This window comes from Streptomyces yaizuensis (genome assembly GCF_034961445.1).
Lineage (GTDB): Bacteria > Actinomycetota > Actinomycetes > Streptomycetales > Streptomycetaceae > Streptomyces > Streptomyces yaizuensis.
This window is the reverse complement of the sequence record NZ_BSBI01000001.1, coordinates 288,358-519,043: the sequence shown is the minus strand read 5'-3', so window position 1 is coordinate 519,043 and position 230,686 is coordinate 288,358. Positions and strand designations below refer to the sequence as shown.

Here is a 230,686-nt window from a genome sequence, read left to right as displayed (position 1 = left end):
CGCCACCGCGGCCCAGGTCAACACCCACACGTCGTGGACGGTCCCGTGGAGCGGGCTGCGACACCCGGGAACCGTCGCATGAGCAACGGCTGACGCTGCGTGATCCGGTCCGCACCCCGGTCGTGGGTGCGGCCGAGAGGACGCGAGACAAGGAGATCCCTCATGACGGGCGCATTCTCCCCGGAGCACGCCCTGCCCCACCCCTATGTCTTCGCCGACTCGGGGAGGAGGGAGCGTGATCGTCTCCAGTTGCTGGCGCGGTTGACAGACCCTGCGCACCAGCGGGCGCTGAGGGCGGGCGGCCTGCGCGCGGGGCTGCGCTGTCTGGAACTCGGATCCGGCACGGGCACGATCGCCGCTTGGATGGCCGACCAGGTGGGCCCCCGTGGTCATGTCCTGGCCACCGACATCAATCTGTCGTTCCTCAGCGACCTGCGGCGCCCGAACCTGTCCGTACGCGAACTCGACGTGCTCACGGACGAACTCCCCCGGGGCGCCTTCGACCTGGTCACCTGCCGTGCGCTCCTGCACCACCTGCCCCGGCCGGAGTCCGTGGTGGAGCGGCTGGCAAAAGCCCTGCGGCCGAACGGCGTACTGGTCCTGATGGAACCCGACGCCGGCGCCGCCGTGTTCGGCGGGCCGGAGCACCAGCGTTTCTGGTCGGCCTGGTGCCGCTGGGGACAGGGCGCGGGCATCGACTTCCGCCTCGGGCACAAGCTGCCCCGCATCGTCCGGCGAGCAGGGCTCGACCTCGGTGACGTGACCATGGAGGTGCCCTTCTACAGCGGCGGCTCCCCCTGGGGCGAGCTGTACCGCTCCACCGTCCGGGCGGCCGGGCCGGGCCTGTCCTCCTGGATCGGCCCCGACCCGGTCGCCGAGTTCGAGAGCCTCACCGCGCCGGACAGCCATCCGATGTGCTCGTTCGGCTGGGTGACCGTCTGCGGCCGGGCCGCCTCCGGCACGAAGGCGGTGCGAGCGCGGTGAGAACCCCCAAGGTGACGATCGTCGGCGCGGCGGGCGGGGTGGGGGCGTCCCTCACGCATCTCCTCCTCCAGGCCCGCGAACCGTACGAACTCGCGCTCATCGGCAGGAGCCCGCAGTCCATCGCCTGTCTGCTGATGGACGCTCAATCACTCGCGCCGCTGGGCCGGGCACCGGTCGTCAGAGCCGGGGAGATCGCGGATTTCCATGACTCGGACGTCGTTGTCGTCAGCGCGTCGGTTCCGTTGACGGGCTGGGCGCCACGGGTGGATTCGCTGGCGGGAAACGCGGAGATCGTGCATCCCTACTTCCGGGAGATCGCCAAGATCTCCGCGGACTGGCGGGGGCACGTCATCGTCGTGACGAACCCGATCGATGTGTTCAGCAGCTGGCTGCGGCGGCACGCGCGGATCGGGCGCGCCAGGATCCTGGGCTATTCGTGGAACGACAGCCTGCGTCTGCGCGTGGCGGTCGCCCGGGCCCTCGGCGAGGACGCGGCGGACATCACGGCCTGGGTCATCGGTGAGCACGGGGACGCCTTCGTCCCGCTCTTCGACCGGATCCTGGTCGGCGGCAGGCGCGTGGGGCTGTCCAGGCGTCAGCGCGCCCACATCCGCGCCGACCTGCGCGGCTTCTACGCCCGGTGGAGCCGGCTCGGAGTGTCGCGCACCACGGTGTGGACCACGGCCGGCGGTGTCGCCCGGATGATTCACGACCTCACACGGGGACGGCCGGTGGACTGGACGGCTTCCGTGGCCCTGAACGGTGAGTACGGTGTGCGCGACGTCAATGTCGGGGTCCCCGTCGCCCTGGACGCCCGGGGAGTCCTGGGCGTGGTCGAGTGGGACCTGGAGGAGCCGGACCGTGTCGTCCTGGGGCACGCGGCTTCCCTGGTACGAGAGCGCGTGGAGAGTCTGGGCAGGCTGTGAACGGTGCCGCCGGGCATCCGCTCCCGCGGTGCCCGCCTCCCGGGCCTGAGGCCCGGGGCCCGTCCGCCGGCCCGCGAGGCCGGGGTCCGGGGCCGGGCCGGGCCGTCTGCCAGGATGTGCCGCATGGATGTGTCCGGTCACCACGGCGACAGCGGCGGCCCGGCCCCGGACGGGCGGCCCGGTGACGAGCAGGCGGTGTTCTCGGCGCTGCTGGAGGACAGCGCGGAGGAGCTGTACGAGCACGCCCCCTGCGGCTATCTCTCCACCCGGCTGGACGGCACCATCGCGAAGATCAACACGACGCTGCTGGACTGGCTCGGCCACGACCGCCGCGATCTGGTGGGCCGCCGGACCTTCGGTGACCTCCTCACCGCCGGCGGCCGCCACCACCACGAGACCCGTGTCGCGCCGCTGCTGCGCCGTCGGGGCGAGGCCGGGGGCATCGCCCTGGAGCTGAGAGCGGCCGACGGCACCCCGCTGCCGGTCGTGGTGACCTCCACCGTCCGCACGGACGCCGACGGACGGCCGGTGCTGATCCGCACCACCGTCCTCGACGCCCGCGAGAGCCGCGCCTACGAGAACGAACTGCTCCGTGCCCGCCGGGCGTCGGACCGGGAACGCGAACGCCTCAAACGCCTGAACACCACGCTCCAGAAGACGCTGCTGCCACCCGCCCTGGCCAATGTGCCCGGCCTGGACGTCACCGCGCACTACCACATCGCCTCCACCGACGAGGTCGGCGGCGACTTCTACGACCTGTTCCCCCTCGCCGCCGGGACCTGGGGGTTCTTCCTGGGCGACGTGTGCGGCAAGGGCGCGGCCGCCGCGGCCGTCACCTCCCTGGCCCGCTACACCCTGCGGGCCGCCGCCGTCTACGACCCGGCCCCTGCGGCCGTCCTCGCCAACCTCAACACCGTGCTGAACCACGAGTACAACGGCGACGACCCGCGGTTCTGCACCGTCGTCTTCGGCCTGCTCACCCCCGACGGCGACGCGGGCGGCTTCCGTGTCACCCTGGCCAGCGGCGGCCACCCGCCGGCCCTGCTGCTGCGCGCCGACGGCCGTGCCGACCCTCTGCCCACCCCCGGCGGCCAGCTCATCGGGGTCCTGCCCGACCCCCATATCGCCACCACCAGCGTCCGCCTCGACCCCGGCGACACCCTCCTCCTGCACACCGACGGCCTCACCGAGGCCCGCACCGCGGGCGCCGGCACCGGGGAGCGCTACGGGGACCGGGCCTTCCTGGAGTTCGCGCGGGCGCTGGCGCCCACCACCGCGGTCGACGCCGTGTCCGCGATCCGTGACCTGCTCGACACGTTCGGCACCGGAGTGGACGACGACACCGCCGTCCTCGCCCTCAACGTGCCCCGACCCACCCGTGAAGAGCCGACGTGACCCACGCGCTGACCGTTCGCACCCGTGCCACCCCCGCCGGACCGGTGCTCGAACTGACGGGGGATCTGGACCATCGCACCGCACCACGGGTTCGCGCCCTGCTGCCGGGTCTCGCGCTCGCCCCGGGGCAGCAGCTCGTCATCGACCTCGCCCGGCTCGCCTTCTGCGACTCCAGCGGCATCAGCGTCCTGATCGCCGCCCGCAACCACGCCCTGACGGCCGGCGCGGCCGTCGTCCTGGCCGCGGTGCCCGACCGGGTCAGCCGGTTCTTCCGCATCGTCGGTCTCGAACAGGTCTTCCCCACCTGCGCCACCGCGCGGGCGGCGGAGGAGGCCTGGACACCGCCCGCCCGCTGAGCGCACCCGCCGGCCCGATCACGGACCCGACCGGCACCGTGACAGTGATCGCCGATCTGGTCACGGTCGGCAGCCCGGGCACCATCCTGCGGGTCGCCTTCCTCGGGGGCCAGGTCGTTTCTTACGGATCAGGCTGGGTCAGGGAGCGGGGTCTGGCGCATGGGGTCTCCCCAGGCCCGCCGGCGGACGAGGGATGGGGTCTCGGCGGGGCCCGAGGAGGGCCCGCCCGGCGGGCCGGAGCGCGTCTGGCGCGTGCCTGCCGTACTGCCGGTGCGGAACGGCGGGGAGGGCCCCGTATGAGCGGCCACCGGCGGCCGGCGCCCCGCCGCGGGCCCTGCGTGGGTGCCGGCGGGCGCATCATGGGAAACGGGTGGGTCTGTCTCGGTGAGTGAGCGGGAGTCCTGTCATGGCGCGTGGTCGTTTGCAGGTGTACCTCGGGGCGGCGCCGGGGGTGGGGAAGACCTACGCGATGCTGGCCGAGGGACAGCGGCTGCGTGCCCAGGGGGCCGATGTGGTGGTCGGTCTGGTGGAACCGCACGGCCGGCGGCTGACGGCGGAGATGGCCGAAGGGCTGGAGACACTGCCGCGCCGCAGGGTGGTGCACCGGGGAGCGGTCTTCACCGACCTGGATGTGGCGGCGCTGCTCGCGCGTGCTCCCGGTATCGCGCTGGTGGACGAGCTGGCTCACACCAATGTCCCGCTGTCGCGGAACGCGAAGCGGTGGCAGGACGTGGAGGAGGTGCTCGCCGCCGGCATCGATGTGATCACCACGCTCAATGTGCAGCACCTGGAGTCCCTCAACGACGTGGTCGAGCAGATCACCGGCGTACGGCAGCGGGAGACCCTGCCCGACGAGGTGGCCCGCAACGCCGACCGGATCGAGCTGGTGGACCTCCCGCCCGAGGTGCTGCGGCGCCGGATGACCCACGGTGAGATCTATCCGCCGGACCGTGTCGCAGCGTCGCTGACCCACTACTTCCGGGTCGGGAACCTGACCGCGCTGCGGGAGCTGGCGCTGCTGTGGCTCGCCGACCGGGTGGAGGAAGGACTTCAGCGCTACCGGGCCGAGCACGGCATCTCCGCTCCCTGGGAGACCCGGGAGCGGATCCTGGTCGGTCTCACCGGAGGCCAGGAGGGCGCGACGCTGATCCGCCGCGCCGCCCGGATCAGCGCCCGGACACCCGGGAGCGAGCTGCTGGCGCTCCATGTGGTCTCCGGGGAGGGGCTCGCCGAGGGCAGCCCTCCGGCCCTGGGGGAGCAGCGTGTGCTCCTCGAATCGCTGGGCGGCACGTTCCACCAGATGACCGCGGACGGTGTCGCCGAAGCCCTGCTGGGCTTCGCGCGGGCGGAGAACGTCACGCAGATCGTGCTGGGGGCGAGCCGTCGTGGCCGGCTGTCCTCCCTGCTGCGGGCGGGGGTGGGCCGGCGGACGATCCGGGGGTCCGGTGCGATCGATGTCCATATCGTCACCCATGAGGAGGCGGCGGGGCCGGTGGCGCTGCTGAGGATGGAGCACCCGGTCCGGGGCATCGGGCGGCGGCGGCTCGGGGCCGCGCTGGTCACCGCCGCCGTGCTGCTCCCCGTCCTGACCCTCGCCCTGACAGCGGCGCGCGGCGGCGTCGGTCTGGCCGGAGCCCTGTTGCTGTATCTGCTGGCCGTCGTGGTGGTCGCGCTCGTCGGCGGGCTCTGGCCCGCGCTGGCCGCCGCTGCCGCCGCCGGGCTGCTGGCCGACTACTATCTCGTCTCCCCCCGGCATTCCCTGGACATCGCCCGGGGGGAGGAGATCCTCGCGCTCGCCGTGTTCGTCGCGGTCGCCGCCCTGGTCGGCACGGCGACCGGAACGGCCGCACGGCGTTCGTACCGGGCGGGGCGGGCGCTGTCCGAGGCGCGGGTCCTGAGCCGTCTGGCGACGGACATGATGCACGGTCAGGATCTGCCGGTGCTGATCGAGCGGATCCGCGAGAACTTCGCTCTGACGGCGGTCAGTCTGCTCGTACGGGACACGGCACCCGCCGGGGAGGCGCGCTGGTTCGTCGCCGCCGGAGCGGGGGAACGACCGCCGGAGCGCCCGGACGAAGCCGAGGTGGAAGCCGTGCTCGACGACGGTCTCACCCTGGCGGCGCGCGGTCGCGGGCTGAACGCCGACGACTACGAACTCTTCGCGGCCTGTGGCGCGCAGATCGGTATGGCCTGGACACGGGGTCGTCTCGCGCGGCGGGCGGCCGAGACGGACACCCGTGCCGCCGCCGAGCGGACCCGGGCGTCGCTCCTGCTGAGAGCGGGTCGTGAGCTGCGGGCCGTGCTGCACGGCGCCGACGACGCACTCGCCCGGCTGCGCCATGAGGGGAGTTCCCCGGACCAGGAGAGGAACCGTCTCCTGGCCTCCGCGCGATCGTCCGTCCGCCGTGCCGGACGGCTGGTCGGCGCGCTCGACACGCTCAGCAGACTCCAGGGCGGCGCGCTCGGCCTCGCCCTGCGCCCGGTGGAGCTGAGCGAGGTGCTGACGGCGGTCCTGGACGAGCTGGGCCCCGGCGGTCACACCCTCCGTCTCCTGGTGCCGGACGACCCGCCGGACGTGATCGCGGATGCCGCCCACCTCACGAGGGCGCTCACCGCTCTGGCCGCCGACGCGCTGCGCCACAGCCCCGCGGACGAGCCGCCCGCGCTCGCCGTGAAGATCCTGCCCGGCAGGCTGGCCATCCGGGTGAGCGACGGAGCGGGGTCCCCCGGGGCCCCCGGGGCGTCCGACGGTGCCGGAGCGCGCACCGAGGGGATCGCCCAGCAGCTGGCCAGGGAACTCGTCGAGGCCATGGGCGGCACGCTCACCCCGGCCGGTGCCCCGGGGGAAGCCTTCTCCGTGCGGATTCTCCTCCCCACGGTCGCGGGCAAGCCCGAGTCCTGAGGCGGGCCGGGAGCCATCCGCCCGGCTCGGGATACGTCCGTTCAGCGGGATTCGGTCGCTCGTCCGTGTCGGTGATCGTGCCGGTCCGTGCGACCGGGCACGATCACCCGGAGCCGGTGCCGCGCGAACGGCTCCGCGTATCGCCTTGTCACACGAACCGAGCGGAGGGGACGCCGTGGCCGATGTGGTGTTCGTCGTCCTGACCTTCGTGGTGCTCGGGCTGCTGTTCCTGGTGGTGCGGGGAGTCGAACGGCTGTGAGCGCGGAGAACGCCGTCGGTCTCGTGGTCGCCGTGTGCCTGGTGGTCTATCTGCTGTTCTGTCTGCTGTTCCCGGACCGGTTCTGATGAACCGACCGGTTCTGATGAACGAGACGCCGGCGGGCTGGTTGCAGATCCTGGCCCTGGTGGTCGCGCTCGCGCTCTCCTACCGGCCGCTGGGCGACCACCTGGCTCGCTGCCTGAGCAGCAACCGGCATCTGCGCGCCGAGCGGCTGGTCTACCGGGCGGGCGGAGTGGGCCCGGACACCGATCAGACCTGGCCGGTGTATGTGCGCAGTGTGCTGGCGTTCTCGCTGGTGTCGGTGGTGTTCCTGTACGCGTTCCTGCGGTTGCAGAACCATCTGCCGCTGTCACTGGGCAGGGGCCCGGTGACGCCGGACCAGTCCTTCAACACCGCCGTGTCCTTCGTGACCAACACGAACTGGCAGTCGTACGCGGGCGAGCGGACGATGGGCCATCTGGTGCAGATGGCGGGTCTGGCGGTGCAGAATTTCGTCTCCGCCGCCATCGGCATCGCGGTGGTCGCCGCCCTCATCAGGGGTTTCACCCGGGAGCGGACCGACCGGGTCGGGAACTTCTGGGTGGATCTGACCCGGATCGTCGTACGGGTGCTGCTGCCGGTCTCGTTCGTCTTCGCCCTTGTCCTCGCGGCGGGCGGCGTGATCCAGAACCTCCACGGGGACCAGTCCGTCACGACCATCGCGGGCCAGGTCCAGTCCCTCACGGGCGGTCCCGTCGCCTCGCAGGAGGCCATCAAGGAACTCGGGACCAACGGCGGCGGCTTCTACAACGCCAACTCCGCCCACCCGTTCGAGAACCCCACCGGACTCACCAATCTGGTCGAGATCTATCTGATGCTGGTGATCGCGGTCTGTCTCCCCCGCACCTTCGGCACGATGACCGGCGACCGCCGCCAGGGATACGCGATCCTCGCCGTGATGGCCCTGCTCTGGGCGGCGTCGGTCGCCGTGGTCACCGCCAACGAACTGAACAGCGTCAGCAGCACCGCCGGGCACGCGGCCGGCGGGATGATGGAGGGGAAGGAGCAGCGGCTCGGTATCCGGGCCTCGACGCTGTTCGCCGTCGCCACCACCCTGACCTCGTGCGGTGCCGCCAACTCCGCCCACGATTCGTACACTCCGGGCGGCGGCGGGCTGCTGATCTTCAATATGATGCTCGGCGAGATCGCGCCCGGCGGCACCGGATCGGGCCTGTACGGGATGCTGGTCCTGGCGGTCGTGACCGTGTTCGTCGCCGGGCTGATGGTCGGGCGCACGCCGGAGTACCTGGGCAAGAAGCTGGGCGGCCGGGAGATGAAGTTCGCGTCTCTCTATATCCTCACCACTCCCGCTGTCGCCCTGACCGGTGCGGGGATCGCGATGGCGCTGCCCGGGGAGCGGGCGTCGATGGCGAATCCCGGACCGCACGGCTTCTCCGAGGTGCTGTACGCGTTCGTCTCGGCGGCGAACAACAACGGCTCCGCGTTCGCCGGGCTCTCGGCCGACACCGTCTGGTACAACACCGCGCTGGGGCTGGTCATGCTGATCGGCCGGCTGCTGCCCATGGTGTTCGTCCTGGCGCTCGCCGGGTCGCTCGCCGCCCAGCGCACGGTGCCGGTGACCGCGGGCACCCTGCCCACCCACCGGCCGCAGTTCGTGGGGCTGCTGACCGCGGTGATCCTCGTCGTCGTCGGCCTCACCTACTTCCCCGCGCTCGCGCTGGGGCCGCTCGCGGAAGGGCTGCGCTGATGTCCCTCACCACGGCCGCCTCACCCGTGCCGCCACCGGACTCGCCCCACCGGGTCGCCGGCGGTCTCCTCGACCCCCGGCAGCTGCTGCGCTCCCTCCCGGACGCCGTACGCAAACTCGACCCACGTGTCATGGTTCACCACCCGGTGATGTTCGTGGTCGAGGTCGGCGCGGTCCTGACCACGCTCTCGGCCGTCGCCCGCCCCGGTGTCTTCGCCTGGGTGATCACGGCCTGGCTCTGGCTGACCGTGGTCTTCGCCAACCTGGCCGAGGCGGTCGCGGAGGGCCGGGGCCGGGCCCAGGCCGACGACCTGCGCCGGACGCGGAGTCTGACGACGGCCCGCCGCCTGCCGGACTGGCGGCCGGGGGCCGTCGCACCGCCCGAGGAGTCGGTCCCCGCCGCCGGGCTGCGGCCCGGGGACCATGTCGTGGTCGAGCCGGGACAGACCATCCCCGGCGACGGCGATGTCGTCGAAGGCGTCGCCTCCGTGGACGAATCCGCGATCACCGGCGAATCGGCCCCGGTGATCCGGGAGTCCGGCGGCGACCGCAGCGCGGTCACCGGCGGGACGAAGGTGCTGTCCGACCGGATCGTCGTCAAGGTGACCTCCCGGCCGGGCGAGACCTTCATCGACCGGATGATCGCCCTGGTCGAGGGCGCGGCCCGGCAGAAGACCCCCAACGAGATCGCGTTGAACATCCTGCTCGCCTCGCTGACCATCGTGTTCCTGATCGCGGTCGTCACCCTCCAGCCCTTCGCGGTCTTCGCCGGGGCCGAACAGCCCATCGTCGTCCTGGTCGCGCTCGTCGTCGCCCTGATCCCCACCACCATCGGCGCCCTGCTCTCCGCGATCGGGATCTCGGGCATGGACCGCCTCGTGCAACGCAATGTGCTGGCCATGTCCGGCCGGGCCGTCGAAGCCGCGGGCGACGTCAATACCCTGCTCCTCGACAAGACGGGCACCATCACCTTCGGCAACCGCCAGGCCACCGCCTTCGTCCCCATCGGCGACGTGGACGCGGAGGAACTCGCCGACGCCGCCCAGCTCTCCTCCCTCGCCGACGAGACACCGGAGGGCCGCTCCGTCGTCGTCCTCGCCAAAGAGCGGCACGCCCTGCGCGCCCGTGACGAAGGGGAGCTTGCACGGGCCTCGTTCGTGCCCTTCACCGCGCAGACCCGCATGAGCGGGGTGGACATCGACGACCGCCGTATCCGCAAGGGCGCGGCGGCCTCCGTCACCGCCTGGGTACGGGATGCGGGCGGCACGGTCCCGGGCGGCCTGCGCGCCGCCGTCGACACCATCTCCGACAGCGGCGGAACCCCGCTCGTCGTGGCCGCCGCCGACCCGTCGGGCGCCCGCGTCCTGGGCGTCGTCCACCTCAAGGACGTCGTCAAGGACGGCATCCGGGAACGCTTCGCGGAACTGCGCGCCATGGGCATCCGTACCGTCATGATCACGGGCGACAACCCGCTGACCGCGCGGGCCATCGCCGAGGAGGCGGGGGTGGACGACTTCCTCGCCGAGGCCACCCCCGAGGACAAGATGCACTTCATCCGCAGGGAGCAGGCGGGCGGCAAGCTGGTCGCGATGACCGGGGACGGCACCAACGACGCCCCGGCGCTGGCCCAGGCCGATGTCGGCGTGGCGATGAACACCGGGACCTCGGCCGCCAAGGAGGCCGGGAACATGGTCGACCTCGACTCCGACCCCACCAAGCTCATCGAGATCGTGGAGATCGGCAAACAGCTCCTCATCACCCGGGGCGCGCTCACCACGTTCTCCATCGCCAACGATGTCGCCAAGTACTTCGCGATCATCCCCGCGATGTTCGCCGCGGTCCATCCCGGTCTGGACAAGCTGAACATCATGCGGCTGCACAGCCCGACGTCCGCGATCACCTCGGCGATCGTCTTCAACGCCCTGATCATCATCGTGCTGATCCCGCTCGCCCTGCGCGGTGTGCGCTACCGGCCCGCGTCCGCCGCCGCGCTGCTGAGCCGCAACATCTGGCTGTACGGTCTGGGCGGCCTCGTCCTGCCGTTCCTCGGCATCAAACTCATCGACCTCGTCGTCCAGTTCATCCCCGGCCTGCGCTGACCGCGGGCAGAAGGCGAGCGCCGTGTCCCCCCACCTCCCGCCCGCTCTCCGCCGGCACCTGTCCGCCCTGCGGATGCTCCTGGTCTTCACCGCCGTCACGGGCATCGCCTATCCCCTGGCCGTCACCGGCGTCGCGCGGGTCGCGTTCCCCCATCAGGCCGACGGCTCACTCATCGAGGACAACGGCACACCCGTGGGTTCCCGTCTCATCGGCCAGAACTTCACCACCCCGGGCGGACAGCCCGACCCGCGCTGGTTCCAGCCACGCCCCTCCGCCGCCGACGGAGGAAAGGGAGCGGGCGCGTACGACCCGGAGTACTCCGGCGCCTCCAACCTCGGCCCCGACAACGCCGACCTGGTCACAAGCATCGAGCGGCGACGAGCCGCCGTCGCCGCCCTCGACCGCGTACCACCGCACAGCATCCCGGCCGACGCCCTCACCGCCGGCGGCTCCGGCCTCGACCCCCATATCTCCCCCGCCTACGCCCGCCAGCAGGCCACCCGCGTCGCCCGGGCCCGCAGGCTGCACCCACTGCTGGTCCACGCACTGGTCACCCGCCACATCCAGGGCCCCGACCTCGGCTTCCTCGGACAGGAACGTGTCAACGTCGTGGAACTCAACCACGCGCTGAAAAGCCTGAAGTGAGCCTTCGGGCCGCGCTCCCCCTTCATGACTGCGACTCAGGTCACCGGGGCGGGGCCGGTCACGGGCGCGGGGCGACTCCGGCCGCGGCCGGCAGCGCGGCCAGGTCGTCGGGGAACGGCATGGGGGTGGTCAGTCCGGTGCCGGCGGTCGAGGCCGACCGGACCTGCCCGGACGCGGAGACGAAGGGCTGCTGCTGAGATGTCCGACGGCGCTGTGCCGCGACGGGTTGTTGGCTAGGGTGGCGGGAGCCGGAAAGCACGTGAACCGGCTTCCCGTGGTGCCGAGTTCACCCGGCCGGTGCGGGCCGGGCCGTCTTCACGAGGGCCTGGAGCAGGGGAGAACAGGAAGGCGCTGACGCATGACTGTCCACCGGTCGGACCAGGGGCCGCGCCCTCACCCCGCCCCAGGAGGCCACGACCAGGGACACCACCCGCCGGACACGGCACGCCGGACACGGCAGCGGGTGACCGGCCGGCCGGCGCCCGCCGTGCTGCCCCCGTCCCTGCGCACACCGCTCGGGCCGGTCTCGGTCCTCGCCGCGCTGACGGTCGTCGTGTTCGGGTTCCTGTACGCGGGCCACAGCCGGCCCGGCACCGTGGACGCGTCGATCCAGTCGGCGGTGTACGGTGTGCGGCCGCCGTGGCGGCACGCCGCTCTGGCCACGGACTTCCTCGCGGAGCCCATCGGAGCGGCGGCGCTCGCCGTGGCCGCCGTGGCGGGCTGCCTGCTGCTGCGGTGGCCCCGCGCGGCGGTGCTCGCCGTGGCCGCCGCCGTCCTGGCCGTGGGTGTGACGAAGCTGCTCAAGCCCCTGGTGGGACGCACCATCAACGGCGAGCACCTGTCCTACCCGAGCGGGCACACCGCGTTCCTGACGGCGCTCGCCCTCGTGGGGGCGCTGCTCGCGGCCGGCCGGCTCGGCCTCGGCCGGACGGCCGGCGCGTTCCTCGTGCTCTCCTCGGCGCTGGTCGCCGGCGCCGCCATGGGCTGGGCGCAGGTCGCGCTGGACGCGCACTACCCGACCGATGTCCTCGGCGGCTGGTGCACCGCGCTGGCGGTGGTCCCGGCGACCGCGTGGCTGGTCGACCAGGTGGCTGACAGCGGCCTGCGCAAGCGCCGCTGACGTCGCCTCACGTCATGCCAGGCGGCGGAACACGGGCTTGATCGGGCGCCCGGCCAGCCAGGGGGTGGGGTCGCCGGCGTCCAGTGCCTTCCGGTACACCGCACAGGCCTGGGCCACCACCTCGACGGTCCGGTCGATGTCGGCGTCGGTGAGCGCGCTGCTCACCACGAACGACGGGGCGAGCACCCCGCCCGCGAGGAGCCGGCGCAGGAACAGGGTGCGGTACCGCTGCGACGGCTGCCCGTTCTCGTCGAGGGTGGCATAGACCAGATTGCTGGCCCGGCCCCGGACGACGAGGTGGTCGCCGACGCCCATGCCGGCGGCGGCGGCACGGACACCGGTGGCCAGCCGCTCGCCGAGGGCGTGCAGCCGCGCCGTGATGCCCTCCTCGGTGTAGGTGGTGAGCACGGCCATCGCGGCGGCCAGCGAGTGGGTCTCCGCGCCGTGCGTGGTGGACAGCAGGAACACCCGGTCGCGGGAGTGCCGCAGCCCGCCCCGCTCCATGAGGTCGCGGCGCCCGGCCAGCGCGGAGACGGCGAACCCGTTGCCCAGCGCCTTGCCGAACGTGGAGAGGTCGGGGACGACGCCGTACAGGCCCTGGGCGCCCGCCTCGGACCAGCGGAGACCGGTGATCATCTCGTCGAAGACCAGGACGCAGCCGTGCCGGTCGGCCAGCTCGCGCAGGCCGGCGAGGTACCCGGGCGGCGGCTCGGTGTGGGTGGCGGGTTCGAGGATCAGACAGGCGACCTCGCCCCGGTACCGGGTGAGCAGTTCCTCCGTGGCGGCCAGGTCCCCGTAGGGGAACCCCAGGGTGAGGTCGGTGGTCTGCGCCGGGATGCCGGCGGACATCGGCGTGGTGCCGATGAACCAGTCGTCGACGGAGAAGAACGGATGGTCGCCGCAGACGGCCACCCGGAGGCGGCCGGTGACGGCACGGGCGAGGCGCACCGCGGCGGTGGTGGCGTCGGAGCCGTTCTTCGCGAACTTCACCATCTCGGCGGTCGGCACGGTGGCCAGGAAGCGCTCCGCGGCCTCGGCCTCCACGATGGACGGCCGGACGAAGTTGCTGCCGCGGTCGAGTTCCCGCCGCACCGCCTCGATCACGCGTGGGTGGGCGTGGCCGAGGCTGACCGAGCGCAGGCCGGAGCCGTACTCGGCGTAGCGGTTGCCGTCGACGTCCCACACATGGGCGCCGCGGCCGTGGCTGATCACCGGGGCCAGGTCCTCGGGATACTGGTCGTCGCCCTTGGCGTAGGTGTGCGCGCCCCCGGGGATCAGGGCGTGCAGCCGCTCGTTCGCGGTCCGCGACCGGGGCAGGGCGAACGCGTCGGCGTCCTGCGTGACTGCGGTGGCTGCGGTGGTTTCGGGGTTCACGCGGATCTCACTTCTCTTCTCTGTGCTTCAGGACCTCGGCGAGGCTCGGCGCCTCCCGGTCCCGCCGGGACACCGACGTCGCCGGAAGCGGCCAGTCGATGGCCAGCTCCGGGTCGTCGAAGGCGATCGTCACGTCCTCCGCCGGATCGTGCGGGCGGTCGATCCGGTACGAGGTGTCGGCGGTCGCGGTCAGCGCCTGGAAGCCGTGGGCGCACCCCGCCGGGATGTACAGGGTCGTCTGGGTCTCGCCGGACAGTTCGAAGGTGGCCACGTTGCGGTAGGTCGGCGAGCCGGGCCGCAGGTCCACGACGACGTCGAAGATCCTCCCGTACGAGCACCGCACCAGCTTGGCCTCGCCCGCCCCGGAGCGCAGGTGCAGACCGCGCAGCACCCCCCGGACCGAGCGGGACAGGCTGTCCTGGACGAAGGCGTCCGGGTCGAGGCCCACCGAGCGGACCACGCCGGCGTCGAAGGTGCGGCAGAAGAAGCCGCGTTCGTCGGCGTACGGTGTCGGCTCGAACAGGTACGCGCCGTCGATCGCCGGGATCGCGATCGCCTTCATGAGGCCTCCCGCAGGGGCTGGGCATGGGTGGGGGCGGCCGTGGGGAACAGGGCCGTGGTCAGGGCGGTGAACTGGTCCTCCAGGTGCCGTGCGGCGTCCTGGTTGCGCTCGGTGAGGATCCGCCGCAGCTCCGCCGACCGCAGCTCCAGCTCCCGGAACTGGGCGAGCAGCCGGTCGGCGTCGACCTCGCGGGCCGGGTGGCAGTACGCGGCCAGGCCCATCCGGGCCATGAGGGCGTCGCTCTTCGCCGCGTAGCTGAGTGCGAGGGTCGGCGTGCCGGCCTTCAGCGCGCAGATCAGGTTGTGGTAGCGGGTCGCCACCACGGTGTCGGCGGCGGCCGTCTCCCTCATCAGGTCGGCCAGCGAGGCCGCCTCGGAGGCGGTGACGAGCGGCGAGTCCACCGCGTCGAGGATCGCGGCGACCACCGGCGCGTCGCACGCGTCGCCGGTGAGCAGCCTCACCGGCCTGCCGTCCTGGACCAGCGCGCGGACGAAGCGGGTCGTCCCGTCGAGGTAGCGCCGGTGGATCTCCTCGGCGCGGGCGCGGTCGTCGTTGCCGCCGTGGAAGTCCATGACGCCGACGCAGACCGGTCCCGGCGGGCCCGGTTCCCGGCCGGCCCGCGGCGCCGGCAGGGCGAACGCGAGGTCCGGGTAGACCTCGTCGTGCGCGGTGTCCACGCCCATCGTCCGCAGCGCGTCGCGGGAGTGGGTGTCCCGGTACGAGCGGTAGGTGGCCAGCCGTGCCGACCAGCGCACCAGGGCCCGGGTGGCCCGGTCGCGGATCGGGGCGGCGCCGACGCTGACCAGCGCGACGCGGGTGCGCAGCAGCCGGCCGCTCGCGCAGAGCAGGAACAGCGAGTACGGGAAGCCCCACGGCCGCAGCGGCAGCGTGGCCTCCAGGACGCCCATGCCGGGCACGATCACCACGTCGTGCCGGCGCACCCAGGCGGCGGTGCGGAAGACGTCGACGACCTTGCCCAGCGCCTTCGCCGCGATCGAGCCCGCACGGGACGCGGTCCGGTACTCGCCGCGGTACCAGTGCAGCCGGGTCGCGGGGATCCCGTACCGGGCCGTGACGGCCTCGGGTCCGCCGCACAGCGCGTCCACGGCCGCCCGCGGGTGCTCGGCGCGGAGGTAGCCGAGGACCGCCTCCAGCGACCCGTCGTTGCCGATGTTGCCGGAGCCGAGGAGGCCGAACACCCCGACGCGTACCGGGGTCCCCTGCGCGGACGTCATGCCTGCCTGCCCTCACGGCCGGCGACGAGGGCGTCCACGGAGACGGTGAGCCGGCCCGGGTCGACCGGGGCGCGGTCCTCGACCCGCTCGCCGGCGCCCGGCCTCAGCCGGCTGGTCATCCAGGCGGCCAGGTGGCGGTGGCAGGCCCGCCGGTCGGCCGGGGACAGCGGCGCCCGCCGGATCGCCGCGACGAAGCCCCAGACGTACTCCGCGAGCAGCCGGGGCGTCGGGTGCAGCGGGCCGGCCCGGCGCGGGTCCAGGTTGACGCACCGGGAGCGCTTGGAGGGGTTGGCCCGCTCGGCGCGGGTGGGGTGGTCGCGGCGGAAGTACAGCAGCTCCGGCACCTGGTGGAAGGGCCCGTGCAGGGCGATCTCGGCGACGAAGGTGCGGTCCGCGTGGTGGTAGCTGTCGTGCGGCTTCACCCGGCGCAGCACATCGGCCCGCATCACTCCGTAGAAGTCGTCGCCGCCGGGCTCGAACAGCATGCTGCGGAAGCGCTCGGGGGCGCGGGGCGAGTCGGTGGCGAGCGTGTACTCGTAGGGGACCTTCACCTGTCCCGCGCCGTCGATGACGGCCTGGCCGGTGTGCGCGAGGATCGTCCGCGGCTGCTCGTCCAGCGCCTCCACGCAGCGCCGCAGCAGGTCGCGGGCGTACAGGTCGTCGTGCGATGCCCACTTGAACAGTTCGCCGCGGCACTGGGTGAACACGTAATTGTGGTTCGGCGCGGCGCCGATGTTCCGGGGCAGCCGCAGGTACCGGATGCGCGAGTCCCGCGCGGCGTACCGGCGGCAGATGTCCTGGGTCCCGTCCTTCGAGGCGTTGTCGCAGATGACGAGCTCGAAGTCCTCGTAGGTCTGGCCGAGCAGGGCGTCGAGCGCCTCGGCGAGGTATTCCTCGCCGTTGTAGACGGGCAGCCCGATACTCAACCGGGGTTGGGCGGTCATGGTGTCCTCACTTCACGGATGGTGTTCTGGTGGTGCTCGCGCAGGGCGGACCGCAGGTGGAGCCACCACACGGCCGAGGCGCTGACGGTGGCGGCGGCGACGCCCCAGGCGGAGCCGACCGTGCCGGCCACGGCCGCTCCGCCGAGGCCGCCGCCGACGTAGCAGGCGGAGGCGAACAGCTGGCAGCGCAGGCTGCGCCGGGCCGCGGCGAGGGCGCGCAGCCCGGCGGCCGCGCCGGTGCCGAGGCTCGCGCCGACGACGCCGAGGGTGGCCGGGACGATGAGTTCCGACGCGGCGGGCCAGACGGCGCCCAGGACAAGCTCGCCGGCCCGGTCCGGCACCAGCAGCAGCGCCCCGCCCCAGAGCAGCGCGGCGGCGGCCTGCCCGCCGCCGAGCAGGAGGCAGAAGGTGCCCAGCCGGTGCGGGGCCCGCCGCAGGACCCGTGCCGCCTCCGGGACGGTGACCAGCGACAGCCCCATCAGTACGGCGAGGAAGGGGCCGAGCAGGAGTTCGGCGCCCCGGACCACGCCCACCGCGCTGACCCCGACGATGGCGCCGAGGCCGTACGCCCGCAGTTGGGCCGCGCCGCTGACGCCGACGTTCTCGACCAGGTAGCGGTAGCCGAGGTCGCGCTGCTCACGGAGCCACCGGCGGGCTCCGGCCGGCCGGGGCCGGATCCCGGACTGGAGGCAGCCGTACACGGCGGCCACCGTGGCGGCGGTGCCCCAGGCGAGCACGAAGGCGGCCACGGTGCCCACCCGGGCCGCCACCACCATGGCGGGGATGAGGGCGATGCCCCCCAGGAGGTCGTTGGTGAACGCCTTGCGCCCGGTGCCGGCGGCGAAGAACGAGTACCGCCAGGCGTCCTGGAGCAGCAGCCCGGGCAGGGCGAGGCCGAGGCCGGCGAACGCGCTCCCGACGGTGCCGCCGAGGGCGGTCCCGACCGTGAGGCAGGCCGCGCCGAAGGCGGCGCCGACGCCGAGCGCGGTCCCCGACGACCGGGCCGCCGCCGTGCGCCAGGACGCGGCCGGCACGCCGCTGAAGCGCACCACGAGCGGGTCGGTGGCCAGTCCGCGGGAGACGCCGAGCACCACGCCGTAGGTGACCCAGGCGAGGCTGAACACGCCGAACGCGGCGAGTCCCAGCGAGCGTGCGACGTAGATGCCCACCGCGAAGTTGGTCATGCTGCACACGGCCTGGTCGGCCAGTCCCCAGGACAGCCGGCCGGCGATGGCCCGCCGGGCGGCCGGGCGGGCCGCCGGTGTCGTCGCCTTCTCCTCCCCGGTGGTCATCGGTGTCACGCCTTGATCAGTCCGGCGTCGTGCAGGGCGTCGGCGGCGGCGGCGACGGTGTCGAACGGCAGCCCGGACCGTTCGGCCACGTCCAGCAGCCCGTGCTCGCCGTCGGCGAGGCTGAGCACCCAGAGCATCGCCATCTGGGCCTGCTGGGCATCGCTGCGGCCGCCGAGGGACGCGTAGAGCCCGCGCCGGCCCAGCTGGGGTTCGCCGTAGGGGCTGAGGTTGACGTAGCGCCGGTTGCGGTCGAGGACGGCGAAGGCCTCGCGGCAGACCGCGAGGGTGTCCTCCATCGCCTGGGGGGTGACGAAGTCCGGGTTGTCCGCCGAGGTGTGGTACTCGGGGTAGCCGGCGTACGGGGTCCGGCTGAGCGAGCCGACGCCGAGGTCGAACCCGGGTGAGCAGTACTGCCGCTCGTCGTAGCCGTACGGGGTGAACTCGGCGATGTGGTGCGGGCGGTCGGAGGCGAGCAGCACATGCCGCATCACCCGGTCGATCTCGGCGTCGCCGCGTCTGCTCCGCTTGTAGGTGAGCGAGCCCGCGTCGCCGGCGCAGGCCAGCACCAGGCCGTGTTTGACCCGCTCGATCCGTTCCGCGTTGCGGGCCAGCCAGGTGATCGCCCCGATGGTGCCGGGGGCGAAGATGAACCGGTAGGTGTAGTACGGCGTCCGCTCCGCGAGCGCCCGGGCCAGGAAGACGGCCACCGCGATGCCGGCCAGGTTGTCGTTGGCGAGCGACGGGTGGCAGACATGGCAGGAGACGATCACTTCGTCGGGGACCTGCCCGGGGACCACGTGTTCGGCGTAGGTGAGGTGGCCGTCGGTGAGGGTGGAGTCGACGCGCACCTCGTAGTCGCCGTCGGGCAGCGCGTCCAGGGTCTCCTGGGCGAGGCAGAACCCCCATCGGGGCTGGTAGTAGCTGGTGCGGTACGGCACCCAGGTGGGGTGGTCGGGCAGGGTGTGCAGATGTGCGCGCAGCTCGGCCAGGGGCATGGTCGCCGACACCGGCACGCTGTAGCCGAGGACGTGCAGGCTGGACGCGGCGAAGTCGACGACCCGGTGGCCGGCGCTGTCGGCGATGTACGCGTCCTCGATGTTCCACTCCTGGGGCACCGTCCAGTCGAGGACCTGCGTCCCGGTCGGCACCTCGTGCACCTGGAGGGGGATGTACTCGCCGACGATGTCCAGGGTGGCGCGGACACCGTTGCCGGTGATGCTGCGGCAGAGCGGGTAGAGCCGCTCCACCAGCGTGTGCATCTCCTCCCCCGCCGTGGTCATCGGCGCCACCGCAGGGTGTCGTCGACGGCGCCGGTGTCGGACGCGGAGCGCAGCACGGCCAGCCGGGTGAAGCGCCGGTCGAAGTCCTCCTGGGTGAGCCCGTGCCCGCGGTAGGCGTCGGCGAGTTCGAGGGCGCCCCGTTTCACCGTCCACGCGCAGTCGAAGCCGGGGATCGCCGTACGGAACCGGGCGAAGTCCACCCGGTAGGAGCGCGGATCGGCGCCGTTCTCGCCGGTGATGTTCACCTTCGAGCCGGACACCGCCTCGGCGACCTGTTCGGCGATCTCGGCGACGGTGACGTTGTTGGTCTCGCTGCCGATGTTGAACGCCCGGTCGTGCACGGCCTGTCGGGGCGCGGTCAGCGCGGCGGTGAAGGCCTGTGCGATGTCGGCGGCGTGGACCAGCGGGCGCCAGGGTGTGCCGTCGGAGAGCACCAGCACCTCGCCGGAGAGCAGGGCGTGGCCCACCAGGTTGTTCAGCACGATGTCGGCGCGCAGCCGGGGCGAGAAGCCGAAGGCGGTGGCGTTGCGCATGTACACCGGGGTGAAGTCGTCGTCGGCCAGCGCGTGCAGGTCGTCCTCCACCCGCACCTTGGACTCGGCGTACGGCGTGACCGGGCGCAGCGGGGCATCCTCGGTGACGAGGTCGTCGCCGCCGGCGGCGCCGTAGACGGAGCAGGTCGACGCGTACAGGAACCGCTTGACTCCGGCGTCGCGGGCCAGCCGGGCGAGGTGGACGGACGCGTGGTGGTTGATGTCGTAGGTGAGTCCGGGCGCCAGCGATCCGAGCGGGTCGTTGGAGAGCGCGGCGAGGTGGATCACGGCGTCGACGCCGGCCACGTGGTCGGCCGTGACGTCCCGCAGGTCGACGCGGTGTCCCTCGGGGTCGGCGGGCGCGGGGCCGAGTACGCAGTCGGCGAAGAGGCCGGAGTCGAGGCCGGTGACCTCGTGTCCGGCGGCGGCGAGGACCGGGGCCATGACGGTGCCCAAGTAGCCCTGATGTCCGGTCAGTAGGACGCGCAAGGTTCATTCCCCCAGGTCGAGAGTGAGTTTGGTGACGGCGAACGCCTCGGCGTAGCGCGCGTGGCATTCGATTCCGCGGATCCGGGCGAGGCCGAGGAAGGCCTCGCGGTCGTACCAGGGCCGGTGCCGCTGCGAGGGGTAGTGCTCCTGGAGCAGCCGCACCTTCTCTTCGGCTGTCTCCGGGGGCAGTGGCTGGTACGCCGACGGGCGGCCGAGGTCGCCGTCCCATTTGACGATCTCGTAGCCGAGGACGAGGTGGTCGCGGAACGCGGTGGGCATCAGCCGCGCCAGGCCGCGGTGGTCCTGGTGGGCGTCGTCGGTGCGCGGGGCGAGGACCAGGTCGGGATCGGTCTGCGCACGCAGCTCCTCGACGGCGGCCTTGGCCTCCTCCCAGTGTGCGGGCAGCCGGCCGTCCGGCAGCTTGAGCACGGTCAGCCGCAGGTCGGCGCCGGGGCAGAAGGCGGCGAGCGCGGCCCGCTCCTCCTGCTCCCGGTCGCTGCCGCCGCCGGAGAGCACGAGCGCGTCGACGCGGATGCCGGGCCGCGCCCGGCACAGCGTCAGCAAGGTGCCGCCGGCGCCGATGGCGATGTCGTCGCAGTGGGCGCCCACCGCCGCGATCCGCTCCAGGCGCCCGGTGGTGAGCCGGATCATGCGCCCACCCCGGCGGCGTCCCGTTCCCACACGGCCCACGGGCGTTCGCCCCGGGCGTAGGCGGTGTCGAGCGCGGCCCGTTCCTTCACGGTGTCGGTGGGCTTCCAGAAGCCGCGGTGCTGGTACGCGGAGAGCCGGCCGCGCTTGGCGAGCTGGGCGCATCCGTCGGCGACGAGGTCCCCGCCCTCGGGGATGTGGTCGAAGACCTCCTGGCGGAGGACGAAGTAGCCGCCGTTCTCCCACAGCGGCATGTCGCTCACCGCGGTGATGCCTCCCACCAGGCCGTCCTCGCCGAGGTCCACGCAGTGGAAGGAGGACTGCGGCGGTACCACCATCATCGAGGCACCGGCGTCGCGCCGGGCGAACTGGTCGACCATCTCGGGCAGCGGGGCGTCGGAGAGCACATCGGCGTAGTTGGCGAGGAACATCTCGTCGCCGTCCAGGTGGTGCCGCACCCGGCGCAGCCGCTCCCCGATCGGTGACTCGATGCCGGTCTGCGCGAACGTGATCGTCCAGTCCGCGATGTCGGTGGAGAGCAGCTCGGTCCGCCCGCCCCGCAGCACGAAGTCGTTGGACGTCGTCTCCTCGTAGTGGAGGAAGTAGTCCTTGATGTGGTGGGCCCCGTAGCCGAGGCACAGGATGAACTCCCTGTGCCCGAAGTGCGCGTAGTAGCGCATGACATGCCAGATCAGCGGCCGGGGGCCGACCATCGCCATCGGCTTGGGCACGTCGTCGGAGGTTCCGTTGCGCATCCGCATCCCGTAACCGCCGCAGAACAGGACGACCTTCATTCCGTGACCTCTTTCATGCGCTGACCTCGACGATGCTCAGTTCCGGGATGGGGAAGACCAGCCGGCCGCCCCACTCGTGCACAAAGGACAGCTGCTCGACCAGCTCGGCCCGCAGGTTCCAGGGGAGGACGAGGACGTAGTCCGGCCGGTCTGCGGCTATCCGCTCCGGCGGCAGGATCGGGATGCGGGTGCCGGGGGTGAACCTGCCGTGCTTGTAGGGGTTGCGGTCGACCGTGTACGGGAGCAGATCGGGCCGGATGCCGCAGTGGTTGAGCAGGGTGTTGCCCTTGCCGGGGGCGCCGTAGCCGACGACCGTCTCGCCGCGCTCGGCCGCCTCGATGAGGAACCGCAGCAGGTCCCGGCGGACCTTGGCGACCCGGGCGGAGAACTCGGTGTACCCGGACAGCTCCTGGAGACCCGCGGCCTTCTCCCGGTCCAGTACGTCGGCCACCCGCCGGCTCTGCTCGCCCGCCGCCTCGGCCGGCCGGGCCCACAGCCGGATGGAGCCGCCGTGCGTGGGCAGCAGTTCCACATCCACGAGCGTGAGCCCGCCGCTCGCCAGCGCCCGGATCGCGGACGCGACCGTGTAGTACTGGAAGTGCTCGTGGTAGATGGTGTCGTACTGGTTGTCCTCGATCAGGGTCAGCAGGTGCTGCACCTCGATGGAGACCCAGCCGTCGTCGGCGACCAGGGAGCGCAGCCCCCGGGTGAAGCCGACCACGTCGGGGATGTGCGCGTACACGTTGTTGGCGACGACCAAATCCGCCGGGCCGTGCTCGGCGCGGACGGCCGCGCCGGTGGCCGGGGACAGGAACTCGGTGAGCGTGGGCACGCCCGCGTCCCGTGCGGTGGCGCCGACGTTCACCGACGGCTCGATGCCCAGGCAGCGGATTCCCCGCTCCACCACGTGTTTGAGGAGGTAGCCGTCGTTGCTCGCGACCTCGACCACGAAGGAGTCGGGGCGCAGGCCCACCCGCGTGGCGGCGTCGGCGACGAACGTGCGCGCGTGCTCCACCCAGGAGGTCGAGAAGGAGGAGAAGTAGGCGTACTCCTTGAACGTCTCCTCCGGCGTGATCAGCGGAGGGATCTGTGCCAGCCAGCAGTCGGTGCAGACCCGCAGGTGCAGCGGGTACGCCGGTTCCGGCTGGTCCAGTTGGTCCGCGGCGAGGAAGCTCTCGCACGGCGGGGTCGCTCCGAGATCGACAACGCTCGCCAGCGCCGTCGAACCGCAGAGTCGGCATCCTGTCATCTACTGCCCCCATCCCTGCCCGCGCGGGTGCCCCGCCGCGAGCCCGTGTTCCTGTCCCCTGCCGGCGGCGGGCCGTCCCCGCCGCCCGGCCGGCCCGCGATCGCGGTCCGGTACCCCTCCATCAGGCGCTCCAGCCCGACGGCCGGGCTGAAGCCCTGTTCGTAACGGCGCCGGGCCGCCTCGCCCATCTCCCGGTTGAGCACCGGATCGGCCGTGATCCGGCGCAGATGGGACGCGAGCGGGGCGGGCTCGCCCGGCTGGTGCAGCAGCCCGGTCGCGCCGTCCTCGACGAGTTCGACGAAGGCGCCGTGGCCGGCGGCGAGGGCCGGGACCCCTGCCGCCATCGCCTCCACGACCACCAGGCCGAACGCCTCCTGCCAGGTCGAGGGCGCCACCACGGCGACCGACCGCGCGATGGCCCGCCGGCACTCCTGTGCGTCGTACAGGCCGACGCAGCGCACGTCGTCCCGGCCCGCCGCCCAGGCGGTCACCTCCCGCTCCAGCGGGCCCGCGCCGGCGATCACGAGCGGCACGCCCACACCGCCGTCCGCGGCGATCTCGTCCCACGCGGCCATGAGCACCCGTACGCCCTTGGCCTCCGCGAGCCGGCCCAGATAGAGCAGATGCTCGCCGTCGCCCGAGCGGCGGACGTCCGGGTCGGGCACGAAGTTGTGCTTCACCGCCAGCCGCCCGGCGGGCATGCCGGCCCGTACCAGGATGTCGCGCTGCGCGGCGGAGATGCAGAAGAACCGCTCCACGCCGGACCACCACCGCCGCCGGTTGACCGACAGGCTGACCGCGAGCGGCACCGTCGCCGGCCGGGAGTCGCGGTAGCAGCCGTGCCGGACGGCGGGCAGCGGCGTCGACCCGACGCACTCGGTGCACGGCCGGCCGTCCCGCCGGAGCGTGCCGGGCGGGCAGATCTGGGTGTAGTTGTGCAGCGTGGCGACGGCGGGCACCCCGGCGTCGGCGCAGGCAGCCAGCACCGCGGGCGACAGGAGCGGGAAGACGTTGTGGACGTGGACCACGTCCGGCCGATCGGCGCGGAGCCGGGCGGCCAGCTCCCTGCGGACCGCCGGGTTCCAGGGCACGAGCAGCGGCACCGCGACCTTGCCCGGCAGGGACCGGGCGGCGATGTCGTCGCTGCGCCGCTCGAACAGGTCGACCCGGTGGCCGGCCGCGCGCAGCAGCGCCACCTCCTGGTCGACCACCTTGTTCTCGCCGCTCGGCTGCCCCGAGGAGTAGCGGTTGTGCACCACGAGGATGTGCATGTTCAGGTCACCTCCGATCCAGGGGTCCGGCGCGGGGTACGTCGTCGGGGGGCCCACGGCACCGGGCGGGGCGGGGCCGGGGCGGGCGTTGCCAGCAGCGAGGCGGCCACGGCCAGGTGCAGCAGATACGGGGAGGCGTCGCCCAGACCGGCCTCGGTGTACGACGCGATCGCGCAGTAGCTGACGAGGAAGATCGCGCAGGCTCTCGGCAGGGAGGGCGGCCGCAGCAGCGCGACCCCGCCGAGCACGATGATGGCCGCCGCCACGAGGGCGGTGCCGGTCAGCCCCTGCTCGTGGTAGACGGCCAGCCAGCTGTTGTCGATGGGCAGCCCGCCGAACGACTTGTCGCCCAGGCCCACGCCGAACAGGTACTCCGAGGTCGACCGGGGGGCCGCCAGCAGGGCGTCCCAGACCTTGGCCCGGCCGGTGAGGTTGGAGAAGTTCTCCTGACTCTGCCCGCGCAGGAACCACGCCTGGAGCGCGGAGCTGAACGCCACCGCGGCCACCACACAGACCAGTACCGCCCAGGTGAAGAACCGGCGGGCGGCGGCGCTGGTCAGGATGAGCGAGCCGATCGCCAGTGCCAGCCCGATGAGCAGGCCGAGTGTGGCCGTGCGGGTATGGGTCAGCGCGAGCAGGACGAGGGAGGGCACGATGACGACCGCCGCGCTCGTCCGGTCGGTCCTGCGCCCCAGGAGGAGCAGCGTGGTGAGCCCGATGATCACGGCGGCGTACTGTCCGATCTGGGGCGGGGTGAGCGGCCACAGCGCGCCGACGAGCCGCCCGCCGTAGACCTCGGGCAGGGCGGCGCCCGGTGAGATGACCGCGCCGGCGGCGACCGACCCGAGCACCGCGAAGTACATCCGGATGTGGTGCCGGACGAACGTCGGGCTGCCGTCCCACCAGCGGCTGAGCAGCCACAGCGTGCCGACGAAGAGCCCCAGGCGGGTGCAGCGGAACAGCGCGCCGAACCCGGACTCCAGCTGCATGCTGGAGATCACGCTCGGCACCAGCAGCAGGGTGAGCAGGAACAGGTAGGCGCTGGGCCGGATGCGCAGACGGAGATTGAGCGCGAGCGCCAGCGCGAACGCGGCGACCAGGGCGCCCATGGTGACCATCTGGATGAGGGAGCGGGGCAGCGGGATGATGGTCTTCGCCCCGGCGGAACCGAGGGTGTTGAGGATCAGCAGCCCCCAGACGATCCCGACCGCCTTCGGGGTGGTGGCGGGGCGCGGTCCGGCGCCGGGCCGTTCGCCCGGGGTGCCCGCCGGGCCGGCCGTGTCCGCCGCGTCCCTCGCGTCCCTCGCGTCCGTCGCGTCCGTCGCGTCCGGGCCGCCGTGCCCGGTGTCCTTGCCCATCTCAACCACCGGCCCGTGGGTCGAGGGTGCTGCCCGCGTCCTGCTGGTAGGGCGTGACCTGCCACTGTCCGAAGTCGAGCACCCGGCTCGGGTCGTGGGCGACGAACTTCCACGGTCCGAGATAGTCGTTGTCGTACCAGCGGTTGTGCTGCTGGTGGGTGATCGCCCGGGACACCCGCTCGCCCTGGTACGGCGACCAGTCGGGATAGGTGCCGTAGTTGGCGAGCACGGCCATGCGGTCGCACTTGACCGTGCATCCGACGGCGGACTTGTCCAGGACGAAGCGGTTGTCGTGGATCTCCACCCGCTGGGTCTTCCACCGGCAGTCGGCGTAGAGCGGTGCGGTGGCGATCCCCGGCCGCGCGCAGCGGTCGGCGCGTGGCACCAGCAGGGTGCAGTTCCCGGAGGAGGTGTTGGCGGGGCTGTTGCAGAACCGGTCGGCGTTCTCCCACAGGGTGATCCCGGACCAGTTGTCCTCCAGCACGTTCCGATAGATCTCGATCTTGTCCGTGCGGGCCCGGATCCGTGGTTCGCCGCCGGCCTCGGACAGATAGACGGTCGCGTACGGGAAGCTGTCGCCGCGGTCGGCGTATCTGCGGCCCTCGACCCGGTTGTTCCGCCGGATCGTGTTCTTCCGGATGACCGCGTTGTAGCTGGTCTCGTAGATCAGCGCGGCCCCGTCGTTGGCCTCCAGCACATTGTCCTCGATGCGGAAGTCGTTGTTGTTGGTGTCCGCCCACAACCCGGCTCCGCGGTTGTCGTGCACCCAGTTGCCGCGGACGTCGGCGCCGTCGACCTCCCAGAACTTGACGCCTCCGGTGCAGCCGCAGCCCGGCTTCCGCCGCTCCCAGTCGTCGGTGTTGTTGGCGGTGATCTCGTTGCCCTCGACCACCAGGCCGCCGATGCGGCCGGCGGCCTTGTACGCGTTCATGCCGTACTGGCCGTTGCCGCGCAGACAGCTGGCGCGGACCCGCTGGCGGGCACCGGCCATCAGTCCCGCGCCGGAGTTGTACTGGATCTTCGCGTGCTCGATCACCCATCCGTCGGCCGAGTCGTGGTTGACCACGCCCTCGTTGTGGGGGGCGACGAATCCCTGCACGGTCAGATGGCGGATGGTGACATCGCGGGCGGCGCCCCCGAACGCGTACTGGTTGGTCCGCCGGCCGTCGAGCACCGCGCCCGGCGCCCCGAGGTAGCGGTTCCCCTTCTTGGGGACGACCTGGGAGTAGCGGCCCGGTTCGAGCCGGTGCTTCCCCGGGCGGAGCCAGAACGTGGTGCCCGGAAGGCTGCTACGGGTCTTTTCGGCCAGGTCGCCGACCACCGCCGGGTCGACCGTCACCGCGCCCGCCGGTGCCGTCGCCGGCCCGGGCACGGTCCTGGCGCACACCCGGGCCACGGACGTGGACGCCGCGCCGGCGGGCTCCGCCGGGGCGTCGTCCGAGCCCACACAGCCGGTCGCCAGGAGGGCCGGCGCCACCACCGGCACCGCCCACTTCCGCCAGGTGATCCGCACGCGTCCTCCCCTACGGCCTGTCGCCGAACCTGAGCACGGTGGTGAACTCCCCCGACGGCCCGGTGCCGTCGGCGAAGCCACCGCCGACCAGCGTGGTGGCGGGTTCCTTGCGCCCGAAGCCGGCGGAGTACCAGCCCAGCGGCGGGTCGCTCGCGCCGCGATGGGCCCGCCACTCCAGCTGTCCTGGCAGGTCGAGCACCGCGGAGCGGTCCTCGCCGTCCCGGGTCCAGGTGAGCCGTGCCCGGTTCCCCGCCAGGTCCGCGGAGATCGCCGGCCCGAGGTGGAACGCCAGGCGCGCGGCCCGGCGCGGGCCGCTCACCTCGTCGGTGATCCGCAGCTCCCCGGTCGCGGTGTCCAGCTCCACCCGGCGGCGGTGCACCGAGCCCTGGTAGCCATCGTGCTCGGCGCACCAGCGGGCCGTGTTCCCGCCGGTGGTGTCGGCCACCAGGACGCGGCTGCGGGCGTGCCGGGTCCACAGGAACGGGCCGCCGGAGCCGGACTGGTCACCGCCGTCCAGCTCCAGGGTGTTGTGGCCGATGGTCGACCGGAAGTACTGCCGCCACTCGGGCTGCCCGTGGTAGCAGTACGTCCCCGGGTCGGCGAGGATGTCGACCCCGTCGTGCCGGACCTCCACGGACAGGGCGTCCGCGTGGGCGTGCGCGGCGATGGAGAGGAAGCCGTGCGGGCCGCCGTCGCAGCGGCACCAGATCTCCCCCGGGCCGCGCAGGACGGTGAGCCCCGCGTCGGCGAAGTGGGCCGGCCGGCGCGCCGGGCGGGTCACGGCCGGTGCGGCCGCGACCCGCGCGTACGGTTGGACGAGCGCGGCCAGCAGCGGGGTGCGGACATCGGTGCCGGTCACCTCCGGCCACCAGGGGAGCCGGCCGAACACGGCGTCCCCGGTGGCCAGCAGCGAGGCCCAGCGGTCGGTGCCCGCGCCGTCCACGACCAGGCCGTGTCCGTCGTCCGCGTCCCCCTGGCGGGGCGGCCGCAGCCGGTTGTCCACGACGGCCGCGAGCGCGTCGGTCATGCGCAGCAGCACCAGCCGGACGGTCGCGGGGACCGGCACGCGGGCCGCGTCCGCCTCGGCCACGGCGGCCAGGCCGAGTTCCAGCACCAGCCCGTGGTACTCGGTGGCCAGCTCACGGTTGAGGCCGGAGCGGAAGGTGTTGCTCCGTAGCTGCCGGTCCAGCGACCGCAGTGCGTCGGCCCGCCACCGCGCGGACGCGGGGAACCAGGCGAACGCGCAGGCGGCGGCGGCCTGTCCGGCGGCCTCGGCGATGATGTGGTTGTTCGCCGAGGATCCCCGGCTGGGGAAGGCGGCCAGCCAGCGCTGGTGGTGCCAGATCTGGTGGCGGGCCCGGGGGTTGTCCTCGAACAGCGCGGCCGCGCCCGGCCAGCCGTCGAGGAGCCGGCGGATCCACACCCAGGACAGCAGCCGGATGCCCAGCTCGATGCCGCTGATCCAGTGCGCCCCGCGCAGCGGCGGGTTGGCCGCCCACCACGACCGCAGGTGCGCGGCCACCCGCTCGGCGTACCGCTCGTCCCCGGTGAGGGCGTAGGCGGTGGCGAGCACGGTGAGGTGGTGGTGCCGGGACAGCTCCCAGATCTGCTTGATGTCCCCGACCGCCTCTTCGTCGCGGTACGGCACGTCGAAGGCATGGCTCAGCGGGGCCCGGCGCCCGGTCTTCGGGTCGTGGAACCAGTCCGGGTCCACCAGGTCGTCGCGGTCCACGCCGAAGAACACGGCGTGCCCGTCCATCAGCCGGTCCGCGTCGGCGACGAGACGTTTCGCGGCGTCCGGCGGCACCGCCGCGATCGTCCCGGCGGGCAGGACGGCGGTGAACCGGGCGCCGGTCACGTCCGGGCCGGCGGGCGGCGCCGACCGCCACCGCCGTCGGCGTACGGCGTCGACCGCCCGGCCGCCGACCTCCCGCGGCCCCATCCGGGACAGCCGCCGCAGATACCAGCCCGCGCCCCCCGGGATCGCCGTCACTGCGTCCCCGCCAGGGTCACCGGCGCGCCGGAGGCCAGGCCGGCCTGCACCGCGAAGGTGGCCGCCGTGGTGGCGACCAGCGACTCCAGCGGCACCGGCATCGGGCCGCCGGTCCGCACGGCCTTGATGAACGCGGCCAGCTCGGCGGACTGGCCCTTGTCCCGGGCCTTGGGCAGCCGGGAGCTGACCCACCGCTTCTGGCCGTACACCGAGGCACGGACGAAGTCGTCGAGCCGCAGCACCTTGCCGTCCGCGACGAGGTCCAGCGTCTCCTTGGGGAAGCCGGCCGAGCCGGTGGTGACATAGCTGAGGGTGGCGGTGGACCCGTCCGGGTAGTGCAGCACGACCTGGAGGTCCTCGTTGCCGGGCGGGGCCACGGCGTACACCGCGACCGGGTCGGCCCCGAGCAGCCAGCTCGCCGTGTCGATGAAGTGCCCGCCCTCGCCGGCGAACCGCGAGCCCTCGGTGCCCTGCCGGAGGTACCAGCTGCCGTGCTCCAGGCGACCCGCGTTGACCAGGTAGCGCAGGCTCGCCGGACCGGTCCGGGCGCCGAACCGCTTCCTGGCCTCCCGCAGCAGCGGGGCGAAGCGCCGGTTGAAGCCCACCTGGAGCCGGTCGTTGCCGGACTCCTCCACCGCCGCGAGCACACCGGCGAGTTCGTCCTCGCCGAGCGCCAGCGGCTTCTCCACGAACACCGCCTTGCCCGCCAGCAGGGCCTTCCGGGTCAGTTCGGCGTGCGAGCTGTGCCGGGTGACCACGAACACGGCGTCGATGGACGTGTCGCCGAGTACGGCGTCGAGATCGGTGGTCGCCCCGGCGAAGCCGAACTTCCGCTGCGCGTTGGCCGCGGACAGCGCCGTCGTGGTGACGACGGTCGACAGCTCGACGCCGTCGCGCCGGGCCAGGTGCGGCAGCAGCATCGACGTGGCGTAGTTCCCCGCGCCGACGAACGCCAGCCGCACCGGCCCCTGGACGGGCCGGGCCGGGGTGGTCGCCTTCCCGTCGCGCCGCTTCACCGCGGGCACGGCCACCGCCGGGGCCTGCGCCCCGGTCGTGCTCTCGGTCGTGTTCCCAGCCGGGTCCGCGGTCGTGTCCCTGTCGGGGCCGGGGTACCGGAACAGCACGGCCACGGCCTTCAGGTCGCCGTCCTTCAGCCGCCGGTAGGTGTCGACGGCGTCGGCGAAGTCGGCGGTGTGGGAGACCAGGGGCTCCACGTCGACGCGGCCGCGGGCGGCGAGGTCGAGGAAGCACGCCAGGTTGCGGCGCTCCGTCCAGCGCACATAGCCGATCGGGTAGTCGCGGCCCTCCAGCTCGTACGCCGGGTCGTAGCGCCCGGGACCGTAGCTGCGGGAGAAGCGGACGTCCAGCTCCTTCTCGTAGTACGCGTTCCACGGCAGGTCCAGCCGGCACTTGCCGATGTCGACGACCCGGCCGCGGTCCCGGCTCAGCCGGGCCGCCAGCTCGACGGGCTGGTTGCTGCCGCCGCCGGCCGCCAGGTACACCTGGTCCACGCCGTGACCGCCGGTGAGTTCGGCGACGGCGGCCTCCACGGCGGCGGAGGAGGGGTCGCCGCAGGAGGCGGCGCCCAGCCGCTCGGCGAGTTCGCAGCGCACCGGGTCGGGGTCGGCGCCGACGACGCGGACGCCGGAGGCGGTCAGCAGCTGCACCACCAGCTGCCCGATCAGCCCGAGGCCGATGACGAGCGCCACCTCGCCGAGTTGCGGCTCGCCCTGGCGGACGCCCTGCAACGCGATCGAGCCGACGGTGCCGAAGGCCGCGTGCTGCGGCGCGAGGCCGTCCGGGACCGGGGTGTAGAGGTTCTTCGGCACCCAGTTCAGCTCGGCGTGCAGCGCGTGCTCATTGCCGGCGCAGGCCACGAGGTCGCCGGCCTTCACATCGTCGATCCCGGCGCCGACCTCCTCGACCACCCCGCACAGCGAGTAGCCCAGCGGTGTGTAGGAGTCCAGCTTGCCCATCACCTTGCGGTAGGTGGCGGGGACCCCGTTGGTGGCCACGCTCTGCACGACCTTGGCCACCTGGTCCGGCCGGGAGCGGGCCTTGCCCAGCATCGACATGCCCGCCTCGGACACCTTCATGAGCTCGGTCCCGGTGGAGATCAGCGAGTACGCGGTACGGACCAGCACACCGCCCGGCTTGCACCCCGGCACCGGCACGTCGAGCAGCGCCAGCTCGCCGCTCTTGTAGTTCTGCACAACCTGTTTCACCCGAGCTCCTCATTTGTTTCCACGCTGTCGGCACGGTCGGCACGGTCAGCGCTGTCAGGCCGCCTCGCTCCGGCCGGAGCCGGAGGTCGCGCCGCGATACCAGTACTCAAGGGTCAGCACATGCCACAGATGCTTGGAGAAGTCCTGCTGCCCGGCGGCGTCCTCGGCGACGAGCCGGGCCAGCGCGTCGCGGCGCAGGAACCCGGAGCGGACGAGTTCGCCGTCGTTGACCACCTCGCGCACCAGCGGTGCCAGATCCCGGCTCATCCAGGCCCGCAGCGGGGCGCTGAACAGGCCCTTGGGCCGGTAGACGATCTCCCGGGGCAGAATCGAGGTGGCCGCCTCCTTCAGGACGGCCTTGCCCTGCCGTCCGACGATCTTGCGATCGCCGGGCACCGCGAACGCCGCCTTCACCACCTCGACGTCCACGTACGGCACCCGCACCTCGGTCGAAGCGGCCATGCTGGAGCGGTCCGTGTAGGCGAGGTTCAGGCCCGGCAGGAACATCCGGGCGTCGCCCAGGCACATGCGGTTGACGTGGTCGTCGAGGTCGTTGTCCGCGTAGACGTCCGCGTGCTCGGTCAGTACGTCGTCGACCGTCCCGGCCAGGTCCGGATCGATCAGGGCGAGCAGTTCGCCCCGGTCGTACATGGTGTAGCTGCGCCGGAACGCGGTCTCCTCCGGCAGGTCGGCGAAGGAGAGGAACCGCTTCGCGAAGCGCACCGACCGGTAGCCCCGGCGGGATGTGGCGACCGGCAGCCGGCCCACGGCCCCGGACACACCGCGCCGCAGCGGCCGCGGGACGCGCTGGTAGCGCAGCGCGAGCCGGTTGGCCAGGTGCTTGCGGTACCCGGCGAACAGCTCGTCGGCGCCCATCCCCGACAGCATCACCTTGACCCCGGCCTCCCGGGCGGCCGAGCAGATCAGGAAGGTGTTGATCGCGGCGGGGTCGCCGATCGGCTCGTCCAGGTGGTAGGTCATCCGCGGCAGCAGGTCGAGCACGTCCGGGGCGATCTCGATCTCGTGCAGGTCGACGCCGAACCGCTCCGCCACCTGCCGGGCGTAGCGCAGGTCGTCCGGCATCGCCTCGAACCGGGCGTCCTCGGCGCGGAACCCGATCGTGTACGCGGAGATCCCGGGCCGGTCGCGGGCCGCCAGCGCGGTCAGATAGCTGGAGTCGAGACCGCCGGAGAGGAAGGTCGCCACCGGTACGTCGGAGAGCAGATGGTGCCGGGTCGACTCCTCCACGATGGCGGCCAGGTCCGGCAGTTCGCCGCCGCGGGCCCGCTCCCGGCCCTCGGCCGCGATGTCGCGGAGGTTCCAGAACCGGCCGCGCTCCACCCGGCCGTCGGGCCGGCACCGCAGCCAGCTCCCCGGCGGCAGCTTCTCCGCCTCCCGGAACGCGCACCGGGAGTCCGGCACCCAGTAGTACAGCAGCGAGGCCACCAGCGCCGCGTGGTCCACCTGGAGCGTCCCGCCGGTGGCCGCGGCGAGCGCCTTGAGCTCGGAGGCGAACGCCAGGCCCGTACCGCGCCGGAGCAGGAACAGCGGTTTGATGCCGAGCTGGTCGCGGGCGAGCACCAGCTCACCGGTGCGCTCGTCGAAGACCGCGAACGCGAACATGCCGCGCAGCCGGGGCAGGCAGTCCGTGCCCCAGCGGCGCCAGGCCTCCAGCAGCACCTCGGTGTCGGAGGTGCCCCGGAAGCGCACCCCCGCGGCGGCCAGTTCGCGGCGGAGTTCGGGCGCGTTGTACAGCTCGCCGTTGTAGGTGAGGGCGAGGCCGCCCGAGACCATCGGCTGGGCGCCGGCCTCGGACAGGTCGATGATGGCCAGCCGGCGGTGCCCGAGCTGCACTTCGCCGTCGCCGGTGGAGTGGCTGTACCGGCCGGCCCCGTCCGGACCCCGGTGGGCGAGGACATCGGTGAGCCGGTCGGTGACGGCCTTTCCGTCCGGCCATCGGTAGGTGCCTGCGATGCCACACATGGTCTACTGCCCCTCCTGGTCGCTGTCCGGGACCCGTGCGGCCGGCGTCGACAGCCGCTCCGTCCGCAGCCGGCCCGTCCCGTTCTGCCGGGCCTGCCGCTCCGTGCGCGGCCTGCCGACCGTGCCGTTGTGCCGGGCCGATCCCCCGTCGGGGCCGCGCAGCGCGGTGTGCGGCCCGTCCCACAGCGTGCCGTCGGTCCGGTCACGCGGATCGGGGTCGATCAGCACCACGCCGGCCACCGCGATGCCCTGGTCGGCGAGTTGCCGGGCCACGGTGTGCAGCCATGCGGCGCTGCCGTGCCCGGCGCGCACGACGAGCACGGTGTGGCCGCCGAGGTAGCGCAGGTCGGTCCATGCCGTGCCGGGCGCGACCGAGCCGACGCCGAGCCGGCGCGTCTCCTGCGGTATGGTCCCGGCCTCCTCGCCGCCGACCACCGCCGGGCCCCCCGGCTTGTGGCGGCTCCTGGCGAGGTGTGGGCCGGGCAGACCGTCGACGACGGCCACGGGCCCGTCCGCCGCCAGTGCCCCGGCGACGTCCAGGGCGATCGCGCTCGTCTCGCGGGCACACCCCAGCTCCAGCAGCGACACCGGTTCGGCACAGCCGCGCACGGTCCGGGCCAGGGTCGTGACGAGCCGTGTCCGGGCCGCCCGGGTCCGCCGGCGCTGCCATGGCCAGGCCGGCCGGCGGGGCGTCCGGCGCAGCTCCGCGACGACCGAGGCGCCCAGGTTCGCGGCGATCTCCCGGCGCAGCACGGGGCGGTCCGCCACCACCGCGCCGACCGCGGCCAGCGCGAGTCCGAGGGCGAGCCCGAGGACGAGCCCGATCACGGCGTTGGTGACGGCGGCCCTGGGCAGGGAGTGCTTCACCACGCGCGGGGCGTCCACGATCTGGGTGCCGGCGACGACCCGGGGCGTGCCGGTGCGTGCCTCCGCCGCGCGCTGGTCGAAGTCGGCGATCCGCGAGTTGAGTTCGGCGCGGCGGGCGAAGAGCGACTCGGTGCTCGCCGACGCTCTCGGGTCGTCCGCCGATGCCTCCGCGTCGTTCCCGCTCCCCGGCGAGCGGTCCCCGATCGTCTTGTTGACCTGGGCCAGCTCGCCGCGCATCCGGTCGCGCTGGTCGAGCAGGGCCTCGGCCTCGGCGGTCGCGGCCTCCCGCATCCGCCGCACATGGTCCGCGACGAACGCGTCGGCCAGTGCCCCGGCCCGGGCCACCGCTTCCTTCTCGCTGTCGCCCGTCACATCGATCTGGAGCAGGTTGTTGGTCAGGCCGGTGCCCCGGTACTCCCCCAGGAAGTCCTCCGGCTTGTCGGAGGACTTGAGGGACTTCAGGGCCCTGTCGGCGATACGGGTGGTCCCCAGCAGGGCGACATCGGTGCGCATCAGCGTTCCGGTGTCGTTGGGATGGTCCCCCTGATGGGCCACCAGCACCTTGGTCACGGCCGTCGGCGGCGGCGCCAGCAGGACCGCCGACGCCGCACCGCCCAGCAGCCCGAGGAGTGCGGCGGCGCTCCACAGGCGGCGGCGCCTGCGCACCGCAACCACCAGTGATTGCAGGTCCAGCAGCGGAGCGGCTGCCGCCGGCTCCGCGGTCGTGCTCGTGCTCACTCCGACTCCCCCGTCGCGTGGCCGTGGGCGGCGAGCGCCGGGGCCTTGTCCGCGGGACGGTCGGCGGGCCGCGCCGGACGGGCGGTGCGGACGGCGCCGGCGACGACGCTGCCGACGACCTCGTACCCGCCGTCCGCGCAGGCGCCGGCGATGCCGGCGAGTTCCGCCGCGGTCCAGCTGCCGGCGCTGAGCACGACCAGGGCACCGGACTCGGTGTCGCGGTCCGGGAGCAGCGGCCGGGACACCGGGACCTCCACCACCCGCAGTACGGGGTGTTCGCCGCCCGGCGAGGCGGGGGAAGGGTCGTTCCCGGCCTCGGTGACGAGGCGCGCGGCGGCCCGGCGGGCGATGTCGTCGCCGTCCGGTACGACGACCAGCAGCCGCCGGGTGCCGGGCGCCCGGTCCTTCAGGCGGGCGCACACCCGCTGGTAGCGGATCCGTCTGCTGTCCTCGTCGCCGGAGGTCCGCGGGGTCGGTACGTCCCACCGGGTGTCGAGGTCGAGTAGCCGGCGGATCCAGGCCCGCGGGTCGCGGCCCTGCGGCCGGTGCGCGGGCCGTTCGGCGGGGACGTCGACGCTCCCCAGCGGTGCCGAGCCCAGCGCCGTGGCGATCTCCGGTTCGGTGCGCAGCCGGCGGTTCATCCGGGCGGCGGTGAGATGGCCGATGACCGAGAGCAGCAGGAACAGCAGCGCACCGGCGCCGATGAGCTGTGTCCTCGTCGGCGGCGCCTGGCCGGTGGGCCGGGTCGCCGGCCCCATGACGACCAGGCCGGCCTTGTTGGTCGCCGGGTCGGCCTCGTCCAGCTTCTTCATGGCCTCCGCCAGCGTGGTGCGCAGTTTCTCCAGTGCGGTGCGGGCCTGGACGCTCTCCACGGTCTGCCCCGGATCGGCCGCTTCGGCCAGGTCGGTGATGCGGCGGTTGGTCTCCTCCACCTGCTGCCGCAGTACCTCGGGTCCCGTGGTCTCCTCGGAGTCGGTGCCGCGGCCCGCGATCCGCTCGGCGAAGGCGACGAGCTGCTGGGCCACCCGGTCGGCGAGCTGCTGTGAGCGCTCCGGGGATTCGGCGGTACCGGAGATGGTGATGATGTTCCCGTCGGCTGCCTTGGCGCTCACCCGGTCCCGTAACTCCGCTCCGCCGACGCCCTTCCAGCCGAGTACGGCGGCGGTGCGGTCGATCACGGCCGAGCTGGTCGCGATCTCCACCTGGGTCAGCAGCTCGCGCTGCTCCCACTGCCCGGGCAGCAGGACCGATGCCGACGCCGTGTAACGCGGTGGGAACAGCACCGAGGTGCCGTAGCCGGCGAGCGCGCCCACCAGGGTGAGGACGGTGAGGAGCCGCCGGCGCCGGCGGAACATCCGCCCGATCGTGACCAGGCGTATCGGGTCTTCGTTCAACGACGCGGCCACTTCCCTGTCCGTACTTTCTCGGCCGCCGGCACCGCGGTGCGGTCACGGCAGGCTGCGGCGTAGGCGTTGAGCAGCGAGGTCTGCGAGTTCCGCCAGGAGAGCTGTCCGCCGATCCGCTCCTGGCCGATCGCGCCCATCCGGGCCCGCCGCTCCGGATCGTCCAGCAGCTGCGCGACGAGCCCGGCGAACGCGGCCTCGTCGTTGGCGGGTGCGTAGACGGCGGCGTCACCGGCGGAGACGCGCGCCTCCCGGAGGTCGAAGGAGACGATCGGCCGGCCCATGGCCATGTACTCCAGGACCTTGTTCATGGTCGACACGTCGTTGAGCGGATTGCGCGGGTCGGGGGAGAGACAGACGTCCGCGGTGGACAGGTAGCGCACGAGGTCGGCGTCCGGAATGCGCCCGGTGAACTGCACCTGATCGGAGAGTCCGAGCTGCCGGGAGAGCTGCACCATCGCGTCGAAGGCGTCGCCGGCGCCGACGAACACCGCGTGCCAGTCGGTCCGCCCGATGTCGTCGCGCAGCTTCGCCAGGGCCCGCAGGGCGTAGTCGACACCGTCCTGGGGGCCCATGACGCCGAGGTAGCACAGCAGATGGGGCTTGCCGCGCTTCAGCTCCGGCTCGGGCGGTACCGGCTGGAAGCGGTCGGTCTGGGGTGCGCTGCGCACCACGAAGACGTCCTCCGGCCGCTGACCGCCACGGCGGATCGCGACATCCCGGTAGCTCTCGTTCGTGGCGAGCACGATGTCGGCGGCCCGGTAGGTGAGGCGTTCCAGCGCGCACACGGCCCGGTAGAGCAGGTCCTCGCCGCGGTCGAACCGGGAGAGGTACAGCTCCGGTACGAGGTCGTGCTGGTCGAAGACGAATCGCGCGCCGCGCCGCTTCAGCCACAGGGCCGGCAGGAACAGCAGGTCGGGCGGGTTGCAGGCGTGGACCACGTCGACCGGGCCGACCTTGCGGGCCAGCCGGGCCGTGTGCCACAGCGCCGATCCGTACTCCCGCAGATAGCCGGCCGGCCCTCCGGTGGCCGCGCGCAGCGGGTAGCGGTGGATCCGCACCCCGTCGATCTCCGCCTCCGGCTCGGTGTCCCGTTTGGTGCCCTGGGGGCAGATGACGTGCACGGTCCAGCCGGCGTCGCGCAGGGTCGTGCACTCCTGCCACACCCGCCGGTCGAACGGCACCGACAGGTTCTCCACCAGGATCAGCGCGCGCCGGTCCGGCCGGTCGCCGCCGGCTGTTTCATCGAACGATGTGTCACCAAGCAAGGCCCATGTACCCCGGTTCGGTCCGGCGCGTCTCGGCGTCGGGAAGGCGGATGAGGTCGACAATCACCGGTCCGTCGCCGTGGGGCAGCGCCGCCAGCACGGCCGGATCCCTGGTCCCCACCAGGCATACCTCGGCGTGCTGAAGCACCTCCTCGACGGAGTCCGCGAGCAGCTGCGCGAGGTGCGGCAGCCGGGTCTCGATGTACTCGCGGTTCGCGCCGAGCAGCCGGGACAGGCTCACGTTGGCGTCGTGGATCCGCAGGTCGTAGCCCTTGCCGAAGAGTCTCTCCGCCAGCTCGACCAGCGGGCTCTCGCGGAGGTCGTCGGTGCCGGGTTTGAAGGACAGTCCGAACAGGCCCACCCGGCGCTTGCCGGTGCGCTCGACCAGTTCCACCGCGCGCTGCAAATGGGCGGAGTTGGAGGGCAGCACGTTGGCGAGGATGGGCACCGAGACGTCGGCCCGCTGCGCCGCGTGGACCAGGCTGCGCAGGTCCTTGGGGAGGCAGGAGCCGCCGAAGGCGAAGCCGGGGCGCAGATAGGCGGGGCTGATGTTCAGCTTGCGGTCGGCCAGGAACACGTCCATCACCTGGTGCGAGTCCACTCCGAGCGCCTGGTACACCGCGCCCAGTTCGTTCGCGAAGCCGACCTTGAGTCCGTGGAACGCGTTGTCCGCGTACTTGATCGCCTCGGCCGTCGGGACGGACACCCGGAAGACCTCGCCGGGCAGGCTGTCGTACAGCGCCGCCACCGCGTCGCCGCTCGCGCGGTCGAGTTCGCCGATGACGGTCTTGGGCGGGTCGAAGAAGTCCCGCACGCTGGTGCCCTCGCGCAGGAACTCCGGGTTGACCGCGACCCCGAAGTCCACCCCGGCCGTGCCGCCGACGGCCTTCTCCAGGATCGGTACCAGCAGGTTCAGAGCGGTGCCGGGGAGCATGGTGCTGCGGAACACGACGGTCTGCCGCCCGCCGCCCTCGCCGTCCTCGCCGCACTCACCGTCCTTGCCGCGCTCCGCCAGTACGGCGCCGATCTGCTCGGTGACCCGCTCCAGGTAGGTGGTGCACAGGCTGCCGTTGGGCTCCGACGGCGTACCCACGCAGATCAGTGAAATGTCACTGCCCAGGACCGCTTCGCGGACGTCGCCGGTGGCACGTAACGCCCCGGTCCGCACGACTTCGGCGATGAGTTCGCCGATCCGCTCCTCGACCACCGGGGCCTTGCCGTCGTTGACCAGGTCGACCTTCACCTGGTTCACGTCCACCCCGATGACCTCGTGCCCCATGCTCGCCAGGCACGCGGCCGACACACAGCCCACGTAGCCGAGCCCGAAAACGCTGACTCTCATGACTCGTTCCTCCCCCCAGGCAGGCCCTTGTGGCCTGCGGTCCGCATATCGGCGGGACCGTTGAACCGGCGCCCCCCGCGCATCAGTAGGCCCCCTGCCCGTAGACCACTGCGCGCATCGTCTTCCACAGAATCACCGTGTCCAGGGCGAGCGACCAGTCCTCCACGTACCGCAGGTCCAGCCGCACCGCCTCCTCCCACGGCAGGTCGCTGCGTCCGCTGATCTGCCACAGGCCGGTGAGCCCGGGTTTGACCAGCAGCCGCCGCCGGATGTCCGGACCGTACGCGGCGGACTCCTCCGGCAGCGGGGGCCGCGGGCCGACGAGCGACATCGACCCCGTCAGCACATTGAAGAGCTGCGGCAGCTCGTCGATCGAGTACCGGCGCAGCACCGCTCCCACCCGGGTCACCCGCGGATCCCGGCGGAGCTTGAACAGCAGGCCGGCGCCCTCGTTGCGGTCGACCAGCGCGGCACGTGCCCGGTCGGCCCCGGCGACCATGGTGCGGAACTTGAGAATGGTGAACTCGCGGCCGTCCTTGCCGACCCTGCGCTGGCGGTAGAACGCCCCGCCCCGGCTCTCCAGCAGCACGAGCAGCCCGACGAACGCCATCAGCGGCGCGAACAGCATCAGCAGGATCACCGCGCCCATGCGGTCGACAACCGCTTTGACCACCCGGCGGCCACCGGTGAAGGTCGGCATGCTGACCCGCAGCAGCGGTATCCCGAGCACCGCGTCGACGTGCAGGCGCGGGCCGGCCACCTCCATCAGTACGGGGGCCACGACCATCTCGGCGTCGCTGCCTTCGAGGTTCCAGGCCAGCCGCTGGAGCCGGTCCGGCGACCAGTGCGGGTCCGGGGTGACCGCGACGACCCGGTAGCCGCCGCGGCGGACGTGGTTGGCGACGTCCGCCAGCCGGCCGACGACCGGCACTCCGTCCAGCTGGTCGCCGTCGGGCCCGAGGCCGTCCGTCGTGCAGACCCCGTCCACCCGCCAGCCGAGGTGCGGAAACCTGCGGGCCCTGCCGATCAGGTCGCGCACGGTGTCCGGGCTCCCGGCGGCGAGCACCGGTCTCAGGCACCGCCCCTCATTGCGCTGCTTGTGCAACGAGAGCCGGAGCAGATACCGCGCGGTCATGGTGAGGAGCGCGATCGCGGGGATCGCGACGAAGATCCAGAGCTTGATGTTGCGCGAGGTGAGGGCGATCCCGCCGAGCGCCAGGACGACGGCCGCCGTGAACAGCGAGCGTCCGAGCCTGCGGAACTCCTCGGCGCCCTGGCCGAGTACGGCCGGAGCCCACGAGCGGTTCACCGCAAGCGCTCCCAGCACCAGCAGCTCGGTGCCGAAGGCGAGAATTCCCCACTTCTCGTGCCAGTTGGCCGCGTCCCGGGCCCCGAAGAAGTTGCCGATCGCCGCCACGACGAAGGCGGTGGTCACCGTATCGCTGATGATCACGGTACGGCGGTACCGCTCCTCCCAGTCGACCACCGTCCGGCTGATCGTCCCGTTCGCCAGCCGTCCGTGTGCCGACGGAAACGGGCTGGCTAATTCCCCCTGCTGCACAGAACCCCCCCAGGTCCCCAGCGGTTTCGACGTGTTCGCGTAACACTGTTCCTCCCCTTCGGGGGGTCCCCGCCCCCCGCGACGCCGCGCTGTTCCTCCGCCCGGGGGGTCCCCCACCCCCCGGGACATGACCTTCCCGGCTGTTTCGGCGGTAGTCGAACAACCCATCCCGGCGGCAGCGGACGCGTCTCTCCTGCCAGGCTCTCGGGATGGGCGGGAGCCCCTCGAAGCCTTGGGTGCTCCCCGCACCCGAGGCCCGTACCGGGCTCCAAGAATCGATCACCCCCACGTCCGGCGCCGGGATGCGACTACTGGCTGTCCGTGGCGCCGGACCCATAGATCATTGTTGTTCGGGCAGTGCCCGAACAGCTGAAGCACGGTCAATCTAGACCATCGGGGCCGGTATGGAGAGGGGATGTGTGCAATTCGTGTTCAAGCTTTGACAGTGAATCACCGACCGGTGCTCCACAAAGGATGGTTGGACGACCAAGACGTGCCGTGTGAGCTGGGATGACGGGAATTCTCCGGGCCGCCGCCACCGGCGGCGGCAGGCGCGCCGACCGTCACAACCGGGCCGGACCCAGGCCCTGTTGACGCACTCCAGTGGGAAAACCGTGACGGGAGTGGTCGATGTAGGCCACACCTGGACACTGCCGCGGAATGGTGTCCGCCGGTCGCCGGGGATCGCCGGACCGCCCTGCCGGAACGGCACCCACCGGGTGTGGACCCCCGGCGCGGTGGCTGATGTCCGGCAGCCGCGCGGCGAATTCACCGTCCCCCTGCGGGGCCGCGCCGGTGATCCTATGCTGACACCGAGGGTGGCCACGATCTGAGGGGGCATGCCCCATGAGGGCAGCAGGCAGCACAACGTCCGCACTGAAGTCGGGGGTCAGGCGGCTCCTGGGACGCACGGGATTCGACATCGTCCGCAGCACCGACAACCGGGGTGGCGTGGACGACTTCATCCCGTTCGAGGCGACGATGCGGGCCGCGCGGGCGGCCGGCCTGTCGGTCGGCGACTACCTCGACGGGGTCATGAACGGGACGCCGGGCGCCACCCAGTCCACCATCGACGAGCTACGCGCTCTCGGCGTCTTCGCCGACAGCCCGAAGACGGTGCTGGAGATCGGCCCCGGGTCCGGACGGTACCTGGAGAAGACCCTCAAGGAGTGTGCGCCGGACCGCTACGAGATCTACGAGACGGCGGCGCCCTGGGCCGCCCATCTGGTGGAGACCTTCGGCGTGGTCGCCCGGCCGGCCCAGGGGTCCAGCCTCGCCCCGACACCCGACGCCAGCGTCGACCTCGTACAGGCGCACAAGGTCTTCAACACTGTGACCTTCCTCTGCGCCGTCCGCTACTTCTTCGAGATGGCACGCGTCACGCGGCCCGGTGGCCGGATCGTCTTCGATGTCATGACGGAGACCTGCCTGGACCCGGAGACGGTACGCACCTGGGCGACCGAGGGCGGCGCGGGCCACGACTCCTACCCGGCCGCCATGCCCCGCCGGACCTGTGTGGATCTCTTCGCGACCCTCGGCTGCGGCCTGGAAGCCGGCTTCCTGGCACCCATGGGCGTCGCCACCACGGAGGTGCTCGTCTTCCGCAAGGACGCCTGACCCCGGGAACGAGGAACGCCGGGAAGCGGCGGAGCCCGCCTGGCGTGGTCGAAATTCCCACCGCAGGCGGGGTCGCAATCGCTTGTTGGTGAGAGGGGTGCGTTGTACCGTCTGCCACGATCGCCGGCGGCGAGGAGAGGGGTGGAGTTGGCGTATGCCCGGCCTCATGGAACGGGTTGGCACGTCGAATCCGAGCGAACCGGTGCGCTCCCCTCACCGTCCTGCGCCTCCAGCCGCGCGCGCCGGCCCGCCGGTGGCCGTGCCGCGCTCTCGGTTCCGGACGGAATCGAGGCCCCCACATGTGAAGGGACAGCAATGCTGCCTTGCATACGCCTGGGATTGGCCAGCACCCTCGTGGCAGTCGCCCTGACCACGGCACCGGCGGCGCACGCCGTGTCGGCGCCGGATCCGGCCACGGCACAGAGCGCGGCGGCGCTCGTGGTGACACTCCGCTACGACGACAGCCGGGCCACCGGCTGGGAGGCGGCGGTCACGGCCGGAGTCGCCTCGTGGAACGCGAACGTCGACAACGTGAAGCTGGTCAGGGTCTCCCCCGGCGCCCGGGCCGAGATCCAGATCGTGGCCACCAGCGGCTGGCCGCAGGCCACACTCGGCCCGGTCCGCCCCGGCGGCCAGGCCCGTGTCGAACTCGGCAGCCAGGCGGTCACGCAGGGGCACGACAAGACCCGCATCGCCGCGCACGAGATCGGCCACAACCTGGGCCTGTGGGACACCAAGCCCGGCCCGTGCTCCCAGCTGATGTCGGGCTCCAGCGCCGGCACCAGCTGCCGGAACGCGCTCCCCAACGCGACGGAACAGGCACGGGTCGAGGCCGCCTACGCAGCCGGGGCCGCGTCCCGCATCCCGACCGACGGCCGCGTGCTGGTCGACGCGGGCTGAGCCGCTCCTTTCGGACCACCTCGCCGACCGGACGCGGCCGGCGGCGAGGTGGAGGCCGGTCGGCTCCACCCTCCTCCGTCGCCGCTGTCGCCCCGGTCCGGGCGGCCCCTGGGCGGTCCGAAGCCCGCCATGCCCTTCTCCTCGGAGGACAATTCGGCGATGCGCGGGATTGACACGATTCAATCTCCCTCGGCGACCGCCTTGCGGGTCTACGCCGACGACAAGGGCGAGTTGCTCCAGGCCGGCCCGGCGGAGCCGGGCCACTGATCCCGCCGGCCCCGGGTACGCCATGAACGGCACCTGGCGGAGGCGGTCCGGCAGAGAGCCGCACGGCGGGATCAGCGATCGTGACAGCTGCCATCACGGCTGTGTATTGGACCCTCGGAGACCGCGGGCCGGAGGCTGGTGACGGGCCATGGGTTCCCGGTCGGCCTCCCCAGGCAGGACCTGCGGTCCGGGCCATCGCCCCCTGCCGCCACGGGAGTCGGGACCCTCCGGACGGTCGGCCACCCCGCGGCCGCGTTTCAGACGGACAGACCTCTTGTCTCCGGCGGCCCAGTGGTGGAAAGTTCTTACTGTTCCTTTCAGCAAGAATTTGCACCATCGCGTCATGCCGTGCATCCGCCCCGGGGCCCGAGGTGCGCCGGAGGCGGGTTTCTCCCCGAGAGGAAAGGACAGTCCATGTCGTTCTCGAAGAAGATCAGGCAGCGGTTGGCGGTAGCCGGTGCCGTGGGCACGCTGGTCACGGCGGCGGGCGTCACGGCGGTCGCCACCCCGGCGGCCGCCGCCCCGGCGACCACCGCCGCGACGGCCACGGATCCGATCACCGTTCTGGCCGGCGTCTTCATCTACGCCCAGCCCAACTACTCGATCCCGGTGTACCCCAGTGGTGCTCCCACGTACGTCTCGGATCTCAGCGGACCGGCGAGGGACACCACGTCCTCCATAAGCAACAGCACGAACCTGTCCATGTGCTTCTACGAGCACTCCGCCCACCGGGGACTGGAGTTCAGGATCGGCCCCGGCGAGAACTGGGCCACGATCCCCTCCTGGATCGACAACAAGATCTCGTCCTACCGCCCCTGTTGACCACGGGCCGTCCGCACCGCCGGACGGCCCTGCCGGCCGGCCTCCCCCGCACCGCTCGCACCGCTCATCCCGCTACCGAGCCGGAAAGTACCGGTCAGCAAGCCGACAGAAAGGCAGCCATGCATTCCAGCGCCGAAGGCAGGATCTCCGTCCTTTCGCACGTCAAGCGCCGGATGGCGCTCCTGGGCACTCTCGTCGTACTGACCGCGTCGGCCGGTGTGCTCGCGAACGCCACCCCCGCCGAGGCCGCCGGCTGTATGGAGAACGGTCGCAGCCTGTGTCTTCGGAAGGACGCCAACTACGGGGGATACTCACTCCCCTTCAACATGCCCAACGTCAACTCGAACATGGGCCAGTACCAGGACCAGGTCTCCTCCATCGTGAACGATTCGTACTACTCCATCTGCTTCTACGAGCACCCCAACTACGGCGGGCTGGAGTTCAGGATCGGCCCCTGGGAGTGGTGGGCGACCCTTCCCGGGTGGATCAACGACAAGATCAGCTCCTTCCGCCCGTGCTGAAGGAGCGGAACGGGCTCGCCTGACATCGGCCCCTGCGACCCGGTCGTGGTCGCGGGGGCCGTGAGCCGTGTCCGTCACCGACAGGCCGATGCCGGACCGGCATCGGGGCACCGCGCCCGCGGGCTCAGCCATCGAGGCCCGCCCCGGGGCCCGGGTCCCCGCCGGTCCGCAGGATCGGCAGCAGCACCCGGAACGTGCAGCCCCGCCCGCTCCCCGTGTCCAGCTCCAGCCGCCCCCCGTGCCCCTGGGCGATCGTCGCCGCGATCGACAGGCCCAGGCCGCTCCCGCCCCGGTCGCGGGAGCGGGAGGGGTCGGCGCGGTAGAAGCGGTCGAAGACCTGGTGGGCGTCCTCGGCGGACAGTCCCGCGCCCTCGTCGGCGACCTCCAGGACGCAGACGGGGACACCAGGCGGCAGGGGCGGAGTGGGGCTGGCGCGGTGCGGGGCGTTCACGCCGCCCGTGTCCGGGGCCGTCCGTGTCCTGCCGACCCGGACCGCGACGGGGGTCGCCGGCGGGGTGTGACGGCAGGCGTTGGACAGCAGGTTGTCGATGACCTGACGTAGGCGATGAGGGTCACCGGGGGTCTCCACCACGTCCAGCTCGCTCCCCGGACGGAGCGGGTCGAGACTGATGTCCCGCGACGGTGAGCCCACGGCCGTCGCGCCGACCGCGTCCGCCGCCAGGGAGAGCAGATCGACCGGCTCGGCGCGGTAGGTCGGCTGCTGGTCCAGCCTGGCCAGGAGTTGCATGTCGTCCACCAGCAGACTCATGCGCGCCGCGTTCTGCGTGATGAGCCGGTTGGCCTCCGCCGACTGCTGCTCGTGGCGCAACGCGAGTTCGGCGAAGCCCTGCACCGCGGTCAGCGGGGTACGCAGTTCATGGCCCATGTCGTCCAGGAAGCGGCGCAGCCGCGCCTCGGACGCCTCGCGCTCGCGCAGGGCGCTCTGGAGCTGGTCCAGCATCGTGTTGAGTACGCTGCCCAGCCGGCCCGTCTCCGTGCGCTCGTCCGTGTCGGGCAGGCGCAGGTCCAGATTGCCCACGGTGATCTGCTGGGCGGCGCGCTCCATCCGGGTCAGGGGCAGCAGCCCCAGCCGCACCACCCACCGGGCGCCGGCCAGCGCGCCCGCCGCCGTGAGGAGGAGCAGCGCGGCGTCGGCCAGCAGCATGGTGCGCAGGGTGTTCCGCACCGGGTCCAGCGGCAGGCTCACCACCGCCCGCATGCCGTCCGGGCCGGGCCGGACGATCGTCCGCCACGATCCGTCGCCGGAGACGGCCGGCACCGAGGCCAGGTGCTCTCCGCCCGCCGCCGGTCCCTGGGCGACGAGGGCGTCCGAGGTGGGCGGCAGCGAAGGGCCGGGGGCCGTTCCCTCCGCGATCGCGTCGGTCAGCAGGCGGCCGTCGGTGCCGTAGAAGTGGATCCGGAAGTCCGCCGGCAGGACGCCGGGGGACGTCACGTACGACGGGAAGCCCCGGCCCGACGCCGCGTCCCGAAAGGCCGGCTCGGGCGGGCAGAAGCTGGTCAGGGAGCGGTCGACGCTCTCCAGGAGCCAGTAGCGCAGGCTCACAAAGGTGATGGTCTCCACCGCCAGCACCACCGCCGTGACCAGCAGTGTCACGCCCCAGGTCAGCCGGCGGCGCAGGGATGCCGGGCGCCTCCGGTCCGGCGCGGCGCCCGGGCCGTTCACCGTGTTCACCCCGTTCACCGTGTTCACCGCGGTCGCCGGGGGTCCGGAGCGCTCTGGTCACGCGGCAGCCGCAGCGTGTACCCGACCCCCCGCACCGTGTGGATCAGCGGGGGGTCGAAGCGGTCGATCTTGCGGCGCAGATATTTGACGTACGTCTCGATGATCCGGGTGTCCCCGGCGAAATCGTAGTGCCAGACGTGTTCCACGATCTGGATCCTGCGCAGGACCCGGCCCGCGTTGGTCATCAGATAGGCGAGCAGATCGAACTCGGTCGGGGACAGCGGGATGTGCTCGCCGGCCCGGTGCACCTCGTGGCGGGATCTGTCCAGCCGCAGGTCCGCGAAGAGGAGTACGTCCTTCTCCTCCCCCTCGGCCCCGCTGTTCGACGCCTGGTGCGGGCCGTCGGCCGTGCGGCGCAGGATCGCGGCGACTCTGAGCAGCACCTCCTCGATGCCGAACGGCTTGACGACATAGTCGTCCCCGCCGGCGCGCAGGCCGGTCACGGTGTCGTTGGCGCGCGCCGTCAGGAACAGCACCGGTGTCCCGTTGCCCGCCGCACGCAGGGTGCGGGTCACCTCGAACCCGTCGAGGTCCGGCAGCATCACGTCCAGCATGATCAGATCCGGTGCGAACCGCTGCGCTTCCAGCAGTGCGGCCCTGCCGGAGCCCACGCTCGCCACCGTGTAACCGGTGAGGCCGAGCACGGACTCCAGCAGGGTGCGGATGCTGTCGTCGTCCTCGACGACGAGCACCCGGTACGGCAGGGAGGCCGCCGTGGAGGGCCCGCTCGTCACGGGCCGGGCCGGACCGGGCCGGGTGGCGGGTTGCCCCGCCGTCCCGGGTTGATCGCCTCCAGGTCGACGGCCGTGGTGATGGACGCCTGGATCGGCCTGGTCGCGTCGGCGCGGTCCCACTCCACGGCGAGCAGGCCGTCGGCGGCCGTGTCACCGGAGTAGAAGGGGTCCGTGGTGTTGGTGGTGCGGGGCAGGTCGTTCCGTGTGTACGGGCGTACCCTGCTGACGGCGGCGGTGAGGTCCTCGGGGAAGAAGACCTGTCCGGTGTGGACGGTGACGCCCTGGGCGTACGCCCGGTCCAGCAGGACGCCCCTGGTGTGGACCTTGACGTGGATGTGCACGGTCCGTCCGGTGTACCAGCCGGGGAAGACGGTACGGAAGCGTACCCAGCCGTCGCGGCCGGTCATCTGGAAGCCGCGCAGGAAGGTGGTCCTGCTGTCCGGCGGCAGCTTGGGGATCGGTCCGTCGAAGACCAGCTCGCCGTTGTTCATGGCCTCCGAGGTCTCCTCGTACCCGGAGTAGATGCCGAGCGCGTCGCACTGCCAGATGTCGACCGACGCGTCGGGCACGGGTTTGCCGTCCTTCGCGTTCAGCAGCCGGATGCGCAGGGCCAGTGGTGTGCCCGGTCGGCCCTCGGAGATGTCGACGCGTTGCTTGTCGTAGTCGAGGTAGTACGGGCCCTCGGTGGTCTCCTTGACCAGGGGCAGGACATTCGGCGCCGAGGGGGAGCCGGAGGCCGGGGGGGTCGCGGTGGCGGCCGCCTCCGAGTCGGAGGTGGCGAGGTGGACACTGCCCAGCCCCAGGGCGGTGGCGCCCGCGCCACCGGCGGCGAGGAGGGAACGACGGCTCATCTGAGGTTTCTGATCTGCCATGGATCGCACGCTAGGGACCTTTCCTGGGAGAACGCGGGGAGGTGCGGGGCGGGAGGGCGGTTTTTGGACCGGGTGCGGGCTCGACGGGGATGCCGGGGCCGTCCGTCCGTCCTGCCCGGCTCATCCGGCCCCTCCGTCCGGGGCCACGACGGGCAACCCGCCGCTCCTGTGCACCCGGCGGTCCCCGTCGACGGCGAACACCTCGCACCCGTGCCGTCCGGCGGCCCAGGCGATGCCCTCCGTGCCCAGGGCGAACGCGGCGGTCGCCGTCGCGTCCGCCTCGGTCAGCGTGGGCGCGACGACCGTCAGACTCAGCAGCCCGGTCGCGGGCAGCCCCGTCCGCCCGTCCACGATGTGGTCCCCCCGTGCGTACCGCGCGGACGTGGCCACGGCCGCGTCGCTGAGTTCCAGGACCGCGCAGACCTGGTCCGCCGTCTCGGGATGGCGCACCCCCACCCGCCAGGGCCCGCCGCCGACCACCACGTCGCCGCCGGCGTTCAGACAGAATCTCCCCACCCCCGCCCGCCGCAGCAGCTGTGCCGCCCGCTGCACGGACCACCCCTTGACCACCGCGCAGGGATCGAGCCCCCGTCCCGGCAGCCGTACGTCGAAGGCGCCCCCGGTCTCGGCCCGGTACCGCTCCGACAGGTCCAGGACCTCCCTCAGATCGGCGCTGATGCCGTCCGGGCCGATCTCCCCCCGGTCGAGTCTGCGCACCTCGCTGCCCGGCTGGAAGGGGCTGAACCGTGCGTCGGTCTCCCGCAGCCACCCGAACACCGCGTCCGCGAGTCCTTCGGGCACGTCCTCGCCGTCGATCCGCAGCGAGACGGGGAAGCCCATCACGTGCTCGACCCGGTGCATGTCACTCGCCCTTCGCGTCGATCGCGGCCTGGAGGGACTCCTTGTAGGCGTCGCTGGTGACGGTCGCCCCGGACACCGTGTCGACGTCGGCCCCCTGCACGCGCAGGGTGTCCTCGATGAGCGTCGGCACCGCGGCGTGGGTCTGCGGATGGTTCGGCTGCCGGAGCATCCGTACCGCGCGGATCGTGTCGCCCTCGAAGGTGACCTCGACCTGCACGGGACCCTTCTCCGTGTCGATCGTGGGCCCGGTGCGGACGGCGTGGCCCGCGCCGGAGGTCCCGGCGGGGGCGGGCGCGGGCGGCGGGGCGACCACGACGGTGGCGCCGTTGCCGTAGGAGGGGGTGTAGCGCCACAGCGGGAGCACCCCGATCACGGTCAGGGCCAGGACGGGCAGTACTCGCTTCACGGTCACTTCCTTGTCGCTTCGGTGGTCGTTTCAGGCGTCGCCCCGGTGGTCGCCCCGGTGGTCGCCCTCGTGGGTACGGGTGTCCGCCGCGGCCGGCCCGCCGTCGCCTCAGCCGGCCAGGCTGAACCGCTCGAAGTGGATCTGCGTCCTGGGTACGCCCAGTTCACGCAGGCTGCCGCGGACCGCGCCGGTCATGCCGGGCGGGCCGCACACGTACACGTCCCGCTCCGCGATGTCCGGCACCAGTTCGGCCAGGGCGCGCGGGGCGAGCGGATCCGGGTCGGCCGGGCCGGCGATCAGATGCAGTTCGGCGCGGCGGGCGAGTGCCAGTTCACGCATCTCCTCATGGAGCACGGCGTCCTGGACACTCCTGACGCGGTAGAGGACGACGATGTGGCCGCGGATGTCCTCCAACAGCGCGCGGATCGGGGTGACTCCGACACCGCCCGCGATCAGCACGGCGTCCGGGCGGGTGCGGTGCAGGGCGGTGAAGGCGCCGTAGGGGCCCTCGGCGAAGACCCGGGTGCCCGGTTCGACATGGCGCAGGGCGGCGCTGCCGGCACCGGCGGACTTGACGGTCAGCCGGAGCGTGCGGCCGTCGGGCGCGGCCGACAGGGAGTACGGGTTGGCCTGCCACCAGCGGTCGCGGGTGAGGAACCGCCACAGGAAGAACTGTCCCGCGCGCGCCGGCAGCCGGTCCAGGTCACGGCCGGTGAGATGGATGGAGACCACGTTGTCCGACTCGGGTACGACCGCGAGGACCACCAGCCGGTGCCGCAGGTTGCGCCACAGCGGCAGCAGCAGGCGGCCGGCGACCACCGCGCCGAGCGCGCTCCCCCACAGCGCGTACCAGTAGGCGGTGGCGAGGCCGGAGGAGGCGAAGGAGGTACCGGCGGCGATCTGGTGGGTGAAGGCCAGCACCACGGCGAGGTAGGTGTAGAGGTGGACGAAGTGCCAGGTCTCGTAGGCCAGTCGGCGCCGGGCGAAGCGGACGGAGACCGCGCCGACGACGAGGATCAGCAGCAGGGCGACGACCGCCCGCAGGACGCCCTCGACGGTCCGGGCGAGATCGACCAGCTGGTCGACCGGATCCATGCCGGTGGGCCGGGCGTACCCGGACACGATGAAGACGGCGTGGCCGAGGAGCAGCAGGATCAGGCAGAAACCGGTCCAGCGGTGCCAGTCGGACAGCCGGTCCATGCCGATCCGGCGGTCCAGCCAGGGCAGCCGGGCCACCAGCAGCAGTTGGAAGGCCATCAGCAGCGCGGCGTACAGGCCCGTCAGCCGGCCCAGCACGATCAGCGCGTTCGAGGCGAACCCGGCCTGGACGAAGAAGTACGCGACGATGGCCGCGTTCACGGCCAGACCGGCGTACAGACCGGTGCGGGCCACCACTCTCGGCCGTATGCCGCTGCTGGGGATGGGACGCGAACGGACGGTTGCCATGGACGGCGGCTCCTCGGTCGGGAATCGGTGCACCGAGCATGGCGGGCGGAAGCTGTCGAACCCCTGTCGCCGGGCTTTCAAGTGCCTGTCGATCGGCACCGGTTCCCCGGCGGGGTGCGGAACGGGCGGCGCCGTGCCGCAGTATGGACGGGTGGACAGAGTGCGAGTGCTGGTCGTGGACGACGACCCACCCATCGCCGACCTCGTCGCGACCGTCGCCCGCTACGAGGGCTGGGACGCGATGACGGCGAACACCGGCGAGGACGCGCTGCGGCTCGCCGCCGAGTTCCGTCCGGACATCGTCGTCCTGGACGTGATGCTGCCGGACGTGGACGGCTTCGGGGTGCTGGACCGGCTGCGGCGTTCGGGGACGATGGTGCCGGTGGTGTTCCTCACCGCCCGGGACGGTGTCGCGGACCGGGTGGCGGGGCTGACCCGGGGCGGGGACGACTATCTGGTCAAGCCGTTCGCGGTGGAGGAGCTGATGGCCCGGCTGCGGACCGTGCTGCGGCGCAGCGCGGGGCCGGGTTTCCAGCGCTCGGTGCTCCGGGTGGGCGACCTCTCCATGGACGAGGACACCCGGGAGGTGCGCCGGGCGGGCAGGGTCCTCACCCTCACCCCCACCGAGTACGAGGTGCTGCGCTATCTGATGCGCCGCTCCCCGACCGTGCTGACCAAGGCCCAGATCCTGGACCATGTGTGGGAGTACGGCTTCGGAGGCCGGTCGAATGTCGTGGAACTGGTGGTGAGCAGGCTCCGCCGCAAGCTGGACGAGACCGGTGAGCCGCTGATCCGCACGGTCCGCGGCTTCGGGTACGTCATCCGGCAGGCCGCCGAGTGAGGCGGGTGCCGGGCGGGCTGCGGCACCTCTACGGCAGGCTGCGGCTGGGCACGCGGCTGGCGCTCGGTCTCGGGGTGCTGTCGCTGGTGGTGTTCGTGGTGGTCGGCACCGTGCTGACCACGTCCATGCACGGCTATCTGGAACGTCAGCTCAGTGACCGGATGGAGTCGGCCCAGGTCGTGCAGGCGAAGGACGCCGTCGAGCACGGCACGGTCCGGCGGGAGACGTATCTGGGCTGGTACCAGGCGGTGTACGACGTCTCCGGCGACGAGCCGAGGCTGCGGCGGCCGGCCGCGCTGCCCGCGGACAGCTCGGCGTTCGCCGGGCTCGCCGGGAGGCTGGCCGATACGGGTGCCGACGACCTCCTCGACTCCCGGCCCCTGGGGCAGGAGGGTACCTACCGGATACGGGCCTGCGAGGTCGAGCCCGGGGTGGTGCTGGTGACGGCCGCGCCGACGGCGGACATCGAGAACACCGTCACCCGGCTGATCACGGTCCAGGTGATCGCCTTCGCGCTGGCGCTGCTGGCGCTGGTGGTGCTGGGGCGGTGGACGCTGCGGCGCGGGCTGAAGCCGCTGAGCGACATGGCGCACACCGCGCACGGCATCGCCTCGCACGATCTGACCGAGTCGGCGGCCCGGCTGCCGCTGCGCGCCGACCGCGGGGGCGGCGGGCCGGAGGTGGAGGAGCTGCGCACCGCGTTCAACACCATGCTGGAGCACATCGACGCATCGTTCGCGGTGCGCGCGAAGGCCGAGCGGCGGCTGCGCCGGTTCGTCGCGGACGCCTCGCACGAGCTGCGCACCCCGCTGATGTCGGTACGCGGCTACGCGGACCTGTTCCAGTACGCGGCGGCGAACGCGCCCCAGGAGCGCGAGCGGCATCTGTCCCGGCTGCGCGCGGAGGCGGCCCGGATGGGCGTCCTCCTGGAGGATCTGCTGCTCCTCGCCCGACTGGACGCGTCCGAGGTGGAGACCCCGCTGCGGTGGACGGACACGGACCTGGTGGAGCTGGTGCGGCAGGCCGCGGACGCGTTCCGGGCGAGCCACCCCGGCCATCCGCTGCGGGTGACGACCGGGCCGGCCCCGGTGTGCACGGCGGTGGACGCGCAGCGTCTGCGTCAGGTGGTGGACAACCTCCTGGCGAATGCGGCCGTGCACACCCCGCCGGGCACCGAGGTGTCGGTGTGCGTCGCGATGACGGGTGCCGAGGCCCTGGTGACGGTGGCCGACACCGGCCCCGGCATCCCGCCCGCCGACCGTGAACGCGTCTTCGACCGCTTCTACCGGGTGGACAAGGCCCGCACCCGCGACCGCGGTGGCAGCGGCCTGGGCCTGTCGGTCGCGGGCTCCCTGGTCCATGCCCACGGCGGCACGATCGAACTGGCGAGCAGGCCCGGCGAGACGGTGTTCACGGTCCGGCTGCCGCTGCGCCGTGGCGCACGGCCCACGGGGCCGCCGACCGACGGCGGGCCGGGGTGAGGGATCTGTCCGTTTGGCCTTTTCCCTCTCTTGACCAACTCTGGGTATTCCCTTGGCAAGGCCGATGTGTGACCCGTTGCGGGCGTCCGGACGCTTTCCCCCGGTCCGCTCCCGGCTGACGGGGACCGCAGGTGAACCTCGTGCCGGTCCGTCGGCGTGCGCCGTGCCCCGCGTCGGTGGCCCTGCGCGGGAACTCGGTGCCGGTCCGTCCGTCCCCTGCCTTCCACCCCGGCGGCAGCTCCCCCGGTTCGCCCTCCTTTCCGGCCAGTGAGGACGCCACCCAGCGGAGGCGGTCGCCGCTGCCGTGCGGGGGCCGGCGTCGATACCGTCCGTTCCGGATGCCCGTTCCAGCAGCCCGTGCCGGTTTCCGGCCCGGGTCGGAGGAAGGGAAGACGGCTGCGGGTGCCGTGCGCCGGCGGCGCGTTCGGGCCAATCACCGCACCGGAAGGCCGACCGGTCGGATTCGCGTCGTTTCGCGAACATGAGAGGTGTTCGATATACGGCGTGCTCGAAACCTGCTCGAATGGCAGCCGTACACCCCCTTCCCGTTCACCAGGCCGCCCTGACCCGGCGGCCCCGTCGTCATGCGCCACTGCCAGGCCCCGACCGATCCGGCACCCCCGCCGGCGGTGTGGAACGACAGGACGGACATCCTGTGACATCCGATCAGGGCACACTCAAGATCTACAGCGACCGCACCTACACCCGCACCACGATGGTGCGCCATCAGGGCACGGCGCTCGCGTTCGCCATGGACGAGCGGCGGCGGATCGTCTACACCGTCCTCGATCTCTCCGCCTACGACGAGGATCGGGGTGAACTGGACGCCGCGTACTGGTCGGAGAGCCCCCAGGACGTCCCCTTCCCCGACGAGCTGGTGACGGTCGGGTACTCGGTGGTGGGCGCGACGGCGATGCCGGTGGTGAAGAAGGGCGGCCGGACCGAGGCGGGCGCCGGTGAGGAGCTGGCGCCGGAGGAGACGGACCGGTTCCTGTCCACCACCGCGCGTCTTTCGGCCGACGCCCCGTTCCAGGTGGTCTCGGACGGCACCCATGTGGTGCTCCTGCGCCAGGCGATCGGCGCGAGCGACACGGACGCGGTGTTCAAGCTGGCGAACGGCGCCGCCTCCGGGAACACCGCCCGGACCGACTTCCAGCTGGCGGGGACGGCGAAGATACCGGTGGTGGCGGACACGCTGCTGTGCGACCGCTTCCTGCTGGTCGGCAATGTGCTCAAGCCGGTGTCGGAGGTACGGTTCAAGCGGAGCCGGCACAAGACCCGCCCGGCGTCGGTCAAGGACAGCCTGGGCGCCACCGACATGGACGGCAAACCGTTCCACGAGCCGACCCAGCAGCTGGAGTTCATCCGGAATCTGACCCAGGGCCGGTTCACCGCTGTCCTGACCCCGACGGCGGTGCAGGGGCAGCAGCGGTGGCAGTTCTTCGCCCACAACACCGCCACCGGCCGGATCGACTCCTTCAACGTCGAGCAGGCCGCCGACGGCCTCTTCAACACCCAGGGCAGCCGCTACTGGACCAGCCCCGACGCCCGCTACCGGGGTTCGGTGTACGAGCGGGCGCCCGGGATCTGCCCGTTCACCAACCTCTCGCTGGTGCCCATCACCCCCGACATCCCGCACCCCGAGACCGCGCTCCAGTTCAACGGGACCTCCCAATACCTGAACATGGGGGCGGCGCCCGCGCTCAAGTTCCAGGGCCGCTCCTACGCGGTGGAGGCCTGGGTCAAACCCCGGGCGGCGGGCGGCCCGGTGCTCGCCCGCTGGTCCGGCACCGCGAGCCAGGGCGGCTTCCAGTTACGGATCACCAACACCGGCCAGGTGGCCCTCGACCACAGCGGCGGCACCCTCACCTCCCTCCAGAACATCCCGGCGGACACCTGGGCGCACATCGCCGCGTCCTTCGACGGCACCACCGCGACCCTCTACGTCAACGGGGCCTTCAGCGGCGACAAGGCCCTCCCCAGCAGCGGGGACGGTTCGGCCATGCTGCACATCGGGGCCAAGGCGGGCGGCCCGTTCTACAGCGGCGTCATCGACGAGGTACGGATCTGGAACCGGTCCCGCGGCCAGAGCGAGATCGCCGACAGCTCGCACTACCGGCTGATCGGCAACGAACCCGGGCTCGTGGCCTACTACCGTTTCGACGAGGGCAGCGGCACCACCGCCTACGACCAGACCGACACCGCCGCCCACGCCACCCTGGACACCCCTCCGCAGTGGGTGACCTCCCAGGCCCCCGTCGGCGAACACCCCGGGGTGCGCCGCGACAGCTTCACCCTCAGCGGCCGCGACATCGTCTCCGGACTCAGCGCCACGCTCTACTACCAGCAGGAAGACGCGGTCGCCGGCTACCAGGACGACCCCAAACCCGCCAAGCGCAACGCCCGGGTCCTGCTGGCCTGCGCCACCCGCCCCGCCGGCAACGCGACGGCCGACGCCCATATCGCCACCGTCGACTTCGGCGTCGGCATCGACGGACGCCTCGCCGACATCCCCGACGTCGTCACCCTGGCCGAACTGGGCCGTCCCGTCGAGCAGACCAGCGACCTGGTCAGCGCCCAGCAGCAGATCGTCACCGGCCTCGAACAGCAGGCCACCGCCATCCAGACCGAGATCACCTCCCTGACGGGGGAGAAGACGACGCTGGAGCAGGCGATCGCGGCGTCCAACAACGCCGCGGCCAACGATCCGGCGCGCTGGATCGTCCAGCTCTCCTGGAACGGAAGCGTCCTGGCCCCTGCCGGCGGAGCACTGACCCAGGGGACCCTGGTGGGGCTGTGGGACAGGAACTCCCGGTACACCCGATGGCGGCTGGTGCGGGCCGGGTCGGCCTCCCGGTACAGCAACCCGACGTACGCGCTGGTGAACGACAGCGCACCCGGTATGGGCGTGCACACCGTCTTCCGCAACCGCATGGGCGCCGACACCTATGGCGCAGAGTTCCAGCCCCTCAACACCGCGGAGGTCCACCAGCAGTGGTACGTACGTGGCACCTGGAACACCAGTGTCCAGTTCCAGAACGCCGGCCAGGACGTATGGATGGGCGTCCTCTCCTGGTTCCAGCTCCGCGATGAGAAATCCGCGGTCGGCTTCACCGTCGAGAAGGTCGGGGTCATCCCGGACACGACCCTCCAGGCCAAGGTCGACCGGCTCGCCGTGGTCAACGCGCTCCTCGCCCAGCGCAACCGCGACCTCGTCGCCAAGCAGGCCGAGATCCCGCCCGCCCGCGAGGAGCTGGCCCGCCGCACCGCCACCCTGCTGGGCGAGGCCGACCTGGTCCTGCCCGTCCCCCATATCGGCCTCGACGTGCGCGGGCTCAGCAGTGCGGGCGCGCTGCTCAAGTTCGCCCGGACCGCCGCCACCCCCTATCTGATGGACAGCGCGGCGGGCCGGGTCGCCCTCTACTTCCAGGGCGCCAACGGCCAGTTCTTCGCCGCCTATCTGGACACCTCGGCGGAGCGGGGCAGCCAGCAGCTGGCCGGCGGTGGGCTGACCGCCCTGTTCACCGCGCGCGACCCGGGTGTCGTCCTGTCGGGGACACAGATCCGGATCACCGACTGCACGGTGAACGGCGCGGCGGCCGCCGGCCTGTGCGATCTGACGATCACCCGGGGCACCGACTCCGAGACCTTCACCCGGCTGCCGCGCCGCATCCAGGATCTGGCCGCCGCCGTCAACGGCGCCACCGACGAACCGCTCTCGCTCGGCACGGCGACCGGCGCGACGGGGGACCAGCTCACCCTCGCCCGCGCGCTGCCCGTGGCCGTTCCCGTCCACTCCCATCTGCTGATCGGGGAGAGCGCCCATCTCGTCACCACCGTCGCCGACACCGGCGGCACGACCCTGCGGGTCACCCCGGCCCCGGCCACCCCGCTCGCCCAGGGCACGGAGGTGTCCCTGATCCGCTACGACACGGCCCGGGCCACCTCCTCCCGCCCCGGCACCTCCCTCGCCCAGGGCTCGTGCTGGATCACCGTCGGCGCCGACAAACGGGATGTCCTCGTACCGAACGGCACGGCCACCGCCCTGGTGGCCGGCCACGGCAGCCGCTGGCGCGGCGACGCCCCCGGCCGGGCGGTCTCCCTCAACGGCACCAGCCACGGCCTCGTCATGGGCGGCACGCTGGACAGCGTCGCCGTCACCGGCGACCTGACCGCCGAGGCATGGATCAACCCGCGCCGCGTTTCCACACCCCGGTCCCGGGTCTTCCATGTACGCACCGGCGACACCAGGGCCGCGATCGCCCTGAGCCCCGAGCCCACTACCGGCGGCATGGTCCTGAACGGCACCGATGCCGCCATGGCGATCCCCGGCGCCGACCCCACGGGGACCGACTTCACCATCGAGTGCTGGCTCAAGCGCACCACCGGGCGCACGGTCGCGGACACGATCGTCGCGCTCGGCGCCAACGGCCTGAACGTCGGCTTCACCTCCTCCGGCGCGTTCACCTTCGGCTTCACCGGGCAGACCCTCACCACCACCGCCACGTACACGGACGGGGAGTGGCACCACTGGGCCGTCACCTTCGACCGCACCACCCGTGCCCAGGTCATCCTCCGTGACGGAGCCGTGGTCGCCCAGCGCACCGCCACCACCGTGCCGAGCGGCACCGGCCAGCTCATCGTCGGCCGCAGCGACACCGGCACCTTCTCGTACTTCTCCGGCCGGCTGGCCGAGCTGCGGACCTGGAACACGGCCCGCTCGGCCACCGACATCGCCGCCGACCAGAACCGGCGCGTCGCCCCGAACGAACCCGGTCTCACCGGCGCCTGGCTCTACGACGGCAGCCGTCCCCAGCTCAGCCAGTTCCCCGACATCAGCGGCCAGGGCCGGCACGGCGGTGTCTGGGGCACGGCGGCGGCGAGCGAGTCCGCGGTCAAGGGCTACAAGATCCTGGCCGCGGTCGGCGACAAGCACCGCACCAGCCGCGAGACCTATCTCTGCGGGGAGTGGGCGCATGTGGCGGCGGTGTACGAGCAGTCGTGGGCGCTGCGCTTCAACGGCTCGGCCTGGGCGGACACCCCCGACGCGGATGCCCTCGACCTGACCGAGGATCTGACCATCGAGGTCTTCGCCCACATCGACGCCATCGGACTGCGCCAGGGACTGGTCTCCAAGGGCCGCCTCGGCGACGGCACGGGGGCCACGGTCCCCTATCAGCTGTCGGTGCTGGCCAACGGGAAGCTGGAGTTCGCCTTCGAGGAGCCCGGCCCCCGGATCATCCGGTACACCTCCGACTCCGCCCTCACGGCCGGCTTCCACCGGATCGCCGTCGTCCGCAAGGCCGGCAGCTCCAGCGACCAGGTCAAGGGCACCCGGACCATCTCCTACAAGGACGAGAACGGCACCACCCAGAACAGGACCGTCGACACCATCGACCATGTCGACACCAAGTCCTGGGACGACATCCGCTTCGTCGTCGACGGCGCCGAGACCGGCACCGGCCGCTACACCGGCACCGGCCCCCGCGGCAACGACGGCGCCCTGGAGATCGGCCGCATCGGGGAAGGCAGCGCCCTGTACCCGCTGACGGGCACCATCGGCGAGATCAGGATCTGGGGCAAGGCCCGGGAGACCAATCAGCTCGGGTCCCCGCTCCACCCCCGCGACGAGGGCCTGATCGCCCGCTGGACCTTCGAGGAGAACACCGGCAACACCACCGCCGACCTGGCCGGCGGCTACGATCTGCGGCTGCACGGCGCGAAGTGGGCGGCCGACCCGAACCCGGCCGCCGGCTCCTTCACCGTCTACCGCAACGGCCGTTCCGTCCCCTGCGACACCCCGGCCACCAACCCCCTCGCCGACTGGGGCCTCGACCGCTTCTCCCTCGGCACCTTCCGGAACTCCACGCAGACCTCCGAGTACTTCGACGGCACCCTGGACGACGTCCGGTACTGGCGCACCGCCCGCACCCCCGAGCAGATCCTCGACAACCTCTTCACCCGTATCAAGGGCGACAAGCAGGACCTGATCGGCTACTGGACGTTCGACCCCACCGCGAACGAGGCCGCCGACGTCGTACTCGACCAGGGCCTGCGCGGCAACCACCTCTACCGCACCGGCGACAAGGTCCCGTCGACCGCGCCGATCTCCACCGACACCGCCGCCGTCCGCTCCGCGCTGGCCGGCATCCGCACCCCCTTCCACCAGAACATCTCCACCCCGCCCGCCGCCACCGAGTACGCCGACCTCCAGTACACCGCCACCGGTGAGGCCCAGGGCGTCCTGAAGCGCTGCTACACGCACACCGCCGCCGGCGCCTGGCACCTCACCACCGGCTACAAGGTCGGCGACCTGGTCAGCGAGTGGGTCAGCCAGGTCCAGTTCGACCCGCAGCTCATCGGCTATATCGAAGGAGCGCCCCCGGTCCCCTCCGAGAACCTCACCGGGCAGATCGACCCCGCCGGGTCCTCCAGCGTCACCTTCAACCAGGCCGACGAGGTCGTCTCCACGCTCTCCTCCACCCATGAACGCAGCATCGACGCGAGCTTCAGCATGGCCGCCGGCGCCGAGGTCGACGAGAAGATCCTCATGATCACCGCCCCGCTCGGCATCGGCACCGCGCAACCGCTCGCCTCCGTCACCGTCAAGGGGCACATCGGCGGCTCGATGGAGTTCTCCAACGCCTGGACGGACGAGACCTCGGTGGGGCAGGGCACCAGCACCACCCACGACACCAGCGCCACCCTCACCGGCGCGTGGGAGGACCCGACCCGCATCCTCAACAGCGCCGTCGGCCGCCGCTTCCTCCCCGCCAACAAGGGCTACGCGCTCGTCCAGTCCGAGACCGCCGATGTGTACGCGCTGCGCCTGGCGCACTCGGGGGCGCTGGTGGCGTACCGGATCCTCCCGAACCCGGACATCCCCAAGGACTGGAACATCATCACGTTCCCCATCAACCCCCAGTACACCAAGCAGGGCACCCTGGACGGCGCGGTCGGCTTCAACGACCAGGGCAAGGTCCTGGACCCCGCCTATCCCAACGCCTTCCAGCGCGGCGAGTACAGCTACTTCAAGCCCCGCGAGGCGTACGCCATCAAACGCCGCATCCTGCGCGAACGCCAGGAGCTGGAGACGTACTACAGCACCGTCTCCACCGAGACCAGCGACTCCGACCCCACCGCGGAGCGCGCGGCGAAGGTCCTGGCTCCGATCGTCGGCACCAAGGACGCCGCCGAGAAGGCCCAGCCGGTCGAGGCGGCGGGCTCGTTCGCCAACCGCAACATCGCCAACACGTACGTCTGGACCGCCGACGGCGGCTTCTTCGCGGAGACCACCGGAACCGTCGACGTCGTCACCGAGACCACCGGCGGCTCCTACAGCCTCTCCGGCGCCGTCACCGGCTCCCTGGAAGTCGGCTTCGACGTCGCGGGCGTCGGTGTCGGCCTCCAGTTCGACGCCTCTCTCGGCGGCGGCATGACCACCACCCGGCACCGCTCCAAGGAAGCCACCCGCTCCCACAGCCTCGATGTGGTCTGCAACCCCAGCGGCGACCTCCAGAAGTACGACAGCAGCGGCAAGGCCCAGTACACGGCGGCGGGAGCGCCCGTCCTGGTGGCGGGCAAGGTTGACGCGTACCGCTTCATGACCTTCTACCTCGGCCAGGACACCAGCCACTTCAACGACTTCTACAACAAGGTCGCCGACCCGATCTGGCTGGAGACCAGCAACGACCCCAACGCCTCCGCCCTGCGCGAGGCCCGCCACAGCGACCGCACTCCCCCGTGCTGGCGCATCCTGCACCGTGTCACCTTCGTCTCCCGCATCCTCCCCCCGGTGCCCGCCACCACGGCGCCCCCGCTCGAACAGAAGATGCGCACCATCGACGTCGCCAGCAACTACGAACTCATCCGCCGCCTCGACCCCTACGTGTCGACCGCCACCAGCTCCCAGGCCCGGCTCGCCGACGCCACCCGTACCGCCCTCACCGAGCACCTTCCCCAGCTGCTCCCGCACGCGTTGGAGATCACCCTGCTCCTCGCCGAGTACTACGACGTCACCGAGTAACCCCCGGTCCACGAGGACACGAAGACACGAAGGACGGCGCCCGTCGCCCGGCCACCCGCCGGGCGCCGGGCGCCGTCCCGGCGTCCCGGCGTCCCGAAAAGGAGAAGCCGCTGCCCGGCAGGGCCGGACCGCGACCGCACTGCCTCCGTACTCCGGCGCCGGCGACCGCCGTGAGGGGCACCCCTGGCCTCAGCGCCCGTCGCGGGTGAGAAGTCCGTCCAGCAGGTGCTCCAGGGTTTCGGCCATCTCCACACGGGTCGCCTCGGGATCGTCGGAGTGGGCGACCATCAGCGCCGCCTCGTCGAGGGCGCCGAGAAGGACATGGGCCAGGGGGGCCACCGGGCGGGCGGCCAGGGCTCCGCTCGCCATCGCCGCCTCCAGGGCCTTCGAGATCACCCCGAGGCCATGCTCCTGCCCGATCTCCCGCCAGCGCCGCCAGCCCAGCACCCCCGGGGCGTCCAGCAGCAGGATGCGTTCCACATCCGGCTCGGCGAAGGCTTCCAGGAAGGCGCGGGCACCCGCCTTCAGCGCCAGGACCGGATCGGTGGCGGCCCCCATGACCTGGCCGGCGATCCGCCCGGTCAACTCCGCCTCGACCGCCTGCACCGTGGCGTCGAAGAGATCGGTCTTGTCCCGGAACTGGTGGTACAGCGCCCCGCGGGTCACCCCGGCGGCACGGACGATCTCCTCCGTCCCCACCCCCGCGTAACCGCGCTCGGCGAACAGCCCCCGGGCGGCGGCGACAAGGGCGTCCCTGGTCGCCCGGGAACGCCGGGTGTGCTTGGTTCCGCTCGATTCCATCCTGCCCCCTTGAGTTCCGTACAGTCTGCATGCACTCTACGTACATACAGTCTGTATGCAATTTGACGCGAGAGGCGTTCACCATGCCGCAGATCACGCTCGACCAGGGAACCGTCCACTACCGGGACACCGGCGAGGGAGAGCCCGTACTCCTGCTGCACGGATACCTCATGGCCGGCGGGCTCTGGGAACCGGTGGCCGAGCGGCTGGCCCCGGACTTCCGCTGCGTCATCCCCGACCTGCCCCTCGGCGCCCATCGCACCCCGCTGAACCGCGGCACCGATCTCAGCCTGCCGGGCATCGCCCGTCTGGTCGCCGGTCTCCTCGAAGCGCTCGACCTGCGCCGGGTGACCCTGGTCGGCAACGATCTCGGCACCGCCGTCGCCCAGATCGTCGCCGCCCGCCATCCCGAACGGATCGGCCGACTCGTCCTCACCAGCGGCGAATGCTTCGGCAACTGCCCGGCGCCCTGGTTCCGCCCACTCCCTCCCGCCGCCCGGGTGCCCGGGCTGCTCACCCTGGCCTATCAGGCGCTCCGGCTGCGCGCGGCGCGCCGGCTGCCCTTCGCCTACGGACTGCTCACCGCGGGTGCGCTGCCCCACGACCTGATCGACGACTGGATGGGGGCCTTCTTCCGCGACCCCGGCGTGCGGCGCGACTGTGCCGAGGTCACCCGGCACCTCGCCCCGGCCGCCCTGCTCGACGCCACCGGGCGGCTCACCGCCTTCGACCGGCCCACCCTGCTGGCATTCGCCCGCGAGGACCGGCACTTCCCCTTCTCCCACGGCGAACAGCTCGCGGCCCTGATACCCGGCGCCCGGCTGGAACCCGTCCCCGACAGCCGTACCTGGGTCATGCTCGACCAGCCCGCTCTGACCGCCCACCTGATCAGGGAGTTCATCCGCACCACCCCGGCGGGCACGGCCCCGGCCGGCGCCACGCCCGCCTGACCACCGGGGGCGAGAAGGCCGACGGGGGTATGTCCGATGCGTTCAATCCAGTTGGACAGTGCCTTCGCGGACGTCTTCACCGGCGAGGAGCCGGGCACCCCGCCGGCGGCGTCGAGGTGCTGGTTCCTTGGCCCGTTCTGGCCGGCGTGGTGGCGCGGATCGACAGGGCAGGTCCGGTTCCCTCGGTCCCACGCCCCATCTCGGAGGGGGTTCGGGCCATTCTTCCCGGTCGCGCCGGAGAGCTTCGGGGCCGGTCCCGAAGCTCTGCACAGGTGGTCGCAGAAGTGCGGCCCACCCAGTGCCCCCGCCGTATCCGAACGTACCGCGAGTGTGCGGTACGGCGGTGGCCGGTGCGGGTGAACACGCCGCGGTGGCTGGTGGCGGTACCCGTCCCGTGGCGGGACAAGAAGGTATGCGCCATTCCGTAGCCGTGCAAAAGTCTTTGACTGTTTGTTCGATATCCGGTGGGGATGGGGTGTGGTCTGCTGTGCCGGGCCCGGCTCGACCGCTTCTTCCACCGCCCTGGGAGGACGGTTGCTTGCGTCTGCCCGGCCGCTTGACCCGACACCCGTCCCACCTCCGGCACGGAGGTGGGCTGCCCGAGGACGGATGGCCCATGACCACGGCTGACCAGAGTCTCGTGAAGATCTACAGCGACCGCACCTATACCCATACGACGATGGTGCGCCATCAGGGGACGGTGATCGCGTTCGCGATGGACAGTGCGCGCAGGATCGTCTACACGGTTCTCGACCTGTCCTCCTACGACGCGGCGAAGGGGGAGCTGGATGCGTCGTACTGGTCGGAGAACCCGGCCGAGCTGCCGTTCCCGGCGGAGGTCGTGAGGGTCGGCTATGCCCTCCTGCCGGCGACCGGGATGCCGGTCGTGAAGAAGGGCGGCCGGACCGAGGCCGGTCCGGACGACGAGCTGGACGAGGAGGAGACGGACCGGTTCCTGTCCACGACCGCCCGGCTCACGGCCGCGGCGCCGTTCCAGGTTCTCTCCGACGGCTCGCATGTGGTGCTGCTGCGGCAGGCGATCGACGCGGCCCACCCGGATGGCGTGTTCACCCTCACGGACGGGGGTGCGTCGGGGGACCTGTCCAGGACGGATTTCCTCACCGTGTCGGGGACGAAGGTTCCCCTGGTGGCGGACACCCTGCTGTGCGACCGGTTCCTGCTGGCGGGCGGCGCGCTGAAGCCGGTGGGCGAGGTCCGGTTCAAGCGCAGCCGGCACAAGAGCGAGCCGGAGTCGACCAAGGACAGCCTGGGCGCCTTCGACATGGACGGCCGGCCGTTCCACGAGCCGACGCAGGAGCTGGGGTTCATCCGGAATCTGTCGCAGGGCCGGTTCACGGCGGTGCTGACGCCGACCTCGGTGCAGGGGCAGCAGCGGTGGCAGTTCTTCGCCCACAACAAGGTCACCGGCCGGATCGACTCCTTCAACGTCGAGCAGGACGCCGACGGCCTGTTCAACACCCAGGGCACCCAGTACTGGACCAGTCCCGACGCCCGCTACCGTGCCTCGGTGTACGAGAGGGACGCCGGGACCTGCCCGTTCACCGGCCTGGCCCTGGTCCCGGTGGTCCCCGACAGCAAACACGCCGAGACCGCACTGCGTCTGAACGGCACCAACGCCTCTGTGGATCTGGGGACCGGGTCCGCGCTGAAGTTCCAGGGCCGCCCGTACGCGGTGGAGGCGTGGATCTGCCCGCAGGCGGCCGGCGGCCCGGTCGTCTCCCGCTGGTCGGGGAGCGGCCAGGGGGGCTTCCAGTTACGGGTGACCGCCACCGGCCAGGTGATCCTGGACCACAGCGGCGGGTCACTGACCGCGACCCAGACCGTGCAGGCCGGTGCCTATGCCCATGTCGCCGCCTCCTTCGACGGAAAGGTGGCGACCCTCTACGTCAACGGCGTCTTCAGCGGGAACGCGACCCTGCCCTACCCTCAGGACGGCACCGCCTCCTTACGCGTCGGCGCGGCCCAGAGCGGCGGTTTCTTCAATGGCGTCATCGACGAGGTGCGGATCTGGAACCGCGCCCGTGCCCAGGCGGAGATCACCGACGAGCGGGTGCACCGCCTGATCGGCAACGAGCCGGGCCTCGCCGCCTACTACCGCCTGGACGAGGGCGTGGGAACGACGGCGTACGACCAGACGGACACCGCCGCGCACGCCACCATCACCGGGACAGCCACCTGGGTGACCTCGCAGGCCCCGGTCGGCGACCATCCCGGGGTGCGCCGCGACAGCTTCACCCTCTCCGGCCGGGATGTCGTCTCCGGCCTGGCGGCCTGTCTCTACTACCAGCAGGAGAAGGTGACCTCCGGCTACGCCGAGGCCGCGAAACCGGCCAAACGGCAGGCCCGGGTGCTCCTGGCCTGCGCGACCCGCCCCAGCGCCACTGCCACCGCCGACGCGCATATCGCCACGGTCGACTTCGGTGTGGGAGTCGACGGGCGCCTCGCGGACATCCCGGACGTGCTCACCCTCAACGAGCTGGGGCGCCCGGTGGAGGAGACGGCCGACCGGGTCTCCGCCCAGGAGCGGCTGGTCACCCAGTTGGAGCAGCAGGCCCGGGTCATCGAGAACGAACTCACCGCGCTGAGGACGGAGAAGGCCCAGCTGGAATCGGAGGTCGCCGCCGCCAACGCGGGCGCCGAAGCCTCCAACGACCCCACCAAGTGGGCCGTGTGGATGGTCCAGGACATGCGGTACTACTTGGGCATCGCGGCAGGCGATCCGCTCCTTCGACTGACGCAGACCTACCTCCCGACAGTCCGCTGGCAGATCATGGTGGTGCCCGGCGCCACCCCCCGCTTCGGCAACCCGGTCGTGGCCCTGGTCTGCCTCGACCACCAGGAAAGGGTCCTGGAGCCGAAGAACGGAAGCACGGCGCAGTACGAGGACCTCGTCCTGGTTCAGCGTTCGCTCACCGCTCCCCTTCCGGCCACCGCCCAGTGGTACATCGATGGCCATATGCAGATCGGGGTGAGGTTCCAGAACGTCCACAGCGGGCTGTGGATCGCTGACAGCAGGCAGTCGGCCTATGGTGCCAACACGTTGATGTGGCAGAAGGAGGGGATCGCGCCGGACCTGCAGATCCGGGTCAAGACCGCCCGGATCGCGGAGATCACGGCCCTGGTCGCCCAGCGCACCGTCGACCTGGCCGCGAAGCAGGCCGAGATCGCGCTGGCGCGTGATGAGCTGGCCCGGCTGACCGGGGGGCTGCTGGGCAGTGCCGATCTGGTGCTGTCCGTGCCCCATGGCGGTGTCGACGCGACCGGGCTCAGCAGCGCGGGCGCGGTGCTGAAGTTCGCCCGCACGGCCACCGGCCCCTGCCTGATGGACAGCGCGGCGGGCCGGGTGGCGCTCTACTTCCAGGGGGCGAACGGCCAGTTCTTCGCCGCCTACCTCGACACCAACGCGGTCCGCGGTGTGCAGCAGCTGACCGGGGGCGGGCAGACCGCGCTGTTCACGGCCCGGGATCCCGGTGTCGACCTGGCCACCGGCACGGTCATCACCGTCGCGAACTGCACGGTCAACAACGCGGTCGCCGCCGGGCTGTGCGATCTGACGGTGACCCGCGGCACCGAGACGGAGACCTTCACCCGGCTGCCGAGGCGGGCCAGGGACCTCGCCGCCGCCGTCAATGGTGCCCCGGAGGATCCCATCCAGCTCGGCGTCGTCGCCAGCGTCTCCGGCGATCAGGTCCGGCTGACCCAGGCGCTCGCCGCCGCGGTGCCCTCCGAGGCGTACGTCCGGATCGGCACGGCCACCCACCAGGTCGTCGCCACCGCCGCCGCCGGGGCGAACACCTTGCGTGTCACACCGTCGCCCTCGGCCGGGACCACGGCCGGGACCGGGGTGTCCCAGGTGCGCTACGACACCGGCCGTGCCACCGCGTCCCGCCCCGGGGTGTCCCTCGCCGAGGGGTCCAGGTGGATCACCGTCAGCGCCGACGCGGGCGACCTGCCCGTCCCCAACGGAACCGCCACCGTTCGGGTCACGGGCTACGGCGCCCGCTGGCGGGGGGACTCACCCGGCCGCGCCTTCTCCTTCGACGGCGCCGCGCACCGCCTCGCCCTGCCGGACACCCAGCTGGACCGGGTCACCACACCGGCCGGGGACCTCACCGTCGAGACCTGGGCCGCCCCCGGCAGGATCCCCGGCACCCGCGCCCGGCTCCTCCATCTCAACCGGGACCGGACGAAGGCCGCACTCACCCTCGTACCGGGGGATCCCGTCGCGGGGGGCATGCTCCTGGACGGCAGCAACGACGCCATGCTGATCAGCGGCGCGAGCCCGACCCAGACCGACTTCACCATCGAGTGCTGGCTCAAGCGCGCCACCGGCCGTACGGTCGTGGACACCATTGTCTCCTGTGTCACCAACGGCCTCACCATGGGGTTCACCGCCGACGGGAAGTTCAGCTTCGGCTTCGGCACCGGTACCGCCGCGCAGACCCTGACCACCCCCACCGCCACCACCGACGGGGAGTGGCACCACTGGGCGGTCACCTTCGACCGGACCAGCAAGGTACAGATCATCCTCCGTGACGGAATGGAGGTCGCCCGCCGTACCGCCACCGGTCTGCCCGGCACAGCCCCTCACCTCATCGTGGGCCGCACGGACACCGGCACGACCGTCTTCTTCTCCGGCCGGCTCGCGGAACTGCGGACCTGGAACACCGCCCGCTCCGCCGCCGACATCCACGCCGACCGCTTCCGCCGCCTCCCGGCCGGCGAGCCGGGCCTCGCCGGCGCCTGGATCTACGAGAAGAGCAGGCTCGGCACCGCCTACGCCGAAGGCCAGCTCCTGTTCACCGACCTCAGCGGCAACAACCGGCACGGCGGGGTCTGGGGCGACCCGGCGACCGCCGACTCCGCCCTCACCTCCTACCGCGTCCAGGCCGCGTTCGGCGAGAAGGCCCGGGCCGGCCGGGAGAGCTATCCCAGCGGGGACTGGGCCCACCTCGCCGCCGTCTACGAGGAGTCCTACGCCCTCCGCTTCGACGGAAGCTCCTGGGCGCAGACCTCCGACGCCGACGCCCTCGACATCAGTGGTGACCTGACCCTTGAGGTCTTCGCGAAGATCGACGCCATCGGCACACGCCAGGGACTCCTCTCCAAGGGCCGGCTCGGCGACGGCTCCGGCGGCAGCGTCCCCTACCAGCTCACCGTCCTCCCGAGCGGGAAACTGGAGTTCGCGTTCGAGGAGCCCGGACCCGTCGTCAAACGCTTCACCTCCTCCACCGCCCTGACCGCCGGCTTCCACCGCATCGCCGTCGTCCGCCGGGCCGGCCGCACCAGCCAGGAGGTCAAGGGCACCCGGGCCTTCCCCGTCACCGACGCCTCCGGCACCACCACGACCAGGAACGTCGACGTCGTGGAGCGGGTAGACGTCGAGGAATGGCGCGACATCACCTTCGTCGTCAACGGGAACCACCACGGCACCACCCGCTACACCGGCCCCGGCCCCCGCGGCAACGACGGCGCGCTGGAGATCGGCCACGCCCAGGACGGCACCAGCCGCTACCCGCTGACCGGCACCATCGGCGAGGTCCGCATCTGGGGCAAGGCCCGCGAGACCGACCGGCTCGGCACCCCCGTCCAGCCCCGCGACGAAGCCCTCCTCGCCCGCTGGACCTTCGAGGAGAACGACGGCAACACCACCGCCGACCTGATCGGCGGCTTCGACCTCAAACTCCGTGGCGCCCGCTGGACCACCGACCCCGACCCCCGCGCCTCCGCCTTCACCCTCTACCGCAACGGCCGGGCCGTCCCCGCCGACATCCCCGCCACCCACCCGCTCACCGAATGGGGCGACGACCAGCTCACCCTCGGCGCCCTCAAGAAGGCCGGCACCCACAGCGACTTCTACGCCGGAGTTCTGGAGGAGGTGCGCCTGTGGCGCACCGCCCGAACCCCCGAGCAACTCCTCGACAGCCTCTTCACCCGCCTCAAGGGCGACAAACAGGACCTCCTCGGCTACTGGCCCTTCGACGCCGACTCCACCACCGCCACGGCCGAAGCGGTCCGCGACCAGTCCCTGCGCGGCAACCACCTCGACATCGGCACCGACACCACCCGCCCCCGGATCATCCTGTCCACCGCGCCCGTCTCCACCGACACCGCCGCCGTCCGCTCCGCCCTCGCCGGCATCCGCACCCCCTTCCACGAAACCATCAGCCGCTCCCCGGCCGCCTCCGAGTACGCCGACCTCCAGTACACGGCCACCGGGGAGTCCACCGGTGTCCTCAAACGCTGCTACACGCACCTCAAGGACGGCACCTGGCACCTCACCACCGGCTACAAGGTCGGCGACCTGATCACCGAATGGGTCAGCCAGGTCCAGTTCGACCCCCAGCTGATCGGCTATATCGAAGGAGCCCCGCCCGTACCCTCCGAGAACCTCACCGGTGGCACCGACCCCGCGGGCTGCTCCAGCGTCACCTTCCAGCAGGCCGAGGAGGTCACCTCCACCCTCTCCTCCTCCAGCGAACGCAGCGTCAGCACCTCCTTCGACATCGCCGCCGGACTCGACACCGATGCCCAGGTCCTGCTCCTCACCGCCCCCCTCGGCTTCGGCACCGCCCAGCCCCTCGCGAGCGTCACCGTCAAGGCCCGCGTCGGCGGCAGCCTCGAATTCTCCAACGCCTGGACGGACGAGACCTCCGTCTCCCAGGGCACCAGCACCGAGCGCGACACCACCGCCACCCTCACGGGCACCTGGGAAGACCCCACCCGGCTCCTCAACGACACCATCGGCCGCCGCTACGTCCCCGCCAACACCGGCTACGCCCTCGTCCAGTCCGAGACCGCCGACGTCTACGCCCTGCGCCTGGCCCACACCGGCGCGCTGGTCGCGTACAGGATGCAGCCCAACCCGGACATCCCCAAGGACTGGAACATCCTCAGCTTCCCCCTCAACCCCCAGTACACCAAGCAGGGCACCCTCGACGGCACCGTCGGCTTCGGCCCCACGGGCAAAGTCACGGACCCCGCCTACCCGGGCGCCCTCCAGCGCGGCGAGTACAGCTACTTCAAGCCCCGCGAGGCGTACGCCATCAAACGCCGCATCCTACGCGAACGCCAGCAGCTGGAGAGCTACTACGCCGACGTCTCCACCGGCACCGGTGACACCGACCCCACCTCCGAGCGGGCCAAACGCCTCCTGGAGTCCTTCGCCGGCTCCCTGCCCCCCGCGCCGGACAAACCCGCCCCCACCCGGACCCAGGACGCCTTCGCCAACCGCAACATCGCCAACACCTACGTCTGGACCGCCGACGGCGGCTTCTTCGCCGAGACCACCGGCACCGTCGATGTCGTCACCCAGACCACCGGCGGCTCCTACAGCCTCTCCGGCGCCGTCTCCCTCTCCCTGGAGGTCGGCTTCGAGATCGCCGGCATCGGCGCCGGCGTCGAACTCGACGCCTCCGTCGGCGGCGGCATCACCACCACCCGCAACCGCACCAAGGAATCCACCCGCACCCACAGCCTCGAAGTCGAGTGCAACCCCACCCGCGACCTCCAGCAGTACAACAACGGCCAGCCCGTCTACAACAGCGCCGGCAAACCCGTCCTCACCCCCGGCAAGGTCGACGCGTACCGCTTCATGACTTTCTACCTCGCCCAGGACTCCGCCCACTTCGACGACTTCTACCACAAGGTCGCCGACCCCCTCTGGCTCGCCGGCAGCAAGGACGCCAACGCCGCCGCCCTGCGCCAGGCCCGCCAGAGCGACCGCAAACCCCCCTGCTGGCGCATCCTCCACCGCGTCACCTACATCTCCCGCGTCCTCCCGCCGGTCCCGCCGACGGGTGCGCCCCCGCTGGAGCAGGCACTCACCACCGTCGACATCCCCAGCAACTACGAACTCATCCGCCGCCTCGACCCCTACACCTCCACCGCCACCGGCTCCATCTCCGAACTCGCCGACGCCACCCGCGTCGCCCTCACCGCCCACCTCCCCCAGCTCCTCCCCCACACCACCGACATCACCCAGTTCCTCGCCGCCTACTACGGCATCACCGACTGACAGCGGGAATCCGACGCGCACGGCAGCGCCATGGCGGGGCGGCCGGGAGCCGCGTGCCCAGGGGGCGGGCTCCACAGGGCTGTGGGCCCGTCCCCTGAGCGGATGGCTCAGGAGTGGTCGCCGGTCTGTTCCGTGATCGCGGCGCGGGTCTCGTCGGCTTGCTGCTGGATGTGTTCCTGGACGTGGGCGGGGACGCCCTGGTCGCGGAAGTGGGTGGTGAGGTCGGTCAGGACGGCGTCGGCGCGTTCGAGGTCGCCCGCTTTGGCGTGGACGGTGGCGAGGCGGCGCATGGCCGCGTTGAGGGTGAGGTTGTCCAGGCCGGTGTCCTGGTCGGTGCGGGAGGCCTCGATGGCGTCGGTGAGCTGGGTGACGGCGGTTTCGGTGTCGGGCTGACGCACTGCCAGGCGGCCGTCGGCGACGGTCTGGAAGTGGCGTCCGGCGTTGGCTCCCCGGGCGAGGCGGGCGTAGGCCGCGAGCGGGTGGTCGCCGTAGCGGTCGATGAGGTCCTGGAGGGCGTCGTTGCCGGAGGAGAGGGAGGGGGCGTCGGAGCCGAGGAGGGCGAGGAGGGTGCCCTGGTCGTCCCCGGTCAGGAGTTCGCCGGCGTGCTGGTCGGTCCGGTCGAGGGGGAGGCGGACGCGGAGGGTGCGGGTGGGGGAGACGGTACGGCTGCCGTCGAGGCCGGTGTGGACGGCGGTGACCTTGTAGAGGCCGGGTTCGGCGAAGTACAGGCCGCCGGCGCCGTAGCCGAGGTAGACGGTCTCGTACACGGCGGGCCGCTCCGCGTTCAGGGTGACGGCGGACTCGCCGCCACCGTGCCCGGTGCAGGTCCGTGCGAGGGGGCGGAAGAGGCGGGTGCGGCCCTGCGGGTCGGTGATGGCGACGACGGTGCGCTCGCCCTTCGGCCCGATCGACTCGGTCACCGTGATCCCGTCCCGCTCCCCGGCGAGCGCGAGCCGCACCTCCGCCATGACCGGTTCGCCGTAGCCGAAGTCCTGTTTGCCGCCGAGGGTGAGGGTGAGCCCGGAGGGGTTGTCGCTCGGGCGGAAGGAGGTCTCGGCGGCGGCGAGGGCACTGTCCTCAAGCGCGGAGTTGGCTCCGAAGCCGGAGCTGCCACCGGGAATGACATGCTGGTAGAAGCCGTGGCGCAGATGGCGCAGCTCGTTGTCGGTGAACTGGAAGCGGAAGTTGCGCCAGTACGCTTCCTCGCCTTGGCTGTAGTTCTGGGGGTAGTTCATCCAGGACAGGTCGCCGTAGCCCTGGTCGGGGCCGAGCGGGGCCGGGGGCTGGGACAGGTGCTTCTGCCAGGAGTGCAACAGGTTGAAGCCATGGCCGATCTCGTGGACGTAGCAGAAGAGTTCGTTCGCGTTGCCGATCCAGCCGAAGCCCCGCATGGACTGGTGGAAGACGGCCATGCCCTGGCGCTGGACGCCCCCGAGGCTGTCGAACATCTTCCCGGCGGTGCCGGGGTTGGTGTGGCGGGTGGCGACGAACGCCCAGAACCGCCACTGCGGGACGTCCTGGTGGAGGCTGGAGCTGGCCGTCATCGCGGCGTGCAGTTCGGCGTCGGACCAGGCGAGGTCGGCGCCCGCGGTGTCGGCCGTGATCGTGTTGGCGTTTCCGGCGTCGCGGATCTCGATCCCGGCCTCCGCGTAGGCGGAGGCGACGGTGAGGGTGCGGTTGCGGTAGCCGGGCGGGTTCCAGCCCTGGGCGGTGTCGTACCTCTGGAAGACCTGCGTGCCCACCACGGAGTCGATCTCCAGGTCCACGCTGCGCAGCCCCTGTCCGGCGTACGCGCAGTCGAATGCCAGCACCCGGTTGTTGCCGGGGGCGTCGAGGACGAGGGCGGCGTTCGCCGCGTTCGCGGTGGCGGCGACACGGGGGATGGTGAGGGCGAGCCGGGTGACCCAGGTGTTGCTGGACCATTCCAGGCCGGTCTGGGCGAGGGTGTAGGTGCCGGCGGTCTGCTCGACGCCGAGCGCGGCCCCGGTGCGGAAGGAATTGACGCAGACGCCGTTGGTGAAGAAGTCGCCGCTGATCGTGGCGAGGGAGCGTTCGCCCTCCAGGTCGACACGGAGCTCGACGCGGTCGGCTCCGCTGACGCCGGTGTAGCGGCCGGTGACCGGCCGCAGCGGGGTCCGGTACTCGGCCGGGAGCGCGGCCAGGCCGGGTATCCCGAGCGCGTTCAGCTCGCCCTGGGCCACCACGCCGGTCCTCCAGTTCAGCACCAGTCCGCGGGAGCCCTTGAACAGCAGGCTCTGCCGGGTGCCGTCGGCGGCGTTCTTGTAGGCGATCACATGGTCCAGGTCGGAGCGGAAATCCTCCGGCAGCGACGCCCAGCCCGCGCAGCCGGACGCGTCCGGCCCCTCGGTGATCAGGGCGTCGCGGACCACGCCGTTGACCCAGTGCAGGGTCAGCACCCGCGGGCCCTTGAAGAAGTACGTCTGCCAGTTCCCGTCGTCCGTGTACGGGGCCAGGAGCAGCGCGTCCACCTGCGTACGGTAGAAGTCGGGCAGCCTCCCCCAGGTGTGCTCGCCGGACCAGGGGCCCTCGTACTGCTTGCCGCGGTTCCAGTCGTAGCGGACGCAGTTCTCGCCCCGGAAGAAGACGGACTGCCAGGTGCGTTGCCAGAACGGCTCCCTGTTCATGGGGAGCATCGCCGCGCCGTCGCAGCGGTCCCGGTACGGGGCCGCCAGCCCCTGGAACAGCGGCTCCACGGTGGTCAGCGGCCCCGAGGAGATCACCCCCCGCTCGTTGAGCCGGACGCCTTGGTCGCCCCGTCCGAAGACGGCCGCCCACTCCCCCTCCGGGTGGGCCATCGCCCAGCTGAACCCGGTCGTCTTGTACCGCATGAACGCCATCGGGCGTCCCCCCTTCCGGCCGCGGAGCCCGGTGTGCTCCGTCGGCCCGGGAGTCTGGCAACGGAACATCTCGGCGACCACACCACCGACCGGGAAATGTCTGGTTCCGCCAGGGCTGCTCCGCCGCTTCCCCTCAGGGCGGAGGACGCGCAAGGCGGCAGGTCAGACGCCCGCGGGTCATGTGGGGAGGTCCGCAGCCACCGGCACCCGAGGGCTCCGTCGTCAGGGGCCGGATCCGGGATGCGGGCCGACCCGGAAGACCTCTATGGCGGAGAGCCACAACACTGCGGTCGATCCGTCAGGACGGCATCACCTCTCGGCGAGGGGGTGGAGGTTTCGGGCGGCCCGCCCGGGGCCGGTGACCGGGCCCCGGGCTCGGCGGAGGTGCTACGGGGTGGTCGTGTGGAGGGCTTCGGCGAGGTGTTGGAGCTGGACGTCCCGGCTGGCCTTGACCAGCACCACGTCGCCGGGGAGCAGGGTCTGCCGTAGGAGTTCGAGGGCGGTGTCCTGGTCGGGGAGGTGGACGGCGCCGAGGCCGGCGGCCTTGGCGGCCTCCTGCATCCAGCGGGCCTCGTCGCCGCCGATGACGACGAGCTGGTCGACGCCGAGGGAGGCGGCGGTGCGGCCGATGCTCTCGTGGGCGGTGCGGGAGTCGTCGCCGAGTTCGTTCATCTGCCCCAGGACCGCGACGGTCCGCCGGCCGGCCGCCCGGCCCATGGCGGCGAGGGTCTGGAGGGAGGAGCGCGTGGAGTCGGGGTTGGCGTTGTAGGCGTCGTTGACGATGGTGACGCCATCGGGCCGGGTGGTGCTCTCCATCCGCCACCGGGAGACGGGGTTTGCCGTGCCGAGGAGTTCGGCTACGTCGTCGGCGCCGAGCCCGGCTTCCAGGGCGACCGCGGCGGCGGCCAGGGAGTTGGGGACCTGGACGCTCCCGGCGAGGCGGAGCCGGACGGGGGCGGTGCCCGCCGGGGTGACCAGGGTGTAGTGCGGTCGCCCCTCGGGGTCGAGGACGATGTCGGTGGCGCGGACCGCGGCTGTCTCGCTCTCGCCGAAGAGGACCACCCGGGCGCCGGTGCGTGTGGCCATGGCGCGGACGAGCGGGTCGTCGGCGTTGAGGACGGCCAGGCCCTGGCGGGGCAGGGCTTCGACGATCTCGCCCTTGGCCTGGGCGATGGCGTCCTGGCTGCCGAACTCGCCGAGGTGGGCGGTGCCGACGTTGGTGACGACGCTGATCTCCGGCGGTGCCACGGTGGTGAGAGCTTGGATGTCGCCGAGGTGGCGGGCGCCCATCTCCAGGACCAGGTGCCGCGTCCCGGCGGTGGCCCTGCTGACGGTGACCGGCAGGCCGATCTCGTTGTTGAAGGACTGCTCGGTGGCGACGGTCGGACCGGAGGCGGACAGGAGCCGGGCGACGAGATCCTTGGTACTGGTCTTCCCGGCGGAGCCGGTGATCGCCACCACCGTGGTGTCGGGCAGGCAGCAGCGGACCAGGTGCTCGGCGAGCCGGGCCGCCGCCGTGAGGACGTCGTCAACCACGACGGCGGGTACTCCCACCGGGCGCGTGGCGAGGACTGCGGTGGCACCGGCGCGCACGGCGTCCACGGCGAAGGCGTGCCCGTCCACACGGTCACCGGCCAGCGCGAGGAAGAGGCTTCCCGGCTTCGCACTGCGCGAGTCGAAGACGAGGGGCTCGGTGACGAGGGTGTCGGGGTGGGGCACGTCGGTGAGGGTGCCGCCGGTGACGCTGGCGACGGCGGTAAGGGAGAGGGGTTCCACGGGCGGTTCCTTCTGATCAGATCACGGGCGAGGTGTGGCCGGCGGAGGTGTGGAGCGGGGCGGGCAGCGGCATGGGGGTGGTGGTCCTCTCGGTTCGCGGTGGTGTCGAGGAGGGTCCGGCAGCGGGGCCGGTCGACGTTGCCGACGGAGGGGATGGGATCAGCATGGGGTCTGCCTGGCCTGACGACGGAGCGCCGCACCCGGGAATGATCGCAACCCGCCCCGGCGCCACGCCGGGCGGTCTCGCGGACCGCTCCGGCGGGCCCGGCCGGCACAGCCCTTCCGCTGCGAAAGCCACACTGCACCGCCTTGCGAAACGCCAGGTCAGCGCACCCGCCCACGCTTCTTCAGCTGCCCCGGCGGCAGTTCCGGAGCCGCCAGCGGCCCCCCGTCGTACCCCTTCACCTCGCCGAAGCGCGCACCGTCCATCCAGTCCGAACGCGCCTGCACGATCTCCTCGTTGCTTCGTCCGATGAAGTTCCACCACATGATCAGCTCCTCCTCGAAGGGCTCGCCGCCGAGCAGCATCACGGCCGCGTCCGACTCCGCGCGCAGCGGAAGGGCGGTGCGGCCGCAGCCGAGGTAGAGCATGGAGCCGGGGAGGACCGGGACCCCGTCGACGTGGACCTCGCCCGACATGGAGAGGACCGCGTACTCGAAGTCGGGCCGGAGCGGCAGCCGGAGGTCGGCGCCCCGGGTGAGGGTCAGATCGGCGCCGACGATCGGGGTGTAGGTGGTGCCGGGGGACGTGGCGCCGTCGAGGCTGCCGAGGAGGATCGTGGCGCTCAGGCCCGGGGCGGAGACCGTGGGGAGGTCCGGGTGGTGCTCGAAGTGCGGGTCGACGCCCCGGTGGGAGTCCGGCAGGGCCACCCAGAGCTGGGCGCCGTGCAGGAAGCGGGCGTGCGGGCGGGGGCTCTCCTCGGAGTGGCTGATCGCGCGGCCCGAGGTCATCAGGCCCAGTTCGCGGGGTCTGATGGTGGCGAGGCTGCCGGTGCTGTCCCGGTGCAGCACCTCGCCCTGGTGGAGCCAGCTGACGGTCTGGAGCCCCATGTGGGGGTGGGGCGGAACCTGCATACCGGGCTCGTCGGCGATGTCGTCCGGGCCGTAGTGGTCGACGAAGGCCCAGGCCCCCACCATGCGGCGGCCGAGGTTGGGCAGCAGCCGGCGGACCTCGGTGGACTCCCCGAGCTGGACGCGGCGGGGGCTGAGGAGTTCGCGGACGGGTTCGGCGACGACGAAGCCGCGACCGCCGCAGACGGAGGGAGCGGCCTGACGATCGAGATTGCTCATGGCGGTCAACCTATTCCTCCACGGGCGGCCGCGGTCGGCAGCCCCCACACGATGGACCGGTGGAATATTCAACCAACACCGCCGGTTGACGCCGACGTAAGCCACCGTGACAACCCCGGGAGAGAGAGAAAACCGTGAGCGAGACCTACTACGAGTTCGGCACCGCCGCCGAGCGGTGGGACCGGGCGCAGATGTTCTTCGACACCAAGGAGTACGGGACCGCCGCGCGGATCCTGCGCGGCCTGGTGGAGGAAGCGCCGGAGCAGATCGCCCAGCGACTGCTGCTCGCTCGCGCCTACTACCACTCCGCCCAGCTGACCAGGGCCGAGACGGAGCTGCGGGACATCCTGGAGCGGAACCCGGTGGAGCACTACGCCCATCTGATGCTGGGCCGGACCCTGGAGCGGCAGGGTCGCGCGGACGACGCGGCCCCGCACCTGCGGATCGCCGCCGCCATGTCCGGAGAGTGACCGGCCGGGGGAACCGGCACGCGGGAACCGCACAGTGAAGACGGTACGCCTTTGAGGAACGGTCGTTCTTGACCGATCGTTCCTTTAGGGCGTACCGTCGTGCCATGGGACGACCCAGGGGATTTGACGAAGCAGAGGTGGTACGGCGGGCCGCCGGCCTCTTCGCCGGCCGCTCGTACGACGGAGTCTCCATCGACGAGCTGGTCACCCACCTCGGAGTGCACCGGAACAGCCTGTACAAGACCTTCGGCAGCAAACGCGGGCTCTATCTCGCCGCGCTGCGATGGTCACTGGAGCACGAGGTCACGCCGCTGATCGAGCGGATCCGCGAGGCCGGTGGGCCCGCCGAGGGGCTGGACGGGGCCCTCGGCGGCGCCGACGGGGGCGCCGCGCTGGATCTGCTGCTGCTCGCGGCCGCCGAGCGCGCCCCGGCGGACCCCGAGGTCGCCACGCTGGTCACCGGCGCGCTCGCCGCGCTCGACTCGGCATTCGCCGCCCCGGGCCCGACCGAGGGGGGCGGCCCGGCGGGCGCCCTGACAGCCGCGCTTCTGGGGCTCCGTATCCGTGTCCGGTCGGGCACGGCGGGAGCGGAGACCACCGGGTCCCGCGCCGCGCTGGCCCGGCTGCTCGACCGCCACTGAACCATCACCCGCGAGGAGTACACATGGCACTGGTGAGCATCGACGGCGATGACCTGATCGTGGAGCTGGAGGGGCTGGACAAGTTCTGGGCGCTCAAGAACCGGCTGGCCATCCCGCTGGCCCATGTCCGCGGCGCCACCGCGGACCCCGGGATCATCCGGGAACCGAAGGGCCTGCGCGCCCCCGGCACCCATGTCCCCGGAGTGATCACCGCGGGGACCTTCCACACCGACGACGGCCGGGTCTTCTGGGCCGTGCGGGACGCCTCGAAGGCCGTCGTCATCGAGCTGGCCGACCAGCGGTACGCCCGGCTGGTGGTCGAGGTCGCCGACCCCCGCGCCACGGTCGACCTCATCGAGCACGCCCAGCGCGCCGAAGCCCCGTAGCACGGACAGAGCAGGAGGGACGGGGGAGACAGAGGGGGGCTGCGCACGCACCCCCCTCTTCTTCCGTCAGCGGTTCTCGACGACCCTCAGGACCGTCTCGTCCCGGAGCCGGCAGTACCGCTCCGCCTTGTCGTTCCAGTACCGCCACGGCAGCGCGTCGACATAGCCGTCCACCAGGCGGAACTGCTCCATCGCCGCTTCGTCCCGGTCCTGGAGGGAGAGGTAGTACGCGAGCAGGTGCCGCACCTCCGCCAGGCGCGGGTGCGCCGGGTCGGCCGCGTGGGCGTCCGCGAGGGCGGCGTCGACCAGTGCGTGCATCTCGGGCGAGCGCTCGACGTCGGCGTCGTCCGACTCGTCGTGCTCGTAGTGGGCGATCAGCGGAAAGACCTTGATCAGGGAGCCCAGCGGCGCGGCGTCCGCGGCCTTCTTCGCGAAGTCCATGGCCAGCTTCTCGGAGCCCCGCCACTTGCCGCACCAGTACTGGAGCGCGGAGAAGTGCGCCTCGTAGTGGTGCGGCGCGCGGGCGGTGATCTCGTCCCAGATGCGGTCCATGTCGGCCTGCGGGTAGCCGAGTCCCAGCGCCGTCCAGATCTCACTGATGTACGGGGCAGGGTCGTCCGGGTTGAGTTCCGCCGCCCGCGCGTTCTCCTCGCGGGAGCGGATCAGGGTGCGGCGGAAGCCCTCGAACTGCTCCCCCGTCGTGTACTGGGCGCGCTTCGCGCCCCGGATCTCCCAGGCCAGGAAGACCGTGCTGCGGGCGCGGAGCAGCGCGGCGTCCGGGTCGCCGGGGCGGGCCGCCTCCCAGGCGAGCAGCCAGGCGTCGTCCGTGGCCGCGATCCCCGCCAGCCGCTCCGAGTACAGGGCCCGGCGCTCCCAGTCACGGCCCGTCTCCGCCAGCAGTGCGGCGGCGGGCTGCCAGTCGCCGGCCTTGGCCGCCGCGCCGGAGCGGACCAGTTCCTCGGGCTCGGCACACGCGTGGTCGGTGTTCTGGCGCGCGGCGGGCAGGAAGCCCTCGGCGAGCACTTCGGCCGGGGTCTCGTAGGTGTCGTCCGCGTCCTCGTCGGACGCCGAGCGCCAGCCCTCGACGGCCCCCTGGACGATGGCCTTGAGGAACCAGGCGCCGAGCGCGATCAGACCGAGTGCGATGGGGGTCAGGACGACCCAGAGCAGTGTGGACAAGAAACGATCTTTCGTGAGGGGGTGGTGCGGCGGCGGGACCGGGGCGGGCCCCGGGGCGGGGGGTCAGGAGCCGGGCAGCAGGTCCCGGAGCGGGCGGGTGTCGGGGGTGTCCGCGATGGCGGCATCCACGGCGGCGTCGAGATCCCGCTCACCGCCGTCGGCCGTCTTCGGCAGATGGACCCGGGCACTCTCCGTCCAGGAGAACTCCCAGCTCAGCAGGGAGTGCGTGCCGAGTTCCGCCAGGACCATCCCGCTGAGGGAGGCGTGCAGGGCGGGCCGGACGAACTCGCGGAACGCGCGCCCCTCCGCCGCCGCGGCCTCGTCCGAGAGCGGCATCCGCTGGGCGACCTTCCACAGCCTGCCCTCGTCGATCAGCCCGAGGAGGGTGGCGAGGGTGGGCTGCTCGCCGGTGTAGCGCGCGACGGCCTGGTGCAGCGGGGAGCGGTAGTCGGCGACCTTGCCCCGCATGGCGCGCTCCAGCAGGTCCTGCCAGTCGGCGGCGCGCGGCAGGGCCCGTGCCCGCGGGGTGAGGACGGCGTCCTCCAAGGCGGTGAGGGTGCGCTCGGGGTCGGCCAGGAGGGCCAGGGCGGCGCCGCTGTCCTCGTCGGTCCTGCCGTCGTCGGGCAGTGCCTCGATCCGGGCGACCCGGTCGGCGAGGGGCGGGTGGGAGTCGTAGGGGGACTCGGGCTCCTCGGGGAGTTCACCGCGCAGCCGCAGCAGGTCCAGCGCGCGGGCCGAGAGCAGCCGGCCGAATCCGCCGAAGAACTCGCCGCGCGGCGGCAGGACGCCGGCCTCCATGCCCAAGGTCGCGTACGAGCGGAGGTAGTAGTCGTGGGCGGCGTCCAGCACCGGCAGTTCGCGCAGGGCGGACGCGGTGGCCTCGCGGCCGGCGATCCGGGCGGAGGCGAGGTCGGCGGCGTACTCCTGCCGGCGGGCGGCGGCGCGGGTGGCGCGGAAGTAGAACGCCGCGTACGCGCGGTAGATCCGGGCCATGGCCCGGTAGGTGACACCGGCGCGGCCGGGGGTGTCGTCCCCGGGGATCTCCTGGGGCGTGCGGCCCTTCGCCTCGGCCTTGCGGGCCTTCTTCCGCAGCTTCTCGCGCTCGCGTTCGGCCGCGTTGCCGGAGCGTTCGTCGAGGTGCTGGATGGTCCGTACGATCTGGGCCCGGCCGCGTGCGGTGAGCGCGGCGAGCCGGGTGTCGGAGTTGGCGTAGTGGCCCAGCTCGTGGGCGATGACGGCGCGGAGCTGGGCCTGGCCCAGGCCCTGGAGCAGCGGTACGCCGAGGATCAGCCGGCGGGGGCCGGGCAGCAGGCCGAGGCAGCGGGCGCGCTCGGACACGGCGGCGTTGACGTCGGCGGTGAGCCAGATCTCGGCCGGCGCGCGGGTGCCGACCTGCTCGGCGAGGTCCCGTACGGTGCGCCAGAGCGCCGGCTCGCCGGCCTCGGTGACGCGCACTCCGTCCGGGTCGTCGGCGCGCGGGGTGCGGAGCATGAACATGCCGCGGACCACGGGTATCGCCAGCAGGACCGAGACCAGGTAGAGCTTGGCGGCGAGTCCGGCGGGGACGAAGAGGTAGAGCAGATAGTCGATGCCACCGAGCACGGCGAGCAGCAGGACACCGAGCAGATAGAACCCGGCGAGCAGGACCAGGGCACGTACGGCACGCACAGTTGCGCCCATCGAGCAGTTTCCCCCAGGAAGCGATGATCACGAGGTGACCAAAGAACGATCAGAACAAGACAGAGATGCGCGGGAGGCAGTGGAGTATCGCTCACGAGTCGGCCCGTATTCAAACGGGTTCCCCGCAGGGCAGCGGCCCGGGGCCCGCTCGGGACGGTCCCGTCCTGGTCCGGAGGGTGCGTCGGATCCGTACCGGGAGCGCGGGCGGTGGCCGCGCACGGGCCGGAACGCACCCGGTCGGAGCGGGCGTTCCCACCCCGCCGGATCGGGACACCAGCGAGAATCGGCCATACCGCCGCCGACACACCTGTCCGCTGCACGGGCCCGTGTCCACAAGGCGCGGCGGGACGGCGCCACCGACGGGCGGACAGTGGACGGCGGGCGGACGGCGGGCGCCCCTGCCATCAGCCGGACGGGCGCGCGAGCGCCGGGACGGGCCGGGGCCCGTGCACGGCCCGGTCGGTGGGCGGGCCGTGCACGGGAGCGGTGGTGGCGGGAGGAGGCGAGGAGCGGCGGAGGGGACCCGGCACCGGGGTCCGGCCCTGCGCACGGACCCACCGCCGAGCCGGTTCCGCCCTTCCCCCGCCCTTCCCCGCGCTGCCTCCCGGGTCTCCCGGGTCTCCCGGGTCTCCCTGGCCTCTCCCACCTCTGGCGTACCCGCAGGGATGGCGAGCCTTGCCGGGGTTTCACCGCTTTTCCACCGGGGTCCATTGCGCAAATGAACGCGCCGACGGAACCCCTGCCGGTCGAACCCAATCTCTCCGGTCGACCACCAGAGCTGATCCTGCCCGGAGTTGATCAATATTTCGTCAACACATGGCTCTCCCGGACCGCTTCACGGACTGTCACTGACACGCTCCGACGGCGACCCCGCCCCCGGCCCGCCGCCCTCCGGCCGCCACCGGCCCCGATCGGGCATCCGGCCGGACGACGACGGCGGCACGGCGGGGCCGCACCGGATGCCGCTCCCGACGGAAGGGAATCCCGCACTCACTCCGGGTAACCGCACGGTCGCTCCGGAGCTGGTCAACGAAGAGTCGACGGCCATGGAAGACTGCTCGCCGGGAACCCGGGAAGGACGACCACGCGTGAACGAGAGCGGTCCGTTCGCCTTCACCCTCCTCGGTACGGTGCGGGGTCGGCGGGGTACGGAGGAGCTGGCGCTCGCCGGGCCCCAGCAGCGCACCGCGCTGGCGATGCTGCTGCTGGCCGAGGGCCAGCCGGTGGCCATGGAGGAGCTGATCGACGGTCTGTGGGGCGCCGACTGCCCCCGGGCCGCCGCGACCACGATCCGCACCTACGTCTCCCGGATCCGCACCGTCCTCGAACCGGGCCACCGTGCCCTCGGCGGCCCCAGCCTGCTGGTCTCCGTCGGCTCCTCCTACGCGCTGCGGCTGCCGGGGGACGGCCGGTGCCTGGACGTGACCCTCGCCGAACAGGAGGTCGAGGCCGCCGCCGAGGCGCGGCGGGCGGGCGACGCGGCCCGCGCACAGTCGCTGCTGCGCCGGGCCGCCGACCGCTGGCAGGGCCCCCCGCTGACCGGTCTGACCGGCCCCTTCGCCGAGACCTGGCGGGAGCGGCTGACCCAGCGGTATCTGGGCGTCCTGGAGTCCCGGGTCGAGCTGGACCTCGAACTCGGTGACGCGCGGGCGGCCGTCACCGATCTCACCCGGCGCACCGCCGAGCACCCGCTGCGGGAGAGCCTGCGGCTGCTGCTGATGCGCGCCCTCTACCAGTGCGGCCGGCAGGCGGAGGCGCTGGAGGTCTTCCGCGACATCCGCGCCGTGCTCTCCCGGGAGCTGGGCATCGACCCGGACCCCCGCCTCCGTACCCTGTACGAAAGGATTCTGCGGGCCGATCCCGACCTGCTGCCGTCCCCTGCCGACCCGGCCTTCACCGACCCGGCCGCCGCCACCCGGGCGCCCGGCCCCCGGACCCCCGAGGACTCCCGGGACACGGCCGAACCACCCGTACCGGCGAGCGCGACCCCGCGGGGCACCGCCCCCACGGCCCACATCGGCACCCGGACCGGCGTCCCCGGCACCCCCGTCCCCGCCCAGCTGCCCGCCGACACGGCCGACTTCACCGGCCGGGACCGGCTCGTGGACGAACTCCTCGGCCTGCTCACCGCCCCCTGCGACCCGGCCGTGCGCATCTGCGCCATCTCCGGCATCGGCGGCAGCGGGAAGACGGCCCTCGCCGTCCATGTGGCGCACCGGCTGCGCGCCCACTTCCCCGCCGGGCAGCTCTTCGTCGACCTCGCCGGGGTGACCGAGCACCCGTCGGACCCCCGGACGGTCCTCGGGCAGCTGCTCCACGCCCTCGGGGTGCCCGAGACGGCCGTACCCGACGAACTGGAGGCGCGCGCCGCGCTCTTCCGGACGGTGCTCTCCGAGCAGCGGATGCTGGTCGTCCTGGACAACGCGGCGGGGGCGGAGCAGATCAGACCGCTGCTGCCCGGCTACCCCGGCTGTGCGGTGATCGTCACCAGCCGGTCCCGGCTGACCGCCGTACCCGCGCACGCCGTCGAGCTGGAGCCGTTCCGCCCCGACGAGTCGCTGGAGCTGCTGACCACGGTGATCGGCCGGGACCGGGTGCGGGCCGAGCCGGACGCGGCCCGGGAGCTGCTCGCGACCTGCGGACATCTCCCGCTGGCCGTACGGGTGGTGGCCTGCCGGATCGTCGCCCGGCCCCGGACGACGATCGCGGACTCGCTGCGGCGGCTCTCCGACGAGCGCCGTCGGCTCGACCAGCTGCGTACCGGCGATCTGGACGTGGTGGCCTGTTTCCAGCTCGGTTACGACCAGCTCGCCCCCGAGCCGGCGCGGGCCTTCCGGCTGCTGTCGCTGCCGCAGGCCGAGACGGTGTCGCTGGCGATGGCCGCCGCGCTGCTGGACACCGACGAGTACGAGGCCGAACGGGTCCTGGACGAGCTGCTGCACACCGGTCTGCTCCACTCGCCGCAGCTAGGCCGCTACCGCTACCACGACCTGCTGCGGCTGTTCGCCCGGCGGCTGACCTCGCTGACGGATCCCGAGGAGCAGGTGACACGGGCGCTGGAGCGGCTGCTGCGTTCGCTCACGGCCACGGTCCACCACGCGTACCGGAGTGTCCGTCCGGGCCACCGGATCGCCGGTCTGCTGGACCGTCCGGCCGACCCTGCTCCGGTCTTCCCCGACCCGCGCTCCGCCCACGACTGGTTCGACCAGGAGCGCGAGGCGGTGCTCGCGGTGCTGGCGCAGGCGGTGCGGCGCTCCCCGGAGCTGGCCGCCAAGGCGGCGTTCGTCCTGCTCGGCCTGGATCCGCTGCTGGAACGGGCGTACGCGTGGGGGGATGTGGTGGAGCTGTGCCGGGCCGTGGTCGCCGCGACCCGCGAGGCCGGACCGCCGGATGCGCAGGCCGCCGCCCTCTATATGCTCAGCGGCGCGTTGTGGCAGGTCAGCCGGCCGGGTGAGGCCGCGGACCCCATCGAGCGCGCGGTGGGGCTCTGCCGGCGGAGCGGGAACCGGGTACTGCTCGCCGAGTCGCTGAACGTCCAGGCGCTGATCCTCGCGTCCCCCTCGGGCTACGACCGGCGGACCGTGGCGCTGCTGCGGGAGGCCCGGCAGACCCACCGGTCCGTCGACAACCCGTCCGGGGAGGCCAACACGCTCGGCAACCTCACCTACGCGCATATGACGCTGGGCGAACCGGAGGAGGCCGTCCGCACGGCCACGGCCGGGCTCGCGCTCTACCGGGGTCTCGGGGACCGCATGGGCGAGGCGCAGATCCTCAGCCATCGGGGCACCTCACACCGGCTGCTGGGCAACACGGACACCGCGATGGAGTCCTACACGACCGCTCTGGAGCTGAGCCGGGAGCTGGGTCTGCGCTTCCTGGAGGCCAATCTGTTGTACCGGATCGCCCAGACCCATCTGGCGGCGGGAGCGGCGGCGACGGGGGCGGCCGTCGCTGAGGAGGCCCGGGTGCTCTGCCGGGAGCTGGGGCTGGCGCGGACCGAGGCCCGCGTCCTCGTCGTACTCGGTCAGGCGCTGGCCGGGGACGGCAGCCACCAGCTGGCCGGAACCTGGCTGCGGGAGGCCGTCTCGATCTTCCGGAAGCTCGGCTTCACCGAGGTCGAGGAGGCCGAACGGGCCCTGGCGGCGCTGCCGGACGCGGCCACCGGCAATGTCGTCCCGCTCACACGCCAACGCCCCACCGGGAAAAAGAACTTGCGCCGGGTGGGAGCGGAGTGAAACCTGCCGCATATGATGAGACTCTCTGACATAAGCGGAATTGCCCGTACGGTGGACGAGGCCTGGCGCTCCCCGGTGGCCGACGCCGTGGCGGCCCGCTGGGGCTGCGCGGAGGGGACGGCCCGGTGGTGGCGTTCGAGCGCGTCCCACGTCTTCGTCCTCCCGGAGACACCGGAGCCCGGATCCGCCCGCTATCTGCGGTTCGTCCCTGAAGGGGCCGACACGTTCGCGCGGTTCGGCGCGGTCGCCGGGCTGATGGACCGCCTCCACGGCCGGGGGCTCGCGCTGACCTCCCCGGTGCGGTCGGCCGCCGGCCTGCTGGTGGAGACGGTGGACACCCCGCTCGGGACCGTACGGGCGATGTGCCTCGAAGCCGCGCCCGGCGAGGAGATCGAGCTGCCGGAGCTGTCCCGGGAGCAGGCCCGCGCCTGGGGCGCCCTGCTGGCCCGGACCCATGAGCTGGCCGCCGGCCTCGGGGACGGGCTGCCGCACGCGCTGGACGGGATCGGCCGCGCGGCCCTGCTCCACGCGGACGACCGGGAACTGGCGACGGCCGTGGACCGGCTCACCGCCCGGCTCGCCCGGCTGCCGCGGGACCCCGCGCGGTACGGGGTGGTCCACGGCGACTTCGAGCTGGACAACCTCGCCTTCGAGGACGGCTCCCCCACCGCGTTCGACTTCGACGAGGCGGCCCTGTCGTGGTACGCGGCGGACGTCGCCCATGCCGTGCGCGACCTCACCGACCACGGGGTTCCCACGGACACCCACCGGCCCCTCCTCGACGCCTTCCTGGCGGGCTACCGGGAGGTCCGTCCGCTGCCGGACGCCGACCCGGGGCTGCTGTCGCTCCTCGCGGGGGCGAACGCCGCACGGAGCCTGGTGGCCCTCGATCCCGTCCTGCGCACCCTGGACGAGGGCCGCCCCGACGACCTGGACCAGCTCCGGGCCGGCCTGACCCGGCACCGGGACGAGCAGCGGCGGATCGTGCTCGCGGCGGCCGGCCGGGCTTAGCTTCTGTCCCCGGGCGCCGGCCGGCCGGTCACGGGTCTGCCGAGCGCCAGCCGGGCGACGAGCCGCCAGTCGGGCCGGGGTCCGGCCCGGGGGGCGCCGGGCCGGTGGCGGGGGACCAGGACCCGCAGGGCGCGGGGGCGGAGCGAGCAGACCACGGGGGCGGGCAGGGTCAGGGCCTCGCCGTCGACCGCGACGGGCAGCTCCGGGGCGGTGGAGCCCACCTCGACCCGGCCGGCCGTCAGCATGGTCAGGCCGGTGGCCCGGGTGCCGCGCAGGGCGACGTCCGCCGCCTGGGCCGCGCCTTCCACCCGGATGCCGAGGATCCCGAGCGCGCCGGAGTCCAGCCGCTCCCTGCGGCCCGCGCCCAGCACATCACCGGTGGTGTACGGGTTGTTGCTGACCAGGAGCGCCTGGAGGCCGGGGAGGCGGGTGTCGTCGGCGGTGGCGTCGAGCCGTCCCGCCCGCCGGTCGAGCAGCAGGCCGGGCAGGGCGTCCAGGATCGTCCCGGCCTGGGCGCCCCGGTAGCGGGGGTCCTGGACGACCTCCGCGTACACCCCGAAGGAGACGGTGTTGACGAAGGGGCGGTCCGCGACGAACCCCAGGTCCACCCGGATCTCCTCGCCGTCGGTCAGGGCGTCGAGGCAGCGGGAAGGGTCCGCCCGGTCCAGGCCGAGGTCCATCGCGAAGTGGTTGCGGGTACCGGCGGAGATCACCAGGAACGGCAGGTCGTGCGCGGCGGCCACCCCCGCCACGAGTGCCTGGGTGCCGTCGCCGCCCGCGACCCCGAGCAGGTCCGCCCCCTCGGCCACGGCCCGCCGGGCGAGGGCACTCACGTCCGCCCGGGTGCCGGTGGGCAGGAGGACGACCCGCGCACCCAGCCGCTCGGCGCGCTCGACCAGGTGGAAGCGGGCGACCTTGCCGCCGCCGGAGGCCGGGTTCATGATCAGCACCGCGCGTTCGGGGCGCGCCCCCGGCACGGTACGGGTCCGGTACGGCGGCCGGGCCCGCCGCAGCGCCGACCGGGCCGTGCCCAGCGCGGCGCCCCAGAGCGCGACCGCCAGCAGGGCGGGGGCCCACAGTCCGTGGGCGGTGTAGAGCGCGATCACCGCCAGGGGGGCGGCGGCCAGCGCCAGCGCGCCCAGGATCCGCAGCGGCCCCCGGTGGGCGAGGACCCACCAGGTGCCCGCGGCGGCCACGACCAGCCCGGCGAGTCCGCCCGCCACGATCAGCAGCCCACCGCCGCCGACGACGGCGACCACCACGACGACCGCCGACCCGGCGCAGAGCAGGGCCAGCCGCGCCCGTAACCGCGCCTGCCGCAGGGCCCGTTCACCGACGGACACCGTCATCGCTGTCACCGCCTTCCTCGCCCGCATCCCGTGCACCCGCCGTCACGGCCGGCGCCGCTCCCCCATCGTGGCGGACTCCCCCGCGCACGAGCCGGTACGGCACGCCCGGGGCGGGGGCCGATGTCCGGCGCCGACGGAACGCGCTCACGCGCCGACGGCCCCGGGGCTCCCCGCACCCCCGTGGCGGGGAGCCCCTGGCCGGCGGGCCGGTCACCCCGGCCGGACGCCCAGCGCGAGCAGCGGCAGGGAGAGGAACAGCAGTGCCGTGGCCCGTTCGATCCAGCGGTACTTGGCCCGGATGATGGCGCTGGTCCCCTGGAGCGCGGCGAGCAGGGGCCCTGCCGGGTCGCCCGCGGCCCGCTCGAAGGCGTACCGGAGCGGGGTGGCCCCCACCGTCAGATGCTCGAAGTAGCAGGGGCCCGCCGTGCGGTGGCGGCGCCCGGCCCTGCGCCGGGGCGCGATGGCGCTCACACAGCAGGAGATGCCCGCCAGGACGACGACGACGGCGCCCCACCACAGCCATCCCTCCGGCCCGGTGGACTCCGCCGCGCCCGGCCCTCCCGCCGCGCCCGCCGGGCCGGAGCGGGTCGCCGCGACGAAGGCGGCGAGGACGGCCCCCAGGAAGCCCAGCAGAACGGCGGCCTTGGTGTCGGCGCGCGTGATCTCGGCGCTGTTGGCGGCGAGCAGACGCTCCATGGCGGCCAGCGGGTCCCGCCGGGCGGCGTCCGTTGCCGGGTCCGGCGGGCCCGGGACGGGAGAGTGCCCGGTGGGCGGCAGCGTCCCCGTGACGGCGTCCCGGTCGCCCACCGGGGCGAAGCCCCTCACGGTGTCCCGCCGTCCCCGGTGCCGTACGGGTACGCATGCGGGGCAGGGGCAGGAGCATGGGCGGGGGCCGGGCCGGGGGTGCCGTTGCCCTGCTGGGGCACGCGCCGGCCGAGGGCCTGGAGCCGGTCGCGTACCAGCCCGGACAGTTCCTGCCGTTCCTGTTCCGTCAGGCTGCCCAGCAGCGCGGCCATCTCGTCCTGCCAGGTGCTCTCCGCGCGCAGCAGGTCCCGGTGGCCCACCGACCAGTCGAGCACCTGGCTGACCTGCTCCGGGTGGCGCAGCAGCCAGAGCGCCGCCAGCGAGGCCGGGCCGTTGCGCACGGCGTCCAGGCAGAACTGGTACTCCTCCCGGTGGGAGGCGTTCCAGTACTGCGGCGTACCGCCTTCGGCGTGGCCCAGCCGCAGTTCACCCGCGTCCTGGCCGTGGGCACCGGTGACGCGGTAGGTGAGTCCGACGTCGGCCAGCGGCAGCGGCGCGGCGAGGTCACGGGCGAGGTCGTCCGCGCCGAGGCCCTGGCCCTGGCCGGCGCGGTCCGCCTCCATCCCCCGTACCCGCTGGTCGAGGTTCTTCCGTACCTCGTCCCAGCCCTGGGCGGTCCAGGTCCGCACGACCTGGACCGGGTCGTGGACCCACCACAGCACCCTCAGGTCCACGGGCTCGGTCGCGTACGCGGTGGGCAGGGCCACGGTCCTGGTCCCGAAGTGCTCGCCCAGCCGGACATGGAAGGCGCTGTCGTAGCCGCCGGCCGTGCTCGTGGCCACGCTCGCGTGGTGACCGGCCGGCTGCGGGGCCGGCGCGTAGGGCACCTGTGCCGCGGCCCGGTCCGCGCCGTGCAGATGGAGAGCGCCGCTCCGGTCCCGCAGGACCAGGGCCCGGTCGGCCCGTCCCGACCAGCGCTGCTTGATGATCTCCCACCAGGGTGCGCGCGGCGCGGTGGCGCACAGCGGGAGCGCTTCGGTGTCGGCCAGGGTCATGGTGTCCTCCCGTGCGGGTGTGCGGTGCCGCCGGACGGCGGTGCCGGTGCGGGGCCGGCCGCCGCGGTGTGTCCGGAGCGCCAGGCCACGAGCGCGTCGTGCGCCACGGCCCGGCCCGGCAGGTCGCTCTGGTCGGCCCGGTCGATCTCGACGAACAGGCGCAGTTCGCCCACGCCCATGTCCCGGGCGAGTTCGGTGAGCAGGGTGTCCACGGCGGCGCTCTGCTCGCTGTTCCACCGGGCGAGACGGCACCAGAGCAGCAGCGAGCTGCGGGTCGCGGGGAAGAGGGACTCGTCGGCGAGGCCCCGGCGCACCAGCCGGACGATCGCCTCGGTGTGGTCGCCGTTCCGCAGGAGCTGTTCCTGGAACCAGAGGGAGTCGGCCAGGAGCAGATGGGGGAAGGTGGCGAGGGCCAGCTCGCCGGCCGGGTCGCCGTGCTCGGCCCAGTCCGCGAGCACTCCGAAGACCACGGGCTGGCTGCCGGAGGCGAAGAGCGCCAGCAGGGCGTTGCGGATGTCGCGTCCCACCGTGCGCTCGTGGTGGTCGGTCAGGCCCCGGAACATCCCTCGCAGCAGCCGCAGCGCGAGGCCGGGGCGGGCGGCGCCGAAGTCGGTGGCGCAGGCGTACGCGACCGTGGACCGGACCTGCCAGCCGCGCTGTCCGCTCCAGTCGTCCAGCCGGTACTTGACCTCGGTGGCGAGCACCGGGTCCGCCGCGGCCATGCCCAGGGCGTACGCGGCGATGAAGCGGCCGCGCGCGGTGTCGGACCGGGCGAGGGTGTGGATGTGCTGGAGTGCCCGGCGGCCCCCGCCCCAGCCGGCCGCCATGCCGATGACGCGGCCGACGGGCTCCGTGAGGTCGTGCTCGTCGCGGTGGGCGCCCAGCCATTCGGTGAGCAGCCCGGAGAGCTGCCCGTACTGCCGCCAGGCATGCCGCAGGACGGCCTCCGCCTGCCCATGGCGGGTGAAACGCACCGGTTCGACCGTGTAGGTGAACCGGGAGCCGGTCCTGATCTCGCGGGGTGCGCGGCGGGCGCCCACGGTCCGCAGGAGGTCGTCCAGGGAGCGGCGGAGGGCGAATCCGGGGTTGGGCAGGGCACGGCCCTGGCCGTCGCCGGGACCTCCCCCGGGGGCCGGGAGGGTGTGGTCGAGCCGTCCGGCGGCCAGGACGAGCAGCCGGTCCGCCTCCTCACGGACGATGCGGTGGTCGTGGCCCTCGAAGACGCAGGTCGCCAGGAGGAAGGCGAGTGCCTCGGGGTCGCCTTCGAGACTACGCAGCAGCTCGGGCGCCTCCCGTTCGGCGAGGAAGCTGAGCCGGTCCCGCAGGCCCGTGATGTCCGCCTCTCCGGTGCCCCCTTCCCCGGTGTCCGCCTCCCCGGTGGCTCCGACGAGGGCGGACACCAGCTCGGCCACCTGGGCGGGGACCAGGTCGGCGGCGAGCAGCTCCGTGAGCAGCCCGGGGGCGAGCCCGGCCACGATGCGGGCCCGGCGGGCGGGGTCCGGGACCTCGGCGGCGAACCGTGCGTCGAACAGGGCCCGGGTCGGTGGTGGTTCGCAGCGCACCGGGGTGATGTGGAGGTCGCGTTCCAGCGCGTGGACGAGCCGTGGGTCCTCGGCGAGGACGACGACCATGCGGGCGTCGGCCTCGGTGAGCAGCCGCCGCAGGTTGCCGATCATGCCGGGGCCGAGGGCGTGCGCGGGCAGCAGCCCGTCCACGAGGTAGCCGCGGACCCCGGTGTCGCCGTCGCCGGGGGCCCAGGAGGCGAGGTCGACGTCGCTGTCGACGGCCCGCAGGGCAAGGCTCTCTCCGCCGCCGCGGCGGAGCAGGTTGAGGGCGGCCGTGCGACGTCCTGAGCCGCGTTCGCCGGTGAGGAAGAGGATTCCCGTGTCGAGCTGTGCCCGTGCCTCCGGGAACCAGGCGGGCTCGGCGAAACCGAACGCCGCCTCCAGGATCTCGGCGGCCGGGATGGGCCCTTCCCGGGCCTTGACCCGGCGTCCGGCCGGGCCCGGTGCGCCGCTCCGGTTCTCGACCCGCTGATCGCCCTGGACGGCGCCGGTGTTGATGGTGCCGCCCGGCGCGTAGTTGATGAACGGGTGGCGGCGTCCGTCGGCCGCCGCGGTGCGGCGCACTTCGGCGAAGAGGGCGTCGATGTCCTCCTCGCTCTCGCCGCCCCGGTCCGGCGGGCCGCCGGAACCGTTCACACCGGGGCGGCCGTTCACGCCGGAATGATCAGGTGCACCGGGTGTCCCGGGAGTACCGGGTGTCCCGGGGGTACTGGGAGTACCGGACGCACCGGGCGTCCCGCTCGTCTCCGTCGAAACGCCGATGCCGATGCCGGTGCCGGTGCCGGTGCCGTCGGCAGCGCCGGGGGCCTGCTCCCCGGGCCCGTGGGCGGGGGTCTCCGGTCGGGTGCTCACCGGTGCCGCTCCTCGCGCTTGTTCCCGTGGACGGTGTCGCCCTGGTTGCCGTGGACCGTTCCCGCCTTGTTGCCGCCGACCCGGTCGCCGCCGATCCAGTCGCCCCCGACATCGGTGCGGCTGTCGGTACGGCTGTTGCTGACGTGCTGTCCGCCATGGACGGTGCCGGTGTTCACATTGCCCCGGTCGGCCCGGTTCACGACGGTGGGGCCGGCCGCCCTGGCCGCCTCCTGCGCACCGGCCCCGGCCGGGGCCGTCCCCTCGTGGTCGTCGATGACCCGGTCGCCGAGGACCCGCCGGTCGTACAGGCGCCCGGACGGCGCCGGAACATACAGCCACGCCCGCTGTTCAAAGGACTTTCCCTCGACGGTCGCGGGTACCTCGATGAAGTGATCGGGGTGCCGACCGGTCCAGCCTCCGGCCACGGCGTCCTGGAAGCAGCGGTCGGAGAGGATCGCGGCGACATGGGTGACGTTCTCCCCGGAGGCCGCCAGCACGGCCTTGACCGGGCGGGAGTCGAGCAGCCGGTGCGTGTCGTTGCGGGGTGTGCCGTTCCCGTCGAAGTCGTCACCGGAGTCCGGCAGCGGGCCGACGTGCAGGCTCACCCGGAGCCTGATGGGGGCGGCCCCCAGGGAGTGCACGCGGAACTCGGTGAGCACGTCCTGGAGGGTGTGCAGCCAGGGATGGACGACGAAGGGGAGGAACGCCGGATCGAATCCGAACACGTAGCCGTCCCCGGTGGAGGCGGGAAAGCGGCGGTCCTCCCAGATCTCGCCGAGGCCGGCCCGCCGCAGTGAGGTTTCGAGCAGCTGGACGACGGCGCGGCTGATCACGCCGTGCTCGGCGGACGGGTGGCCGGTGAAGTCCTTGGCGTCGACGGCGAGGAGGGCCCGGTACGGCGGCAGGAGGCGGCTCTGTGTCCAGGGCTGTGCGGTGGCCTGGGGCCAGAGGGGTCCGGGAGTCGGGGACTGGGACATCGCTTGCTCTCCTCCGCTCGCCCTCGGGGGGCGGGAGACGGGACAGGACACAGACAGGTGGATATAGGTAAATACATGCACAGAAAGGGTGGTACAGGGTCAGGAAGGGACACGGCTCCGATCACGGGCCGGCGCCGGGGCCGGCCACCTCGGCGGCCGCCCCGGTCACCAGAGCATCGCGGATGCGCCGCCCGCGGTGTGCACAGTGAGTGCGCCGACCCTGTGAACGCGGTCACACGGCACGGTCGTTCAGACGCCGCCCCCGGCCACCACCCTGCGCAGCGCCGCCGGATCGCCGACGACGATGTGTCCCCGCCCGGGACGGACGCCCAGGGGCTCCAGCGCGGTGAGCGCGGAGCTGATCGTGTTGCGCGACAGCCGCAGATGCTGGGCGAGTTCATGTCTGGTCAGTGCCAGGTCGAGCGGCCCGCCCGGCAGGTGCGGGGCGGGCGCGGCCATGTCGGCGAGCGCCACCAGCGTCGCCGCGATCCGCTCCGCGACATCGCCGCCACCCCGTGCCTGGTCGGATTCCCGCAGCTTGGCCAGCGCGTACCGCACCAGGACGGGGAACAGGTCGCGCTCGGTGGTGAACCGCAGGAAGTCGGCCTTGGTGACCACACCGACCACGCATCTCGATATCGCGTGCACACTCGCGGACCGCGTCTGGTCGTCCAGGACCGCGACCTCGCCGAGCAGTTCACCGGGGCCGCGGAACGCCAGCAGGGTCAGCGCACCGTCCCGCTCCCGTCTGACCACCTTGGCGACACCGCTGACCAGGGCCAGCACATGCGTACCCGGCTCGTCCTGGCGGAGCAGGGTGGCGCCTGCCGGGTGGGAACGCTCGTACGCCCTCGTGAGCAGGTCGGACCAGACCGCCCCGCCCACGAGATGACGCAGTGTCCGCCCTTCGGGAGCCGCGTCTCCCGCCGCGTGTTCACTCATGTACCGACTGTAGGACGGGGGTCTGACAACGGCGCCGCCCGGGCCCCGCATCGGCACGGGAACGGGCCCCCCATCGGCACGGGAGCGGGCACCCGGTCGGTACGGGAGCGGGCGCCCCGGAACAGCGGTCGGCCGCTCAGCGGTTCAGCCGGCGGCTCAGCGGTTCAGGAGCCCCGGGAGGGCGGAACCGGGGGCCCGGGCCAGACGAGGAGCACCGGGCACAGGGCGTGGTCGACCACGAAGCGGGTCGCCGGGCCGAGGCTGCGCGGGCCCGGGTCGGCACGGTCGCCGTCGCGGGCGCAGACGAGCAGTTCGGCGTCCCCGGCGGCGGCGACCACCTCGTGCTCGGCCCGTCCGGTGCGCGTCACGCGGGTGCTGGGGCGGGCGAGCCGCTCGGCGGCCCGGGCCAGGAGATCCCCGGCCGAGGCGGCCGCCAGGTGTTCCAGCCGGTCGGCGGGGTCACGGCCGAGGTGGGCGCGGCCGAGCAGGGAGGCGTAGGCGCCCCGGGCGACGGCCGCCGGGTCCGGTGAGGTGACATGGAGCAGGACGGTCCGTCCGTCGCGGGGCGCCTGGGCGCGGGCGGCGTCCACGCAGGCGGTCCAGGTGCCCTCCACGATCCAGACCACCACGGCCATGTCAGCCTCCGATCAGCGCCAGGGATCCCCACAGTGCCACGGTGGCGAGGACGAGCGCGAGCGGCGCGGTGAGAAGTCCGAGCCGGGTGTACTCGCCCAGGTCGGCGTCGGTGTCGTGGGCGTGCAGGACACGCCGCCACAGCAGGGTGGCGAGCGATCCGGCGTAGGTGAGGTTGGGGCCGATGTTGACGCCGATGAGGACCGCGAGGACCGCCCCGGGGCCGGCGGGCGCGGCCAGCGGCAGCAGCACCAGGGTCGCGGGGAGGTTGTTCACCAGGTTCGCCAGGACGGCGGCGAGCACGGCGAAGGCCAGCAGGGCGGGGAGCCCGGTGCCGTCGGGTACGAGACGGCCGAGCGCGTCGCCGAGGCCGCCGTCGACGACCGCCTTCACCACGACGCCCAGCGCCAGGACGAACGCGAGGAACGGCAGGGCCGCCGCCCGCAGGAGCGCCCGTGGGGTGGTGCGCCGCCGGATCAGCGCGCGGACCGCGAGCACCGCAGCCCCGGCGACCGCCGCCCAGACCGGTTCGGCCCCGAGGGCGGAGGCGACGACGAGGGCGGCGAGGGTGCCGGCCACGGTCACCACCGCGAAGACGGGTACGGCCACCGGTCCCTCCCCGTCCTCCGGTGCGGGGGTGGCGGCCCGCAGGTCCCGGGCGAAGAAGCGGCGGAACATCAGGTACTCGACGCCGATGGCGACCAGCCAGGGCAGGGCCATCAGTGCCGTGAAATGCAGGAAGGACAGCCCGGCGGCGGTGAAGGCCAGCAGGTTCGTCAGATTGGAGACCGGCAGCAGCAGGGAGGCCGTGTTGGCGAGGTGGGTGCAGGCGTACACGTGCGGTTTGGCCCGCGCGCCGAGGCGGACGGCGGTCGCGAACACCACCGGGGTGAGCAGCACCACGGTGGCGTCCAGGCTGAGCACCGCCGTGACGGCCGACGCGGCGGCGAAGACCCGGGTCAGCAGCCGGCCGGGGGTCGGTGCGCCGCGCGCCATCCAGGCCCCGCAGGCCCGGAACAGTCCTTCCTCGTCGCAGAGGTGGGCCAGGACGAGCACCGCCGCCAGGAACCCGACCACCGGAAGCAGCCCTTCCGCCTCGGCGGCCGCGTCGGCGGGGGAGATCGCGCCGATGGCGACGACCAGGGCGGCGGCGGGGACCGCCACCGCCGCCTCCGGGAGGCCGCGCGGCCTGACCACCGCGCACACCAGCACCGTCACCAGCAGTGCCCCGGACACCGCCACCACGGCTCCGCCGCTCATTCCCGCCTCCCGCAATCGTTCCCGGGCTCGTTCCCGGACTGGTTCCCGCGTTCGTCCCCCCGCTCGTTCCCGCACGCGCTCCCGCACGGCCTCCCGGGCGGCGAAATGCGGTTGCCCCACCGGCCGGGAGACGTGATCATCCTCCGATGGACGACACTCCCACGCGCTTTCCCGAGGTCCTGCTGTCGCTGCGCTCCCGGGCCCGTGCGGCCGGTTTCGGCATGTCCAGCGAGGAACGCACCGGCGCGCTGCTGGCCGCCCTGGCGGCGGCGCGGCCCGGCGGCAGGATCCTCGAACTCGGCACCGGCGTCGGCGAGGGCACCGCCTGGCTCCTCAGCGGGATGGATCCGCGCTCCCGGCTGGTGTCGGTGGAGCTGGACACCGCGCTCCAGGCCCTCGCCCGTGAGCATCTGGGGTCCGATCCCCGGGTGACCTTCGTCGCCGGCGACGGCGGTGCATGGCTGGACGGGTACGACGGCGAGCCCTTCGATCTGGTCTTCGCGGACACCTGGCCGGGGAAGTTCACCCACCTCGACCGGGTCCTGGAGCTGGTCGCTCCCGGGGGAACCTACCTGATCGACGATCTGCTGCCGCAGCCCGGCTGGCCCGAGGGGCACGCGGCCCCGCTCGCGGAGCTGCTGGACCGGCTGGAGCGGCGCACGGATTTCCGGACGGTCCGGATGACCTGGGCGAGCGGGCTGCTCATGGCCGTACGGTGCGGAACGTGACCTGGTACGGGAGGGGCAGGACCCGGGGCGGGCGGCGGTGGTGGAGCACGGTCGCCGCCGGGGTGGCCGTGCTGGCCCCGGCGGGGTGTTCGCCCGAGGAGCGGCCGCTCGCCGGGGTCGCCGTGGACGCGGACGGCACCGTCCGGGCGCTGCTCCGGCCCTGCGACGACGACGGGCGGGTGCGCGGGCCCCGGCTGCACGGGACGGTCCCCGAGCGGGCCGGGGACACGGAGCGGGAGGCCGACGCGGCCGCGGAGCGCTGGGTCGGCTGGGAGGCGCGCGGGACCGAGCGGGCGGAGAAGGACTTCCCGCTGTTCGCGCCGCCAAAGCGGTGGCAGGCCGAGACCCGTGGGGCGCAGGAGCTGCGGCCGGGCCTCTCCTACCGGCTGACGTTCGGGGACCCCGACGACACATACGCGTACAGCGGCGTGGTGATCTTCGACGCCGCGCAGGTCGCCGCGTTGCGGCCCGGCGAGGTGCTGACGGGCACGTCGACGACGAGCAGGGAGGAGTTCGAGGACGAGGCCCGCGCGTCCTGCTGAACCGGGCCGGGAGACCGGGGCCGGAAGGCCGAACCGGAGGGCGGAAGCCGGAGGCGGGAAACAGGGCCGCGCGCGGGGCGTCGCACCCCGCACGCACCGCCGGCCCACTGCCCCGTCGCCCGCCGGCCCCGCCGTCAGACCGCCCGTGGCGCGGTGGCCTCCCGCGCGGCCAGCACCGCGACGATCTCCTCGCCCTCGACGGCCGTCGTCGCCCGGAAGCCGAGCGAGGTGTAGAGGTGCCCCGCCGCCGCGTTGTCCGGCTCGTACGACAGGCGCAGCTCGGCGCAGTCCGCGCGCTCCGCGAGCGAGGCCATGAGGGTGCGCACCGCCGCCCGGCCGAGCCCCTTGCCCTGCTCGGCGGCGTCGATCAGCATGCCCCCGATCCAATACGAGCCGTCCTCGTCGTCCCGCGCCCACATGACATGCCCGGCGACGGTGTCCCCGGCCCGGACGGCGAGGGAGTTCCAGACGCCTTCGCGCAGGGACAGCAGGAGATAGCGGGCAGCCGACGGCGGGACGAACCGGCGCTGGTCGTCCCGCGGGGCGACGTCCGCCACCGCGCGCCAGTTCCCGTCGTCCACCTCGTGCAGGGTGACCGGCCGTCCGGCGCGGTCCATGAAGCCGTAATCGATCATAAGTCGGATGATATTCGCAGGTCACGATGGGCGAACGGCCGGTCCGGGCGACCCGCTCAGGCCAGACAGGGCGGCCCCGGGACCGGGCCCGCTCCGACGCGTACGGCGCGCAGCCGCGCGATCCCGGCGTGGCCGCGGCCGCGGCCCGGGACGGTGGTGGGCGGGGACTGCTCCGCCGCCGCGAGGCGGGCGAGACCGACGTGCCGGCGGGCGGCGGCGAGATCGCCGACGCGGACGCAGTCCTGGGCCAGCCGCCGGTGCGCCCAGGCGCGGGCGGCCCCGGAGCCGAGGCGTTCGGCCGCCGCGAGCCCCCGGAGCCACACCGCCATGTGGTCGGACAGCTGCCCCTGCCCCAGGAGGAACCCGTCGAGCACCTGGGCCAGCTGCCACACCTGGGTGTCCCACCGCCGCCGTTCGGCCAGCCGCTGGGCCGCGAGCAGACAGGAGTGCTCGGTGCGGAACCACGACCGGGCGGCCCTGCGGTCGGCGGGCGACGCCGTCCCCGCCACCGCCGTCCCCGGCCCCGCAGACCCCGGCCCCGGGGCCGGGCCCGCCCCGGTGCGCACCGCGGATACCGGCTGCCGCTGCGGGCCGAGCAGCCGTTCGGCGGCGCGGGCGGTGTGCGCGTAGAAATCGAGCACCCGCCGCAGGGCCCGGTCCCCCGCGCCCTCGTCACGGTGCTCCGCCGCGTACAGACGGGTCAGGTCGTTCATCCGGTAGCGGCCCGGTGCGTGCTGCTCCACCAGGTGGACGGCCTCCAGCTCGCGCAGGACGGACCGGGTCGCGGCGGGCGGGCGGCCGAGGAGGCTCCCGGCGGCGGCGAGCCCGATGTCCGGTCCTGGCGCCACCGCCAGCAGCCGGAACGCCTCCGCCGCCGCGCCGCCGAGGGTGCGGTAGGAGAGCAGGAAGGCCGCCCGTACATCGGCGGACGGATCACCCGTGTCCAGGGCGTCCAGCCGTCCCTTCTCGTCCCGCAGCTCCTCCGCGAGGGCGGCCAGAGAGGAGCCGGGGCCGGCCGCCGCGCGGGCTCCCGCGACCCCGATGGCCAGCGGCAGGCCGGCGCAGTGCTCCAGTACGGCGGTCGCGGCCCCGGGATCGGCGGCGATCCGCTCCTCGCCGACATGGCGGCCGAGCAGCCCCCGGGACTCGGGTCCTGAGAACACCTCCAGGGGCAGCAGTTGGGCCCCGTGCGTGACGGCGAGCCCGGTCAGCCACCGCCGGCTGGTGATCACTACGGTGGGTCCGGGGCCGCCGGGCAGGAGCGCGGACACCTGTTCGGCGTCGGCGGCGTTGTCCAGCACGATCAGCAGGCGGCGGTCCGCGACCAGACTGCGGTAGCGGCCGGTCAGGGCCTGCGGATCGGTCCCGGCCCGCCCCGGGTCGACTCCGAGCCCGCCGAGGAGTACGCGGATCGCGGCCGAGGGCGTCAGCGGCTCGCCGGAGCGGTCGAAGCCCCGCAGGTCCACATGGAGCTGCCCGTCGGGGAAGGAGTCGGCGTTGCGGTGCGCCCAGTGCAGGGCGAGCGAGGTCTTCCCGACCCCTCCCCCGCCGCTGATCACGGCGACCGCGGCGGGGCCGACCGATCGGCCGGCCTGCCCGAGGGCCCGGTCCAGCACGGCGAGTTCCCGCTGTCTTCCGGTGAACCAGCGCGGAGCGGCGGGAAGTTGCCGGGGGGCGGCATCCTGCCGCCCGGAGTCCGGCACGGCGTCCAGGCGCACGGCGTCCTGCCGCACCCTGGACTGCCGCACGGTGTCGGGCCGCGCGGTGTCGGGCCGCCCGGCGGTGGGAGCGTCGCGCGGCGCGGGAGCCGTGGCCGCGCGTTCCCGGCAGCCGGGAGCGCCGAGCCCCGGGTCGCCCTCCAGCAGCCGCTGGTGCAGCCGCCGCAGCTCGGGCCCGGGGTCGCCGCCCAGTTCCTCGGCGAGCGCGCACCGCACCCGTTCGAAGCAGCGCAGCGCGTCGGCGGTCCGGCCGCTGCGGTAGAGCGCGGTCATGAACTGGGCGGCCAGCCGCTCGTCCAGGGGATTCGTCTCATGGCTGGCGCCCAGGTGGGGCAGGAGGTCGGCATGGCGCCCGTGGCGCAGGGCGAGGTCGTCGCGGTCGAGCCGGCAGGCGTGCCGTTCCTCGGCCAGGGCCTCGCGGGCCGCGTTGAACCAGGGGGTGTCCACCCCGGCGAAGGGCTCGCCCCGCCAGAGCGCGAGGGCCCGGTCGTACAGGCCGATGGCGCTGTCGTCGTCCGCCGACCTCGCCCGTGCGACGAGGGCGTGGAAGAGATGCACGTCCACGGAGTCCGGGCCGGCGAGCAGCTCGTACCCGCCGGGACGCCGGACGATGGAGACCCGGCCGGAGCCGGGCACCTGGTCGACGGCGGACCCCGACGACCGCTCCAGCACCCGCCGCAGCCGGGACAGATAGGTGTACAGCGCCGGGGCGACGCGGCGCGGCGGGCGCGCGCCCCACACCCGGTCGGCCAGCCCCGCCACCGGCACCACCCGGTTGGCGTCCATCAGCAGAGCCGCGAGTACGGTGCGCTGTCGTGCGGGGCCCAGGTCCATGAAGCGCCCGTCCCTGTTGGCCCGGATGTCCCCGAGCACCGCGTACCCGATCGTCAATGCGCCCCGCCCGTCTTCCCGTGCCCGGCTGCCCGATGCCCGTGTGCCGCCTCCTGAGCCGCAGCCGATTCTAGGTTTGATCAAGATTCTGGCAAGCCCCTCGCCGCATCCTGACGCGGTCGTTCCGCCGCTGGTCACGGGGCGGTGCGGACGGTCGTGCCCCATCCCCCGAAATGACCGGACTTCCCCCCGCGCACCTGGGTCCGGAGCCTGTCCGACGCGATGACCGTCCGCCGAAGTCCGCCGCCTGCCGAAGTCCGCCGTCCGCCGAAGTCCGCGCCTTCGAGGGCCGTGCCTTCGAGGGCCGGCGTGCGGGGCGTGCGGCCCTGTCCGTGCCCGTCAGGCCGGCCGCGCGACCGGCCCGGCGGATCCTGTGGCGCGTCCTGTAGCGCGTACGGAGGCCAGGGCATGGGCCACGGGGACGACGTCGGCGGCGGCCATCTCGATCCGCTCGTACACCTCCGGGTTGAGGATGGTGGTGCCGTCGAAGTCACCGGAGCCGAGGTAGATCCCGGCGGGCGCCGTCCACGCCTGGAGGAAGCCGAAGAGGGGGCGCAGCGCGTGCTCGATCACGAGCGCGTGCCGTTCGGTGCCGCCGGTGGCGGCGAGCAGCACCGGCTTGGCGGCCAGGGAGTACTGGCCGACCAGGTCGAAGAAGTGCTTGAAGAGGCCGGGGTAGGAGCCGCGGAAGACCGGGGTGGCCGCGATGACCAGGTCGGCCCCCTCCACGGCCCGGAGCGCCTCCTCGACGGCGCCGCCGGCCGACTCGCGGTCGGTGGTCGCGGGCAGCTCCGGTCCGAGGGTGTGGAGTTCGATCACCCGGGCGTCGATCGCGGTGTGGCCCGCGAGGGTGTCGAGGATCAGCCGGGCGAGCGCGGCGGTCCTGGACGGGCTCTGGGGGCTGCCGACGACGGCGACCACGGTCAGCGGGGCGGTCATGACGTCCCCCCGGTGGCGGTGGCCGTGCGGGCGGCGATCTCACGGCGTACGACGGGCGCCACTTCGGAGCCCAGCAGCTCGATCGCCTTCATCATCTCCTTCTGGGGGACGTCGCCGAAGCCCAGCTGGATCATCATGCGGTCGTGTCCGAAGAGTTCGTGCTGCGCCAGGATCTTGTCGATGACCTCCTGGGTGCTGCCGAGGAAGAACGCGCCGGACGGGGATGCCTGTGCCTCGTACGCGGCCTTCGGCATGGGGACGCCCTGTCCGCGCTGGTGGTGGTTGGCCATCCAGCCCGCCTGGAAGTAGGGGTGCGAGATCTCGACGGCCTCCCGGTGGGTCGCGGCGACGAATCCGGGCGAGTTGACGGAGATCTTCAGCCGGGCCGGGTCGTGTCCGCTCTCGGCGGCGGTCCGCCGGTACAGGTCCACGAACGGGGCGAACTGCCGGTAGTTCCCGCCGATGATCGCCAGCGACAGCGGCAGGCCGAGCCGGCCCGCGCGCACCACCGAGGCGGGGGTGCCGCCGACGGCGATCCAGACGGGGATCTCCCGGTCGGGCCGGGGGGTGATGTCGCCGTCCGCGAGCGGGGGCCGCAGGGAGCCCTGCCAGCTGACCGGGTTCTCCGCGCGCAGCCGCAGCAGGAGGTCCAGCTTCTCGGCGAAGAGCTGGGCGTAGTCGCCGAGGTCGTGGCCGAAGAGCGGGAAGGACTCGATGTAGGAGCCGCGCCCGGCGATGATCTCCGCGCGGCCGCCCGAGAGCAGGTCGACCGTGGCGAACTGCTGGAAGACCCGTACGGGGTCGTCGGAGCTGAGGACGGTCACGGCGCTGGAGAGCCGGATGTCGCGGGTGTGCTCGGCCATGGCGGCGAGGACGACGGCGGGGGCGGAGACGGCGAAGTCCGTACGGTGGTGCTCGCCGACGGCGAAGACGTCGAGGCCGGCCTCGTCCGCGGCCTTCGCCTGTTCGACGAGCTGGCGCAGCCGGACACCGGGAGTGGGGGGACGGCCCGTGACGGGGTCCGGTGTCAGCTCGCCGAAGTGGTAGATGCCCAGTTCAAAGGCCATGGAACGCGCTCTTTCACGAGGTATATTGTTGATTGCTCAACGAATAACCCCGGAGGGTCCGCCCCTATTCCTCCCGCCGGTGGCCCCTGGGCGGGTCAGCAGGCGTTGGCCTCGTCGTCGAAGCCGAGCGTCCGCCAGACACCGGCCAGCGAGTCCAGCTGCTCGTCGGTGAGCGGGTCCAGGAACGCGCTCCGCAGACCGGTCAGATGCACCTTGCGGGCCCGCCGGTACAGCTTCCTGCCGTCCTCCGTCAGCACCGCGTCGAAGCCCCGGGCGTCGGTGGGGCACTTCTCACGGGTGACGAGGCCCTTGCGCTCCAGGTCGTCCACGATGCGGGTGAGCCCGCTCCGGCTGATCAGCAGGGACGCGGCGACGTCCTTCATCCGGACCCGCCCGCCGGGGGCCTCGGCCAGCGTCAGCAGCACCTCGAAGGAGGACATGGGCAGGCCGGCCTGGGCCACCAGCTCCGCGTCCAGGGTGCGCAGCAGCTTGAGATGGGTGGAGAGGAAACCGAGCCAGACGGCGCGCTCGGTATGGTCGAGCGCCCTGGACGCGGAACCGGTCCGCCGCCCGGCGGGGCTCTTCTCGCCTGCGGTGGCCTCGCTGATCGGACCCATGGCTCCCTCCACTGTTTCGTTCCACAACGAATGATATCGGGGTGCCGGGCGGGGCGGCCCGGAGCCTTCGGACCGCCCCCCTGGTATCCCGTCGCTCCCACCGGCCGGCCGTCGGAGCCGGGCGGGATCAGGCGCTGGAACGGGCGGGATCAGGCTGCGGCGCGGGGCAGGATCAGCTTCTCGAAGCCGGAGACCATGCCGTACTCCAGGCGCAGGGCCTCCAGGACGGAGTAGGCGTGGTACTTGGTCATGACATCGGCGCCGGCGAGGCGCTGGGCCCAGGTCTGGCCGTTGTCGGTGACCTTCTCCAGGGTCTTCCGGGTGACGTAGTTGGTCATCTCGTTGAAGTAGTTCTCCCACAGGACCCAGGCGTTGGAGAAGCCGATCTTCTCGATGTACTCGAACTCCTGGCCGTGGTCGAGGGCCTCCTTGGAGAACTCGACGATGTCGTTGGTGTAGTCGCGGGACGCCCGGGCGTCCTCGGGGGTGCCGTAGCGGTTGACGTGGCCGGAGACGACGCCCTTGAAGTCGTACTGGAGGATCCAGTCGTGGGCCTCGGCCCAGCCGCGGATGTTCTCGGAGGCGTCGCAGTGCTTGAACGCCGACCAGCCGGGGCTGATGATGTCGATCGCGGCCAGCGCCTTCTGCCGCGGGGCGTAGATGAAGATGTTGCCGGGGGTGTGGTTGACCCCGTGGTAGTCGAGGTGGAACCGGACCCCGTTGACGTCGAGGGTGTCACTCTCGGTGATGGTGTCGGTGGGCAGGGGCAGGCCGCGCTCACCGCCGAGGTCGGGCCAGCGCTCGATCATCTCGCGGGTGTAGTCGTGGGCGATGACCTCGGGCTTGTCCGCGGCGAAGATCCCGGCGGCCCCGATGTGGTCGGAGTGCCAGTGGCTGTAGATCAGGTGGGTGACGGGCTCGTCGGTGACCTCGGCGATGGCCCGCTTCAGGTTCTCGCCGAGCAGCGGCGGGGCGTCCACCAGCACGACCCCGTTGCCGGTGCTGACGAACATGGTGTCGTAGGCGCCGGAGGTGACGTAGTAGGCGCCGTCGTCGATCTCCTCGACGTGGTAGCCCTTGGCGAGCCGCTCGGGCAGGAACAGGGACCCGTAGCTGTCCGCCGGTATGGGGCGGTAGTCGGCGAGTGTGTGCAGCGGCATCCCGGCGGCGCCGAGACGGTGCCGGTCGGTGGGGGTGCCGGGCTGCTGGAAGTCGGTCATGGCGGTGGTGCCTTTCAGGGGCGGGAGGCGCCGTGCGGATCGCGCGGGCGCGGGGTGGGGAGAGGGGGTGTCACTCCCCGATGCTCAGGACGGGCTTGATGACCGCGCCGCGGAGCATGTCGGCCACGGATTCGTTGATCTCGTCGAAGCCGTAGGACGTGAGGAGCCGGTCGAAGGGGAACCGTCCGGCGCGATGGAGGGCGATCAGCTGCGGAATGAACAGCTGGGGGATGGAGTCGCCCTGGGCGATACCGCGTACGGACCGGCCTCCGAGCAGGGCGTTCATGCTGACCGGGGCATGGGCCCCGGCCCGGGCGCCGCCGATGAGGGCGGCGGTGCCAAGCGGCGCGAGGGCGTTCACCGCGAGGGTGAGCATCTCCGGCCGCGCGGTGATCTCCAGGACGAAGTCGGCGCCGCCCCGGGTGATGCCGGCGATCCGGTCGGCTACGTCCTCCTCCCGGGCGTCGATGGCGTGGGTGGCGCCGAGTTCGGCGGCGAGGGCAAGGCGCTCGGGCACGATGTCCACGGCGATGACGGGGTCCGCGCCGGCGGCCCGGGCGGCCATGACGGCGGACAGCCCGACGGTGCCGGTGCCGAGTACGACGATCGACGCCCCGGCGGGGACCCGCAGCGAGTTGAGGACGGCGCCCGCCCCGGTCTGCACACCGCAGCCCAGGGGGGCCAGCGTCGCCAGCGGCAGGTCGTCGGGGACCTTGACCACATTGCGTTCGGTGGCGAGCGCGTGGGTGGCGAAGGACGACTGGCCGAAGAAGTGCCCGTGCAGCTTCTCGTCGTCGCCGGTCGCGGTGGAGCGCAGCGCGTTGGTCCCGTCCAGCCGGGAGCCGCCGAAGTTGGCGGGGAAGGAGCGGGCGCAGTACGCGGGGGCGCCGCTGAGGCAGGAGCGGCAGTGGCCGCACGACTGGTAGGACATGACCACGTGGTCACCGGGGGCGACGGTGGTGACCGCCGCGCCGACCCGTTCGACGACCCCCGCGCCCTCATGGCCGAGGACGGCCGGCAGCGGGGTGGGCAGCTCCTGGTCGCGGACGTGCACATCGGTCTGGCACACGCCGCTCGCGACCACCCTGACGAGGACCTCGTCGGGGCGGAGCACGGCGTCCAGCTCCAGCTCCTCCAGGAGGAAGGGGCCGCCGGGCTCGCGCACCACCGCGGCCCTGACGCGGACCACGGGACCTTCCGGTCCGCCCGGTCCGCCGGGTCCGCCCGGTCCGCCGGGTCCGCCCTGGCCGCCCGGTCCGCTCGAAGGGGAACCCTGTGCTGTCGACATGATCGTTTCTCCCAACCGGATGCACCCCCGGGGCCGGTGCACGGCCGCACGCGGGGGCGGTGATCCCCCGGGCGCCGGATGACGCGGACGGGGGTGGCGGGACCCGGCCCGAGCGCTCGGCGACAGCCGGACGACGGGGGTCGAGAACCACCAGATAGTTCGTTGCGCAACGAAGAATATGCACATTTTCGGACGCGAGGCAAGCATCGCCGCAGCCACCCGCCGCCGACCCGGGAAACGATGCCGGACGATCCGGGGCGGGGCGATACAGTTGCTTGACGAACGAAATTTTCAGCTGGCATCGGCGGCCCTGATCAGCCAGGACCCGGGCCCTGGCCTGCCGGTATCCGACGCTTCGGCCGATCATTCCGCGCCGGGAGCGGCGGGTGGGCGGCCCGGGGACCGAGCGTTCCCCGGCGTCCTGCCGCAGGGGCGCGTACGGGGTCGGGTCGTACGCGCGGCGGCACGGGAATCACCGGTTCGGAGTCGCCCGTCCGGCTGCCCGACTTCCCGACTCCCCGACTCCCCGGCGACGTGAAAAGGCCCCGGGACCAGGGGGTACCCGGTCCCGGGGCGGACGTGCGGAGCCCTCGGCTCACCTGCCGTCGCAGAGGGCCGCGTCGACGAGCTTGTCGGCACGGATGTCCCGGTCGGCGAACGCAAGGTTGGAGTTGCGCATCACGATGGCTCCGCGCCCGCCCTTGCCGGTGAAGCCGTTGGCGTTGAGGTGGCCGAGCGTGCTCCCGCCGTGGCCCCAGTAGCCGCCACCGCAGCTGAGTTCCCGCCAGAAGATGCCGAGCCCCGACCTCTCGGTCATCGGCAGGCTCTCGTCGGGCGCCGGGACCGTCGTCCGCATCTGCGCCAGCTGCCGCTTCCCCAGCAGCTTGCCGCCGAGCAGCCCCTGCCAGAAGCGCGCCAGGTCGTTCGACGTGGTGACGAGGTCGCCCGCCGAGTCGCCCCAGGACATATTGACCTCGGTGCTGTCGATCAGCGCCCCACCGGGCTTGAACTGCTGATAGGCCTTCGAGTGGGGTCCGGGCAGGCCGGTGCGCGCACCCGGGGAGAAGGTGTGCTTCAGACCGAGCGGTTCGATGATCCGCTCCCGTACCTCCTGGCTCCAGTGCTGCCCCGTCACCTTCTTGATGATCATGCCGGTGAGGATGTAGCCGGTGTTGGAGTAGCTGAAACCCTCGCCGGGTGCGAAGAGGGGCTTCTCGCTGAGGCCCAACGCGACCAGTTGGGCGGGCCGGTAGGTGTCGTAGCGGTGCTGCTGGAACTTCTCCTCGTCCACGACGCCCGGCAGATGGCCGTCGTAGTCGGGCAGGCCGCTGGTGTGCTGGAGCAGCTGCCGTACGGTGATCTTCCTGCCGTCGTGGCCGTTGCCGCCGACCACACCGGGCAGGTGGTGCTCCACGCTGTCGTCCAGACCCATCCGGCCCTCCGCGACGAGTTGGAGCACCACGGTGGCGACGAAGGTCTTGGTGTTGCTGCCCATCCGGAAGGAGCCCTGGTGCGGCATGGGCCGGTCGGTGCCGCGTTCGGCGGTGCCGCTGCGCGCGTACGTCCGCCCCGCGCCCTGCACCAGCGTGGCCTGGACGCCCACCACCCCGTCGGCGCGGACGATGTCGTCCAGGCCGCGCTGGAGTTCGGCCCGGCCGAATCCCGCCTTCCGCGACTCCGGTTCCGTGCCGGTCGCCAAGGCAGGCGCCGCCAGGGCCGCGGTGGCGGTGGCCGCCGCCACGACCCCCAGGGCGACGGCGCGGCGCGCGGATCCGGACCGGCGCCGGCGGGTGTCGGGGGCGGATTTCGGTATCTGGGTCATGACGGTCTGCCTCATATCGACGAGAAGGTGCACGGGCCCGTCAATTCCGCCTGTCTTTCCGGGTGTTGACGGGGTCGGCGGTGTGTCCGCCGCAAGATCATTGACCCATGGGAGGCCGGCCGGTGACCATGGCGATGCCCCCAGGCCGGGAATGACGACAGCACCACCGCGCCGGCAGTACCCGGGTACTGGTCGGGCCCGGGGTCGGGGTCAGCACCGGGCAGGAGGGGTACGCGCCGAACACGGGTCCCCCTTGAAATCCCGCCCGTGCGGGGCCGATGCTCAAGGGCTCCGCGCACATCCGCACAGCAGCCAGGAGAGGAGCGGTGCCGACCGCCATGAGCCGCCATGACCTGACCGCAGGGGACCGGGACGACGGCGGGCCGGGCCGTGCCGGGCCGGAGCCGCCCGAGATGCTCGTCCTGGATATCGACGGCACGCTCGTCGAGCCGGGGCGGGAGATCTCGCCCCGGGTACGCGCCGCCCTGGCGCGCGCGCACGCGGCGGGCTGCCATGTGGTGCTCGCGACCGGCCGGGCCTCCTTCGAGGTGGTGGAACTCTTCCGGAGCACCGGGCTGCCCGGCGGGCTCGCCGTGTGCAGCAACGGGGCCGTGATCGCGAGCATGCCCGACGGCGGGATCCTGGCGCAGGAGACGTTCGACGCCCGTCCCGTCCTGGACGCCGTGCTGGCGCACGTTCCGGCGGCCCGGGTCGCCGTCGAGATCGCGGGCACCGGGTATCTGGTGACCCATCGCTTCCCCGCCGGGAAGCTCCTCGGACCGCAGATCGTCTCCCCCCTCGCGGATCTCTGCTCCGGTCCCGTCATCCGCGCGGTGATCCGCGACCCGAGCCGGACCAGCGAGGACTTCCGCGCGCTGACCAGGAGACTGCGGATACGGGGGGCCAGTTACGCGGTGGGGTTCGAGGCGTGGCTCGATCTCGGGCCGCTGGGCGTGTCCAAGGCGTCCGGCCTGGAGAAGGTGGCGGCGATGCTCGCCACGGACCGGGGGCGTGCGCTGGCCATCGGCGACGGGCACAACGACACCGAGATGATCACCTGGGCGGGGCGCGGGGTGGCGATGGGGCATGCCCCGGCGGAGCTGCGGCGGATCGCCGACCACACGACGCTCGGGGTGGCCGAGGACGGTGCGGCGGCGGAGATCGAGAGGTGGTTCTGACCACCGGCGTCCGGCGGCGGGGGTCCCTGAGGCGCCCAGGGAAGGTACGGAGCGCGCCGGGCGGAGTCAACCTCCTCTTCCCAGCTGGCTCGTTCTGGCCCCTCGCATCCGCGTCCCCGCCCCCGGTGGCCGACGAGGGCCGGAGCGGGCGGACGGCCCATGGCCCGAATCGGCGACCTTCGCGCACGCGGCCCGCCGCGCCGCCGTGATCCCCGCTCCGGCCTGCGCCGATCCCTCCCGTACCCGGTGCAGGGCCCCATCGGCCGCGGGCGCCCGGCCTCTGAGCGGAGAGCCGGGAAAGGACACCCGGCGACATGTCGGCCATATGCCGTGTTGGGGCCTGTCGGCCCGGGTGCGGCGGTTCGGGATTCAGCCGACCTGTTGTGCGGTCTTGTCGACCGCCTCCCGACGTCTTTCCATGGAATGGGCCCGGCTGACAACCGCTGCCCGGACGAGGGCTCGCAGGCGATGGCCACGGGCGAGGTCCGATCACATCACCATGGGCGCCACCGCTTCCTTCGTCATCCCTGTCGGCATGGAGAGGTGTCCGCGATGCCGGATGAAATCGAGCAGGTAGGCACGAAACTGGTGCACCAGGACGAGAACGTCCGTATCTGGACGCTCGAACTGGCACCGGGCGAGGAGACCACGATTCATCAGCATCCGTGCGACTACGTCTATGTCGTGGTCGCCGGCGGGCAAACCGAGACGGTGAACATCGATTCCACGATCCATCCGGGCGACGACAGGACCGGTGATTCCGTCTATCACCAGGCCGGTCCGCCGCATCTGCTGCGGAATGTCGGCACCACGCATTACTCGAACATCATCGTCGAACTCCTTTCGACCGGGAAATAACGCCGGTGTCCGCGAGCGCCGCCTACAGCACACTGGTCCAAGCCGGTGTGAGCCTGATCAGCGGAGTGCCCGACTCGCTCCTGGGCCCGCTGCACCGGGTGGCCTCGCTGCGGTCCGAGATCGACTACCTCCCCGCGTGCGACGAGGCCACGGCGGTCGGCCTGGCCGCCGGGGCCCAGCTCGCGGGCGCCCGCAGCCTGGTCCTCATGGAGAACTCCGGGCTCCGCCGGGCCTGCGAGACCCTGGCCCGGCTGACGATGAGCCACCGGCTGCACACCGTCATGCTGCTGTCCCGGCGCGGCGCCTTCGGCGAGGCGAACTGGTGGGGCCTGCCGCACGAGGAGACCATGCACGGACACCTGCGGATGTTCCCGGTCGTGTCGCAGGAGGTCGATTCGCTCGCCGGGTTCGAGGGCCTGGTCGACCAGGCGTACGCGACGGCGGGCACCGGCCAGCGCTCGGTGGCGCTGATCGCCAATCCCGCCTTTCTGCGCGAGCTGCGGAGTGCCGATGCGTACCGATGAATTCCTGGCGGCATTCCTCGGCCGGCTGCCGGCCGATTGTGTGCTCGTCTCGTCGCTGGGGCGGACCAGTGAGGAACTGTTCCGGCTCGCGCCCCGGCGCACCCTGTTCACCGACACCATGGGAGATGTGTCGGCGATCTCGACCGGAATGGCCGTCGCCATGAAACCCTTGCCGGTGGCCGCTGTCGACACCGACGGAAGTTTCCTGATGAATCTGTCCGTGCTGCCGACCCTGGGCAGCCGGCTGCCGGCCCTGGACAACCACACGCTCGTGATCGTGGACAACGGCATCTACGAGTCGGCCGGGGGCATGCCGAGCCGGACCGGCCCGCTCGACTGGCGGCTGCTGTTCGCGGCGGTCGGGCTGACCGCCGTGATCGTGCGGACGCCCGCCGACCTGCCCGGGGCACTCCCCCGGCCGGGAGTCGTCCTGGTCGCCGAGGTGGTGAACGACGGGCCGGCGCCCGACGCGGCCAAGAGCTGTGACGGCGTGGAGTCGTCGTACGCCGTCGAGCGGCTGATCGCGACCCTGCGGGGCAGGGCACCCCGCAGGCCGGCGCTCAAGGCATGAAGGCACAAGGGCGCGAGGACACAAGGGCACGTGAACGCGAGGACGCGAGGACGCGAAGGCACACGGGTGCGAAGGCGTGAAGGTCACGAGGAGGCAGCGATGAAACGGCTCCTGGGTGCGGGCGGGAGCAGCCTGTACGCGTACACGGACGCGGACGCCGTTCCGGCACGGGTTCTGGTGTGCTCCACTCCGTCGTCACGGCGGCTGCTCACCGATCCCACGGTCTGCGGGGGCGAGTACCGCAGGCTGACGCGGACCGCCGTCGCCGAGGCGCTGGGGGCGCTGGCCGAGGCGGACGTCCCGGCGGTGGCGGACACCCCCGCCGACGGGTTCGCGGCCCTGGACGTGCTGCGGGGCGGGCTGAGTTTCGCGGTCGAGGACGCGATCGGCACGGTCCTCGGCGCGGACCCGACGGTGAGCTTCGTCGGAACCGAGCGGCCCGCGGACGGACCCGTCGAACTCGTCTACGACCGCTGGGAGCTGGGCCGTGCGACGACGCTGGTGGTCGGCGACATCATCGGCACCGGCGGCACGCTGGCGCGCGTGCTCACGGAGGCGGTGGGGCGCGCGGCCGCGCGGGGCGTTCCGCTGCGGTCGGTCGTCCTTCTCACCATCGGTTCGCTGGCGGGGGTGCGCCGGGTCGCGGCCGCGCTGGCCGCCGCCGCGCCGGACGGGGGTGGGGCGCCGGCGCCGTCGCTGACCGTCGTCGCGCTGGAATCCCTCTACGACCTGCCCGACCTGGCCGCGCCGGCCCCCTTCACGCGCTGTCCGTTCGATCTGCTGCGGTCGCCGGCCGTCTCGGCCCCGGAGTACGAGAGGGAGCGGCTGCGGGCCGCCGGCAGCCTCTTCGAACGCTGTGCCGTCTACGACGGAGGGGTCCGCTCGTTCACGCCCGCCGAGCACGCGGAGCACCGGTCCGCGTGGTGGGCCGATGTGGTCGAACGGGGAGTCCCCCTGACGTCGCTGGCGGCCCTGACGGCCGGTCTGGAGTCCTACCGGCTGCCCCTGGACGCGTGGTTGCGTGCCCTACCCTGGGCCGGGCTGCCCGACGAGGACGCGGCCGCCGTCCACCTCCTCGGGCAGGAGGCCGTCCGCTTCGCCGAGGGCCTCGCCACCCACGAGTACGTCCGCGACATCCTGACAACGAAAGAAAAACCGGTCGGCAGCGCATGATCGACAAAATCGCATGGATCCACATCGTCGACGGGCGTGTCCTGTCGACCCGTTCCCGGGGACGGACCCGCTACTACCTCCCCGGTGGAAAGAGAGAGGCGGGCGAGAGCGACCTGGACACTCTGGTACGCGAGATCAAGGAGGAGCTGTCCGTCGACCTCCGCCGGGAAACGGCCCGGTTCGCCGGGGAGTTCCGGGCGCAGGCCGACGCGCATCCGGACGGCGTCGAGGTCAGGATGCGCTGTTACGAGTGTGCCCACGACGGGGAGCCGGTGCCGTCGTCGGAGATCGCCGAGGTGGTCTGGCTGCGGTACGCGGACCGCCGTCTGACGTCGCCCGTCGACCAGATCATTTTCGATCGTCTGCTCAGTGAAGGGCGTTTGCGTTAAGAGCCGTCCCCTGGGACCGGGCCGGACCGGGGAGCGGGGGCGCACCCGGTCCCGGCCCCCCACCCCCACCGCGCCACGGGCGCGTCCATCGCACGCGGAGGTACAGATGACCATCGCCGAGTGGATCGAACAGAACGTGACGACGGACAAACGGGCACTCGACTGGTACCGCTCCCCCGAGAGCGAGCCCCGGATCGTCCGTGCCTATCGCGAGCTGCTGAGCGGTTACGAGACGGACACCTCGAAGATCCTCAAGACCACCTGCACGGTCGAGGGCGAGCACACGGGCGCGGTCCGGATCCGGGACATCAACTACTACTCGATCTGCGCCCATCACTTCCTGCCGTTCTTCGGGACGGTCGACATCGTCTACCTCCCCGGGGACCGCATCCTGGGCCTGGGCAAGTTCCCGCGTCTCGTGCAGGCGTTCAGCCGGCGCTTCCAGATCCAGGAGCACCTGGTGAAGGACATAGCGACGGAGATCGTCGCCAGTGGCGGGGCCCGTGCGGCGCAGGCCACCGCGTCCGGGCGGCACATGTGCATGTGCAGCCGGGGCCCCTCCGACCAGACGGTCATCACCGACACGTCGTACATCGCCGGGGACGCCGAGTTGCTGCGGTCCTCCGCGACCCTGGCCCTGCGCGACCTGTGAAGCCCTGAACCCACCGCGGTGACAGGCCGCCGGGTGTGCCGGACCGCCGTCCGGGCCCCGGCCGTTCCTTCCGTCCCGGCCGCCTGTCGCCCTCCGCCCGGGAGGTCGTCCGTATGCCAGGCCAGAGAGACAGCAGTACCGACAGCAGTACCGACAGCGGCACGCGCGTCAGCACCGATCGTCTCTTCGACGCGGTTCTGGGCGCCCTGACCGCGACCCGCACCGACGAGGTCCCGCTCACCGGCAACGCCCGGCTGCTGCTCCGCGAGCGCTATCTCGCGGTCGACGGGAGCGGCGAGCCCACCGAGAGCCCCGAGTCCTTCTTCCGCCGGGTCGCGGGGGCCCTGGCCGCCGTCGAGGAACCCGGTGCGGAGCCGGCCTGGGCGAGGGCCTTCTACGAGGTGATGGCCCGGCTGGAGTTCCATCCCGGCAGCAGGACCCTCGCGAACGCGGGGGCCGCGCGGCCGCAGCTCGCGAACTGTTTCGTCTTTCCCCTGGCGGACTCGCAGGCCGATGTCCTCAAGACCTTCTCCGACTCGTCGGTCGTCAAGGGGTTCGGCGGCGGCTGCGGCTTCAACTACTCGCGGATACGGCCCCGGGGGGACGAGGTCCGGGGCGTCGGCGGGCTCGCCGCGGGCCCGGTGGCCCTGCTGCGGATGTTCGACGACGCGACGCGGCTCTTCCGTCAGCGCGGCCGGTACGAGAGCGGCAACATGGCCATCCTGAACGTCGACCACCCCGACGTCCTGGAGTTCATCGGGGCCAAGCGGGTCGACGGCTCGCTGAGCATGACCAACATCTCCCTCGGTGTCGGTGACGCGTTCATGCGGGCGGTGGCGGCGGGCGCGGACTGGGCGCTGGTCAACCCCCGTACGAAGGAGGTGACCCAGAAGCTGCCCGCCGTCGACCTGTTCTCGGCCGCGTGCGCGCTGGCCTGCGAGACCGGCGACCCCGGGCTGGTCTTCCTCGACCACATGAACCGCGAGAACCCGCTGCGGGAGACCCTGGGCGACATCACCGCCACCAACCCCTGCGGCGAGATCGGGCTCTATCCGTACGAGGCGTGCAACCTGGGGTACGTGAACCTGCCCCGGCTGCTGCTGCCGCAGGAGCGGCGCGAGGTGCCCCGGCTGTTCGACGAGGAGCGGCTGCGGACGGTGGTCGCGGCCGGCATCCGCATGATCGACAACGCGATCTCGGTGTCCTGGTTCCCCGTCGAGGAGATCCGGGAGGCGGTGACGGCCAACCGGCGGATCGGCCTGGGCGTCACCGGCTGGGCGGACTGTCTGGCGTCCTCGGGGATCCCCTACGACTCGGACGAGGCCCTGGCCTGCGCCGACGCCCTGGCGTCCGCGCTCCGGCGGGCCGCCGACGAGGCGAGTCGCGCACTGGGCCGGGAGCGTGGCCCCTTCCCCAACGCGGCCAGGTCCCGGTGGAAGGACGCGGCGGAGCAGCCGCGCAACGTCGCCGTCCTCGCCCTGCCGCCCAGCGGGAACAACGCCGTCATCTTCGACACGGGCTTCAGCATCGAGCCGTTCTTCGGGATGACGTACTCGCAGCAGGTCTTCGGGGACCGGACCATGCGCTCGGTGAACCGGACCCTGCTCGGCGTACTGGAGCGGCGGGGGATCCCCGTCGACGGGCTGGTCGAGCTGATCGCGGAGAACGGCGGCAGCCTCGAAGGCCTTGAGAGGGTCCCGGCGGATGTGCGGCGGGCCTTCCGGACGGCGCACGAGATCGCGCCGGAGTGGCATGTGCGGATGCAGGCCGCCTTCCAGCGGCACGTGGACAACGCGGTCACCAAGACCGTCAACCTGCCGGCCCACGCCACCCCGGGGGATGTGGCCCGGCTCTACCGGCGGGCCTGGGAGCTGGGGTGCAAGGGGATCACCGTCTACCGGGACACGTCCAGGTCGGCGCAGGCCATCGACTGGACGAGCCGCCCCGCGGCCGACGGCGGCGAGGGCACGGAAGGGGCGGCTGTCTGCCCGCCCACCGGCGGTGCGTGCGACGTGTGCGAGTGACACGGGAAGGAGAACAGGGAAGAGGCATGAGCCGGCAACTCTGGGAACGCGAATATCTCAACCCCGCCATATCGTCCTCGACCAACCGACAACCGTCCCACGGCACCGCGTTCCTGCGCGGCTGCCTGCCACGGATCGCCCGGGTGCGCGGGCCGCGGCGGCTGCTGGACCTGGGCTGCGGCGGCGGCCGCAACGCCGGCGTCCTGACCGAGACGGGTCTGGCCTACCACGGCATGGACTTCGCCTACCGCCCCCTCGCGAAGGCCGCCGCACGGGACACGGACGGCTCGCTGCGGCTCGTCCAGGGCTCCATGGCCGACCGGCTGCCCTTCGCGGACGGGGCGTTCAGCCTGGTCACGGCGTTCACCAGCGTGGAGAACGTGGTGGAGGACCGGCAGTTGCGCACCCTCGCCGAGGAGGCCCGCCGCGTCCTGTGCCCCGGCGGGCTGCTGTACGTCTACTTCCTCACCACCGAGGACGACTACTACCGGCCACTGGTGGACCTCGGCCCCGACGGGCGCTCCCTCACCTACGACCCGGTGACCGGGCTGCGGCAGCGGGTCTACCGGCTGAGCGAACTGTCCGCCCTGTTCCACCCGTCGTTCGCGCTGCTGGACTCGGAGGAGTTCGTCTTCAGGGACACCCGGTCGAACGGGACCTATCTCCGCCGGCTGGCCGCCGGGCTCTGGGCGTCCGGGTGAGGCCGGCAAGCGGGCGCCGGGCGGGCCGGAGCACCGGGAAGGGGCAGGGATGACACGGGTCGTTCTCGCGTCGGGCTCGCCCTCGCGGCTGGATCTGCTGCGCAGGGCGGGGCTCGACCCCGAGGTCGTGGTGAGCGGCGCCGACGAGAGCGCCCTGCCGGGGGAGTCGCCGTCGGCGCTCACGCTGCGCCTGGCCCGGGCGAAGGCCACCACGGTCGCCGACACCCTGGACCGGGGGGTCGTCATCGGCTGCGACTCGCTCCTCGAACTCGACGGGCTCGCCCACGGGAAGCCGGGCAGCGCCGGACCCGCGATCGCGCAGTGGAGACGCATGGCGGGACGTACCGCCGTCTTCCACACCGGGCACTGCGTCGTCGACGCCGCCTCGGGCCGCCGGGTCGCCGCCGTGTGCTCGACGGAGGTGACGTTCGCCCGCCCCACCGACGAGGAGATCGCCCGGTATGTCGCGTCCGGCGAGCCGCTGGCCGTGGCGGGCGCCTTCAAGATCTCCCACAAGGGGGGCTGGTTCGTGGAGAGCGTGTCGGGCGAACCCGGCAATCTCCAGGGCCTGTCCCTGCCCCTGCTCCGCCGGCTGCTCGCCGGACTCGGCGTCGGCCTGCCCGGGTTGTGGGGATGAGCGAGGACGGGCGAAGGGGCCGGCGGCCCGGGCCCGCCCCCGTACCGCAGGGGCCGCCGCGCACCGTCGTGATCGGCCATGTGACCACCGACGTGATCGTCATCCCCGCGCGGCCCGTGGTCGACGGCGACGACAACGAGGCCGCCGTCCGCATCACCCCGGGCGGTCAGGCGGCCAATACAGCCGCGTGGCTGGCCTGGCAGGGCACTCCCGTCACCCTGGTGACGAGCGTGGGCGACGACGCCGACGGCCGGGCCAGGATCGCCGAACTCACCGAAGCGGGCGTGGACTGCGCGGCACGCCGCCATCCCGGTGTGCCGACGGGCAGTGTCGTCGTGGTCTCCTTCGGGGGCCGGCGGACCATGATGTCGCAGCGGGGTGCGAACGTCCTGCTCGCGCCGGAGGACATCGACGTGGCGCTCATCGAGCTGCCGGACGCGGGACACGTCCACCTCTCCGCGTACGTCCTGCTGGACCCCGTCTCCCGGGCCGCCGGGCTGCGCGCCCTGGCCGCCGCCCGTGAACACGGTCTCACCGTCAGCGTCGACGCGGCCTCCGCCGAGCTGCTGCGGCGGACGGGGACCCGCCGGTGTCTGGAGTGGCTGCGCGGCATCGACCTGCTCATCGCCAACGAGGACGAGGCACGCGCGCTGACGGGCCACGACCGGCCAGGACCGGCCGCCGGGGCACTGACCGCCACGGCCCGGCAGGTCGCCGTGAAGCTGGGTGCCCGGGGCGCCCTGTGGGCCGACCGGGACGGCGCGCTGTTCACGGTGGCGGCGCGGCCGGTCGACGCCGTCGACACCACGGGCGCGGGCGACGCCTTCGCGGCGGGGCTGCTGACGGCCCTGACCTCGGGCGCCGACGCCCGGACGGCCCTGCGGCTGGCCGGCGAACTCGGCGCGGCGGCGGTCCGCGTGACCGGTGCGCGCCCCGGCCCCCGGGCCCCCGGGGGCGCCGTCCCCGCCACCTCACAACAGAGGAGACAGACATGACCGACACCCCTCGGGACACGTCCGGCGGCCGTCCCGCGTCCGTGCTCCGGTACGCGGTCTCCGTACCGCCGCACGGCGATTACGGGGACCCCAGGCGCCTGGCCGACCTGGCGCGGGAGGCGGAGGACGCCGGCTGGGACGGCTTCTTCCTCTGGGACCACCTGATGTTCATGCGGGGCTTCCGGGGGCCGATCGTCGACCCATGGATCAGCCTCGCCGCCGTCGCGACGGCGACCAGCGTCATCCGCTTCGGCCCGATGGTCACCCCCCTGGCCCGGCGCCGCCCCTGGAAGGTCGCCCGGGAGGCGGTGACCCTGGACCACCTCTCGGGCGGGCGCCTCATCCTGGGCGTCGGCCTCGGCTACCCCCGCGACTCCGAGTTCGACGACTTTGGCGAGGACGGCGACGAACGGATCCGCGCGGAGAAGCTGGACGAGGCCCTGGACATCATCACCGGGCTCTGGTCGGGAGAGCCCTTCGCCTACCAGGGTCGGCACTTCCGGATCGCGGAGACCACCTTCCTGCCGCGTCCCGTGCAGCGCCCCCGCATCCCCGTCTGGGTCGCCGGCTACTGGCCGAACCGGCGCCCCTTCCGCCGCGCCGCCCGCTGGGACGGCGTCCTGCCGGGCCGGCTCTCCCTGGAACGCCGCAAGGCGTGGACCCCGACGATGATCCCGACCGGCACCTACGGCGAGATCGTCTCGTACGTGCACCGGCACCGCACGGCCGACGGCCCGTTCGACTACGCGGTCGGCGGCTACACGGCGGGCGACGGCGGGCAGGCCGACCGGCGCCTGGTGACCTCGTACGCCGATGTGGGTGTCACCTGGTGGTTCGAGAACCTGCACGGCTTCCGCGGCCCGTTCGACGCGACGCGTGAGCGCATCCGGCTGGGACCGCCCCGGGTGGAACGCGCGTAGGCACCGGCCGCTCACTCCCACTCCCCTTCGACGCCGCGGGTCCGTACTGCTGTCCTCCGGCACGGATGGTGTCGGGACGGCGGGGGCACGTGGGCTGCCCCTGTCGGCCGGCTTCGGCCAGGAGCGGGCGGGCGGCGGGCGGGCCCGGCCGGAGGGTTCCGGTCGGGCCCGGTCGCGGGTGGGGACGGTCAGAGCGTGGACTTGAACAGCAGGCGGTTCGGCGTGCCGGTGATGTTGCCCCGGATCACGTTGGGGGTGCTGTTGTTGATCAGCCAGTTGTTGACGGTGGTGCTGGACGCCTCGCCGTGGGTCGCCTTGTAGAGCGCGGCGACGCCCGCGACGTGGGGTGCGGCCATCGACGTACCGTTCATGCTGGTGGTGCCGCCGCCCATGCGGGTGGAGACGACGCCCACGCCGGGGGCGTAGAGGTCGGTGCACTGGCCGTAGTTGCTGAAGCCGGCCTTCGCGTCACCGGAGTCCGAGGCGGCGATGGACAGGGCGTTCGGGGCGCTCGCCGGGGAGTAGTTGCAGGCGTCCTGGTTGCTGTTGCCGGCCGCGACCGTGGTGTGGACACCGGAGTTGGCGAGGGCGGTGGCCGCGTTGTTGAGGGCGGCCGAGTAGCCGCCGCCGAGGGAGGCGTTGGCGACGGCGGGCTTCACGGCGTTCTGCCGCACCCAGTCGAAGCCCGCGATGATGGCGGAGAAGGAGCCGGAGCCCTGACAGTTGAGCACCTTCACGCCGCGCAGCTGCACGCGCTTGGCCACACCGTACGTCGCGCCGCCGACGGTGCCCGCGACATGGGTGCCGTGGCCGTTGCAGTCCTGGCCGTTGCCGCCGAAGGCGTCGAAGACATTGCGGGCCCGGCCGCCGAAGTCGGTGTGGCTCGTGTCGATGCCGGAGTCGATGATGTACGCGGTGACTCCGGCGCCGGTGGCAGTGTAGGTGTAGCTGCCGTTGCGCCCGCTGCGCTGGTCTATTCGGTCCAGGCCCCAGGGGGCGTTGGTCTGCGTCGCGGAGGAGACGGCCTTCTGGTCCTCCTCGATGGAGACGATCCGCGCGTCGCCCCTCACCGCCGTGAGCTGGGCGGGGGTCAGGGACGCGGCGAAGCCGTGGAGGACCTCGTCGTAGACGTACTCCGGCGTGACCGAGCGCGAGGCGGCGACGGCGGCCGGGTCGGAGCCCGCCTTGACGGTGACGATGTACTGTCCCTTGATCTCGCCGGCCGCAGGCGCCTGCGCGACCGCGAGCAGCGGGGCCGGCGGCGTGGCGGCGGAGGCGTTGGCGGGGATCAGCGCGAGCGGGAGGGCGAGGCCGAGGGCGCCGGCGGCGAGGCCGCCGAGGTGGGTCGATCGCATGAGGGGCTGACACCTTTCGTTGTCCGACCGCACGGTGTTCCGGACGGCCGGGGTGTGGGGGAACGCGCCGGGCCCGGGGCTGGGGATCACCGGGACGGTGGACCCGGGGGCGGGGCGCTGAAGGTGGGACAGCTCGCCGCGTGAGGCGGCAAAGGGTGGTGCGCGGCAGGAGGGCGGGGCGCGGGCGGGCGGTTTCGAGGACCGCCGTGAGCCGGGCCACCCGTCCCTCGTGACGGGGTGGCAGGCACGTTCCGGCACAGGCCGGTCCCCAGCGGGATCGCCGCTTTCCGGGACTTCGCGTCCGGTACGCGATCGACAACCTACCCCGGGCGGCGCCACGTTGACCATGGTTGAAATGAGCATGACTGATTGGGATACTGTCGCGCCCCGGCCGGGCGTCCCGTCGGGTGTTCGCCCTGCCCGGAACCCCCTCGCGCCGCCTCGGCCCCCGGTGAACCCGCTCCCGGGCACGGGTGTCCACAACGCCGGACGCCCTCTTCGTCTGACGCCCTCTTCGCCGAACGGACTTGACCTTGACGCGCGCGTCAGGTTCTAGCGTGGGAACGACCGCACATCGGACGCCGCGCACGCGGAGCACCGGGCCACCAGGACACCGGTGCGCCGGCCCGCACCGCGGCACGTTCCCGAGGAACCGACATGCCCACTGCCGCCCTGCCCACCCACCATCGCGAGATCCACAAGGTGTCGCGCCCGGACGTGACACCCACTCCCGACAACTTCCGCCTGGTCGAGGTCCCCGTCCCCGTACCCGGCCCCGGGCAGCTGCTCGTACGCAACCGGCTGATGAGCGTGATGGCCGGGATGTCCTCCCTGATGCGGGGCGGCGACGGGCTGCCCCTCCCGCCGTACGAGGTGGACGCACCGCTGTGGGGCCCCGCCCTCGGCGAGGTGGTCGACGCGCCGGGCCCGGGTGCGACGGCCCGCCCCGGGGACCTCGTCACGCACTTCGCCGGATGGCGCGAGTACGCGGTGGTGGACGCGGCCGACGCGACGCCGGTCGACGCCGGGGCGCTGCCCGACCCCGCCGCGTACCTGTCGCAGGGGTTCACCGCCTGGGCGGGCGTCGAGGCCGCCGGCGTACGCCCCGGGGACACCGTGTTCATCAGCGGGGCGGCGGGCGGGATCGGCGTCCTCGCCGGGCAGTTCGCGCGGCTCCGGGGCGCGAAGCGGCTGGTCGGCAGCGTCGGCTCGCAACGCAGGGCGCAGTTCCTGACGGAGGAGCTGGGGTACGACGCCGTCGTCCTGCGGGGCGGGGGTTCCTTCGAGCGGCGGCTGCGCGCGGCGGCGCCCGACGGCATCGACGCCGTCATCGACAACGTCGGCGGGGAGCAGCTGGCGGCGGCGCTCGCGATCGCCCGCCCCGGGGCCCGGTTCTCGCTCGTCGGCGTGCTCGCCGCGCAGATGACCGGCGGGCTGGCCAGCCCGGTCGAGGTGGACACCGCCGCCCTCGTCATGCGGGGGATCTCGCTGCGCGGTCTGCGGCTCGACGACCACGCGGACGCGCACGAGCGGTGGCTGGACGAGTTCGGCCGGGCGCTGCGCGAGGGGACCGTCGTCCTTCCGCACAGCCGGCTCTCCGGAATCGAACGGGCGCCGCAGGCGTTGTGCGAGTTGCCGGCGGGCCGTCATATCGGCTCGGTCCTGGTGGAACTCTGAGGAGCGAGCGGTGACCGCGCCGCCGGGCCATCGGGGGAATCGGACCTGGAGGACGGGGAGGACGGGAGTGCGCATCGGTGAAGCGGCCGCGGCCGTGGGGGTCACCCCGCGCGCACTGCGCTACTACGAGCAGCGGGGGCTGCTGGCGGCACGGCGCGGGCCCTCGGGGCATCGCGAGTACGGGCAGGAGGACATCCGTCTGCTGCTCACCCTGCGTCATTTGATGGACTCCGGGCTGACGATCAGCGATGTGCAGTCGCTGGCCGGGTTACTGGCCGGCCCTGCCCTGGGGGACGACGACCCGGGCGGGGGCACGGCACCGCGTCGGTGCGGGGGGCCGGACCCGGAACGGGGGCCGGATCCGGGCGCGGCGGCGGCGTGGGAGGGTGGTGTGCACGAGTCGTTCGTCTCCGTCACCCTGCGCCGACTGGCGGGACTCGACCAGCGCATCGAGCGGCTGACCGAGATCCGGGACCGGCTCGCCCACTCCCTCGACCAGTGCAGCGCGAGGAGGTCCGAGGGGAGGGCGCCGGGGGACGAGGGTTCCTGAGCGGGCGGGCGGTCTCCGGCGGATGGACGCCGGCCACGGTGCTCCGGGGGCACGGTGCTCCGGGGCAGGGCAGGCACGGGGGTGCTGCCCGTACGCCGCCGGGCCGGGCGGGGCCCGATCCACCGACCGGACGGGCGCGGGACCTGCCGGGCGCTGCCGCCGGCCGGGCCCCGCACCGCCGGCGGCTCCCCCCGTCAGCCGGCCAGGGCCCGGGCGTGGACCCTTTCGACCGCCCGGCGTGCCGACGCCATCGAACCGTGCTGCCAGCCCAGCGTGTTGCTGAGCCAGTCCCCGGCGAAGAGGACCCGTCCCGTCGGCTCGGTGAGCGGGCGGAAGGCCGCGCTGTTCACGACGGCGTTGTGCTCCATGTCGGCCGCCTGCCAGCCGCTCTCCAGGAAGGGTTCGCGCCCCCACAGGACCGAGAGCGAACTCGCCAACTCCGCGCGGGCCTTCGGCCCGTGCACACGCTCGGCGCGCCTCACCATCTCCTCCGTCCGCCGGGCGGGGGACAGCCGGTGGAGCGTGTTCTCCGCGCCCTCCACGAAGGCGACGAGCACGCCGCGCCCACTGTGGTGGTCGTGCGACGGATACCACAGCGACGAGTCGTGGCCGTACGACGTGATACCGCCGTAGATGGCGAAGTCGTCCTCCCACCAGCGGCGGCGGTACTCCAGGGCGATCTTGGCGGGGAACTCCGGCAGGAACGTGCGCAACAGGGCCGTCGCCGCCGCCGGCAGTCCGGTGATGCCCGCCGCGACGAGCGGCGGCGTCGTCACGATGCAGTACGCCGTATCGAGGACGCCGGTGCCCGCCGGGCCGCGACAGGTGACCCGGGTCCCCCCGGGGCCCTCGGCGATGGACGTGACCTCGACCCCGCAGCGGATCCGCTGCCGTCCGACGCGGTCCGCCAGGGCCTCCGTGATCCGGTCCATCCCGCCGACCGGCTGGAGCAGGGTCGACGCCATGTCGAAGCCGGAGTCGAGCAGCCAGTGGTACGCCACCTGCCGCGAGAACACGCGATCCAGTGAACCGGGCGGCGGCAGTGGCACGCCGGGGGAGCCGGCGGCGCCGGGGTTCACCGCGAAGCCGCGCAGCCTCGGGTCCGCCGGGTAGGCCCAGCCCTCGGACCGGCCGCCGATGCCGCCCGTCGTCCGCAGGAACTCCAGCAGGCGTTCCTTGTCGGCGGCCGAGAGCTGCGCGTCGAGCGCGCCCCCGTCCGTCGCCTTGGCCAGGAGTTCGGCGATCACGCCGTACGCGTCGGACCGCGCGGTCTGGGCGCGGACCTCCCCCGGGGCGTCCGGGTCGTGGAGGAACGTCCGCGTGTTGGAGACCGAGAACACCTCCAGCGGCACGCCGAGTTCACGGCAGTAGTCCGTGCTGAGCGACCACTGCGGGAGCATCGCGGGCCCGGCGTTGAAGTACTGGCCGGGTGCGAAGCGCGCCCGCTGCGTCACGCCCTCGGTGTCGGTGAGGGTGTCGCCGCCGCGCACAGTGAGGCTGCGGCCGCCGATGCGGGGGCGGGCGTCGAGAACCGTCACGTCGTACCCGGCCTTGCGCAGTTCGTACGCGGCGGTGAGGCCGGCGACACCGGCGCCGACCACGGCGACGCTCGCCGCGCTGCGGCCGGTGAGGGTGAAGTCGGAGGCGCGCGGCGCGCGGAACGGCGGGGCCGTGGCGCTCGCGGCGGCCGGGGCGAGGCCGAGCGCGCCCATGGCGGCGAAGGCCGCGCCCGCGCCTCCGACGGCGCCCACGGTGTGCAGAAAGCCCCTGCGGGTGGTCGGCGTCGGCGGGTCGGTTCGTCGGGAGTCCGTCACGTGCGTGCCTCCTGGGCAGAACGAAGGATCACGACCAATTAATTGATCGACTGGTCGGTCTATTAATAGACCCGATGGCGGACCGGGATCAACCCCTGCCGACCGAACGGCCTCCCGCGCCGACCGCCCCCAACCGCCGCCGACCGCCGCCGACCGCCGCCGACGGCCCCGGCCGCCCCGTCCTGCCCGGGCGGTAGGGTGAACGGACCATGCGCACCGTCGATCCCGTCAAGCACGCCGCCAAACGCCGCCGGATCCTGGAGGCCGCCGCGGCCTGTTTCGCCGAGAAGGGCTTCCACGGCACCCGGACGGCGGACATCTGCGCCCGCGCCGGAATGAGCCCCGGGAACGTCTTCCACTACTTCCCGAGCAAGCACGCCATCATCGCCGCCCTGATCGAGCAGGACGGCGCCGAGACCGCCGATCACCTCGCCGCGCTGACGACGGCGAAGGACCCGCTGGCCGCCCTGTTCGGCCTGGTCAACGACGTGGTGAACCTCGCCGCCGACCCCGCCTACGCGGGCCTGGCCCTCGACACCGCCGCCGAGGCCCAGCGCGACGAGCACATCGCCGCCCTCCTCGCCCGCAACGACCGTGCGCTGCGCGCCGGCATCGCCGGCCTGCTCCGCCGCGCCGCCGCCGACGGCGGGATCGACGCGACCCTGGACCCGGACGCCACCGCCACCTGGATCGCCGCCCAGATCGACGGCCTGTTCGCCCGCGTCGCCACCGACCCGGAGTTCGCACCGCTGGAGCAGGCACCCATGCTGCGCCTGCTGCTCACCCGCTTCCTCGGCGCCCGCCCGGCACGGTGACCTGCCCCGGCGTCCCGACACCCCGACATCCTGTCAGGGCCGCCCGGGCCGCCGGAGCCACCGGAGCCGCCGGGGAACTCGCCAAAAACTCCTGGCACATCGCAGCGACGGTCGGTACGATCCCCCGGTGATGAAGCCTTCTCTCAGATTGGGGGACCCGTCCGCGCAAGGTGAGTGCTGATGCCCACCCCCTTCGCGAACGAGGACACCCGTCTCTCCCTGTGGCTCCGCGTACGCCGTTTCGCCGTGCCACCGTCCATGATCGAGACCGCGACCGCCCGCCGCCGTGCCGGTGACTGGGCCGGTGCCTGCGCCGCCGCGGGCATCGACACCGATCTCGACCTCCGCTCCGTGGCGCGCGCCCACGGCCGGGAACTCGCCTCCCGGATCCGGGCCGATCTCCGCCATCTCGCACCCGACCTGCTGCGCTGGCACATGCCGAGGGTCGCTCCCGACGGGCTGCTGCGCCCCGGCCTGACCATCCCCCTGGCCCGGTACGACACCACCACCGGGCAGACCGGCTCCGGACCCGGCAGGGGTACGCGCTCCGTGCATCTCGTGGCCCGGACCCCACCGGCCTGGGCGGACGCCGGCCAGCGCATCGTCCTGACACTGTGGGACGGGTCCCGCCACGGGTCCCGCTCCGACGCCGGCACCCGCCGGTATCCGCACCCCCACCCCAGCCGGCGGTTCCGCCTCGATCTGCACCGCCATCTGTGGGACGCGCGCAGCGCCCCTGAACTGCGGTTCCGGTCCGGGGCCGACGGACCGCCCCCCGACGGCCGCACCGTGCCGTACCCGGAGGTGCCCAACGGTCCGCACGGCGTGCCCGACGGCAACCGCTGCGCCGTCGACCGGTGGGCGGCGGAGGCGGGGATCCTGCTCCAGGCGGAGGGACGGTCCACCGGCACCGTCGCCGTACGGTTCGGGGCCCGGCAACGGCTGCTCCTGCACCTGGACGGGGACAGCGAGAGCGCGGGCGCGGGGCCGCCCACCCTCCGGATCACGCCGGCGGACCGGGGCGGCACGTCCACCGTGCCCGTCCTGCCCGACGCGGCGACCTGGGTCCTGCCCGATCTGGAGCTGATCCGGGCCGGGTTGATCGGGGCCGACGCGCTCCACCCGCTGGTCGCCGCCGCGCTGATGCCGGGCCACTCCCCCGCCGGGCCGGGCCCGGCGGGAAGGACCGGCCGGGCCGGGCAGCCGCGGATCGTGGAGTGCCGGGGAGCGCGGCACCGGATCGGCCTGGTCGACGGGGTCCTGGCGGCGCTGGACCACGACCCGGACGAGATCCGCCGGGAGGAGCTGCTGGCGGCGCTGACCGGCACGCCCCTGCCCTGTCTGCGGGCCATCGACGAGGCGCACCGCCGTCCGAGCTGTCTTCCCGACGTACGCGGACGTCTCGACCACGGCGACACCGCCGGCGCGCTCGCCGTGGTCGAGGGCCTGCTGGGGCCCGGCGCGCTGCTGCGCGACGGCGATCTGCGGGAGGAGCTGGAGGCGGCGGCGCGGCGGCGGATCGCGTACGGGCTCTTCCGGGCCGGTCTGACCGGCCCCGGGCCCGGCGGTGTCCACCCCGACCGCGACGGACCGGACGACGGGCGGCCTCGCCCCGGCCGCACCCGTACCGGCCGTGAGCGTACCGGCGGCCCCACCCCCGGGCGCGACCGGCGCTCGCACCCGCGCCACGCCTCCTCGCGCTGACCTGCCGCCTCCTTCCGACTTACGGCTTACGGCTTCCGGCTTCCTGACAACCGACCCCTGACCACTGGTCCGAGGGCCGGGGCCTCGCCCCGTCCCTCCCACCACCGCACCCCCAGGTGATCCCGCATGCCCATGAACTCCCCGTCCACCGCGCCCCATACCGTGTCCGGCCCGGCCGGCGTCCCCCGACTGGAGGTCGCCGACGCCCTGCTGGCCCTGCTGCGCGACTCGACCACCGAACCGCGCGCCGACGCGCAGCTGGAGGCGCTGACGCTGGCCGTCGCCGCCGACCTGCCCGTCCTGCTGTGGGGCGAGCCGGGCATCGGCAAGACGGCCGCCCTGACCCACCTCGCCGCCACCCTGGAACTTCCCCTCACCACGGTGATCGCCAGCGTCCACGAGCCGTCCGACTTCTCCGGCCTGCCCGTCGTCGGGGACGACCCCGCCGAGCAGGGCGTGCCGATGGCCCCGCCGGACTGGGCCGTACGCCTGGTACGGGCCGGCCGGGGGCTGCTCTTCCTGGACGAGCTGTCCACGGCGCCGCCGGCCGTGCAGGCCGCCCTGCTCCGGCTCGTCCTGGAACGGCGGGTCGGCGCCCTGCGCCTGCCGCCCGGGGTCCGGATCGTGGCCGCCGCCAACCCCCGTGCCTCGGCCGCCGACGGCTGGGAGCTGAGCCCGCCGCTGGCCAACCGGTTCGTCCATCTCCCGTGGACGCACGACCACGAGGTGGTGGTCCGCGGACTGGGCGGGACCTGGCCCCGGGCGACGCTGCCACGGCTCGCTCCGGAGAGGCTGGAGCAGGCCGTGGACTTCGCCCGGCGTGCCGTGTGCGGGCTGCTCGCCGCGCGCCCCGGGCTCGTCCACCGGCTGCCCGCCGGCGAGGCCCGCCGGGGCGGGGCGTGGCCTTCGCCCCGCAGCTGGGAGATGGCGTTGCACCTGATCGCCTTCGCGACCGCCGCCGGCTCCTCCCGCGACGTACTCTCCGCGCTGGTCCGGGGCGCGGTGGGGGACGGCCCCGGCCTTGAACTGCTGGCCGCCCTGGACCGGATGGACCTCCCGGACCCCGAAACCCTGCTCGCGGACCCGGCGGGTGCCGACCTGCCCGAGCGGGGCGATCTGCGGCAGGCCGTGCTCGACGCGGTGGTGGCGGCGGTCCGCAACCGCCCGGAGCGGGCCCGCTGGGACGCGGCCTGGGCCCTCCTGGCCCGGGCGGTGGAGACCGGCGCACCGGATCTGGTGGTCGTCCCCGCGACCACCCTGGCCTCGCTGCGCCGCGAGGACTGGGACGTCCCGGCGTCGATCGAACGGCTCGCCGGAGCGGTGGACCTCTCCCGGCGGGCCGATCGGGCGGCCGATCGGGCGGCGGACCGGACGACGGCACGGGCCACGGCCGCGGCGGCGAAGGCAGGCCGATGACCGGGGAGTCGCAGACCGGCGTCACGGGCCCGGGGCTCCCGGACCCGGCGGCGGTCCTGGACCGCGACAAGCTCTTCACGGCCCGGCTGCACGCGGCCCGGGCCCGCCCCTATCTGGCGACGGCCCTGTTCGCCCTGCACACGGTCGCGTCCCGGCAGGTGCCGACGATGGCCGTGGACCGGCACTGGCGGTGCTACGTCTCCCCCGCGTTCGTGGACCGCACCCCCGTCGAGGAGTTGGCCGGCGTCTGGGTGCACGAGGTGTCGCACCTGCTCCGCGACCACCACGGGCGCAGCGACCGGTTCGCGCGGGAGCACCGGCTGAGCGGCCCGGCGGAACGGCTGCGGATGAACATCGCCGCGGACTGCGAGATCAACGACGACATCTTCGGGGACGGCCTGGTCGGTCCCGGGGACGCGGTCGGCCCCGAGGCGCTGGGGCTGTCCGGCGGGCAGCTCATGGAGGACTATCTGCGTCAGTTCCGGCTCGGTCCGTACACCCAGGACATGGCCTGGCTGGACTGCGGCAGCGGCGCCGACGGCCTGGAACGCATGTGGGACCTCGGGCCGGACGGGGCGCGCGGCCTCAGCGCGGAGGAACGGGATCTGGTCCGGTTCCGGGTGGCGCGGGGCATCAACGGCCGTCCGGGGAACGCTCCGAAGGGCTGGCGGCGGTGGGCGGAGGAGGTGTTCCATCCGCCGCAGCCCTGGCGGGAGCTGCTGGGCGCGGCGGTCCGCGCGGCGACGTCCGGCTCCGGCGCGGGCGAGGACTACACCTACGGCCGCCCGTCGCGCCGCTCGTCCGGGATCCCCGGCGTCGTCCTGCCGAGCCTGCGCCGCAGGCCGCCCCGGGTGTCGGTGGTCATCGACACCTCCGGCTCGGTCAGCGACGCGGAACTGGGCAGTGCGCTCCTGGAGGTCACCGCCATCTGCCGGGCGGTGGGCGGCCGCCGCGACCTGGTGTCCGTGTTGCCGTGCGACGCGGCGGCCCCGCTCGTGCACGCGCTGTGCCGCGCCGAGGGCATCCCGCTGACGGGCGGCGGGGGCACCGACCTGCGCGCCGGCTTCGACCGGGCGCTCCGGTCACGGCCGGGGCCGGATGTCGTCGTGGTCCTGACCGACGGCCAAACCCGGTGGCCGAAGGCGCGTCCGGCGTGCCGGACGGTGGTGGGACTGTTCGCCCGGGAGCACCGGAGGCGGTCGTGGCGCGAGGAGGACGCGGAGTACGTGCCGGAATCGCCGCCCGACTGGGCCCGGGTGGTCTCCATCGGATAGCGGCCCGCCGGGGTGGGCCGGTGGCGCTGACGGGCCGGGGGTCTCGGGTCTGGTGCCCGGGGTCTCCCCCGGCCCGCCGGCGGACGAGAGGGGTAGTCCCCTCAGGTCCCCAGACGGCCGAGGGGAGGGATCGCCAGGTGGAGGAGGGGCCCCGGGCCGCCAGGCCCGGGGGGTAGAGCGCGGTGCCAGGGCCCGGCAAGCTCCGCCGGACAGACCCTAGGCCGGCGCGGGCTCCTCGTCGGCGGTGGTGGCGGTACGGGCCGGCGCCGCCGTCGGCCGGGTCTCCGGGAGGGCGGCGAAGCAGGCCGTGCTCAGGACCGCGATGCCGGTGAGCCAGAGGGCGACGCCCCACGGCGGGCCGTCGCCGTCGGAGACCGCCGTCGCCACGATGGGGGTGAGCGCCCCGCCCAGGACCCCGGCGAGGTTGTAGCCGACCGCGGCCCCCGTGCACCGGATCCGTGCCTCGTACAGCTCGGGCAGGTACGCGGCGATCACCGCGAACATGGTGACCAGCGCGATCAGCGCCACGACGAACCCGAGGAGCATGAGCGCCGGTCTCCCCGTGTCGAGGAGCGCGATGAACGGGAACATCCACAGGGCCGCGAGCACACTGCCCGCCAGGCACATCGGACGGCGGCCGAAGCGGTCGCCGAGGAGCGCGGCCACCGGCGTCAGGAGGCCGTTGACCGTGACCGCCGCCGTCACCAGGGCCAGCATCAGGGTCGGGCTGAAGCCGAGTTGCTCCGTCCCGTACACCAGGGACCAGGTGGTCACCGCGTAGAAGACCGCGTAGCCGACCGACAGGCCCCCCGCGGTCAGCAACAGCAGCCGCCAGTGGTCGCGTACCACTTCGACGGCGGGTGCCTCCGCCCGGCGGCCGGACTCGGCCAGCTCACGGAAGTGCGGGGTCTCGGTGAGCGAGGTGCGCAGCAGCAGACCGCCCACCGCCAGCACCCCGGCGGCCCAGAACGGCACCCGCCAGCCCCAGGCGAGGAACTGGGCGTCGGAGAGCGAGGCGGTCAGGGCCAGCATCGTGCCGTTGGCGAGCAGGAACCCCAGCGGCGGCCCCATCTGGGGGAAGCTCCCCCACAGTGCGCGCCGTCCCGGCGGCGCGTGCTCGGCGGTGAGCAGGACGGCGCCGCCCCACTCGCCGCCGAGTCCGAGGCCCTGGAGGAAACGGAGCACCAGGAGGAGGATCGGGGCGGCGATCCCGATGGTGGTGTACGCCGGGAGGAAGCCCACGGCGGCCGTGGCGAGTCCGGTCGTCAGCAGGGAGGCGACCAGGACGGGACGCCGTCCGTAGCGGTCGCCGATGTGGCCGAACAGGACGGATCCGAGCGGGCGGGCGATGAACCCGATGCCGAAGGTGCCGAAGGCGGCCAGGGTTCCGGTGAGCGGAGTGAAGGTGGGGAAGAACAGCGGCCCGAGGACGAGCGCCGCCGCCGTGCCGTAGACGAAGAAGTCGTAGAACTCGATGGCGGTTCCGACGAGCGACGCCGAGGCGACCCGCAGCATCGACGGGTCACCCCTCCGGCCGGACGGGGGCACCGCGGGGCGATTCGCAGACATACCGGGGTCAACTGTCGTGACCCACCGGTGGTTACGGACCATCCCGGCGGGTTTGACGACCGCGTGACGCGGGGGTGACGCCCGCGTACGGATCCCCCCGGACCGCGGTCGGGCCGGTCGCCCGGACCGGCCGGCCGGTCAGTCCCGGATGTAGTCCCGCAGCCGCGCGGGCTTCAGCCCCGCCGCGTCGGCCGCCGCCAGTACCCGGGTCAGATCGGCGGCGAGGTCCGGGGTGAAGTGGAGGAGCACGATGTCGCCGGCCCTCAGCTCCGGCGGCGGCGGAGGCGTGCCCCAGGTCGTCTGGTCATGGGTCCAGGTGACCACCGCCTTGGAGCCGCAGGCGCGCGCCGCGGTACGGGTGTCCGCGTTGAAGGCGCCGTACGGGGGCCGGGTCAGCCGGGGTTCCTGGCCGAAGGTGGCCAGATGCCGGCTCCGGGCGCCGCAGAGTTCGGCCCGCTGCCCCTGCTCGTCCAGGGTCGTCAGATCCTGGTGCTGGACCCCGTGGTTCTCGATCCGCGACGGGCCGTTGTCGACGATCCGGCGGAAGTAGACGGTGTCGTACGAGGTCGCGCCGGGCAGCAGGAAGAGCGACGCGGGCACCTGGCGGTCCAGCAGGATCCGGGCGGCGGCCGGGTCGTGGTACCAGCCGTCGTCGATGGTGACGAAGAAGACCGGGTCCTCGGTGTCCACCTGGCTCACCACCGGCGCGGGGGCGGGCCAGGAGGCGGCCCGCGCCGGGCTGCTCAGCCCCACGGCGACGAGCAGGGGAACGAGCGCGGCGAGTACGGCACGGGGTTTCGGCATGGCACCGCAGAGTGGCCTGGACCCGCGCCCCTGTCAATGGTCTGGACCGGATAAGGAGCAGGTGGGCACTCCATGTTTCCGCGGCCCGCCCGGCGCGGCACGGGGGCCGCCGGGCCGTGCCGCGGGCAGTGGGCGGGCCGGGCGCTCAGGGCACGGCGGTGGCAGCACCGGGCGCCTCACTCCCCGATCCCCTGGTCGCAGGAGCAGATCCAGTAGCCGCACAACGGGCAGGCGTCGTCCTCGTCGTCGGGTTCGAGGCCCGGGTATCCGTCGTCGTCGATGTCGGAAAGGAACACTCCTCCCGCCTGCTGGGAATGGCGGTGTCCGCGTATACGGGGGTGGCCCGTGACCGGGCGGGGCCGGTCGCACGGAGCCGTACTGAACACCGCGTCAGCAGGGCTCTCCCCTGCCGTTCCCCCTGCCGGGCGGGCCCGGCTCACGGTGGCGGAGGGGGACGTGCGGATGCGCGCACGGTGGTCGCGAGGGAAGGACAACTGGCAGGAATGGGTACGGAGATACACGGTCGACTCCCCGGTCTCATCGGGAGGCACGGCCTGCGGGGACGCCTGTCCCACGCGCCGGCGGTGGCTCGGTCCGGTCCAGGCCCTGCCACGGTGACCTGCGCGGGCAGGGGCCCATATGTGTTTCTACTCCTGCGCGCGGACGGTGCGAACCCCCCGGGCAGGACCGGCGTGTGCCGTCCTTCGCCCGCGCGCCGGATCCGGCGGGGCACGAGGGCCGGCGCGGGGCCTGCCACAGCACGTCCCACGGCCGGGCGCGGCCGCGGGGTCCCGGCCGTCACGACAGGAGGGTGTTGGGGCGAGATTCAGCCATGATCACAGCAGGGATGGCATCATCGATTTGGTTAGGCTAACCTAACCAACACCTCTCCGGCGGCCCTTCACGGCCCCTTCGAGAGGCGGCCATACGTCACCACGACCGGAAGGGGTATCGCATGCGTCCGCACCTGCCCGGCACCGGCGAGCACAGGGCGGCCGCCGCCCCCTCCCCGGCGGAGGCGGCGCAGCCGGCCGCCGAACCTACCGCGTACACCGGCCCGTTGGCCAGGAGGCTGCGCGCGGTCACCCCGCGCGGAGCGGACCGGGGTACGGGCAGGGGCCCGCGCACGGTCACGGCCATCGCGGGCGGAGTGCGCCGCCGCACGGGAGCGGCGCCCCGCACCTTCCCGGAGTTCGCCGCATGAGCCACATCAGCCACATCAACCGCATGAACCGCATACGGCATACGAGCCGCATGAGCTACGTGAGCTACGTGAGTCGTACGGGCTGCGGGAGCCGCAGCGGCAGCGGCCGCTCCACCCGCGGGCCGCGACACAGCGCCACCGCACGGTCGGTGGCCCCCTGATCGGGGCGGGCGCGCGGGAAAACGGTCCCTCTCGCGTGCCCGCCTCCCTTCTCCCCGGGCCGCCCCCCTCTCCGGCGCACCCCGACGGCGGCCGCGCGGACCCGACCACGTACCCTGCTGTGCCGTTCGGCACCTGAGGACGCGCGGAGGAACTGGGGAGACCGGGATCGTACGGGCGTGGGTCGACGGCTGGGCCGTCTCGGGCGGGGCCGCTCCTCCCCAGGAGGAGCCCTGGGGTCTCACCGTCGATGTCGGGCTGCCCGGTCATGTGACGCGGCATGTCCTGCCCGACGCCGACGAGGCGACCGTCCGCAAGCTCACGGAGGCCGTCACCGCCCCCGGCACCTGGCTCAAGGTGTTCGTCACCGCGGAGACCATCGCCCCCTGGCTCGCCCCCGGTTGGTCCATCGAGGCCCCCGGCTTCCTGATGTCCACGGCCCTGCGGCCCTCCTCCGCCGCTCTCCCCGCGGGCCACCGGCTGCGCACCTGGAGCCGGGGCGGCGTCACCCGGGCCCTCGTGGTCGACGCGGACGGAGGGTACGCCGCGAGCGGCCGGCCGGCCGAATCCCCCCGTACCGGATGGGCCGTGTTCGACCGGATAGCGACGGCACCCGAGCACCGCCGCCGGGGCCTGGGCGGGTGGTCATGCGCACCCTGGCGGACGCGGCTCTCGCCGAGGGCGGCCCCCGGACCGGGGTCCTCGGGGCGACGGCGAGGGGCGGGGCCTGTACGAGTCCCTCGGCTGGACCACGCACGCGCCCCTGACCAGTATCGTCCTCACCCGCTCAGGGGCCGGCGCCTGAGCGGCCGACCCGGGCCCGGGTGCCGTGGGCGGGTTGCCGCCGGGCCGCGCGGTCCTTCGGCCGACGGCCTGCGCGGGCCTCTTGCCGACCGCCCGCGCGGGCCTTCTGCCGCCGGGGCCTCAGCCCGTCGCCGGGCGCAGATCGGCGACGACGTGGAAGCTCTCCAGCACCACCGGTGTCGTGTCGTCCACCGTGAAGGCGGGATCGCCCAACGCCGTACGCATCTCCTCGCCGTGCCAGAAGGCCTCGTGCAGCGTCCGCCACTCGGCGACGGTGATGGGGCCCTCGCCCTCCGCCTGCGCATGGGCGAGGTCCACCTCGCCGAGGGGCACGACACGTACCGACGTCACCTCGATGACGCAGACCGGACGGTCACCGGAGTCGACCACCGCCGATCGCCGGCCGGCCTCGGGCAGCGGCTCCCGTTCCCGCTCGTACTGGATCGCCAGTCCGGTCGTCGTCGTCTTGGACCCGTCGAGGATCGCGGCGACGAGCCGGTCGCGCAGCGGCCCGGGGAAGGCGAACTCCTCCGTGGGCAGGGACAGGGGATCGATCGGTGCGGTGGAGTCGGTCGTCATCGCATGATCCTAAAGTGCCTCCGGCAGCCCGCTCCGGGCAGGGCGACGCACACGTCCCCGTGGGCCCGGCCGACGGCGGTCAACGGCGTCCCCCGGCACGCTCCCCCGCCGGCGGCGTCCGCGCGACGACCGGGCGGCGGCCGGGACCGCGGCACCGGGCCCCTCCGCCGGCGCCCGCGATCAGCCCGCGATCAGCCCGCGAACCGGGCCATCCACGCCTCCACCTCGTCCGCCGACCTCGGCAGGCCCGCCGACAGGTTCTGGTGACCGCCGTCGGTGACGAGCAGGTCGTCCTCGATCCGGACGCCGATGCCGCGCCACTCCTCGGGGACGGTGAGGTCGTCCGGCTGGAAGTACAGGCCGGGCTCGACGGTGAGCACCATGCCCGGCTCCAGCACGCCGTCGACGTAGTCGTCGTTCCGGGCCTGCGCGCAGTCGTGGACGTCCAGACCGAGCATGTGCCCGGTGCCCGCCATGGTGAAGCGGCGCTGGAGGCCGAGTGCGTACGCGCGGTCGACCGGGCCTTCGATGAAGCCCCACTCGACCAGCCGGGACGCCAGGTGACGCTGGGACGCCTCGTGGAAGTCGCGGTACGCTGCGCCCGGCTTGACGGCGGCCATGCCCGCCTCCTGCGCCTCGTACACCGCGTCGTAGACCGTGCGCTGAACAGGAGTGAAGGTGCCGCTGATGGGAAGCGTGCGCGTGACGTCGGCGGTGTAGAGGGTGTGCGTCTCGACACCGGCGTCGAGCAGGAGCAGGTCCCCCGGGCGCACCGGGCCGTCGTTGTCCGTCCAGTGCATGATCGTGGCATGCTCGCCGGCGGCGCAGATCGAGCCGTAGCCGACGGAGTTGCCCTCCAGGCGCGCGCGGCGGAAGAACGTGCCCTCGATCCACCGCTCGGACGTCGCGACCGCCCGGGACAGCTCGCCGATCACGTCGGTGAATCCGCGGACGGTGGAGTCGACGGCCTTGCGGAGTTCGCCGATCTCCCAGTCGTCCTTGACGAGGCGGAGATCGCTGAGCGCCTCCTCCAGTTCGCCGTCGCGCTCCTCGTCGGTGGTGACGGCGGCCTCCAGGGACGGGTCGACGCCCCGGACGATCCGGGTCGGCGCGCCGGAGGCGGCGGCGAGGTCGCCGGCGGCCGTGCGGACGTCGCGGCAGGGCAGACCGAGGACGACGGCCGCCTCGGCGAGGGAGCGGCGCCGGCCCATCCACAGCTCCGCCGTGTTCCCGGTCCAGAACTCGTTGTCGTCCCTGCTGTCCCTCGGCAGCTGGTAGCAGTAGGCGTCGTGGCCGCCGTCCGCCCGGGGTTCGAGGACGAGGGCGCCGTCCCGGGCCCGGTCACCGGTCATGTGGACATAGGCCGAGTGGGGCCGGAACGGATAGGTGTCGTCGTTCGAACGGACCTTGAGGTTCCCCGAGGGGATCACGAGACGTTCGCCGGGGAAGCGCGCGGAGAGCGCGGCACGGCGGGCGGCCGCGTACGGGGCCTGCTCGCCGGGGAGCAGGTCGTGCCGCTCGGTGTCCGCCCACCCCGTCCGCATCAGCGCGGACAGTTCGTCGGAGATCCCGGAGTAGAGACCGTTCTTCCGGCCTTTCGCCATGTCGTGCACCTTCCTCTGGATGGATCCGTTGGATGGATCCGTCAGCGGCGAGGGACGGGGGGAGCCGCCGGGGCCTGCTTCCCGCCGCTCCGGCCCGGGTGCCCTCGCCACCACCGGTCGTCGGCGGCCCCCGGACGGTATCCCGCACCGTGCCCGGCCGGTGCCGGGAAGCGCCACTGGCACGGATCGGCCACGGCTCGACGGGGGCCGTCGATAATGGGGCGCATGACGGACGCGAAACTCGGCGAGGCCCTCCGGCTGCTGGGGCTGGACCACACGGCGGCCCGGGTCTATCTGGCACTTCTGGAACGGGCCCCCGCCCCGCTGAGTGCGATCGCGGACGCGGCCGGTGTGGAGGGTGCGGACCTCGCCACGGCGTACGGCGCGCTGGTCGACGCCGGTCTGGCCAGTGCCGCCGAGGCGGACGGGGGTGTGGTCGCCCCGGTGCCGCCCACCGCCGGCCTGGAGATCCTCGCCCGGCACCGGGCGGCCGAGGTCGAGGAGTCCCGTATCGCCGTCGGGGGCGCGTTCGAGTCGTTCCGGCGGCAGCGGCTCGCCGCGTACAACGACGATCTTGTCGAGGTCGTCACCGGCGACGCCATCGGGCCCAGGATGCGTCAGGCGTGGGCGAGCGCCCGCGATCAGATCCGGCAGTTCGAGTCGCCACCGTACTTCCCCCTGTCCGGCGCCACGCACGACGCACTGGACACACTCGCCCGCGGGGTGACGCAGCGGGTCGTGTACTCACGGGAGTCGCTGGAGCACCCGGGTCATCTGAAGGACGTCATCGAACCGTGCGTCAGGGCCGGCGAGCAGGCCAGGGTGCTGCCGTCGGTACCGGTCAAACTCGTGATCATCGATGAGGCGTACGCGCTCGTCTCGTTGTCGATCAAAGAGGCCGACGTGCACAACACCATGCTGGTCGTGCAGCCGTGCGGTCTGCTCTCGGCGCTCATGGCGCTGTTCGAGCAGTCCTGGCGGAACGCCCTGCCGTTCCAGGGCCGCACCACCCGTCCGGGCGGCCTGCCCCCCGGTGACCGCCGCCTGCTGTGGCTTCTCGCGGGCGGCGCGAGCGACGAGGTCATCGCCCGCGAGCTGGGGATCAGCCGCCGCACGCTCTATCGGCGGCTACAGATCCTGATGGCCCGGCTGGGCGCCGCGAACCGCTTCCAGATGGCCTTGCAGGCACAGCGCAACGGATGGCTGTGACCGGCGGGGGAACCCGTCGGCCAGGGGTCCCGCGCGCTCTCGCCCACGGGCGCGTCCGTCGGTGGCCCCCGCGGAAAAACCCACTGGCCGACCCGGGCCCTCACGGGTGAGCATGGCCCGCATGGACGACGCACCCGCACGATGGACCCGGGCCACCGCCTACCCCGACATGTGGACCGACCCGGACGACGACCCGCGCACCGGCGAGGGAGCCGGTCCGGACGGCGAGCAGGCCACGCTGCGGGACTTCCTGAAGAGCTACCGCATGACCCTGCGGATGAAGTGCGAGGGCCTGGACGCGGAACAGCTGGCCCGCCGGTCGGTCCCGCCGTCGACGATGTCGCTGCTGGGTCTGGTGCGCCACCTCGCCGAGGTGGAACGGGACTGGCACAACTGGATCAGGGAGGGTGACCCGCTGCCGACGCTGTACGGGGATCCCGACGGGGACTTCAACGGCGCTGTCGCCGATCCGGCCGTGGTCGACGCCGCGTACGCGGATCTGGAGCGCGAGCAGGCGGCGACCGACGCCGCGCTGGCCGGGCACCCGGATCCGGGCGAGCGGGTGGGCCGGGACGGGATCGCCGTGCGGGAGCTGATGGTGCACAGGATCGAGGAGTACGCCCGGCACTGCGGGCACGCCGATCTGCTGCGCGAGTGCGTCGACGGAAGGGTCGGCCAGTAGGGCTTGTGCCGCTGAAGGGCCGTGCGCGGGGACCGGAGCCGGTCGCCCGCCACCGCCCCGGTCCGGGCACGGCCGTCGGCTCGCGCGGCAGGCGCCCGGACACCGGGTGCGGCAGGGGGCCGGCCGGCGGCCGGGGCGATCAGAAGAAGCGGCGGACGAAGACGTCCGATGTGCCGTTGGTGTCGCCGGGGACGATGTTGTCGGCCGCGGACTGGAAGACGACGTCGCGCCCGCCGGCGCTGACCGAGTCGGCCTCGGCGGTGGCGGGCTGGTCGGAGACGGTCTCGTCGGCGCCCGTCCGAAGGTCGCGCAGGACGAGCGAGGGTCCGCCCGTGCCGCTGGGGGCGTGCAGCAGGTAGCGGCCGGTGGGGTCGATGGCCACACCCTGTACGTTCGGCACCAGTTGGGCGGCGCCCGAGCCGATGTCGTGGACGTAGGTGTCGGGGCCGGAGTGGTAGACGACCTTGCCGCCGTTGTCACTGAGCTGGACGAGCGACACGGTCGTGGACGATCCGGCGAGCGGGCCCGCTGTGGTGCCGGTGGTCCGGTCCCACAGGTAGACGCCCTCCTTCTGGAACGTGAAGTCCTGGTAGGCGACATAGCGGCCGTCGCCACTGATGGACGGCCGGGCCGGAGCCAAGGTGCCGAGGGAGGCGATGGTGTGGAAGCCGCCGTTGCGGTCCGCGACCACGACGTCCCGGAACAGTCCCGGGGAACGCAGGGAGCCGAAGGCGAGGTAGCGGCCGTCCCCACTCAGCGACGGCTGGTTGCAGCGGCCGCAGATGATGGGAAGCAGGCCAAGGTCCAGGGAATGCTGCTGGATCCGCTCGGCGGTCATCCCCTGTCGCGGAGCATTGGCGGCGACCTGTCTCCCGTCGCCGCTGATCGCCGGGGTCCAGCCCTCGGCCAGGGGCTCCGTCCTGGTCTGCCCGGCCCGCCGGTCGCTGACGTACACCGCGTTGCCGCCCTGTGCCGGGCCGTTCTTCAGCGACGTGAAGACGACGCTGCGGCCGTCGGGTGTGATCGAGGCGGCGCCGTAGCCTTCGTCGGTCGCGACGCTGATCCTCTCGACACCGACGCTGAGACCGCCCATCGCGACGGCAGTCGGCCCCGGTGGGGCGGCTGTGGCGGCCGTGGCGGCCGTGGGCGCGACGGCCGTGACCGCGCAGACCACGAGCGCCGCGCTCAGGGTGGCCCGTAAACCTCTGGTGGTGCTCCTGCTCGTCTTTCCCCTCATTTTCCCCCCAGACAGGACACAGTCTCTCCTCTGGATCTCCACCAGAGGACCATTGAGCATGCAACCGTGGCGCCGTGGAGTCAATGCGTCACCTGAGGTATGCGCGAGATCCCGTCAGTTCCCCTGAGCCCTGCCAACTCCTCGACGCACGCTCCCTCCGGGTCCCGGCATCCCCGCCCGGCGGGCGCCCCCGCCTCCGTCCCCGCCTCCGCGCTCGCGCCGTGTTCAGCGACCGATGCAGAGGAAGCGCAGGTAACACGCGTACGACAGCCCGCGCCGCCGGTGCCTGACGCTCCTCACCTCGGCGCTCAGCCTCCCGTGGAGGGCGCTGTTCTGCTGGATCTCGACCGTCCGCCGGCCGAACTCCTGCCGCTGCTGACGGGCCTTGTCGCCTGCGAGCGCGTTCTCCCGGGTGAGACGTTCCTGGCCCTCCTCCAGTTGCTTGCGGGCCTGCGTGCGCAAGGCGTCGGCCTCGTACTCCACCGTTCTGCGCTGGTCGGTGAGCTGGGCCCGGCGGAGTGTGACGCCCTGGTGGATCGACTGCCGCTCCACCGGGGCGAGAGCGCTCGGTTGGCGGGCGACGGCGGACGCGAGCACGGCTTTGCGCCACTCGTCGAGGGCGATCGCCTTGGCTTCGCCGATGCCCTGAACGTTGACGAACTGACCGCTGTGGGAGACGAGTACGGCGCCGGTGCTGGTGTAGGAGCCGTTCTGAACGGTCCGGTAGCCCAGGAAGTCGGCTGCCGTCCTGATACCCGCGGCGGCGAGACGAGCGGCGAGTGTCGGGCCGATGCCGTGCGGCGGGGACTGCGCGATGACCCGCCGGGTGAGCTGGTCCCGGACGTACGCGGCCTGCTTGCCGGCCAGCGCCCTGGCCAAGTCCTGGCGGAGTTCCTCCGCAAGCGCGTCGATCCTCTTGTCGACGTCGCGCAGCTTGCGGATCTTGCGCTTCTCCACCTCTGCGAGTTCAGCGTGGCAGCGGTCCGTGAGTCTGTCCTGGGCCTTAGGGTAGGGCGGGCCGGCCACGGCCCGAACGCCGCTCTCGGCGGCGGCCGAGGCCACCGCGACGGGCAAGGCCGTCGAGGTGGTTTCGGAGCGGACCGAGTACTCGTCGACGACGGCGAACCCCGACGGCACCTTCACGCTGACCCAGTCCGGACGGGCGCGTCATACCCCCTCCCCACGTGGTGGAAATGACCAAGAACACCAACCCGAAGACCGGACAGGTATTTCACACATGGGGCCCTCACAACACTCGACCTGCTCGCCCTGACGAGTTGCCTTGACAGGAGATTTCTCGATGAACCCCAATGAGTTCACTCCGATCAAGGAGTGGCGGGAATCGTTCACAGGAGACGGCCTCGACCATGTCGACTTTCTCACCGACCGGACAGGTGTCGCCGAATGGCTCGCACTCAGCCGGGTGTTCCGTCCGCAGTTCGTCCAGCGCCGGGGCTGCGTCCTTTGGCAGCGGGCCGCAGGCGATGATCTCGTCGATACCTGGTTCGAGCAGTTCGGCGGTGACATCCGCGCCGTGGAAGCCTTCCTCAACCGCCTGGTTCTGGCGGATGTGATCCGGTGCGACATCGACGAGGAGACCGATGCGGCGCTGACCGCCATCGGCAACGCGATCCGCGCCATGTGGAGCTGTGCCCTGGCGGAGGCGTTCCCGGAGGAGTCCTTCGACGTCTGGGTGAAGGAGACCGACGACGGCCCGGTCGTCAGCTTCGCGTCCAGATGATGCGCCGACCCGACCCGGACGCTTTTCGGTGACTGTCTCGTCATAGAGACCCGATAGCGGTCGAGCCCTCGCAGCACGTGGACCATCCCGAAGCAGCCCCACCGGAAATTCCCCGGTGGGGCTGCTTCGGTACCCATGGGCAAGAGCCGGCGGAATGGCGGGCGACCGTGCCGGCAGCACGTCGAAGGCCCCGGCACCGTCGCCCTCCTGCCGGCCGGCACAGCTCCGCACCTCGTGGCGTGATCGTTCAAGACACCCCCGTACCGCCGCACCTACCGTGCCCGTCAGAGCCGGAAGGAAAGGGGCGGTCATGGAGGAGATGGACGAGTACGCGAGTGCCCACCTGGTGGCACTGGTGCAGCGCGCGCTGGCCGCGCAGGGCATCCACACCGTGGCGCCCACGAGCGCCGGGGCCCTTCTGCCGTTCCGGGCGAAGCACCGGTTCCTGACGGGCGTGGCCCGTGAGCACGGGCTGATGCCCCTGCTGCGGGTCGGCGCGGCGCTGTCGGCGTACTCGTCCGATCCTGCCGTCTCGGCGCTGCTGGGTTCCGTCACTCCGCATGATCTGTTCGAGCGGTGGCAGCGGCTGGAGCGGTTCACGCACTCCCGCCACCGTGTGGTGGTCCGGGAGCGCGGCGCCGTGTACCTCGTCGCGGAGCATGTCGGGCCGCCCGGGGCGCCTCCGGATCCCGCCGCGGACGCCCTCGTGCTCGGGGTGCTGACGGCGCTGCTGGCGCTGTGCGGCGCGCGGGACATCACGGTCGACGCGGGCCGCGGGGGGTCAGGACCGGTCACCGTGTTCTCGGGCGGTGGCTTCACGGCGCCCCCGCCCGGGCTGGACAGCGGCCTGTGGCGGTTCACCTGGTCGCACACGGCACCGCCCGCTGCGGCGGCCCGCGCGCAGGAGCCCGGTCAGGACGCGGTCTCGCGGGCGCGCAGGCTTCTCGCCGCCGATCCCGCGCGGCGCTGGACGCTCGGGGGGCTCGCCGCTGAGCTGGGAGTTCCCCCGCGGAGCCTCCAGCGGCGGCTGGCGGGCGCGGGCGGCTTCGGCGGGCTGCTGGGGAGAGTGCGTACGGAGGCCGCCGCCGAACTGCTCATGCGCAGCGGGCACAGCGTGAGCGTCATCGGCTTCGCCTGCGGCTACGCGGACCAGCCCCATTTCACCCGCCACTTCAAACTCCGGACCGCCATGACACCGGCGGCCTACCGCTCGGCGTTTCGGCAGCCGGCCCCCGGCGAGCGCGGGGGCCCCACCCACGTACCGACGAAGAGAAGGACTCCATGAACCTCACCGGCAGAACGGTGCTCGTCACGGGCGGCACCCGTGGTGTCGGCCGGGCACTGACCCGGCAGTTGATCGGGCTCGGCGCGCATGTGGTGGCCGTGGGCCGTGACCCCGGCCACCTCGCGGACCTCACCGCCGAGTACGGCGACCGCGTGTCGGCCGAGGTGGTGGACCTCGCGGATCCGGACGCCGTCGACGCCTTCGGCGACGGGCTGCCCGCCCGCCACCCCGGCCTCGGTGTCGTCATCAACAACGCCGGGGTGCAGAACCTCGGCGACTTCCTGACCGGCGATCCGCGCGACACGCGGCAGGTGCTCCGCCGGGAGCTGGCCGTCAATCTGGACGCCGTCATCACGCTCTCCACGGGCCTGCTGCCCCACCTCCGCGACCAGCCGTCGGCCGCGATCGTGAACATCAGCAGCGGTCTCGCCGTCGTTCCCAAGGCCTCGGCGCCCGTGTACTGCGCCGCCAAGTCCGCGGTCCGTACGTTCACCCGGGCCCTGCGCTACCAGTGCGAGGAGGCCGCGCCCCACATCCGGGTCATGGACGCGGTCCTCCCCCTCGTCGACACCGACATGACGGCGGGCCGCGGCCGGGGCAAGATCAGCCCGGCCGAGGCGGCGCGGGCGGTGGTCGACGGCATCCGCCGCGACCGGGCGGAGATCCTGGTCGGCAAGGCGCGTCTGCTGCCCGCCCTGATGCGCATCGCGCCGTCCGTCGGCTACCGGGCGCTGCGCCATGGCTGACGCCCCGGCCGCCGCTCCCGGCACTCCCACCACCCGCACCGGACGGATCCTGGTACGGCTCGACCGCGCCGCGCACCGGCCGTGGTTCCTTCCGGCGCTCGCCGCCTTCCCGCTGAGCGACTACGTGCTGCCCTTCCTGCCCAATCAGATGCTGCTCATGGGGGTTTCGGCGCTCCATCCACGGCGCTGGCCGATGATCGCCCTGACATTCGTCACCGCGTCCGTCGTGGGCGCGTTCCTGGTGGCGTCGGCCGTGCGGTCGGCAGGGCCATGGCTGCTGGAGACGGTCGGGGCGCCGGCCCCCGGCGAGGGTGGACTCGGTCCGGTGGCGCGGCACGGCATCTGGGCGCTTGCCCTTCTGGCGCTCCTGCCGTGGACGCCCCGGGTTGCCGTCCTGGCGTGCGCGCTGGCCGGCATCCCGCCCTGGTCGATCGCCCTGGCCGTGCTGGCGGGCCGCCCGCTGCCGGTGACGCTCCTCGCCACGGTCGGCGCGCGGGCGCCGCATCTGCTGGGCCGGTTCCGGCGGGTCGAACGCGTGCTGGCAGAGGTGCGGGCGCGGCGCGCGATCCCGTCCTGAGGGACCGCAGGAGGTTTCCGGCGGCGGCCGCCCCCATCCTGGGGAAGGAGCCGGTGCCGGGGCACGGATCGGGAAGCCGGGGTGGACACCCCCTTGCGGAGTGAGTTAGGCAAGCCTTACCGTACTCACTCACACCACTCAGGGCTCGACCGTCGCACCGGTCCGCCCACGGCGAGCGCTTCACCGACGCAGCCTGGCCGTCCGCTGCCGGAATCTCGCTGACGGGACCCACGTGAATCACTCCCCCATCGGTCTGTACGACCCTGCCCGCGACCACAGTGACTGCGGCGTCGGCTTCATCACCCGTCTCGACGGGACGCCGAGCCACGATGTCCTGCGCAAGGGCGACGAAGCCCTCCGCGCCATCCCGCACCGCGGCGGCACGTCCGCCGAGGGCGTCGGCGACGGCGCGGGTGTGAGCGTCGACCTGTCGGTGGAGTTCTTCGGCGCGATCACCGGCGAGGCGCTGCGCGCGGGACACTTCGGCGTCGCGAACTGCTTCGTGCCGGCCGACGCAGGCCGCCGCGACGGCGCGGTGGACCTCGTCGGCCGGAGCATCGCCGCGCAGGGATTCGAGGTCCTGCTGGTCCGCGACGTCCCCGTGGACCACACCGCCGCCCGCCCCGCGGCCGAGCGCCACCAGCTGCCCATCGTGCAGTGGGTGTTCCGCGCGCCCGGGGACTGGGAGCGCGGCGAGGTCGACGCGGCCGCCCACCGCGCGCTGCTCGCCGTCGAGGCCGTCGCCTACGCCGACGACACGTACACGGGGCTGTACCCGCTGTCCCTGAGCGCGCGGACGCAGGTGCTCAAGGGGCGGCTCAACTCCGGCGAGGTCATCGGGTACTTCCGCGATCTCGGCGATCCGCGGCACTCCGTCCGGTCGCTGTACTTCCACACCCGGTTCTCCACGAACACCGAGCCGCACCCGACCATGGCGCAGCCCTTCCGGCTCATGGCGCACAACGGCGAGTTGAACACCGACCGCAAGAACCGCCTGTCCGACGAGGCACTCGCCCGCGCCCGCACCCGGAACATCGTGCGTCCCCCGGGACAGTCGGACTCCAGCCGGCTCGACCAGACCCTCCAGAGCCGGGTCTTCGACGACGGCCTGGACCTCGTCGAGGCCGTCGTGTCCCTCATGCCGCCCGCGTGGGAGAACGACCGCACGCTGCCCGGCGCCGTACGGGACATGCTGGAGTACTTCTCGCTGTACGAGGAGAAGAACGACGGCCCCGCGGCCGTCGTCTTCAGCGACGGGGACGTCGTCGGCGCCCGGCTCGACCGGCTGGGCCTGCGCCCGCTGCGGACCGTCGAGACCGCCGAGTACCTCATGGTGGCGTCGGAGGCCGGCCAGGTCGCGTTCCCCGACGACGAGGTCGTGCACCGGGGCCGCATCGAGGCCGGCGGCATGCTCGTCGTCGACCACCGCACCGGCCGCCGGCTGCGCACCCGCGAGGTGCTCGACGCCCTCGCCGCGCGCCGCCCCTACTCCGAGCTGCTCACCGCCGCACGGGTGAACCTGGACGACCTGCCGGCGCCCGGCTACGAGCGCGGCACGACGACGCTCGGGTACGACGGCGACCTCACCCTCGCCGGCCGCTATGTGGCGTACTCGCTGAACCAGGAGAGCTTCCGCTTCATGCTCGACCCGATGCTCGCCACGGGGTCGGAGCGGATCTCGGCGATGGGGTACGGCAACGCCATCAACGCGCTCAGCGACACCGAGGGCGGGATGGCGAAGTACTTCTCGCAGCGCTTCGCCCAGGTGACGAACCCGCCGCTCGACAGCATCCGCGAGGCCGACGGCATGAGCATGCGGGTCGCCCTCGGCCCGAAGCCCGACGGCACCGGGAACACCGACGGCCGCCGGCTCGTGCTGTCCTCGCCCGTGCTCGGCCACCTCGACATGGTCCGCCTGCGCGACCAGCGGATCGTGCCGCTGGAGCGGTTCGCCATGCTCTACGTCCCGGTGTACGGCGACGAGAGGGCCAACGCCGACGCGCTCCGGTCCGCGCTCGACCGGCTCTGCGACGACGTCGAACGCTTCGCCGCGGACGGGGGCGGCATCGCGCTCCTCACCGACCGGGCGATCTCCTCCACGCATGCGCCGCTGCCGGTGATCCATGCCGTCGCGGCCGTGAACCAGCGCCTCATCGAGACCGGGCTGCGCCTGCGCGTCTCGATCGTGGCGGAGAGCGGTCAGGTGGCCTCCTCGCACCACGTCGCCACCGCGCTCGGCTTCGGCGCCTCGGCGGTCTACAGCCTCAGCGCACGGCTGCGCGCCGAGGAGAAGCACCCGAGCGCACCGGCGCCCGCGGGCGAGGTCACCGCGACCGACCGGGCGCTGGCGAGGTTCCGCAAGGCGGCCGAGAAGTCGCTCGCCAAGACCATGGGCCGCGTCGGGCTGTGCACCGCCGAGAGCTACATCGGCGGCGAGTTCTTTGAACCGAACTACCTCGACACCCGCGACGACGTGTTCGCGCGGATCTTCCCGCACATGGACGCCCCGGTCGGCGGCGTCGGGTTCACCCGTGTCGCGCAGGCCGCGACCGAGTGGCACGAGCGGGCCCGTACCGTGGCGGACGAGCGGCAGATCCCGCTGCTCGGCCTGTTCAAGGAGCGCTCCGACGGCGCCGGGCACTCGTTCGGTGTCACGGCCGTGCGCGGCTTCGCCGGTATGACCGGGGAGCGGCCGGAGTTCGGCCGGGACGACGACTCGGACGCGCTGCGCCTGCTCACGCTCGGCCAACTCGACGACGCGTTCGGCATCACCGACGCCGCGTACCGGAACACCGGGTACGACGCGCTCAGCGACGCCGAGATCGACGCGTTCCGGATCACGCCCGGGTACCGCGCGTTCCTGCGGACGACGCACCAGGAGCGGTCCCGCCGCCCGGCCGCGCTCCGTGATGTGCTCGCGCTGCCCGCGGACGTCACGGGGCTGCGCACCCCGGAGGACTTCGCCCGCGAGCTGGGCCGGTTCTCCACCACCGGCAACGCGAGCGTCACGGTCCGCGGTCTCCTCGTCTCCGTCTCCGACCCGTCGATGGGCGGGGGCGGCGCGGTGACGGCCCGTCTGTGCCTCGCCTCCCCCGGACCCGAGGGCATCGAGCGGCACGCCGCGCTCGCGGACGGGATCACGCTCGCGCACCCCGGCGAGGTCGAGACGCTGGAGACGGACGCCGACGCCGCGGTCGTCGTCGCCGTCGGCGGCGCGGCACGGCTGCTCACGCTCCTCACGAGCGCGCCCGAGAGCCTGCCGCCCGACGCGGTGCAGCCCGCGCACGAGATCACCCGTACCCTCGCGTCCGGCGCGATGAGCCACGGCGCGCTCGTGGCGACCGCGCACGAGGCCGTCGCCCACGGCACGAACATGGTCGGCGCGATGTCGAACAGCGGCGAGGGCGGCGAGCACCACTCCCGGTACGGCACGATCCGCGGCTCCCGGATCAAGCAGTTCGCGTCCGGCCGGTTCGGGATCTGGGCGGGCTACCTCGCCGACCCGATGCTCGAAGAGCTCGAAATCAAGATCGGCCAGGGTGCGAAGCCGGGCGAGGGCGGTCAGCTGCCCACGCCGAAGGTCACCGTCGACATCGCGGCGGCGCGCGGCGGGACCCCGGGCATCGAACTCATCTCGCCGCCGCCGCACCACGACACGTACTCGATCGAGGACCTCGCGCAGCTCATCCACGACTGCAAGGCCGCGCGGGTCCGGGTCGTCGTCAAGCTCGTGTCCTCGGAGGGCATCGGCACCATCGCGGTCGGTGTCGCCAAGGCCGGCGCGGACGTGATCAACGTCGCCGGGAACACCGGCGGCACCGGCGCGGCGGCCGTCACCAGCCTCAAGTACGCGGGGCGGTCGGCGGAGATCGGCGTCGCCGAGGTGCACCAGGCGCTCGTCGCGAACGGGCTCCGGCAGAAGGTCACCCTGCGCTGCTCCGGCGCCCACCAGACCGGCGGCGACGTCGTCACGTCGGCGCTGCTCGGGGCCGACAGCTTCGAGTTCGGGACGACCGCGCTCATGATGCTGGGCTGTGTCATGGCGAAGAACTGCCATGTGAAGTGCCCCGCCGGGCTCACCACGAACGCCGAGGTCTTCGAGGGCGACCCGCGCGCGCTGGCGCAGTACCTGCTCAACATCGCGCACGACGTCCGGCAGATCCTCGCCCGCCTCGGTCTGCGGTCCCTGCGCGAGGCCCGGGGCCGTACGGACCTGTTGCAGCTGCTCGACCACCCCGCGGGCGTCGGGCGCCTCGACGTCCGCCGGCTGCTCGCGCGCGTGCCCGAGAAGGCCGTCGAGAACCCCGAGTACCTGGAGAAGGACTTCACCACCGACGACGCCCTCATCGAGCGGGTCCGTACCGCGCTGCTGGAGCGGCGCGAGCCGGCCGTGCTCATCGAGGGCATCCGCCTCCGCAACAGCGACAAGTCCGTCGGCGGGCAGCTCGGGATCGATGTCGAACGGCTCCTCAACCACGGGCCCGGCGCCGCCGCCCTCGCCGGTGCGCCCGCGGTCGTGACCGACGACCGCGGCCGGCGCCGGCTCGCCGACGGGGCCGTCCATATCCGTACCACCGGATCCGCCGGTCAGTCGTACGGCGTGTTCTGCAACGACGGCATCACCCTCGAACACACCGGCACCGCGAACGACGGCGTCGGCAAGAGCCAGAGCGGCGGCCGGATCGTCGTCCGCGCCCCGGGCGGCGGCAGCGGCGAACGCGGCGGCAATGTGCTCGTCGGGAACTTCGCGCTGTTCGGCGCGACCGGCGGCCGCACCTTCGTACAGGGGGAGGCAGGCGACCGGTTCGCCGTGCGGAACTCGGGCGCGACCGCGGTCGTGGAAGGCCTCGGCGACTTCGGCTGCGAGTACATGACCGGTGGCGCCGTACTCAACCTCGGCGGCTTCGGCAAGGGCCTCGGCAACGGCATGAGCGGCGGGTTCCTGTACCAGTACGACCCGTCGGGCGAGCTGCCCGGCCGGGTGAGCGCGGACTCGCTGCTCGTGTTCCCGGTGACCGACACCGCGCACGGCTCCTTCCACGAGGAAGCCGTCCGGCTGCTCCTGGCCTGGCACCTGGAGGCCACCGGCTCACAGCGGGCGGCCCGGCTGCTTCAGGACTGGGAGGCCGAGCGGCAGCATGTGTACTGCGGGATGCCCCGGGCGCTGCTGCTGTACCAGGACGCCTCCGAGATCCTCGCCGCGGCCACCCGGGCGGAACTGCTCGACGAGCTGGCGACCTCGATCGCGACGGACAAGCTCCGTGCGTTCAAGGTCGACTACCGCGACCGCCGCACCGTGCTCGGCGGCCGGGCCCCGGCCCTCGGCGACCGGGGCGGCGACGGCATGTTCTCGCTGCTGTCGTCGTACACGATCCTCGGTGTCGCCCAGGACCTCGCGCTGAAGCGGGTCCCCGGGGCGCGGGGGCTGGACGACCCCCGGGTCGCCGAGGCGGTCCGGGGCCTCGTGCTGACCGAGGACTTCCTCGTCAGACAGCGGGTCGTGACGTACCTGCGCGGCGCGCTGGAGCGGTTCGCCGACGACGAGCTGGCCACGCTCATCGCGATCAAGCGCCTGGACGACTACAAGCACGCGCTGGGACAGCGGAACAACCTGAGCGTGGACGCCCCCGGCACCTACGGCTGGATCCTCCACCAGAACGCGAAGAACGCCGGCCGGGTCCAAGCCGCCCGGTTCGACGAACTGCTGGCGACGGCGGCACTGGCCGACATCGCCGCGCGCCGCGCCCCGCAGGCCCCGGCCGAGGCGGTGACCGCATGACGCCCCTGCCCCCGACCGGGTCCCTCATCCTGGCCGACGCGCCGTTCTCCGCCGAACAGGAGTCCTGGCTCGCCGGGTTCATCGCGGGCATCGCGGCCGCCGCGAGCCGCGAGCCCGCCGCAGGCGACGCACCGGCGGCGACGGTCGACGTCCTGTTCGGCACGCAGACCGGGACCTGCGAGTTCCTCGCCGGCGAGGTCGTCGCCGGAGCCCGTGCCCGTGGCCTCGGCGGAAGGGCCACCGCGCTCGACGCCATCACGCCCGAGCAGCTGGCCGGCCTGTCCCACCTGCTCGTCGTCACCTCGACGTACGGCGAGGGCGAGATGCCCGACAACGCCGGGCTGTTCTGGGAGGCCCTCCAGGCCGACGGGGCGCCCCGGCTGGAGGGGCTGCGTTACTCGGTCCTCGGCCTCGGTGACCGGGGGTACGACGACTTTTGCCGGGCCGCGAAGCTCATCGACACGCGTCTGGAGCAGCTCGGGGCGGTCCGGCTGCACGACCGCGTGGACTGCGATGTCGACTTCGAGGAGCCCGCGGCGGCGTGGACGGCCGCGGTCCTGGACCGTCTCGCCACGGAGACCGGAGCAACCGGAGCGACCGAAACGACCGGGGCAACCAGGGCGACCGGGGCGACCGGGGCGACCGGGGCGAGTGCCGCGTCCCCGGTGGGCGCCGGGGGCCCGGCCCCGGGTGCCCGCTCCCCCTGGAACAAGCGCAACCCCTACCCCTCCCGCCTCGCCGTGAACAGGGTGCTGTCCTCGCCGGACAGCGCGAAGGAGATCCGCCACTACGAGTTCGACCTCGGCGACAGCGGCATCACCTATGCCGCGGGCGACGCACTCGCCGTCGTGCCGGTGAACGACGACACACTCGTCGGCCTGCTCCTCGAACACCTCGGCGCGCGCGGCGACGAGGATGTCGACGGCCGGCCGCTCGCCGAGGTGCTGCGCACCGGGCGCGAGATCCGCACCCCGTCGAAGGACCTGGTCGCCGCCCTCGCCGAGCGTGCGCCGGCCGGCGAACTCGCCTCGGTCGCCGCCCATGGCGACCCCTCCGACCTGGACTCCTGGCTCCGCGGCCGGGACGTGCTCGACCTGCTCCGTGACGCCGGCTCCGCCGCCCCGGGCCCGGACGAACTGCTGCCGCTCCTGAGGCCGCTCCAGGCACGGCAGTACTCGATCTCGTCGAGCCCGCTCGCCCACCCGGACCGTATCCACCTCACCGTCGCGTCCGTCCGCTACGGCACCGCGCACCGCAGCTACGAGGGTGTCGCCTCGACCTACCTCGCGAACCGGGCCGCCGAGGAGCCGGGGGTCGGCATCTACCTCCAGCCGAACGCCTCCTTCGCCGTCCCGGCGGACGACGACGCCCCGATGATCATGATCGGGCCCGGCACCGGCATCGCGCCCTTCCGCGGCTTCCTGCACGAGCGCGCCGCACGGGGAGCCGCCGGACGCAACTGGCTGTTCTTCGGCGACCAGCACCGCCGTACCGACTTCGTGTACGAGGACGAACTCGCCCACCTGCGGGAGCGGGGCGTCCTCACCCGGCTCGACCTGGCGTTCTCACGCGACCAGGCCGAGAAGATCTATGTGCAGACGCGGATGCGCGAGCGGTCGCGCGAGCTGTACGGATGGCTGGAGGACGGCGCGCACGTCTACGTCTGCGGGGATGCCTCCCGGATGGCGAAGGACGTCGAGGCGGCCCTGCTGGATGTCATCGCCGGGCAGCGCGGACGCGGTGCCGAGGATGCCACGCGGTACCTGGCGGACCTGCGCCGGGCGAAGCGCTACGTACGGGATGTGTACTGAGCATGACGAACCACCTTCCCGAGCGGCGGGACGGCGACGGCCGGCACGCGGCCGAGTGGTACTGCGGCAGGCGCAACAGCACCGTGCGGCCGATCGACCCACGGATGCCGGAGCTGGCCCGCTGCCTGACGCTCTTCCAGCACGTCCAGGCGATCACCGGCGGGCCGGTGGCGCGGATCGAGCAGGCGGGCGGTTACGCGGTCCCGAGCCTGCGCGGCGAGGCGTTCGCCGTCCCACCGGGCTCGATCGCGCTGCGCATCGACGGCGGTGCGGTCGCCTCGGCCGTGGTCGTACGGGACGAGGGCACCGGCGCGGTCGCCCTGCACCTGTTCGACGCGGACGGCCGAACCGTCCACCAGGGGAGGCTGCTCTCCGAGGGGGACCGTCTGCTGGCCGGACTCGCCGGCCCGGCCGGCCCCGGGCTGCCCGCCACCGGGCCGTCCGCGGCCCCGGAGGTGCCCGCGTGGGAGAACGGCGACCAGCTCGCCCAGCTCGACGCGGTCCTGGCGGACGGCGGGGCCGCCCGGCGCCGGGCGTTCGCCCGGTACCGCGGCGAGCACCGCGCGATCGACGCCGGCGTCGTGCCCTCGGTGCTGGACCACGTCTGCTCGGCCGGGCTGCCGATCGGCGTCGCGGTGTTCGGCCCGGCGGCCATGCAGGCGTGCGCCGGCCGGGTGCACGTCACCGACCGGACCCTGGGCGGGCAGGTGTTCGCGGCGATCGCGGAGAGCACGGTGGAGATCGGCCTGCCGCGGGTCCGTGCGTGCCACCTCGTCCGCTCCCCGGCCGCGCACGGGCCGACCTCGGCGATCGAGCTGGACGACGAGGACGGGCGCTGTGTCGCGGTCGTCACGCAGTTCGGGATCGTCGGGGAGGACGTGCACACGGCGTGGGAGCACCTGGCGGCGTCCCTGCCCGACGCGTAGAGATCTCCCCCGCCCACGGAGGCGGCTCCGTCCGGGCGCGTCAAGATCCGGCACCGCGTGCATGGCTCACAGCACCGTCCCGTAACCTCCTGCATGGAGACGGCAGATGCCACAGGTATCCCCACGGAGGAGGCGCTGGTGCTCGGACGGGGCATGCGGTTGCTCGCAGGCGCCATGACCCTGGCCTGCATGGTGCTCGTCGGCCCCAGCGCGCCCAGCGGTGCCCTCGCCGGTTCACTGCCCGTCGAGCCCGTCAGGGACGTCGTACCGAACCGGGTCATGACGTGGAACATCTGCAACCCCTGCGGCGACGAGGGCAACGCGGGCCGGGCGGCGGAGATCGCCACGTACGCGCCCCAGGTCATCGGCATGCAGGAAGCGTGCGTCCGCGACGTCGAGAAGATCCGTGAGTACCTGAGGAACCGTTACGGACTGGTCTACCACGTCGAGTACGGGACGGTTCTGCGGAAACGGAGCCGCTGCGGGGGAATGCCGTGGTGGCCGGGGGCCTACGGCCAGGCGGTCCTCTCGGCGGCACCGATGACGGACCATGTGAACGTGGAGTACCCCGACGGCGGCTCCGAGGACCGCGGATACATGGCGGTCACCACCACGGTGGGCGGCAAGCCCGTCCGGGTCTTCAACACCCACCTCGCCCACCGGCACCAGGCCGACATCCGGGCGGGCCAGGTCGGCGTCCTCGCCACAGAGGTCGCCCGGCACGACCGCGCGATCGTCCTCGGCGACTTCAACGCGGTGCCGGACGCCTCCGAGCTCGACCGGATCTGGGCGCTGGCCGCGGACACGGACCCCCGGTGCCGTCCCACGTCCAGCGGCACCTGCGGGATCACCACCGACTGGCAGAGCAAGTTCGACTACATCTTCCTGCGGGGCATCGCCCCGCTCGCGCACGGGGTCCGGGACACCTCGTACTCGGACCACCACCTGGTCCACGCCGATCTGGGCCCGGCCCGAGTGGACTCCTGACCGGAGACCGCGTGTACCGGCCGGCGTGGGCTTCGCGGGTCCGCTCGGTCCGCCGGCGCCGTGATGCCGTGATGCCGGGTTCTCGGTCGAAGAGGCCCGCAGGCCTGTATTTATATGAATAAGTGGATATCGCACTGACAATCGTGATTCAGTCAAGCTTCAGCCGACTTAGGTCATTTTTTGTCACTCCATAGCCTTCCGCCGGCTTTCGCTTGACCCTGTGCGGGAGGACGGGCCATCCGTCCCGATCGCGGCCCAAGGGTCCGTACCCGGCCCCGGAAGCCCGGTCGGCAGCGCCAGGGCAGAGGGAGTCTCGGCATGATCCGTATCTCCAGAACGCTTCCTTCGAGGTGGTTCGCGGCGGCGGGAGCAGCCGCGCTGTTCAGCTGGTCGGTGAACCCGCCGGCCGCACACGCCGCGCAGCTCTCCTGCGGTCGGACGGTCACGGCCGACGTCGTTCTCACCGCCGATCTGCTCGACTGCCCCGGCGACGGTCTGATCGTCGGCGCCAGTGGCATCACCATCGACCTCAACGGCCACACCCTCGACGGCGTCGGCCTGGGCGTGGGGATCCGCAACGACGGGTTCGACAACACCACCGTCACCAACAGCTCCGGCACTGCCGCCGTTGTGGAGCACTTCGACCACGGCGTACGGCTCGGGCCCGGAGCGTCGGGCAATGTCGTCGAGGAACTCACCGTCCAGGAGAACGAGCTCTCCGGCATCGAACTCGACAACGCCGACGGCGACAATCGCCTACGCGACAATCTCATCGAACGACAGGCCCAGCGGGGTGTCGTGATCACCGGCGGATCGAGCGGCAACGCGCTCACCGGCAATACGATCACCGCCAACCAGGGCGAGGGCGTCTTCCTCCAGAACTCGGACGCCAACCGCCTCGAAGGCAACCACATCGCCGACAGCGGGGACGGCGGCCTGATCCTGGAAGGCGCCGGCGGCAACACCCTGCTGACCAACACCATCGGCAACAGCAGCGACGGTGCGATCGTCCTCCGGCTCGGCTCGAACAGCAACCTCGTCCAGGGCAACTCGTCCTCCCTGAACCAGGATGCCGGTATGACCGTCTCCGACTCCACCGGAAACCACATCCTGTCCAACACGCTCCAGGACAACGGCGACAGCGGCATCTTCCTCCAGTCGTCCCACGACAACACGGTCACCGGAAACGACGTCAGCAGGAACACCGGCGGCATCGAGCTGAGCGGAGCCGACCGCAATCTGATCCAGTCCAACCTCGCCGACCACACCACCGGTGACGGAATCAGCCTGGAGCACTCCCTCGGCAACACCCTGCGGCTCAACCAGGCCGGCCACAACGGCTCACGGGGCATCCATGTCGACGGAGAGGCGGCGCCCGGAACCGGCAACCGGCTGATCGGCAACACCGCCGACGCCAACCTGGGCGACGGCATCGTCGTCTCCAAGGCCGTTCACACCCTCCAGGGCAACACCGCCCGCGACAACGACGGCTGGGGCATCCTCGCCGACCCGGGCAACGCCGACGGCGGGGGCAACCGGGCAGGCGGCAACGCCGAACCCGGTCAGTGCGCCGGCGTCGTCTGCACTCCCTGAGGTCCTGCCCGGCCGGCCGGGCAGGAGCGCCCCGGGTGGTCAGCCCAGGAAGGCGGTCAGGGCGTCGATGACCGCCCTGGGCTGCTCCTCGGGGAGGTAGTGGCCGCAGTCGGCGACTTCCCGCACGGTCACCTCAGTGCCCTTGGCGGGCATCAGATCGCGGAGGTAGGCGTAGTTGCTGTGTTCGCCGCCGAGAGCGAGCAGGGGCACGGTCACCGGTCCGTAGGTGCGCTCGTCGGCGATGTCACGGTTGAACGCCTGGTACCAGCCGTTCCCGGCGCGGATGGCGTCGGGGGTGGCGTAGGCGTGCGCGTAGACCTGCCGGGAGAAGTCGTCCAGGGTGTCCGGGTCGTGCGCCAGGTACGCGAAGAGCCAGTCCACCAGGGGCCGGGAGCGGCCTTCCAGCAGCTGCTCGGGCAGGCCCCTGATCTGGTTGAAGGCGAACCACCACAGATAGGTCCGGTCGCCGGCCTCGACGACCGAGTCTGCGTGCTGGTCCGGGCCGGGGAGCAGGCCGAGTGCGGAAAGGCTCGCGTCCGGATGCGGGACGTCCAGCAGGACGGCGCGGGTGGTCGCCTCGGGGTGGTTGGCCGCGTGGGCGTAGGCGACCATGGCGCCGATGTCGTGTCCGGCGATGCCGGCCGTGGTCAGACCGAGGTGGCGGATGAGTTCGCGGATGTCGCGGGCCATGGTCTTCTTGTCGTAGCCGCCGGCGGGCTTGTCCGAGCCGCCCATGCCGCGCAGGTCGACGGCGATCACCCGGTACCGGCGGGCGAGTTCGGGCATGACCTTGTGCCACTGCCACCAGGTCTGGGGCCAGCCGCCCAGCAGGATCAGCGGCTCGCCCGTACCGCCCGTCACGTAGTGCAGCCGGATTCCGTTGACGTCGGCGTGGCGGCTGGTGAATCCGGGGCCGAGCCGGCGGGCGAGGGCGACGTCGCTCAGCGGTCCGTCCACAGGGGTGTTCAGCGGATCGGTCGCCGGTGCGGTCAGGGGCGTGGGCATGACAGTCCTCCAGGGATGAGCCGCCCGTGGCGGCAGGCGCGCACGGGACACGGGGACACGGGGACACGGAAGAACCGTACGAACATCTCGTACGATCGAACGTACGAGATACTCGTACGATTCGATGGCCGCTGTCAATGGGCTCACGTACAGTGAGGGCATGGAGGATCTGCACCACCCCGACGCCTCGGACATCCGCCTGGTCGATGTCCTGGCGGCGCTGGGTCACCCCGTTCGCCTGGAGGCCGCGCGCACGCTGGCGAGCGGCGAGGAGCGGTTCTGCGGCGAAATCCTGCGCGATGTGCCGAAGTCGAGCATGACCCACCACTGGCGCATACTCCGGGAGAGCGGCGTGATCCGCCAGCGGCGCGACGGCCGGAAGTTCTTCCTCACCCTGCGCCGCGACGACCTGGACTCCCGCTTTCCCGGTCTACTCGACCTCGTCCTCGCCGACCGGGAAGCGGCCTCCTCGTAGGCGCCGCTCGAACGCGCCGGCGCCGTGCGCGCGTACCGACCGAGACGAGCGCGGCCCCGCCCCGCGGACGCCGTACGGTCGCCACCACCGCGGTGCCGCCGCACCACGGCACGACACCGCTACGCCGGCAAGCGCGGGACGCTCGACATCAGGCGCTGCGTGTACGGGTGCTCCGGCGCGCCCAGGACCCGGTCCGTCGCCCCCTCCTCCACCACGCGGCCCTTCTCCAGCACCGCCGTACGGTCGCACAGCGACGCCACCACGGACAGGTCGTGGGAGACCATCACCAGCGTCAGACCGCGTTCCTCGCGCAGTTCGCTCAGAAGGTCCACGACCCTGACGCGGGTGGTGACGTCCAGCGCGCTGACGGGCTCGTCGGCGAGGAGCACGCGGGGGTCGCACACCGTCGCGCGGGCGATCGCGATCCGCTGCCGCTGACCGCCGGAGAACTCGTGCGGGTAGCGGTCGGCCGCGTCCGCCGGCAGGCCGACCGCGGCCAGCGCGGCGGCCACCTTGGGCACCGCGGTGCGACGGTCGTCGAGGCCGAGGGAGCGCAGCGGTTCGGCCACGGTGTAGCCGATGCGGCGGCGCGGGTCGAGCGAGGAGTACGGGTCCTGGAAGACGCACTGCACGCCGCGCCGGAAGCGCCGCATCAGGTCGCGGTCGCGCGGCCGCAGCTCGGCCCCGTCGAAACGGATCGTGCCCGCGGTGGGCCGGGCGAGCCCGAGCAGCAGCCTGAGCAGGGTGGTCTTGCCGGTGCCCGACTCGCCCACGAGCGCGAGGCTCTCCCCGGCGGCGACGGCGAGGTGGATGTCGCTCAGGACGGGCGCGGGGCTGCCCCGGTACGCGTAGGAGACGCCGTCCAGCTCCAGCACCGGCACCGGCACGGCCTTGGTGGGTGTCATCGCGTCCTCCGTCGGTCCAGGGCGTGCTCCAGCCGGCGTGCGCTGTCGACCAGGGCCGCGGTGTAGGGGTCGCGGGGTGCGTGCACCACGTCGCGTACGGGTCCTTCCTCGACCGCCCGGCCGTCCTTGAGGACGATGACCCGCTCCGAGGTCCGCGCCACCACGGCGAGGTCGTGGCTGATGAACAGCAGCGCCATCGCCCGCTCCCGTACGAGTGCGTCGAGCAGGTCGAGCAGGTCGGACTGGACGGTGACGTCGAGCGCGGTCGTCGGTTCGTCGGCGATCAGGAGCCGGGGCTCGCAGGCCAGGGCCATCGCGAGGGCGACCCGCTGCCGCTGGCCGCCGGAGATCTCGTGGGGGAAGGAGCGGGCCAGCCGTTCGGGTTCGGGGAGCCGGACCTGGCGGAGGGCTTCGACGACGGCGTGGCGCAGCGCGGCGCCCTTCAGGCCGCGGTGGCGGGCCAGGGGCCCGGCGATCTGGCGGCCGACGCGCATCAGCGGGTCGAGCGCGGTCAGGGGCTCCTGGAAGACGATCGCGGCCTGGCGGCCCCGTACCGCGGTGAGCTGTTTCTCGGTGGCGCCCACGACCTGGGTGCCGGCGAGTTCGACGCTGCCGGTGGCGGTCATCCCCTCGGGCAGCAGCCCGAGGGCGGCGAGCGAGGTCAGGGACTTGCCCGACCCCGACTCGCCGATCAGGCCGAGGCGTTCGCCGGGGGCGACGCTCAGGGACAGGTGGTCCACGAGGGTGCGCCCGTCGGCGGTGCGGACGACCAGGTCGCGGATGGCGAGGATGCTCATGCGGGCCTCTCGCGGGTGGTCGGGTCGAGGGTGTCGCGCAGCCCGTCGGCGACCAGGTTGACGCCGATGACGAGGACGACCAGGAGGATCCCGGGGGCGAGTGCCCCGATCGGGGCGGTGGTGAAGGTGGCCTGGGCCTCCAGCAGCAGCCGGCCCCAGGAGGCGTTGGGCGGCGGCGCGCCGAGCCCGAGGTAGGACAGGCCCGCTTCGGCGAGGACCGCGAGACCGAACTGGAGCGCCAGGTTGACCGCGAGGGTGGGCCAGATGTTGGGCAGGACGTGGCCGGCCACGATCCGTCCCCAGGAGGTGCCGGAGGTGCGGGCGGCGGTGATGTAGTCCTGCGCCAGGACCCGTTTGACCAGGATGCGCACGAGCCGTGCGACGACCGCGCTCTGGGCGAGGCCGATGGCGAGGACCGCCGAGCCGAGGGTGCCGGAGCGGGCGGCCACGACGAGCATCGCGAGCAGCAGGGTCGGGAAGGCGATCAGGATGTCGAGGAAGCCGGAGAGGGTGTCGTCGAGCCACCCCTGGGCGAAGGCGGCGAGGACGCCGAGCACCAGTCCGAGGGTCCCGGCGATCAGGACGGAGCCGAGTCCCGCCCGGAAGGCGATCGTGGCGCCGTTCATCACCTGGGTCAGCAGGTCCCGGCCGAGCTTGTCGGTGCCGAGGAGGTGGTCCCCGTCGGGTCCGGTGAGCCGTCCGCCGGAGGTGTCGTCGGTGGCGTAGGGGAGCCAGAAGAGGGCGACGAGGGCGAGCAGGGCGATCGAGCCGGCCAGCACGCAGCCGGTGATCAGGGTGGACGAGCGCCGGGCGGTGCGGCGCTCCGTCCCCGCCCCGGCGCGCTTCATCGCGGGTGCGGTGGTCGCGGGTTCGATGGACGTCACCGGGGGCCTCCCGACAGTCCGGCGCGCAGGCGCGGGTCGACGATCCGCTGGACGAGGTCGGCGGCGAAGCCGATCAGCAGGACCGCGAGGGTGGACACGAACAGCACGCCCTGGATGACGGGGTAGTCGTGCTGGGTGATGCCGGTGGTGAGCAGGGAGCCGAGCCCCGGCAGGGCGAAGACGGACTCCACGACGACCGCGCCGAGGAGGGTGGAGGCCAGCTCGATGCCGAGGACGGAGATGACCGGTACGGAAGCGTTGCGCAGCCCGTGCCGCCACATCGCGCCGCCGAAGGAGGATCCCAGGGCGCGGGCGGTGCGCAGGTGGTCGCTGTCGAGGACGTCGAGGGTGGCGGAGCGGACGTACCGGATCAGGGACGCGCTCATCACCAGGGCGATGGTGATCACCGGGAGGACGAGTGAGCGGACCGCTTCGCCGGGCCGGGTCCAGCCGTCGGGCGGGAAGCCGCCGGCGGGGAACCAGCGGGCGTTCACCGCGAGGACCACGATCAGGATCATGCCGAGCCAGAACACCGGGATGGCGATGCCGAGCTGGGAGACGCCGTTGAGGAGTGCCCCGTACCAGGTGCGCCGCTTGTGGGCGGCGAGGAAGCCGGCGGGTACGGCGATCAGCACGGCCAGCACGAAGGCGGCGAGGGTGAGCGGGAGGGTGACCTGGAGCCGGGTGGTGACCTCGGGCCCCACCGGCAGCGAGCTGACGAAGGAGGTGCCGAGGTCACCGCGGACCAACTGGCCGATCCAGTGGACGAACTGCTCCGGCAGGGGGCGGTCCGAGCCGATCGAGGCGCGGGCGGCGGCGATCTGCTCGTCGGTGGCTCCGACGGCGGTCAGCGCGTTGGCCGGGTCGCCGGGGAGCATCCGCAGCAGGACGAAGAGCACCACGCTCGCCAGTGCCAGCGAGATCAGCAGGAAGGCGAAGCGCCGCAGGACGTAGCGCGCCATCAGCCCTTCTTGATGTCGTAGGCGTAGAACTGCGAGTTCAGGCCGTTGAGCGGGTAGCCGGTGAGCCGGCTGTCGGCCACCACGATCTGCGGGTAGAGGTAGAGCCAGTCGCTGGCCGCGTCCTCGGCGGTCCTGCGGTTGACCTTCTTCAGCAGCTCGGTCTGCGCGGCGGCGGTGGAGGACTGTTCGGCCTGCTCGACCCACTGGGTGACCTGCGGGTTGTCATAGCCCCAGTAGAAGTCCGGGTTTCCGTACCAGACCAGGTCGCGGTCGTTGACGTGCTCCTGGAGCGTGGCCTGGAAGTCCCGGTTCTTGTAGACCTTGGTGTACCACTCGTCCGACGTGATCGTGTTGATCCTGACGGTGATGCCGACCTTGGCGAGCTGGGAGGTGATGAAGGTGGCGGCCGTGGGGTGCGGGTCGTAGTTGGGGGTGTCGAGGGTGAGGCTGAAGCCCTTCGGGTATCCGGCTTCGGCCAGCAGCTTCCGGGCGCGCTCGGGGTCGTGGGTGTCGAGCGCGGTGAGGTCCTCGTACCACGGGTCGGTGGGCGGGACCATGGAGCCGATCAGCTTGCCGTGGCCGCCCCAGACGGACTCCAGCAGCTTCTTGTCGTCGATGGCGTAGGACACCGCCTGGCGGACCCGGGTGTCGTCGAAGGGCTTGGCCCTGTCGTTGAAGGCGAGCAGCAGCTTGGTGGTGGAGTTGCCCTCGGTGACCTTGTAGGCGGGGTTGTTCTTGAACTGGTCGAGGGCGTCGGGCGACTGCTCGCTGGTGACCACGTCGACGGCGTTGGTCAGCAGGGCATTGTTGAGTGCGGTGGCGTCCTTGAAGTAGCGGAAGACGACCTTCTTGTTGGCCGCCGCGTCGCTCCAGTAGTCGGCGAAGCGGTCCAGGCTCAGGGCGGAGCCGCGGGTCCAGCGGTCGAGCCGGTAGGGGCCGGTGCCGTCCTCGCGCTGCTTGAGGTCCTTCGCCTCGGAGTTGACGATCCACACATAGGTGAGGTTGTAGACGAAGGAGATCGACTTCTGGGAGAGCGTGACGGTGACGGTGCGCGGGTCGGGGGTGGCGATCGACTTCACCACGGAGAGGTTCTTCTTCCGCGCCGACTGGGAGTCGGGGGCGAGCACCCGCTCCAGGCTGTGCTTGACGTCCTGGCTGGTAAGCGCCTTGCCGCTGTGGAAGGTCACGCCGCCCTGGAGGGTGAAGGTGTAGGTCAGGCCGTCGGGGCTGACCCGGTGGGACTCGGCGAGGAGCGGTTGGACCTTGCCGCCGTCGGTGAGCCTGAACAGCCCTTCGTAGACGTTGCCGTGGAGGGCTTCGGTGACGCCCTGTCCGCCGCCGCCGGTGTTGTCGAGGTTCTGCGGCTCGTAGAGGGAGCCGATGTTCACGGTGGCGTCCGGGTCGTGCTTGCCGCCGGAGGCGGTGCCGGTGGAGCCGCCGGCGCAGGCGGTGAGGGTGAGGGCGAGGACCACTGCGGTCGCGGCGGTCGCGGCGGAGGACAGGCCGAGGTTCTTGGTGTTTATGACAGTGTTCATGACAGAAGAGTGCGCTTTCGTGCGGCGGCTATCGAGGGTGCCGGGAGGGGATCAGTGCTGTGCGGGGACGCCGCCGCGGAAGACGGGACGCTTCTCACCGGCCGCGACGGGCAGGTGGAAACGGTTCTGCCGCGGCGGCATCGGACAGTTGTACTGATCGGAGAATCCGCAGGGCGGCACGAAGGCCCGGTTGAAGTCGAGGCGGACGGTGTCCTGGCCGGTGCGGGTCACGAAGAGGAAGCGACCGGCGCCGTAGGTGGTGTGCCCATTGGTGGGGTCGCCGAAGACCAGCAGCAGGACGCCGTCGTCGTCGAAGGCGCTGAGGGTGTAGTCCCGGCCGTCGACAGTCAGCCGGATGTCGCCGGGAACGACCAGGTCGCGGCTGCCGCCGTTGTCCCGGATGTGCTCGAAGGCGATCTTCCGGGCTCCGGGGACGGGGGTGTACGTGGCGTCCAGCACCCACGCCGGGTCGTAGGGGAAGACCTCGGTGCGTTCGAAGGCGTGGATCGCGGGGGCGTCCGCGTCCCAGAAGCGCAGCCCGCGCTCCGGCCCGCCGGTGACGAGGTCGGTGCGCTCGACGGTGGTGACCGTGACGGTCGCCGGCCGCCCGGCGCGCTCGGCCACCGGGTCGGGGAGCTGCCCGGCGGGGAGCCAGCGGGTCTCGACCAGGGCGAGGTTCCCGGTCGCGGAGGTGACCGCGCGCCGCCGCTCGGCACACCACATCTCCCACTCCCCCACGGGGTCGGGGGTCGGGGGCACGGGAACGGCGGGGTGGGACACGGCAGCACTCATTCACATAGATGTTCGATGGAATCACGCCTAAACGCCACACAGCGTGAGGTTCGACTCAAAGCTTGATCTTTATCTTCCATAAGTCGGACTAATGTCAAGGTGGTGACACATGGCGAGACGGGACGTGAGACGGCGCACGGGGCGGCAGGGGACGCCGGCGGCACGCCGGAACGCGTCGCCCCACCGCCCAACGTCCACTGGCCGGCGGCGACTTGGCAGGAGGCCCGCCTCGGCGCGGGGCAGCCGACCGCGGCCCGCGCCCGTCGGCCGCTGAGACCGTCGCCACACGGTGCGCGGCTCCCGCCCGGCGGGTCGGCAGGTCCGGCACCGGCAGGTCCGGCCGGTCAGTAGTCCTCGGGCGGGGCGACGAGGTCGGGGCCGGGCGGGCCGGTGCCGATGTCGTTCTCGGCGATGACCCGGAAGCGTCCTCCGTCGGCCCTCAGACTCCGCTCCGCGCCGGAGAGGATGGCCGTGGTGTCGTAGGAGTAGATGATCGAGTCGTCGGGGTCCGCCCCGGGTACGTCGACGACGAGACCGTAGAGGAGGCGGCCCGCGTTCCCGTCGCTCTCCGGCGGGTCCCAGGTGAACACGGCGTCGTCGCCCTGGTAGGCGAGGGCGAGGTTCCGGGGGGCGGAGGGGACGGTGGAGCCCGTCCGGACGAATGCCTGGGCGCTGGTCCCGGGGCAGTTCGAGGTGAGCGGCTGGGTGGCGATGACCTTGGCGAGGGTGGGGCCCGTGCCGGCGGCCGCGTACGTGTAGACGCCGCCCGGGGTGATGGTGCCGGGGCTGCCCTCGGCCAGGCTCCAGAACACCGGCCCTTCGCACCAGTTCCTGCGGCTCACCGCGAAGGTGGTGCTCCCGCTCGCGGGCAGCACGCGCGTCGGATCCTCGATGTAGATGCCGGCGAGGGGGCCTTCGGTGCTCCACACGGTGCGGGAGAAGTCGGCGACGGGGACGGAGTACTCCAGGTTGAGTTTCTTGATCCCGCCGGTGACCTCCACCCGGACGCCCACATCGAGACGGGCCCAGGGGTTCTCGGTCGGCGCGGTGACGAACTTCAGGTACGGGACGAACTGGAGGCCGGGTCCGATCGCCCCGTACAGCTCAAAGCTGATCGCGGCGGGCAGGTCCAGCTGTGCCGTGACGCTCGGGGACAGCCGGTCGGCGGTGAGGTCCGCCACCGGGTCGGTGGTGGTGCTCCGGCCGCTCCAGCCGTCCTGGAGGGTGAAGTCGGCGACCGCGCCGATGTGCTGTTCGTAGGTGGCGGTGGCCGTGAACTCCAGGGAGCCGGAGACGGACAGCTGGGCACTGAGGGTGAGGGTGGGGACGATGACGACGGGGACCGGGCCGACCGGGACCGTGATCGCCGCGAGGGGCAGCGAGACGAGAGTGACGGCCTGACTGGAACCGCCGACGGTGCCGGCGACCGTGGTGGTGACGGACGCCTTGACGTCCACCCCGGCGGCGAAGGTCACGTCGGTGACCTCCCCGATGTCCTCCCCCGTGTCCGGGTCACTCTCCCCGGTGGTCCTGACGACGAGGTCCCAGTGCGGGTCGAGGGTGACGGTGCCGCTGACGCTGGTGGACAGACCGGCGAACTCCCGGGTGTTGTCCCCGGGCCTGATCGTCAGCCCGAAGGCCAGATCGTTGCCGACGGTGACCGGCTCGGCCCGTACCCCCGGGTGCAGATAGCCCGGCTCCGCCCCCTCGTCGGTCAGCTCCCCGGCCGCCGACACCTGGGCGTCGGTCAGCACCCGCGACAGGTCGGCGTCGGCGGTGGCCACCACCAGGGCCGTGCCCTGGCGCCGTACCCCGGTCACCGTGCGCAGCAGCCCGTCGGGTGCCTGGGGGCTGGTGTCCGCGACCACGATCTGTCCCGTACGCAGCCCGAGCAGCTGCCGGGTGGGGTCGGTGAACCGCAGCTCGCCGAGTCCCTTCCCGGTGAGGGTGGCCATCGAGGCGGCGGAGAGGACGACGGTACGGGCGGCGACGTCGACCCGGGGGGCGACGGGTTCCTCCGTCCGGGCCGCGGGCCCGGTGCCGACCGCGTTGACGGCGACGACGGACACGGTGTACTCCTCGTCCGGGCTGAGTCCGTCGATCACCGCCTCGGTGATCGGGGCGGCGGTACGGACGGTGGTGCCCCCGGCCGTGACGCGGTAGCCGGTCACCGGGGAGCCCCCGTCGTCCCCGGGCGCGGTCCAGGTCACCCGCAGCGCGCTGTCCCGGCCGCCGTCCGGGCTCGCGGAGACGTCGACGGGCGCGGCGGGCGCGGTGTCGGGCCGGGGCCGGACCCCGCTCCGGTCGGCCGGGGCGCCGGGCCCCGCCTTGTTCACGGCCCGTACGGCGACGGTGTACGCGGTGCCGTTGGCCAGCCCCGTCAGCGCCGCCGACGCCGTGTCCGGGCCGACGGTGACCCGATGGCCGCCCGGGGTGGCGGTGACGGTGAACCCGGTGATCGCAGCGCCGCCGTCGGCAGGAGCGGTCCACTCGACCTCCACCGCCCGGTTCCGCGCGTACACCGCGCCCAGCACCGGCTCCCCCGGCGGCCTGGCCGGCCGGGGCGTGGCCTGCTCGGACGGCTCCGAGAGCAGGGCGCGGCCCCGGCTGACCTCCTGACGGACCGTGAAACGGTACGCCGTCCCGTTGGCCAGCCCCGTCACCCGGGCGGTCCGGGCGTCGGCGGGCACCCGGACGGACGCGCCGCCGGGCGCCGCGGTGACCAGGAAACCCGTGATGACCGGATCGGTGTCCGCCACGAAACTCACATCGGCCGCGCCGTCCCGCGGGAAGACCTGGGTGATCAGCGGCGGCTGGAGAGGAGCGGCGGCCAGGGCGCCGGCGGGCACCGGGGCGACGAGTGCGCCCAGCAGCAGCGCGAGAACGAGCAGAGGACGGGGGAACCGGCAGCGCATGGCCACTCCTCGCGTCGAGCCGCCCGCTGGCGGCTCTCAGGACACCAAAGTAGGAAGCCATCGGCGGAACCGTGGACGGCGCGGCAGGCAAACCCCCTGAAAGTGTCCCCATCGGAACAGCCGTTCGGCCGCTGGTCGACAGGCCGTGCGGAGCCCCGCCGGGAGAGCGGTCCGGCGGGGCGCCACGGAGCCGGCGCGAAGGAAACACCCTGGCGACCGGTCGGCTTGCCGGCGGGGGCAGCGTGGTCGCCGTGGATCCCTTAGCCTCACCTCATGCCTCTCACCGTTGATCAATTGACCGGTTATGTGGAGCGGGATCTGGACAGCGACCTGGCGCGCTGGTTCCCCGACGAGCCGGGGGTCGACATCCCGGCGTCGACCCGCCCGGTCGAACCGTTCCTCGCCCGGCTCCCGCCCGACACCGCGACCGCGTTGGCGGGCTTCGACCGCAGGGTCCGCTCGGGCTCCCTGCCGCGGCGCCTCGACATACACGACTGGTCGTACGCCTTCGACTTCGAGGCCAACGACTGCCGGGTCCTCGACTCCGACTACGAGACGGAGCTGTCCGACGACGATGTGTGGTCCATCGGCGCCGACGGAGGAGGCAACTACTACACCGTGCTCACCAGCGGCCGGGTCGCGGTGTGGTTCCACGAGGAGGAGGCCATCGAGGCCGGGACCCAGTTCGACAACCTCGACGTCTTCGTCTGGTCGCTCGTCCGCTACCACGCCGTCCGCGCCGGCGTCCTCGACCTGGCGGCGGTCGAGGCGGACTTCCGCGCCCTCGGGCAGCCCGGGGTGCTGGCACCGTCGATCGGGCTCCTCGCCTCACTGACCTGATGCCTCTGCCGCCGGAGCGCCGGGGCGCCGGGGATCGAAAGCTCCGGCGGCAGACCTGAGGGCGGGGCGGGGGTCATGGGCGCCCGGGTCGTGTTTCGGGGGGCTGGTCCGGTGGCCAGAGGTGGCGGGAGGCGGCGATGGAGACGAGCGCTCCGGCCAGGACCAGGCCCGCGCGGACGGCCGCCGCGTACCAGGGTGTGGGCCGGTCGAAGTCGGTGATCAGCAGCAGGAACAGGGGGAAGGCGAGGCACCAGTAGAGGTAGTTGGCGGGCCTGAGGGCGTAGGCGAGGGTGCCCGTGACGGCGACCACGGCGGTGACCGCCCAGGGGCCGGGGTGGGTGAGGAGGACGAGGGCGGCGGCGATCCCGCCGAGGGTGTTCCCGGTGATCCGCTGGCGTGCTCTGGTCCAGGTGGCTTCAGGGGTGGGGCGCAGGGAGAGCAGGATCCCGGTGAGGAGCCAGTGCGCCTCGCCGGAGAGCCGGTGCAGGGCCGCCATGACGGCCGAGGCCGTCCCGAGGAGCAGGGCGAGGCGGGCGGCGTGGAGCCAGTCCTGCCGGGTGCGGTCCGGTCTCCGGTACGGGAGCGGGTTCTTCGGGCCGCGGCGGGCCAGGAGGAGTACGGCGCCCCACAGGCTGCCGGCGAGCTGGGGCAGGGCCGGGATGCCGAACCCCTCGACCGGGCCGGTGATGCCGACCAGCACCATGGCCAGCCCGGCCGTGTTCCCCACCCGGGGCAGCACCGCGCCCGCGGCGGAAGCCACGGCGATGGCGGGCACCAGCGCCCAGACGTTCCCGCCGGCGAGGAAGGTGTACAGCCCGGCCACGGTGATCGCCGCCGTACGCGCACCGAGCCGCCGCGTTCGTTCCCGCAGAGCCGCCTCCGCCGGCAGGGGCATCACCACCAACAGCGCCGGAAGGGTCAGCGCGGCACCCGCCGCCGGATGCCCCGCCGCCGTGCCGGCCAGCAACGGCAGGGCCAGAGCGGCCCCGGCCGCGACTCCGGCGGGCCAGTCCGCCGGGGCCTGCGGCCGCCACTCCACACCACCCCACGCCGCCCGCCGTACCCACCCTGGCGGCCAGGGACGGCGACGGCCGCCCGCCGGCCCCCACCGCTCCCGGTCCGCACCCGTCCCCGCGTCATCCCGGCTCCGGTCCACGACCGACAGCGTGACCCGGGCACCGGCCGCCTCCGGCCACCTTGCGCCATCAGCGGCATGTCCACCCGTTCGCCATGCCGTCGTAGCGCGCCCCCGTGCCCCGCACCCTTTATGTTCGCTCCCATGGGGCGTGTCCGACCAGGTCCGCGGCCGGGCCCGGATCGCGGCGAGTGGTCGGGGCGTTCGTACGCATTCGCGGTCTGGTATCTGCGCGTGGTCGCGTTCATCGACTTCCTCAGCGCCGTGTGGATCTCTTTCGGGAACGACATCAGACGGCACAACGACGACGAGTTCTTCACGCCCTATCTGCTGACCCCCGGTTTCTTCTCCGGCCTGTTCTCCCTGTTCCTGGCGATCACCATGCGACGGCGCAAGCGGGCCGCGTGGATCCTCAATCTCGCGCTGAGCGGTCTGGCGCTGGTGCTGACCGCCGTGGCCCTGGGGCTGCCGGTGTACCGGCAGCACGCCCAGAACTGGATCGCGATCCTGCTGACCGCGCTCTTCGTCACAGCCCTGCTCGTGGGACGGCGCGAGTTCTGCGCGAAGGGCGACCGTGCCAACCCGAGGCTGGCGGCGGCGGTGGGCGCGGGCGGACTGCTGGTGGGCTCGCTGCTCGCCGCCGCCATGGTCACGGTGACCAATACCGACCCCGACCCCGGGCGTTCCGACTTTCTGGAGCGCTGGCGCTACGGCGTGTTCCGCATGGTGTCGCTCGCCTACGACGATGTCCGCTTCGAGGGCATCGTCACCCCCGGCTGGGCCAAGGCGCTCATCAACCTGATGAGCACGGCACTGATCCTGCTGGTCCTCTACGCCGCGTTCCGCTCCCGCCGGGCCGTCGACGCGATCACCGAGGACGACGAGGAGCGGCTGCGCGGCCTGCTGGAGCGTCACGGGGAGCGGGACTCCCTCGGTTACTTCGCCCTGCGCCGGGACAAGAGCGTCGTCTGGTCACCGACGGGCAAGTCGGCCGTCACCTACCGCGTGGTCGGCGGGGTCTCGCTCGCGTCGGGCGATCCGATCGGCGACCCGGAGGCATGGCCGGGGGCGATCGACCGCTGGCTGGCCCAGGCCCTGGAGCACGGCTGGACCCCGTCCGTGATCGGGGCGAGCGAGGAGGGCGGCACGGTCTACACCCGGCACGGTCTGAACGCGCTGGAGCTGGGCGACGAGGCCATCGTCGACATCGGCGAGTTCACCCTGGAGGGCCGTGCCATACGAGGTGTCCGCCAGGCGCACCACCGGATCGAACGCGCCGGATACACCGTCGGCATCAGCCGGCACGAGGACCTGTCGCCGCGGGAGATGGCCGAGATGATCGAACTCGCCGACGACTGGCGGGACGGGGCCGTCGAACGTGGTTTCTCCATGGCGCTGGGACGGCTCGGCGACCCGGCGGACGGGCGGTGCGTGATGCTGGTCTGCCGTGACGCCGGCGGGCGGCCGCGTGCCCTGCTGAGCTTCGTCCCCTGGGGCGGCGACGGACTCTCCCTGGACCTGATGCGGCGTGACCGGGAGGCGGACAACGGTTTGTTCGAATTCCTGGTGCTGGAGCTGATCCGGCACGCCGGCGACCTCGGGATCGTGCAGGTGTCGTTGAACTTCGCGATGTTCCGCGCGGTCTTCGAACGCGGCTCCCGGCTCGGCGCCGGCCCGCTGCTGCGGCTGTGGCGCTCGCTGCTGACGTTCTTCTCCCGCTGGTGGCAGATCGAGTCCCTCTACCGTGCCAACGCCAAGTACCGACCCATCTGGGAACCCCGCTTCCTGTTGTACGACCAGAGCACCGACCTGCCGCGGATCGGTCTCGCGAGCGCCCGGGCGGAGGGCTTCCTGGACGTGCCCGGACTGCCGAAGTGGCTGCACCGCGGACATCTGGGCACCCGCCGTTGAGTACGGCCGCCTCGATCGCCCGGCGCGAGTGGGGGCTGCTGTACGCGCCCGTACGGACGGCCCTGGCCACCCAGGGGTGGCGGGCGATCCCCCTGACGCTCACCGCGGCCTGCCTCGTCGTGCTGTTCCAGTCCGTCCAGGACCAGGGCTGGGGCCACGGCTTCGTCCGGGACATCGGTTTCGTCCGGGCCGCGGATCCGCTCTGGCTGGCGCTGCTGCGCACCCCGGCCTCGCTCTTCGTGCCGGCGCTCAGCCTGCCGGTGTGGGGTGCGGTGGCACAGGTGCTGCTGATGTTCGGCATCGCGGAGATCACTCTGGGACGGTGGCGGACCCTCGTCGTCGCCTACGTCTGCACCCTCGCCGGGACGCTCTACGCACGGTTCGGTGTCGCCGTCGGCCCCGACGGTCCGCTCGGGCTGCCCGCCTCGGACGCGCGGATCGTCGACACCGGGCCGTCGGCGGCGGTCGCGGGGCTCGCGGTCTGCGTCTGCGTGAGTCTGAGGGCGTGGTTCACCGGGGCCCTGGTGATCGTGGCGATGGCCGTCGAGGTGATCGTCAAGCCCAATCTGGCCGGCAGGGAACATCTCGTGGCGGTCGGGGCCGCGCTGCTGCTCTGCGCGGTGGCGGCCCTGCGCCGATGCCGGTCCACCGGCGGTGGGGACGATAGTGGGAAGGGCGGTGGGGACGGTGGCGCGGGCAGGTCCGGGACGCCATCGGCCGGAATCTGAGCCCCTGCCGGTGGCGCCCCCGCCGCACCGGGCAGGGAGCGCCGCGGCCCTCCGGACCCGTTCGGAGCAAGTCCCGCCGCGCCGGAGTGGTCGGGCCGTCGCCCGGGAAAAGGAGAACGGAGTCAGCGGACGCGTCGACCCGACCGAGCGTCCTGCCCGCACCGGAGCGAGGTTCCCCGCCAGATGCCGACATCGGCCGCACCCGAGGCGTCCCCGCGACCGGACCTCCGGCGGGACATCGGCACGATCGGGCTCATCTGGACCTCCGTGGGGTCCATCATCGGCTCCGGCTGGCTGTTCGGCGCCCTGTTCGCCGCGCAGGCGGCCGGGACCGCCGCCCTCGTCTCCTGGGCGGTCGGAGCGCTCGCGATCACCGTTCTGGCCTTCGTCCACGCGGAGCTGGGGGCCGCGTATCCGGTCGCCGGGGGCACCGCGCGCTTCCCGCACTACGCCTTCGGCAGCGTGGCCGGGGCCTCCTTCGGCTGGTTCTCCTGGCTCCAGGCCGTCGCCACGGCACCGATCGAGGTGATGGCGTCGCTGAACTACCTCAGCGTGCATGCCACCTGGGTACAGACGGGGGAGAACCGGCTGACCGCCGCCGGATACGGGCTGGCCGTCGCCTTCATGGCCTTCTTCGTCCTCGTCAACTTCTTCGGCATCCGCTGGCTCGCCCACACCAACAGCGTGGCCACCTGGTGGAAGATCGCCATCCCCCTGCTGACCATCGCCGCCCTGGCGGGTACCACCTTCCACGCGGACAACTTCGGCCACCAGGGCTTCGCCCCGTTCGGCGTCGAGGGAGTGCTCTCCGCCATCAGCACCAGCGGCATCATCTTCGCGCTCCTCGGATTCGAACAGGCGGACCAGCTGGCGGGGGAGAGCCGCGACCCGGCACGGGACATCCCCCGGGCGGTGATCGGCTCGATCCTCATCGGCGCGCTCGTCTATCTGGCACTCCAGGTGGTCTTCATCGGAGCCCTGCCCCAGAGCGCCTTCGCCCACGGCTGGGCCGATCTCACCTTCGCCGACAAGGCGGGGCCGTTCGCCGGACTCGCCCTGACCGCCGGACTCGGCTGGCTCGCCGCGCTGATCTACATCGACGCGGTCGTCTCACCGACCGGCACCGGCCTGATCTACACCACCGCTGCCTCCCGGGTCTCCTACGGTCTCTCCCGCAACGGCTATGTCCCCGCGGTGTTCGAACGGACGACGGCACGCGGGGTTCCCTGGTTCAGCCTGCTCTTCACCTTCCTCGTCGGGCTCATCGTCTTCCTGCCCTTCCCCACCTGGCAGAAGCTGGTCGGCTTCGTCACCTCCGCGAGCGTGCTGATGTACGCGGGCGCACCCCTCGCCCTCGGGTGCCTGCGCAAGCAGGACCCCGGCCGGTACCGTCCGTACCGGCTCCCCGGCGGGCTGTTCTGGGCTCCCGTGGCCTTCGTCGTGTCCAATCTGATCATCTACTGGGCCGGCTGGGACACCCTGTGGCGCCTCGGCCTGGCGATCGTCCTCGGCTATCTCCTGCTGGGCGGCTCGGCGCTGCTCGGACTCAACCCGAGGGCCCCGCACCTGGACTGGTGGCCCGCCCAGTGGCTGCCGGTGTATCTGGTGGGCCTGGGGCTGATCTCCTGGCAGGGCGGTTACTGCAGCGGGGGGCCGGCCTCGTCGGTGTCCTGCGGCGCGACCGGCGCCCTGCCCCTGTGGTGGGACATGGCGGTCATCGCCGGGTTCAGTCTGCTGATCTACTTCTGGGCGCACTCCGTTCGGCTCCCGGACGCGGAGACCCAGGAGTACATCGGCTCGGTCGACGTACCGCCCGGCCCCTGACCCGGGACCGCGGACGACCCGGGCATCGCGGTACGGGTGCGCCTGGGCGACCATCTCGCACCGTTGTGCCCGCTTTGGGCATCGCCGTACGGGTGTGCCCCACCGGGTCGTCGGCCCGGCCCCCCGGCTCTCGGCCGGGCTCCGGCCTACAGTCCGTCCCATGCCCTTGGGGATGGTCTGCGCACTCGCTTCGGCCTGCTGCTTCGGCACAGCCTCCGTACTCCAGGCCATCGCCGCACGTGCCGTCGGGACCGGCTCCGGCTCCGGCGTCGACCCCGTGCTGCTGCTGCGCGCCCTGCGCCAGTGGCGCTACGCCGTCGGCCTCGGCCTCGACGGCCTCGGCTTCCTTCTCCAGATCGTCGCCCTGCGGTCGATTCCCCTCTACGCGGTGGGCGCCTCCCTCGCCGCCAGTCTCGCGGTCACCGCCGTGGTCGCCGCCTGGCTCCTCGACGCCCGGCTGACCGCGGCCGAATGGGCGGCGGTGGCCACGGTCTGCGCGGGGCTGGCGATGATCGCGCTCGCCTCCGGACCGGAGGGACACCACGCCGGACCGGCCGCCCTGCGCTGGTCCCTGCTCGGCGCCGTCCTCGTGGTGCTCCTCGCCGGCGCGCTCGCCGGGCGGCTTCCGGGCCGGCCGCGCGCCCTGCTGCTGGGTCTCGGTGCGGGCGCGGGCTTCGGCGTGGTCGAGGTCGCGGTCCGGCTGATCGACTCCCTCACGGTTCCCCGGGTGTTCGGCAACCCCGCCCTCTACGCCCTGGTTCTGGGAGGAGCGGCGGGGTTCCTTCTCCTCACCTCGGCGTTCCAGCGGGGCTCGGTGACCGTGGCGACAGCCGGCATGGTCCTGGCCGAATCGACCGGGCCCGCCCTGGTGGGCATCGTCTGGCTGGGCGACCGTCCCCGCTACGGTCTCCCGTGGCTGGCGTTCGTGGGATTCGTGGCGGCGGTGGCGGGAGCGCTCGCCCTGACGCGATTCGGCGACGCGGCGGCCGACGGGCCATGACACCCCCGGCCCTCCGCCGTGAACGCGTTCAGTCCCCGGCCCCCGCCGGGGCGGGCACCGGGCCGGACGCCGAGCCGGTGCTACTGGGCGGGTGCCCCACGGGCTTGGTGTGACCGGACTCCACGGCGACGGTCAACGCGGCCCCGGACAACACCAGTACGACGGCGAGCCCCGTGAAGCGGTGCATCCCCTGTCCGTCCGCTGTCTTCATGGGTGAATCCCCTTTCGCGGCCCCATGGCTCCGACCCCACAGGAACACTTTCCTCCCGGACTGCGGATCCGTCAGTGAGCGGGGCGGCAGTTGCCCAAGGATTGAGCCGCCCTTGGCCGGGAGCTGGCCTTCCGCTTACCGAAACCGGGCCACACTGGGCAAACGGCCCCGGTGAACTCCGGTGGCCCGGAACAGGGGCGTCCGTGCACCACGACGGGGCCCCACCGGGACTCCGCCCGGTTCGCGCGTGCGCCCGAGGGCGTGCCCACGCGATGCCGCGCGCTGTGAGGAGACAGGCACATGACCGTCATCAAAGGGGTGGACGTCTCCGTCTACCAGCCGACCTATGACGCCAGTGGATACGGTTTCGTCTTCGTCAAGGCCACCGAGGGACACACATGGACCAGTCCGGTCCAGGGCAAGCAGGCGGCGACGGCACGGGCCGCCGGCGCGGTCGTCGGCTTCTACCACTTCCTGTGGCCCGGCCATGTCGCGGAACAGGCCGCGTACTTCGTCCAGCGGTGCGACAGCGTGCCCGGGGACATCCTGGCCTGCGACTGGGAGACCACGAGTGACGGCACGGCCGCCACCTGCGCGGAGAAGGACGCCTTCCTCGCCGAGGTCAAGCGGCTGCGTCCGAAGGGCCGGGTGGTGCTGTACTGCAACACCGACTTCTGGCTCCACCGCGACACCACCTCCCGCTGCGGTGACGGCCTGTGGATCGCCGACATCACCACGGCCGGGCAGCCGCGTATCACCCATCCGTGGACGTTCCACCAGTACAGCTCGGCGGACGGCCTCGACCGGGATGTCGCCGACTTCCCCAGCCATGAGGCCCTCCGCACCTGGGCGACGGCCCTTCTCCCCTGAGCGCCGGAGAGCCGGGGAGCCGGTCCCGGGCGGGCGCGGGCAGCAGCCTCGGGGCAGCCCCGGCGGCGGCGGCCCCGGCGGCGGCCCGGCTCCCTGAGCCGGCCTGATCCACACGACACGACCCAGGGGCGGCGTCCGCGCGGTGGTCGCCGCCCGTGGCGGATGTCCACGGCGTCGCTCCCGCGAGGTGGGCACTCTCTCCGGTCCGCCGGTTCCTCCGTTCAGCCGGTGGTCCCGGCAGGGCGGGGCCAGGCGGCTTCGCGGAGAAGGCGCAGGCCATTGAGGGCGACGACGATCGTGGAGCCTTCGTGACCGGCGACGCCGAGGGGCAGGGGCAGGGTGCCGATCAGGTCCCAGGCGACCAGGACGGTGATGAAGGACCCGGCGATGACGAGGTTCTGGACGACCAGGCGCCGGGCGGTGCGGGCGAGGTGGAGGACGGCGGGGACGGTGGCCAGCTCGTCGCGGACGACGACGGCGTCGGCGGTCTCCAGCGCGAGGTCGGAGCCGGCCTTGCCCAGGGCGATCCCGGAGTGCGCGGCGGCCAGGGCGGGAGCGTCGTTGACGCCGTCACCGATCATCAGCACCCGGCGCCCCTCCGCCGCCCACTGCCGGACGGCGGCGGCCTTGTCCTGCGGCAGCAGCCCGGCGCGGACCTCGGTGATGCCGGCCTCGGCCGCGAGATACCGCGCGGCACGATCGTTGTCGCCGGTCAGCAGCACCGGCGACCGGCCGGTCAGGCGGGTGAGCGCGGCCACCGTCACGGCGGCGTCCGGCCGCAGCCGGTCGGCGACACCGAGGACGCCGACCGGTACCCCGTCACGCAGGACCACGACCGCGGTACGCCCGGTGTCCTCCAGTTCACGGACCGCTTCTTCGGTGCCGGCGCCGACCGCCCGGTCCAGGATGGCGGGTGAACCGACCTGGACGGTGCGGCCGTCGATCACGGCGGTCACGCCCCGGCCGGGTGTGGAGGTGAATCCACCGGCCTTGGCCAGGGGGAGCCCGTGTTCGTGGGCGGCACTCACGATGGCGCGGGCGAGCGGGTGTTCGCTGGGGTGTTCGGCGGCTGCGGCCAGGCCGAGCAGGGTGTCCTCGTCCAGGCCGGCGGTGCGCAGGGGACGGATGTCGGTGACCCGGGGGGTGCCCTCGGTCAGGGTTCCGGTCTTGTCGAGGGCGACGGTGTCGATCTGCGCGAGGCGTTCCATGACGACGGCGGACTTGGCGAGGACGCCGTGGCGTCCGGCGTTGGCGATGGCGGAGAGCAGCGGCGGCATGGTGGAGAGGACCACGGCGCACGGAGAGGCGACGATCATGAAGGTCATCGCGCGGAGCAGGGCCGATGAGAGGTCGTCACCGAGGGCGAGCGGGATACCGAAGACGGCGAGGGTCGCCAGGACCATGCCGATCGAGTAGCGCTGTTCGACCTTCTCGATGAAGAGCTGGGTGGGGGCCTTGGTGGCGGAGGCTTCCTCGACCATCGCCACGATACGGGCGATCACCGAGTCCGCGGGGTCGCGTTCGACGCGTACGCGCAGGGCGCCGGTGCCGTTGACGGTGCCCGCGAAGACCTCGTCCCCGGTTCGCTTGGCGACCGGGAGGGGTTCGCCGGTGATGGTGGCCTGGTCGATGTCGCTCGTTCCCTCGGTGACCTGTCCGTCGGCGCCGACGCGTTCCCCGGGGCGGACCAGGATGGTGTCCCCGACGGCGAGCCGTTCGGCCGGGACGGTCTCCTCGCCGCCGTGGGGCAGCAGCCGGGTCGCGGTGGCGGGCGCGAGGTCGAGCAGCCCGCGCACGGAATCGGCGGTACGGGTGGTGGCGACGGCTTCCAGGGCGCCGGAGGTGGCGAAGATGACGATCAGGAGGGCGCCGTCGAGGACCTGCCCGATCGCGGCGGCCCCGAGGGCGGCCACCACCATCAGCAGGTCCACATCGAGCGTTCTGTCCTTCAGCGCTTTCAGGCCCTCCCAGCCCGGTTCCCAGCCGCCGGTGACGTAGGTGGCGGCCAGCAGCGGAGCCCACAGCCACGCCGGGGCACCGGACAGATACAGCGGAAGGGCGAGCAGGAACAGCGTCAGGGCCGCGAGCGCCCACCGGGCCTCCGGCAGCGCCAGGATCCGGGTGCGGCGCCGTGACGGTACCGGGCCGGCCCCGGCGGACGGCGGGGACTGCCGGTCCAGGACAGAAGACATGACCAACCAACCCTTCGCGGGTGGACGAGGCGACATCTCCACCATACAAGAACACCTGAACAGGTCTTCATGTGTCATGAGTAGAATGGCACGATGGGTCACGAAACCGACAGCAGGAACACCGCCACCCCGCGCGAACGCCTCGACGCGGCCGGGGCCTCCGACGTCGCCGCGACCCTTCAGGCGCTCGCCACACCCTCACGCCTCTACATCCTCGCCCGCCTCAAGGAAGGCCCCTGTCCGGTCGGCGAGCTCGCCGAAGCCGTCGGCATGGAAGCCTCCGCCTGCTCCCACCAGCTCCGCCTCCTGCGCAACCTCGGGCTGGTCTCCGGCGAACGGCACGGCCGCTCCATCGTCTACTCGCTCTACGACAACCACGTCGCCGAGCTTCTGGAGCAGGCCCTCTTCCACGTCGAACACCTGCGGCTCGGCCTCCGCGACTCCCCCGCGACCCCGGCCAAGGCTCAGCGGTAAGCCGTCACGTCACGTCACGTCACCGAACACGCCACCCGCCGGGGGCGACGGCGCGGGCTTTGGACGTACACGGCGGTGCGGCGGGCATCAGCCGGTCGTCGCGGGACCGAGCCGAGCCCAAGGCCATCGCGCGGGAAAGGGGCATCCGGTGGATCAGACGCAGCGCCGGGACACCCGCACAGCACCTGTCACGACAGCCCGGAGACGGCCGTACGGGACTTCATGAGCGGCTGGATACGCGTACCGAAGCTCTCCATGCCTTCGAGGAACTCGTCGAAGACGAGAATGACTCCCTTGACGCCGTCCACCTCGTCGAGCTGGTCGAGCATCCGCGCGACGGTCTCGTACGAGCCGACGAGCGTACCCATGTTGAAGTTCACAGCGCCCTCGGGGAGCACCACGGTCCGCGCGGTCGACGCGCCGTCGGCGCCCGTGTCCTCGGCGGTCTGCGCCGCGACGTACCCGAGCGCCGCGAGGTCCGCGTTGTCGTGATAGTCCTTCCACTTCGCCCGAGCGGCCGCGTCGGTCTCGTCCGCGATGACCATGAACAGGGCGAGCGCCCCGACGTCGCGGCCGGTCGTGCGCGCCTGTTCGGCGAGTGTGGCGGCGGCGTCGGAGAGGGCGAGCGGAGTATTGACCCCCGTGCCCAGGATGAAGTTTCCGTCGGCGTACTCGGCGGCGAACCGCATGCCCGTACCGCTCTGCCCGGCGGCCAGTATGTCGATATGCCCGCCCGCGGGGCGCGGCGACAGGACGCAGTCGTCCATACGGTAGAACTCGCCCTTGAAGTCGCTCACGCCCGCGCCCCACAGCTGCCGCAGCACGGTGACGTACTCGGCCGCCCGCGCATACCGGTTGGCGAAGTGCTCGTCCCCGGGCCACACGCCCATCTGCGCGTACTCGGCGGGCGACCAGCCGGTGACGATGTTGACGCCGGCCCGGCCGGGGGCGATCGCGTCGACGGTGACGGCCATCCGGGCGGCGATCGCCGGGGGCAGGGCGAGGATGGGTACGGAGGCGTACAGCCTGATCCGCTCCGTCACGGCGGCCAGGGCGGCCGTGAGGGTGAAGGATTCGAGGCAGTGGTCCCAGAACTCCGTCTCGCCGCCGAAACCCCTGAGCTTGATCATCGACAGGGCGAAGTCCAGTCCGTACTCCTCGGCCCGCCGCACGACGGTCCTGTTCAGCTCGAAGGTCGGCATGTACTGCGGAGAACTCTTCGAAATGAGCCAGCCGTTGTTGCCGATGGGAAGGAAGACCCCGATCTCCATACCGCTCCTCTTTCACGGGGAGGACGAGCCCCCGGACCGCTTCCCGCCGCTGCCGCCGTCCTCGTGCGGTCATCTCTGCCCCTGGTACGCGGCGGTACACCACGGCGGCGGCACCGGTCCGCCCCCGTCGACGGACAGCCGCCGCGCACCGAGGAGCCGGTGCCGGCGCCCGCCCTGGACAGCACCTGTTCTCGGCCATCGAACGCTGGGGAGGGCTTCGGGGACGCGGCCCCGGTCATGAGCGGCGCCCGCTACCCGGGCCACCGGATCCGTCGGGGCGTTGCCCGCGCGGCGGGCCGCGACGGGACGGTCACGGCGTGTCGTCCGCGTACATCATGTGCTCCCAGTCGGTGACGGCGGCGCAGAAACGGGCCCACTCGTCCGACTTGCAGGCGAGATGGAGAGCGGCGATCTCCTCGGTCAGCCCGCCCCTGACCACGGCGTCCTCGCCGAAGGCCGTCAGGGCCTCGCCGAGGTTCAGCGGCAGTGCGGGGAACCGGAACCCGGCTTCCTCGGTGGTGGCCTGCGGCGGTCCGGGGTCGATCCGGTTCTCCAGGCCGTCGGAGATGACGGCGAGCAGGACGGCGTGGGAGAGATAGGGGTTGACCATGGCATCGGGGAGTTTCAACTCCAGCCGCCCGTTGGCGGACAGGCGTACGGTGCAGGTCTTGTCGTCCATGCCCCAGTCGATCCCCCCGGGGGCGAAGAGGCCCGCGTCCCAGTAGCGCTTGTAGGAGTTGACGGTGGATCCCATGACGGCCATGGCGCCCGCGGCATGCGTCAGGATGCCGCCGAGGGCATGCCGTCCGGTCTCGGAGAGATGCAGTTCGCGGCGGCCGGGCTCGGCCAGCACGTTCTGGGTGCCGCGCCACAGGCTGAGGTTGTGGTGGCAGCCGTTGCCCATCACCCCGATGGCGGGCTTGGGCATGAAACTGGCGGTGATGCCCAGTTCCCGGGCGACCTGCCGGCAGATCTGGCGGAAGGTGATGAGCCGGTCGGCGGTCAGCTCGGCCCGGTCGTACATCCAGTTCAGTTCGAGCTGGCCGGGGTCCTCGTAGTCGCCCTCGATCATGTCGAGTCCGAGCGCCCTGCCATAGGTGATCACTTTCTGGTAGACGGGCCTGTTGCGCTCCAGCATCTCGACCCGGTACGCGGGACTGGCGTCGGGGCGGTGGGCCGCCTCCAGGCCGGGCCCGGTCCATGTCGTCTCGGGCTCGCAGCCCGAGCGGAGAACGAGTCCGGTGCGTTCGGTGAACTCCCGGTGCCGCCGGATGAGGTGGCCGCGCACATCGGCGGCGAACGGCTCGCCACCGCGCTCGGGGTCGTGCGCGGGCTCGTAGAGACGGCAGAAGAACCGGCCGACGCTGGTGTCCCAGGGCAGTACCGCGAAGGTGTCGAGGTCGGGCAGGGCGGTGAACTCTGCCGCCCGGGCGCCACCACCGAGGAGGGTGCCGTTCCGGTCGGTCTGGAAGTCGGCGACGACGGCACGGTGCATCTGGACGCCGCGCTCCAGATTGCGGAGCAGATGTACGGCGGGTACCACCTTGCCGACGGCCCGGCCGCCGAGCGTCACGGACTGGTAGTAGAGGTATTCGACACCGGCCTCGGTGATCTGTTTGCGCACGGCGTCCACCGCGTCATGGTCGGTGTTCCGCTCGCGATGGCCGTCGAGCGCGGTGGTGTTCGGGCTTTCGGTGGTCATAGGGCACCTCGGAGAGGTCGTACGGCAGGGACAGAGGCAACAGCGGCTGGAGGAAAGGGGCGCCGGGCGGCGCACGGGGTGGGCGGGGTCCGGTCAGGACGCGGGGGTGAAGGTGAGGGGGAGCCGTACGGGACCGGTGTTGCCGGAGTCGGGGAGCCATGCGGCGCCTTCGGCGATCCGGGGGTCGCGCAGACGCCGGGCGAGCACCGGCAGGGCCTCGGCCATGTCACCGCGGGCGACGAAGTGACCGAGGCAGTGGTGGACCCCGCCGCCGAAACCGAAATGGGGTGCGCGCTCGGCGGCGATGTCGAAGGAGTACGGACCATGGACGCGGGGGTCGGTACCGGCGGACTCGTTCCACAGATGAATCGTGGTCCCGGCGGAGATGTCCACACCCTGGAAGGTGAAGTCCTCAAGGGCCTCACGGGTGACCCAGCGGACGGTCGGGTTGACGCGCATCACCTCCTCCACCGCTCGCGCGGCCAGCTCGGGCCGCTCGGCGAGCAGTCTCCACTGGGCGGGATGCCGGATGAAGGACTGCAGGGCCAGACCGAGCTGATTGCGGGTGGTGTCGAAGCCCCCGAAGATCAGCAGGACCAGTCCGTCGCGCAGTTCGTCGCCGCCGAGCCGGTCGCTGTCCCGGCCGGCGCGCACCATTCGGGAGACGAAGTCGTCGCGGTCCCGGCGGCGGCGGTCGGCGATGAGTTCGTCGGCGTAGGCGTGGAGCGCGGCGAGGGCGCGTTCGATACGGTCGAGATCCTGGCGGACGGTCACCCCCAGGGACAGTCCCAGAACGGCGGACTCGCGCGCGATGACGGGCCACTCCGACTCCGGGAGGCCGAGCAGGACGGTGATCACCCGGGCCGCGTAGGGCTCGGTGAAATCCGAGACGAACTCGCATGCGCCGCTCCCGGCGAAAGTATCGGCGAGTTCGGTGGCGAGGGCCCGGAACCGGGGTAACAGGGCGGTGGTGAGCCGGGCGGAGAAGGCCGGGTTCATCAGCCGCCGGAGTCTGCGGTGCTCCTCCCCCTCCTTGTTGAGGATCCAGCTCGCCCACCAGTCGGCGAGGGGGCCCTCGGTCACCCCGTTGTGGGCGGGCCAGGCCACACTGCCCTGGCGGAGGAGGGGGTGATTGAGCAGTGCTTCCATCTCCGCGTGGCGCAGCACGGCCAGTCCGTAGCCGGTCCGGGCGTACCAGGACCTCTCGCGCGCCTCGTGCACCGCGGCGGAGGTGATCGAGAAGCCCGGGTCGGCGACATCGAACCAGGGAACGTCGTCCATCGGGGTGGTGCCCGCCATGGGGCCCTCCGGCTCTCGGGGCGTGTGGTGAGAGCCACAGATTCGGGAACGGCGCCGGGCAAAGTCAAGTCCCGGAAAGCGATCCGGTCGGAGAGCGGCCCCTCCCCCGCCGCCCGAAGCCGCAGCACGGCCGGAGAGAGCCTCTTGACGCACACCGCGTCCCGGGCGGTACCGGCCGACCACACCGGCTCCGGCACCGCACTCGCGGACCAGCGCGATGAGGATCCCCCCAACCGCCGCACCGGGTGAACACCGTGCACGACCCGGGCGGCGGCTGTCCCTGCTGGCACGACTCCGGCAACCGCCGTGAGGACCCGCCAGGGTGGGGCCGGCCGGGCCGCCCGGTGGCCCCTTCCGTGCGACGGCTGTGTCGGCTGGCTGCTCACGCATCACGGGCGGCCCTACGGCCGGGCCCACCGTGGCGGGCCGCACCCGGCGGGCCGGCCACGTCCCGCCGTACGGCCCGGCGCTGATCCGTTGGGGTGACCCTCCGGCGGGGCACGGGACGCCACGGCGGCCGACGGCGTACGAGCGGCTACCGTCGGCGTCCTGCGCGGTGGGCGGACACAGGGGTGCCCCGGGTCGGCCGGGTGGGCCACCGGCACCATGGCGCCCGTCGCGTCGCGGTGAGGGGAGCGCGTGGACCGGACCGGTTTCCTCCTCATCCTGGTCATCGTCACGGCGCTGGCCTTCGATTTCACCAATGGCTTCCATGACACGGCCAACGCCATGGCCACCTCGGTCGCCACCGGAGCCCTGCCGCCCCGCGTCGCCGTCGCGATCGCCGGGGTGCTCAACCTGGCCGGTGCCTTTCTCTCGGTGAGGGTGGCGAAGACCATCTCCGGCGGCATCGTCGACGACAGCCGGGTGACCCTGGTGATGGTCTTCGCCGGGCTGGCCGGTGCGATCCTGTGGAACCTGTTCACCTGGCTCCTCGGGCTCCCGTCGAGTTCCACCCACGCCCTGCTGGGCGGGCTGATCGGGGCGGTCTGGGCGGGCGCCGGGGCCTCGGCGGTCCATCTCGGCGAGATCACGGCGAAGGTCCTCCTCCCCGCGCTCGCCTCGCCGGTCGTCGGCTGTCTGCTGGCCCTGGCCGCGATCGGGCTGATCCGTGCCGTCCTCCGGTCGGCGGACCGGGACCCGGCCGCCAGGTTCTTCCGCCTCGGCCAGGCCGGCACGGCCTCCCTGGTGGCCTTCGCCCACGGCACCAATGACGCGCAGAAGACGATGGGCGTCATGACCCTCGCCCTCGTCTCCGCGGGCGCCCTCGACCACGGCTCGGGACCGCCCTGGTGGGTGGTGCTCACGGCCGGAGCCGCCATCTCCCTGGGGACGTACGCCGGTGGCTGGCGGATCATCAGGACCATGGGAAGACGGCTGACGGACATCGCGCCCTCCCAGGGCTTCGTGGCCGAGGCCACCGCGAGTGCCGTGATCCTGACCTCGACGCAGCTGGGCGTGCCGCTCTCCACCACCCAGGTCTGCACGGGCAGCATCCTCGGCGCGGGCCTCGGCGGCGGCGGACCCTCATCCGTCCGCTGGCGGATCGCCGGCCGGATCGCGGTGTCCTGGGCGCTCACCCTGCCCGCGGCGGCGGCCATGGGCGGTGTCTGCGCGGTGGTCGCCGCCCGGGGCGGATTCGGGATCGCCCTGGTGGTGGCCGTCGGCACGGGCGTCGCCGGCGTGCTCGTCGCCCTGTCCCACCGCCGCCCCGTCACACCGGACAACGTCAACGGGCCGCCGGGCGGCGACCTGGCGACCCGCACCCGATGATGCCGCCGCACCGCGCGGGTCCATGCGGCGAACGCCCCCCGCGGGCTCCTCGCCGCGGCGGTGCTCCCGCAGGCCGCGCGGCGCGTCGAGGCGGAGCCGGACCGGGCAGGCGACCCGGTCCGGTGGGCCCCGCGCTGAGCCACTGGGCACCGGGACCGCTCCCACTACGATCTGCACCGTTCCGCGTGGCAGCGGACGGAGCCGGTAGTAACCGTGTGGCCCCGACCGTCACCCGAGGTTCATCGGTTGCTTGTTCGTGCAACCCGCTTCGACACCCAGGAGGGCGCATGACGAAGAAGGACGGGACGGCGGACCCGGCGGGGGAAGGGGACCGCGAGAAGTGGATGGCGCGTTCCAGGTACGGCTGGCCATGCAGCCGGGCGTGGACCGGGCCGTGGTGCTCCAGGCGGTCGAGGAGGTCACGGCACACTGCACGGATACGGGCGAACACCCGCAGACCGCTTTCGGCACCCCGGACGCCCATGCCGTACAGGCCGCCGAGCGTCTGGTACCGGCGGACCGGGCGGCGCGCGCACGGCGCAACGACACCGCGGTGAACGCGCTCGGCTCCGTACTGAAGAAAGCCAGGACCATCGCGGGGTTGTGACCTCGGGTTCTCAGCGCCGCAACAGCTCGATCGCCCCGCTGCGCCCGCCCGTGCGCCCACGCCACCACCGCATCGGGCCCGAGGGGCACCGCTCCCCCGCCCGCACCGCCGATTTCCGGGCCGGACCCGGGCGGATCACGCCGCCTGACCGTCGGGGGTGAACCGGCCGCCGGGTCCGTCCGTTCCGATGGGTGTACGTCCCCGCCACGGCATGGGCGCGGCGGCGATCGCCGTGAAGACGGCCCCCTCATGAGGACTGGCTGGCTGTGTCGCGCGTTTCCCCACTCTGTCCGGTCTTTCCCCCTGGCGGTCCGCGATGTTCCAGCGACCCCGAACCGCGGCACTGGTCGCGGCGGCCACGAGCACAGTGCTCCTTCTCGGAACGATCGGCACGGCGCACGCCGCCGGTGACGGCCTCCGCAGCTCCCGCGTCGGCACCGGAAGCCAGCTACTGGCCATCGGGTACGAGCACGTCGAGTACGGAGGAGCGGCGCTCCAGTTCTTCGGCGAGAGCTGCACGGCGAGTTCGTCCCCACAGAACTTCAACGAGCTGCCGTCGGGATGGAACGACCAGATCAGCTCCATGCGGATCGGTGGGCTCTGCGGAATCTACGCCTTCGAGAACACCCAGCGGACCGGGGCCCGGGTCCTGCTGAACGGCTATGTCCCCTCGATGCCGTCCGGCTGGAACGACCGGGTCAGCTCTCTGCAGATCCGTTATGCCTGGTGGTGGCCCAGCGCCGCGATCCGGGGGTAGGGGGCGGGTCCGTCCGCCGGTGGGACCCGCCGTACCGGCCGGTCCCACCGGCGGATGGCGGCGCCGTCCAGCGAAGAGCAACGGAGGAAGTCCCCACCATGAGGAAGAGGAACAGACCCATGCGCTCACGGTTGATGGCCCTGACCGGCGTGTCCGCGGTGGTTCTCGCCGTCGGAACCATCCAGGCCCCCGCGGTCTCGGCAAGCCCCGGCGACGACTGCCGGGGCGGCTGGTTCTGTGCCTGGGAGCACTACAACTACCAGGGGTCCTATGTGACGACGAACCACAGCCTGTCCTACGTCGGCGACCGCTTCAACGACAAGGCCACCTCGTACTGGAACCGCACCACGTGGTACGTCACCCTGTATCCCGACGCGGGCTATCGCGGTGGCTGCATGATGAACTCCATTGCGCCGGGCGCGGCCTCCCCCCTGCTCCCCGCTCACCTGAACGACAAGATGTCCTCGTACACCATCACACCCGGCGCCCTCTGCTGATCAGTCCCACGCCGGCGGGCCCACTCCGAGCGGAGGCGCTTTCGGCGGGCCCGCCGGTCGACCGGTCGGGGCGGCGGGAGCGGCCGCTCTTCCCCGGTCGACGAGCTGCTGACCGTACAGACTGTCCGGAACCATCCGGGTCCCGTTCGACACGACCTGGCCGTCACTGCCCGCCAGGAGACTCCCGGTGCAGCCGAAGGCCCAGTTGTGCGCGGTGGGCGGCTCCTGGACCTTGTACTGCTGGGTCGTGCAGCAGTTGTAGGCGGTGCTGTTGGCGTCCGACCAACCGTGTCCCGATCCCCGGGTGCCGTTGTCGACCAGCAGCAGTGAGCCGTCGACATGGACATGGTCGTACAGGGTGCCGCTGCCCCAGCGCTGATGGCCGCCCGCGTCGTAGGTGGTCTGGACGAGCGTGGCGATGCAGCGGGAGAAGACCTTGGGGCCGGACTGCCGGCCACAGGTGGAGAAGGCGTGGATCTTCGCCGCGGTCACCGCGCAGTCCTGGATGGAGAAGGTCGTCGCGTAGTCGGCGGCGGCGGTCATGGCCTGACCGTCGAGGCTGAGGCTCTCCACACCGGTCCTGCTGATACGGGGGAAGGTGTAGCGATGGACGGTCGCCTGGGTGTACTGCTTCTCCAGCGCCGTGGTCAGGGAACATCAAAGGTGATCCTGCCGCCCTGGACCGCGGTGATACGCCGCTCGGCCTTCAGGCTCCAGTCGGGGGTCCAGATGCCCGTCATGCCGAGCGCGTCGATCCACGCCTGGGTCGTGGGCCGTTCGACCACCACCTCGTCGCCCACGGACAGGTCGGCGGCGCTGTCGAGGGTGAGGGTGGTCGCGCCGACCGGGGCATAGGCGTCGGCGACCTGGTGGACGGTCCCGACGGTGGTGTAGCTCGCGTTCGCCCCGATGGTGATCAGGGTGCGTACGGTGGGCCCGTCGGCGGCGAGCGTCGTCCCCGTCGGGCCGGTGCCCGCGCCCCGGAGTACCACGCCCCCGGCGGTGATCCGCAGTTGCCCGGCGATGCGGTACGTGCCGGGCGCGAGCTGGACCGCGCCCCGTACACCGGAACTGTCCGGCGCGAGGGCCGAGACCTGGTCGATGGCCGCCTGGACGGTGGCGGTCGCGTCGCCCGTCCCGGGTGCGGGCACGGTCACCTTGACGGCGGCCCGTGGCAGGGCCGTTCCGCCGCCCCCGTACCCGGCGAAGGAGTAGTCGGGGACCCGGTTGCCCTGAGCGTCCTGCCCATAGGCCAGCCGGCCGCCCGACATGCCGAGCCAGGCTCCTCCGACCGGCCCGGACGGAAGCGCCGCGGCGGGTGGACCGCCCGGGGCCGGGGCGTTCGCGGCACCCGTCGGCGCCGCCGCGAACACCGGCCCGGCCAGCAGGGCGGCCACCGCGGCAACGGTCGGACGCGCCGCTTTTCCCCTCTCAGCCCACGTCATCGGCTTCTCCTTCGGCTCTGGGCGCACCGGCCGGACAGCCCGCGCGGGAAGCGGGGCTCGTCCGGTACTGCGGGCGACGGCACCCCGGGACAACAGCGCCTGGGAGGAGTTGCCCAAGGATTGGCCCGGATTTTCCCGGGCACTGAGGAACTGTCGCCCTACCGGCCGGCGGTGCGCGGGAGGGACACACGGGTGGGCCCGCAGTGATCCCAGCAGGCCTCGGCGCTGTCGAGGCACCGGGGCAGCACGCGGATCGGAACGGTTCTCCGCACACCCCGCACCGCCTGCCGCACCGCCTGCCGCACCGCTGGGAGCCCGTCCCTGTCGAAGCAGTGGATCCGGCTCGGCGAGATCTCTGTCGGCTGTCCGGGGCGCTGTGGGGATACGGGCCGCACGGCAGGTCCGTCCCGGCCGCCGGTCCCTGGAACCCGGCCGGCCGGCCGGGAAGGGTGGCCCGGCCCGGTCGTCGTGAGCGAGCCCACGGGCTGCCGAGGAGCGGTGGAGGGCCCACCGCTCCTGTCGTGGACTCCGCGGGGCACCGGCCGGCTACGCGTGTGGCCCGTCGCCCTGCCAGGTCGCCCGGATCAGCGCCTGTTCGGTGCCCTCCAAGTAGACCGCCGCGGCCAGCCACACTCGGGCGTAGTGGCCGGGGTCGTCTTCGGCGGTGCGGCCGAAGACGTCGCGAGTGCGGCGGTCGGCCTCCGTGGTGAGGGCGGTGGACAGGTCGGCCGCCGCCCTGAATCCACCGCGGCGCAGCGCCGCCCCGCTGCCGGCCCGGTCGCCGTCGCGGGCGGGCTGGGCAACGGCCCGGCGGCCTCCTGAGACGGCTGCTTCGACGAGGCGCCGCAGCCGCCACAGCGGGGCTTGTGCGAGTGGATCGTGGGGGGCGTCGTGGAGTACGCCTGCGGGGGCGAGGTCGTCGGGGGGCGGGAGGTGGGCGCCCTGGATGCGGTCGTAGCCGAGGTCGGCGTGGCCGTCCCACTCCGCCGGCAGCCGCAGGGTGTCCCCGGTGTCGGGTACGGGGCCTGCCGCGAGGGGGCGCAGGGTCGCCGCCCGGTCGGGGTCCAGTCGGCCGATCACCCGTATCCGCAGTCCGGGCCGGGAGGCGAGACGGCGGAAGTTGGCGGTGTGGGCGAGGTCGGGGTGGCTGTTGGCGGGAGTGAGCCTGATCAGCGGGCCGCCCGCCTCGGTCCGGCCGGGGGGCAGTTCGCGGGCGAGGAGTTGCTCGCCTGCGGCGCCCACGAGGATCAGGTCGCAGCCGATCAGCTCGCGGGCCGTCGCGTCGGCCCGTTCCGGGTCGGTCCCCGCGCTCTCCGCGAACCGTGCCGCGACCGCCTCGGACAGCGGTCGGGCGAACAGTGCGGCGAGCGCCCCCGACGTCCACGGCAGTCCGCCGAGCGGAGTCGCTTTCACTCCCTTCCCCGAGCCCAGTCGCCGGTCCGGGGAGAGCGTCGCACCGGTGATCAGGAGTCCGCCGCGGGAGAGCCGGGCATGGTCGAGGGTGCCCGAACCCAGCATCACGCTCGCCGTGCCGGCACCGCGTGCGCGGGCCGGGCCGCCGGGCTTGACGTCGGCGACGGAGTACCAGCGCCCGTCCTCGGAGACGAGGTGGGTGACGACACCGCCGTATCCGGTGGCGGTGATCACCGGTTCCCGGCAGACCCCGTACACGCGCAGTCCGCCGCCGGGACGGTAGCTGCGGCGGGCGGTGCCGACCAGTGCCGGGGACGGGTCCCCCGCCGCCAGCAGATGGGTGGTGAGCAGCAGTTCGCGGACCTGGGACACCAGGTCGGCCAGCCGGTGGCCGTCGTGCCGGGCGCGGGCCGCCCGCAGCCCCCGGGTGACGCGCAGGGCCGCGGCCTCGGCGCGGTGCAGTCCGGCCAGCCGGGCTGTGTGGGCGGCCCGCAGCAGTTCCGCCTGGGGCACCGCGCCCGCGGCGGGGACCCCTGCGGCGAGCACGGCCGCAGCGGCCGTCCACAGCGCGGCCGCGGCGGCGGTCTGCGCGGGGGTCGGGCCGGTGGGCGCCGGGATGTCGGTGTCCGCCGGGGCCAGGGCCGGGACCGGTTCGGCGGCGGCGGGGGTGTCCGCGTCGGCGACCGGGCAGGCGCCGAGCACGGCGGCGCGGTGGAGACACCGGGGGGAGAGCAGGCAGGTGCACACTGCCTGTCCGGCGTCCGTGACCGCGCCGGTGGGGCCGGGGGTGAGGCCGACTTCGGTGTCCTCACCGCACCGGATCCGCAGCACGCCGTCGGTGAAGGCGACCGGCAGGGCCGCGTACGACTCGATCGTGGCGTCCAGCTTCTTGCGGAGCCGTGCGGTCAGGCCCTCGACGGCGGCGGCTACGACGTCAGGCGCCACCGGCGGCAGTCCGGCGGTCGCGGGGCCGTCTCCCGTCCGGTCGGTCGTCCGGTCGGTCGTTGTCGGGTCTGTGTGCGTCGGATCGGTGTTCATCGGGTCTCTCCGCGGAGGCGGTCGCCCACCCAGCGGGCGAGGGCGAGAGGGCTGAGGGCGGCGACGGGCATGCCGGCGGCGACGAGTTGGCGGGCGACGGGCACCGAGTAGCGCGGGGTGCCGGTGTCGTCCAGGGCCGCGCAGCCCATCAGGTGCGCTCCGGAGGAGGCGAGGGAATTCACCTCGCCGAGGAGTCCGCCCAGGGCGTAGCCCTCCTCGAAGTCACTGACCACCACCACGATCGTCCGGCTGGGCACGGTCATGAGGGTGCGGGCGTGCGCGAGTGCGGCGGCGATGTGCGTACCGCCGCCGACGCGGACCTCCAGCAGCAACGACAGCGGGTCGTCCACACGGTCCGTCAGGTCGATCACTTCGGTCGAGAACGCCAGGAAGTGGGTGGAGAGGGTGGGCACTCCGCCCAGCACGGCCGCGGTCAGCGCCGACCAGACGACCGATGCCTCCATCGATCCGGACACGTCGACGACCAGGATCAGGCGCCAGTCGGCCTCCTTGCGGGAACGGGTGCTGAACACCGGCTTCTCCGGGACGACGAGGGTTCGGCCGTCGGCCGTCCGGCGGGTGGTCGCGAGGTTGGCCCGCAAGGTGCGCGGCAGGTCGAGCCGGCCGCCGGGGCGGCGGGTCGGTCGCGGAGTGGCCAGGCCGGTCAGCGCCGGCCGCATCCGGGTGGCCAGTTCCTTCGCCAGTTCGTCGACGAGTCGGCGCACCAGGGGCCGGAGCTTGGCCAGTTGTTGTTCCGGCATGCCCCCGGCGAGGGACAGTACGGACGTCAGCAGGTCGACCGAGGGGCGTACCGAGGCGGGGTCCAGCTCGGCCAGCACGTCGGTGCGGCCCTGGTCGGCGGCGCGGGCGAGTACCTCCTCGCGGATCTCCGCGCCGAACAGCGCGTCGAGTTCGGCGGCCCACTCGCGGGCGGTGGGGAAGGCCGCTTCCTGGCCGCCGGCCGGGCCGGCCTCGCGGCCGAGGTCGGCGGCGCCCTCGCCGCGCCCGGTGCCGTACAGCTCGTCCAGCGCGTGCGCGTAGCGGCGGGCGTCCGTCGGCAGCTTCTCGCTCTCCCGGCCGAGCAGCAGCCGCCACCGGTCGGTGGGTGGGAGGTGGGGCGTGCCGGGCGGGGATGCGGCGGGGATCGTGTCGGGGTCTGCCGGGCTGTCGGCCGGGGTCGTGGGCTGTTGCGGCGCCGGGGGCGGGGCCTGTGCGGTGACGGTGGCGGGGTCGGGCCGGTCGGGCGGTGTCCCTGTCGGCAGGGCCAGCGATGTCACCGCGGCGAGGCCCGCCGTGTCGGCCGCCGTCCACAGGGCGAGCAGGTGGGGCGAGGCGCCCAGGGAGAGGTCGAGCCGGTCGCCGAGGCGCTCGGTGACGGCGTCCAGCAGGCGCCCGCGGCCGGCCGGGCTGAGCGTGTCGAAGCCGCCTCGCAGTGCGGGCAGCCGGTCCAGGAATCCCTGGTCGGTGAGTGTGTCGATCCGGTTGAGGAGCGGGTCCAGCGCGGTCGGCGACGACTGGAGCAGCGGGGCGGCGCCGCCGAGGAGTCCGGTGAGCCTGCGGGCGAGCGCCGGCCGCGTCTCCGGGTTGGTCGCGGAGTCGATCCAGCCGGCGGTCCGGGTGCCGAGTGTCGCGGTGTCGTCGAGGTCGAGCAGGACCCGGGCGACGAGTGCGGCGCCCTGGATCAGGGGGGAGCCGGTGTGCGCGAGGGTGGCCAGTGCGTGGTCCATCCGCAGCCCGAGCCGGTGGTCACCGGCCCGCGAGGCGAGCGCGATCAGCGCGGCCGCGTCGTCGGGCGCGTCGCTGCCCGCGAGGCCGGGCAGGGCGCGGACCGCTGTTTCCAGCAGGTCGGCGGCGAGCGCGGCGGCCGGCTCGCGGCTCTCGGCGGTGGTACCGGGCAGATGACCGCGGCGCAGTGCCTCCAGCAGGTCGAGTGCCTCCAGCAGTTCGGTGAGTGTCGCGGCGGCGGGGAGGACGGCGGCGGCGTCCGTGAGTCGTTCCGTGACGAGTGCGGGCAGGTCGCAGCGGGCCGCCGCGCGCAGCCCGGTCAGGACGAGCGCGCAGGTCGCCCCGGCGTCCGCCGATGCGCGGCGGTACGTCTCGCGCAGGGTGCCCTCGGCCGCGAGGGCCGCGGTCACTCCGCGGATTCCGGCCAGGTCCAGTCGCACGGGGACGGCCGGGTTCCAGGACAGCCGCCAGCGGGTGGTGAGTGCCGTGCCGTCGCCCGTGCCGGCCACCTCCAGGGCTTCGCCGTAGCCCGCGCCGCACACCGCGAGGCGCTGGAGCAGGATCTCGCGGCGGCTGTCCAGGGAGGAGCGGAACGGGTCGAGGCGCACCTCGCGGGCGGCGGGTTCGTCCGGGCGCGGCAGCCGTAGCGCGGCGAGTTCGGCCTCCACGGACGGGCCGAGTCCGGACCGTGGGGTTCCCGGGGCGGTCCGGCCCCGGTCGGTGCCGACGAGGACGGCTTCGAGGGCACGTGCGAGGGCCCGGCCCCGGCCGAGGGGTTCGCCCTGGCCCATGACGGTGGTCAGTGCCTCCAGTACTTCGCCGCGCCCGGGGGCGGCGAGACCTCGCACGCCGGCCAGGTCGCAGGCCATGCGCAGGGTTTCGGCCGCCTCGCCGGTGCCCGCGGTGTGCCCGGCGGTCCGCAGGTGCCGGCAGACGTCGGTGATCGCGCGGGCGGCGGCGGTGTGCAGCAGCTCGGGTCGGCCGGCGGCCGTGAACACGGCCTGTTGCCAGCGTGGGTCGCGGATGCCCGCGGGGTAGCCGGAGCGGGAGTCGAGGAGGTCGAAGGAGTAGGGGACGAGCGAGGTGACCACTGCCGGTCGCCGCCCGGCCCGGGGCGTGTCGGGCGCGGCCGTCGGCGGCGCGGTGGCCGGGCCCGGGTCCTGTGTGCGGCTGCCCGGGTCCGCTCCGTTCGCCCCGTGCGTCAGGGCCTGCGCGTGGAAGGCGCCGATGACGGCGGCGACCCGGCGTCCGCCTGCCGAGGCGTGGGCGATCGTGTGACGCATGTGACGCTCGCGGGCCAGGTCCACCGCGGGTATGCGGCCTGCGGACTCGGCGTCCCGGCGCAGGGCCCAGCCCACGCCGAGGGCCGCCCTGCGGATCGCCTCGGGGGAACAGCCGGGGGCCAGTACCTCGACGCAGCGGTCCCACAGGTCGTCCCCGTCGCGCCCGGTCCCGGCGGCGGTGAGCGCGTCGGCGAAGGGGGTGGGACCGGCGGTGGGAGCCGTCCGGGCGGGGGCGTCACGAGTGTCACGGATGGCACGAGTGTCACGGGTGTCGTCCGGGAGGCTGGTCGTGTCCTCGCCGTGCCACGCCGGATCCGTCATCGGCAGGTCGCAGCAGACGACGTCCACGTCGCGCTCGCGCGCCCAGCGAATCGCGGCAAGTTCGGGCGAGAAGTCGGCGAAGGGGTAGAAGCCGAGCCGGCCGCCTTCGCCGGCCCCGGCCAGTGCCACCGGCGCCAGGGTGCCGGGGGCGGCCAGGTGGGTGAGCCATGGCTGGAAGTCGACGGGCAACTCCACACAGACGACCTCGGCGCCGGAGGCGTCCAGCAGGGCGGGCACGGCCGCGGCGAGGGCGGGGCTGTGGTGGCGTACCCCCAGCAGGTACGGCGTCGTGGAGCGGGCGAGGGCCTCGACAGCGCCCCGGGGGTCGTGATCGAGTGTCACCGGAGGTTCTCCCGCAGGTCCCAGAGGCGGCGCCAGGTGGGCGAGCCGTCCTCGGCGCGGCGGCGCACCGGGCCGTCCCAGTAGCCGAGGAGCCGCGCGTGGTCGGCCGGGTCGTCCTTGCGGACCACGCCGAGGAGGTGGCCCGGCACCAGGTCGAGGACGTCGCCGCCGGGCAGGTAGGCGGTGGCGACCCCGAGGGAGGTGGCGACCTGCACGGCTTCGGCCGTGGACATCACGGTGCCCGGGCGTTCCACGTCCCAGCCCTCCGTGGACCGGCCGGCCCGCAGGTCGCGGAAGACGGTGACCAGGACGTCGAGGACCGCGTCGTCCACCGCGAAGGCCGCGCCGGCCCGTTCGACGGCCGCGGTGGCCTGCCGCCGGACCAGGGTGGTCTCCGCGTCGATGTCGGCGATCGGGTGCACGGTCTCGAAGTTGAACCGGCGTTTGAGGGCCGCGGACATCTCCGACACACCGCGGTCGCGCAGGTTGGCGGTGGCGATGACGGTGAAGCCGGGTGCGGCCGCGACCTGGGCGTCGTCGGTTCCGGACAGTTCGGGCACGCTGATCCGGCGGTCGGAGAGGATGGAGACCAGGGCGTCCTGCACCTCGGGCAGGCAGCGGGTGATCTCCTCGACCCGGGCCACCCGGCCCGTACGCATGGCGCTGAGCACCGGTGAGTCGACCAGCGCCTGCGGGGTGGGTCCCTGGGCGAGGAGCAGCGCGTAGTTCCAGCCGTAGCGCAGGGCGTCCTCGGTGGTGCCGGCGGTGCCCTGCACGGTGAGGGCGCTGGTGGCGCAGACGGCGGCGGCCAGCAGTTCGGAGAGCATCGACTTGGCGGTGCCGGGCTCGCCGACGAGCAGCAGGCCGCGCTCGCCGGCGAGGGTGACCACGCACCGTTCGACGAGGGCGCGTTCACCGATGAACTTGGGGGCTATCTCCAGCCGGTCCGGCAGGGTCTCGTGCGGCTTGGGGAGTTGGAGCGAGGTGCCTCCGCTGCCGCACACGAAGGTGATGACGGCGCGGGGCGTGAGCCGCCAGCCGGGCGGACGGGGCCCCTCGTCATGGGCGGCGAGGAAGGCGAGTTCGGTGGCGTGACGCTCCTCGGCGGGCAGGGTCTGCCGGGCCGTGGGGGCCGTCGCCGTGTCGGTCGAAGGCATGCGGGTTCCTTGCTGATCGGTACGGGTTGCTACTGGTTGGTGCTTGCTGTCGCCGGTTGGTTCCGGTTGTACGGGGGTTCCTCGCCGTGGGTGCTGGTCGGGCCGGTGTGTCGTGATGGCCGGGTGGAGGGGACCGTGGGCCGGCGGGGCTCCGGGGTGCCCGGTGGGGCCCGCCCCGTCCGGGCCCGTGGTGCGGGCCCGGAACGTCTGCGCGAGCGGCCGGGGTGGGCGGGGCGCCGGAGCCGCCGCGGCCCGCCCTCCCCCGGCCGTCCCCGGTTCAGCGACGGCGCCCGCGGCGGACCTCCAGCTCCGCGAAGCGCGGCCCGTCCCCGTCCCGTACGCGCTGCCAGGCCCTGCGGTACAGGTCCGCGATGGGTTCGGCGGGCACGACGACCCCCAGTACGGCGTGCTCCTCGTGCACCAGGTCGCCGTACAACGGCAGCTTCCACGTCTCCAGGGGGACACGCGGCGAGCCGGGGTCGGCCCAGCCGCCGGGCAGGAAGAGGGAGCGTCCGGCCCGGGTGCGGCCGGCCTCCACCACCAGATCGGTGGCGGCCAGCTCGGCACGGGCGGCCTTGAGCCGGGCGGGCCTCCAGCCGGTCCACCGGGCCGTCATCCGGTCGGTGGGGTCGGGCATGGCCAGCAGCATCAGGTAGACCGTGGCGGCGTCCTCGCCGATGCCGTGTTCCCCGGCCGCCAGGGCGACCAGGTCGGGCACGGAGCGGCTCGGGTCCTGCGGCCACCAGGTGCCGTCCTTGTCGCGGTCGCCCGCCCGGGGCTCGCCCGGGTCGGCGAGCAGCGCCGCGAAGTGGGGGGCGCGGGCCAGGCGCAGCGCCGCCTCGGCCGGGAAGGGCCGCTGGTGCTGGATGCGCAGCGCGGGCAGGTACGGGTCCTGGCCGGCCTCGTCGAGCAGGTCGACGCGCAGGCCCGGGGCGGGCTGGTCGTCGTGGGTGGCGAGGATGACGGCGCCGTACCGTTCGTAGCCCCGGCCCGTCTCGGTCGGGGTGCCCGCGGCCTTCCTGAAGGCGGAGAGGCGGATGTACTCCCCGAGGTCGAGGACGACTCCGGGGTGGGCCAGCCGTTCGCGTACGGCGGTGAGCGCGGCCGGCAGGGCGGCACGGATCGGGTCGCCGGCGGGGAGCCGGTGGGCGAGCCAGGCGGCGAGGCCGACCGAGCCGGTCAGCGTCTGAGCCGTGAACCCGACCGGGTCGTCCCCGACGGGCCGGACCCGGTCGCCGTCGACCGCCCACGCGAGGTCCTGGGTGAGCCGGGGTTCACCGGCGGGGTGCAGCAGGGCCGGGAGGGCGCTGCGCACCTCCCACGGGGTGTGCTTGACGGCGCGGAGCGCGTCGTTGAGCAGTTCTTCGGGGACGGCGGTCCGCCGGCCGACGCGGTCGTTCCAGACTTCGGCGGCCGCGGACACGTCGGGCCCCTCGGTCCACAGGCGGGCCGGGTCGGCGGGCACGAGGGCGGCGACCACGGCGGCGCGGATGTCGCTCTCGACGCCGCGCAGCTCGTCCTTGGCGACGGCGGCCGGGGCGACCTTCAGGCCGAGCAGGCCCCGCGCCGGTGCGCTCAGGAACGTTCGCTCGTACTCGTCGACCCGGGGCAGGCCGGCCACGATCAGCCGGGCCATGGTCTCGGTGACCCCGGTGAGCGCGGCGAACTCCTCGGCGGCCGAGGGGAACCAGGGGGCGGGCCCGCGGGCGGTCAGTTCCGCGAGGATCGCGCCGGGCCGGCGGGCGGCGTCCTGGTCACCGAGGGGGGTGGATTCCAGGAGCGTGTAGGGGTCCGGGGTCTCGAACCGTCCGGCCGGATCGTGGAAGAGCCCGGTGAACACGCAGCCGTCGTCGTCCGGCGAACGGCGGCGGCGGAGGACGGCGACGAAGGCGCCGCCGCCGAGTGGCAGCAGGCCGCTCCAGGTGCCCTGGCGCCAGTCGCCGGTCCGGGTGCGCAGCGGCCCGGCCGGGAGCCGCAGCACCACCTTGCGCCACCGCCCGGAGCCGCCCGCCGTCAGGCCGAGCGTGTCGAATCCGGCGAGCAGGGCGCTCAGCACCTCGCGGTGCTCCTCCGCGGTGGTGGCCGCCGTGGCGCGGAACGCCAGGGCTGTCATCCGGTCGAGCAGCGTCTCCAGCTCGGGCCCTCCGAAGGGCAGTTCCGGCCCGTCCAGATGCAGTCGCGCGGTCCGCTCCGCGGGGACGGCGGTGCCGGCGAGCCCGGTGGCGCGGGTCAGCACGCGCAGGGTGCGGAAGACCGTGTCCGTCTCCTCGGCGCAGTGCCACCAGTAGGCGCGCGGCGAGCCGATTCCGCTCATCGCGTCCACCAGCACGCCGTCGCCCGGCCCGGCCGGGCCCTCCTGCCCCTGATCAGCGGCGAGCGCCCGGGTCAGCCGGGCGGCCACCGCGTCCAGTTCGGCCTGCTGGTGTGCGGCGTAGCGGACGACGCCGGCGATGCCGGCGACGAGCGCGTCGTGGGTGACGGGCAGCAGGGCGCGGACAGCGGCGGGCAGGGCCTTCTCGTCGTCCTGCCCGGCAGCCGCCAGCAGGGCCGCCGCGGTGTCGCCGTCGATCCGCCGCAGTGCCTCGGAGCCCCGCTGGTCACGCGGGGTCAGGCACTCCCAGTACTGCGTCGGCGGCAGCAGCAGGGTGCCCGCGCCGAACACGCCGGGCGTACGGTCGGTCTTGGCCACCGAGGTGACGACGCCGTCCTGGTCGATCAGTTCGAGCCGCCAGCTCCCGCGGACGACGGCCTGGGGCCGGTCGGCGCCCGGGAACCGCACGAGCACGGCGGGCACGCCCCGGTCCGCGGCGAGGGTGACGGTCTGTCCGGCCAGGTCCCGGACGCGGTGGGAGCCGTCGGGCAGCCGCACCGCGCACAGCCCGACCAGGCCGTCGACGGGCGCGGAGGCGGGGGCGTGACTCTTCGTCGGCGAGGGGCACAGCCGGGCGTCGGCGAGCACGCTGCCCTCCGGGGCGTCGCGCAGCGCGTCGGCGAGGAAGGCGGGCCGGCTCGCCCGGCCGACCTCTCCGGTGGCCGGGTCGTACTCGTGCCAGTCCCGTCCGCCCTCGTCGCCCGCGGTGTGCCGCACCCAGTACGCGACACCGTCGGAGAGGATCGTGCGTTCCTCGGGCACCGTGGTGTCCCCGGTGTGCAGGACGCCGGCGCCGGTGGTCCGGCCGCCGCCGGGCAGGGGCAGGGTGATCGGCATGTCGCCGCGGTACCAGTCCATCTCGGTGCCCCGCGTGGTCCGGGGGCCCTGGAGGGGCGTGGGCTGGTCCGGGCGGGTGTGCCAGTAGCCGCGCAGGCTGTCGGCCTTGTGGCGCCAGTAGACGAGTAGTTCGCCGTCGACGTGGTGGAAGGCCGGGTCGCCGTGCCGGTCGTCCGGGGGGATGCGCAGGTCGTGGGTGAGGACGGTGCCCTCGGCTCCGATCACGCGGGCCTGCTGGGGGCCCGCCACGACGAGGTGCGGCCAGGCGTCGGCGACGATGAGTTCCTCGATGTCCTTCCTGGGGACGAGGGCGGCCGCCGCCTCCTCCCAGGCGGGCCAGCCCAGTTCGTCGAAGAGACCGGCCCGCAGGGTGCGGACCAGGGCCGGCGCGAGGTCGGTGCCGGCGGCTTCGCGCACCTCGTCCTCGGCCAGCGCCAGCGCCTCGGCGGGCAGCCACGTCAGCCGGCTCAGGGCCTCGGGCAGCTGCGGCAGACCGACGGCGCTGAAGGGCCGCACGACCTCCCGCACCCACGCGGCGAGGAGCGGACGTCCGCCCGGCGACTGGGCCAGCAGACGGATCGCCCGCCGTGACTCGTCGTTGTCGCTGAACCGTTCGGCGCCGTGCCGGAACGCGTCGTGGAAACGGGGGTCGGCGGCGAGCGCCAGCAGGTCGCGGTGTCCCTCCCCCGGCGCCCACTGCGTCAGCAGGAGAGGGCGGTCGGGTCCGGGGGCCGCCACCGGCACGTCCAGGGACAGCAGCAGGTCGATCAGATCGATGTCGTGTTCGGCCCCCAGCCCGCGCCCGGCTTCGGCGAGTTCGGTCCGCAGCCGGCCCGCCGCGCGCTCCACCAGCGGGTACAGCTCGGGCATCCGGGTGGAGGCGCGCCAGGACCGTGCGCGTTCACGGAACGCCAGGAACCGTTCCAGCCAGCCGGCGGTGCCGTCCTGCGGCCTCTCCTCGGCGGGCAGGGACCCGTCCCACAGAGCGGCCACGGCACCGGATTCCCGGAGGATGCCCAGCCATGTCGCGGGCATGTCGTCGTCGTGGCAGGAGGGGATCAGGTCCAGCAGCGTGCCCCGCAGCCTCGGCTCCCGCGCGGCCAGCGCCACGAGGGCAGCCCGGTGCCCCTTCCACCAGCCCTCCGCGGCGCGCAGGGTGGCCGGCAGACCGAGCAGTTCGGCCAGGTACTCCTGCTCCGTCAGGTCCGCGTCCGCTCCGGCGGCACGGGCCAGTCTGCGCAGGTCGTTCGCCATCTGGGCGGACGGCGGGAGACCGCCGGCGGTGCGGCGCAGACAGAGCCGGGTGAAGCGCCGCAGCGCCTCCTCGGCGGGCACGCGCGCGGCGAGTTCCCTCGCGTACCCGGACAGCACCTTCACGGGCAGCGCTCCCGCCAGGGCGAACTCCAGGAACACGGCGTCCAGTCGCTCCTCCTCCACCGGCAGCCCGTGTTCCGCCTCGGCCTTGCGGGCGCGGGAGAACAGCTGCGCGGCGTAGGTGGCGTTCTCCTCGGCGAGGAACACGCGGGCGGCCTGCTCGTAGAAGGTCGGCAGGAAGTGCGGTACCGAGGCGGCGAGCCGGGCGGCCAGCTCCAGATAGGCGTCCAGGGCCGCCTTCGGCTTGGACTTCACCTGCCGGGCCGCCCGCTCCAGGTCCGGTACGACGCCCAGGGCGTGATGGCCGTCCCGCGGGTGGTGCACGAGGACCCACTCGGGGAATCCGAGCGCCTGGCGCTGGCCGAGCCCGACCACGGCGGGCTCCGCGTCCGGCACCATGCCGAGGTAGCCGACGGCCAGGTCCTCGGCCTCGCCCAGCTCCCCGGCGACCAGGCGGACCACCACACGGTCGTCCAGACCCGGGTGGCGGTAGGTCCGCGTGGTCAGCGGGACGGCCGCTTCCCCGGCCCCCTCGGTGCCCGGCGGCAGTACCCCGCCGGCCGCCAGCAGTTCCTTGTACGACATCTCGATTCCCCCGCTCATGCGTCCTTGCCCTCCTCGATCACGCGTCCTGCGTACAGCGCCGCACCCATGCGCATGCCCTCCGACCAGGCCACCGGGCCCACCTCGCGCAGCGGCAGGGCGCGGCCGTCGTCGTTGTGCCAGGTGAGCGCGCCGGTGTTCACCTCGTCGTCCGCGTACGGCTCACCGATCCACACGGAGGCCTCGACGGTCCGTCCGCCGTCCCGCACGCGGGCGGTGGCGTAGCCGCCGGACACGCGGTAGCCGAGCGAGGAGGCGCGCGCGGCGAGGGCGAAACGGGAGCGGAACTTCCCCCCGGTGAAGGCCCGCACCTCCGTGGCCTTGGTGTCGGGGTTCCCAGGGTTCCCGGGGTTCCCGGGGTTCCCGGGGTTCTCGGGGTTCTCGGGGCGCCGCCATATCGCCCGGTGGATCTGCTCCACGCTCTGCGTGATCCCCAGCTCCGCCGCGAACTCCCGTATGTCGTCCAGGTCGGGGAGCAGCACGGGGTGCGGCAGGGTCACGGTGCGCGGGGAGAGCCGGACCGTGTCGCCGTCCAGGTTCACGATCCGCAGTTCGCCGGAGTCCGTGGCACCCCGCAGGAAGCCGACCTCGTCCGGGTCGTCGCCGACCACCGCCAGATCGCGCAGCGCCGACTGCCACGCCTCGTCCGGCCAGACCCGGGCCAGCAGGCCGGTGGGCACGGGAAGCGAGGACACCATCCAGGCGTCGACCTGCGCGACGCACGCGGCCGAGTGCCGGTCCAGCCATTCGGCGAACCGCCGCAGCCGGTCCACCTCCGGGTGGTCCTTGAGCGCGCGCGGCAGCGTCTTCAACTGCCGTCCCGCCGCCCGGCCCGAGGTGGCGCGTGCCGCCACCCGTCCTTCCACCAGGGCGATTTCATACCCGTCACCCGCTGACAGCCAACCCACGAGCCACAGCCTTCCGCGTTCAGGAACACCAGAGGAGAGCACTGCCGTGCCGGGGAATCCCGGCATCAGTGCGTCGATGGGCGAGACGTTAGCGGTGGCCACTGACAACGCACTCCCGCGGCCCCGTCCGGAGGCCCCGGACGCCGCTTCACCGCGTTCGCCGTTCCGGGACAACGGGTTGTCCCGTGTCCATCCACCAGGGGGAGAAGTGCCCAGGCAGGTCCATAAAAAGGGTCATATGAACGAAGAATCGATCCTCTGTCATGAAGACGTCGCAATCCCAGTATCTTCTGGTGATCGCTGGCCCCACGACAGGTGGGACCACGCTGTTGCCAGGAGGTGATGTGAGTGACGACGACTGCCGAGAGCTCCGCCGAGATCGGCCGGCGTTGGATCTTCCAGAGTTACTGGGGGTTCGGTCAGGCTCCCAGTGCGACCGACTTCGACGCCTACGGCAAGGCGCTCCTCATCTGCGCCAAGGGTGACGGAGACCTCGCCGACGAGGAACGGGCCTACGCCGTCGGTCTCATCGCGGGCATGCACGGTCCGGACGACGTGGTCGAGCTTCTGAAGACGTACTCCGGTGACGACGAGATCCAGGCGGTCATCGCGCAGACCCAGGGGGTCCAGGCGTCGGCCGGCTGTCTGCTCTACGACACCATCCGTGTCTCCGCCGCCGACGGCGACCTCGCGCCCGGAGAGCTGGAGCGGATCGGCGCCCTGGCCGACGCGCTCGGCGTGGGGCGGGGAACGGTGGACGAGCTGGTCGAGATCTACACGCAGGAGCACGCGCTGGTCCAGCGCAGGCTCGGTGCCTGCTACCCGGACCCCGGCAACCGGCCGTTCTGATCCGCGTCCTTCTCTGCCGGGGACCCCGTGCGAGCAGGCCGTTCCGTACCGGCACTCCGGTGCGGACGCCCTCACCCGCACAGCGGCTCCCGCAGGTCCCCGTGCCGGAGAAACCCGTACCCGAAGCAGGGGAAGGAGGTGATTCCCATGAGCGCCGAGGACTTCCTGGGCTCCCGCGAGGCCGGTGAGGCCGCCACCAAGTGGTGACCTGTGGCTCCCGCTGAGGGCCGGGCCAGGGCGGAGAACCGGACGGCCGCCGCCCTGGCCACGCGGTGCGGCGGGCGCCGCCTTCGGACGGCGGCGCCCGCGGCCGGGCCCGTGGGCCGCGGCCCAGGAGGGGAACGACCAGAACCCGACCACGACCGAGGACGAGAACCCGTGTGCATCGAGTTACCGGGCGCCGCCGCGCTCGCCGCCCTGGACGACGCCGCCCACCGCACCCGGCTGGAGCTGCTCCGGAAGGAACTCTCCGCCGAGCCCGCCGGACCCGAGCTGGAGTCCCTGCTGTGCCGGAGCGCCACAGGGCATGCCGACTGGAACGTACGGCGGATCTGCGTCGAGACCCTCGCCACGCGCTTCCACGACGGTGCGGCCGCCCGCGAGGCCATCTGCGCGGCCACGCACGACGACGTGGACTGGGTGGCCTTCACGGCCATCAACGCCGTGCACGCCCTGCGGATGCCCGAGGCCGCGGCCCATCTGATCCGTATCTCCGGGTGGCCGAGCAACTTCAGCCGCCCCGCCCACGCGCGCAAGCCCGTCGGCTGCGGAGCCGCCCTGACCAAGCGCGCTCTGTGGAACATCTTCGGCTCCCGCGACCCCGGGGAACTGCGCCGCCTGGAGGACGAGCACTTCGCCGGCCTGCGCGCCCAGGTCGACGCCGAGCGCGTATCCCCGGACCTCGGCGACGCGGTCCTGGTGCCCGGCGGCCCGTCCATCGCCGGTGCGCGCGTGGACGAGGTCGGCCCGTTCCTGATGGACGACACCGACAGCCCGCTCCGCGTCATCGAGCTGCCGTCCTTCCTCATCGACCGCACCACCGTGACCAACGAGCGGTACGGACGCTTCCTCGACGCCGTGCGCTCCGCTCCCGACCCTTGCCGCTGGGCCCATCCGGACCAGCCCGAGGGGAAGGACCACACCCCCGCCCACTGGCGCGACCCGCGCTTCAACGCCCCCGGGCATCCCGTCGTCGGCGTCGACTGGTACGACGCGTACGCCTTCGCCCGCTGGGCCGGCGGACGGCTGCCGTCGGAGGACGAGTGGGAGAAGGCCGCGCGGGGCACCGACGGCCGGCGCTACCCCTGGGGCGACACCTGGGACACCGCGCGCGCCCGCAGCGTCGAGACGGCCTACCCCGGCGAACCTCCGCGTGATCTGGACGAGTTGGAGGCCCTGCTGGTGCGGACCTCACTCACCTGGCCTCCGGAGCCGGTGGTTCCCGCCGACTCCCTGCCCGGTGGCGCGAGCCCTTGCGGCGCACTCAACATGGCGGGGAACGTCTGGGAGATCACCCGTACCAACTTCTTCAGCCGCCAGGACATGGCGCCGTTCTTCCGGGGCCGCACGGGCGTCGAGTTCATGAACCGGCCCGAGGCCTTCCATGTCCTCAAAGGCGGTACGTGGACCTCGCCACCGGTCTGCCTCACCACGTACTACCGCGGCAAGGACCTGCTGACCGACCGGCACAACGAAGTGGGCTTCCGCTGTGTCTACACCGCCCCCGAGAACTCCTGACCCGTATCCCCGCGCCCCCGATCACCCCCCGGAGGACCCATGAACACCACAGCGGACCTGGTATCGGCGATCCGGCTGTTCGGCGCGCTCGGCTACGGGCACGGACTCGCGGGATACTTCAGCGCTCTCGACCTCGAGCGCCCCGATCACTACTGGGTCAACCCCCTCGGAGTCGACTTCACCCAGATCTCCGTCGAAGACCTGCTGCTCATCGACGCGCGGGGGCGGATCGCCGAGGGCCGCGGCACGCTCAACCCCTCGGTCGACGCCCTCCACGGCGAACTCCACCGGGCCCGGCCCGATCTGGTGGCCTTCGCCCACACCCACTCCCGGTTCGGCAAGGCGTTCTCGACTCTCGGCCGCCCCCTCGCCCCCCTCACCCAGGACGCGTGTCTGCTCTTCGACCGCCATGAGGTCTACCCCCGGTTCGGCGGCCCGGTGACCGACCGGGACGAGGGCAAGGAGATCGCCAGGACCCTCGGCGGGGGTTCGGCGGTCATCCTCCAGAGTCATGGCTGGGTCACCGGCGGGCGCTCGATCGGCGAGGCCGCCTGGCTCCATGTGGCGATGGAACGCGCCGCCGAGGTACAGCTCCTCGCCGAGGCCGCCGGCACCCCCCGTGCGATCCCCGACGACATCGCCCGCGAGACCGGCGCCATGCTCAGCAGGCTGGAGTACGCCGACCGGCAGTTCACCAATCTCTGCCTCGCCACCGGCCCGCACTGACCGCCGCCCCCGGGCCGGCCGACCGGTCCGGGCCCTCACCAGCAAGGCAGGACAGCCACCACGATGAGGATCGGGCTCAACTTCCTCCCCACCCTCGCCCCCGAGGAACTCCCGGCAGCCGAGTTCTACGCGGACTGCCTCGATCTCTGCACCACCGCGGACCGGCTCGGCTTCGCCCATGTGAAGGCCGTCGAGCACTACTTCCACCCCTGGGGCGGGTACAGCCCCGACCCGGTGGCGTTCCTCTCGGCGGTCGCCGCACGGACCCACCGCGTACGGCTGGTGACCGGGGCATGTGTCCCCGCGTTCACCCATCCGGTCAAGCTCGCCGCCTCGCTCGCCGTGCTCGACAACCTCTCCGGGGGCCGCCTCGACGCCGGCTTCGGCCGGGCCTTCCTCCCCACCGAGTTCGCGGCGTTCGGCGTCCCGATGGACGAGAGCAAGGACCGGATGCGCGAGGGAGTCGACGCCGTCGTCCGGCTCTGGAGCGGCGGCGGATTCCGCTGGGAGGGGACCTTCCACCGGTTCGGCCCGCTGCCTGTGCTCCTGCCCCGACCGGCGCAGCGGCCCCATCCGCCGGTCTATGTGGCCGCGACCGTCTCCGAGGACTCCTTCGTCTGGGCCGGGGAACGCGGCCACAACCTCATGATCATCCCGATCGTCGCCTCCCACGGGCGTCTCGCGGGCCTGCTGGAGAGGTACCGCGAGGCCCGCGCCGCCCACGGTCACCCGGGCCCGGGCCGCGTCCATGTCAGCTACCACGCCTATGTCGCCCCGGATCGCGCCGAGGCGCTGGCGGAGGCCGAGCGGCACTTCGCCGATTACACGGCCAAGCAGTTGGAGGCATACGCGTCCTGGCGTGATGTCCGCTCGGACCAGTACCCGGGGTACGAGCACATGGAGGCAGCGGTGCGGGGCACCCGCTTCCAGGACCTCCTCGACGCGGGGAATGTCATCGCGGGCTCCCCGGCCGACGCCGCCGACGCCCTCCAGGAGATCGCCGCCCGCTACCCGGGCGCGGAGACCAGCCTGCACGTCCGGTACGGGGACATCTCCCAGGACGCGGCGATGCGTACCGTGACGCTGCTCGGCCGGGACGTGCTGCCCAAGGTCGCCGATGCGTGAGGGCGGGCCCTGCCACCCGGCACCCGGTAGCCGGGGCGGGGGTCCCACCCCACGGGAGTCGCACGACGACGGGCACGCGACGGTGGCCAGGGCCCCGCACGGCCGTACGGTCTCCCGGGCCGTGGCCGGGCTCCGGCCCTCCCCCATCGCCCAGGCGCTGGGGATGGCGGCGCGCGGCGGTACGGTCTCGCTCGCCGCGGGCGCTCCCGCCGCCGAGGCCCTGCCCGACGACGAGACGCGTTCCCTCCTCGACGGAGTGCTCTCCCGTCCGGGGGCGCTCCAGTACGGCGAGACCGCCGGGCTGCCGGCCCTGCGCGAGTGGATCGCCACCGACACCGCCCGCCGCACCGGCAGACCCGTGACGGCCCGGCAGGTCGTCGTCGTCCACGGCTCCCAGCAGGGTTTCGACCTGGTGTGCCGGGCCGTGCTCGAACCCGGGGACACCGTCCTCGTGGACCGGCCCAGCTACAGCGGCGTGCTGCAACTCCTCGGCCTCCACCGGGCCCGCGTCATCGACGTGCCCATCGCCGCCGATCCGGAGCTGACCGCGCTCGACCGCGCACTCGCCCGCGAACCCGTGCGGATGATCTACACCGTCCCCACGTACGCCAACCCGACCGGGGACACCCTCAGCCGTCTCCAGCGCGCCGTGCTCGCGCGCCTCGCCGATCGCCACGGTGTCCTGGTCGTGGAGGACGACCCCTACCGTGACCTCGGCTTCACCCCTGGAGCCGCCGACCTCCCACCGGTGGCGGCCGGCTGTGACCGGGTCGTGACCCTCGGCAGTTTCTCCAAGACGCTCAGCCCCGCCGCCAGGACCGGCTACGTCGTCGTGCCCGAGGCACTGGCCACCCCGCTGCACCGGCTCAAGGAGGCCGCCGACCTCGGCAACTCGACTCTGTCCCAGCTCCTGGTGCACTCCATGGTCAGTGACCCCGCCCGGCTCGCCCACCGGCTGGAGCGACTGCGCCGGATCTACCGGGAACGCCGGGACATCCTGGACGACGCGCTCCGCACCCATCTCGGGGACGAGCTGACCTATCAGCGGCCCGGCGGAGGCTTCTTCGTCTGGGCCCGCCTCGCCGACGGCCGCGACGCGGGGGCACTCCTTTCCGACGCCGTGGCGGAGGGTGTCGCCTACGTTCCCGGCGCCGCCTTCTACGCCCGCGATCCCGACCCCGCCACCCTGCGACTCTCCTACTCGGCCCCCAGCCGTGACCAGTTGGCGAAGGGCTGTTCCCGGCTGGCACGGGCACTGTGCCGCTCCCGGACGGCCGTACCGCGCGGGACCGGCTGACGTGCACGGCGCTGTCTACCGTCGCGGCCCCGACGGGCTGCTCCGACCCGATCAGGAGCCCCCCTTCGACATGGCGGCCTACCTCGCCCGGCCGCTGGTCGCCCGGCTGGCCACCCACCGGCTGGCCGTCCAGCCGGTCTGGTACCTCTGGGAGGACGAGACCTTCTGGGTCATCACCGGCGGCTGGTCGCGCCTCCCGCGCCGACTCGCGCACTCCTCGTCGTTCACCCTGGTCGTGGACGACTGCGAACTCGCCACCGGCCGGGTCCGTCAGGTCGTCGCCCAAGGGCGGGGGGAGATCACCGGCTTCGACGTCCCCCGGGCCCGCCGGAAACTGCGCCGCTACCTCGGCCCGGACGAGGCCCGCTGGGACCCCCGCTTCGCCCCCGGGGGACCCGGCGCCGCCGACAACCGCTGGGCCCGGCTCGTACCGGACCGTCTCCGGGTCCTGGACCTCTCCTTCCGCCCCGCCCACCCCACCGAACCCTGTCGAGGACGTGCCCCTGATGGATGAGCCCACCGCTCAGAACTGGGAGGAGCGGGACCGCTCCCACCTCATTCACCCCTTCCTCCCCGCCGACCGGAAGGACCGCGTCGTCATCGTCTCGGGCGAAGGCTGCCGTCTCACCGACGCCCGGGGCCGCTCCTACCTCGACGCCACCGCCGGCATGTGGCTCTGCCAGGTGGGCCACGGCCGGCGGGAGATCGCCGAGGCCGCCGCCGATCAGCTGCGCCGCCTCGAATACTCCACGGTCTTCTGGGACTTCACCCATGACAGGGCCATTGCCCTCGCCGAGCGTCTCGTCCGGCTCGGAGGCGTACCCGGCCGCCGTGTCCTCTTCACCGGCGGCGGTTCCGAGGGCGTCGAGGTCGCACTGCGGATGGCCCGCGGGTACCACCACCGGCGCGGTGCCGCCGACCGCACCTGGATCCTGACCCGGAGCGCCGCCTATCACGGCGCCGGGTACGCCAGCGGGGAGCTCTCCGACTTCCCCGCCTACACCACCGGATTCGGACCACACCCCGGCCAGGTGCACCGCCTCTCCGCCCCGTACCCCTACGCCCTCGGACAGCCACCCGAGCGCGTCACCGATCTGCTCCTCCAGGAACTGGAGGCGGCCATCGCCGAGATCGGCGCCCACCGGATCGCCGCCCTGATCGGGGAGCCCGTCCTCGCGCTGGGCGGCATGGTGGCTCCGCCGCCCGACTACTGGCCACGCGTCGCACAGGCCCTGCGCCGCCACGGAATCCTGCTGATCCTGGACGAGGTGGTCACCGCGTTCGGCCGGACCGGTGCCTGGTACGCCGCCGACCGCATGGGCGTACGACCCGATCTCACCGTCCTCTCCAAAGGGCTGACCTCGGGCTACTTCCCCCTCGGCGCCGTCCTGGCCGACGAGGCGATCGCCGGGGTCCTCGACTCCCACGAGGGCTTCCCCGCGGGCCACACCTACAGCGGCCACCCCACCGGCTGCGCCGTCGCCCTCGCCAACCTGGACATCATCGAACGCGAGGGGCTGCTCGCCGCCGCCGACCGCGCCGGAGCCCTGCTCGGCGAAGGACTCGGCGGGCTGCGGGAGCTTCCGCGGGTGGGTGAGGTGCGCCAGTACGGACTGATGGCAGCCGTCGAGATCGTCCAGGGGCACGGCAGGCGTGAGCCTCTCCCCGAAGGCACCTACGCCCTCGCCGACCGGATCCGGGACCGTACCGGAGTCCTCGTCCGGGGCGGCCCGCGCGCCCTGACGCTGGCACCCCCGCTGGTGATCTCGGACGCGGAGGTGGCCGAAGCCGTGGCCGGAGTGCGGGAGGTACTGACGGAGACCCGGACCCACACCTGACATCGGGCACGCGCCCGCACAGCGAGGAGAGCCGATCCATGGAGCACTGTCCGCACCGCTTCCCCTTCCCCCGCACGCCCGCGACCCGGCTCCCCGCCGAGTACGCGCGGTTCCGCCGGGACGCCCCCGTGGTCCGGGCCGCCATGCCCAGCGGCGACCCCACCTACCTGGTCACCCGGTACGACGACGCCCGCACCGTCCTCAGCGACCCCCGGTTCTCCCGCAGCCTGGAACTGGCCGGCCTCCGCTTCGGCGCGGTCGGCATCGCCGATCATCTGCTGCTCGCCACCCTCGCCAACATGGACCGTCCCGACCACCCCCGGTTGCGCCGTCTGGTGGCACCGGCCTTCAGCCAGGATTCCGTGGAACGGCTCCGCCCGCGGATCGAGCGGGCCACCGAGGATCACCTCACGGAACTGCTGACCAGCAGGCCGCCGGTGGACCTCGCGGGGACCCTGTGCACACGGCTGCCCGCCACCGTCCTCCTGGAGTACCTCGGCATCCCGGCCGGCGACGCGGAGAAGTTGCTGCGCTGGACCGGAATCCTCACCGACCTCAGCGGCCACCCGCAGCAGGAGATCGACGAGACACGCCGTCTGCTCCACCTCCACCTCAGGGAGGTGATCGCCGAACGCCGTCGCGACCCCGGCGACGACGTGCTCAGCACCCTCGCCCGGCGCTGCTACGACGAAGGGCGGGTCACCGAGCTGGAACTCGAAGCCCTCGCCATGTTCCTGCTCGTCGGCGGTCTGAGCACCCTCGTCTACCAGCTCGGCCTGATCCTCGTGGCCCTGCTGTGCTCACCGGCGCATGCGGCCGAACTGGTCGCCTCCGACCGGCCCGGGGAGTGCGTCGAGGAGCTGCTGCGCTACACCAACGCCGTGGAGTCCAGCCTTCTGCGGATCACCACCGAGGACGTGGTGATCGCGGGCACGACGATCCCGAGGGGCAGCGCCGTCCTTCCGGTGATCCCCGCCGCCAATCACGACCCCGCACGCTTTCCGGAGCCCGATTCCCTCGACTTCTCCCGCCCGGTGGGCGGCCACCTCACCTTCGGCCACGGGATGCACCGCTGCCTCGGTGCCCCCATCTCCCGCCTGTTGCTGACCGTCGCGGCCCCGGCCGTGCTGCGCCGGCTCCCCGGCCTGCGCCTGGCCGTCCCCGAGTCCGAACTGGCCTGGCTTCCGGACCGTCTGCTCACGGGGTACGCGCACATCCCGGTCACCTGGGACTCACCGCTCTGACCCGGGCCACGGTCCCGTGGTGAACCCGGCCCGAGCAGCGCCTGGAGATCTACGAGCTGCGCGACGACCCCGACGGGGCACGCACCCGCGCGCTGCTGAACGCACCGGCCTCCTGTGCGACCCGATGGCCGGGACGCACCAGGACCGTCATCTCCCCTTGCCCGCCGCCCCGGAGGCCGATGACGACGAGGGCAACGGGGGAGGCCAGGGCGGCGACGGCGGCGACGCGGGCGAGGGCCCGGCAGCCGGGACGGAAGCCGGACCGCCGACCGAGGTGCCGCCGGCCGTCCCGCCCGGGTAGCCCCGGCTGCCGGGCCCGGCGGGCAGGGCGACCACCACCGCGAGCCCGCCCCCGGACCGTCGGCGCACTGTGACCCGTCCCCCGTGCGCGTCGACCACCCCCCGGACGATCGCCAGCCCCAGCCCGCTGCCCGCTCCGCCGCCCGCCCGGAAGAAGCGGTCGAAGACCCGTACGGCGTCCTCCTCGGCGAGCCCCGGACCCCGGTCCGCCACCTCCACCGTCACCGTGTCGTCCGCGCGCCGGACCGACAGTTCGACGGGTGCGTCCCGCGGAGTGTGCACCCGCACGTTGCCCACCAGGTTCCCCAGCACCTGGCGCAGTCCGGACTCGTCCGCGTGCACCAGCAGCACCCCGTCGGCCCGTACCGTCACGGGCCGCTCCGGCTGCTGGGCCCGGAGGTCGGCCGCCGCGTCCCGCACCAGGGCGCACACATCGGTGTTCCGCATCCGCAGTTCGGCGCGTTGGTCCAGCCGGGCGAGCATCAGCAACTCGTCCACCAGCCGGTGCATGCGGTCCACCTCGGAGTTGATCCGCGACCAGGCCCGGTCCCGGTCCTCGGGCGCGTTCAGCATCCCTCGGTCGAACAACTGGAGGTATCCGCGGATCGCCGACAGCGGGGTGCGCAACTCGTGGCTGGCATCCGCGACGAACTGCCGCAGCTGTTCGGCGCTGCGCTCCCGGGTGCTGTAGGCCGTCTCCACCTGCTGGAGCATCGAGTTCAGCGCGATCCGCAACTGCTCCACCTCGGTGGCAGGATGGCGGCTGGACGGCACCCGCCGGGTCAGGTCCCCGTCGGCGATCGCGGACGCCGTCTCGACCATGTCCTCCAGGGGCCGCAGCCGGTGGCGGGCACCGATCATCGTCAGCACCGCGAGCAGCCCCAACAGGACCGTGCTCAGCCCGAGGTCGAACTTCACCGCCTTGCGGATGTTGGTGTGGACGAACTCCGTGGACCCGGCCAGCACCACGGTCGTCCCGTCGTCCAGGGTCGCCGCCGTCGCACGGAACGGCTCGTCGCCCAAGGTGACGTCCACCGGCCGGTCGGACCGGACCAGCCGCCTCGCGTCGTCCACGGCAGCCGCGAGATCCCGTTGCCGGCCGGTCGGCTCCAGTCCGGCGACCCGGATCGCCGTGCCGGACGCGTCGACGGCGACGAACCGGAAGTCCGAGTGCGGCAGCAGCCCCCGTTCGCCGCTGCCGGGCGACAACTCGTCGAGGGCGATGCCCAGGGTGCTCAGCGCCTCGATCTGTCGCAGGGTGAGGCTGGACTCCGCGATCGAGTCGCGCGTCGACACCAGTTGTTTGTCGATGGTGTCGAGGAAGAAGTGGCGCATCCCCATCAGGCTCACCATGCACGCCACGACGATGGCGCACATCAGCAGTGCGACGTTGATCAGGGTGAGTTTCGCCCGCAGCGAGCGCGCCCCCCGGTAGGGGAAGCAGCGCCGGAGGCGGCGCCGGGACGACGCACGGTAGGTCACCGCCGGGCCCTCAGGTGAGCCCGTAGCCGACGCCGCGCCGGGTCGTGATCAGCGGCGGCCCCAGGGTCCCGAGCTTGCGCCGCAGATAGCTGATGTACGTCTCCACGACGGTCGACTCGGCCGGGTGCTGGTACTGCCAGACGTGGCGCAGCAGTTCCTCCTTCGGCACGATCTGCCCGGCGTTGCGGACCAGGAAGCGCAGCAGTGCGTACTCGGTCGGGGTGAGCTGGGCACTGCGGGCACCCCGGCTGACCGTGTACGTCGTCTCGTCCAGTTCCAGGTCGCCGTGGCGCAGCGGCGCGCGCCGGGGCAGGACGTCCGCGGGGCGGGTGCGGCGCAGCACGGCGGTGATCCGGGCGACGACCTCGTCGATGTGGAACGGCTTGGTGATGTAGTCGTCGCCGAAGCCGAGCGCGCCGACGACCTCGGCGGGTGCGTCCCGCGCGGTGACGAAGACGATCCCCGCCTCGGGCAGCGCCGACCGCAGTTCGCGCCCCAGTTCGCGGCCGTCGCCGTCCGGCAGCATCACGTCGAGCAGGACGGCGTCCGGGCGTACGTGTTCGGCCAGGTGGCGTGCCTGGCGGACGGTCGCGGCGGTGGACACGTCGAAGCCGTGGAAGCGCAGGGTGATGGACAGGACGTCGGCGATGCTCGGCTCGTCCTCCACGACGAGGACCCGCGCCCCTCGAACGTACCCGCGGGGCGGCTGGCTTGAATCGGTCATTCCCTCAGTATCGGTCGGCGTCGCGCCGCGCGGGCGGGTCGAGTCTGGGAGTTCCTTGTGAACCCTGGCAGTCGCCTGGGAGTCCTGGGGATCGGCTGGGAGCCCTGGGAGTTGGCTGGGGATCACCGATCCGACCTCCCCACCGGAGTGCCGCTCCCTCGATGCTGGGCCCCTGACCTGGGGGAACGAACGACTTCCGGGCGATGGTCGGGGCGCCGCACGGGCACCTGCGGCTGTCGCCGGACAACAGAAGGAGCGGACGACGTGACGGCATTGGCGCGCTGGTGCTACCGGCACCGGCTGGTGGTCCTGGTGCTGTGGGTGGGGGTGTTGTTCGGCGTGGGGGCGGTCGGCACCTCCGCGGGGAGCGACTACTCCAACGACTTCGCCCTCCCCGGGACGGACTCCACCCGGGCGAACGAACTGTTGGAGAAGGCCCGTCCGGGCGGCGCGGGGGACACCGGCACGGTGGTGTGGCAGGTCGCCGACGGCTCGGTGCGCGACGCCGGCGTACGGTCCCGGATCGAACCGGCGCTCCGCGAAATCGCCGGCATGGACGGCATCGGCGAGGTCGGCGGACCCTACGGGGACGAACCGGGTGCCGCCGCCCGGATCAGCGAGGACGGCCGCACCGCCTACGCCGAGGTGGCGTTCGCAAAGCGGGCGAACTCGGTGCCGACGGAGCTGGCCGAGGCCGTCGTGGACACCGCACGGGCGGCCGCGGGCGACGGCCTCCGGGTCGAAGTGGGCGGACAGGCCATCGCCCGTATCCAGCAGGCCACGGGCGGGACCTCCGAACTCGTCGGCATCGCCGCCGCCGCGGTCGTCCTGTTCCTCGCCTTCGGCTCGTTCTTCGCGATGCTGCTGCCGATCGTGGTCGCCGTGTTCGGCGTCGGCATCGGCCTGTTCAGTACGATGCTTCTCAGCCACGGCACGGGGATACCCGACCTCGCCCCGCTGCTGGGCTCCCTCGTCGGACTCGGCGTCGGCATTGACTACGCCCTGTTCATCGTGACCCGGCACCGGCGCGCACTGCTGCACGGCGAGTCCCCGCCGGCCTCGGTGGGGGTGGCGCTCAACACGGCGGGGCGCGCGGTGGTCTTCGCGGGCGCGACGGTCTGCATCGCGCTCGCGGGCATGCTCGTGATGAACCTGCGCTTCCTGGACGGGGTCGTCATCGCGACGACCCTGACCGTGGTGCTGAGCGTGCTGGCCGCCGTCACCCTGCTCCCGGCGCTGCTCGGGTTCCTCGGGCCCCGGGTGCTCAGCCGCCGTCAGCGCCGCCGCCTCGCCGAACAGGGACCCGAGCGAGGGGCGGCCGGCGGGCTCGCCGTGCGCTGGTCGGGGCAGGTCCAGCGGCGGCCGAGGTCCCTGGTGGCGCTCGCTCTGGTGGCGCTGACCGTGCTGGCGCTGCCGGTGCTCTCCCTGCGGCTCGGCGCCACCGACCAGGGCAACCACCCGGAGGGCCAGACCACGCGTCAGGCGTACGACCTGCTGGCGGAGGGGTTCGGGCCGGGCTTCAACGGTCCGCTCGTCGTCGTCGCCGAGGGTGCGGACCCGGACGCGGTGCGACGGTTGACGGCGCGGGTCACGGGCGACGAGGGCGTGGCACAGGTCGCCGCCCTCCCGCCCGCGGGTGGCGTCTCGGTCGTCCGGATCGTGCCCACCACCTCACCGCAGTCCGAGGACACGGACCGGCTGATCGACCGGCTGCGGGACGACCACCTGCCGCGGGCCAGGGTGGACGGCCACGTCGGCGGGGTGACGGCCGTGTTCAAGGACTTCGCCGAGAAGACGGGGGAACGGCTGCCGTACTTCGTCGCCTCGATCGTCGGTCTCGGTTTCGTCCTGCTGCTGATCGCCTTCCGGTCCCTGCTCGTCCCGCTCACCGCCGCGGTGATGAACCTCGTCGCGGCGGCGGCCTCCTTCGGGGTGGTGGTCGCGGTCTTCCAGTGGGGCTGGGGCCTGGAACTCATCGGGCTCGACCGCTCGGGGCCCATCTCGGCGTTCCTGCCGGTCATCATGCTCTCGCTGCTGTTCGGGCTGTCGATGGACTACCAGGTGTTCCTGGTCAGCCGGATGCACGAGGAGTGGATGCGCACCCGGGACAACGCACGGGCGGTACGGGTCGGGCTCGCCGAGACCAGCCGGGTCATCAACTCCGCCGCGCTCATCATGATCTGCGTCTTCCTCGCGTTCGTGCTGAGCGGCGACATGGAGGCGGTGGTGGCGGGCGCCGGGCTCGCGGTGGCCGTGGCCGTCGACGCGTTCATCCTGCGCACGGCGCTGGTCCCCGCGTTGATGCACCTGCTGGGACGGTCCAACTGGTGGCTGCCCGGCTGGCTGGACCGGCGGCTGCCGCACCTGGCGGTGGAGGGCTCCGAGGCGCCGCCGGGCACCGGCCGGCCGGGCACCGCGTCGAAGCCCGGTGCAGCGGGCCCGGCGACCGGGGGCAGTGCGGTGCACGGCTTCGTCCGTACGGTGGAGGGCGGACCCGTGGCCGGCGCGGTGGTGACCCTGCGGTCGGTCGACGGCGGCACGCTCGACCGGGTGCGGTCCCTGGCGGACGGCTCCTACGTGCTCGCCGCGCCGGCGCCCGGCGCGTACCTGCTCGCCGTGGCGGAGGAGGGCGGCGCGGAGCACACCCGGCGGGTGACGACCGGTGACAGTCCGCTCGTCCAGGACATGGAGTTGGCGGAGGACGGCGTGGAGGTGCGCTGACCGGACGCTGCCGGGCGGCCGACGGGGCGGTGGGGTTTCCCCCGCCGCCCCGTCGGCCTCCGGTCGAGTTCGACGCGGGATTCCTGCCGTACGTGCCGCACAGCCCGAGCGACTGATGCTCCATCAATTTTCAGAAGCACTGGGCTACTTCATGCGGTTCGACCTCTTGTGTGCACCCCCCGGATGGACTAGATCTCTTCTCGCGATTGGTACAGACCATCTGACCCCGCTCAGACAAGGCCACCAGTATGTTCAGACGCGCCTCCGCGTTCCTGGCGACGGCTCTGCTCGCCTCGCTCCTCGCGGCCCCCGCGACCGCTCACGCCGATGACGACGACAGCCGCCGGCTGCCCGGCCACCGTGTGGCCTACTTCACCGCGTGGAGCGCCTACAGCGGCTTCTCCGCCAAGAAGGTCCAGGACTCGGGCCAGGCGGCGAAGCTGACCGTGATCAACTACGCCTTCGGCAACATCTCCCCCGAGGGCACCTGCTTCGAGGACAACCTGGCCGACCAGGCCGACGCCTGGGCCGACTACCAGCGCCCGATCGGCGCGGCCGACTCGGTGGACGGCGTCGCCGACACCTGGGACCAGCCGCTGAAAGGCAGCTTCAACCAGCTGCGGAAGCTGAAGGCGAAGAACCCGCACCTGAAGGCCGTCATCTCGATCGGCGGCTGGGGCTGGTCCAAGTACTTCTCGGACGTGGCCGCCACTGACGCCGCGCGCAAGAAGTTCGTGGCCTCCTGCGTCGACCTCTACATCAAGGGCAACCTGCCGCGGCTGGGCTCGCTGGAGGGCGGCCCGGGCAGCGGCGCGGGCGTCTTCGACGGGATCGACCTCGACTGGGAGCACCCGGGCGGCGACGGCCTGCCGGACAACTCGGTGCGCCCCGAGGACGGCCGCAACTTCACCCTCCTGCTGGCCGAGTTCCGGCGGCAGCTGGACGCGCTGGGCGACGGCGGGCGGGGGCGCCACCTGCTGACGGCGGCCGTCGCCGCCAACACCGACGTCGCGGACCGGCTGGAGCTGCGGAAGGTCGCCCGCCAGGTGGACTACCTGAACCTGATGACCTACACCATGCACGGCTCCTGGGAGCCGCAGGGCCCGACCAACCACCAGGCGAACCTCTACACCGACCCGGCCGACCCCTCCGGCACCGACCACAGCTACAGCGCGGACCGGGTGGTGCGGCACTACCTGGCCGGCGGCCTGCCGGCCCGCAAGGCGGTGCTCGGGGTGCCGTCCTGGGGCTACGGCTGGACGGGAGTGCCCGCCGGGGCGAAGAACGGCCTCTACCAGCCCGCCACCGGCATGTCCCCGCGCGGCGGCGGCCAGCTGCCCTACAAGGCCATCAAGGACCTGCCGGGCACCGTGCACACCGACCGCAGGCACGGCGCGGCCTGGAAGTACGACGGCACCGAGTTCTGGACGTACGACACCCCGGCCACCGCCGCCCAGAAGGCCCGCTACACCCAGCGGAACGGTCTCGGCGGCGTGATGGTCTGGTCCCTGGACGGGGATGACGCCCAGGGCTCGCTGATCGCCGCGCTGGACCGGGGTCTGCGGCGCTGACCCACGATGGCGATCCGGTGGCGGGCGGGGCGACCCGGCCGCCACCGGGTGCGGCGGCCGAACACACCATGCGTGCCGCGGCCTCCGCCGGTGTGTACTCAACGGCGGTGGGTCTCCAAACAACCGCCGTAGAAGACACGCCGTAGCGGGATCACGGGTCGACGGTACGGCGCGTACGCCCGCTCAGGCCGGGCGGAGGCCCGTGGTCAGTGACTGGACCACCATGTCGGCCCCCTGGGCGTTCGTCAGCTCCGGCATCTCGTGCGCGGCCATGGTGGTGAGATGAACGAGCAGCGAGCGGGCCCAGCGATCGGGAAGCCCGGGACGGATGACACCTTCGCGCACCGCGCGGTCCATGAAGCCGTCGAGCCGCTCCAACAACCGGCGGAGACGATCGGCCCCCGCCTCGTCCTGTACCTGCCGCACGTCCACCGGCAACCGTCTGCTGACGGCGATGATGCCTTCCGCATAGCGGTGCAGGGCGACCAGCACGGGCGCCTCGGTCAGTCGCGCCTCGGCGACGACCTGCTCGCAGGCATCGAGCTTGGCGGTATGGACTGCGGCCAGAAGCTCCTCGCGCGTGGTGAAGCGGCGGTAGACGGTGCGCCGGTCGACCCCCGCCGCCGCCGCGATCGCCGCGATGCTCGCGCCGGGGTCGGCCGCCAGCAGGCGCGCGCCGGTCCGGAGGACCGCGTCCAGGTTGCGTTCCGCGTCAGCTCTCATCGTGACCCGAAGTCTACGTGGAACGGCAGATGAGCCATCAATCACCTCACCGCTGTTGTGAATCCTCGATCAAGTGCCTCATAGTTGTGGCACTTGATTCATTCGACGTGTCTGCCGCAGCGTCTGCTCTCAGTCAGGAGTCACGTGTGAGCCCGGTCCGCCTGTCCGTGAAACTCAAGGAGGCCCTCGATGCCCGGATCTTCGTCACTGTGGCGACCCTGCGGCCCGACGGGAGCCCGCACCAGTCGGTGGTCTGGATCGGGAGGGAGGGCGACGAGCTCTTCCTCGTGACCGGTTTCGACAAGATCAAAGTTCGCAATCTGCGGCACGATCCACGGCTGAGCGTCATGGTGAACCCGCCGGACGAGCCGTACGGGTACGCGTCGATCAGCGGCACAGCCCGGTTCGAAAGCCCGGGCAGCCGCGAGCGCCTGGACCAACTGGCCGTCAAGTACACCGGCATGACCTACGCCGAGCACAACCCTGAATCCCACACGGCCCTCCCGGAACTGGTGACCGTCCGTATCACTCCCGAGAAGATCGCGGCACGGTTCCTGTGAGCCGGGGGCACGAGCGAGGAGTACCGCGGTGAAGACCTACGTCATCACCGGCGGCACGGACGGCATCGGCGGGGCCGTCGCCCGCACCTACCTGGACAGGGGACAGGAGGTGGTGGTGGTCGGACGCAACGCGGAGAAGGGCGAGGCATGGTTGGAGACCGCGCGACGACGCGATGCGGCCTCCCGGGCACACTTCCTCCGCGCCGACCTGAGCCTGCTGTCCGAGACCGGAGCACTGCTCGACACGCTCCGTTCGTCCTTCGCGAAGGTCGATGCCCTAGTGCTGTGCGCCCGGCACTTCCGTACCACCCGTCTGGTCACGGCCGAGGGTTTCGAGAACACCTTCGCCCACTTCTATCTGAGCCGATTCGTCCTGAGCCACGGGTTGACCGGCCTCCTCGACTCGGCCGATGCCCCGGTCATCGTCAATGTCGCAGGGCCCGGCGGCACAGGGAAGATCCACTGGGACGACCTCCAGTTCACCCGGGAATACGACGGGCACACAGCTCTCACCCAGGGCGGCCGGCTCAACGACCTGCTCGGCGTCGCCTACGCGGACCGCCGGCCAGGGACGAAAGTGCGGTACGTCCTGTTCCACCCGGGAACGGTCAGCACCGGATTCTCCGGCGAGTACACCCCGGACACCCTCGCCCGGATCGCCGACATCCGCAGAACCGCCCAACCGGTGGAAGAAGCCGTGCTTCCGATCATCCGGGTGCTCGACAGTCCACCCGACACCGCACTCAGCGCCTTCGTCCGGGATACGCCCCTCCTCCCACAAGGCCCCGGGTTCTCGGTCGAGCAAGCCCGCCGACTACATCTGCACACCAAGGGGATGCTGGCGGACCATGCCCTAGCCACGAGGAGCAGTTGACACGGCGCACTGTGCGTGCGGCTTGAGCGACGGTCAGCCCTCCCGATACGCCTCCAGCAGCCGCCGTAAAGGACACACCATAACCACCATCGTTGGGGCCGTCGACAAGTCGTCCTCGGCCCCACATGGTGCTGCCTCGTAATATTTGCACTGATCAGAACAGATGAACCGGGTCGAGATGCACCGCCCGTGCTAAAGAGCCCAAAGACGTCCGTCCAGACATACGCCTCAACGCCCACCCTGTGATGGCCACCTTGCGGCTCACTGGCACCACAAATTCAGCGGATGCGATCCCTCCTTCTCCGTTCCAGCCATCGGAAGCACGTTCTGACCAGCGAGACGCGCCAGATGCAGTGGGAGGGGCCGGGCTTCGGGCGGTGGCGGAGCTGAAGAGCAGCGCGCGGATCTGGGGCTCCGTCTCCCGCTGTCGGCGCTGCTCCACGCCCGGGCGGGCAGCGGGCCGGAGCCCTCCCGGGTGGCCGCGCCACCGCCAGCGCTCCCGTGCCCCTCCCCTTCCCCGGCTCAACCGCCCGGGAGAGCAACAGCTTCGGGTACGGTACCCATCCGGCGCGCTCGGCGTCCCATCTCTCGATGACGCCTGGTCCGCCCCCGGGGCTCACTCGCACCGCGACCAACCGGTGGACGGGGCACCGCGTGGGCGCCTTCCTGGTGCGGCGTACAAGCCGGAGCGCCACGTACAGGAGGTTGCCGGGAACTCCGGCTCCCACCTGGTGGCGGGCCCGCTGATCGCTCCGAACTGCCGGAAGACGTCCAGCCGGGTCCATCCAGCTCGGTGCTTCAAGCCGCTGTCGGTGTCGTCGGGCAGGCTGACGAACTGGCTCAGCCGACCCTGGCGCGCCCAGGCGATGCGCAGCGCGTCCTTGGGGTCGGAGTCGGGGACGGCGGCGAAGCGTTCCTGCCGGCGATCTCCGTGATCACGAGTCCGGCCCCGTCGGGTCTCCGGACCGCCTGATCCGCTACGAGCCAGGAGCGCGCTTCGACGGCTTCGGCCAGAGGTCCCGCCGGCCGGGCTCGCAAATGGATCCCGACTCCCCCGCCCCGCCACCGCCAGGTGTCCTCGCCGGACGGCCCCACGCCCTCCCCCGGAGGGGAGCCGATGAGCTTCGGCAATTCCACGAGCAGTGCGGCGCGGGTCTCCGGGGACTGCCAGAAGGCATCGATCTCCAGGGGTACGACCGTTCAGTGCAGGTGACAGCGCCGCCCGCCGCTGCAAAGCAAGCCACGCGTCCCGGATGCGACGATACCGGCGGCCACGTTCCCGGGGCCTTTGATCCAGCGTTCCGCATGGGTGAACAGCTCTGTGCGCTATGGGTAGTTGCGCACGATATCGAGTTCGGGCACAAGCAGTACGGGGCCGTGGTGCCACCAAGCCAGTTGATTCAGCCGCCGGTCGCAGCCGAGGGTGTTCACCGTCAGCCGGTGGCCTCGGTCCGGCCATCCGGGCCACGGCAGGGGAGCATCGAGCAGGAAGGGTCGCACCCGCCGAACTGGTGGTGGCGTACGTGCCCGAACTCTCGACACGAAACTGGATTGTGGCGCCGTCGGCACGGAACGGCTGGTCGTGATAGACGGCGCGCACCTCGCTCGCAAGCTACTCCTACACGAGCACGCGGAGGCCTTCGCCCGCCGAAGTGCTACCGAAAAGTTCGATCAGCAACCTCCCCACACCCCAAGACCAGGCGGTAACTGTATGCACTGATAGCATTACTGCTTCATGTCGAAGTTCGGTGGGGGCACCGCCGAGTCCGGAAGGCGGATTGCATGCAAATTTCCCAGATCCTGGACAAGGTCAATTCGGGCGATATTGCGCTTCCGGAGTTTCAGCGGGGCTACGTATGGACCCGCGACCAAGTCCGCGGCTTCTTCCAGTCCCTCTATCGCGGTTACCCCATCGGGGGGTTCCTCACCTGGAGCACCAAGGCAACAAACGCCGATGCCCGGGGCAATGCTGCGGAGAAGGATGGAACGATTCATCTGCTACTCGATGGCCAGCAGCGCGTCACTACCCTTTTCGGTGTCACACGTGGCACACCTCCCCAGTTCTTCGAGGGGAATCCGGAAACACTCAGCGGCCTCCACTTCAACCTCGACACCGAAGCCTTTGAGTTCTACGCGCCAGCGAAGATGAAAGACAACCCCACTTGGGTCAATGTGACTGCTCTCTTCCAGCAAGGAATCGGCGCACACTTGGTGACCGTCACCACACTGGCCGAGGGTGACACAGTGCTACAGGCAACCTATTTTGAGCGGCTGAATCGCATCACACAGATAAAAGATCGTCTGGTCCACATTGAGGATGTCACAGGCCCAGACATGACCATCGACGTCGTGGTGGAGATCTTCAACCGGGTGAACTCCGGCGGAACCAAGCTCTCGAAGGGCGACCTCGCACTCGCCGCTGTCTGTGCCTCCTGGCCGAGCGCCCGAGTAACCATGAAGGGTGCGCTGGCCGACTGGTCGGATGCCGGATTCAACTTCAAGCTGGACTGGCTGCTGCGGAATACCACCGCCGTAGTGACCGGCGGCGCGGAGTTCTCCAGGCTCGGTGATGTCGCCATGACGGAGTTCAAGGATGGCCTGCAAGAAACCGTTGCTGCCATTTCTTACCTGCTGAACTCTCTTGGGGGACGACTCGGCCTCGATCACGACCGGGTGGTCAACGGCCGCGGCGCGTTCCCCGTGATGAGTCGCCTGCTACACCATCACCGCGGCACCTTCCCTGATTCCATGACCCGGGACCGGCTCTTCTATTGGTACATTCACAGCTTCCTCTGGGGGCGCTACACGGGCGCCACGGAGACTGCTCTGAATCAGGACCTCCAAGCCCTCGACGAGGGCGGAGTGGATGCATTGATCGCCGTCCTCCAGCGCAGCCGCGGGCATCTCGACATCCGCCCCGACGACTTCATCGCCTCCAGCATCGGCTCCCGCTTCTATCCGCTCCTCTACCTGCTCACCCGGGTCCACGGTGCGCAGGACCTGCTCAGCGGGGTTCCGCTCAAGGACACTCTGCTCGGCCGCAACAGCTCGCTCCAGGTTCACCACATCTTCCCCAAGGCCCGGCTGAGGGAGTACGGCTACAGCAAGGAGGAAGTCAACGCTGTGGCCAATCTATGCTTCCTCACACAGGACTCCAACCTGAAGATCGGCGCGAAGCCTCCTGCCATCTATCTGGAGGAGATCGCGGAGAGGATGCCGGAAACGCTGTCGTCGCAATGGATTCCCGCGGATCGGTTGCTGTGGCGCCCGGAGAACTACGGGTACTTCCTGGAGGAACGCCGCCGACTGCTGGCAAACGCCGCCAACTCCTTCCTCCGGGTCCTCCACGACGGCCCGTACCCGGTAACCCTCACCGAGGCTTCGGGTCTGCCACTGCGGTCCGCAACCAACGTCGCGGACCATGAGGAGACCTCTGAGGAAGTACCCGGACTGTCCAGCCTGCTCGCCCTTCTCGCCAACGTCGGCATGGCGCAACCGGAGCACGAGGCCGAAGTATGCGACCCCCGCACCGGAAAGGCCATCACCATTGCGGCGGCATTCTGGCCACAGGGACTCCAGGGAGAGACAGGCACCCCGGTTCTGCTTTCCCCGGAGACCACCCCGGCGGAACTGAAGGCACTGGAATCCTGTGGCTACCGCGTTTTCCACAGCAGCGAGTCGCTGGGCCGCTATGTGAGTCGGCTACGAGCCGAGCAGAGGGCGAACTGACTCTTTCGTCAACAGAATCCATGAGCAACCAGGGGTGCCCGACGACCTCCCGCAGCAGCGGGGTGCAGTGAAGGCGGCACCCCTCACCCGTCGACGAACTTGTGGTGGCTCGTTGGTCGGAGCCGGGAACGTCCGCCTCGTCAGCAACCGACGGGCCACCATATTTGATCAAGGTCGTGGCGTCAGCCATTCCACTGTCGCCTGGCACGACGTACCCGTCGGGACCGTGGGCTGCTCAGGAGCCACGGCCTGGCGTCGGCCGCGGGAGTGGACGAAGCGGGTGTCCGGCCACGCCTGCACGCCCTACTGCGCCGCGCAGATCTGCTGGAGCAGCGCGACTGTTCCATGAATGGGTCGTACGTCTGAGTCCGCAAAGGAGGCAGTCCGTCGGCCCCTCGCCTGTCGGCCGTGTCCGTCCCGACTCAAGAGCCCGACCCGACGACCGCAGTGTGGCTTTAACGGCGGTTCCTACCCCCGAAACGACTCCAGCAACCGCCGTAAAGGACACACCTTAACCACCCCCAAGAGCCGACGTGAGGGTGATGCCCAAGGCCCGTTGCCTGACGTCGGAGTGGGCGACGAGGCCGTGGCCCCGACTCGCCGTGCCCGATGGACCGCCCCGACCACCGTCCTGAACGGCTGCGAGGGGTCCGTCACTCCCCCGGCGTCCTCTCGTCCCGCTCAGGAACGAGTCCTCGGCGGGCGTACCGGACGGCAGCCTCCGTCAGCGTTCTGCCACCGTGGTGGGTCCGTGCCCGGTGGGCCCGTCGCCGATGAGATGGACGAGGTTCGCACACGCGAGGACCATGGAGTCCAGGTCCATGTGGTCGCCCGGGATGCCGCGCAACAGGAATCCGCTGCTGAGGGCGAGCAGGGAGGAAGCGATCAGTGCGGCCTCGTCCCCGCTGACACGGCGCTGGGACGGCCCGTCCGAGCCGTCCGAGACGGGACGGCCGGTGAAGAGGGAGATCAGGGCGTCCCGTTGCAGATGCTGAAGCCGCAGGGACTGCCGGCGGAAGAACTCGTCGTCGAGGCAGAGCAGCACCAGCAGAACTTCCAGCCGGGCTTCCTCGTGAAAATCGTCGTCGATGCCGTCGGCGACCTGGCGGGCGTACAGGTCGAGAAGGGCGGGGAGGCCCGAATCGCTCTGTCCGAGCCGGTCGATGTCCTTGATGTGCTCGTGAACGCCTTCCTCGATGACCGCGAGGATCAGGTCGCGCTTGCTGCCGAAGATGGAATAGACGGCACCGGTGGTCAGATCGGCGGCTGCGGCGATGGAGTCCACCGGGACGTTCACGCCCTGAGTGGCGAGGAGATGGCGGGCTGAATCCAGGAGCGCACGGCGGTTGTGTTCGCGTTGTTCGGCGCGATTGCGGCGCATGAGATTCCCTGGTGTCTGGACGTCGCGCGGGGGGGATGGCAGTGGCACCCACGCCGAGGCTACAGGCACCGGGCGGCGGTGAAAGCCACGTCGATCTGTACAGCGGCAAGTTCCCGCAGGTCGAGGCCGTGGCCCGGGAAGTCCCGCTGCATCTGTGAGCACCGGCGGACGAACCAGGTCCGCAGCCGTCTCCTCGCGTGCCGGGCGTCGACACCGGGGCCTTCCAGGAGCTGGAGCAGCATGCCGCCGGCGCGCAGGGGGAGACTGTAGGCCATCCACAGGAGGGCGAATCGCTCCGCCACGGTCGCCTCACGGACGGCGGTCGGTTCGGTGGCCATCCGGCGGTAGGCCCGAGCGGTCAGCTCGGCGAGCCGCAGGTGTTCGGCCACGGAGATGGCGTACGGGGAAGACGCCGGGAGACTGCCTCTCGTGTGCCGGACGGTCTCGGCCAGAATGTCCCCGTCATGTTCGAGCCGGTCCGCCGTCCGGCCGAGGAGCCGGTCGTAGCGGTGGCCGCTGCCGTCCGTCTCCTCGAACCGGGGGCAATGCCACATGGGTGTCTCCGGCAGGACACCCAGAGCTCCATGTCGTGCGGCGGCGTAGTGAATGCTGGAGACGCCGTGCACCATCTGCTCACCGGGCACGGAGGGCTCGGGTTCAGCCAGGAGGAAGGAACCTCTGCCCAGGGGGGTCGCCCCACCGTCGGCCGGGGCGGCGTGGAACGGAAAGCCACGCTTGGCGATGGCTCTTTCCATTCCTGACACCAGTTCCGGGATGTTGCGGTTCGTCATGAAGTGGAAGCCGGTGAAGTCGGAGCTGTGCAGGGTGTAGACGAGCTTCGGCTTCAGGTCGTCGATCAACGCCATCAGCGCCCGTGTCTCCGGGAGGGGGTCGTCGAATCCCCCCTCGACGGGGAAGGTCCACTCCACCTGGTTCCGGAAGGCGGGGCGGTAGAACTTTCCGTAGTAGTTCTGGATGGTGTGCGGGCCGTCGTACCATTTTTCGCCGAGGCGCATCGCGTCGGGGTCCATGCAGGGCACGATGTGCCAGGTCACATCGAGCCCTTCGGCGAGCTCGGGGTGGCGGGCCCCCAGGCGGGCCAGATGGAGGGCGGTGAGGAACCCGGTGGGTTCGTTCGGATGCGGACCGCCGAGGACCAGAGCGTTGTTCCGCCCCGCGCCGACGGAGATCATCAGAATGTCCCGCCCTGCCCGAGAACGGCCCACCGTGCGCAGTTCGGTCCGCTGCGGATGGTCACGCCTCACGGCCCGGACGCCGCGGTGCAGTTCGCGCAGCGTGGGGTAGCCGTGTACGTCTGGAATCCCGGCTTCCCAGTCCAGCCCGATGGAGCGGGGCCGGTTCGCGGCACGAGCGCTCCCACCGGCCACTCCCGTGATGGACCCGCCCGCCGCCGCGGCGCCCAGTGCCCCGGTGGTTCGGAGGAAGGTGCGCCGACCTGGCTTCTGCCCGTGACGGCCTGCGGCCTCGTCGGCCCCCGGGGTCCTGTCCATGGCTCACTCCCGTCAAGGATGCGGCATTGATAATGCCATTATCTCAATAATAGAATTATCAAAGTCAAGTGTGTGGAGTGGGACCGGCGGAGCACAGCCCAAGGCATGAACAGGCCGCGCCGACTGCCGCGGGCCGTCTCCCCGGTGCGTCCAGTCGGGCCGCGCTCGGCAGTCCGGCGATCGAGGGGACGGATGAGGGAAGGAGAACAGGCTCCGTGTGTCAGGTCCGCACCGTCCTCCCCGTGGTGGGACGCGGGGCACCGAAGCTGGATCGGCAGCTCTGAGGGGGAGACTCCGGTGTGGCGACTGAGGGGCCGGCGGAAGGTGACGGGTTAACCGAAGCCGGTCTCGTCCGCGATGCGTTCCACGGAGATGGCGGCGGTCTCCAGAAGTTTCTGCGCGCGGTGGACGCGGGCCCGCAGCAGCCACTGGAGCGGGGTGATACCGGTCGGGGCACAGACACGGCTCTCTCAGTGCTCCCGGCCCGCCGTTTCCTTGACGGTGCCGAAGATCTGTCCGGGCACGGACAGCTCGAACGGCAGGACGCCGTCGAGCACGAGAATCGCCGCCATCGTTCTGGCCAGAACCCATCGGATGCTGTCATTCAGGCCACTGTCAGGAGATTCCGCGAGGCGGGAGGATCGCCCTGTCATCCCCTCCTCCTCGGCCCCGGTCACACCCGGGGCGCATCACGGTAAGGACGCGTCGCAGTGGACATTTCTCCCCCTGAGTCGTATGCCGGTCTCGAACTTCCCCGTACCGAACTGGCCATCGCCGCCCGGCGCTACGCCGAGGAGCTGACCGACCCGGTCGTCTTCCGGCACAGCCTGCGCGGCTATCTCTTCGGCCGGGCACTCGGCGAGGCACGGGCGCTCAGGGCGGGCGCCGACTACGACGACGAGCTGATGTTCATCGCGAGCGTGCTGCACGACCTCGGCGTCAGCGACGAGGGCAACGCCGATGAGCGGTTCGAGGTCGACGGAGCCGACCTCGCGGCCCGCTTTCTGAGCGGCCACGGCATGCCGGACGACCGGGTCGCCCTCGTCTGGGACGCCATCGCCCTGCACACCTTCGGCGGAGTCGGGGCCCGCAAGGGTCCGGAGGTCATGCTCTGCCACGCCGGGATCGCCGCCGACATCCTGGGCAAGGACCGGGGCCTGCTGCCCGCCGGATTCGCGGACCGGGTGCACGCGGAGCTGCCGCGCGAGGACCTGGCGTACGCCCTGACCGACGCGATCGTCGCGCAGTGTCTGGACAACCCGCGCAAGGCCGGCCCGCTCTCCTTCCCGGGCCAGCTGGTCCGCCACCATCTGCCGCACGGCACCCTGCCCGACTGGTACGAACTGATCGCAGCTGCCGGATGGGGCGACCGGCCCACCGGCAGCGGGGACGGGCCCGCGGACGCGCGGAGCCCGCAAGAACTGGGCGAGCTGTTCGTCCGCCACCTGGCATCCGGCGACCTCGACGGGCTGACTCGCCTCTACGAACCCCGCGCGGTCTTTGTCCCCCGTCCCGGTGACACCGTCACCGGGACACACGGGATACGGGAGAGCCTGCGCCGGTACACCGAGGAGGGCGTACGCATCACCCTGCGGCTCCGGCGGATCCACCGGACCGGTGATCTGGCCCTGCTCTCCTCCGTCGCCACCATGTCGGCGCCCGGAACCGCCACGGTGACCCGGACCACGGCCGAGGTGGCCCGCCGCCAGCCCGACGGACGGTGGCTCTACGTCGTGGACGACCCGTCCTTCGACGACTGACCGACCCCGGCGGCACCCACGGCTTCCGTCCGGTGTGCCCGTCCGCGGACGGGCACACCGGACGGTTCCAGGGCTGGATGGTGAGGGGGTTCGTCAGCAGGACCCACCAGGGTGACGATCTCGGTGCGGGCCGCGATCAGCGGATGACGTGGCGGCATCTTCATGCTCCCGTGGTGGAGCCGGGCCCGACGATCATCAGCACCGTGGCGGTGGCCCAGAGCAGGTCGAAGACGCCGGTGAGCATCGCCAGGCGGGCTCCGGCGCGCTCGTCGCCCATGACCGCGCGGCCCGTTCCGGCCGCTGACTCGACCGTATGCAGGGCTTTCCCCTGCCATGGGAGCAGCGGCCCGGTGAGGATCACGGTCGCGCAGCCGGTGAGCGCCATGGAGGTGATCAGCCAGGCGCTGCCCAGCACGCCGAGGCTCTGGCCGGTGGCGAATCCGAAGACGGGCACCGTGACGCCCACGACCGCGTACACCCGGCAGATCCGGTGCGATGTCCGCAGCGTTGCCCGGCGGGCTGCGGCGTCCGGGGTGGCCTGCGCCTGGCGCAGCACCTTGGGGAACATGCCGGCGGCGATGGTGACCGGGCCGACGGCACAGATCACGGCTGGGCATGGAGGGAGGGAAAGGACTTGGTCCAACGATCTCTCGGGGAACCAGCGGACGCCGGAGATCAGTCAGCCTTCGCACGGGAGTGATTCCCAGATGTGAAGCATTGACATCCGTCGGGGGCAACCTCTGATCTGAGGGCTGTTTTACCTGGCCAGGAGGGGTTTCCGCATTTCCGCCATAGTCATACAAGCGCACTTTGTCGCTCGAAAGAGTGATACGCCCGATCGGGGACTATCGGCGTGGCGCAGGGACTGGTGTGCTCTGGGCGGCCAGTCGTCAGGCGGGTCGCTCGCCATCACACGGACATGTCCTCCGTGTGGGGAATGTGAAGGAGTGCGCCATGATCCGTACGTCGAGGACGAGGGCCATGACGGCCATCGCGAGCGCCGTCGGCGCCGCCGTGCTGACCCTCGGTGCGACCGCAGCCCCGGCCCAGTCCGCCCCGGCCGGGAGCGACGCCCCGGTCAAGGCCGCCGCGCCCGTCCTGCCCGCCGGTGCCGTCGCCCTTCCGCGTGGGGCGCGGGGGCCGGAGCAGTGTCCGGACGGCGCGATGTGCTTCTGGGAGGGCGCGAACTTCTCCGGGAACGGCTGGGCCCTGGCCAAGCCGTCCAACGGTCTGCAGTGTCAGGGCGCGGTGCCGCAGGGGTTCTCCGCGCCGCGCAGCGCCTACAACCGGACCAACGGGAACATGGCCCTGTACCGGGGCGGTTCCTGCATCGGCGTGTGGCAGATCGGGGTCCTCAGCCCCGGCTTCGCGTACGGCGATGTCGATCCGTACCGCGTCTACGCCTGGAACTGGACCCTGTGACCGTCCGGGCGTCCCTCTGACGGATCCGTCCGGGCCCGCTCCGTGAGACCCCGGACACCATCCCCGCCCCGGCTCTTCCGGTACGGGGACCGGTGAGGCGGTCCTGAGAGCCCGCGACCCTTCCCGTGGGCCCTGCCGTCCCGCCTCACCGACCGGCCGTGCGACCGCTCACCGCCGAGGGTCACGGCCCGGCGAAGCCTCCGCTGTCCGACCCGGTACGCCTGCGTATCCGGCCGGCACCGGAGGCTTCGCCGGTTCCGTACGCGGCGGCACCGGACCCCGCGTCACACGCTCACGGTGCGCTAGCACACACGTGGATGAACGGATGACGTGCCCACCTTCCAGGCGGAGTACCGAAAACTGCCACCCACCGGGGGGGGTTCGCCCGCCGATAGGTGGGCCCCGGGTGGGCAGAGCGGCCGGCACGCAACAGCGCGTGGTCAGCAGCACCACCGCCCAGCTCCAGCGGCTCCTGCCCCACGGGGCCGTGATCACCGGTCTCGCCGCGCTCGCCCTGCGGCACCGCTCCTCCCCGCCCTCGCTCCCCGGCTTCGACCGGATCGTCGCCCTGCTGCCCGGGGCACGGCGGTCCCGGCGCCGCGAGGTGGCGGTGGCGGTGGCGGCCCGGGGCTCGCCGAGGCGGTGGGGAGGATCGGGGAGCCCGTGATCGTACGGAAGTTGCTGTATCCGAGTGCACTCAACCCCGGTACGTCTCCAGCAGCCGCCGTAAAAGACACACCGTAGCTGACCTTCTGCTCCCGTGTTGCTGTCCGATCTTCGGGCCTGCAGCCGAGAACCACCAGACAACCGGTGCTGAGGTTGTCGACGTTGGTATCCGCCAACCTCCGCAAGGACAACCCAGCCTATCCGGATGGCAACGGACGCCGGTCCAGCCGTAGTGGTCACCTCGCAGGGCGACCACCACGGCTGAAGCATCCGCTCGGCATGGGGCGGCGGGCCGTTCTCAGCCCATCATGCCGGCGTCACGGCTTCCTGCCGACCCGGATCACGAATCGTAGCGTTCAGTCACCACCATCGCTGTCCCTGCGAGTACCGCTCCCGCAGGCGCCTCAGCCCACTCGGCAAGCAGCAGCGGCTTCTGGTCCACGGACTTCAGCAAGTGAGCGATCTCCTCGGCGGTTGGCGCGACCGAAAGGGCACAGCCGACCACGACGTGGCCTGTCGCGCTGGTGTGGTTCCCGGGCTCCTCCTCGGGATCGTCCGGCACCCAACGGCCGACCTCGATCTCCCACGAAGCCTCGTCGTCGCCTGGTTCCGGCGCTTCGATCGTCAGGTAGAAGCCGTCAGAGTCGTACGGCTCCGCGAAGAGGCGACAGCTGGGGTCGTCGAGTGAAGCCCACACGTCGCCACCCTGGGAATGCGCGGTGACCAGCACCCGAAGGGCAGCGACCGCCTTCTCCCGTTCCTCCGAGGTGCATCCCGACTCACGTTGGTCCAGCTGCTCGCGCGCCTCGTCGCTCAGAGTGTCCAGTCCGTCGTCGTACTTCACGAAGGGGTGCCCGAACTCCCAGCAGCGCTCGGTCCCCGGCTCATCCTCCGAGGACGTTCCCGAGAAGTCCGCGAGTCCTGTCTGCAACCCGTGCTTCTCTGCCTCCAGTTCCGATCGGATCGCCCTGCTGACCGTGTCGGGGAGAGCCGCCACGGCACTTTCCAGGTCGGCGAGCGCCTGGTGAAGCCGCAGGCAGACGTATTCGTACCACAGACTGTGGGTGCCGCCGAGAAGAGCGGTGCGGGCGGCAGGGTCGGTCAGCGAGGCAAGGTGCGTGCGCGGGTAGTAGCCCACACGCCGTTCCCGGTGGTCGTGGATGCTGACAGGGACAGTGGCGAAGGCGGAGATCCGATTGAGGGCGTCGACGGCCGGAATCGCGAGACGAGGCTCGGCAAGACTCGTCACGGTCTTGGACACGACGCCGTCGGGACCCTGGTAGGTCGCAAGGATCTGGGTCTTTCCACGGGTGGCGTGCTGAGAGTAGATGGTCAAGGAAACGCCTTTCGGCTGTCCGGCACACGACGGCCGGGCAGAACAGGTGCACAGCAAGTGGGGAGGAGGTGGTGGCGAGGGTGCTTTCCGACGCTCCGTACCTCAAGATGTCCGGAGGTGGCCCAGGTACCATCCCAGGCTCCGTTCCTGCCCGCAGGTTACTGAGTTTTTAGGCGTGGTGTTGTGTAGGGCTGACAGGGTCTGATCGTCGCGGTATGCCTGGAAGATGAGGTATCCGCAGGGTGGGGGCCTGTCCCCTGAACGGCAGGTGTTCCGGGAGTACGTCCGGCTGGAGGCGGCCGGGATGTTCGCGGCGGGTCAGGGCAATGCCGCGGTCGCGAAGGAGTTACGGGTCGGTGTCCGGTCGGTCCAGCGCTGGCGGCGGTCATGGACGGAACGGGGAGAGGCGGGGTTGCGGTCACGCGGCCCGGTGTCCCGTCCGAAACTGGGCAGAGCCCTGTTCACGGCGCTGGAGGAGGAACTGGCCAGGGGGCCTGCCGCGCACGGCCGGCCGGACCAGACCTGGACCCTGGCCCGGATCCGGACACTGATCGGGCGCCGGTTCCACAAGACCATGACTCTCTCGGGCATCTCCCAGATGTTGCGGCGGCACGGCTGGAGCCACCAGATGCCCGCCCGGCGGGCCGTGGAGCGTGATGAGGCGGCGGTGGACGGCTGGGTGAAGGAGGTGTGGCCCCGCGTGGAAGCACCGCGGCGGCGCTCGGCGCCTGGGTCGTCTTCGAGGACGAAGCCGGCTTCTCGATGACGCCGCCTACCTCACGCACCTGGGCCAAACGCGGCCACACCCCGGTGATCAGGGTCCGGGGCCGGTCCCAGCGCCGGTACTCGATCGCCGCCCTGGTCTGCTACAAGCCCGGCGAACGCTCCCGCATGATCTACCGGCCCAGACGGCACACCGACCACAAGCGGGGCGGGCGCCGCAGCTTCGCCTGGACCGACTACCGCGACCTCCTCAAGGCTGCCCACCGCCAGCTCGGCGGACCGGTCATCCTGATCTGGGACAACCTGAACGTGCACAAGGACCGCCGCCTGCGCGCCTTGATCGATGCACAGGACTGGCTCACGGCCTACCACCTGCCGCCCTACGCACCCGACCTCAACCCCGTCGAGGGCATCTGGTCCCTGCTGCGACGAAGCAGCCAGGCCAACACCGCCTTCACCAGCCCAGAACACCTCATCACCACACTCCGCCACGGCCACCGCCGACTCCAGTACCGCAGCGACACCCTCAACGGATGCCTCACCGAAACCGGACTCACCATGACGACACCACGCCTACAACCTCAGTAGACGCATCCCCTGCGCGCCGCAAGCAGCTATTCTCCCCGCTCGGCCGCGAGGACGGATGACTGGTGAAACCGCGCCGCAACCGCGGGACTTGTTGCGTTCCTCCTTCTAGTCCGGTAGTTCGAGCCGGCCACGCTCGCGGCGGTGAGGGATGACGCCAGCGCCCGGATAGCCGCCGTCGGCGATCGTGAGCGTCCTACCCCAAGCGGCCTTGGCGCCGGACTCCTCCCATGCCTTGCAGTCGCTGCGGTTCCCAGGCAATGGCCAGCCGACCACGTTGACCAGGCGGATGTCGGCGTCGATGACGACCTGGTGGTTGTGGAGTACTGGTCGTTCTTCGACACCCGGCCACGGTGTGGTCGCGGGTGGGGACCAGGGATGCCGTCCACGATGAGCACGGTGTCATTGGCAAACTGCTTGTGTGGCTGGAGTGCAAACATCGGCCCCAGATGGTGTGATTCGGGCGACCGCCGACTTCGACACCCCGAACAGCGGAGCGAGCTACCGCATCGTGAGGTTCGTTCGCCAGTACTCCGCGACCAGCAGCGGAGCCCGGTCCTCCAACGGAAGACTCCACGGTCGGCCCTTGCGGACCGCGTCCGCACCCGGTGCCGCAGAACGATCACCAGTTCCCGAACTGTCTCGGGTTCAGCCCGGTGAACCGGGCTGTCCAGTACGATTCCGACGCCGTGATCACGCGAGGCAGTTCGGATTCGGCAATGCCCTCTCATGTCGCCGACTCGGATCCTACGTACAGAGTCCTACCGTGACTGTGTTACCTCGGTTACTGGTGTCACAGCCGACCCTGTCCGCGAGTGCGTACACGATGGTCAGACCCCGCCCATGTTCGGACTCGTCACCTGGGGAATCCGGTCGAGGCAGGGTGCTCGTGCCGCCCTCGTCCCTGACTGACAGGACGACGAATTGAGACAACACCGCAATCACAAGGTGAAAGCTGCCGAAACCCCGTTCACTAACGGTGTGCCGGATCGCGTTCCCACTCAGCTCGCTCATGATCAGCACGGCGTCGTCTACCCTGGACGTATTCTGCAGAATATCCCAGGTCCAGCGACGCGCTCGGCCGACCTCCTCCGGAAGGCATGGGTATGTAGAATTCCAGAATCGCACAATACTGGAACCCCTGCGCATGCATGCCTCACTTGAGCCCAAAGAGACCCTCCCTGATCAGAAATTCCTCAACCGACCGATATCTTCGATTTCATACAGATGGAAACTCGCACTTCTCACCCATATTGATCCACCCTCTTGCCCGGAGCAGAGAATTGATTGCTAGCATGAGAGAAGCCGCAACGGAACGTCCGTCAGAACTCCTCCTGCCGGGGAGGGAGATCCGCGCCCTGCGCAGGTAGGGATGATCCCCGGCCAAGATGCGTCGGCCGTATTGGACTGTCGCATTCCCCGCACATGCGGGGCTCTGCCCCACAGGATCCGTCCAGCGCCAACATCGAGCTCGGCCAAAAGACCACTCAAGCCGTTCCCCAACAGTAACTGCGCCCTGTAAAAGCGGGTAGCATCCCCCCTCCTCCGCAGCGCCACCGGAATCTGACTGTGCGAACGACAGCCCGATACGACCGTACCCATCTTGGCCGCGAAAAATTAAAGCTTTTTCGCGGCCAAGATGGGTACGGTCTGCTCCTCTACCCCATCTTGGCCGCTTGGGAAACCTGCCGATGAATCGGTTATCACGGTGCTGGCGGACATACTCGGCACAACGTCACTTGCTGGCGTCAAACGTGGGCCCGGTACGAACTCGCGGTTGGGAGCGCGAGCCACCGCTGTGTCGGTGGACGGTGAGATGGAGGTGCATGGGGGAAGTGACCACCGGTTTCCCGTGCGAACAGCCTTTCGGGCGCCCCCGGGTTGGCCACGGCGGCCCGGAGCACGCGGTGGCGACGACTGCTGTGGCCAGCCGCCCCCGCTGTCACCCCGGGATTCGACGGCATGATCAGTCTCTGGGCAACTGGCACCGAGCAGCATGCCGACCTTCTCAACGGCGTAATGGCAGG

At 72.5% G+C, this 230,686-nt stretch carries 174 protein-coding genes and 2 pseudogenes (1 of these 176 cut by a window edge); 87 read left to right on the top strand and 89 right to left on the bottom strand.

The features are described 5' to 3' along the window. From SYYSPA8_RS01885 to SYYSPA8_RS01835, 12 genes and pseudogenes are all read left to right on the top strand, one after another. Window positions 1-82, top strand: partial view of an FAD-dependent monooxygenase gene (locus SYYSPA8_RS01885; protein ID WP_323445104.1) — the end only. The gene continues 1,184 nt to the left of window position 1, outside the view; the window shows 82 of its 1,266 coding nt (coding positions 1,185-1,266); the start codon falls outside the window, past its left edge; its stop codon occupies window positions 80-82. An 80-nt stretch (window positions 83-162) separates the two neighbouring features. Continuing rightward, window positions 163-984 (top strand): methyltransferase domain-containing protein, encoded by an 822-nt coding sequence (locus tag SYYSPA8_RS01880; RefSeq protein WP_323445103.1) that lies wholly within the window; start codon window positions 163-165, stop codon window positions 982-984. Then, window positions 981-1,910: a lactate/malate family dehydrogenase gene (locus SYYSPA8_RS01875; protein ID WP_323445102.1), complete on the top strand. Its 930-nt coding sequence runs from the start codon at window positions 981-983 to the stop codon at window positions 1,908-1,910. Before SYYSPA8_RS01880 ends, SYYSPA8_RS01875 begins: the two co-directional genes overlap by 4 nt. Before the next feature lie 114 nt (window positions 1,911-2,024). Continuing rightward, a pseudogene (locus SYYSPA8_RS38305) lies at window positions 2,025-2,486 on the top strand (PAS domain-containing protein); the annotation flags it as partial. Window positions 2,487-2,594: 108 nt separating this feature from the next. Then, complete coding sequence (locus SYYSPA8_RS38300) at window positions 2,595-3,305, top strand: PP2C family protein-serine/threonine phosphatase (protein WP_407705893.1); 711 nt, start codon at window positions 2,595-2,597, stop codon at window positions 3,303-3,305. Next, a complete protein-coding gene (locus tag SYYSPA8_RS01865) occupies window positions 3,302-3,661 on the top strand; it encodes an STAS domain-containing protein (protein ID WP_323445100.1) in 360 nt (119 codons plus the stop codon). Before SYYSPA8_RS38300 ends, SYYSPA8_RS01865 begins: the two co-directional genes overlap by 4 nt. A gap of 406 nt (window positions 3,662-4,067) precedes the next feature. Next, window positions 4,068-6,563: a DUF4118 domain-containing protein gene (locus SYYSPA8_RS01860; RefSeq protein WP_323445099.1), complete on the top strand. Its 2,496-nt coding sequence runs from the start codon at window positions 4,068-4,070 to the stop codon at window positions 6,561-6,563. Between the two features lie 255 nt (window positions 6,564-6,818). Then, window positions 6,819-6,908 carry a K(+)-transporting ATPase subunit F gene (kdpF, locus tag SYYSPA8_RS01855; RefSeq protein WP_323445098.1) on the top strand — a complete coding sequence of 30 codons (90 nt, stop codon included), beginning with the start codon at window positions 6,819-6,821 and terminating at the stop codon, window positions 6,906-6,908. A gap of 17 nt (window positions 6,909-6,925) precedes the next feature. Further along, a complete protein-coding gene (gene kdpA / locus SYYSPA8_RS01850; RefSeq protein WP_323445503.1) occupies window positions 6,926-8,590 on the top strand; it encodes a potassium-transporting ATPase subunit KdpA in 1,665 nt (554 codons plus the stop codon). Then, window positions 8,590-10,689, top strand: a complete 2,100-nt coding sequence (gene kdpB / locus SYYSPA8_RS01845; protein WP_323445097.1) for a potassium-transporting ATPase subunit KdpB — start codon at window positions 8,590-8,592, stop codon at window positions 10,687-10,689. Before kdpA ends, kdpB begins: the two co-directional genes overlap by 1 nt. Before the next feature lie 22 nt (window positions 10,690-10,711). Beyond that, the gene (gene kdpC, locus SYYSPA8_RS01840) at window positions 10,712-11,335 is read left to right on the top strand and encodes a potassium-transporting ATPase subunit KdpC (RefSeq protein WP_323445096.1); all 624 of its coding nucleotides are present in this window, start codon (window positions 10,712-10,714) and stop codon (window positions 11,333-11,335) included. Between the two features lie 463 nt (window positions 11,336-11,798). After that, on the top strand, window positions 11,799-12,455 hold the full coding sequence (locus SYYSPA8_RS01835) for a phosphatase PAP2 family protein (protein WP_323445095.1): 657 nt from the start codon (window positions 11,799-11,801) through the stop codon (window positions 12,453-12,455). 12 nt (window positions 12,456-12,467) lie between these two features. On the opposite strand, the gene SYYSPA8_RS01830 is transcribed toward SYYSPA8_RS01835, so the two are convergent. The 21 genes from SYYSPA8_RS01830 to SYYSPA8_RS01730 form a co-directional block, all read right to left on the bottom strand. Next, the gene (locus tag SYYSPA8_RS01830) at window positions 12,468-13,829 is read right to left on the bottom strand and encodes a glutamate-1-semialdehyde 2,1-aminomutase (protein ID WP_323445094.1); all 1,362 of its coding nucleotides are present in this window, start codon (window positions 13,827-13,829) and stop codon (window positions 12,468-12,470) included. A 7-nt stretch (window positions 13,830-13,836) separates the two neighbouring features. Beyond that, window positions 13,837-14,391 carry a dTDP-4-dehydrorhamnose 3,5-epimerase gene (gene rfbC / locus SYYSPA8_RS01825; RefSeq protein WP_323445093.1) on the bottom strand — a complete coding sequence of 185 codons (555 nt, stop codon included), beginning with the start codon at window positions 14,389-14,391 and terminating at the stop codon, window positions 13,837-13,839. Next, on the bottom strand, window positions 14,388-15,626 hold the full coding sequence (locus SYYSPA8_RS01820; protein WP_323445092.1) for a polysaccharide pyruvyl transferase family protein: 1,239 nt from the start codon (window positions 15,624-15,626) through the stop codon (window positions 14,388-14,390). Before SYYSPA8_RS01820 ends, rfbC begins: the two co-directional genes overlap by 4 nt. Beyond that, window positions 15,623-16,570 carry a glycosyltransferase family 2 protein gene (locus SYYSPA8_RS01815; protein WP_323445091.1) on the bottom strand — a complete coding sequence of 316 codons (948 nt, stop codon included), beginning with the start codon at window positions 16,568-16,570 and terminating at the stop codon, window positions 15,623-15,625. The genes SYYSPA8_RS01820 and SYYSPA8_RS01815 overlap by 4 nt, the downstream gene beginning before the upstream one ends. Continuing rightward, a complete protein-coding gene (locus SYYSPA8_RS01810) occupies window positions 16,567-17,862 on the bottom strand; it encodes an MATE family efflux transporter (RefSeq protein WP_323445090.1) in 1,296 nt (431 codons plus the stop codon). The genes SYYSPA8_RS01815 and SYYSPA8_RS01810 overlap by 4 nt, the downstream gene beginning before the upstream one ends. A 5-nt stretch (window positions 17,863-17,867) precedes the next feature. Continuing rightward, complete coding sequence (locus SYYSPA8_RS01805) at window positions 17,868-19,142, bottom strand: DUF4910 domain-containing protein (RefSeq protein ID WP_323445089.1); 1,275 nt, start codon at window positions 19,140-19,142, stop codon at window positions 17,868-17,870. After that, window positions 19,139-20,164, bottom strand: coding sequence for an NAD-dependent epimerase/dehydratase family protein (locus SYYSPA8_RS01800; protein WP_323445088.1), 1,026 nt, complete (start codon window positions 20,162-20,164; stop codon window positions 19,139-19,141). Before SYYSPA8_RS01800 ends, SYYSPA8_RS01805 begins: the two co-directional genes overlap by 4 nt. Window positions 20,165-20,167: 3 nt before the next feature. Continuing rightward, on the bottom strand, window positions 20,168-20,815 hold the full coding sequence (locus SYYSPA8_RS01795) for a PIG-L deacetylase family protein (RefSeq protein ID WP_323445087.1): 648 nt from the start codon (window positions 20,813-20,815) through the stop codon (window positions 20,168-20,170). Beyond that, on the bottom strand, window positions 20,812-21,606 hold the full coding sequence (locus SYYSPA8_RS01790) for a sugar phosphate nucleotidyltransferase (protein WP_323445086.1): 795 nt from the start codon (window positions 21,604-21,606) through the stop codon (window positions 20,812-20,814). The genes SYYSPA8_RS01795 and SYYSPA8_RS01790 overlap by 4 nt, the downstream gene beginning before the upstream one ends. Before the next feature lie 13 nt (window positions 21,607-21,619). Next, window positions 21,620-22,855, bottom strand: a complete 1,236-nt coding sequence (locus SYYSPA8_RS01785) for a class I SAM-dependent methyltransferase (protein WP_323445085.1) — start codon at window positions 22,853-22,855, stop codon at window positions 21,620-21,622. Beyond that, on the bottom strand, window positions 22,852-24,126 hold the full coding sequence (locus tag SYYSPA8_RS01780) for a glycosyltransferase (protein WP_323445084.1): 1,275 nt from the start codon (window positions 24,124-24,126) through the stop codon (window positions 22,852-22,854). The genes SYYSPA8_RS01785 and SYYSPA8_RS01780 overlap by 4 nt, the downstream gene beginning before the upstream one ends. A 2-nt stretch (window positions 24,127-24,128) precedes the next feature. After that, the gene (locus SYYSPA8_RS01775; protein WP_407705882.1) at window positions 24,129-25,484 is read right to left on the bottom strand and encodes an O-antigen ligase domain-containing protein; all 1,356 of its coding nucleotides are present in this window, start codon (window positions 25,482-25,484) and stop codon (window positions 24,129-24,131) included. Between the two features lies 1 nt (window position 25,485). After that, window positions 25,486-26,997, bottom strand: coding sequence for a right-handed parallel beta-helix repeat-containing protein (locus tag SYYSPA8_RS01770; RefSeq protein ID WP_407705881.1), 1,512 nt, complete (start codon window positions 26,995-26,997; stop codon window positions 25,486-25,488). Window positions 26,998-27,007: 10 nt separating this feature from the next. After that, a complete protein-coding gene (locus SYYSPA8_RS01765; RefSeq protein ID WP_323445501.1) occupies window positions 27,008-28,939 on the bottom strand; it encodes an alginate lyase family protein in 1,932 nt (643 codons plus the stop codon). Window positions 28,940-28,986: 47 nt separating this feature from the next. Beyond that, the gene (locus SYYSPA8_RS01760; protein ID WP_323445082.1) at window positions 28,987-31,215 is read right to left on the bottom strand and encodes a bi-domain-containing oxidoreductase; all 2,229 of its coding nucleotides are present in this window, start codon (window positions 31,213-31,215) and stop codon (window positions 28,987-28,989) included. A 54-nt stretch (window positions 31,216-31,269) separates the two neighbouring features. Beyond that, a complete protein-coding gene (gene asnB, locus SYYSPA8_RS01755) occupies window positions 31,270-33,198 on the bottom strand; it encodes an asparagine synthase (glutamine-hydrolyzing) (protein WP_323445081.1) in 1,929 nt (642 codons plus the stop codon). A 3-nt stretch (window positions 33,199-33,201) separates the two neighbouring features. Further along, window positions 33,202-34,803, bottom strand: a complete 1,602-nt coding sequence (locus SYYSPA8_RS01750) for a Wzz/FepE/Etk N-terminal domain-containing protein (RefSeq protein WP_323445080.1) — start codon at window positions 34,801-34,803, stop codon at window positions 33,202-33,204. Further along, the gene (locus SYYSPA8_RS01745; protein WP_323445500.1) at window positions 34,800-36,197 is read right to left on the bottom strand and encodes a Wzz/FepE/Etk N-terminal domain-containing protein; all 1,398 of its coding nucleotides are present in this window, start codon (window positions 36,195-36,197) and stop codon (window positions 34,800-34,802) included. Before SYYSPA8_RS01745 ends, SYYSPA8_RS01750 begins: the two co-directional genes overlap by 4 nt. Then, entirely contained in the window at window positions 36,194-37,474 is a 1,281-nt protein-coding gene (locus SYYSPA8_RS01740; protein ID WP_323445079.1) for a glycosyltransferase family 4 protein, read from the bottom strand. The genes SYYSPA8_RS01745 and SYYSPA8_RS01740 overlap by 4 nt, the downstream gene beginning before the upstream one ends. Further along, window positions 37,464-38,816, bottom strand: coding sequence for a nucleotide sugar dehydrogenase (locus tag SYYSPA8_RS01735; protein WP_323445078.1), 1,353 nt, complete (start codon window positions 38,814-38,816; stop codon window positions 37,464-37,466). Before SYYSPA8_RS01735 ends, SYYSPA8_RS01740 begins: the two co-directional genes overlap by 11 nt. A gap of 82 nt (window positions 38,817-38,898) precedes the next feature. Beyond that, a complete protein-coding gene (locus SYYSPA8_RS01730; protein ID WP_323445077.1) occupies window positions 38,899-40,377 on the bottom strand; it encodes a sugar transferase in 1,479 nt (492 codons plus the stop codon). An 846-nt stretch (window positions 40,378-41,223) separates the two neighbouring features. Here SYYSPA8_RS01730 and SYYSPA8_RS01725 point away from each other — a divergent pair. From SYYSPA8_RS01725 to SYYSPA8_RS01710, 4 genes are all read left to right on the top strand, one after another. Continuing rightward, window positions 41,224-41,994 carry a class I SAM-dependent methyltransferase gene (locus SYYSPA8_RS01725; RefSeq protein ID WP_323445076.1) on the top strand — a complete coding sequence of 257 codons (771 nt, stop codon included), beginning with the start codon at window positions 41,224-41,226 and terminating at the stop codon, window positions 41,992-41,994. Between the two features lie 315 nt (window positions 41,995-42,309). Continuing rightward, a complete protein-coding gene (locus SYYSPA8_RS01720) occupies window positions 42,310-42,894 on the top strand; it encodes a snapalysin family zinc-dependent metalloprotease (RefSeq protein WP_323445075.1) in 585 nt (194 codons plus the stop codon). A gap of 681 nt (window positions 42,895-43,575) precedes the next feature. After that, a complete protein-coding gene (locus SYYSPA8_RS01715; protein WP_323445074.1) occupies window positions 43,576-43,983 on the top strand; it encodes a hypothetical protein in 408 nt (135 codons plus the stop codon). Window positions 43,984-44,102: 119 nt separating this feature from the next. Beyond that, a complete protein-coding gene (locus SYYSPA8_RS01710; protein ID WP_323445073.1) occupies window positions 44,103-44,504 on the top strand; it encodes a peptidase inhibitor family I36 protein in 402 nt (133 codons plus the stop codon). A gap of 124 nt (window positions 44,505-44,628) precedes the next feature. Here SYYSPA8_RS01710 and SYYSPA8_RS01705 read toward each other — a convergent pair whose 3' ends face one another. The 6 genes from SYYSPA8_RS01705 to SYYSPA8_RS01680 form a co-directional block, all read right to left on the bottom strand. Next, complete coding sequence (locus SYYSPA8_RS01705; protein WP_323445072.1) at window positions 44,629-46,197, bottom strand: sensor histidine kinase; 1,569 nt, start codon at window positions 46,195-46,197, stop codon at window positions 44,629-44,631. 14 nt (window positions 46,198-46,211) lie between these two features. Next, entirely contained in the window at window positions 46,212-46,982 is a 771-nt protein-coding gene (locus SYYSPA8_RS01700) for a response regulator transcription factor (protein WP_323445071.1), read from the bottom strand. Next, window positions 46,979-47,854, bottom strand: a complete 876-nt coding sequence (locus SYYSPA8_RS01695; protein ID WP_323445070.1) for an intradiol ring-cleavage dioxygenase — start codon at window positions 47,852-47,854, stop codon at window positions 46,979-46,981. Before SYYSPA8_RS01695 ends, SYYSPA8_RS01700 begins: the two co-directional genes overlap by 4 nt. A gap of 120 nt (window positions 47,855-47,974) precedes the next feature. After that, a complete protein-coding gene (locus tag SYYSPA8_RS01690) occupies window positions 47,975-48,715 on the bottom strand; it encodes an FAD:protein FMN transferase (RefSeq protein ID WP_323445069.1) in 741 nt (246 codons plus the stop codon). A 1-nt stretch (window position 48,716) separates the two neighbouring features. Continuing rightward, window positions 48,717-49,121 carry an FMN-binding protein gene (locus tag SYYSPA8_RS01685; RefSeq protein WP_323445068.1) on the bottom strand — a complete coding sequence of 135 codons (405 nt, stop codon included), beginning with the start codon at window positions 49,119-49,121 and terminating at the stop codon, window positions 48,717-48,719. A 108-nt stretch (window positions 49,122-49,229) separates the two neighbouring features. After that, a complete protein-coding gene (locus SYYSPA8_RS01680) occupies window positions 49,230-50,567 on the bottom strand; it encodes a ferredoxin reductase family protein (RefSeq protein WP_323445067.1) in 1,338 nt (445 codons plus the stop codon). A 151-nt stretch (window positions 50,568-50,718) separates the two neighbouring features. Between SYYSPA8_RS01680 and SYYSPA8_RS01675 the strand changes: the two genes are divergently transcribed. The 3 genes from SYYSPA8_RS01675 (at window position 50,719) to SYYSPA8_RS01665 (ending at window position 60,915) form a co-directional block, all read left to right on the top strand. Next, window positions 50,719-51,408, top strand: coding sequence for a response regulator transcription factor (locus SYYSPA8_RS01675; RefSeq protein WP_323445066.1), 690 nt, complete (start codon window positions 50,719-50,721; stop codon window positions 51,406-51,408). A gap of 5 nt (window positions 51,409-51,413) precedes the next feature. Continuing rightward, on the top strand, window positions 51,414-52,889 hold the full coding sequence (locus SYYSPA8_RS01670) for a sensor histidine kinase (RefSeq protein WP_323445499.1): 1,476 nt from the start codon (window positions 51,414-51,416) through the stop codon (window positions 52,887-52,889). A 655-nt stretch (window positions 52,890-53,544) separates the two neighbouring features. Then, on the top strand, window positions 53,545-60,915 hold the full coding sequence (locus tag SYYSPA8_RS01665; RefSeq protein WP_323445065.1) for a LamG domain-containing protein: 7,371 nt from the start codon (window positions 53,545-53,547) through the stop codon (window positions 60,913-60,915). 189 nt (window positions 60,916-61,104) lie between these two features. Here SYYSPA8_RS01665 and SYYSPA8_RS01660 read toward each other — a convergent pair whose 3' ends face one another. Next, window positions 61,105-61,716 carry a TetR/AcrR family transcriptional regulator gene (locus tag SYYSPA8_RS01660; protein ID WP_323445064.1) on the bottom strand — a complete coding sequence of 204 codons (612 nt, stop codon included), beginning with the start codon at window positions 61,714-61,716 and terminating at the stop codon, window positions 61,105-61,107. A gap of 83 nt (window positions 61,717-61,799) precedes the next feature. Between SYYSPA8_RS01660 and SYYSPA8_RS01655 the strand changes: the two genes are divergently transcribed. Beyond that, complete coding sequence (locus SYYSPA8_RS01655) at window positions 61,800-62,666, top strand: alpha/beta fold hydrolase (protein ID WP_323445063.1); 867 nt, start codon at window positions 61,800-61,802, stop codon at window positions 62,664-62,666. 616 nt (window positions 62,667-63,282) lie between these two features. Further along, the gene (locus SYYSPA8_RS01650; RefSeq protein WP_323445062.1) at window positions 63,283-70,704 is read left to right on the top strand and encodes a LamG domain-containing protein; all 7,422 of its coding nucleotides are present in this window, start codon (window positions 63,283-63,285) and stop codon (window positions 70,702-70,704) included. A 107-nt stretch (window positions 70,705-70,811) separates the two neighbouring features. On the opposite strand, the gene SYYSPA8_RS01645 is transcribed toward SYYSPA8_RS01650, so the two are convergent. From SYYSPA8_RS01645 to SYYSPA8_RS01635, 3 genes are all read right to left on the bottom strand, one after another. Next, window positions 70,812-73,562: a hypothetical protein gene (locus SYYSPA8_RS01645; RefSeq protein WP_323445061.1), complete on the bottom strand. Its 2,751-nt coding sequence runs from the start codon at window positions 73,560-73,562 to the stop codon at window positions 70,812-70,814. Between the two features lie 387 nt (window positions 73,563-73,949). Continuing rightward, complete coding sequence (locus tag SYYSPA8_RS01640) at window positions 73,950-75,338, bottom strand: UDP-N-acetylmuramoyl-tripeptide--D-alanyl-D-alanine ligase (RefSeq protein WP_323445060.1); 1,389 nt, start codon at window positions 75,336-75,338, stop codon at window positions 73,950-73,952. Window positions 75,339-75,662: 324 nt separating this feature from the next. Then, window positions 75,663-76,628 carry a pirin family protein gene (locus SYYSPA8_RS01635; protein ID WP_323445059.1) on the bottom strand — a complete coding sequence of 322 codons (966 nt, stop codon included), beginning with the start codon at window positions 76,626-76,628 and terminating at the stop codon, window positions 75,663-75,665. A gap of 134 nt (window positions 76,629-76,762) precedes the next feature. On the opposite strand from SYYSPA8_RS01635, the gene SYYSPA8_RS01630 reads away from it, so the two are divergent. The 3 genes from SYYSPA8_RS01630 to SYYSPA8_RS01620 all read left to right on the top strand — a co-directional run bounded on the left by SYYSPA8_RS01630 (window position 76,763) and on the right by SYYSPA8_RS01620 (window position 78,125). Beyond that, window positions 76,763-77,098, top strand: a complete 336-nt coding sequence (locus tag SYYSPA8_RS01630) for a tetratricopeptide repeat protein (RefSeq protein ID WP_323445058.1) — start codon at window positions 76,763-76,765, stop codon at window positions 77,096-77,098. A 104-nt stretch (window positions 77,099-77,202) separates the two neighbouring features. Beyond that, window positions 77,203-77,739, top strand: a complete 537-nt coding sequence (locus tag SYYSPA8_RS01625) for a TetR/AcrR family transcriptional regulator (RefSeq protein ID WP_323445057.1) — start codon at window positions 77,203-77,205, stop codon at window positions 77,737-77,739. A 23-nt stretch (window positions 77,740-77,762) separates the two neighbouring features. Further along, on the top strand, window positions 77,763-78,125 hold the full coding sequence (locus tag SYYSPA8_RS01620) for a hypothetical protein (protein WP_323445056.1): 363 nt from the start codon (window positions 77,763-77,765) through the stop codon (window positions 78,123-78,125). Between the two features lie 66 nt (window positions 78,126-78,191). Here the strand turns inward: SYYSPA8_RS01620 and SYYSPA8_RS01615 are convergent, their stop codons facing one another. Next, a complete protein-coding gene (locus SYYSPA8_RS01615) occupies window positions 78,192-79,304 on the bottom strand; it encodes a hypothetical protein (protein WP_323445055.1) in 1,113 nt (370 codons plus the stop codon). Between the two features lie 63 nt (window positions 79,305-79,367). Further along, the gene (locus SYYSPA8_RS01610; protein WP_323445054.1) at window positions 79,368-80,984 is read right to left on the bottom strand and encodes a M48 family metallopeptidase; all 1,617 of its coding nucleotides are present in this window, start codon (window positions 80,982-80,984) and stop codon (window positions 79,368-79,370) included. 1,088 nt (window positions 80,985-82,072) lie between these two features. Between SYYSPA8_RS01610 and SYYSPA8_RS01605 the strand changes: the two genes are divergently transcribed. Continuing rightward, window positions 82,073-85,219, top strand: coding sequence for an AfsR/SARP family transcriptional regulator (locus SYYSPA8_RS01605; RefSeq protein ID WP_323445053.1), 3,147 nt, complete (start codon window positions 82,073-82,075; stop codon window positions 85,217-85,219). A gap of 12 nt (window positions 85,220-85,231) precedes the next feature. Further along, window positions 85,232-86,230: a phosphotransferase enzyme family protein gene (locus SYYSPA8_RS01600; protein WP_323445052.1), complete on the top strand. Its 999-nt coding sequence runs from the start codon at window positions 85,232-85,234 to the stop codon at window positions 86,228-86,230. Here the strand turns inward: SYYSPA8_RS01600 and SYYSPA8_RS01595 are convergent. The 8 genes from SYYSPA8_RS01595 to SYYSPA8_RS01560 all read right to left on the bottom strand — a co-directional run bounded on the left by SYYSPA8_RS01595 (window position 86,227) and on the right by SYYSPA8_RS01560 (window position 95,607). Beyond that, entirely contained in the window at window positions 86,227-87,579 is a 1,353-nt protein-coding gene (locus tag SYYSPA8_RS01595) for a diacylglycerol/lipid kinase family protein (protein ID WP_323445498.1), read from the bottom strand. The two genes, SYYSPA8_RS01600 and SYYSPA8_RS01595, sit on opposite strands and share 4 nt — an antisense overlap. Window positions 87,580-87,789: 210 nt before the next feature. Continuing rightward, window positions 87,790-88,404 carry a Pycsar system effector family protein gene (locus SYYSPA8_RS01590; RefSeq protein ID WP_323445051.1) on the bottom strand — a complete coding sequence of 205 codons (615 nt, stop codon included), beginning with the start codon at window positions 88,402-88,404 and terminating at the stop codon, window positions 87,790-87,792. After that, the gene (locus SYYSPA8_RS01585) at window positions 88,401-89,378 is read right to left on the bottom strand and encodes a hypothetical protein (protein ID WP_323445050.1); all 978 of its coding nucleotides are present in this window, start codon (window positions 89,376-89,378) and stop codon (window positions 88,401-88,403) included. The genes SYYSPA8_RS01590 and SYYSPA8_RS01585 overlap by 4 nt, the downstream gene beginning before the upstream one ends. Further along, window positions 89,375-91,597 (bottom strand): hypothetical protein, encoded by a 2,223-nt coding sequence (locus SYYSPA8_RS01580; protein WP_323445049.1) that lies wholly within the window; start codon window positions 91,595-91,597, stop codon window positions 89,375-89,377. Before SYYSPA8_RS01580 ends, SYYSPA8_RS01585 begins: the two co-directional genes overlap by 4 nt. Window positions 91,598-91,791: 194 nt before the next feature. Beyond that, on the bottom strand, window positions 91,792-92,772 hold the full coding sequence (locus tag SYYSPA8_RS01575; protein ID WP_323445048.1) for a hypothetical protein: 981 nt from the start codon (window positions 92,770-92,772) through the stop codon (window positions 91,792-91,794). Between the two features lie 249 nt (window positions 92,773-93,021). After that, on the bottom strand, window positions 93,022-93,714 hold the full coding sequence (locus SYYSPA8_RS01570; RefSeq protein WP_323445047.1) for a Crp/Fnr family transcriptional regulator: 693 nt from the start codon (window positions 93,712-93,714) through the stop codon (window positions 93,022-93,024). A gap of 164 nt (window positions 93,715-93,878) precedes the next feature. Beyond that, entirely contained in the window at window positions 93,879-94,349 is a 471-nt protein-coding gene (locus SYYSPA8_RS01565) for a universal stress protein (RefSeq protein WP_323445046.1), read from the bottom strand. A gap of 1 nt (window position 94,350) precedes the next feature. Then, complete coding sequence (locus tag SYYSPA8_RS01560; protein WP_323445045.1) at window positions 94,351-95,607, bottom strand: SLC13 family permease; 1,257 nt, start codon at window positions 95,605-95,607, stop codon at window positions 94,351-94,353. A 146-nt stretch (window positions 95,608-95,753) separates the two neighbouring features. Here SYYSPA8_RS01560 and SYYSPA8_RS01555 point away from each other — a divergent pair, with 146 nt between their 5' ends. Together SYYSPA8_RS01555 and SYYSPA8_RS01550 are read left to right on the top strand one after the other, a co-directional pair. Further along, complete coding sequence (locus SYYSPA8_RS01555) at window positions 95,754-96,335, top strand: O-methyltransferase (RefSeq protein WP_323445044.1); 582 nt, start codon at window positions 95,754-95,756, stop codon at window positions 96,333-96,335. Next, window positions 96,332-96,877, top strand: coding sequence for a hypothetical protein (locus SYYSPA8_RS01550; RefSeq protein WP_323445043.1), 546 nt, complete (start codon window positions 96,332-96,334; stop codon window positions 96,875-96,877). The genes SYYSPA8_RS01555 and SYYSPA8_RS01550 overlap by 4 nt, the downstream gene beginning before the upstream one ends. Before the next feature lie 134 nt (window positions 96,878-97,011). Here the strand turns inward: SYYSPA8_RS01550 and SYYSPA8_RS01545 are convergent, their stop codons facing one another. From SYYSPA8_RS01545 to SYYSPA8_RS01510, 8 genes are all read right to left on the bottom strand, one after another. Next, window positions 97,012-97,512 carry a GNAT family N-acetyltransferase gene (locus SYYSPA8_RS01545; RefSeq protein ID WP_323445042.1) on the bottom strand — a complete coding sequence of 167 codons (501 nt, stop codon included), beginning with the start codon at window positions 97,510-97,512 and terminating at the stop codon, window positions 97,012-97,014. Between the two features lie 56 nt (window positions 97,513-97,568). Beyond that, window positions 97,569-100,121, bottom strand: a complete 2,553-nt coding sequence (locus SYYSPA8_RS01540) for an AfsR/SARP family transcriptional regulator (RefSeq protein ID WP_323445041.1) — start codon at window positions 100,119-100,121, stop codon at window positions 97,569-97,571. 339 nt (window positions 100,122-100,460) lie between these two features. Continuing rightward, a complete protein-coding gene (locus SYYSPA8_RS01535; protein ID WP_323445040.1) occupies window positions 100,461-101,060 on the bottom strand; it encodes an NAD(P)H-dependent oxidoreductase in 600 nt (199 codons plus the stop codon). Next, the gene (locus SYYSPA8_RS01530) at window positions 101,057-102,127 is read right to left on the bottom strand and encodes an LLM class flavin-dependent oxidoreductase (RefSeq protein WP_323445039.1); all 1,071 of its coding nucleotides are present in this window, start codon (window positions 102,125-102,127) and stop codon (window positions 101,057-101,059) included. Before SYYSPA8_RS01530 ends, SYYSPA8_RS01535 begins: the two co-directional genes overlap by 4 nt. Window positions 102,128-102,222: 95 nt before the next feature. Beyond that, on the bottom strand, window positions 102,223-102,744 hold the full coding sequence (locus tag SYYSPA8_RS01525; protein ID WP_323445038.1) for a MarR family winged helix-turn-helix transcriptional regulator: 522 nt from the start codon (window positions 102,742-102,744) through the stop codon (window positions 102,223-102,225). A 149-nt stretch (window positions 102,745-102,893) separates the two neighbouring features. After that, window positions 102,894-103,964, bottom strand: coding sequence for an MBL fold metallo-hydrolase (locus SYYSPA8_RS01520; protein ID WP_323445037.1), 1,071 nt, complete (start codon window positions 103,962-103,964; stop codon window positions 102,894-102,896). A 70-nt stretch (window positions 103,965-104,034) separates the two neighbouring features. Next, window positions 104,035-105,153 (bottom strand): NAD(P)-dependent alcohol dehydrogenase, encoded by a 1,119-nt coding sequence (locus SYYSPA8_RS01515; RefSeq protein ID WP_323445036.1) that lies wholly within the window; start codon window positions 105,151-105,153, stop codon window positions 104,035-104,037. 694 nt (window positions 105,154-105,847) lie between these two features. Next, window positions 105,848-107,074, bottom strand: coding sequence for a serine hydrolase domain-containing protein (locus SYYSPA8_RS01510; protein WP_323445035.1), 1,227 nt, complete (start codon window positions 107,072-107,074; stop codon window positions 105,848-105,850). A gap of 338 nt (window positions 107,075-107,412) precedes the next feature. Here SYYSPA8_RS01510 and SYYSPA8_RS01505 point away from each other — a divergent pair, with 338 nt between their 5' ends. The 12 genes from SYYSPA8_RS01505 (at window position 107,413) to SYYSPA8_RS01450 (ending at window position 117,696) form a co-directional block, all read left to right on the top strand. Continuing rightward, window positions 107,413-108,252 (top strand): HAD family hydrolase, encoded by an 840-nt coding sequence (locus tag SYYSPA8_RS01505; protein ID WP_323445034.1) that lies wholly within the window; start codon window positions 107,413-107,415, stop codon window positions 108,250-108,252. Between the two features lie 552 nt (window positions 108,253-108,804). Further along, window positions 108,805-109,110 (top strand): cupin domain-containing protein, encoded by a 306-nt coding sequence (locus SYYSPA8_RS01500; RefSeq protein ID WP_323445033.1) that lies wholly within the window; start codon window positions 108,805-108,807, stop codon window positions 109,108-109,110. A 5-nt stretch (window positions 109,111-109,115) separates the two neighbouring features. Further along, window positions 109,116-109,634: a hypothetical protein gene (locus SYYSPA8_RS01495; protein WP_323445032.1), complete on the top strand. Its 519-nt coding sequence runs from the start codon at window positions 109,116-109,118 to the stop codon at window positions 109,632-109,634. After that, window positions 109,621-110,205: a thiamine pyrophosphate-dependent enzyme gene (locus SYYSPA8_RS01490; protein ID WP_323445031.1), complete on the top strand. Its 585-nt coding sequence runs from the start codon at window positions 109,621-109,623 to the stop codon at window positions 110,203-110,205. The genes SYYSPA8_RS01495 and SYYSPA8_RS01490 overlap by 14 nt, the downstream gene beginning before the upstream one ends. Before the next feature lie 99 nt (window positions 110,206-110,304). Beyond that, window positions 110,305-111,378, top strand: a complete 1,074-nt coding sequence (locus SYYSPA8_RS01485; protein ID WP_323445030.1) for a hypothetical protein — start codon at window positions 110,305-110,307, stop codon at window positions 111,376-111,378. Continuing rightward, on the top strand, window positions 111,375-111,767 hold the full coding sequence (locus tag SYYSPA8_RS01480) for an NUDIX hydrolase (RefSeq protein ID WP_323445029.1): 393 nt from the start codon (window positions 111,375-111,377) through the stop codon (window positions 111,765-111,767). The genes SYYSPA8_RS01485 and SYYSPA8_RS01480 overlap by 4 nt, the downstream gene beginning before the upstream one ends. 106 nt (window positions 111,768-111,873) lie before the next feature. Next, window positions 111,874-112,419 carry a GTP cyclohydrolase I gene (gene folE / locus SYYSPA8_RS01475; RefSeq protein WP_323445028.1) on the top strand — a complete coding sequence of 182 codons (546 nt, stop codon included), beginning with the start codon at window positions 111,874-111,876 and terminating at the stop codon, window positions 112,417-112,419. Between the two features lie 113 nt (window positions 112,420-112,532). Further along, window positions 112,533-114,443: an adenosylcobalamin-dependent ribonucleoside-diphosphate reductase gene (locus tag SYYSPA8_RS01470; RefSeq protein ID WP_323445027.1), complete on the top strand. Its 1,911-nt coding sequence runs from the start codon at window positions 112,533-112,535 to the stop codon at window positions 114,441-114,443. A 26-nt stretch (window positions 114,444-114,469) separates the two neighbouring features. Next, window positions 114,470-115,144, top strand: coding sequence for a class I SAM-dependent methyltransferase (locus tag SYYSPA8_RS01465; protein ID WP_323445026.1), 675 nt, complete (start codon window positions 114,470-114,472; stop codon window positions 115,142-115,144). 49 nt (window positions 115,145-115,193) lie between these two features. Continuing rightward, window positions 115,194-115,781, top strand: a complete 588-nt coding sequence (locus tag SYYSPA8_RS01460; RefSeq protein WP_323445025.1) for a Maf family protein — start codon at window positions 115,194-115,196, stop codon at window positions 115,779-115,781. Beyond that, on the top strand, window positions 115,778-116,776 hold the full coding sequence (locus SYYSPA8_RS01455; protein ID WP_323445024.1) for a carbohydrate kinase family protein: 999 nt from the start codon (window positions 115,778-115,780) through the stop codon (window positions 116,774-116,776). Before SYYSPA8_RS01460 ends, SYYSPA8_RS01455 begins: the two co-directional genes overlap by 4 nt. Next, entirely contained in the window at window positions 116,773-117,696 is a 924-nt protein-coding gene (locus SYYSPA8_RS01450) for an LLM class flavin-dependent oxidoreductase (RefSeq protein WP_323445023.1), read from the top strand. Before SYYSPA8_RS01455 ends, SYYSPA8_RS01450 begins: the two co-directional genes overlap by 4 nt. Before the next feature lie 188 nt (window positions 117,697-117,884). Here SYYSPA8_RS01450 and SYYSPA8_RS01445 read toward each other — a convergent pair whose 3' ends face one another. Then, window positions 117,885-119,051, bottom strand: coding sequence for a S8 family peptidase (locus tag SYYSPA8_RS01445; protein WP_323445022.1), 1,167 nt, complete (start codon window positions 119,049-119,051; stop codon window positions 117,885-117,887). Between the two features lie 657 nt (window positions 119,052-119,708). Between SYYSPA8_RS01445 and SYYSPA8_RS01440 the strand changes: the two genes are divergently transcribed. Together SYYSPA8_RS01440 and SYYSPA8_RS01435 are read left to right on the top strand one after the other, a co-directional pair. After that, on the top strand, window positions 119,709-120,728 hold the full coding sequence (locus SYYSPA8_RS01440) for an MDR family NADP-dependent oxidoreductase (RefSeq protein ID WP_323445021.1): 1,020 nt from the start codon (window positions 119,709-119,711) through the stop codon (window positions 120,726-120,728). A gap of 67 nt (window positions 120,729-120,795) precedes the next feature. Next, on the top strand, window positions 120,796-121,278 hold the full coding sequence (locus SYYSPA8_RS01435; RefSeq protein WP_323445020.1) for a MerR family transcriptional regulator: 483 nt from the start codon (window positions 120,796-120,798) through the stop codon (window positions 121,276-121,278). A gap of 194 nt (window positions 121,279-121,472) precedes the next feature. Here SYYSPA8_RS01435 and SYYSPA8_RS01430 read toward each other — a convergent pair whose 3' ends face one another. After that, window positions 121,473-123,092, bottom strand: coding sequence for a flavin monoamine oxidase family protein (locus tag SYYSPA8_RS01430; protein WP_323445019.1), 1,620 nt, complete (start codon window positions 123,090-123,092; stop codon window positions 121,473-121,475). 209 nt (window positions 123,093-123,301) lie between these two features. On the opposite strand from SYYSPA8_RS01430, the gene SYYSPA8_RS01425 reads away from it, so the two are divergent. The 4 genes from SYYSPA8_RS01425 (at window position 123,302) to SYYSPA8_RS01410 (ending at window position 128,301) form a co-directional block, all read left to right on the top strand. Continuing rightward, on the top strand, window positions 123,302-123,907 hold the full coding sequence (locus tag SYYSPA8_RS01425) for a TetR/AcrR family transcriptional regulator (protein ID WP_323445018.1): 606 nt from the start codon (window positions 123,302-123,304) through the stop codon (window positions 123,905-123,907). A 180-nt stretch (window positions 123,908-124,087) separates the two neighbouring features. Then, window positions 124,088-125,611 carry a hypothetical protein gene (locus tag SYYSPA8_RS01420; protein WP_323445017.1) on the top strand — a complete coding sequence of 508 codons (1,524 nt, stop codon included), beginning with the start codon at window positions 124,088-124,090 and terminating at the stop codon, window positions 125,609-125,611. Window positions 125,612-125,737: 126 nt separating this feature from the next. Continuing rightward, the gene (locus tag SYYSPA8_RS01415) at window positions 125,738-127,027 is read left to right on the top strand and encodes a MoxR family ATPase (protein ID WP_323445016.1); all 1,290 of its coding nucleotides are present in this window, start codon (window positions 125,738-125,740) and stop codon (window positions 127,025-127,027) included. Then, a complete protein-coding gene (locus SYYSPA8_RS01410; protein ID WP_323445015.1) occupies window positions 127,024-128,301 on the top strand; it encodes a vWA domain-containing protein in 1,278 nt (425 codons plus the stop codon). The genes SYYSPA8_RS01415 and SYYSPA8_RS01410 overlap by 4 nt, the downstream gene beginning before the upstream one ends. A gap of 216 nt (window positions 128,302-128,517) precedes the next feature. Here SYYSPA8_RS01410 and SYYSPA8_RS01405 read toward each other — a convergent pair whose 3' ends face one another. Beyond that, complete coding sequence (locus SYYSPA8_RS01405; RefSeq protein ID WP_323445497.1) at window positions 128,518-129,816, bottom strand: MFS transporter; 1,299 nt, start codon at window positions 129,814-129,816, stop codon at window positions 128,518-128,520. 192 nt (window positions 129,817-130,008) lie between these two features. Further along, window positions 130,009-130,674, bottom strand: a complete 666-nt coding sequence (locus SYYSPA8_RS01400) for a polysaccharide deacetylase family protein (protein ID WP_323445014.1) — start codon at window positions 130,672-130,674, stop codon at window positions 130,009-130,011. 955 nt (window positions 130,675-131,629) lie between these two features. On the opposite strand from SYYSPA8_RS01400, the gene SYYSPA8_RS01395 reads away from it, so the two are divergent. After that, on the top strand, window positions 131,630-131,878 hold the full coding sequence (locus SYYSPA8_RS01395) for a hypothetical protein (protein ID WP_323445013.1): 249 nt from the start codon (window positions 131,630-131,632) through the stop codon (window positions 131,876-131,878). A 1,083-nt stretch (window positions 131,879-132,961) separates the two neighbouring features. Here the strand turns inward: SYYSPA8_RS01395 and SYYSPA8_RS01390 are convergent. Both SYYSPA8_RS01390 and SYYSPA8_RS01385 read right to left on the bottom strand, forming a co-directional pair. Beyond that, complete coding sequence (locus tag SYYSPA8_RS01390) at window positions 132,962-133,420, bottom strand: ASCH domain-containing protein (protein WP_323445012.1); 459 nt, start codon at window positions 133,418-133,420, stop codon at window positions 132,962-132,964. A 191-nt stretch (window positions 133,421-133,611) separates the two neighbouring features. Continuing rightward, window positions 133,612-135,024, bottom strand: coding sequence for an aminopeptidase P family protein (locus tag SYYSPA8_RS01385; protein ID WP_323445011.1), 1,413 nt, complete (start codon window positions 135,022-135,024; stop codon window positions 133,612-133,614). A 225-nt stretch (window positions 135,025-135,249) separates the two neighbouring features. On the opposite strand from SYYSPA8_RS01385, the gene SYYSPA8_RS01380 reads away from it, so the two are divergent. Continuing rightward, a complete protein-coding gene (locus tag SYYSPA8_RS01380) occupies window positions 135,250-136,233 on the top strand; it encodes a helix-turn-helix domain-containing protein (RefSeq protein ID WP_323445010.1) in 984 nt (327 codons plus the stop codon). Window positions 136,234-136,345: 112 nt separating this feature from the next. Beyond that, window positions 136,346-136,915, top strand: coding sequence for a DinB family protein (locus SYYSPA8_RS01375; RefSeq protein ID WP_323445009.1), 570 nt, complete (start codon window positions 136,346-136,348; stop codon window positions 136,913-136,915). Between the two features lie 139 nt (window positions 136,916-137,054). On the opposite strand, the gene SYYSPA8_RS01370 is transcribed toward SYYSPA8_RS01375, so the two are convergent. Together SYYSPA8_RS01370 and SYYSPA8_RS01365 are read right to left on the bottom strand one after the other, a co-directional pair. After that, complete coding sequence (locus SYYSPA8_RS01370) at window positions 137,055-138,152, bottom strand: TolB family protein (RefSeq protein ID WP_323445008.1); 1,098 nt, start codon at window positions 138,150-138,152, stop codon at window positions 137,055-137,057. Window positions 138,153-138,377: 225 nt separating this feature from the next. Further along, window positions 138,378-139,295, bottom strand: a complete 918-nt coding sequence (locus tag SYYSPA8_RS01365) for a hypothetical protein (protein WP_323445007.1) — start codon at window positions 139,293-139,295, stop codon at window positions 138,378-138,380. Between the two features lie 157 nt (window positions 139,296-139,452). On the opposite strand from SYYSPA8_RS01365, the gene SYYSPA8_RS01360 reads away from it, so the two are divergent. The 9 genes from SYYSPA8_RS01360 to SYYSPA8_RS01320 all read left to right on the top strand — a co-directional run bounded on the left by SYYSPA8_RS01360 (window position 139,453) and on the right by SYYSPA8_RS01320 (window position 153,597). Next, window positions 139,453-139,893, top strand: coding sequence for a hypothetical protein (locus SYYSPA8_RS01360; RefSeq protein WP_323445006.1), 441 nt, complete (start codon window positions 139,453-139,455; stop codon window positions 139,891-139,893). Between the two features lie 310 nt (window positions 139,894-140,203). Then, window positions 140,204-141,178, top strand: a complete 975-nt coding sequence (locus tag SYYSPA8_RS01355; RefSeq protein ID WP_323445005.1) for an AraC family transcriptional regulator — start codon at window positions 140,204-140,206, stop codon at window positions 141,176-141,178. After that, a complete protein-coding gene (locus SYYSPA8_RS01350) occupies window positions 141,175-141,924 on the top strand; it encodes an SDR family oxidoreductase (RefSeq protein ID WP_323445004.1) in 750 nt (249 codons plus the stop codon). The genes SYYSPA8_RS01355 and SYYSPA8_RS01350 overlap by 4 nt, the downstream gene beginning before the upstream one ends. Next, window positions 141,917-142,501, top strand: a complete 585-nt coding sequence (locus SYYSPA8_RS01345; RefSeq protein ID WP_323445003.1) for a hypothetical protein — start codon at window positions 141,917-141,919, stop codon at window positions 142,499-142,501. The genes SYYSPA8_RS01350 and SYYSPA8_RS01345 overlap by 8 nt, the downstream gene beginning before the upstream one ends. A gap of 232 nt (window positions 142,502-142,733) precedes the next feature. Continuing rightward, a complete protein-coding gene (locus tag SYYSPA8_RS01340) occupies window positions 142,734-148,280 on the top strand; it encodes a glutamate synthase-related protein (protein WP_323445002.1) in 5,547 nt (1,848 codons plus the stop codon). Continuing rightward, complete coding sequence (locus SYYSPA8_RS01335; protein ID WP_323445001.1) at window positions 148,277-150,091, top strand: sulfite reductase subunit alpha; 1,815 nt, start codon at window positions 148,277-148,279, stop codon at window positions 150,089-150,091. Before SYYSPA8_RS01340 ends, SYYSPA8_RS01335 begins: the two co-directional genes overlap by 4 nt. Before the next feature lie 2 nt (window positions 150,092-150,093). Beyond that, window positions 150,094-151,017, top strand: a complete 924-nt coding sequence (locus tag SYYSPA8_RS01330) for a hypothetical protein (protein WP_323445000.1) — start codon at window positions 150,094-150,096, stop codon at window positions 151,015-151,017. A 93-nt stretch (window positions 151,018-151,110) separates the two neighbouring features. Continuing rightward, window positions 151,111-152,004: an endonuclease/exonuclease/phosphatase family protein gene (locus SYYSPA8_RS01325; protein ID WP_323444999.1), complete on the top strand. Its 894-nt coding sequence runs from the start codon at window positions 151,111-151,113 to the stop codon at window positions 152,002-152,004. A gap of 318 nt (window positions 152,005-152,322) precedes the next feature. Beyond that, the gene (locus SYYSPA8_RS01320; RefSeq protein ID WP_323444998.1) at window positions 152,323-153,597 is read left to right on the top strand and encodes a right-handed parallel beta-helix repeat-containing protein; all 1,275 of its coding nucleotides are present in this window, start codon (window positions 152,323-152,325) and stop codon (window positions 153,595-153,597) included. A 39-nt stretch (window positions 153,598-153,636) separates the two neighbouring features. Here SYYSPA8_RS01320 and SYYSPA8_RS01315 read toward each other — a convergent pair whose 3' ends face one another. Next, on the bottom strand, window positions 153,637-154,602 hold the full coding sequence (locus SYYSPA8_RS01315) for an alpha/beta fold hydrolase (protein ID WP_323444997.1): 966 nt from the start codon (window positions 154,600-154,602) through the stop codon (window positions 153,637-153,639). Window positions 154,603-154,762: 160 nt separating this feature from the next. On the opposite strand from SYYSPA8_RS01315, the gene SYYSPA8_RS01310 reads away from it, so the two are divergent. Beyond that, entirely contained in the window at window positions 154,763-155,077 is a 315-nt protein-coding gene (locus SYYSPA8_RS01310) for an ArsR/SmtB family transcription factor (RefSeq protein WP_323444996.1), read from the top strand. 119 nt (window positions 155,078-155,196) lie between these two features. Here SYYSPA8_RS01310 and SYYSPA8_RS01305 read toward each other — a convergent pair whose 3' ends face one another. The 7 genes from SYYSPA8_RS01305 to SYYSPA8_RS01275 all read right to left on the bottom strand — a co-directional run bounded on the left by SYYSPA8_RS01305 (window position 155,197) and on the right by SYYSPA8_RS01275 (window position 163,867). Next, window positions 155,197-155,982, bottom strand: a complete 786-nt coding sequence (locus tag SYYSPA8_RS01305; RefSeq protein ID WP_323444995.1) for an ABC transporter ATP-binding protein — start codon at window positions 155,980-155,982, stop codon at window positions 155,197-155,199. Continuing rightward, window positions 155,979-156,779 (bottom strand): ABC transporter ATP-binding protein, encoded by an 801-nt coding sequence (locus tag SYYSPA8_RS01300; RefSeq protein ID WP_323444994.1) that lies wholly within the window; start codon window positions 156,777-156,779, stop codon window positions 155,979-155,981. Before SYYSPA8_RS01300 ends, SYYSPA8_RS01305 begins: the two co-directional genes overlap by 4 nt. Next, on the bottom strand, window positions 156,776-157,663 hold the full coding sequence (locus SYYSPA8_RS01295) for an ABC transporter permease (protein ID WP_323444993.1): 888 nt from the start codon (window positions 157,661-157,663) through the stop codon (window positions 156,776-156,778). The genes SYYSPA8_RS01300 and SYYSPA8_RS01295 overlap by 4 nt, the downstream gene beginning before the upstream one ends. Continuing rightward, the gene (locus SYYSPA8_RS01290; protein ID WP_323444992.1) at window positions 157,660-158,625 is read right to left on the bottom strand and encodes an ABC transporter permease; all 966 of its coding nucleotides are present in this window, start codon (window positions 158,623-158,625) and stop codon (window positions 157,660-157,662) included. Before SYYSPA8_RS01290 ends, SYYSPA8_RS01295 begins: the two co-directional genes overlap by 4 nt. Next, entirely contained in the window at window positions 158,625-160,160 is a 1,536-nt protein-coding gene (locus SYYSPA8_RS01285) for an ABC transporter substrate-binding protein (RefSeq protein ID WP_323444991.1), read from the bottom strand. The genes SYYSPA8_RS01290 and SYYSPA8_RS01285 overlap by 1 nt, the downstream gene beginning before the upstream one ends. Window positions 160,161-160,211: 51 nt before the next feature. Then, a complete protein-coding gene (locus tag SYYSPA8_RS01280; RefSeq protein WP_323444990.1) occupies window positions 160,212-160,952 on the bottom strand; it encodes a DUF1684 domain-containing protein in 741 nt (246 codons plus the stop codon). Window positions 160,953-161,296: 344 nt separating this feature from the next. After that, window positions 161,297-163,867, bottom strand: a complete 2,571-nt coding sequence (locus tag SYYSPA8_RS01275; protein WP_323444989.1) for a fibronectin type III domain-containing protein — start codon at window positions 163,865-163,867, stop codon at window positions 161,297-161,299. Window positions 163,868-164,140: 273 nt separating this feature from the next. Here SYYSPA8_RS01275 and SYYSPA8_RS01270 point away from each other — a divergent pair, with 273 nt between their 5' ends. Continuing rightward, window positions 164,141-164,707 (top strand): hypothetical protein, encoded by a 567-nt coding sequence (locus SYYSPA8_RS01270; protein WP_323444988.1) that lies wholly within the window; start codon window positions 164,141-164,143, stop codon window positions 164,705-164,707. 73 nt (window positions 164,708-164,780) lie between these two features. Here the strand turns inward: SYYSPA8_RS01270 and SYYSPA8_RS01265 are convergent, their stop codons facing one another. Then, entirely contained in the window at window positions 164,781-165,746 is a 966-nt protein-coding gene (locus SYYSPA8_RS01265) for an FUSC family protein (RefSeq protein WP_323444987.1), read from the bottom strand. 240 nt (window positions 165,747-165,986) lie between these two features. On the opposite strand from SYYSPA8_RS01265, the gene SYYSPA8_RS01260 reads away from it, so the two are divergent. The 4 genes from SYYSPA8_RS01260 (at window position 165,987) to SYYSPA8_RS01245 (ending at window position 171,305) form a co-directional block, all read left to right on the top strand. Beyond that, window positions 165,987-167,753, top strand: coding sequence for a phosphatidylglycerol lysyltransferase domain-containing protein (locus tag SYYSPA8_RS01260; RefSeq protein WP_323444986.1), 1,767 nt, complete (start codon window positions 165,987-165,989; stop codon window positions 167,751-167,753). Then, window positions 167,750-168,481, top strand: a complete 732-nt coding sequence (locus SYYSPA8_RS01255) for a hypothetical protein (protein ID WP_323444985.1) — start codon at window positions 167,750-167,752, stop codon at window positions 168,479-168,481. Before SYYSPA8_RS01260 ends, SYYSPA8_RS01255 begins: the two co-directional genes overlap by 4 nt. Before the next feature lie 183 nt (window positions 168,482-168,664). Further along, on the top strand, window positions 168,665-170,305 hold the full coding sequence (locus SYYSPA8_RS01250; RefSeq protein ID WP_323444984.1) for an APC family permease: 1,641 nt from the start codon (window positions 168,665-168,667) through the stop codon (window positions 170,303-170,305). Between the two features lie 172 nt (window positions 170,306-170,477). Further along, window positions 170,478-171,305: a DMT family transporter gene (locus SYYSPA8_RS01245; protein ID WP_323445496.1), complete on the top strand. Its 828-nt coding sequence runs from the start codon at window positions 170,478-170,480 to the stop codon at window positions 171,303-171,305. Window positions 171,306-171,333: 28 nt separating this feature from the next. On the opposite strand, the gene SYYSPA8_RS01240 is transcribed toward SYYSPA8_RS01245, so the two are convergent. Beyond that, on the bottom strand, window positions 171,334-171,516 hold the full coding sequence (locus SYYSPA8_RS01240; RefSeq protein WP_323444983.1) for a hypothetical protein: 183 nt from the start codon (window positions 171,514-171,516) through the stop codon (window positions 171,334-171,336). Window positions 171,517-171,816: 300 nt separating this feature from the next. On the opposite strand from SYYSPA8_RS01240, the gene SYYSPA8_RS01235 reads away from it, so the two are divergent. After that, a complete protein-coding gene (locus tag SYYSPA8_RS01235; RefSeq protein WP_323444982.1) occupies window positions 171,817-172,386 on the top strand; it encodes a glycoside hydrolase family 25 protein in 570 nt (189 codons plus the stop codon). Between the two features lie 221 nt (window positions 172,387-172,607). On the opposite strand, the gene SYYSPA8_RS01230 is transcribed toward SYYSPA8_RS01235, so the two are convergent. Then, a complete protein-coding gene (locus SYYSPA8_RS01230; protein ID WP_323444981.1) occupies window positions 172,608-174,578 on the bottom strand; it encodes a heavy metal translocating P-type ATPase in 1,971 nt (656 codons plus the stop codon). A gap of 93 nt (window positions 174,579-174,671) precedes the next feature. Between SYYSPA8_RS01230 and SYYSPA8_RS01225 the strand changes: the two genes are divergently transcribed. After that, the gene (locus tag SYYSPA8_RS01225; protein WP_323444980.1) at window positions 174,672-175,052 is read left to right on the top strand and encodes an ArsR/SmtB family transcription factor; all 381 of its coding nucleotides are present in this window, start codon (window positions 174,672-174,674) and stop codon (window positions 175,050-175,052) included. 188 nt (window positions 175,053-175,240) lie between these two features. Here SYYSPA8_RS01225 and rutA read toward each other — a convergent pair whose 3' ends face one another. The 3 genes from rutA to SYYSPA8_RS01210 form a co-directional block, all read right to left on the bottom strand. Continuing rightward, window positions 175,241-176,323, bottom strand: coding sequence for a pyrimidine utilization protein A (gene rutA, locus SYYSPA8_RS01220; protein WP_323444979.1), 1,083 nt, complete (start codon window positions 176,321-176,323; stop codon window positions 175,241-175,243). A 310-nt stretch (window positions 176,324-176,633) separates the two neighbouring features. Continuing rightward, on the bottom strand, window positions 176,634-178,025 hold the full coding sequence (locus SYYSPA8_RS01215) for a glutamine synthetase family protein (protein ID WP_323444978.1): 1,392 nt from the start codon (window positions 178,023-178,025) through the stop codon (window positions 176,634-176,636). A 93-nt stretch (window positions 178,026-178,118) separates the two neighbouring features. Beyond that, on the bottom strand, window positions 178,119-179,324 hold the full coding sequence (locus SYYSPA8_RS01210; RefSeq protein WP_323444977.1) for a cytochrome P450: 1,206 nt from the start codon (window positions 179,322-179,324) through the stop codon (window positions 178,119-178,121). A gap of 639 nt (window positions 179,325-179,963) precedes the next feature. On the opposite strand from SYYSPA8_RS01210, the gene SYYSPA8_RS01205 reads away from it, so the two are divergent. From SYYSPA8_RS01205 to SYYSPA8_RS01190, 4 genes are all read left to right on the top strand, one after another. Next, window positions 179,964-181,097 carry an inorganic phosphate transporter gene (locus SYYSPA8_RS01205; protein ID WP_323444976.1) on the top strand — a complete coding sequence of 378 codons (1,134 nt, stop codon included), beginning with the start codon at window positions 179,964-179,966 and terminating at the stop codon, window positions 181,095-181,097. Between the two features lie 340 nt (window positions 181,098-181,437). Further along, on the top strand, window positions 181,438-181,704 hold the full coding sequence (locus SYYSPA8_RS01200) for a hypothetical protein (protein ID WP_323444975.1): 267 nt from the start codon (window positions 181,438-181,440) through the stop codon (window positions 181,702-181,704). A 316-nt stretch (window positions 181,705-182,020) separates the two neighbouring features. Further along, window positions 182,021-182,461, top strand: a complete 441-nt coding sequence (locus SYYSPA8_RS01195; RefSeq protein ID WP_323444974.1) for a hypothetical protein — start codon at window positions 182,021-182,023, stop codon at window positions 182,459-182,461. A gap of 119 nt (window positions 182,462-182,580) precedes the next feature. After that, on the top strand, window positions 182,581-182,958 hold the full coding sequence (locus tag SYYSPA8_RS01190; RefSeq protein WP_323444973.1) for a peptidase inhibitor family I36 protein: 378 nt from the start codon (window positions 182,581-182,583) through the stop codon (window positions 182,956-182,958). Here SYYSPA8_RS01190 and SYYSPA8_RS01185 read toward each other — a convergent pair whose 3' ends face one another. From SYYSPA8_RS01185 to SYYSPA8_RS01155, 7 genes are all read right to left on the bottom strand, one after another. Then, window positions 182,959-183,531, bottom strand: coding sequence for a hypothetical protein (locus SYYSPA8_RS01185; protein WP_323444972.1), 573 nt, complete (start codon window positions 183,529-183,531; stop codon window positions 182,959-182,961). Window positions 183,532-183,605: 74 nt separating this feature from the next. Next, window positions 183,606-184,403, bottom strand: a complete 798-nt coding sequence (locus tag SYYSPA8_RS01180) for a hypothetical protein (protein ID WP_323444971.1) — start codon at window positions 184,401-184,403, stop codon at window positions 183,606-183,608. A 546-nt stretch (window positions 184,404-184,949) separates the two neighbouring features. Further along, complete coding sequence (locus SYYSPA8_RS01175; RefSeq protein ID WP_323444970.1) at window positions 184,950-186,854, bottom strand: hypothetical protein; 1,905 nt, start codon at window positions 186,852-186,854, stop codon at window positions 184,950-184,952. Next, a complete protein-coding gene (locus SYYSPA8_RS01170) occupies window positions 186,851-190,525 on the bottom strand; it encodes a vWA domain-containing protein (protein WP_323444969.1) in 3,675 nt (1,224 codons plus the stop codon). The genes SYYSPA8_RS01175 and SYYSPA8_RS01170 overlap by 4 nt, the downstream gene beginning before the upstream one ends. Beyond that, window positions 190,522-191,682, bottom strand: a complete 1,161-nt coding sequence (locus SYYSPA8_RS01165) for an ATP-binding protein (RefSeq protein WP_323444968.1) — start codon at window positions 191,680-191,682, stop codon at window positions 190,522-190,524. The genes SYYSPA8_RS01170 and SYYSPA8_RS01165 overlap by 4 nt, the downstream gene beginning before the upstream one ends. 277 nt (window positions 191,683-191,959) lie before the next feature. Continuing rightward, a complete protein-coding gene (locus SYYSPA8_RS01160) occupies window positions 191,960-196,867 on the bottom strand; it encodes a DNA-binding protein (RefSeq protein ID WP_323444967.1) in 4,908 nt (1,635 codons plus the stop codon). Next, window positions 196,864-197,775, bottom strand: coding sequence for a DUF4132 domain-containing protein (locus SYYSPA8_RS01155; protein ID WP_323444966.1), 912 nt, complete (start codon window positions 197,773-197,775; stop codon window positions 196,864-196,866). Before SYYSPA8_RS01155 ends, SYYSPA8_RS01160 begins: the two co-directional genes overlap by 4 nt. A 348-nt stretch (window positions 197,776-198,123) precedes the next feature. Here SYYSPA8_RS01155 and SYYSPA8_RS01150 point away from each other — a divergent pair, with 348 nt between their 5' ends. The 8 genes from SYYSPA8_RS01150 to SYYSPA8_RS01115 all read left to right on the top strand — a co-directional run bounded on the left by SYYSPA8_RS01150 (window position 198,124) and on the right by SYYSPA8_RS01115 (window position 206,591). Then, window positions 198,124-198,624: a tellurite resistance TerB family protein gene (locus SYYSPA8_RS01150; protein ID WP_323444965.1), complete on the top strand. Its 501-nt coding sequence runs from the start codon at window positions 198,124-198,126 to the stop codon at window positions 198,622-198,624. 378 nt (window positions 198,625-199,002) lie between these two features. Then, the gene (locus SYYSPA8_RS01145) at window positions 199,003-200,361 is read left to right on the top strand and encodes a formylglycine-generating enzyme family protein (RefSeq protein WP_323444964.1); all 1,359 of its coding nucleotides are present in this window, start codon (window positions 199,003-199,005) and stop codon (window positions 200,359-200,361) included. 39 nt (window positions 200,362-200,400) lie between these two features. After that, the gene (locus tag SYYSPA8_RS01140) at window positions 200,401-201,087 is read left to right on the top strand and encodes a class II aldolase/adducin family protein (protein WP_323444963.1); all 687 of its coding nucleotides are present in this window, start codon (window positions 200,401-200,403) and stop codon (window positions 201,085-201,087) included. 63 nt (window positions 201,088-201,150) lie between these two features. Continuing rightward, window positions 201,151-202,212, top strand: a complete 1,062-nt coding sequence (locus tag SYYSPA8_RS01135; RefSeq protein ID WP_323444962.1) for an LLM class flavin-dependent oxidoreductase — start codon at window positions 201,151-201,153, stop codon at window positions 202,210-202,212. A 121-nt stretch (window positions 202,213-202,333) separates the two neighbouring features. Further along, a complete protein-coding gene (locus tag SYYSPA8_RS01130; protein ID WP_323444961.1) occupies window positions 202,334-203,509 on the top strand; it encodes an aminotransferase-like domain-containing protein in 1,176 nt (391 codons plus the stop codon). Window position 203,510: 1 nt separating this feature from the next. Then, a complete protein-coding gene (locus tag SYYSPA8_RS01125) occupies window positions 203,511-204,023 on the top strand; it encodes a pyridoxamine 5'-phosphate oxidase family protein (RefSeq protein WP_323444960.1) in 513 nt (170 codons plus the stop codon). Then, entirely contained in the window at window positions 204,016-205,347 is a 1,332-nt protein-coding gene (locus SYYSPA8_RS01120) for an aminotransferase family protein (RefSeq protein ID WP_323444959.1), read from the top strand. Before SYYSPA8_RS01125 ends, SYYSPA8_RS01120 begins: the two co-directional genes overlap by 8 nt. A 38-nt stretch (window positions 205,348-205,385) precedes the next feature. Further along, the gene (locus SYYSPA8_RS01115) at window positions 205,386-206,591 is read left to right on the top strand and encodes a cytochrome P450 (RefSeq protein WP_323444958.1); all 1,206 of its coding nucleotides are present in this window, start codon (window positions 205,386-205,388) and stop codon (window positions 206,589-206,591) included. A 147-nt stretch (window positions 206,592-206,738) separates the two neighbouring features. Here the strand turns inward: SYYSPA8_RS01115 and SYYSPA8_RS01110 are convergent, their stop codons facing one another. Beyond that, entirely contained in the window at window positions 206,739-208,373 is a 1,635-nt protein-coding gene (locus SYYSPA8_RS01110; RefSeq protein WP_323444957.1) for a sensor histidine kinase, read from the bottom strand. Between the two features lie 10 nt (window positions 208,374-208,383). Beyond that, complete coding sequence (locus tag SYYSPA8_RS01105) at window positions 208,384-209,097, bottom strand: response regulator transcription factor (protein ID WP_323444956.1); 714 nt, start codon at window positions 209,095-209,097, stop codon at window positions 208,384-208,386. Between the two features lie 273 nt (window positions 209,098-209,370). On the opposite strand from SYYSPA8_RS01105, the gene SYYSPA8_RS01100 reads away from it, so the two are divergent. Further along, the gene (locus SYYSPA8_RS01100; protein WP_323445495.1) at window positions 209,371-211,818 is read left to right on the top strand and encodes an MMPL family transporter; all 2,448 of its coding nucleotides are present in this window, start codon (window positions 209,371-209,373) and stop codon (window positions 211,816-211,818) included. Window positions 211,819-212,066: 248 nt separating this feature from the next. Beyond that, entirely contained in the window at window positions 212,067-213,389 is a 1,323-nt protein-coding gene (locus SYYSPA8_RS01095) for a glycoside hydrolase family 18 protein (protein WP_323444955.1), read from the top strand. A gap of 183 nt (window positions 213,390-213,572) precedes the next feature. Here the strand turns inward: SYYSPA8_RS01095 and SYYSPA8_RS01090 are convergent, their stop codons facing one another. Continuing rightward, window positions 213,573-214,112, bottom strand: coding sequence for a TetR family transcriptional regulator (locus SYYSPA8_RS01090; protein ID WP_323444954.1), 540 nt, complete (start codon window positions 214,110-214,112; stop codon window positions 213,573-213,575). A 146-nt stretch (window positions 214,113-214,258) separates the two neighbouring features. Between SYYSPA8_RS01090 and SYYSPA8_RS01085 the strand changes: the two genes are divergently transcribed. Further along, a complete protein-coding gene (locus SYYSPA8_RS01085) occupies window positions 214,259-214,672 on the top strand; it encodes a PPOX class F420-dependent oxidoreductase (protein ID WP_323444953.1) in 414 nt (137 codons plus the stop codon). Window positions 214,673-214,700: 28 nt separating this feature from the next. Next, complete coding sequence (locus SYYSPA8_RS01080; RefSeq protein WP_323444952.1) at window positions 214,701-215,546, top strand: SDR family NAD(P)-dependent oxidoreductase; 846 nt, start codon at window positions 214,701-214,703, stop codon at window positions 215,544-215,546. Between the two features lie 278 nt (window positions 215,547-215,824). Here the strand turns inward: SYYSPA8_RS01080 and SYYSPA8_RS38295 are convergent, their stop codons facing one another. Both SYYSPA8_RS38295 and SYYSPA8_RS38290 read right to left on the bottom strand, forming a co-directional pair. After that, window positions 215,825-216,241: an RNaseH domain-containing protein gene (locus tag SYYSPA8_RS38295; protein WP_407705880.1), complete on the bottom strand. Its 417-nt coding sequence runs from the start codon at window positions 216,239-216,241 to the stop codon at window positions 215,825-215,827. Next, on the bottom strand, window positions 216,163-217,005 hold the full coding sequence (locus SYYSPA8_RS38290; protein ID WP_407705892.1) for a hypothetical protein: 843 nt from the start codon (window positions 217,003-217,005) through the stop codon (window positions 216,163-216,165). Before SYYSPA8_RS38290 ends, SYYSPA8_RS38295 begins: the two co-directional genes overlap by 79 nt. Window positions 217,006-217,328: 323 nt before the next feature. On the opposite strand from SYYSPA8_RS38290, the gene SYYSPA8_RS01075 reads away from it, so the two are divergent. Beyond that, window positions 217,329-219,275: a GmrSD restriction endonuclease domain-containing protein gene (locus SYYSPA8_RS01075; RefSeq protein ID WP_323444951.1), complete on the top strand. Its 1,947-nt coding sequence runs from the start codon at window positions 217,329-217,331 to the stop codon at window positions 219,273-219,275. A 724-nt stretch (window positions 219,276-219,999) separates the two neighbouring features. Here the strand turns inward: SYYSPA8_RS01075 and SYYSPA8_RS01065 are convergent. Beyond that, window positions 220,000-220,656 carry a TetR/AcrR family transcriptional regulator gene (locus tag SYYSPA8_RS01065; protein ID WP_323444950.1) on the bottom strand — a complete coding sequence of 219 codons (657 nt, stop codon included), beginning with the start codon at window positions 220,654-220,656 and terminating at the stop codon, window positions 220,000-220,002. 59 nt (window positions 220,657-220,715) lie between these two features. After that, window positions 220,716-222,167, bottom strand: coding sequence for a M14 family zinc carboxypeptidase (locus SYYSPA8_RS01060; protein WP_323444949.1), 1,452 nt, complete (start codon window positions 222,165-222,167; stop codon window positions 220,716-220,718). A gap of 710 nt (window positions 222,168-222,877) precedes the next feature. On the opposite strand from SYYSPA8_RS01060, the gene SYYSPA8_RS01050 reads away from it, so the two are divergent. Beyond that, entirely contained in the window at window positions 222,878-223,927 is a 1,050-nt protein-coding gene (locus SYYSPA8_RS01050) for a nuclear transport factor 2 family protein (RefSeq protein WP_323444948.1), read from the top strand. Window positions 223,928-224,087: 160 nt separating this feature from the next. Here the strand turns inward: SYYSPA8_RS01050 and SYYSPA8_RS01045 are convergent, their stop codons facing one another. Beyond that, entirely contained in the window at window positions 224,088-224,534 is a 447-nt protein-coding gene (locus SYYSPA8_RS01045; protein WP_323444947.1) for a hypothetical protein, read from the bottom strand. Window positions 224,535-224,881: 347 nt separating this feature from the next. Here SYYSPA8_RS01045 and SYYSPA8_RS01040 point away from each other — a divergent pair, with 347 nt between their 5' ends. Together SYYSPA8_RS01040 and SYYSPA8_RS01035 are read left to right on the top strand one after the other, a co-directional pair. Continuing rightward, a complete protein-coding gene (locus tag SYYSPA8_RS01040) occupies window positions 224,882-225,349 on the top strand; it encodes a peptidase inhibitor family I36 protein (RefSeq protein ID WP_323444946.1) in 468 nt (155 codons plus the stop codon). Between the two features lie 436 nt (window positions 225,350-225,785). Beyond that, window positions 225,786-226,016 (top strand): hypothetical protein, encoded by a 231-nt coding sequence (locus tag SYYSPA8_RS01035; RefSeq protein WP_323444945.1) that lies wholly within the window; start codon window positions 225,786-225,788, stop codon window positions 226,014-226,016. A gap of 339 nt (window positions 226,017-226,355) precedes the next feature. Here SYYSPA8_RS01035 and SYYSPA8_RS01030 read toward each other — a convergent pair whose 3' ends face one another. Beyond that, on the bottom strand, window positions 226,356-227,351 hold the full coding sequence (locus SYYSPA8_RS01030) for a hypothetical protein (RefSeq protein ID WP_323444944.1): 996 nt from the start codon (window positions 227,349-227,351) through the stop codon (window positions 226,356-226,358). A 226-nt stretch (window positions 227,352-227,577) separates the two neighbouring features. On the opposite strand from SYYSPA8_RS01030, the gene SYYSPA8_RS38465 reads away from it, so the two are divergent. After that, window positions 227,578-228,662, top strand: a protein-coding gene (locus SYYSPA8_RS38465; RefSeq protein ID WP_456115152.1) for an IS630 family transposase whose coding sequence is annotated in 2 segments (ribosomal slippage) — window positions 227,578-228,039 and window positions 228,042-228,662 — 1,083 coding nt in all. Because the reading frame shifts where the segments join, the coding sequence is not laid out codon by codon here. A 108-nt stretch (window positions 228,663-228,770) separates the two neighbouring features. Here the strand turns inward: SYYSPA8_RS38465 and SYYSPA8_RS01015 are convergent. Both SYYSPA8_RS01015 and SYYSPA8_RS01010 read right to left on the bottom strand, forming a co-directional pair. Next, window positions 228,771-229,365: pseudogene (locus SYYSPA8_RS01015) on the bottom strand (transposase family protein); the annotation flags it as partial. A 41-nt stretch (window positions 229,366-229,406) separates the two neighbouring features. Continuing rightward, complete coding sequence (locus tag SYYSPA8_RS01010) at window positions 229,407-229,808, bottom strand: ATP-binding protein (RefSeq protein WP_323444942.1); 402 nt, start codon at window positions 229,806-229,808, stop codon at window positions 229,407-229,409. Window positions 229,809-230,686 lie beyond the last annotated feature (878 nt).

Excerpts from the sequence above, each read along its gene's own strand:
- SYYSPA8_RS01785 (WP_323445085.1), bottom strand. The coding sequence starts at position 22,855 with ATGACAGGATGCCGACTCTGCGGTTCGACGGCGCTGGCGAGCGTTGTC.
- SYYSPA8_RS01310 (WP_323444996.1), top strand. The coding sequence starts at position 154,763 with ATGGAGGATCTGCACCACCCCGACGCCTCGGACATCCGCCTGGTCGAT.
- SYYSPA8_RS01490 (WP_323445031.1), top strand. The coding sequence starts at position 109,621 with ATGCGTACCGATGAATTCCTGGCGGCATTCCTCGGCCGGCTGCCGGCC.
- SYYSPA8_RS01445 (WP_323445022.1), bottom strand. The coding sequence starts at position 119,051 with ATGCGATCGACCCACCTCGGCGGCCTCGCCGCCGGCGCCCTCGGCCTC.
- SYYSPA8_RS01345 (WP_323445003.1), top strand. The coding sequence starts at position 141,917 with ATGGCTGACGCCCCGGCCGCCGCTCCCGGCACTCCCACCACCCGCACC.
- SYYSPA8_RS01560 (WP_323445045.1), bottom strand. The coding sequence starts at position 95,607 with ATGAGCGGCGGAGCCGTGGTGGCGGTGTCCGGGGCACTGCTGGTGACG.
- SYYSPA8_RS01570 (WP_323445047.1), bottom strand. The coding sequence starts at position 93,714 with ATGAGTGAACACGCGGCGGGAGACGCGGCTCCCGAAGGGCGGACACTG.
- SYYSPA8_RS01400 (WP_323445014.1), bottom strand. The coding sequence starts at position 130,674 with ATGCCGAAACCCCGTGCCGTACTCGCCGCGCTCGTTCCCCTGCTCGTC.
- SYYSPA8_RS01510 (WP_323445035.1), bottom strand. The coding sequence starts at position 107,074 with ATGACCCAGATACCGAAATCCGCCCCCGACACCCGCCGGCGCCGGTCC.
- folE (WP_323445028.1), top strand. The coding sequence starts at position 111,874 with ATGACCATCGCCGAGTGGATCGAACAGAACGTGACGACGGACAAACGG.
- SYYSPA8_RS01325 (WP_323444999.1), top strand. The coding sequence starts at position 151,111 with ATGGAGACGGCAGATGCCACAGGTATCCCCACGGAGGAGGCGCTGGTG.
- SYYSPA8_RS01585 (WP_323445050.1), bottom strand. The coding sequence starts at position 89,378 with ATGACCCTGGCCGACACCGAAGCGCTCCCGCTGTGCGCCACCGCGCCG.
- SYYSPA8_RS01635 (WP_323445059.1), bottom strand. The coding sequence starts at position 76,628 with ATGAGCAATCTCGATCGTCAGGCCGCTCCCTCCGTCTGCGGCGGTCGC.
- SYYSPA8_RS01610 (WP_323445054.1), bottom strand. The coding sequence starts at position 80,984 with ATGGGCGCAACTGTGCGTGCCGTACGTGCCCTGGTCCTGCTCGCCGGG.
- SYYSPA8_RS01140 (WP_323444963.1), top strand. The coding sequence starts at position 200,401 with ATGAACACCACAGCGGACCTGGTATCGGCGATCCGGCTGTTCGGCGCG.
- SYYSPA8_RS01040 (WP_323444946.1), top strand. The coding sequence starts at position 224,882 with ATGATCCGTACGTCGAGGACGAGGGCCATGACGGCCATCGCGAGCGCC.
- SYYSPA8_RS01320 (WP_323444998.1), top strand. The coding sequence starts at position 152,323 with ATGATCCGTATCTCCAGAACGCTTCCTTCGAGGTGGTTCGCGGCGGCG.
- SYYSPA8_RS01425 (WP_323445018.1), top strand. The coding sequence starts at position 123,302 with ATGCGCACCGTCGATCCCGTCAAGCACGCCGCCAAACGCCGCCGGATC.
- SYYSPA8_RS01530 (WP_323445039.1), bottom strand. The coding sequence starts at position 102,127 with ATGGCCTTTGAACTGGGCATCTACCACTTCGGCGAGCTGACACCGGAC.
- SYYSPA8_RS01595 (WP_323445498.1), bottom strand. The coding sequence starts at position 87,579 with ATGACGGTGTCCGTCGGTGAACGGGCCCTGCGGCAGGCGCGGTTACGG.
- SYYSPA8_RS01230 (WP_323444981.1), bottom strand. The coding sequence starts at position 174,578 with ATGTCTTCTGTCCTGGACCGGCAGTCCCCGCCGTCCGCCGGGGCCGGC.
- SYYSPA8_RS01305 (WP_323444995.1), bottom strand. The coding sequence starts at position 155,982 with ATGACACCCACCAAGGCCGTGCCGGTGCCGGTGCTGGAGCTGGACGGC.
- SYYSPA8_RS01235 (WP_323444982.1), top strand. The coding sequence starts at position 171,817 with ATGACCGTCATCAAAGGGGTGGACGTCTCCGTCTACCAGCCGACCTAT.
- SYYSPA8_RS01385 (WP_323445011.1), bottom strand. The coding sequence starts at position 135,024 with ATGGCGAAAGGCCGGAAGAACGGTCTCTACTCCGGGATCTCCGACGAA.
- SYYSPA8_RS01655 (WP_323445063.1), top strand. The coding sequence starts at position 61,800 with ATGCCGCAGATCACGCTCGACCAGGGAACCGTCCACTACCGGGACACC.
- SYYSPA8_RS01115 (WP_323444958.1), top strand. The coding sequence starts at position 205,386 with ATGGAGCACTGTCCGCACCGCTTCCCCTTCCCCCGCACGCCCGCGACC.
- SYYSPA8_RS01545 (WP_323445042.1), bottom strand. The coding sequence starts at position 97,512 with ATGATCGATTACGGCTTCATGGACCGCGCCGGACGGCCGGTCACCCTG.
- SYYSPA8_RS01225 (WP_323444980.1), top strand. The coding sequence starts at position 174,672 with ATGGGTCACGAAACCGACAGCAGGAACACCGCCACCCCGCGCGAACGC.
- SYYSPA8_RS01360 (WP_323445006.1), top strand. The coding sequence starts at position 139,453 with ATGAACCCCAATGAGTTCACTCCGATCAAGGAGTGGCGGGAATCGTTC.
- SYYSPA8_RS01300 (WP_323444994.1), bottom strand. The coding sequence starts at position 156,779 with ATGAGCATCCTCGCCATCCGCGACCTGGTCGTCCGCACCGCCGACGGG.
- SYYSPA8_RS01215 (WP_323444978.1), bottom strand. The coding sequence starts at position 178,025 with ATGACCACCGAAAGCCCGAACACCACCGCGCTCGACGGCCATCGCGAG.
- SYYSPA8_RS01350 (WP_323445004.1), top strand. The coding sequence starts at position 141,175 with ATGAACCTCACCGGCAGAACGGTGCTCGTCACGGGCGGCACCCGTGGT.
- SYYSPA8_RS01485 (WP_323445030.1), top strand. The coding sequence starts at position 110,305 with ATGAAACGGCTCCTGGGTGCGGGCGGGAGCAGCCTGTACGCGTACACG.
- SYYSPA8_RS01275 (WP_323444989.1), bottom strand. The coding sequence starts at position 163,867 with ATGCGCTGCCGGTTCCCCCGTCCTCTGCTCGTTCTCGCGCTGCTGCTG.
- SYYSPA8_RS01720 (WP_323445075.1), top strand. The coding sequence starts at position 42,310 with ATGCTGCCTTGCATACGCCTGGGATTGGCCAGCACCCTCGTGGCAGTC.
- SYYSPA8_RS01260 (WP_323444986.1), top strand. The coding sequence starts at position 165,987 with ATGGGGCGTGTCCGACCAGGTCCGCGGCCGGGCCCGGATCGCGGCGAG.
- SYYSPA8_RS01480 (WP_323445029.1), top strand. The coding sequence starts at position 111,375 with ATGATCGACAAAATCGCATGGATCCACATCGTCGACGGGCGTGTCCTG.
- SYYSPA8_RS01060 (WP_323444949.1), bottom strand. The coding sequence starts at position 222,167 with ATGGACAGGACCCCGGGGGCCGACGAGGCCGCAGGCCGTCACGGGCAG.
- SYYSPA8_RS01330 (WP_323445000.1), top strand. The coding sequence starts at position 150,094 with ATGACGAACCACCTTCCCGAGCGGCGGGACGGCGACGGCCGGCACGCG.
- SYYSPA8_RS01500 (WP_323445033.1), top strand. The coding sequence starts at position 108,805 with ATGCCGGATGAAATCGAGCAGGTAGGCACGAAACTGGTGCACCAGGAC.
- SYYSPA8_RS01690 (WP_323445069.1), bottom strand. The coding sequence starts at position 48,715 with ATGCACCGGGTCGAGCACGTGATGGGCTTCCCCGTCTCGCTGCGGATC.
- SYYSPA8_RS01805 (WP_323445089.1), bottom strand. The coding sequence starts at position 19,142 with ATGACCACGGCGGGGGAGGAGATGCACACGCTGGTGGAGCGGCTCTAC.
- SYYSPA8_RS01795 (WP_323445087.1), bottom strand. The coding sequence starts at position 20,815 with ATGATCCGGCTCACCACCGGGCGCCTGGAGCGGATCGCGGCGGTGGGC.
- SYYSPA8_RS01520 (WP_323445037.1), bottom strand. The coding sequence starts at position 103,964 with ATGACCGACTTCCAGCAGCCCGGCACCCCCACCGACCGGCACCGTCTC.
- SYYSPA8_RS38290 (WP_407705892.1), bottom strand. The coding sequence starts at position 217,005 with ATGGCCGGACCGAGGCCACCGGCTGACGGTGAACACCCTCGGCTGCGA.
- kdpA (WP_323445503.1), top strand. The coding sequence starts at position 6,926 with ATGAACGAGACGCCGGCGGGCTGGTTGCAGATCCTGGCCCTGGTGGTC.
- SYYSPA8_RS01195 (WP_323444974.1), top strand. The coding sequence starts at position 182,021 with ATGTTCCAGCGACCCCGAACCGCGGCACTGGTCGCGGCGGCCACGAGC.
- SYYSPA8_RS01355 (WP_323445005.1), top strand. The coding sequence starts at position 140,204 with ATGGAGGAGATGGACGAGTACGCGAGTGCCCACCTGGTGGCACTGGTG.
- SYYSPA8_RS01065 (WP_323444950.1), bottom strand. The coding sequence starts at position 220,656 with ATGCGCCGCAATCGCGCCGAACAACGCGAACACAACCGCCGTGCGCTC.
- SYYSPA8_RS01470 (WP_323445027.1), top strand. The coding sequence starts at position 112,533 with ATGCCAGGCCAGAGAGACAGCAGTACCGACAGCAGTACCGACAGCGGC.
- kdpB (WP_323445097.1), top strand. The coding sequence starts at position 8,590 with ATGTCCCTCACCACGGCCGCCTCACCCGTGCCGCCACCGGACTCGCCC.
- SYYSPA8_RS01405 (WP_323445497.1), bottom strand. The coding sequence starts at position 129,816 with ATGCTGCGGGTCGCCTCGGCGTCGCTCGTCGGAACCGCCATCGAGTTC.
- SYYSPA8_RS01465 (WP_323445026.1), top strand. The coding sequence starts at position 114,470 with ATGAGCCGGCAACTCTGGGAACGCGAATATCTCAACCCCGCCATATCG.
- SYYSPA8_RS01450 (WP_323445023.1), top strand. The coding sequence starts at position 116,773 with ATGACCGACACCCCTCGGGACACGTCCGGCGGCCGTCCCGCGTCCGTG.
- SYYSPA8_RS01375 (WP_323445009.1), top strand. The coding sequence starts at position 136,346 with ATGGCCCGCATGGACGACGCACCCGCACGATGGACCCGGGCCACCGCC.
- SYYSPA8_RS01420 (WP_323445017.1), top strand. The coding sequence starts at position 124,088 with ATGCCCACCCCCTTCGCGAACGAGGACACCCGTCTCTCCCTGTGGCTC.
- SYYSPA8_RS01390 (WP_323445012.1), bottom strand. The coding sequence starts at position 133,420 with ATGACGACCGACTCCACCGCACCGATCGATCCCCTGTCCCTGCCCACG.
- SYYSPA8_RS01410 (WP_323445015.1), top strand. The coding sequence starts at position 127,024 with ATGACCGGGGAGTCGCAGACCGGCGTCACGGGCCCGGGGCTCCCGGAC.
- SYYSPA8_RS01315 (WP_323444997.1), bottom strand. The coding sequence starts at position 154,602 with ATGCCCACGCCCCTGACCGCACCGGCGACCGATCCGCTGAACACCCCT.
- SYYSPA8_RS01105 (WP_323444956.1), bottom strand. The coding sequence starts at position 209,097 with ATGACCGATTCAAGCCAGCCGCCCCGCGGGTACGTTCGAGGGGCGCGG.
- SYYSPA8_RS01880 (WP_323445103.1), top strand. The coding sequence starts at position 163 with ATGACGGGCGCATTCTCCCCGGAGCACGCCCTGCCCCACCCCTATGTC.
- SYYSPA8_RS01160 (WP_323444967.1), bottom strand. The coding sequence starts at position 196,867 with ATGAGCGGGGGAATCGAGATGTCGTACAAGGAACTGCTGGCGGCCGGC.
- SYYSPA8_RS01245 (WP_323445496.1), top strand. The coding sequence starts at position 170,478 with ATGGTCTGCGCACTCGCTTCGGCCTGCTGCTTCGGCACAGCCTCCGTA.
- rfbC (WP_323445093.1), bottom strand. The coding sequence starts at position 14,391 with ATGAAGGCGATCGCGATCCCGGCGATCGACGGCGCGTACCTGTTCGAG.
- SYYSPA8_RS01135 (WP_323444962.1), top strand. The coding sequence starts at position 201,151 with ATGAGGATCGGGCTCAACTTCCTCCCCACCCTCGCCCCCGAGGAACTC.
- SYYSPA8_RS01285 (WP_323444991.1), bottom strand. The coding sequence starts at position 160,160 with ATGAACACTGTCATAAACACCAAGAACCTCGGCCTGTCCTCCGCCGCG.
- SYYSPA8_RS01765 (WP_323445501.1), bottom strand. The coding sequence starts at position 28,939 with ATGGGGCCGCGGGAGGTCGGCGGCCGGGCGGTCGACGCCGTACGCCGA.
- SYYSPA8_RS01210 (WP_323444977.1), bottom strand. The coding sequence starts at position 179,324 with ATGGCGGGCACCACCCCGATGGACGACGTTCCCTGGTTCGATGTCGCC.
- SYYSPA8_RS01735 (WP_323445078.1), bottom strand. The coding sequence starts at position 38,816 with ATGAGAGTCAGCGTTTTCGGGCTCGGCTACGTGGGCTGTGTGTCGGCC.
- SYYSPA8_RS01270 (WP_323444988.1), top strand. The coding sequence starts at position 164,141 with ATGCCTCTCACCGTTGATCAATTGACCGGTTATGTGGAGCGGGATCTG.
- SYYSPA8_RS01120 (WP_323444959.1), top strand. The coding sequence starts at position 204,016 with ATGGATGAGCCCACCGCTCAGAACTGGGAGGAGCGGGACCGCTCCCAC.
- SYYSPA8_RS01395 (WP_323445013.1), top strand. The coding sequence starts at position 131,630 with ATGCGTCCGCACCTGCCCGGCACCGGCGAGCACAGGGCGGCCGCCGCC.
- SYYSPA8_RS01280 (WP_323444990.1), bottom strand. The coding sequence starts at position 160,952 with ATGAGTGCTGCCGTGTCCCACCCCGCCGTTCCCGTGCCCCCGACCCCC.
- SYYSPA8_RS01650 (WP_323445062.1), top strand. The coding sequence starts at position 63,283 with ATGACCACGGCTGACCAGAGTCTCGTGAAGATCTACAGCGACCGCACC.
- SYYSPA8_RS01505 (WP_323445034.1), top strand. The coding sequence starts at position 107,413 with ATGAGCCGCCATGACCTGACCGCAGGGGACCGGGACGACGGCGGGCCG.
- SYYSPA8_RS01810 (WP_323445090.1), bottom strand. The coding sequence starts at position 17,862 with ATGACCACCGGGGAGGAGAAGGCGACGACACCGGCGGCCCGCCCGGCC.
- SYYSPA8_RS01680 (WP_323445067.1), bottom strand. The coding sequence starts at position 50,567 with ATGGCAACCGTCCGTTCGCGTCCCATCCCCAGCAGCGGCATACGGCCG.
- SYYSPA8_RS01820 (WP_323445092.1), bottom strand. The coding sequence starts at position 15,626 with ATGACGTCCGCGCAGGGGACCCCGGTACGCGTCGGGGTGTTCGGCCTC.
- SYYSPA8_RS01860 (WP_323445099.1), top strand. The coding sequence starts at position 4,068 with ATGGCGCGTGGTCGTTTGCAGGTGTACCTCGGGGCGGCGCCGGGGGTG.
- SYYSPA8_RS01780 (WP_323445084.1), bottom strand. The coding sequence starts at position 24,126 with ATGCACATCCTCGTGGTGCACAACCGCTACTCCTCGGGGCAGCCGAGC.
- SYYSPA8_RS01710 (WP_323445073.1), top strand. The coding sequence starts at position 44,103 with ATGCATTCCAGCGCCGAAGGCAGGATCTCCGTCCTTTCGCACGTCAAG.
- SYYSPA8_RS01555 (WP_323445044.1), top strand. The coding sequence starts at position 95,754 with ATGGACGACACTCCCACGCGCTTTCCCGAGGTCCTGCTGTCGCTGCGC.
- SYYSPA8_RS01645 (WP_323445061.1), bottom strand. The coding sequence starts at position 73,562 with ATGGCGTTCATGCGGTACAAGACGACCGGGTTCAGCTGGGCGATGGCC.
- SYYSPA8_RS01380 (WP_323445010.1), top strand. The coding sequence starts at position 135,250 with ATGACGGACGCGAAACTCGGCGAGGCCCTCCGGCTGCTGGGGCTGGAC.
- SYYSPA8_RS01695 (WP_323445070.1), bottom strand. The coding sequence starts at position 47,854 with ATGGCAGATCAGAAACCTCAGATGAGCCGTCGTTCCCTCCTCGCCGCC.
- SYYSPA8_RS01090 (WP_323444954.1), bottom strand. The coding sequence starts at position 214,112 with ATGAGAGCTGACGCGGAACGCAACCTGGACGCGGTCCTCCGGACCGGC.
- SYYSPA8_RS01415 (WP_323445016.1), top strand. The coding sequence starts at position 125,738 with ATGCCCATGAACTCCCCGTCCACCGCGCCCCATACCGTGTCCGGCCCG.
- SYYSPA8_RS01175 (WP_323444970.1), bottom strand. The coding sequence starts at position 186,854 with ATGAACACCGATCCGACGCACACAGACCCGACAACGACCGACCGGACG.
- SYYSPA8_RS01620 (WP_323445056.1), top strand. The coding sequence starts at position 77,763 with ATGGCACTGGTGAGCATCGACGGCGATGACCTGATCGTGGAGCTGGAG.
- SYYSPA8_RS01660 (WP_323445064.1), bottom strand. The coding sequence starts at position 61,716 with ATGGAATCGAGCGGAACCAAGCACACCCGGCGTTCCCGGGCGACCAGG.
- SYYSPA8_RS01625 (WP_323445057.1), top strand. The coding sequence starts at position 77,203 with ATGGGACGACCCAGGGGATTTGACGAAGCAGAGGTGGTACGGCGGGCC.
- SYYSPA8_RS01010 (WP_323444942.1), bottom strand. The coding sequence starts at position 229,808 with ATGCGCAGGGGTTCCAGTATTGTGCGATTCTGGAATTCTACATACCCA.
- SYYSPA8_RS01370 (WP_323445008.1), bottom strand. The coding sequence starts at position 138,152 with ATGAGGGGAAAGACGAGCAGGAGCACCACCAGAGGTTTACGGGCCACC.
- SYYSPA8_RS01725 (WP_323445076.1), top strand. The coding sequence starts at position 41,224 with ATGAGGGCAGCAGGCAGCACAACGTCCGCACTGAAGTCGGGGGTCAGG.
- SYYSPA8_RS01440 (WP_323445021.1), top strand. The coding sequence starts at position 119,709 with ATGCCCACTGCCGCCCTGCCCACCCACCATCGCGAGATCCACAAGGTG.
- SYYSPA8_RS01775 (WP_407705882.1), bottom strand. The coding sequence starts at position 25,484 with ATGGGCAAGGACACCGGGCACGGCGGCCCGGACGCGACGGACGCGACG.
- SYYSPA8_RS01790 (WP_323445086.1), bottom strand. The coding sequence starts at position 21,606 with ATGAAGGTCGTCCTGTTCTGCGGCGGTTACGGGATGCGGATGCGCAAC.
- SYYSPA8_RS01525 (WP_323445038.1), bottom strand. The coding sequence starts at position 102,744 with ATGGGTCCGATCAGCGAGGCCACCGCAGGCGAGAAGAGCCCCGCCGGG.
- SYYSPA8_RS01815 (WP_323445091.1), bottom strand. The coding sequence starts at position 16,570 with ATGACCGCCCAACCCCGGTTGAGTATCGGGCTGCCCGTCTACAACGGC.
- SYYSPA8_RS01600 (WP_323445052.1), top strand. The coding sequence starts at position 85,232 with ATGATGAGACTCTCTGACATAAGCGGAATTGCCCGTACGGTGGACGAG.
- SYYSPA8_RS01240 (WP_323444983.1), bottom strand. The coding sequence starts at position 171,516 with ATGAAGACAGCGGACGGACAGGGGATGCACCGCTTCACGGGGCTCGCC.
- SYYSPA8_RS01190 (WP_323444973.1), top strand. The coding sequence starts at position 182,581 with ATGCGCTCACGGTTGATGGCCCTGACCGGCGTGTCCGCGGTGGTTCTC.
- SYYSPA8_RS01575 (WP_323445048.1), bottom strand. The coding sequence starts at position 92,772 with ATGTCCCAGTCCCCGACTCCCGGACCCCTCTGGCCCCAGGCCACCGCA.
- SYYSPA8_RS01180 (WP_323444971.1), bottom strand. The coding sequence starts at position 184,403 with ATGACGTGGGCTGAGAGGGGAAAAGCGGCGCGTCCGACCGTTGCCGCG.
- SYYSPA8_RS01075 (WP_323444951.1), top strand. The coding sequence starts at position 217,329 with ATGCAAATTTCCCAGATCCTGGACAAGGTCAATTCGGGCGATATTGCG.
- SYYSPA8_RS01290 (WP_323444992.1), bottom strand. The coding sequence starts at position 158,625 with ATGGCGCGCTACGTCCTGCGGCGCTTCGCCTTCCTGCTGATCTCGCTG.
- SYYSPA8_RS01455 (WP_323445024.1), top strand. The coding sequence starts at position 115,778 with ATGAGCGAGGACGGGCGAAGGGGCCGGCGGCCCGGGCCCGCCCCCGTA.
- SYYSPA8_RS01715 (WP_323445074.1), top strand. The coding sequence starts at position 43,576 with ATGTCGTTCTCGAAGAAGATCAGGCAGCGGTTGGCGGTAGCCGGTGCC.
- SYYSPA8_RS01460 (WP_323445025.1), top strand. The coding sequence starts at position 115,194 with ATGACACGGGTCGTTCTCGCGTCGGGCTCGCCCTCGCGGCTGGATCTG.
- SYYSPA8_RS01535 (WP_323445040.1), bottom strand. The coding sequence starts at position 101,060 with ATGACCGCCCCGCTGACCGTGGTCGCCGTCGTCGGCAGCCCCCAGAGC.
- rutA (WP_323444979.1), bottom strand. The coding sequence starts at position 176,323 with ATGGAGATCGGGGTCTTCCTTCCCATCGGCAACAACGGCTGGCTCATT.
- SYYSPA8_RS01335 (WP_323445001.1), top strand. The coding sequence starts at position 148,277 with ATGACGCCCCTGCCCCCGACCGGGTCCCTCATCCTGGCCGACGCGCCG.
- SYYSPA8_RS01250 (WP_323444984.1), top strand. The coding sequence starts at position 168,665 with ATGCCGACATCGGCCGCACCCGAGGCGTCCCCGCGACCGGACCTCCGG.
- SYYSPA8_RS01565 (WP_323445046.1), bottom strand. The coding sequence starts at position 94,349 with ATGGCCGTGGTGGTCTGGATCGTGGAGGGCACCTGGACCGCCTGCGTG.
- asnB (WP_323445081.1), bottom strand. The coding sequence starts at position 33,198 with ATGTGTGGCATCGCAGGCACCTACCGATGGCCGGACGGAAAGGCCGTC.
- SYYSPA8_RS01095 (WP_323444955.1), top strand. The coding sequence starts at position 212,067 with ATGTTCAGACGCGCCTCCGCGTTCCTGGCGACGGCTCTGCTCGCCTCG.
- SYYSPA8_RS01165 (WP_323444968.1), bottom strand. The coding sequence starts at position 191,682 with ATGCCTTCGACCGACACGGCGACGGCCCCCACGGCCCGGCAGACCCTG.